The organism is Ruegeria sp. YTSB088 (assembly GCF_059609825.1).
Window position 1 is genome coordinate 1 of sequence record NZ_JBXWMM010000003.1, and the last position, 221,228, is coordinate 221,228.

Genomic DNA, 221,228 nt, shown 5'->3' on the forward strand with positions numbered 1-221,228 from the left:
GGTACAGCTACACCGCCTTGGCGGATCAATCATGATGCGCAAAACCGCTTGACTGGGACGGCTCCGTTACCGAAGTCTAGAACCTAAGTTTTCTGAAGGTAAATACAAGCATTTGGAAGTTTCGGGTGTGCGCAAAAAGTTGTGGTTGGCTAATGCGCGTCAGACAGGGAAGATGTTTCTCTGGGAACAGTTTGAATACGATCAACGAAGTCCGAAGAAGCGGTGAACGAAACGACTTGGCTTCAAAGTCGGAATTGGGCTCTGTGCTGCTGTACTGAGCTTAACCTTGGTTGGTAGATTTTGTTACGTAAGGATGGGGCAATCCGTACATTAGGTGATGCATACTCTGATCCCTATGTAACGTAACCTTACGTAGAGCGGTGCCATGCCTAAACTGCTAAACGCAACCTGCGGGCGACGTTTGGCATTCCCACCAATGCGTCGAGCCGGGTCGCGTTTTCTTCCGCCGCCCGTCGCACCGGATCATCCGCCAGATGCGCATACCGCATGGTGGTCTGAATTTGACTGTGACCCAGCAACCGGCCAACCATCTGGATCGGCATACCTGAAGATACGGCGTTTGATGCGTAGGTGTGGCGCAAGTCGTGAATGCGGACATCATGCAGACCAGCCAGCTTACGAATACGCCGCCAAGGTTTTTGCAGATCAGTGACGTAGTGTCCGGGAACTGCCCCGGCAATAACGTAAGTATTGTCAGGAAGCTGTGGGAGGGTGCTCAGGACCGCTCTGGCGGCTTGGGGCAGGGGAATGCGCCGCGCACCTGTTTTGGTATCTGGCAGCTCCATTCCAACGTCGGTGATGAAGGACCATTGCAAGGTCTGAATTTCACCAAGGCGACAGCCGGTCAGGATCAGCAATCGGAACGCGGCAACCACAAACGGTTTCTCTGATGCGTCCCGTTCCGCGTCTGCCAATACCTGCCCAAGCCGTTGAAGCTCATCTTGGCTCAGAAACCGTTCCCGCTTTTCTTCGCGGTATTTCGGGACATGGCGACAGGGGTTTGAACCGTCAGGTCGCAAGCCCCAGATTTCCGCCAGATTGAACATTTTGGACAGCACGCCCAGTGTTCGGTTCGCCTGATAGGGTTTGTCCCGGAATTTGTGGTGCAGTTCGGCAATGTCTTTCCGTTCCACGTCAACTACTTTGAAGCTGCCAATTGCTGGAACAATGAACAGGTCGATTGCCCTGCGATATTCCCCTTGGGTAGAAGGCTTGCAGCGTTCTTTGACGTGAGTGTCAAAGAACCTCTCACACAGGGCCGCGACCGTTGGTGCGCGGCGATGTTGGGAAATCTCTTCGGCAGGGTTCTCACCTTTTGCCACTTGGCCCATGACTTCCTTTGCCAACTTCCGTGCCTCGTCGACTGTGATCTTGCCATGTCGACCGATGGAGACACGCCGGGTTCTCCCACCTTTGCGATATTGCGCCTGATAGGTCTTGGCACCGGAGGGCATGACGCGGACACCAAACCCGGCAATCTGACTATCCCAAACAAAGTAATCTTTGCCTCAACGGGCAGGGCTTCTACGGCGCGCTTGGTCAGTTTCGGCATGCTCATTCCTTTACCTGTCATCGCCCCGTGGAAGCATTGTGGAAGCAACTGGAAGCGGTTCATGGCGTAAGAGGTAGGAATGGAGTGTGCCAGTCGTCAATATTAAAACAACAATTCCAATAAGATAGAGTAGAACAGCGCTTTCCAGCGAAATTGGTGCAGGTGGGCGTAAGCTATCTCATAACCTGAAGGTCAGAGGGTCAAATCTTACTCCCGAAACCAGGTCGAATAATCTCAACACAGCCCGATTTAGAGTAGACATCATAAACGTTACCGGAGCGAATTGCGCTCTCGCCCGCGTGGACCTGAAACTATCATCCCGATGGATCACAGGCCAATCATGCACTAACAATCTACTTGGACCTGTCTGATGAGGTTGCGCGGGAAGAATTGGAACCTTGGGAGAGAAGTGTGGGATACATTGTCAAAGGTGTTTTAATTTGTTGCGCTATCGCGCTTGTTTCTGTTTTTGCGGCCTGGCTTCTCCTGTCTTCCACGTTGTTTTCTTCTGTCAGAACAGCTTTCGTTGAAAACCTGGTCAGCAAGAAACTTGGTCAGGACGTTAGAATAGAAGATGAAGTACGTCTCGGCCTTGGTCGGCAGTTGCAGATATCAGCGGCAGGGCTGGTACTACCCGGTTCGCCGAAAACAGGTGCGAAGCTGGCGGCAATCGACAAACTTGAATTTGACATTTCCGCGCGTGACCTTTGGAACAATAAGCTTTCGCTAAGTGGCCTTTCCGTCTCGGGTCTTCACCTGAACCTGATCACAGACAAAGATGGCGTTGGAAACTGGCGGTCCATTTCTCAAGCGGATGCTGCAGCCGGGAAAACCGCAAAGTCTCGGCCTCTACCTGTTGTCGGAATGCTGACGGACCGCAAAGTTGACCTGACGGATATCAGAATTTTTTATCAGAACGAATTGAACGGGCTTGAACTGGACCTGCAGCTTCCTGAACTGCTTTTGAAACGCAACGATCAAACCAACACTGCTACTGCGGTAGGAACCGGTTCGTTAAACGGAGAGGGGTTTGATCTGAGTGGGACGTTCCCAGCGGCAGATCCGTTTCAGGTATCGGTGGACTTTGAACAAGTCTCGATTGTTGCCGAAGAGGTCCCTCAGGAAAACGGGCTACAGGTGAGGACGACCATGGAGATTGCGGAACTTGGCCAGCTCCTCGACATCCTGAAGCTCAATCGTGTTTTGGAAGGTACAGGGAGTATTGGTGCAACAGTCCAAACGGCTGACGGCATAGCCCGGATCGATGATCTGACCGTGCTGGCGGAGTTGGATGGAGGTCAAAGCGTCTCGCTGACGGGGAAAATCGGAGAGTTGGGGAACCCGGAAGATGTATCGCTGACGACCCGTATTCGGTTGTTCCCGGAAAACTCTGAGCCAGCCCCCGCCGTATCACGATATGATCTCAAACTTGTCGCGGTTGATATGGTTATGGACAGTGTTCCTGGGCAGGTTCCTCAGCGCCAAATGGTAATTCAGACCAACGGGTTCACATTGGATACCTCAGGCGAAGGCCCGCCCCCAATCAAGTTTTCCGAGCTTTCCCGAACACCCGAAGGCGCCTTGCGTGTCGGGAGCATCAACTTGAGAATTGGGAACCCAGCTGATCCGTTTATCATTTTGAACGGGTCGGTCGATGACGCGCTGAAGCTGCAAGGCATATCAGCTGAAGGTCTGATGGATATTCCGGCAAGCAGCCTGATCTCACCAGAGCTGTTAGGGCCGGACGACCGGCTTGGCAGGTTTTCCGGCGACTTTCATTTGAGCGGCGGTATCAATCAGCTTTCGCTGACGAATTTGGATGGTCAGACGAGTGAAACTGATGTCTGGGCCCTTGGGGTACATGGTTCTGTCAAGAATGTGCTCAAATTCGAGGACCTGGATCTGGCAATTGATGTCGAAGTCCCATCCGGAGCGGATCTGTTGGAGGCACTGTCACTTGAACGCGTGGAAACCGGGCAAGCTCGCTTTGAAATAGGGTTGGTTAGCCAAGGCACCGATTGGAACGCAAATGCCAAAGTCGAGGTTGCCGACTCTGTCCTGCAAATTGCAGCCGATCTTGATGATGCAACAAGCGACCCTGTATTGCGGGGTACCATTGAAAGTGACCTGATAAAGATAGATCAGATCCGAACCATCGTTCAGGCGGTCGCACAGTTGAGGAAGTTAGGCGGTTCAGAGCCGAGCGAAGAAGACGCCAATAAAGAAGCCAGTGACACTGGCCCGCTAAGAGATGTGACGCTTAAACCTATCGGCCGTTCGATTCTGTTGTCCGGTATGGATATGGATGTTGATATTGATCTTCGGCACATAGAAGGGGCCAAAGGCATCAGCAGTTTGCAAAGCGAACTGACGCTCAACGAAAATGAGTTCAAGGCCGGGCCTTTGAAGTTTGAATACGGAGGCGCTCATTTCGATGTCAGCGGGCAAATGGATCTGTCGGACGAAGCGCATCTGCTTACGTTGACCGGCAAGGCAGGCGGCTGGCAACTGGATGATATTCTTCACAGTCTGAACTTCAAAAAGGGCGCCAGCGGTACGATCTACGCAGATTTTTCGGTGACCGGAGAAACCGATTCACCCAAACACTTTGCCAACACCATGAGCGGCAGCGCCACAGTTTCAATGCGCGATGGCTCGATCGAAACCCAGCTTCTTGATCTGGCAGGGCTAGGGGTCTTGCCTTGGGTGTTTACCAAGGAAAAACACAAGGTTGCTCCAATCGTATGCTTGCGCGCACCGATCAGTATTTCCAATGGGAATATTTCGACGAAACAAACCACTATGGAAACAGATCATGTTCAGGTTGTTGTCTTCGGCGATGTTAATGTGGCTGGTAAAGCCCTGGACTTGAATCTGCAGCCCCGAAAGATCGGCGAACCTCTTTCGAAGAGCCCCTGGCCAGTGACTTTAAGGGGGCCTCTATCCGAGCCGAAAATCAAGGTCAAAGATGGGCCGAAACGGCTGAAACGATCTGACGGTGCGGACAAAATGCCTGCAAAAAGGAAACTCTGTGTTCCGGATATCTTGCAATTGCAATAGCGGCGGAGGTGGTTGGTTCCTAAACAAATCCGGAACTCGGGAAGGATGACAATGTGTCCGAAAGAAGTTCTCTGCTTCGGGCACGGAGAGTGGACTTCAGGGCAAACTCTGCAAGAAGTCCGACATCCCTTGGGTCAGGATGCATTGCTTCAAAAAAGACTAGGAACTGTTGATCGCGTCCAACAAGTGCACCGCTCGCCAGTAGTCGGCAACAGGTCCTCAGAATCTCAACGAAAGACAGGACATACCACCATCCAGCTTTGCACAATCGGTGTTGTCAATTTCAACGACCTCAAAGCCTTCGCGGTCCAGCATCTCTGCGGTGCGAGGGAATCCAGCTGCCATCAGTACCAGATTGTTGAACCGGATCGCGTTGGCAGCTGCCTCTTCACCGTCTGCAACATGCAGCACCCGGTAACCTTCAAAGCAGCCCGAAGCGTCCAATCGCCGGGTCGCAAGGATTGTCTCAGCATCCATAAGCGAGCAATCCGTTTTAAAGTGTAAAACCCCCTCGGGCGTGAACACTTCCCGCAGTTTGCACCCCCATTCAGAGGTGATTTTCGCCAGTTCCTCGACACCTTCTGCGTCAGTGCGATCCGACCGGCCCACCAGAATTTCACGCCCGGTTACCAGGATGTCTCCACCTTCGATATGGCCGGGACCTTTGATTTCCATGATCGTTTCGTAGCAGGCACGCAGTGTCGGGGCCATTTCGGCCACTTCCCCCATCCGCGAAGGTGCGCCAGGCCGCATCAGCACAGCACCCTGCGGCAGGCAAAGGGCCGTGTCTTCAACAAACTGCGCGTCAGGAAACACATCCAGGGGCTCAAGCTCGATCACCTGCGCCCCGGTGCTTTTCAGTGCTGCCACATATGCCTTATGCGCGGCTATCATCCCACCGAAATCTGGGTTTCCGATATCTTCTGCTCGCAATCCGTCAGCTATGGTCGGAGCCGGGCGTCGGGTGATGGCGCGGGAAAACTCAAAACTTGGGTCTGGCATGTTTCAATCTTTCTGAGGTTCGAATTTCGGAGCGGTGATTTCGATCATCGCCGGTCCGCCCAGGGCGGCAGATTCGCGCAACGCTTGCGCGACGGCCTGCGGTTCTGCGGGAGCCGTGGTGAATGAAAGGCCAAATGACTTGGCCGTTGCTGCAAAATCGGGGGGGGAGGGGTTACATCCTATGACCGTCACACCTGCATCCTGCATCGATGTGGCAATTTCACCGTATCCGTGATTGTTCCAGATCACGAAAGTGGCCGACAGGTTTTCGTCTGCTGCGACCATTGCTTCAGGCAGTGAAAACTGCGCACCTCCATCGCCGACGATACATATTACCCGCACCGTCGGATCGGCGATCGACGCGCCGATGGCTGCGGGTATGCCGTAGCCGAGCGCACCATATCCCGTTGCCGCATTGAACCAGCCACCTGCCCGGTCGTGGTCGTAGTAAAGATTGCCCGCATAAATGGGCTGGGTGGAATCCCCGACCATCAGAGCATTCGGAGACGCGGAGCGCATTGCATTCAGTATTTCTACCTGATGGCGATAATTCGGGCCGATCTCCTGCCAGGCCGCGTCGCGCGTTTTTCTGGCACGTTCCGCTCCGTCGCTTTGTTTTGCCTCTTGCGGCAAAGCCTCGACCAGAGCGGGCAAAACTAGGTCGACGTCACCTTGAATGGCAACCGCTGCCTCATGCCGTGACAGTTGATCGCTGCACCGATCAACCCGTATCAGGCCTGACATTTCCGCAAATTGACCGGTGGCATACATGTCATAGTCGGTTGGCCCAAGCTCGGTTCCCAAGGCCAGAACGCAATCGGCGCTTTCTATCAACGCGCGCACCGCCTTCAAGCTGGGGCTGGCCGGAACGGTCAGAATATGCCCGTGCATCAGGCCGCGTGCATTGACGGTTTGCACAACGGGGGCATCCAGGGCTTCGGCCAGTGCTTGCAACCCGGCCTCAGCACGTTTCGCCCCGCCGCCTGCCAGAATGACGACTTTCTTTGCTTCAGCCAGTTGTTTGGCGGCATGTGTGATCAATACCGGGTTGACCGGAGACTCTGGATCGATCGATTCAACTGGTGTTTCCTGATATTCCAACGCTGCGATATCCAGCGGAACCTCTATATGCACCGGACCGGGGCGTCCGTTGGTGAGGTTGTGAAAAACACGCGCCAAGACCGGGTCCAGAGCGTTTTTGTCGGAGACTTGTTCGGACGCCAGTGCAACCGTTTTGGCCAGCCCAAGTTGATCGGGCAACTCATGCAGGTGCCCTAAGCCTTTACCAAGAGACGCAGTTTTGTTGACACCGGACACCACCAGCATCGGTATTGAATCGCCTCGCGCCTGCGCCATCGGCGTCAGCGTATTGGTCAATCCGGGGCCAGTGATCACAAAGGCTACTCCCGGCTTGCCCGACGCACGTGCATAGCCATCAGCCATGAAACCTGCGCCCTGTTCGTGTCTGGGTGTAATGTGCCGGATGCCCGAGGCAGCAAGACCTCGGTACAGCTCAACCGTGTGAACGCCCGGTATTCCAAAGACGCAGGTCACATCCCTTTGGCGAAGCTTGGCAACCAAAGCCTCGCCAATTGTCATTCCGCTCATGCGACCTCACGTGATTTGCTGTTGGCGTGATCGATGATACGAGAGACGGCAGTGCCAAAGTCGGTGTCACTGATCGTCAGGGCGACCCGCACCCAGTCCTTCAGGCTGTCCCCAAAGGCGGATCCCGGCATGACGGCCACCCCGGCCTGTAGCAGATCCCAGGCATACGCTTCTCCATCCAGCCCAGTGGCGGAAACGTTGATGAGTGCGAACATTCCCGCTTCGGGCCGGTGGACAGTCAGATCTGTTTCCGCTTCAAGGCGATCGGCCAGCAGGGTGGCGCGGCCAGAAAAGCGGGCGGCCATGCCGGGGGCAACCTCGGACCCGTCGCGGATCGCTTTTTCGGTCATGTCCGCGATGAAAGGCTGGTTGCCAAAAAGCATGGTCTCGGAATAGGGCAACAGCGCTTCGCAGAACGCGGCGGGCCCTACCCACCAGCCACTGCGGAACCCAGGAGCGGCATGAGATTTCGAGATGGATGATACGCCAATGACACGATCCGCCAGTTCCGGATCCGCCAATGGTGAAACAAATCGGGCACCGTCAAAGATCAATTCTTCATAGACCTCGTCCGAGATGATCCACAAGTCATGCGCAATAGCGAGCTGCCCGATCTTGGCAACATCTGCGGCGGTCAGGATCGCGCCCGTCGGGTTATGTGGCGTAGTCAGGAGAATGGCGCGGCTGCGCGGAGTGATGCGGGCCGCGATATCTTCGGCCTGCATACGAAACCCGTGCTCTGGCCGCAGCGGTACGGGTACCATCTCGGCCCCGGATGCGCGAACGACACCTTCATAGGTCGCGTACATCGGATCGCCGACCAGAACTTCGTCACCGGCCTCTGCGACCCCGGCCATGGCTGCAAACAGGGCGGTCTGCGTTCCAGGAAAGCACAGAAAGTTCTCAGGCTCGAATACCCGCCCGCGAGAGGCGGAATAGCGTGCAGCCAGCGCGTCAAGCAGTCCGGCTTCTCCGCGCCCATTGGAATACCCTGTCCGCCGCGCCCGCAATGAGGTAACGGTGGTTTCGACCAATGCGTCCGGCACGGGCACGTCCGGTTCTCCAATCGTCATTTCGACGATATCCGCTCCGGCTTTGATAAGGTCGCGCGCTTTCAGGTGCACGCCCCACTTTGCGCCACCCAAGCCCGCCAACCGTTCTGTCACCGATGTGATCTTCATGACTGCTCCGCCTCTTTGGTCAATGAAATCCCGACGATGGCGCTGACAGAATCCAAACCGATCTGCGCCAGTTGGCCTTCGGAAAAAGCATCCGGAAGCGCACCCCCTTCAAGCCACAGGCCGTCGATCACCGCGTTGCAGGCAATGGCCAGTTGCATTGCTTCTGACGCTGCGACCGAGCGCCCTGTTTCCTGCAATGCGGCGACGATCAGCTTCTCGAGGTGATCCCGGAAATAGTTGTAGGTTTGCTGGTGAATGCGCTGCATTTTCGGGTCATGCTGCACCTTGTTCAGGAAGCCTGCCCACAAGGCCACAGCGCTTGGATCGACGATTGGTGGTCGCAGTGACGCGTCGACGAAGTTGGTCAGCCGAGAAACCGCGCTTCCCTTTCCTGACGAAGCAGCTGTCTGGTCTGTCAGCGTATTCATGTGGTGCTCATACGCTGCTTGAACCAGATCTTCCTTGGATGAGAAATAGTGCCGGATCAGCCCTTGGGTCACGTTCGCGCGGGCTGCGATCTCACGCACTGTGGCGCCCCGAACGCCCATCTCGGCGATCAGGTCCAAAGTCGCCAGAATCAGCGCCTCGCGGCGAAACTTGGCAGACTCACGTTTAAATTTGCGGCTGTCGTCCTGCACGTCAGTGTCATCCATGGCATGGAGTTATTATACACTTGCATAATTGCGAGATTCGGGGCTTACTGCAAGCTGAAATCAGAAGATTCTTGGATATGGACACAGCCAAAGCAGTTTCATCCGCACCCGAAGCAATCACGCCCGACGAGGCGATAAAGGTTGAGGACTTGCATAAATCCTTCGGTACGCTGGAGGTTCTGAAGGGCGTCTCTCTGACTGCAAACAAGGGGGATGTTGTTGCCATTATCGGGGGATCGGGCTCTGGGAAATCCACCATGCTGCGCTGCATCAACTTTTTGGAAACACCGAGTTCAGGAAAGATCAACATTGGCGGCGAACTGGTTGAAATGCACGCGGATGGCAGCCCCTCCAACCGCCGTCAGATCGAACGCATCCGCACGCGGCTGGCCATGGTCTTCCAGCAGTTCAATCTGTGGACACACCGTACGCTTTTGGAAAACGTGATCGAAGTGCCCGTGCATGTCCTCAAGGTGCCGAAGGCAGAGGCTATCGCGCGGGCGCATGAACTGCTGAAGAGGGTGGGCCTCGGCGACAAGGCCGACACCTATCCGGCCTATCTTTCGGGTGGTCAGCAACAGCGCGCCGCCATCGCCCGGGCGCTTGCCGTCGATCCTTCGGTGATGCTTTTCGATGAACCCACGTCAGCGCTTGATCCCGAGCTTGTAGGCGAAGTTCTGACCGTGATCCGCGATCTTGCCGCCGAAGGGCGCACAATGCTGCTTGTCACCCATGAAATGAAATTCGCACGCGAAGTCGCAGACCACGTTGTCTATCTCTTCGAGGGCCGCATCGAAGAGCAGGGCCCACCTGCCGAGGTCTTCGGAAACCCGAAATCAAAGCGCCTGAAGCAGTTCCTCAGCTCGGTCGCCTGATCCGGAAAAACAACACATAATGAACCAAAAGGGAGTACCAAAATGAACGTCAAGAAACTGCTCGTGTCCGGCCTTGCCGCCGCTGTCCTTTCGGCTGGTGTCGCCAGCGCCGAAGAGGTCAAGATCGGCATCGCGGCCGAACCTTATCCGCCCTTCGCGTCGCTGGACAGTTCAGGCAACTGGGTCGGTTGGGAGATCGATGTCATCAATGCGGTCTGTGCCGCTGCGGAACTTGACTGTGTCATCACGCCGGTCGCCTGGGACGGTATCATCCCGTCGCTGACCGGACAGCAGATCGACGCCATCATGGCGTCGATGTCGATCACCGAGGAGCGGCTGAAAACCATTGATTTCAGTGATCCTTACTACAACACACCTGCCGTAATCGTCGCGGACAAATCGATGGATATCGAAGCGACCCCAGAGTCGCTGGCCGGTAAGGTTGTCGGCGTTCAGGCGTCGACCATCCATCAGGCTTATGCACAGGAATATTTCAAGGATTCCGAACTGCGGGTTTATCAGACTCAGGATGAGGCCAACCAGGATCTTTTCGCAGGTCGTATTGACGCCACTCAGGCCGACAGTATCGCCATGGCGGACTTCGTGAACTCGGATGCCGGGGCATGCTGTGAAATCAAAGGCGCCGTCGCAGATGATCCGGCTATCTTGGGACGAGGCGTTGGCGCCGGTGTTCGCAAGGGGGATGATGAGCTGCTTGCGGCACTGAACAAGGGCATCGCGGCAATTCTTGCCGATGGAACGCACGAGAAGATCACCTCGAACTATTTCTCGGCCAGCATCTACTAAGCGGCTGCTGTGACCGGACTGTTGGAATCGCTTGGATTGGCGCAGAGCGCAGAGCTACTATCGCTGTCGCCACCGGGTTGGGGGGGCAATCTGCTGCGCGGATTGTCCCACTCATTGCAGATCGCTTTTGGTGCATATGCGCTCGGCCTCGTGATCGGATTGTTCGGAGCCTATGGCAAACTATACGGCGGGAAGGTCACGCGCGATCTTCTTGCCATTTACACGACCGTGATCCGGGCCGTGCCGGAACTGGTCCTGATCCTGATCCTGTATTACGTGGGATCTGACATCATCAACAAAATCTCCGCTGCAATGGGTGGAGGACGGGTCGAGGTCAATGGCGTCGCCGCGGGCATTTGGGTTCTCGGCGTTGTTCAGGGCGCATATGCAACCGAGATTCTGCGCGGAGCCATTCAGGCGGTTCCACCCGGACAGATCGAGGCGGCCAAATCCTACGGGATGCCCGCCTTCATGACCATGCGGCGTGTCACAATCCCCGCCATGATGGGCTTTGCAGTACCCGGTCTGGCCAACTTGTGGCTGATCGCCACCAAGGACACTGCACTGCTCGCGGTCGTGGGGTTCAACGAACTGACACTGGAAACCCGGCAGGCCGCCAGCAGCACCCGGGCCTATTTTACCTTCTTTCTGGCAGCGGGTTTTCTCTACCTCATGGTCACCCTCTTTTCTGGTGGTATCTTCGCGCGGATCGAGAAATGGGCGCGTCGCGGTCAACCTTCTCTGAAAGGTGGTGGCAGATGATCGATCTCAGATCTTTGATGCAACCCCATCGTATCGTGATGATGCTGGTCTTTGCCGGGATCGTGATTTGGTGTGCGATGGCGTTGCGGTGGGACTGGTTGCCGAAATACGCTCCGCTTGCATTGCAGGGAATCTGGACCACACTCTGGCTGCTTGTTGTCACCGTCGTTCTCGGATTTCTGCTGGCTGTACCACTCGGGTTGGCCCAGGCCGTTGGGCCCTGGTACCTTGCGGCACCTGCCAAGGCGTTCTGCACCATCATTCGGGGCACACCTCTGCTTTTGCAGCTCTGGTTGCTGTATTATGGCCTCGGCTCACTGTTCCCTCAATTCCCATGGATACGATCGTCCGAACTTTGGCCGTATCTACGTCAGGCCTGGCCCTATGCGGTGCTGGCCTTAACGCTTTCTTATGCGGGCTACGAAGGTGAGGTAATGCGCGGAGCCTTCAAAGGTGTCGCCAAAGGTCAGCTGGAGGCGGCCAAGTCGTTTGGAATGCCAAGGCTGACGATGTTCCGCCGCATCTGGTTGCCGCAGGCAATCCGCAACGTTCTGCCGACTCTGGGTGGTGAAACCATCCTCCAGTTAAAGGCTACGCCCTTGGTTGCCACGATTACGGTGGTTGATATCTACGCCGTGTCATCCCGGGTGCGGTCCGATACGTTTATCGTTTATGAGCCGCTCATCCTGCTAGCCGTATTCTACATTCTCGTTGCAGGTTTTATTGCTTTGGGGTTCCATTGGCTGGAAGTGAAGGTGCTGGGAACAGGAAACCGCAATCGGTCTGCCGGATAGTACAAGCCAGAAGTGAAGCGAAACCCGCTGCCGTATTCCCGATGCAGCCCTTGCGTGGAGTTTACTGGCAACTCTGGGCTGGTGCCTGACGTTCTCGTCTATTGTACAAAGAGGTACAACACCAAGCCGCAATCGATTGGTCGGCGCAGTGGCGGATGCCACGAACTATCGCGATCCTTGCAAGCTTTCCAGCCCTCATCGCGTGCCACTCGCCTGGAAACAAAGGCCGGGCGATTTCACGAGCGGCTGCACATTTTCCTGAAACCGTGCAACCGGCGGGTTCGGCAACAGGTCAAATTCATCGATCCCGGCTCCAAGTCTATTGGGGCGCGAAATTTGAGGCGCGTATTCAGCGCAGGCCAGACTGAACTTATTGCGGCAAGACCGTATTCAGATTTGAACTGACGACCAACATTTTGGTGGTGAAACGCCTTTGGTCGCGCGAATGGGCAGGACCTGCACTGAACACGGGTCTTCCCAAGCCACGAATTGGTCATGCCCCTTGGCTCTGTTTGCAATTCAGCATGACGCTTAGATCGCCAGGTACTCCTCACGAAGACCGGTGTCTTCAAGCACTTCTTGCGCCGTTCCGTCAAATACGATGGTCCCGGTGTCAAGGATGATCGCGCGGTCCGCCAACTCCAGAGCGCGAACAGCGTTCTGTTCAACGATGATCGTGGTCATACCCTGTTGTTTGACGTGTGTGAGGGTTTTTTCGATTTCGTCGACGATGACAGGCGCCAAACCTTCATACGGTTCATCCAAAAGCAGCACTTTGATGTCCCTGGCAAGAGCTCTGGCGATCGACAGCATCTGTTGTTCGCCACCTGACAGTGTAATCCCTTCCTGCTTCCTGCGTTCTCCGAGACGCGGGAACAACTCGTACAGCCGTTCGAGAGACCATCCGATCGGAGGCGCAATCTGTGCGAGCTGCAGGTTTTCTTCAACTGTCAGGCCGGGAATGATGCGCCTGTCTTCAGGTACAAGACCAAGGCCCACTGCCGCCGCTTCATAGCTTGTCATGTTGTGCAGCGGCTTGTGGTCCAACCAGATTTCGCCATGTCTAACTTCTGGATCTCCAACTCTCGCAATCGAACGCAGCGTCGAGGTTTTGCCCGCGCCGTTGCGTCCAAGAAGAGCAAGAATCTCGCCTTCATGTACGTTGAAGCTGACGCCCTGCACGATGTAGCTTTCTCCGTAATAGGAGTGCATATCCCAAACGGAAAGAAACGCAGGGGCGGTGCTGGCCAGATTGGCGTTTTTCGAAAAGTCAGGTTTCTCGTTCATAGCTTTTCCTTACGCCGCCTCGCCCAAATAGGCTTCACGAACCTTGGGATGTCCACGGATTTTTTCTGGCGTATCTTCGACCAACGGCGTCCCTTGCGCCAGAACTGTGATGCGTTCCGCAAGGCTGAAGACCACGTGCATGTCATGCTCGATAATGGCGATGGTTATGTCGCGCTCATCCTTGATCTGTTTTAGCAAATCAATGGTGTTGTTGGTGTCCGCCCGCGCCATGCCAGCCGTAGGTTCGTCCAGCAACAACAGCCGCGGATTTTGACTAAGGCACATGCCAATCTCAAGTCGCCGCTTGTCGCCCCGAGACAGCGACGCCGCGTGCATCTCACGCTTGTCGGCCATGTTCATCTCTTCCAGCATCGCTTCGGCCTGTTCGACAACAGCCTTTTCGTTGGCGATGGTCTCATAAGCATGCATCCGGAACGCCCCATCCCGCATGGCGAAAATCGGAATCAACATGTTCTCCATCACCGTCAGTTCACCAAAAATCTCTGGTGTTTGAAACACGCGGCTTATGCCCATCTGGTTGATCTGGAAGGGTTCAAGCCCCAAGACCGAGGCGTTGTCGAACAACACGGACCCGGTGTCCGGCATGAGCTTGCCGACCAGACAATTCAGCAAGGTCGACTTGCCCGCCCCATTGGGCCCGATGATCGCGTGAACCGAATTCTCCTCGACGCTGAGATTCACATCCGTGAGTGCCTTGAGACCGCCGAAGCGCTTGCTGACGTCTTTGACTCTTAGAATTGCCATGGCTCGCCCCTTATTCCGCCGGTTCCGTTTTGCCCGACGTCGCGTCGTCGGATTTCGATTTCTTGCGCTTGACCCGGTTGAGCAAACGTTGACCTCCTTCGACCAGACCACCCGGCAAGTAGATAACGACAAGCATGAAAAGAATGCCCAGCGTCAGATGCCAGCCTTTTCCGATGAACGGATGGATCACAAACACAATCGCGTCCTCCAACCCGTCAGGCAGGAAAGCAAACCAACTGTGCAATACGTTGTCGTTGATTTTCGAGAAGATGTTCTCGAAATATTTGATGAAGCCTGCACCCAGCACCGGACCTATCAAGGTTCCTGTGCCGCCCAGGATCGTCATCAAAACGACCTCGCCCGATGCGGTCCACTGCATACGTTCAGCGCCTGCCAGCGGGTCCATTGCGGCCATCAGACCACCAGCCAAGCCGGCATACATGCCAGAGATGACAAATGCTGCCAGCGTATACGGCTTTGAGTTCAGGCCGGTATAGTTCATCCGCTGCTGGTTCGATTTGACCGCCCGCAGCATCATCCCGAAAGGTGAACGGAAAATTCGGATGGACAGATAGAAGACCACCATCATAATCACCGCACACAGATAGTATCCAGCGTTGAAATCAAAGCTCCACGCACCCACGTCCAATGTGTAGGTTGCGCGCATCGGCAACCCGAACAGATGCGGCAGGTCCGGCGAGTTCGCGCCCTGCAGAATCTGCGGATCGTCCGCGTAAACCTGCAATCCGGTTTCCCCATTTGTAAGGTTGAACTTGGGGTTCGACAAAACCGAGTAAGCCAACGCAAAGCTCATCTGAGCGAAGGCCAGCGTGAGGATCGAAAAATAGATACCCGACCGGCGCAGGCTGACAAACCCGATCAGCAATGAGAACACTCCGGCAACCACAACGCTGAGTGCGATGGCCGGGATGATATTGTAGCTCAGCAGCTTGAACATCCACACGGCTGAATAGGATCCAACGCCCAGAAAGGCCGCGTGACCGAATGACAAATATCCGGTAAGGCCAAACAGGATGTTGAAGCCTATGGCAAAGATGCCAAAGATGACAAAGCGCTGCATCAAATCCGGATAGCCCGCGTTGAATTGCGCCATGGCGCTGCCTTCCGGGAACGGGTTCAGGATGAAGGGCGCCAGCATCGTAAGGAAGCCGACGATGATCAGCAGGCTGGTGTCTTTCTTGTTCAGTCCCAACATCGATTATTCCTCCATCACGCCTTTGCGTCCCATCAACCCGCGCGGGCGTGTGAGCAGCACAATAATGGCAACAAGGTAGATGATGATTTGGTTGATGCCCGGGATCGTCGTTGTGGCCCAGGTCGTTGAGGCAAAGCTTTCCAGAATGCCCAGCAGAAAGCCGGCAAGCACGGCTCCGGGGAGTGAACCCATGCCGCCGACAACAACCACAACGAAACTGAGGACCAGAAAATCCATCCCCATGTGATAGTTTGGTGGGTTGAGCGGCCCGTACATTACGCCGGCCAAACCAGCCACTGAGGCAGCGATACCGAACATGATCGTAAAGCGCCGGTCGATGTTGATTCCCAGCAAGCCAACAGTTTCGCGATCCGCCATGCCGGCCCGCACGACCATGCCAAACGTGGTGAATTGCAGGAATGAGAAGACGGCGCCGATAATGGCGACCGCAAAGCCAAAATAAACCAAACGCCAGATCGGGTAGATGATCGCGTTGGGATCAAACCCGATCATTGTGCCAAGGTCGATAGAGCCGCTCAGTGCGTCGGGCGGCGGAGTTTGGATTGGGTTGGCGCCGAAGAAATACTTCACGATTTCTTGCAACACGATCGCCAGACCGAACGTGACAAGGATCTGGTCAGCGTGGGGGCGTTTGTAGAAATGCTTGATAAGCCCGCGTTCCATCACATAGCCAACCGTCAACATGATTGGGATCGCAAAAAGGATAGCCAGGGGGACAGTCCAGTCGATAATCGTCGCACCAACCTCTGGGCCAAACCACGCCTCAATATAGGGCGTTTCAACCTTCAGTGGGTTGCCCAGAAAGTCGGTTTGGCTCTCGTCGATGGTAACAAAGCTCAAGTTCATGAGTTTTTGCAAAGTGACAGCACAGAACGCACCGATCATGAACAGGGCCCCATGGGCAAAGTTCACAACGCCGAGCGTCCCAAAAATAAGCGTCAGCCCCAGCGCAATCAGCGCATAAGCCGACCCTTTGTCCAGACCGTTCAGAATTTGCAATAGGATGGCGTCCATTGGCCCACCTCAGGGTTGGTCAGTGTGAATTGAGTGGCACAACAGGATCAACCCTGCTGTAGATGTCTGGCCACCTTTTTGGCGGCCAGACTATGATACGAGGCCTTATGCGCCCGGGTTACACTTACCCAGTGCGCCACCTGCGAACATCGGATGCTCCGGATCGTATTCGACCTGCGCGCGTGGCGTGATCTCGACAATTTCCAGAGTGTCGTAGGCGTTGGTCGGGTTCTCGTTGCCCCGAACGACCAGCACGTCCTTGAAGCACTGGTGGTCGGCGCCGCGATACCAGGTCGGGCCGTTGCCCAGGCCGTCGAACTCGAAGTCTTCCAGCGCTTCCGCAACACCGCACGGATTGAAAGTGCCGGCACGCTCGCAAGCATCAGCATAAAGCAGAACCTGCGCATAGCAGGTCTGCGCCGAGTTGGACGGTGGTTTGCCGTACTTCTCACCGAAGGATTTCACGAAGGCTTTGGTGCCTTCATCCTGCAGCTGCCAGTTCCAGTTCATCGAACCCAGCACGCCCTTGATGTTCTCGCCCGCACCAGCAGCCATCAGTTCCGAATACAGCGGCACGACGATCTTGAAGTCCTTGCCATTGGCCACTTTGTCGAGCAGGCCGAACTGAATCGCGTTGGTCAGCGAGTTCACCATGTTGCCGCCATAGTGATTCAGAACCAGAACGTCCGCGCCGGAGTTCAGAACCGGAGTGATATAGGACGAGAAGTCTGTTGACGCGAGTGGCGTTTTGACAGTGTTGACTGTTTCCCATCCCAGGGCTTCGGTCGAGGCGACGATCGACTCTTCCTGGGTCCAGCCCCAGTTGTAGTCAGCCGTCAGGTGATAGGCGCGGCGGTCGGTGCCCATTTCGGCAGCCAGCACCGGCGCAAGCGCAGCGCCCGACATGTAGGCGTTGAAGAAATGGCGGAAACCATTGGCCTTCTTGTCCTTGCCGGTCGTGTCGTTGGCGTGGGTCAGACCCGCCATAAAGATCACACCTGCTTCTTGACACAGGCCCTGAACCGCAACGGCCACGCCCGAGGACGACCCGCCGTTGATCATGATCGCGCCGTCTTTTTCGATCATCGACTTTGCGGATGCACGCGCGGCGTCCGACTTGGTCTGGGTGTCACCTGTGACGAACTCGACCTTTTTGCCGAGGATGCCATTGCCCTTCAGCGCCTTCGACGTGAAGGTGTTCAGGCAGCCGCCGTCACCCTCTCCGTTCAGGTGTTCCACCGCCAGCTGTTGCGCCAGCAGCTCGTCATTGCCCTCTTCGGCATATGGCCCGGTCTGGGGAACGTTGAAGCCCAGGGTTACGGACCCTCCGGTTGGTTCGTTTGTGTAAGCGGCAGCCGACGAAGCCGTGAAGATCGTAGGCAGGGCCAGACCGGTACCTGCAACGGCACCAGACTTCAACACGCCGCGGCGTGTGACAGATTTGTTGGTCATTAATTCCTCCCATTTCCCTTTCTCTCGTCGTCTGGCTCCTCTTCCAGCAGACGAAAGCGCACTTATGTGCACTTCAATAATGGAAAGGCGATGGAAAATTTCACAACAAATTACTGGATTTGAAACAAAATTTTGTAAACGTATTGACGAAATCTGAGGTTACTTGAAAAACTTTTAACTAATTTTTTTGGAAAAGATTTATCTTTTAATTACTTAAGTGTAAAAACCAATAGCACAATCGTAGTACACGGCTCAAAAACTCGCCTGGTGCGGTACCAAAAGCCGATTTGGAATATCAAGTTGGCGTTTTCGCTACGCCAATTGGAGACAAGGTCCTCGGGCAACCCTGTTGGTCGGCGCCGTATCTTCGTTTACGCCAGTGGGCTGCACCACCTCTGTCAAATAACATTGCCTTTCCGCCTCCTGGGTTCGTGACCTGCTCCCCTTTAAGTCCGCGTCTATAAGTTAGCTCTGTTCAGGTTTCGGTGGAGCCTGGGGGAAACGCCGCTGAGCGTCTAATATACTGATAGAAAACACTATTGTGGTATGTTGATTTTGTAGTGTGTCACATCAGGAACTACACAACCAGCTGAGTTGAACTGTATATACCCAAACCTGCACCAGACCACTGTCTTCTACTGGTGCGGAAGGTTGCGGCTGGCTTGCATTTGCTGAACATCGTCGGGCCAAGTGGAGCCTATGTAGGCCAGCACGTCCCATATGTCTTCGTTGGTCAGAGTGCCCTCAAAGCCCGGCATGCCACTGTTGAAGTCTTCGATACCGCGTGCTGCCCATGCATCTGCCCCACCTAGTTTGGTATATTCGAACAGTAGCTGGTTATCATGGTGCCATGTGTGCCCTGTCACGTCATGTGGTGGCGCAGGCAACACTCCGTCATCATCAGGTGTCTGCCAGTTGGGTTCGCCTTCCAGATTAACTCCATGGCAAGAGGCACAGTGCACTACGTAGAGTTCCTGCCCATTCGCCAGGTCTCTATCTAACAACTCATGATCTGCAGTGACGCTAGTCCCAATACTGCATATAGCGAGTACATACAGGTGTTTCTTCATCTCTATCTACCTTAACTCGGAAGCGTAAGTACGCTCGTAAGTGTTGCCGTTGTTGCCAGCACCGCTAATAAGACTATTGCCTCAACCTCGATGGATCGGGCTAGGCGTTGGGCTGCCTTTCCCTCTCCCTTTTGCATAGCCGGAACAAGTCGGAGCTTGTTTGCAGCGGCGAGGATCATCAGCAGCGACACAAGAAGTACTTTGAACAACAGTGCTTGCCCGTAGCCAGTGAACACGAGCCCTTGGAGATTGCCGACAAACAACCAGGCCATCCATAGGCCCGCACCGATTAAAGTCGGTACAATCAATGCAGCAGTTTGCCCAAACCTATACCCTAGTTCAGCGGCATCTGTCAGGTGTTCAGGCATGAGAGCCATAATCCGCAGCGGGTAAAAGATGCCTACCCAGAAGGCTACACATAGCAGGTGCAATAGGAGCAAGAGTTGGACACCAACACTCTCCAGTTCCGGCACGTGCCCTATCTGCGCAAAGGACCACAGTGCCAATGTACCTCCCACGAGTGCGATCCAGTGGCCAAATCGAGGAATAGACAATCCCACAAGGATCAATGCTGCGCCGACAAGCCGGTAAACTAGTACGTCGCCTACGGGGGTCTGCCAAAGTAAACCAAGCATCTCCGGGTCGACCATGCCGTCTAATCCGCCTGTTAAGGCGGCTCCACGTAGCATGAAGCCAACTACTGTTGCGGCGAGAGCAAGGCACGCTAAGGCCCTGGCTTGGCGCTTCATCACGCGGTGTATCGGTGCGACGTAGCCGCAATAAAGGCAGCTAACAATCATAAGCCCGGTGGACCCCGCAAAGCCGACGTAAAGCGCCAGCTTTGCGAGGATTGCGGCAATACCCCAAATGTCTGGCATGCTCATTCCACGGTGAAGGAAAACTCGCCTTGCATCGCATGGCCGTCTTCACCTAAACCACGCCACTCGATGACATAGGTGCCGGTTCCATTGCTCGGCAATGGGATCGTGAATTCTTGACCAAAACTTGTCTGGTCGCCCAAATCCAGGCTTACTGCCGAGTGTTCTTCATGGGCCATTTCTATCCGTGTCAGCCGAATGCCCTTGGAGAAGTTGAAGCCAATTTCAGCGGGCACACCGATTATTGTGGCTCCGTCGGCAGGGGTTGTTTCTTCGACCTTGGAATGCGCCAGTACGCCGCTGGGAAGGGCAGCCATGAGTGCGAGCGTTATGATCTTTTTCATGGTGCTGTCCTTAATTTATCCCGTTGGCACGTTGAATTTCACGAATGTACGCGATCACCATGGAGACGTCACCACGCGTCAAACCTTCGACGGGTGGCATGTCACCAAACTGCCAATGATGACTTCTTACACCCTGTGAAACCGCCCTTTGAAAGGCTTCGTCAGCGTGGTGGCTGGGTTCGTATATTTTGTGGATCAGCGGCGGTCCTGAGCCTTCTACTCCGACCGCATTGATGCCATGGCAAGAAGCGCAGGAAACATCAAAGATACGCTGGCCGATTGTCGCATTGCCCTCGATGGGCGGCATCTGAATTGCGACCATGGCTTCGCCCTCAAGTGTGCCTTGTGGTGCGGCTTCTTCGACTGGGCCAGAGCGAACAGCAATGAAAGCGGCAACGACGGCAACGGCGCATACGCCGATTAGTAAGTGGCTGTTTTTCATGGATTGATCCTGACTTTGTGGAGGCTGGTAGTACTGCGACACATCGCGAACAGCAGCACGTGCTGATCACTTAGGTGCGCGAGGATTACGTTGCTTCAAACGTCAGGGGGTCTGTAGGGGCTATCTGGTTCAATCAGCTTGGCTAGAGCTCCAATCTGTAACTCTCGGTCAATCTCAGATTGGTTCCACACAACTTCGCCGCTCAGGGAGAGCAATACAACTGCTTGGCAAAGAGAGGGGTTACACTCTCCGGTTCCGAAACTTTCAGGGTCATGGTGGCGGCTTGGGGCCGAGACATCATCGATGTGCTTTGCCACAGCAGAGTGTTCCGTTGATAGCACATGGTCCTTGCTGTGAAGGCCAACGCAGCCATTTGACAACGTATGAGCAACGCCGCCAAATCCAGTCAGGATGACCAGAATGCTGATCAGTAGCGAAAGTGAGTATCGTCGGATGACCATGGCAAAGGACGCTACTGTATGGGAACACGCATGACAACGTCAGCACCTCTGTTTTTTCAGTCGCGACCAGCTTTAGCTTGGGCTTTCCACGGATGCTGACCCTGTGACGTGGAGCACTTTTCACTGAATAGCGGCAGGTTCAGCTGTATCAACGATCAAGACAGGGCGTTGTCAAAACAAAGGTTAAGCCTCGGCTATCATGGTCCCCCAACTGGAATGACCACCTTCCGTTTCACAGATGATTGTATCCATGCCAGTCGCGGCATCGGTTCCGAAATGGCAGTTCGCAAATGCCGGAACGCTTTAAAAGGTTAAGCTAGGGTCAGTATTCATAACCAGCAAATGTCGGTTGCCGCGAATGCGATTGCTGAGATGAAGACCTTGGGACAAAGGTCATGGCGTGTCGCCACGCGCCCCCGGTCCCTGAGCCTGCCAAACAGAATCTCGATGCGATTTGTATATGCGCTTGTCGTACTTGACCGGCGTCTTGCGTTGTTTTCGACCGGGGATGACCATGGTTGGCCGGGCTTCAGCCGGGCATTCCGCGCAATACAAGCGAATTTATCAGCATCTGGCACTGACCGTACCAGAATACCTTCAATCGATCCGGGCCTAATGGTGAAAGCTTGGCTATAGCCCGGCTAACGGAATTGGGTTTCTCGACACTTACGCACGAAGCAACCAAACTCCGGCGTCCCTGTCAAAACTCTAATAGATGAAAGCAGTTGCAGCAATTACGCTGACCGGTTTCCGCGAAGTTTGCCCAAACCAAACAGCCCGCCCAAAGCCCCAAGCAGCAGCAGCCAACTGGCTGGTATCGGAACAGCCGCAAGGTTTGCCTGCGCCACGGTGCCTTCCGTCACGCCCTCCTCTTGATCTGTAGGTTCCCGCAACAATTCCAGCTCTTCAAGATGCCGATCGTTGTCATAGGTTTCAGAGATCTGGGTCAAACGGAGGTTTTCCCATTCCAATTCTGCTAGATGTTTTTCGCTGTCAAAGTCTGAGAGAAGCTCGGATAGAACTTCATCATCATCCACAGTCACGCTTCCCGACCCATCCGAGATGGTCAAAGCTTCTGAATCTCCGGCGCAAAACAGAACCACTAATGCGCAAATAACTCTCATAACTCACCCCCACGACACTGATGTTAAGCATAGCACTTCAGGATAATTTTGCAAACATCGTGATAATTGAATAAAAATGTAGGCTTATGAAGTCTAACAAGAAATGACCGACACCGTTAAGCGGGCATAAGGATAGGGGGCTATCCAAAAGTATAGCTAACTCTGACCGACTGGCCCGCGTAGTTCCGGTTCGGTCGGTAACGCGTGATCAGGTGGTTCCACGCCATGCTTTTCCAGCCATTCCAACACTTCTCCCCACTGGGTTTGAATGCTTAGTGTGCTGCGGTACTCACGCAACTGTTCAAGCCGACATTTCAGGTCATACGGGATTGTTCGTGGCCATTTCTTCATGACGTGTGTTCTATCTTTGTTCTGTCACGGGTCAACCGGTTGTCGCGCTTTGAACTTGATGCGTCGGCAAAATTAGTGACTACTGTGAGTCATGACGGACACTGTTTCCAGTGTCCGTCTGCTAGACTAGTTTCTACACTTGGGTCGTTGCACTGTTACTTGTGGCCAAACTTTCTCAGTGCGACGACCAGACCTGCCACCGATGCTACCGCTCCAATTACGGTTATGACATCAATCAGGCTTAGAGCGGTACTGCTCATACCCATTAGCTTGAACTGTCCAGCGCTTGGTTAAAACCGAAAAGATACAGTGTTTTTGACATCTTTTTTGTTGACAGTGGGTGGGTGAGTCGTCGGTCAAACTAGCGCATATTGCCCATACTGCGGACGATAGCGAACCCCCAACGTACCCCCGAGGGGCGCGCGCCTGACCAAGACGAGCCGAGACAGCTCGCAAATGCTTGTAGTTGTGTGATAATTTGGTGGAGCCTAGGGGAGTCGAACCCCTGACCTCTTGCATGCCATGCAAGCGCTCTCCCAACTGAGCTAAGGCCCCATCATGGTACCGTTGGTGCGGTGGACGGACGTTTAGGAGACAGTGACGACGAGTGCAAGTCCAAAAATGGAATTGAACTCGAATTTCCGCCCGGGCTGCCCGTCAAATGAAAAAGGCGACCCTGGGGTCGCCTTCTTGCGTAATCAGCTTTCGTCTTCCGAAGATATGTCGGTAATATCGTCCAGAGAAACGTCATCACTGCTGTCGTCATCGTCGTCCAGCAGATCGTCGTCCAGTTCGACATCGACACTGTCGTCATCGTCCAGGACCAGCTCCTCTCCGGACGCGTTTTCACGCGCTTTGACCGAAGCTGCATCTTCAGCATCCGCCGCGATCATGCGGCTTTTGGATGTTTGAAGCTCCACGATCTCGCCAGTGTAGGGGCTGATGATCGGGTCCTTGTTCAGGTCGTAGAATCGCTTACCGGTGGTCGGGCAAACGCGCTTTACGCCCCATTCTTCCTTGGGCATGTCAAATCCCCTTGATATCAGGTGAGTCGTCTAAATGATTCAGCTCACCTGCCACAGGCAGAGGGCACTGTCAAAGTCTTTGCGCAAGAGAGGTCGCGATATGGGAGAGCACGCATTGCCAGGGACACCACCGGTGCCACTGAGGCTGCGCAAATCCGCCCGGGCGCGGCGCATCAGTTTGCGAATTTCTCAGCTGGACGGGCGGGTTACGTTGACCTATCCGATTGGAGTGCCTGAATCCGAGGCGCTGAGTTTCGCACGTACCAAGGAAGAGTGGATTCGCCAGCATTTGCAGGATAGGCCGGTAACGGCCGTGGTGCAGTTTGGACAGCAAGTACCGATTGAAGGCGTTGCCCGGCGAATCGTGCCGGCGGACGGTCGACGTGTTCAGTTGCAGGCGGACGAGGTCGCAGTGCCAAAAGGGGCCGAGGCACGCAGATTGGTCCGGTTTCTGAAGGAACTGGCGCGGGACCGGTTAACCGGTGCGTGCGATGACTATGCGGCAATGCTGGGACGCCCATATACCACGCTTAGCCTGCGCGACACGCGGTCACGCTGGGGGTCATGCAGTTCGCATGGCGGATTGATGTTCTCGTGGCGTCTCATTCTGGCGCCGCCAGACGTACTGCACTATGTGGCTGCACATGAAGTGGCGCATCTTGCCGAGATGAACCACTCGCCCGCATTCTGGGCGCAGGTAGAGAATATCTTCGGCCCCTATCAGCAACCCCGTCGCTGGTTGCGCGACAATGGGGCAGAGTTGCATCGATACAGGTTCGACGCAAAGCCGAGTTGACCTTGCGCTAATTTGTGATCACATAAGCGGATGTTGAGCACACGTCCGTCTGAAACCCAAACTGCCACTCACGACCGGGTGTACCGCGCCCTGAGGTCTCGAATCATGCACGGCGAAATGGCGCCGGGTCAGGCGCTGACCTTGCGTGGTATCGGCAAGGAGTTTGGCGTCTCGATGACCCCGGCGCGAGAGGCCGTGCGCCGTCTGGCCGCCGAGGGGGCTTTGTTCCTGTCCAATTCCGGCCGGGTCTCGACGCCCGAATTGACCAACGACCGAATCGAAGAATTGGCAGCGTTGCGCGCGTTGCTGGAAGTCGAACTGGCCAGCCGGGCTCTGCCCAGGGCGCATATCGCGCTGATCGACCGGTTGCAGACCATCAATATGACCGTTGCAGAAACGGTGACCAAGAGGGATGCGGTTGGGTACATCCGGTCAAATCTGGAGTTTCACCGCACCCTGTACCTGCGTGCTCAAGCGCCCGCGATGCTGGCCATTGCCGAAACAGTCTGGCTGCAACTGGGGCCGACGATGAGAGCGCTTTACGGTCGTCTCAGGCGCACTGAACCACCGCATTATCACAAGCTGATCATCGCTGCCCTCAAGGCCGGGGACGAACCGGGCTTGCGCTTGGCGGTCCGCTCGGACGTGACACAGGGGCTGCGCTTGCTGGTGAGCTGAGCGGCATCCCGCCGACCTTTCGGCGCACAAGATAGAGGGGTTCACTGTTCTGGCCTGTTCAGCCCGACTGGGTTACTCTTGAGGCAAATCACAAACAAGAGCAGACCGCAGCCATGATCACTCGCCGGACTTTTTCCATTTGCCTTGGATCAACATTGTTGGCCGCCTGCACGGGTGGTGGTGCGCCATCCAGCGCGCCTGCTTCCCGAATGCGGGCAGTTCCCAATGCAGGCTGGGATGCCTGGGTCGCCGGGTTCAAGGGCAGGGCGGCATCGCAGGGAATTTCACAATCCACAATTGACCGCGCTTTTCAGGGCGCAGGCTACCTTCCTGATGTGATCGAGCGCGACCGCAATCAGGTAGAGTTCAAGCGTTCGCTCGAAGATTATCTGGCCATTGCCGCCTCGGACGAGCGGATCAGCACAGGACAGAAGATGCTGCGGCAATATAACGGGATGCTGTCGCAGATCGAGGCGCAGTACGGAGTAGACAAGGAAATCGTCGTTGCAGTGTGGGGGCTGGAAAGCCGCTATGGCGCGCGTCGCGGCGATGTGCCCGTTGTGTCAGCTCTATCAACACTGGCCTATGATGGGCGACGTGGTCAGTTCTTTGAAAGCCAGTTGATCGCGGCGATGAAGATCCTTCAGAACGGCGACACCACGCCTGACAACATGACCGGCAGCTGGGCCGGTGCGATGGGGCATACGCAGTTCATTCCAACCTCTTACCTCGCTTATGCGGTGGATTTCACCGGCGACGGGCGGCGGGATATCTGGTCGGATGATCCGACGGATTCGCTGGCTTCGACCGCAGCTTATCTGTCGCGTGCAGGCTGGGTGCGGGGGCAGCCCTGGGGGGGGGAGGTCGGAACCGTTTCCGGTACTCCGGTGGCCGTGCTGCAACCGCAGGTACCCGGGCCGCGCATTGCTGTCTTCCGCAATTTTCAGGTCATCAAACGCTACAACAACTCGGACAGCTACGCGATTGGCGTCGGGCATCTGGCGGACAGAATTGCCGGCGGCGCACCGTTTCAGGCCTCGTTCGGGCCAGATGAAAACGGTCTGACATTGGACGACCGCAAGGAATTGCAACGTCGGCTGACATCCGAAGGGTATGATACGAAGGGCGCAGACGGGGTGATCGGCAAAAACACAACGTCAGCCATCAGCGCGTATCAAAGCGCCAATGGCCTTGCTGTCACCGGAGAGCCCTCGGTCGCATTGTTGCGCAGGTTGGGTGGCTGACGGTTACGCCGCCAACCCTTTTGATCCGATATCGAGGAATTTTTGACGGCGGTCCTGAATCAGGGCTGCCGCGTCTTTGCCGTCCAGTTCCGCCAACATGGCGGTAAGTGCCTCGCGGACGGCTTTGACAGTTGCAGGACGATCGCGATGCGCACCGCCCTTGGGTTCAGGGATGATCCGGTCACAAACGCCAAGCTTGTGAAGGTCCTGAGCGGTCAGCCGCAGCGCTTCGGCGGCTTCACGCATCTTTTCTGCATCTTTCCACAGGATTGACGCGCAGCCTTCCGGCGAGATCACCGAATAGACCGAATGTTCCAGCATCGCCACGCGGTTGGCGGTGGCAAAGGCCACGGCTCCGCCCGAGCCGCCTTCGCCGATGATGACCGACACCAGGGGCACACCGATCTTCAGGCACATCTCGGTCGACCGGGCAATCGCTTCGGACTGACCGCGTTCCTCGGCGCCTTTGCCGGGATAGGCGCCGGCAGTATCGATCAGGGTGATCACCGGCAGGCCAAACCGCCCGGCCATCTCCATCAGGCGGACCGCCTTGCGATAACCTTCGGGCCGGGCCATGCCGAAATTTCGCTCGATCCGCGATTTGGTGTCGCTGCCTTTTTCATGGCCGATTACCATGACCGGTTGATCGTTGAAACGTGCAAGCCCGCCAATCACGGCCAGATCATCGGCAAAATTGCGATCTCCGGCCAAAGGAGTGAATTCGGTGAACAGGGCATTGACGTAAGCGCTACAATGCGGGCGTTCCGGGTGTCGGGCGACCTGGCATTTCCGCCAAGGCGTCAGGTCGGCATAAAGCTCACCCAGAAGTTTGGCGGCTTTGGCGTCCAAAGCGGCGGCTTCTTCGGTTACGTCCATCTCTTCGTTGGTGCGGGCCAGCGCACGCAGTTCTTCAGCCTTGCCTTCAATCTCGGCCAGTGGTTTTTCGAAATCCAGATACTGGGTCATGACGCCTCTCAACGCGAAAGTTCCCTGCTATATGGCCTGACGATGCTCCGGATGCAACTCAGCAAGATCTGTGTGTCGAAGATGTTCGATTTCAGGTGGGCGAATAGAAAAACGGATACTGGTGGACACCACCAATAAAGACAGCGTGCTGCGTGCGCAGGCCTGCACCCATGATAGCCTTGCCGCGAAGTCTGACCCTATGATCCACCCGACACCGCGCCCAAGGATGTGCTGGCTGAAACCTGCCTGTCGTTGAAGCAGGTCAACTGGGCCAGAGAACGGGATAGAGTGAGGCCACAAGCAGCACCGCCATTGTCCAGTTGAACACAACCAACCGGCGCGGGTTCGTCAGCACCCGTGACATCTGCTGACCAAGAAAGGTCCATGTGCTCACCGACGGCAGGTTGACCGCCCCGAAAACCAACGCAACGAGGGCAATTGCAAGCAGGGTCTGATTGGGTGTGTAAGCGGTTGTGGCGGTCAGGGCCATGGCCCAGGCTTTGGGGTTCACCCACTGAAAGGCGGCGGCCTGTAGAAACGTCATGGGAGTCCCCGCTGCCAAAGCGCCCCCGGCTGGTGCGGCATGTGCGATCTTCCATGCCAGATACAGCAGATAGATCACCGACACGATCTTCAGCACTGAATGGCTGACCGGATATCGGTCAAAGACCTGAACCAGCCCTGCACCAACCAGCAGCACCATGAGCGTGAAGCCAAGGCCAATGCCCAGCATATGCGGGATCGAACGCCGAAAGCCGAAATTCGCACCCGATGCCATCAGCATCAGATTGTTCGGCCCGGGCGTAATGGATGTCACGAAGGCAAAGGCGATGAGGGCCAGAAGGATGTCGTAAGTCATACTGCGAAGTATCGTCCGACCGGCAGCAAATGAAATTGCTTTTTCGTGCGCGTTTCTGCTATTTTTGCAACTTGTGATGAAGAATGATCATATAAATCGCCAGATATTGCATGAACTGACCCGTGATGGGCGTATCAGCAACCTGGAATTGGCCGAACGGGTCGGGCTGTCGCCTTCCGCCTGCCTGCGTCGCGTTCAAGAGCTTGAGAAAGCCGGCGTGATCACCGGCTATCGTGCGGTTTTGAACCCGGCGTCGATGGGTGTCGGCTTTGTCGCCTACATCGGCGTTGGTCTTGGCGAACACACAAAAGCGGCGCAGGAGGGGTTTGAACGGGCTCTGCAACAAGCCCCCGAAGTGGTCGAATGCCACAACATCACCGGTACGATCGAATACCTGCTGCGCGTCGAATGCGCCGACTTGCCGTCCTACAAGACCTTCCATACCGAGGTGCTGGGAACGCTGCCACATGTTACGTCGATCACTTCCTATGTGGTCATGGGGTCGCCCAAGGATCTGCGTGCGTAACCTCTGAAATTGTGAAGCCGCACTCTCTTGCAGCGCAAATTTTCAGAGCCTAGTGTCACTGTAATGACGTTGCCAGGGGATACGCCCAGCCAAAACGGCACGCAAACAGGGAGATTACGATGAAACTCGTTCGAACAGTGGCGACCGCAGTTGCCATGTCGGTAGTTGCCGGGGCCGCTTTGTCTGCACCGCTGAAACTGCAACCTGCCAATCCACAGCCTTCTCCGAAGGCAGGGTTGAATGTCAAATACATTGGCACAGGCAATCAACACAAGAAGATCCGGGATCTGAGTCAGGCAAAAAGCATGCTGTCTCAGGCAAAGCCCGGAAAGCCGTTGCGTGGGTTGGATTATAGGGACACAAGCAAGGGTGAGGACGTCATGACGTTCGACGAAGCCTACAATGTTGCCGCTGAGGTGACAGGGTATATGCGGTTTAACTCACCGGGCGTTTACGAGCTGGAAACGTGGTCGAATGACGGGATAGAAGCTTGGGTTGGTGGTCAGCAGATCGGCCGCGTAACTGGTATTCAAGGTTGTGAAGCCAATCAACGCACGGAAGTGGAAGTGCCCAAAGCGGGTTGGTATCCGTTGAAGATCGTCTATTTCCAGAAACTGGGAACCTCTTGCCTGATGATGAAGTCAGGAAAGAAGGGTGAGCGCTTCACATGGACGCCCAATGAGGTTTTCGGCCGTTGAAGAGTTTAAAAAAGGGCGCTCGGTCGTGCACCCTTTTTTATGGCTTAGCTGCTCGCCGCAATCAGTTCGGCCTGTGCCACAATGACTTCGGCCTGCTTGATTGAGGCGATGTCGACAAGACGTCCTTTGTAGACGGTCGCGCCTTCACCGTTGGCTTTGGCCTGTTCCATTGCGGCCAGGATTTCGCGGGCCTCAGAAACGGCCTCATCCGACGGGGTAAAGACCTGATTGGCCAGTGCGATCTGCTTGGGATGGATCGCCCATTTGCCGACCATACCCAGTGTGGCCGAGCGTTTCGCCTGAGCGATGTACCCTTCATCATCGCTGAAATCCCCGAATGGTCCATCCACTGGCAACACCCCATGGGTGCGGCAGGCCGCAACGATGGCGGCTTGGGCCCAGTGCCAGGGATCGGACCAGTGTTTTTCACCCTCGCGCAGCATGTAATAGTTTTCCTGTGTGCCGCCGATGCCCGTGGTCTGCATTCCCATCGAGGCGGCAAAATCTGCGGCCCCAAGGCTCATGGCCTGCAAACGGGGTGAGGAGGCTGCGATCTCTTCCACATGCGCGATACCGGCAGCGGATTCGATAATGACCTCGAAGCTGATCGGTTTGGTCCGGCCCTTGGCGCGTTCAATGGCGGTGACAAGGGCATCCACGGCATAGACATCTGATGCACAACCGACTTTGGGAATCATGATCTGGTCCAGACGGTCGCCTGCCTGCTCCAACACGTCGACAACGTCGCGATACCAATAGGGGGTATCCAATCCGTTGATGCGAACGGACATGTATTTATTGCCCCAATCAACAGTGTTCAGCGCTTCGATGACGTTGGCGCGGGCTACATCCTTGTCCGAAGGCGCAACCGAATCCTCAAGGTCAAGGTTGATCACATCCGCAGCAGAAGCTGCCATTTTCGGGAACAGTTTGGTATTCGACCCCGGACCAAACAGTTGACAGCGATTGGGTCGTGCAGGCGCGGCGGGTTGGATGCGAAAGCTCATCTGGACCTCGTGTGGGTAATGAAGTTGCGATTTTCTCGCCCAATGAGGTATTAAATTGCGCAACTTGGCGCAAGGGAGATTGTGCATCTGCGGCAATGCGGTTGCAGAATGCAAATTTCCAGCAGAAGATGAGTGGTGATTAAAGATTAATCAATTTGAAAACTTCGAAGAATTTTGCGTCACCCCGCACTAGGGCGCAAAAACATCGCGCGCTAGCTGTGTTTGACGGAGCAGAACGCGAAACGCTCGTTTTGCCGCTTCACTAGCTTAGGCCGGAATCAAAGGAGTGACCGCAATGATCGAGACACCGTACCTGCTGTTTTTGGGCGATGCGCCCGACCAATTGGCGGCCAAAGTGGCTGTGGGCATCAAGGATTGGCGCCCGGAAAACGCCGTCGGCCAATACCGTATGGACGGCTGCAAGGCCGATCTGGGCCTGACCGATATGACCCTGACAGAGGCGAAAGAGGCCGGTGCCAAAACGCTGGTCATCGGCGTGGCCAACCGTGGGGGCGTGATCAGCCAGGAATGGAAAAAGGTTCTGGTCATGGCACTGGAGGAAGGGTTTGATCTGGCCTCCGGCTTGCACAACCTGTTGCGCGATGAACCTGACCTGGTGGCGGTGGCTGAAGCGACCGGTCAAAAGCTGCACGACGTGCGTGTGCCCGAAGTCGATTACCCGATTGCCAACGGGATCAAGCGCAAGGGCAAGCGTTGTCTGGCCGTGGGCACCGATTGTTCGGTCGGCAAGATGTACACCGCAATGGCGATGGATGCTGAAATGCGCAAGCGTGGTATGAAGTCGACCTTCCGCGCAACTGGTCAGACGGGCATCCTGATCACCGGCGATGGTGTGCCGCTGGACGCCGTGGTCGCGGATTTCATGGCGGGCTCGATCGAATGGCTGACACCTGACAACGACGACGATCACTGGGACCTGATCGAAGGCCAGGGCTCATTGTTTCATGTATCCTATTCCGGTGTGACCATGGCACTGATCCACGGCGGCCAGCCGGACGCCCTGATCCTGAGCCATGAACCGACCCGTCAGCATATGCGCGGTCTGCCGACCTATCAGCAACCGTCTTTGGAAACCCTGCGCGACATCGCGCTGGCCCTGGCCAAAGTGGCGAACCCCGATTGTCAGGTCGTCGGCGTTTCCGTCAACACGCAGCACCTGTCCGAAGAGGACGCGACGGCGTATCTGGCCAAGATCGAAGCAGACATGGGGCTGCCTGCGACCGATCCGTTCCGCTTTGGTTCAGGCAAGCTGGTGGACGCGCTGGCTGCGATGTGATCTGAGACACGTGCCGGTGGCGGGTTCAACCGCTTCCGGCGTTAGATTTGGAAAAGATGAAGGAGCGGGTGCGTGCGGATAGAGGTCTCTCGCGATGTGTTTCGGCTGGCGCAGGTGTTTACCATCTCGCGCGGGTCACGGACCGAGGCAAAAGTGCTGACGGTTCGGGTGTCGGACGGAACGCATCAGGGCTGGGGTGAATGCGTTCCCTATGCGCGTTATGACGAAACGCTCGAGTCGGTTGAGGCCGAGATTGCCGGCTTGCCTGCGGAGTTCACCCGCCAGTCGCTGATGGACCTACTGCCTGCTGGTGCCGCCCGGAACGCCGTGGATTGCGCCTTGTGGGATCTGGAAAGCAAGCGCGCGGGAAAGCGTGCCTGGGATTTGGCGGGTCTGCCTGTTCCGGGACCAGAGATCACCGCATACACTTTGTCGCTGGACACGCCCGCGGCGATGCAGGCCCAGGCGGCCGAGAACGCGCATCGCCCGCTTCTGAAAATCAAACTGGGCACGCCAGATGACATGCCGCGGCTTGAGGCGGTGCGGGCCGGTGCTCCGAACGCCAAGATCATCGTGGATGCGAACGAAGGCTGGTCGGCTGAGGTTTACGCCGACCTCGCCCCTCATCTGGTACGTTTGGGTGTGGCACTGGTCGAGCAACCCTTGCCCGCCGGAGACGACGACGCATTGATCGGAATGGACCGCCCGGTGCCCGTCTGCGCCGACGAGTCCTGCCATGATCGCGCCAGCCTGTCCGGGCTGATGGGCAAATACGATGTCATCAACATCAAACTCGACAAGACCGGTGGCCTGACCGAGGCGCTGGAACTTCGCAAAGCCGCAATCGCGGAAGGGTATGACATCATGGTCGGCTGTATGGTTGGCAGCTCGCTTGCCATGGCGCCCGCGACACTGTTGGCGCAGGGTGCGATGGTGACGGACCTTGACGGCCCGCTTCTGTTGGCCGAAGACCGCGACACCCCGCTGATTTTTGACGACGCCGGAGTTCACCCGCCAGAAGCGGCGCTCTGGGGCTGAGGAGACAAACATGACCCGAACCGTATACGTAAATGGCGAATACCTGCCCGAGACCGAGGCCAAGGTATCCATCTTTGACCGTGGCTTCCTGTTTGCTGATGCGGTTTACGAAGTGACCAGTGTATTGGATGGCAAGCTGATTGATTTCGAAGGTCACGCAGTGCGCCTGAAGCGGTCTCTGGATGAGCTGGAGATGGCCGAGCCCTGCACCAAGGAAGAGCTGCTGGAGATCCACCGCAAGCTGGTTGATCTGAACGGCATCGAAGAGGGCCTGGTCTACCTGCAGGTCTCGCGCGGCAGTGACGGTGACCGGGATTTTGTCTTCCCTTCGGCAGATACCAAACCCAGCCTCGTTCTGTTCACGCAGAACAAGCCCGGGCTGGCTAACAGTCCGGCAGCACAGAAAGGTGCCAGGATCATCTCGATCGAGGACATCCGCTGGGGCCGCCGCGACATCAAAACCGTGCAGCTGCTTTACCCTTCGATGGGCAAGATGATGGCCAAGAAAGCGGGCTGTGATGATGCATGGCTGGTCGAAGACGGCTTTGTGACCGAGGGCACCAGCAACAACGCCTATTTCGTCAAGAACGGCAAGATCGTGACCCGCCCGCTGTCCAACGACATACTGCATGGGATCACCCGCAAGGCCGTGCTGCGCCTGGCGGCCGAAGCGCAGATGGAAGTTGAAGAACGTCTGTTTACCATCGACGAAGCCAAGGAGGCTGACGAGGCGTTCACAACCTCGGCCAGCGCATTCGTGATGCCCGTCGTGGAAATCGACGGAGTCGCGCTGGGTGATGGTACACCCGGGCCGATTGCCAAACGCCTTCGTGAAATTTACCTGGATGAAAGCCGAAAGGCCGCGATCTGAAGAAACACCACGTCGGACGGCGTTGCGGTAAACTGCTGCGGCGCCGTGCCAACATCAGTCGGATTCGGGGGCAGGACAGGGAGTTTCGCTGTAGGTCTCGCCGAGCATGAGCAGATCACATGCGACTTTCGGCCAAAAAACAGGTCACTTGCGAAGTTGAGCCGGGACACCGGTCTTAACTGTCGGACCAGTTCCAGCTTTGTCACAAGAATATCGTTGAAGGCGGGGTTACCCGACTTTGAAAGGGCTCAGGCTTTCCTGAAACTGTTCAATGAATTCAAGCGTCACCAACGACGGTTGCTTCAATATTGGGCGTACCAACGAGAGAGTATGTGTCAGCAATGGCCTGAAGGGCCGATAACTTAATCCGCGTGAGGTGTATTGGACGGCATCCAGTTCGCTTACGACCGAGACACCGACACCTTTCAGCGCCAATTCACATGCCGCTGTGAACTGCCTGACCTCAATATGCGAGTTCAATTCGACATTGGCATTTTGAAACACTTTCGAAAGCCGCCCGAAAAAGTCGCTGTCGCGTCGGGTGTGAATGATTTTGCTGTGTGCAAGATCCGCCGGGGTAACTTCGGAAAGGCCTTCCAACTCGTGCCCGGTGGGGAACACGCACACCGTGCGAACGCCGATGTTTCTGCTTTCTACCGCCGGATGACCGTGAAAACTGTCTGTGATTCCGAAATCATACTGCTCGCCAATCATCCATTCGAGAATGCGTTCAGGCCGGTCAGGCTCGATCGTCAGGGTGACACCGGGCCGATCCTTCAAGAAGCTGGCGACGACTTTGGGCAAATGGCTGGTGGCAAATCCAGGTAGGCAGGCGACACGGATGTGCCCTGCTTTGCGTTGTGTGATATCCTGGCTGACATCCGAGATTTGCCTCATGAGTTCGAGAACGCGCTCGACGCTGGGCAAGAGGTAACGAACCTCCTGCGTTGGCATCAATCGGCCCTCCCGGCGATCAAAAAGCTGAAACCCAAGCGATTTTTCTAGATCAGACAGCAGCCTGCTGACAGCTGGCTGGGTCACTCCAAGATCGGTCGCAGCGGCTGTGACAGACCCGTTTTTAGTCACGGCCATTAGGGCCTCCAATTGCCGCACTCTCAGAATTTGACTCATTGTTGATCCCTAGCAACCACGCCAAGTCATAACACTATGTTATTTTTTCACCAAGTAGATAGGCCTTGAATTATATTTCTGTAACGCTAACGTCGTGAAATCGTCATGTGTGCCGTTTACGCGTTGTGGTCGGTATTCAACGAAGCATCAAACCTGATGCATGGGAGGAATCATGAAAAAGAATTTGCTTGGCGCTCTTGCCATCACCACGGCCTTGTCCCCCTTGGCGGCAATGGCGCAAACCGAAGTTCAGTTCTGGCATGCCTTCACCGGTCGCCTTGGTGAGCTTGTCAAAGGACAGGTTGAAGAATTCAACGCCAGTCAGGATGACTTTGTCGTGGTTGAAAGCCACAAGGGCAACTACTCGGAAACCCTGAATGCTGGCATTGCTGCATTCCGTGCCGGTGAACAGCCAAATATCCTGATGGTATTCGAAGTCGGCACGGCGACAATGATGTCAGCCGAAGGTGCGATCAAGCCGGTCTATGAAGTGATGGCGGAAAGCGGCGCGTCATTTGATCCCGATGCATATATAGGCGCAGTCAAAGGGTATTATACGACGACTGACGGAGAGATGCTGTCTCTTCCTTTCAACTCCTCGACGCCAGTGCTGTGGGTTAACCGCGATGCCATGGAAGCCGCTGGCGTTGATCCGGACACGGATCTGTCCACATGGGAAAAAGTTGGCGAGGTCCTTGAACAGCTGAAGGCGGGTGGCGAGGATTGCCCGCTGGTGACAGCATGGCAAAGCTGGATTCACCTTGAGAACCTGTCAGCCTATCACGACGTTCCGTTTGCATCCCAGGACAACGGTTTTGCTGGTCTGGATACCGAGCTTATGCTGAACGGTCCGGTGCAGGTTGCACATCTGACCGCAATGGGTGACTGGGCCCAGGACGGCAAGTTCATCTACACTGGCCGCAGAAACGAAGGCGGTGCGAACTTCCGGTCAGGCGAGTGCGCATTGTTCACTGAAAGTTCGGCCGGGTACGCTGGCATCAAAGCAGAGGCCGAGTTCGACTTCGACGTGCGTCCGCTGCCCTATTGGGAATCCGTCACCGGTGAGCCGCAAAACACCATCATCGGCGGCGCGTCTCTTTGGGTAATGGCGGGTCATGAGCCCGAAGAATACCGAGGCGTCGGCGAGTTCCTGAGCTTCCTGTCTTCGTCGGATGTGCAGGCGGCGTGGCATCAGAACACCGGTTATCTTCCGATTACCGTCGAAGCCGGCGAAGCCACCCGTGCGGCAGGTTTTTATGACGAAAACCCGGGCACCGACATCGCGGTGATCCAGATGACCGCGAAAGAGCCGACCGCAAACTCGAAAGGCTTGCGTCTGGGTTCGTTCGACCAGATTCGCGGCATCATCGACGAAGAGCTTGAAGCGATCTGGTCCGGTGAGAAAACAGCTCAGGAAGCGATGGACAGCGCGAAGGAACGCGGCGATGCGTTGCTGCGCCGTTTCGAATCCGCCAATCAATAAGTCGTAACTTCATGCGGGCCTTTTCAGGGCCCGCATTTTCTTTCTTCGGTGGGTTTTCAGGATGGAAAAACGCGTCACCTTTCGCGGCTGGCTGTTGCCATTGGCTCTGATTGCCCCTCAGGTCATTATTTCCGCCGTCTTCTTCTTCTATCCCGCCGGTCAGGCCATATGGCAGTCACTGTTCATACCTGATCCGTTCGGGTTGTCGTCCCAGTTCGTGGGGCTGGGCAACTTTGAATTCCTACTGAGTGACAAGTTTTATCGCGCCTCTTTCGTGACAACGGCAGTGTTTTCCACGCTGGTTACGCTGTGCTCGATGATCCCTGCCTTGTTTCTTGCGGTCATTGCGGATCGATTGATCAAAGGGTCCGGGGTCTATCGGACTTTGCTGATCTGGCCCTACGCTGTCGCTCCTGCCGTTGCGGGTGTTTTGTGGCTGTTCATGTTCAACACGCGCGTCGGCGTCGTGTCATGGTATCTCAGCCAGCTTGGTTATGACTGGAACCACGTTCTGAACGGCACCGAAGCTATGGGGCTGGTGGTCGTTGCCTCCGCCTGGGGGCGCATAAGCTATAACTTCCTGTTCTTTTTCGCTGCCCTGCAATCCGTTCCTAGATCCGTGATCGAGGCAGCGGCGATTGACGGCGCGCATTTCTGGCGCCGGTTCTTTACGATCGTGCTGCCGTTGCTGTCGCCGACGGCGTTCTTCTTGCTGGTGGTGAACGTCGTTTATGCCTTTTTCGAAACCTTTGGCGTGATCCACACAATCACCGGTGGCGGGCCGCAACAATCGACGACAATCCTTGTCTACAAGGTTTTCTCAGATGGGTTTGTGGGACAGGACCTCGGCTCGTCTTCGGCGCAATCGGTCATCCTGTTGATCGTCGTTGGTCTGTTGACGGTCATTCAGTTCAAATACGTGGAAAAGCGGGTGCATTACTGATGGCGTCCCAACAACACGGAATGGTCGAAAAACGCGGCGCGGGCATCTGGTTGTCCCATGCTTTGATGATCCTCGGTGTCCTGATCATATTTTTCCCCATATGGCTTGCCTTTGTGGCCTCGACCGTGACCCAGGCCGAGATCGTCTCACCGCCGATGCCAGTCGTGCCCGGCGATCAGTTCTGGGTGAACTACAAAGCGGCGCTGTTCTCGGGGGTAAACGTGCCCGTGGCAACGATGCTGTTCAACAGTCTGGTGATGGCGATTGGTATTGCAGTGGGAAAAATCGCCATCTCGTTGCTGTCGGCTTTTGCAATCGTTTATTTTCGGTTTCCAGGGCGAACGACGTTCTTTTGGTTGATCTTCCTGACGCTCATGCTGCCGGTCGAAGTCCGCATCGTTCCGACGTTCGAAGTTGTCGCCGGATTCGGTATGCTCAACAGCTATTACGGGCTGATCTTCCCTCTGATCGCCTCGGCCACGGCAACCTTCCTGTTCCGACAGTTTTTTTTGACGATCCCGGATGAACTGGCCGAAGCCGCCCGGGTGGACGGGGCCCGCCCGATGCGATTCTTTATTGATATTGTGGTGCCGATGAGCCGGACAAACATCGCGGCGCTGTTCGTGATCCTGTTTATCTATGGCTGGAACCAGTACCTTTGGCCGCTGCTGATCACGACTGATCCCGAGATGAATACCATCGTGATGGGTATCAAACAGATGTTTCCGTCCGGCGACGACTTTGCGCATTGGCCGACGATCATGGCGACGTCCATTCTGGCGATGATCCCGCCGGTCATTGTGGTGGTTTCGATGCAAAAGCTCTTTGTCCGAGGCCTTGTCGATAGTGAGAAGTAAGAAATGGCAACAGTTACCTTAGAGAATGTCAAAAAGAGCTTTGGCCCGACGGATGTGATCCACGGTGTTGATGTCGATATCGCCGATGGAGAGTTCATCGTGATCGTCGGCCCGTCAGGCTGTGGTAAATCTACGTTGTTGCGGATGGTGGCGGGGCTGGAAACGGTCACGTCCGGGGAAATCTGGATCGGCGGTGAGCGCGCCAATGACAAAGAGCCGATGGATCGCGACATTGCGATGGTGTTCCAGAACTACGCGCTCTATCCGCACATGTCCGTGCGTCAGAACATGGGATATGGCCTGAAGATCGCTGGATTACCCAAGGCTCAGATCGATCAAAAGGTGACCCAGGCGGCAAAACTGTTGCAGCTCGAACCTTTGCTGGATCGCAAACCCAGGCAGTTATCAGGCGGTCAGCGTCAGAGGGTGGCGATGGGGCGGGCCATTGTCCGCGAGCCTGCGGTTTTCCTGTTTGACGAACCGCTCTCGAACCTCGACGCCAAGCTTCGTGTTCAGATGCGTCTGGAAATACGCGAGCTTCAGGAAAAGCTGGGTATCACGTCACTTTACGTTACGCACGACCAGGTCGAAGCAATGACAATGGCCGACAGAATGATCGTGATGAATGGCGGTATTGCCGAGCAGATCGGCACGCCGCTGGAAGTCTATGAAACCCCGCATACGCTGTTCGCCGCGCAATTCATCGGCAGCCCGGCGATGAACATTTTTGAAGCGCGGCGCGAAAACGGGACCATCAAGATCGGAGAAATCGAAGTCGGACCCTCTCAGGGTGCAGACAGCGCCGTGAAGCTTGGCATAAGACCAGAGCATCTGGTGTTGAATGACAATGGCCCACTTGAAGCGGCGATTCAGATGGCTGAACCGCTTGGGGCCAACACGTTGCTGCACGGTCACCTTTCTGGCACCGCAAGCGCGATCACGGCGAGCCTTCCCGGCGTCCACCCGATCGAGGGACGCCACCCGGTTATGCAGTTCTCGGTCGCACCAGAGAACATGCATTTGTTTGACCACGTGACGGGCAAAAGGCTGGAAGGCTGATGGTGTTTCAGCATGTTGAAGCCTTTCGTGGTGGTGAAAACCTGATCCGGGTTGTTGGCCATCGGGGGGCACGAGGTGTGTTACCTGAAAACAGCATGGTGGGCTTCGACTTTGCGCTCTCCATTGGTGTCCCGCTTCTTGAGTTTGACGTTGTCCTGACTGCCGATAATGTGCCGGTCATAACGCACAATCATCGCCTGCACGCAGCGAGCTTTCGCGATTCCAATGGCCTGTTTCTGATCGGAGAAGAGCCGAAAGTTTCCGCACTGACTTACGAGCAACTCCGGCAATTTGATATCGGGCGTTTGGACGGGCAATCCGCCTATGGCCAACGCTTCCCGGACCAGGCCCAAATAGATGGCGTCCGTGTTCCAAAGTTGTTGGATCTGCTCGATTTGGTCGATGACCCAAAAAACAGTGATGCCTATCTGATGCTCGAACTGAAGTCGGATCCCGACCTGGCCCATGATGCGCTATACAGGGAGAAATTTGTCGGGAGAGTTCTTCAGGACGTTCGCGGCAAAGGTTTATCTTCGCGCGCGGTCCTGCACAGTTTCGATTGGAATCTCTTGGAGGAATGTCAGCGGCAAGCTCCGGATATGCCGTCATCCTATCTGACGCAACTTCCGGAAAACGCCGACGATGTTGGTGAAGATTCCTCAAAATCCGTTTGCCCGGACTTTCGTGGTCGCCGCGACGAGATTCCAGACTTGGTAAAGCAAGCTGGCGGTTCGCTTTGGTGCCCATATTTTGCGGATGTGACGACTGAAAACGTGACGCGAGCAAAAGAGTTGGGCTTGTGCGTCGCCGTGTGGACGGTCAATGAACACGAACAGATAGGCAGGATGATAGATCTGCGCGTGGACGCAATCGTATCCGACTACCCCGGGCGGGTTCAAAGACAACTGTCGGACTCTGGCTTCGGTTGGCGCGCAGGGCATCGGTGATCCCGGCGCCCTGAGGGTGACGTGAATGAATTTCTTTCGCCATTTGAAAATTGCCTCAAATAAAGGCTCTTCAGCCCGTTGACGCACAGGACCAGCATGTTTTTACGGCATGACCCTATGAGAGCCTATTCTCAGGAAACCGTTCTTGGGCGCGGTTGACGGAAGTCCGGAATTCCGGAACGAATGCCCAAACGCTGACCTCACTGCTCTGAGCATTGCGCTTGCGGTTGTCGGGACCGTGTTCTGCGCCTTCGGTCGATGAAGAGTAATTGATACCTGCGTACCAATATTCTCAATGCCGTTAGGTATTTCTGGCACCGAGGCTCGGCAATCGCGCTGGCCACAACCGTCATCGACTGGCCGTAAAGCCTGACGGATGGCGCCAAATGCTGAGTCACATTAACAACAATCTTGTGATTGCTGCAGTTCCGTCTCTTTTCCGCCGGAATTTGTGCTGATAAGGGTAAAGTTAAGTGTTGGGGTGGTAGTAAGTGCGAGTGGGCAGATGAGAGCCGGAACAAACGGTCAAATAGCTATTTCCTGGTGTCAGACGGAAATTGACGGGCTTGAAGATGCGCCCCTTTCCTCTTTGATGATCGGAGCATCATGGTCATGGCGTGGACAAGCAATCGTCCTGAGCGAGGCTGTGGAGCAAAGCATTGGAAAAATGGGGAATGCCGGGGGCGTTGCGACCCACGTGAACAGCCACTTTCCAATTGTCCGTAAGGTTTCAGGCCTTGTGTCAGGCATTCTTACCTTTACCAACGGTGCGCAGAAGTTCTCTGCCAGGCTTGTTGTCGATGGCAAGGATACGTCGCGGACTCTCGTGTTTGACGGCGCTTGCCCGCCACGGGATGAAGAGTTCTGGATTATCGAAGTGACAGAGCTTGCGGCGATCCCGAACCCGCCATTGAAAAGTGACGCGACAGTAGTCTCTTTCCCGATCTCAAATTAGAGTTTCAAGGCAGCGCTACGCGGATTCGACACTGCGTCGGTCCCGATGTCTGTCTGCCCTGATCGATTTTCTGAACTTTGCTGAATGCTGTGTTGACACCGACGGCATTGCGGCTATAAGCGCGGCTTCATTGGTGTTGGTGGCCCCCGCAAGGGGATGCCTGTCATGGGGGAAACCTCAAGAGGACAACGCCCTTCATAGTGGCCCGTTAGGGCTTCGACAAAACGAAGGAGATCAGCCGTGACCAAACGCACGTCTGCCAAGTACAAAATCGACCGCCGGATGGGCGAAAACATCTGGGGTCGTCCGAAATCCCCTGTCAACCGTCGTGAATACGGCCCCGGCCAGCACGGCCAGCGCCGCAAGGGCAAACTGTCGGACTTTGGTCTGCAGTTGCGCGCCAAGCAGAAGCTGAAAGGCTATTATGGCGACCTGACCGAGAAGCAGTTCCGCCGCATCTACGCCGAAGCCGAGCGTGTGAAGGGCGACACCGGTGAAAACCTGATCGGCCTGCTGGAGCGCCGTCTGGACGCCGTTGTTTACCGCGCCAAGTTCGTTGCAACCGTCTTTGCCGCGCGCCAGTTCGTGAACCACGGCCACGTCAAAGTGAACGGCAAGCGGGTCAACATCCCGTCCTACCGCGTCAAAGAAGGCGACGTGATCGAGGTGCGCGACAAGTCCAAGCAACTGGCTGTTGTCCTCGAAGCTGCCGCGCTGGCCGAGCGCGACGTTCCTGACTACATTGACGCCGACCACTCGAAAATGACCGCGACTTTCGTGCGCGCTCCGTCGCTGGGCGACGTGCCGTACCCGGTCATGATGGAACCGAACCTGGTCGTCGAATTCTACGCCAAGAACTAATCTTCGCAGCACCCGAATTCCGAAAGGCCGCGCTTTTTGCGCGGTCTTTTTTGTTTGATGGGGACTCTGCCGCCATCGCAACGGCCCGCGCCTTCCCTGAGGGTTATTGGCCAGATAAGGTGCGGGTCAGATCGGCAGGGGTCTGCCTTCGGCAATCGCTTCCATTGCGAAATACGATGTCACGCTGTCCAGCTCGACCTTTTCGATCAATCGCTGATAGACCTTGTCATAAGATGTCATATCCTGTGTTACGACTTTCAACTGATAGTCGTAATCTCCTCCGATCCGATGAAAATCCACGACTTCCGGGATCGTGAGAACGTGGCTCCGAAACGCTTGAAGCCACTGAGCGGAATGATGTCGTGTGCGGAGCATGACAAAGACCACAAGGCTCAAACCCAGTTTTTCACGCGCGATGCGGGCCGTGGACCCTATCAGAACGCCGTTTTCGTTCAGGGCCTTCAAGCGCCGCCAGCAAGCGTTTTGAGAAAGTCCCACACGATCCGCCAATTCGCGCTGCGACAGGGTGGCGTCCTTTTGCAGTTCTTTCAGAATGCGCGTGTCAATTTGATCTAATTTTGATGTCATAACTGATCATATGACACAAAATTTTTAAAATCTACGCAAAGATAGGTGAAGTTTTTGCGGCTCGAAAATATCACATTGGTAGGGCAGTAAGGAGCCAATGTAATGACCCTGTCCAAATTTCGTGCGGAACTCTGTTCCACCACTCACAATTCAAATCTGCGCGATGGACTGATCGGCGAGAACGTTCTGATCCCGGGTCTGCATGGAGACGTGCCGCTTGTCTATGCGGATTACGTCGCTTCGGGCCGCGCATTGCGGCAGGTCGAGGATTTTGTGGCGCAGGATGTTTTGCCGTTTTACGCAAACAGTCACACCGAGGCCTCCTACTGCGGATCCTACATGACACGTCTGCGCCGCGAAGCGCGGGCAGAAATAGCCCGCATTGTTGGTGCTCGGGAAGAGGACGCGGTGATCTTTACCGGGTCTGGCGCCACTGCGGGGCTCAATCGGTTGGTCAGCCTGCTAGGGGTGGCAGAGGCTGACCAGCCGATTGTCTTAATCGGTCCGTATGAGCATCATTCGAATATTCTGCCGTGGCGCGAAAGCAAAGCACGTGTCATCGAGATTCCCGAGGCCGAGGGTGGTGGTGTGGACCTACATGCGCTGAAAGCCGCGCTGGAGGCCCATGCGGATGCCGATTTGGTGGTCGGATCATTTTCCGCCGCGTCCAACGTGACTGGTATTATCACCGATCCTGATCCGGTCACGCGAATGCTCAAGGCGCATGGTGCTTTGGCCGTTTGGGACTATGCCGGTGGCGGGCCTTACCTGCCGATGGACATCGGGCCCGAAGGTGCCCGCAAGGATGCGATCGTGGTTTCGCCGCACAAGTTTCCCGGTGGCCCGGGCGCGTCAGGCGTTTTGGTTGTGAACCAATCTGCCGTGAAACGGACCTGTCCTAGCTGGCCGGGCGGTGGAACCGTCAGCTTCGTATCACCGTGGCGGCATGACTACAGTGCCGATCTGGCCACAAGGGAAGAGGCCGGGACACCCAACGTGATCGGAGACATTCGTGCAGCGCTGGCCTTCATCGTCAAGGATGTCGTCGGAACGGACGAAATCGCCCGGCGTGAGGTGCAGTACAATCAAATGGCGCTGGACGGGTGGAAGAACAACCCGAACCTCACCCTGCTTGGGGTCGAGAGCGCGCATCGTCTGCCGATCTTCTCTTTCCTGGTGCGCGGCAATGCGGGTCAGCCTGTGCATCAGCAGTTGTTCACGCGGATGCTCAGCGATATCTACGGCATTCAGGTGCGGGGCGGCTGTGCCTGTGCAGGACCTTATGCCCACCGCTTGCTGGGGATTGATCAGGCAACGTCAGAGGCGCTGCACGCTGCCTTGTCCGCAGGGGAAGAAATGAAAAAGCCCGGTTGGGTGCGACTGAATTTCTCGTATCTGATGAGCGAGGAAACGGTTCGGTTCATCATCGACAGCGTCAATGACCTGTCACACCGGACCGAGGAGTTCGCGCCATACTACAACGCCGACCCGACAACCGCGCGCTTCAAAGCCGCATGAGGGAATTGTCGCTTTTCTCAACCCGTTGAGACAGGTATGAGAGGCCCATTCAACGGAGCCTCTCATGACCAAAATCACCCCACAACCCGGCATTATGGACATCGCGCTGTATCAGGGCGGCCAGTCGCATGTGGCCGGTGTGGAGCATGTGATCAAGCTGAGCTCGAACGAGAACCCGTTCGGACCAAGCCCCAAAGCGATTGAGGCAGTGCGCGACAGCGCTGCCACCCTGCACCGTTATCCCGGCACCGACCATGCAAGCCTGCGCGAGGCGATCGGCGTACGCCACGGACTGGACCCTGCGCGGATCATCTGCGGTGTCGGCAGCGACGAGGTTTTGCAATTCGTCGCTCAGGCCTATGCGGGGCCGGGGGACGAGGTGATCTATACCGAGCACGGGTTTTCCATGTACCCGATCATCGCGCGTATGGCCGGTGCGACGCCGGTCATGGTGGCCGAGCGTGACCGCAAAGTGGATGTGGCGGCTATTCTTGCCGCTGTGACGGGGCAGACGCGGATCGTGTTTGTCACCAATCCCGGCAATCCAACCTCGACCATGATCTCGAACGACGAACTGGAACGTTTGGCGCTGGGTCTGCCCAACACTTGCCTGATGGTTCTGGATGGCGCTTATGCCGAATTTGTCGACGGGTTCGATGGCGGGGCGTCGCTGGTTGACGCCCATGAGAATGTGATCATGACGCGCACCTTCTCAAAAGTGTACGGGCTGGGCGGTATGCGTGTCGGCTGGGGCTATGCGCATCAACCGATCATCGACGTGCTGAACCGGGTGCGCCAGCCGTTCAACCTGTCGCTGACAGCCTTGGCAGCAGCTGAAGCCGCGGTGAACGATGTCGAGTTTCTCTCTTTCTGCCAATCCGAGAATGCGCGCTTGCGTGTATGGCTGGCGGATGAGTTGGCAAAAGTCGGTGTTCCGTCGGATCCGTCCTGTACCAACTTCATTCTTACACGTTTTGCCGATCAGGCCGAAGCCGAGGCCTGCGATGACTACCTGAAAACGCAGGGTTTGATTGTCCGCCGGGTTGCAGGCTACAACCTGCCGAACGCCTTGCGGATCACCGTGGGCGACGAAGAAGCGTGCCGCCGTGTGGTTGCGGCGATCACTGCATTCAAAGAGGGCGCAGCATGAGCCAGATTTACGACCGCGTTGCGCTGATCGGGCTGGGGCTGATTGCTTCGTCCATGTTCTGGGCGATAAAACGTGCGGGTCTGGCCGGGGAAGTGACGGGTTATGCCCGGTCCAAGGAGACCCGAGAAACAGCAGGCAGGATCGGATTGTGTGACCGTGTTTGCGACTCGGCACGCGATGCGGTCGAAGGTGCCGATCTTGTTGTCCTGTGTGTGCCTGTGGGGGCTATGGGCGCAGTTGCAAAAGAGATTGCACCTGTGCTGAAGCCCGGTGCGACCGTTTCGGATGTGGGCTCGGTCAAGCGGGACGTCATTCGGGCGGTGCAACCGCATATCCCCGACGGCGTGCACTTCATACCCGCGCACCCCTTGGCTGGGACCGAGCATTCCGGCCCTGAGTCTGGGTTTGCCGAGCTGTTTGACAATCGCTGGTGTCTGTTGGTCCCGGTCGAGGGTTCGGACCCGGATGCCATTGCCCGCCTGCGCGCGCTTTGGGAGGGCATGGGGTCATATGTTGATGAAATGGATGCGGATCACCATGATCTGGTCCTTGCCGTAACCTCTCATGCGCCACACCTGATTGCATACACGATGGTTGGCGTGGCCGACGATCTGCGACGGGTGACCGATAGCGAAGTCATCAAGTATTCGGCCGCCGGCTTCCGGGACTTCACCCGGATTGCCGCGTCCGACCCGACCATGTGGCGGGATGTGTTCCTGTCCAACAAGGATGCCACGCTGGAAATCCTGGGCCGGTTCACAGAAGAGCTTTTTGCCCTGCAACGCGCCATCCGTACCGGGGACGGTGATCATTTGTTTGACTACTTCACCCGCACCCGTGCTATTCGTCGCGGCATTATCGACGCGGGGCAGGACACGGATGCACCGGACTTTGGGCGGGGGAAGGCAAGTTCATGAGAGTGCGCTGGGGGCATATTCTGATCGGGGTCGCAGCTTTGGGTGCTGCGACGGTTCAGGCAGCGCCCCTTGACCAGTCTTTGGTGCCTCTCATGCGTCCCTCGCTTGTTCAGCAGGCTGCCAGCACGCCTATCGCCTTTGAAGTCGCCAAACGGCGCCCGGTTTCGCGCCCGGTTTCGCCGCAAGTCACGGCTGCAGCGGCGCGCCCGTCGGAACTGCCACTTCTGGGACCGGACACGTCCTTGATGCCTTATTTGCGACCCGAGTCGGTCGAACAGCAGGTATTGTTCAAAAGGAGCAAGCTGCGCAAAGGGTCTGTTTGCGGGGATATTGCCATTCAAGGCAAGCCTGTTGGCCGTGTGGGCAGCAAGAATTCAGCCTGCGGTGTCAAGGATGCGGTGCAGATCACCTCGGTTTCAGGTGTGATACTCAGCCGTCCCTCGACTATGGATTGTGGCACCGCCAGTGCGTTGAACAAGTGGGTCGACAAGACCGTCAAACCCACCTTCAAACGCCGGGGCTCTGTGGTCGAATTGCAAGTCGCAGCCCATTATGCCTGCCGAACTCGCAACAACCGCAAAGGCGCGAAGATATCCGAACATGGCAAGGGGCGTGCGATCGATATCTCAGGTTTCAAAATGGCCGACGGTGAGGTGGTGACCGTCCTGAACGGGTGGCGCAAGAACCCGTCTCAGAAACAGCTCAAGAAGATATGGCGCGGGGCGTGCGGCCCGTTCGGCACCGTGCTGGGGCCAAATTCAGATCGTTATCACAAGGACCACTTTCACCTTGATACGGCCCGCTACCGCAGCGGACCCTACTGCCGTTAACGCAGGATCAGGCGCGGGGCGGGGCCCAGAGGCAATGGCCCCAGTGCCACGAAACCATCCCGAAAGTTCAGTTGCAGGTCCAAGGCGTTGGGGTTGCCGCCCAGCCCCGCCAAAAAGTTCAGTGCCCGGGTAACGGGATTCACCGCCTGATCGGGCAGGGCGCCCGCCGCATTTGCCATGGCGATCATGTCGCGCCAGTTTTCGGCTTTGACGGCGATCTCTCCGGTCGGGATGCCTTGTGCGTCCACATCCAGATCGCCGGTCGCAAACAGGCGCAACTCACCCCATTTGATCTCGACCAGACGCAGATCAATGGCGACAGGCTGCGGTCGGCTGTCTTCCAGGGCGGACCGGTCCCAAACCTTGTCGAAAGTGGTGACCATATCCAGTTCCAGCGTTTCAAAGCTTTGTGGCAACGAATTGGCGGAATGCGTCAGGGCCCGCAGTTTTTCCCCCGGTGTGAACCCATCCGCGCGGGCTGTGATGGCATAGGCTTCTGAAACTGGCGTTTGTTCCATCATCAGGCTCAGCGTGTCTCCGGAGGCCAGCGTGGTGGTGTTTTCCGTTACCGACCATGCCCCCGCCGTCAAAGCCATTTTTTCCAGCACGAGCGAGACGCCCGGCTGCAATTGCAGCTCGGCAAGCAATTCGTCAGCCACAATTGTTGATGTCTGGTCGAAGTATGACAGGCGTTGCGGCGTGTCTGCGAAGCGCAATACCTGACGACCGGGCCAGATGGCGGGGCTTTTGAATTCGATCCAGTCCGCGCTCCATGCAGTGCCATTTACCGGGTCGGCCAACGCCGGATTGTTCAGACGGGTCATGTGGTGGGTTGGATACCCGGCCGTTGCGACATCCGAGAAATCCGCCTGCCAGCCGCGTGCCTCCTGCTGGTCGAACCAGCCAGTGATCGCAGAGCGCAGGCCATACCCGGCCACGAACCAATATGCGCTCCACGCAATGGTAACAAAAATCAACACTCGTATCAGACGCATCCGAAATGGCCCTTTTTCCTGCCTTGGAATTGATGTTTATAGGCCGAAACAGGCAAGGACCAGTGCAATGACGATGTGGGTTTTCGGATATGGATCGCTGCTGTGGAATCCGGGCTTTCCGGTGGCGCGCAGTGAACGCGCGACGCTGCACGGGTTTGCCCGGTCCTTTTGCATGAGTTCGATCCACCACCGCGGGACAGAGGAAAAACCCGGTCTGGTGCTGGCACTGGACGAACAGGAGAACGCGAGTTGCACGGGTTTGGCCCTTGCGGTCGAGGCGGGTCACGAAGACCGAACGCTGCAAGAGCTGCGCGAGCGCGAGTTGATTTCATCGGCTTATGTCGAACGTATGTTGGATGTGCATCTGGAAAGCGGAGACATCGAAAATGCCGTGACCTATGTGATCGATGCCGACCACGTCCAGTATTGCGGTGGGATGGCGTTGGAGGAACAGGCCCGGATCATCGCACATGCGGTCGGCGGGCGTGGTCCGAATGACGAATACCTCTACAACACTGCCGAACATCTGGCCGAGATCGGCCTGCGTGATCACGATCTTGAGTGGTTGGCGCAACGGGTCCGCAGTATCACCGCATAAACTCTTGGCGTCGCGAGCGGAATGTCGCTAGATTCGACGCAAAGCAGGCAAAAATCGGGAACCACGCGCATGGCGCAGGCACATCAGGGCGCGAGACCTCATTTCTCGCATCCAATTCGACAAATTCTGTTGATGTTGATGGCGATCGGCCTGTCCGGGCTGGGGGTGTTTCTGGCGCTTCCATACGTATTGCCGGTTTTTTATGCCAATCCGTATCTGAATGGCTTCATCCTGATTGTGTTCTTTATCGGCGTCTTCGCCTGTTTTTATCAGGTTACGCAGCTAATCGGGTCCGTGCGTTGGATCGAAGCCTTTGTTGGCGGTGTTGTTCGCGAAGATGCTCGAACACCACAGTTGCTGGCGCCTTTGGCTTCGCTGCTGCGCGAGCGAGGCGCGCGCTCGCAGATCAGCTCCACCTCTACCCGGTCCATTCTGGATTCCGTGGCAGAGCGGGTCGAAGAAGAACGGGAAATCACACGTTATATCACCAACGTGCTGATTTATCTGGGTCTACTGGGTACATTCTTTGGTCTGGCGACAACCGTTCCTGCCATTGTTGACACCATCCGCAGCCTGAACCCGCAGGAAGGCGAGGAGGGTCTGGCTGTTTTCAATCGCCTGATGACGGGGCTCGAGGTACAGCTGCAAGGAATGGGCGTCGCGTTCGGATCGTCTTTGCTGGGTCTGGCGGGGTCTCTTGTCGTTGGTCTGCTCGAGGTCTTTGCCGGGCACGGTCAGAACCGGTTCTATCGCGAACTAGAGGAGTGGCTGTCGTCGATCACCCGCGTTGGATTTGCAGGTGGCGAAGAGGGCGGGGCAGAGATCGCCGTACTGACCCCTGTGCTGGATGCCATGTCAGAGCAGATGGATGCGTTACAGCATCTGTTTGCGGCTCAGGAAAGTGAAAGGGCGGAGGTTTCGGCCAAATTAGGGCAACTGGTCGATGTCATCGGTGAGATGAACAATCGCCAGGCCAATACCGAAAGTGTCACTTCTGCTTTAGAACGTGTGGCGCTTGGGCAGGACGCCCTGTTGGATCACATGCGCGATCATGGCGCAGGCGATGGCATCGATGCCGAAAGCCGGATGCGCCTGCGCTCGATGGATGTGCAACTGCTACGTATTCTTGAAGAGATTTCGGCGGGTCGGCAGGAAAGCATGAACGAATTCCGCAAGGATATCGAGCTGCTGGTCAAAGCTCTGACCCTGCCGCGGGGTGCCGTGCGCACCACGCCGGAAGGAGAATAAGCCATGGCGCTGTCCCGCCGCACCGGACAACGATTCCAGGGCTCGGTCTGGCCCGGTTTCGTGGACGCGATGACGGGGCTGTTGATGGTGCTGACCTTCGTTTTGACCATCTTCATGGTAATTCAGTTCGTGTTGCGCGAAACCATCTCGGGGCAGGAAGACGAACTGACGACATTGGCAGACGAAGTTGCAGCGCTTGCGGGCGCGCTGGGTTTGGAAGAACGTGAAAACAGTCGCTTGCAGGCAAGGCTGGGTGCGTTGAACACGACACTGTCGCAGGCCGAAGACGATCTGGCGCAAGCGCAGTCACTGATCGCTTCGCTGAGTACCGAACGCGACCGTCAGGCCGCCGCGCTGGATCAGGCGCAGACCCGTATCACGAATTTCGAAGCACAGGTTGCCGCTCTGCTTGCCGAACAGGAACAGGCTTTGGGCGACATTGCCGCGCTTGAGACACAGCGCGAGCAATTGCTGACAGAGCAAGAGGCGCTGAACCTCGCCCTTGCACAAAGTCGGGACGAAATTGATGCGCAGACCGAAGCTGCCCGTTTGGCTGCCGCCCGCCGCGAGGCGCTGGAAGCACTGGTGGCCGATCTGGAGCAAAGCGGCGAAGAGCGTGCCGCGGAAATCACGGCCCTTGAACAGCGACTGAGCGATGAGGAAGCCGCCCGTCTGGCCGAAGCTGCTGCTGCTGAGGCATTGCGAAACCGCCTTCAGGATGCAGATGCCGAGCTGACGGCCATGACCCTGGCGCTGGAGTCGCAACGCAAAGAGGCCGAAGATACATTGACTCTTCTGGCTGCCGCGCAAGCCGCACGGGCCGAACTTGAGCGACAGTTCGGAGACGTAAACCCTGATGAATTGCGAGCCCAGCTTGAAGCCGCCTTTGAGGCGCAAACGCAAGCGCAGGCGGATGCTGATGAGCAACGCACTCTGGCCGAACAGAGGCAAGCTTTGCTGGCTCTGGCCGAGTCGACCTTGTCGGAGGAGAAAGAAATCTCTGCCGAGGCACAACGTGAGGCGGCCCTGCTGAACCAGCAGATTGCAGCCCTGCGCGGGCAGTTGGGGTCGTTGCAGGCTTTGCTGGACGATTTCGAAGACCGAAACGCTGCTGCCGAGGTGCAGATACAAACGCTGGGACAGGACCTGAACGCTGCATTGGCGCGGGCCGCATCTGAAGAACGCAGGCGGCGCTTGCTGGAAGAAGCGGAACGCCTGCGCATTGAGGCCGAGGCCGAGGCCCTGGCTGGCCAGAACGAAGAACTTGCCGCCCAGGCGGAAGACCTGCAACGCTATCGCTCGGAATTCTTCGGACGTCTGCGGGATGTCCTTGGCGAACAGGAAGGCGTGCGGATCGAAGGTGATCGCTTTGTGTTCTCGTCCGAAGTTTTGTTTCCGACGGGATCAGCGGTGCTGTCCGCAGAAGGGCGGCAGGAGGTTGCCAAGGTCGCCAATATCCTACGCAGTGTCGCCGCCGAAATCCCGCCTGGTCTGAATTGGGTGATCCGGGTCGACGGTCATACCGACAACGTTCCGCTGACTGGTTCGGGCCGATACCGGGACAATTGGGAACTCAGCCAAGGTCGCGCGTTGTCTGTTGTGCGCTATATGGTCGACGCGTTGGGCATTCCACCCAACCGCCTGGCGGCAAACGGGTTTGGTGAATTCCAGCCGGTCAACCCGGCTGACACACCCGAGGCACGGGCACAGAACCGCCGGATCGAGTTGAAACTCACGGAAAGATAGCAAAATCCTTGCTCTTGCCCGGGTAATCCGCGTGACTGGGGCAAACCGATTATCGTCTGCCGAAGCGAAAGCTTTGATCTGGTGTGCCCACGAAGCATCGGGGCACCACCGGGTAATCCTCGGTCAGAAAATACGCATAGGTTCCTGACGGGTATTCTGCTGAAACGGTAAAGGCGCCGTTGCATTGGTCCAAGTTGCCGTGACCCTGAACATAAGCGTAATCCTCGTTGAAGGTGCCGTCATGTCGCCCGTCCGGTGCATTGCCACCCGGACGGTTACCGGATTTCAGACGATAGGACGACGTCATTTCGGTCACTTTGCCCCCAACAACACCGGTCACAGCATAGATAGGGAAGCCATCTGCGGCGTAGCCGATCAACGGTGAGTGCTCGGACGGTGACCATCCCAGAAGTTCGACCTGCCCTGTCGGCACACCGTGATAGTGATACTTTCCGTTTGGCTGTACGTGGGCATGGTTGGCGTCCAGCCCCAAAGAAATGGCACCTCCCAACGCGTTGTAGGACCACCCGGAGCGGGGGTCGCCATGCCAGAACTCGGCCGCCAGCGGGTCAAACACAACCCCGTTGAGTGACACGCCAAAGTTCCACCCCATTTGCAACGGCGTGATTGCGCCTTTGGCAATTGGTTTCGCGGGCAATTTCAACCTAACCTTCTGCTGTTCGATCTGGTGCGGATTGCCTTGGTTTGGAAACGGACCGACCAGATGATCAGGAATGCCATTGCCCGTCACTTTGATTTTTCCGCTTCGTTCTTTCACCGAGGCGCTGCTTGTTCCGGGGTTTTCGGTTGCGGGCACCAACCTCAGCGGTTCTGCGGTCGTTTCGTCGTGATAGCGAAACCTGTGCTGTGCAGTTGCCACCGCAGCCACGGCGGAAAGGGCAAAGGCGGTGCCCCAAAAGATAGAAATTTTGTTCACGTGCCGACCCCTGTCTTGTGCTGATCATTAAAGATGACACGCAGCAGAAGCCTGGTTCCGTCGCTTTTTTGCTGCCAGAGCTGAAAAAGCCCGGCGATGGGGATCGCCGGGCTTTGAAAGAATGATCTGTTTTCGGGTCAGTCTGCCGTCAACAGAGGTGGTTTGTCTCCTGAAATGCGCCGTTGGTCCGGCCCAAGAATTTCAAGATCCAGTTCGCCCTTCTTGACCGAGACACGGACCACACCGCCCTTGGCAAGTTTGCCGAAAAGCAACTCCTCGGCCAGAGGCTTCTTGATGTGTTCCTGAATGACACGTCCCAGCGGGCGTGCACCCATCTTGTCGTCATATCCCTTGTCGGCCAGCCATTCGGCGGCTTTGGGCGTTAGATCGATGCTCACGCCGCGATCCAGCAGTTGCGCCTCAAGCTGTAGGACGAATTTCTCGACCACCTGCAAAATGACCTCTTTCGGCAGCGGTGCGAATGAGATCACGGCGTCCAGACGGTTCCGGAACTCCGGTGTGAACATGCGCTCGATCGCGGCCGTGTCTTCGCCTTCGCGCCGATCACGACCGAAGCCGATGGCGGCCTTGGCCTGCTCCTGCGCGCCCGCGTTCGAGGTCATGATCAGCACCACGTTGCGGAAGTTCACAGTGCGGCCGTTGTGATCGGTCAGCTCGCCATGGTCCATCACCTGCAACAGGATGTTGAACACGTCCGGGTGGGCCTTTTCGATCTCGTCCAGCAGCAATACGCAGTGCGGATGCTGGTCGACTCCGTCGGTCAGCAAACCACCCTGATCGAATCCGACATAGCCCGGAGGGGCACCGATCAGGCGACTGACCGCGTGCTTCTCCATGTATTCCGACATGTCGAACCGAAGAAGCTCCACACCCAGCGTATCCGCCAGCTGTTTCGCCACCTCGGTTTTACCGACCCCGGTAGGACCAGCGAACAGGTAGTTGCCGATCGGTTTCTCAGGTTCGCGCAGACCGGCACGGGCCAGTTTGATCGCGCTGGACAGCGCCTCGATGGCCAGGTTCTGGCCAAACACCACCCGTTTCAGCGATGCTTCGAGGTCTTTCAGCACCAACGCATCATCCTTAGTAACGTTTTTGGGTGGAATACGCGCGATCTTGGCGACAACCGCCTCGATCTCTTTGACACCGATGGTCTTGCGCCGCTTGCTTTCCGCGACCAGATGCTGCGCCGCGCCGGCCTCATCGATCACGTCGATGGCCTTGTCGGGCAGTTTGCGGTCGTTGATGTAACGCGCCGACAGCTCGACCGCCGTCTTGATGGCATCGGCGGTGTATTTAATGTCGTGATGTTCTTCGAAATAGGGCTTCAGCCCGCGCAATATCTTTACGCTGTCTTCCACCGAAGGCTCGTTCACGTCGATCTTCTGGAACCGGCGGCTCAGCGCGCGGTCCTTTTCGAAGTGTTGACGGAATTCCTTGTAGGTGGTCGAGCCCATGGTGCGCAGCTTGCCGCCCTGAAGCGCAGGCTTCAGCAGGTTCGAGGCATCCATCGCACCGCCCGAGGTTGCTCCGGCACCGATCACGGTATGGATCTCGTCGATGAACAGTACCGCGTCAGGGTGATCCTCCAACTCGGTTACAACTGCTTTCAGGCGTTCTTCGAAATCACCGCGATAGCGGGTTCCGGCCAGCAGCGCACCCATGTCCAGCGAATAGATCGTGGTGTTTGCCAGCACGTCAGGGGCTTCGCCACCGACGATCTTGTGCGCAAGGCCTTCTGCGATGGCGGTCTTGCCTACACCCGGATCACCCACCAGCAATGGGTTGTTCTTGCGGCGGCGGCACAGCACCTGGATGCAGCGTTCCACCTCATCCGAGCGTCCGATCAGCGGATCGACATCGCCAGCTCGAGCCTTTGCGTTCAGATCCACGCAGTATTTTCCAAGCGCGCTTTCTTTCTGTTCGGTCTCACCGGATGTGGTCTGGGCGTCTTCTTCCACCTGATCCGCACCGGATACCGATCGGCTTTCGCCGTAGGCCGGATCTTTGGCAACGCCATGCGCGATGAAATTGACCGCGTCGTAACGGGTCATGTCCTGTTCCTGAAGGAAATAGGCGGCATTGCTTTCGCGTTCGGCGAAAATGGCGACTAGTACGTTGGCGCCGGTCACTTCGGTCCGGCCCGAGCTTTGTACGTGGATCGCAGCGCGCTGAATGACGCGCTGGAACGCTGCAGTGGGTACGGCTTCGGACCCGTCGATATCTGTGACCAGATTCGAAAGGTCTTCGTCAATGAACTCCACCAAAGTGCTGCGCAATTCGTCCAGATCGACACTGCACGCCTTCATGACGCGTACTGCATCGGGTTCTTCCAAGAGCGCCAGCAGCAAATGCTCCAGCGTTGCGAATTCATGGCGCCGTTCATTCGCAGCCGCCAGGGCCGCGTGGATGGCTTGTTCCAATGTGCTCGAGAATGAAGGCACGCGGGTGCTCCTCTGTCTTGGGTCAGGAGGGGGCGGTTTCTTGGCCGGAACCCCATCCCAACCATGTCCTCATACTATTAGAGTTTGGTTGATCGTGGCCCGGCTTCAAGGGTTTTCTTTCACTTGACAGTCACATTTGTTGTGACCGTGGCCCCGAAGAAGGGGAAATAGGCATCAGAACCGGTCTTTTCTACCCCGAATTTCTGCAAAAACGGCCTCAGGGTCGGCTCCAACCATGCCCAATTTCGTCTGAATCGCCGGATCGGCGGTCCTCAGGAACGGATTTGTGGCCTTTTCCAGGGCCAGAATGGTAGGGACAGTGGCTTTTCCGGCAGCACGCGCGCGGTCGATGTCAGCAATGCGATCTTTTAAGGCTTGGTTGTCGGGATCGACGGTAATCGCGAATTTGGCGTTGGATTGTGTATATTCATGCCCTGAACAGACCAAAGTGTCGTCCGGCAGGGCGGCCAGCTTGTTCAGAGAGGCCCACATTTGTGCGGGCGTGCCCTCGAACAGGCGCCCACAACCCAGCGCCATCAGGCTGTCGGCGGTGAACACGGCAGAACTCTGCGGTATGAAGAATGCGATATGACCGTCCGTGTGCCCGGAAACGTCCAGAACCTGAACGGATTCGCCGCCAATCTCGAAACTGTCTCCCTCGGTGACCTGCTGATCCAGCGGCGGCAGGCGATTTGCGTCAGCAGCGGCCCCGATGATCTTTGCCGGCTGTTTGGCCAATATTTCCGCCAGCCCGTCTACATGATCCCAGTGGTGATGGGTCAACAGCACATGTGACAGTGTCCATCCCCGGTCATCCAGCGCCTTCAGGATCGGTCCGGCCTCGGGCGCGTCGATCAGGGCGGTCTGGCCAGTGACGGCGTCATGCGCCAGAAAGGCGTAATTGTCGCTCAGGCACGGGATTGTAACGATTTCAAGAGGCATGGCCTTTTGCCCTTTCATTGCTAGACTGCGCCCAGCTAAGCCGATTGACCGGATGTCCGCAATGCATCTTGATGTACAGGATCTGAGGAACTTCTATTACCGCAGCACACTGGGTCGTGCGGCGCAGGCGGCTATTCGCGGGCGTCTGATCGAGCTATGGCCCGAAGCAAAGGGCCAGACAGTGGCAGGATTCGGTTTCGCCGTGCCTTTGCTGCGCCCCTATCTGTCGGATGCGCGCCGGGTCATCGGGCTGATGCCGGGACCACAGGGCGTCATGCCTTGGCCGGCGGGGATGCCCAATGTCTCGGTCCTGACCGAAGAAACCCTCTGGCCAATCGAGACCGGCCACGTGGACAAGCTTGTGGTGATGCATGGGCTGGAAACGTCGGAACGGCCAAATCAGTTGCTTGACGAATGCTGGCGCGTGCTGGGCCCTGGTGGCCGGGCCGTCTTCATCGTTCCCAACCGGGCGGGTCTGTGGTCACGGTCGGACAAGACCCCGTTCGGGTTTGGACGCCCATACTCTGCAACTCAGCTGGAAAACCAGCTAAAGGAACATCACTTCCTGCCCGAGGCGCATTGTTCGGCTTTGTACATGCCTCCGTCATTTCGGCGATTCTGGTTGAAATCCGGCAGCCTGATCGAAAAGACCGGCCAGCGGATTCCGACGGTGATGGCAGGGGGGGTGCTGATGGTCGAAGTCAGCAAACATATTCGGCCGCCCAGCGGCAGCGTGACCAAGGATGCGGTCAAAAAACCGATCAAGGCGCTTGACGGTTTGCTAAAGCCCGCGTGACAATCGCGGGCTTTTCGGTGCGAAAAATAGAGGAAAAAAAGTCACAGGAATCGCAAAAACTTGCATATTCGTAACATTTTTCAACTGGACCAATGTGTTCAAACCGTCGCACTTGGCGTAAGTTCATGAAAAATAACAATTTGTGGATAAATCTGTTACCGCTATAGCGTATTGCTTGGTTGGTTCGGCTCTGCTACATCCCCGGTGATTTTGATCCCCGCCCTTCAAGGACGGGGTTTCTTCACGCCCCCGGGGTAGCTGCCGCACGCGAATTCGGGGCCCAAAGTATCGGAAGGGTGGACGTGTCCGAACCAGCTTCGATTTCCACTGGCATCGCCGAGCGCTATGCCACTGCGATCTTCGAGATCGCAAAAGAGAACAACGACCTTGCAGGTCTGGAATCCGGCATCAATGATCTGGCAGCAGCGCTGGGCGAAAGCGCCGAACTGCGCGACCTGATCGCCTCGCCGCTGGTTTCCCGTGCTGAACAGGAAAGCGCGATCACTGCAATCGCAGACAAGATGGGTCTGAACGCCATCCTGCGCAACACGCTGGGTCTGATGGCGCAGAAGCGCCGCCTGTTCGTCGTGCCGCAACTGCTGCAGGTTCTGCGCGACATGCTGGCCGAAGAGCGCGGCGAAGTGACCGCAGATGTTGCGTCGGCCAAGGCGTTGACCAAGACCCAACTGGAAAAACTGTCCAAGACGCTGTCCGAGCGCGTGGGCAAGACCGTGACTATCAATTCGACCGTGGATGAAAGCCTCATCGGCGGTCTTGTCGTTAAAGTGGGCTCGAAGATGATCGACAGTTCGATCCGTTCGAAGCTGAACTCCCTACAGAATGCAATGAAAGAGGTCGGATAAATGGGAATCCAAGCTGCAGAGATTTCTGCAATCCTGAAGGACCAGATCAAGAATTTTGGTCAGGAAGCCGAAGTGGCCGAGATCGGTCGCGTGCTGAGCGTCGGTGACGGGATTGCCCGTGTATACGGTCTGGACAATGTGCAAGCCGGTGAGATGGTCGAATTCCCCGGCGGCATCATGGGCATGGCGCTGAACCTGGAAAGCGACAACGTCGGTGTCGTTATCTTCGGGTCTGACCGCGACATCAAAGAAGGTGACACCGTCAAGCGCACCAACTCGATCGTGGACGTTCCGATCGGTGACGAGCTGCTGGGTCGCGTTGTAGACGGACTGGGCAACCCGCTGGACGGCAAGGGCCCGATCAACACAACCAAGCGCGGCGTTGCTGACGTTAAAGCACCGGGCATCATCCCGCGTAAATCGGTTCACGAGCCGATGGCAACCGGCCTGAAGTCGGTTGACGCGATGATCCCGATTGGCCGTGGCCAGCGTGAGCTGATCATTGGTGACCGCCAGACCGGTAAAACTGCCGTTGCTCTGGACGCGATCCTGAACCAGAAAACCTACAACGAAGCTGCTGGCGACGACGAGTCGAAGAAGCTGTATTGTGTTTATGTCGCGATCGGCCAAAAGCGTTCGACCGTTGCGCAGCTGGTGAAAAAACTGGAAGAATCCGGCGCGATTGAATACTCGATCGTCGTGGCCGCAACCGCGTCCGACCCGGCGCCGATGCAGTTCCTTGCACCCTATGCCGCAACTGCGATGGCTGAATACTTCCGTGACAATGGCCGCCACGCGCTGATCATCTATGATGACCTGTCGAAACAGGCTGTGTCCTATCGTCAGATGTCGCTGCTGCTGCGCCGTCCGCCCGGACGTGAAGCCTATCCTGGTGACGTATTCTATCTTCACTCTCGCCTGCTGGAGCGTTCGGCGAAGCTGAACGAGGACTTCGGCGCAGGTTCGCTGACTGCTTTGCCGGTCATCGAAACCCAGGGCGGTGACGTTTCTGCGTTTATTCCGACCAACGTGATCTCGATCACCGACGGTCAGATCTTTCTGGAAACCGAATTGTTCTATCAGGGTATCCGTCCTGCCGTGAACACCGGTCTGTCGGTTTCGCGTGTGGGCTCTTCGGCTCAGACCAACTCGATGAAGTCGGTTGCCGGCCCGGTGAAACTGGAACTTGCTCAGTACCGCGAAATGGCTGCCTTTGCACAGTTCGGTTCCGACCTTGACGCCGCGACCCAGCAGCTGCTGAACCGTGGCGCGCGTCTGACCGAGCTGATGAAACAGCCGCAGTACTCGCCGCTGACCAACGCGGAAATTGTCTGCGTCATCTTCGCTGGCACCAACGGCTATCTCGACAAGATCGAAGTATCGGACGTTGGCCGTTATGAGGCTGGCCTGCTGGCGCATCTGCGCGGCAAACACGCCGACCTGCTTGAATGGATCACTAACGACGATCCCAAGATCAAGGGCGATGCTTCCGACAGGATCAAGGCTGCGATTGACGAATACGCCGCAACCTTCGCTTAAGGGAGAGGCGGGCACATGCCAAATCTTAAGGATCTTAAAAACAGGATCGAGTCGGTCAAATCGACCCGCAAGATCACCAAGGCCATGCAGATGGTCGCGGCTGCAAAACTGCGCCGCGCCCAGGAATCTGCCGAAGCCTCGCGCCCCTATGCTGAGCGGTTCAATGCCGTAATGGCGGGGTTGGCGGCGTCGGTCGGGGGCAGCGACAGCGCCCCCAAGCTGCTCCGTGGTACGGGCAGTGATGATGTCCATCTGCTGGTTGTCATGACGGCTGAACGCGGCCTGTGCGGCGGCTTCAACTCGAGCATCGCCAAGCTGGCCCGCGTCAAAGCGGAAGAGCTGCGCCTGAAAGGCAAGACGGTCAAGGTTTTGACTGTCGGCAAAAAGGGCCGCGACGCGCTCAAACGTGATCTTGGCGATCTGTTCGTTGGACATGTCGATCTGAGCGAGGTCAAGCGTCTGGGTTACACCAACGCGCAGGACATCGCGAAGGACGTTCTGTCCCGCTTCGACGGGGGTGAGTTCGACGTTGCCACGATCTTCTACTCGAAGTTCGTTAACGTCGTGACCCAGATCCCGACGGCACAACAGGTCATCCCTGCCTCGTTCGAGGACACCGAGGGTGACGACAGCGGTGCCGTGTTCGACTACGAGCCCAGCGAAGAGGCCATTCTGGCCGACCTGCTGCCCAAGGGGGTTGCGACTGCAATCTTCTCGGCTCTGCTCGAAAACGGAGCCTCGGAACAGGGTGCACGTATGTCCGCGATGGACAACGCAACACGCAACGCGGGTGAGATGATCGACAAGCTGACGATCCAGTTCAACCGCTCGCGTCAGGCCGTGATCACCAACGAGCTGATTGAAATTATTTCCGGCGCCGAAGCGCTGTAGAGACAAACCGGAGACGAAACATGGCGAATGCAAAAGGCAAAGTCACACAGATCATCGGGGCCGTCGTCGACGTGCACTTCGAAGATCAGCTGCCTGAAATTCTGAACGCGCTGGAAACCACCAACAACGGCAAGCGCCTGGTGTTGGAAGTTGCTCAGCACCTGGGTGAAAACACTGTCCGCACTATCGCGATGGACGCGACCGAAGGTCTGGTCCGTGGCGAAGCTGTGACCGACATGGGCGCACCGATTTCGGTTCCCGTTGGTAACGCGACTCTGGGCCGTATCCTGAACGTTGTTGGTGACCCCATCGACGAAAAAGGCCCGGTTGAGGCAACTGAATCCCGTGCCATCCACCAGCCCGCACCGACCTTCGCAGAACAGTCGACCGAGTCGGAAGTTCTGGTAACCGGCATCAAGGTTGTTGACCTGCTGGCCCCTTACGCCAAAGGCGGTAAAATCGGCCTGTTCGGCGGCGCCGGCGTTGGCAAAACCGTTCTGATCATGGAACTGATCAACAACATCGCAAAAGTGCACTCGGGCTTTTCCGTGTTCGCGGGTGTTGGTGAACGGACCCGTGAAGGGAACGACCTGTACCACGAGATGATCGAATCGAACGTAATCAAGCCGGACAACCTGTCGGAAAGCCAAGTGGCCCTGGTTTACGGTCAGATGAACGAACCTCCCGGAGCGCGTGCGCGTGTTGCTCTGACCGGTCTGACTCTGGCCGAGCAGTTCCGCGACCAGTCCGGCACCGACGTTCTGTTCTTCGTCGACAACATCTTCCGCTTTACGCAGGCGGGTTCCGAGGTTTCGGCTCTGCTGGGTCGTATCCCGTCCGCTGTGGGCTACCAGCCGACGCTGGCCACCGACATGGGCGCCCTGCAGGAACGCATCACCTCGACCAAGTCGGGCTCGATCACGTCCGTGCAGGCGATCTACGTACCTGCGGACGACCTTACCGACCCCGCGCCGGCAACCTCGTTTGCTCACCTGGACGCGACGACCGTTCTTAACCGTGCGATCTCGGAAAAGGGTATCTACCCGGCTGTTGACCCGCTCGACTCGACCTCGCGCCTGCTTGACCCGGCCATCGTTGGTGAAGAGCACTACAAGGTTGCGACCGACGTTCAGCAGATCCTCCAGCGCTACAAGTCGCTGCAGGACATCATCGCCATCCTCGGCATGGACGAACTGTCGGAAGAGGACAAACTGACCGTGGCCCGTGCCCGTAAGATCGAACGCTTCATGTCGCAGCCGTTCGACGTGGCGCAGGTCTTCACCGGCTCGCCCGGCGTTCAGGTTCCTCTGGATGTCACCATCGCGTCGTTCAAGGCCGTTGTGGCTGGCGAATACGATCACCTGCCCGAGGCGGCCTTCCTGATGGTTGGCGGTATCGAGGACGTGATCGCCAAAGCGGAGAAGATGGCCGCAGAAGCCGCCTAAGGAGCACACCTGATGGCAAACACGATGCAATTCGACCTCGTCAGCCCCGAGCGGAGCCTCGCTTCGCTCAGCGTGACGGCGGTCCAGATTCCCGGCGCGGACGGGGACATGACGGCGATGCCCGATCATGCCCCCACCATCACCACGCTGCGCCCCGGTCTGCTAAAGGTTGAGGCACCCGAAGGGTCCAGCGAATACCTGGTCACCGGCGGGTTTGCCCAGATCAACGGCGATGGTCTTTCGGTTCTGGCCGAAAAGGCCATTCCGGTTTCCGAAGTGAACCGGTCGCATCTGGACGATCTGATCGCCGAAGCCCGCGCTTCGCACGAAGCGGCAAAGGCGGGTGATGATCAGACCATCGTCGACGACGCCGCCAAGCTGCTGGCCGATATGGAAGCCCTTGGAACGCATATGAGCCTGTAACGGGCCCACCTGTGAAAAATTTGAGCGGCCTCGCAATTGCGGGGCCGTTTTTTTGTCGTGCTTTTGCCGAAATGCCGGAGTAAGTTGCGGGAATTCAAGAATAATGATGATAAAAATGAAAAAATTCCTAACCCATCCCATTGGAATTGAGCAGGGTGAAGATGTCCTGTTTTCGGAATTTGCCGAAGGCGGCGAAATGTGGACCGGGCAGGGACCTCGTGAACGCCGCACACCCATTCGGTTCAAAGAAGCATTTCGAACCCCGCCCATGGTGCAGATCGGGATCTCGCTGTGGGATGTCGACACGTCTTCGGCGCTACGTGCCGAAGTTCAGGCCGAACATATCACAGCCGAGGGCTTTGACGCAGTATTTCGGACCTGGTCCGACACGCGGATAGCCCGCATCCGCGCAAGCTGGACAGCGATAGGAGAGGTGGCGCACCCGGACGACTGGAATATTTCCTGATCCGGGTTCGCCGTGTTTCCAGGCGTTTGAGCGACAGCTTGGACTCAGTCTTCCTGCGCTTCGATCATGTCCACGCGCGTGGCGTGGCGGCCACCTTCGAATTCGGCACCCAGAAACGCGTCAACGATGTCCAGCGCCTGACCTTCACCGACAACCCGCGCGCCAATCGACAGCATGTTGGCATTGTTGTGCTGGCGGATCATGCGGGCCGAGAATGCGTCTGAACAAACGCCACAGCGAATGCCGGGCACTTTGTTTGCAGCCATCATAATACCCTGCCCAGTGCCGCAGAAGACAATACCCAAACTGCAATCTCCCGAGGCAACGGCCTGCGCCGCGGCCTTGCCGTGCTTGGGGTAATGGGTGCTTTCCGGGGTTGTCGGGCCGATATCAACCACGTCCCAACCTTGCTGCGCGATGTGGTTGGCCACGGATTGGCGCAGCTCGATTGCCGCGTGATCGCTGGAAAGAACAATGCGTTTGTTGGCAGTCATGGAGATTATTCCACTTGTGTCACCGATTGCGCCCCAAGGTCAGATATGCGCGCAATCGGCATTTCAGAAATCAAGGGGTGACACCTTCGGCCGCCCCCTATTGCTCAATCCATCTGATACATGGATTCGTAGATCGGTGTCAGCGTCTTGTCTTCGAACAGCGAAGACACACTGGTTCCGTTCCAGATGTTCAGGATCGCCTGGGTGAAGATTGGCGCAGTCGGAACGATGCGGATATTCTTTGCCTTCAATATTTCTTTGGTCGGCTGGATCGTATCGGTCAGCACCAGTGACTTCATGACCGAGTTCGTCACCCTTTCGACCGCAGGGCCGCTCATGACGCCGTGCGTGATGTAGGAGTGAACTTCCTTGGCGCCATTGTCCAACAGGACCTGCGCGGCCTTGCAAAGCGTTCCGGCGGTGTCACACATATCGTCGACGATCAGGCAGATCTTGTCCTTCACATCCCCGATAACGGTCATTTCAGCGACTTCGCCTGCTTTCTCGCGCCGCTTGTCAACGATCGACAAGGGGGCATTGATGCGCTTGGCCAGTTCACGTGCGCGGGCCACGCCGCCCACGTCGGGTGAAACCACCATGATCTCATCCAGATTGTCCTTGAACTGGTTTTTGACATCCAGGGCAAAGATCGGCGAGGCGTACAGGTTGTCGACGGGCATATCGAAAAAGCCCTGAATCTGCGCGGCATGAAGATCCATCGTCAGAATCCGCTCGATCCCTGCGCCGGTCAGCATATTGGCCACCAGCTTGGCGCTGATGGGTGTGCGGGCCTTGGTGCGGCGATCCTGGCGGGCATAGCCGAAATACGGGATCACGGCGGTGATCCGCTGTGCCGACGAACGGCGCAGCGCGTCGGCGATGATCAGCAGCTCCATCAGGTTGTCATTGGCCGGGTTCGAGGTCGGCTGGATAATGAACATATCCTCGCCGCGTACGTTCTCGAACACTTCGACGAAGATCTCTCCGTCATTGAAACGTTCGACGCGCGCATCGACCAAACCCTGGTCAACACCTCGATAAAGGCTCATGCGGCGTGCGATGGTTTTGGCAAGAGGAAGGTTGGCGTTCCCAGCGATAAGCTTGGGTTCGTGAAGTGTCGGCATCGGCTGAGGTCCCCGGGCAGCAATGGCAATGTGACAGATTCGTGATGTTGACACCGCTTAGCATGGCCTTACGGTCCCGCAAAGGTAACGCAGCGGAGAAAGTGAACATGACCCAGATTGACTACTTTTTTGCGACAATTTCGCCCTATAGCTACCTGGCTGGAAACCGGCTGGAAGAGATTGCGGCGAAACATGACGCATCGATCAGCTACAAACCGCTGGACATCATAGCCCTGTTCGCACGCACCGGGGGAACGCCGCCAAAAGACCGTCATATCTCGCGCATCGAATACCGCGCTCAGGAATTGCTGCGCCAATCGAAGAATCTGGGGATGGAGTTCAACCTGCAACCGGCGCACTGGCCGACCAACATGGCGCCGTCTTCTTATGCGATCATCGCGGCGATCAGCAATGGTTCGGGCGACGTTGGCAAGTTGTGCCAGTTGATCCTGCGCGCCTGCTGGGCCGAAGAAAAGGACGTCGCTCAGGATGATGTGATCCGGGACTGCCTGGCAACTGCCGGGTTTGATCCTGAACTGGCCAACAGTGGACTGCTGGTCGGGGCCGAAACCTATGCCGCCAATTTGGAAGAAGCCGTGGATCGCGGCGTGTTCGGCGCGCCGTTCTACATCACGCCGGACGGTCAACGCTTCTGGGGGCAGGATCGCCTGGACGATCTGGATCGGCATCTGTCGGAGATGAAAGGGTGACAGCCCCGACGGCGATGCAATCCGTCTTCGTCAGACAATTGGGCGAAGGAGGGCGCAACTTGCTTGCCCTTCATTGCACCATTGCGCATTCCGGCGCGTGGTCTGGCCTGTCCAAGGCATTGGATGGCAGCGCGTCCCTTGTTGCACCGGATATGCTGTCTCATGGGCGCAGTCCGGATTGGGACGGTCAGAGCGACTTCTTTGATGCGGTGACAGGGCTGGCAGCGGTCGAGTTGACCAAGCCCATGGATATAGTTGGTCATTCCTTTGGGGCGATCGTTGCGCTCAGACTGGCCATGGAGCATCCGGACCTTGTTCGAAGCTTGACCCTGATCGAGCCCGTGTTCTTTGCCGTGGCAAAACAGGACGCGCCTGATTTGTACGATCAGCACCTGCGAGAGTCACAACCGATTGAAGCAGCGTTCCAAGCAGGCGACGAAGCGCTGGCCGCGCGGTTGTTCAACCGGATGTGGAGCACCGGTATCGGCCCAAAATGGCCTGACCTGCCAGAACGGACGCGCGCCGGCATGGTGCGCGGGATTCATGTTGTTCCTGCGTCTTATCCCGTTCTGTACGATGACCAGGCCGGGTTGCTTGACCCCGATAAATGCAAGCGAATATCGATGCCAACCCTGTTGCTGAGCGGATCAAAGACCCACCCGACGATCCCCGCAATCTGTGATGGATTGCAGCGCCGTCTGCCGAACGCACGCCATGAGGTCATTCAAGGTGCGGGGCACATGCTGCCCATTTCGCACCCCCTTGAAACCAGCGTACTGCTTCAGGAGCTCTGGAAAGCTGGCCACTGGACGGGTGTTACAACAGGCTGAGAAACTGATCGATCTCGGCTGTCCCGATCGACCAGTCGCAGACCAGTCTGCATGCAAGGCTTTCGTCGTCATCGCCACCTTCCAGCTCGTCCCCCCAGAGGTGATAGATTGCCCCGGCTTCATGCAGCTGTTTGTGCTTCGCGCGTGAAAAAGCGGCAAAGATCATATTGGCCTGCGGCTCGTGCAAGAACTCGGCACCTTTTGCACGCAGGCGGTCGGCCAGCCGGGCACAATTTGCATTCGCCTGACGCGCCAACTTCAGCCACAGATCATCCTTAAGATAGGCCGCCATCTGAGCGGACAGGTAGCGATGCTTGGAAAACAGATGCGCCCCGCGTTTGCGCCGCAGCTCGAATTCCCAGGCTGTGCTCTCATCAAAGAACACCACCGCTTCAACGCCCATCAGCCCGTTTTTCGTGCCGCCAAAGCTGACCGCGTCCACCCCGGCTTTCCATGTCATGTCAGCCGGAGAGCAGTTCAGAGCAACCAGAGCATTGGTGAACCGGGCACCATCCAGATGGACGGGCAAGCCATATTCCTTTGCGACCCCACACAGCGACTGCAATTCCTCCAGAGAATAGACCGATCCGCGCTCGGTGACCTGAGTGATCGACACTGGCCCGCGCTGCGGCCCGTGTACCCCGCGGGTTTCTTCGCCCATGATGGACCCGCGCAACGCGTCCGGTGACATCTTGTCGCCGCCGGGAACAAGGGTCAGCTTGGCCCCGGTGTAAAACTCGGGCGCGTTGCACTCGTCTTCATGGATATGGGCAACCGGAGAACAGAAGATCGTTTCCCAGGGGTTGGACAACGTGGCAAGGGCCAGCGAATTTGCCGCTGTCCCCGTTGCGACGAGATAGACAGCAGCCCCCGGCGCTTCAAAGATGCTGCGAATGCGGTCACGCACCTCGTTCATCATCGTGTCGGCGCCATAGGCCATCTGGTAGCCCTGATTGGCCTCGGCCAGTTTGGCCATGACCTGAGGGTGAACCGGCCCGGAATTGTCAGATGCGAAATACATCAGCTTGGCTCCTCGATAATGTAGTCTTCCCACTCTTCCATGGGGGTTTCGAACTCGGACACCGTGCGCCCCTGAACTGAAACGCCTGCGGCATGCACGCTGTCCGGCGTACCAGATATCAAAGGATGCCAGTCGTAAAGCGTTTTGCCTTCCCACAGCAGCCGATACGCGCAGGTTTGCGGCAACCAATAGGCGTGTTCGTCAATATTGTCGGGTGTCATGACGATGCATTCAGGCACGAATTGATGCCGGATGTCGTATTGCGTGCAGCGGCAGCTTTCATCGTCCAGCAGACGGCAGGCGACACAGGTCAGGGCAACTTCGCCCGAGTCTTCATCTTCCAGCTTGTTGAGGCAACACTTGCCGCAGCCGTCACACAGGGCCTCCCACTCGCGTTGGTTCATCTTGCGCAGGGGTTTGCGCTCCCAGAACCGGGCGGGCAGGCCGGTGCGTTCAATCGGATCAGAGCTCATAGGGCGGCCAGAATGCCCTGGGCCTGTTCGCAATCGGCATTCATCTGCGCGATCAGACCATCCAGCCCGTCAAATGTCATTTCAGGGCGCAGGAATTCAATCAGCCCCACCGACAAGGTCGCCCCGTACAGATCGCCGGAAAAGTCGAACAGGAAGGTTTCAATGTTTGGCACTTCACCATGGAACATCGGGCGCACCCCAACCGAGGCCGCGCCGTGATAACTGCCCTGATGCGGGCCATCCAGCACGTCGACCAATACGGCGTAGACGCCGAATTTCGGCGGATGGAGCCCTTCGATGGACATGTTCGCGGTAGGAAAACCCAGTTCCCGCCCGCGCTGCTCACCGCCGATCACTTCGCCTTCGATTCTGTGCCAATGGCCCAGCATCGCAGCTGCATCCCTTGGGCGACCCTCACTCAGTGCGGTTCGGATGGCGGTTGACGAGACCACGTTCTCGGACCGCTGCATCAAAGGTGCAATCGTCACGCCAAATCCCATCTCTTGCCCAAACCGCACCAGATCGTCAGCGGTGCCGCTGCGGCCCTTGCCAAAACAGAAATCGGCACCGACCACGACATGGGAAAGACCCAACCCGTCACAAATCACGTTGCGGGCGAATTCAATGGGGGAAAGCCCGGCCAGCGCCGCGTTGAACGGCAGCTCATACAGTTTCTTCACACCCAGCTTTTCAAGCCGGTGCGCCCGCGCATTGCCGCGCATCAGGCGGAACGGAGGAGAATCCGGCGCGAAATACTCACGTGGATGCGGCTCGAAGGTCATGACACCCAGTGGCGCATCCGGGGCCGCGTCGCGGGCCAGTTCGATGACTGACTGGTGCCCCACGTGGACGCCATCAAAATTCCCGATCGCAACGCTGGCGCCGCGATCTTCTGGCTCGACAAACTGGAAATCCCGGATGATCTGCATAGACGATTGCGTAGCGTTGCGTTGCCATTTGTTCAAGCGGCAGTTTGAATTCAAAGCATGCGTCCTTGCGAAACAAACCAAAACCCTTCGTCAGATCTGATGACACGCAGGGTATCCCCGGAAGGCTGTGCGACATTCGGTCAACTGCTTGATCGAAAAAAGGCTCTGAGTGTAGACTGCACTTCCGGCCCTCGAAACACGCTGCGTGCCGGACGATGGCCCGGCCAGGTTCAAATGAACCCAGCACAGGAGGCAGACCCATGTATCGATTGCGATTGTTCGCGATTCGCAATGCCCGTGCATTCGAATGGATTTACAAATGTGTCGAACGGGGCATGGTCGCGATGGACCCGGTCTTTGCAAAGATCGGCTACAATCGCGTTGAACGCCCCATTGCGTTGGTCGAAAAAGGTGTCAAAAGCCTTTTGTTTGATTGCAAGATGTGCGGGCAATGCGTTTTGTCTTCGACGGGTATGTCCTGCCCGATGAACTGCCCCAAGCAACTGCGCAACGGCCCGTGTGGCGGTGTGCGTCCCGGTGAGTTCTGTGAGGTCAAACCCGACATGAAATGTGTCTGGGCCTTGGCTTGGGATGGGGCCAGCCGTATGCGACACGGGGGCGACAAGATAAAAGAGGTCCTTCCGCCCGTGGAACACACGTTGAAGGGGTCGTCATCCTGGTTGCGGGTCAGCCGCGAGATTGCAGCACAGGAACGCGAGGCCCGGGACGCTGCACGCGAAACGCTTGCGCAGGCATTCCCGGAGGCGCGCGAGAATGAACCCTCCGCGGCACCTCTGGCCGCTGAACCCCCCAATGCGGTGAACCGGGAGCTGAAGAAATGAATGGCGCCCATCGCAGCGAGGTCGAGCCGATCGGCTATGTGCCTGTTCCCGAAGGCTATGTATCGCACAGCCGACTGGAAAGAGTTTTGCGCTCGGGTCGTTTTGCCGTGACCGCGGAACTGAACCCACCAGACAGTGCTGACCCCGAGGATGTTTTTCAGGCGGCACAGCCGCTGGGTGAAGTGGCGGACGCGATCAATGCAACCGATGCGTCTGGTGCCAACTGCCACATGTCTTCGATAGGGATCTGTGCCTTGTTGACCCGCGCGGGGTATTCTCCGGTCTATCAGATTTCCTGCCGAGACCGGAACCGGATCGCAATTCAGGGTGATGTTCTGGGGGCCGCGGCGCTGGGCGTCAGCAACGTGCTGTGCCTGACGGGCGACGGTGTCGGGGTTGGGGATCAACCGGGGGCAAAACCGGTGTTCGACTTCGATTCCCTGACCTTGCTGCGTACGATCCGAACGATGCGCGATCAGGGAAAGTTCCTGTCTGGGCGCAAGATCACGCGCCCCCCTCAACTGTTTTTGGGAGCGGCGGAAAACCCCTGTATACCGCCCTATGACTGGCGCCCGGAACGTCTTGCAAAGAAGGTTGAGGCCGGGGCCGAGTTTATTCAGACCAACTATATCTACGACATTCCGCTTTTTGAAAGGTTCATGGGTCGGGTGCGGGATGCCGGTCTGGACGAAAAAGTATTCATCATCGCTGGCGTGGGTCCCATTGCTTCGGCGCGCGCGGCTCGATGGATGCGCAGCAATGTGCCCGGAATTCACGTTCCGGATCATGTCATCGAGCGGATGGAGAAAGCCGAAAAGCCCGCTGAAGAGGGAAAGAAGATCTGTATCGAACTGATCCAGCAGATCCGGGACATCGCCGGTGTTTCCGGGGTTCACGTGATGGCCTACAGGCGTGAACACGTGGTGTCGGAAATCATTCTGGAATCAGGTGCGCTGAAGGGACGAAAACGAACCCGTTCCTCCTGACGACCTTACGTTCAGTTGAGTGCCCAAACAAAAAAGGCGCCGGTCGGGCGCCTTTTGCAAGACCGTGTTCGCCAATCAGTCGAACTTGCGTGACGGGGCAAGCACCATGGCTTCGCCGATCAGGACCTTCTTTCCCTCGACCGAACAATGGCAGTCCAGCTTGACGCGGCGCTTGGCAAAGTCGATGTCGATCACCTTCACCTCGGCATACACCATGTCACCCGGGCGCACAGGGGCCAGGAATTTCAGCGATTGACCCATGTAGACGGTGCCGTGGCCCGGCAGTTGTTCACCGATTACGGCCGAGATCAGACCCGCCGTCAGCATTCCGTGGGCAATACGGCCTTCGAAGATCGTATCGCGGGCATAGTCGTCGTCCAGATGCACCGGATTCCGGTCGGTTGAGACCTGTGCGAACATTTCGATATCTTCATCCGTCACCACTTTGCGCAGGTGGCGGGACATACCCATTTCGATGTCTTCGATACAGATCGTTCCGCGCGGAAGATTGTCCAACATGTTGCCCTCACTCGAAATCGGCCGTGAAAGAAAAAACCATCATTTGGCCAAGGTTGGCAACTTTATTACTTCGCAGTTGCAGAAAATCAAGTCTTTTCTTGCTACCTCAAGCGCCCGATCGTGTAGGTTGGATTGATCTTTTCCCTTTCAATATAGGCGGTTAGGGATTCGTGATGCGGATGATGCGACGTTTTTGTCTCGGCCGCAGCCAGCCCGCCCGAGATGAACAGAGAATCAATGCCCTCTCCCATGCCGCCCAGAATGTCCGTATGGGGGCCGTCGCCGATAACCAGAATGTCGTTGTCGGGGGTATCGTGTCCCAGTTCCTGCAACCTGCGATGGGCCAGGTCATAGATAGGTGGGTGCGGTTTGCCGAAATACAGGCTTTCACCGCCCATTTCGGTGTACAGTTTGGCCAAAGCGCCGGCACACCATTCGCGCACCTCTCCGCGGTCGACAACAATGTCAGGGTTCGCACAGAGAAGCTTCATGCCCATCTGCTTGGCGTACAGGAAATCCGGCCGGTTCACATCCGGGTCGGCCATTGGGTCGAACGGGCCGCAGCATACAATACCTTCGGCTTCCTTCAGCGGCACGCGCTCGATATGGATGGGATGATCCAGCAGTTTCAGCGGTTCGAAAAAGCCCGCATCGCGCTGCCACTCGCCCATGAAGTAAACCTTGTGTCCCACAGCGCCCCGGAACATCGCAGATCGCGCGGAGTCCCCACTTGTGGCGATGGTATTATACGCATCGGCGGGAACATTGAATTGCACGAGTTGTTCTGCCACGCCGGCGCGAGGTTTGGGAGAGTTCGTGACCAGGACAACAAGTCCACCTTTTGCGCGATAGGCCTTCAGCGCTTCGACGGCTTCGGGATAGGCCGTGATGCCATTGTGAACACAACCCCAAAGGTCGACGAACAATGCCTTGTAACGGTCGGAGATCTCGGAAAGCGAGGAAACGATCTGGGTCATGGGGGCCTCTGGGTCTGATATCGCGCTGACGACAGCTATGGCAAAGCTTGGGCCCGAACACCATCCCGCATTCCCGTTTGCGCGAAGGAACAGGTGAATCTGCTACTCGTCTTCGGTAATTTCTGTGACATCCGGGGCCTGCTGAACGTTTTCCGTTCCCAGGATGATCTGGGCCCCGATACGCGGCTGATACCGGATAATGGCCAGGTATCCGGGTCCCAGTTCCTCCTCCAACACCCCGACAAGAGGGGTTTCACGCAGCTTGGGTGGCAGCAAACCGGCAATGGAAGAAACTTTGAACTGCGCTTCGGCCGGCAGGTCGACGATCAGCCAAACCTCGGCCCGTTTGCGCTGAGCGTTGACGTCGATGCGGATGATTTCCACGGAAACCGGATCGGCCCATTCGCGAATGGCATCGGCCAGTTGTGCCTCGGTCCGCGTCTCCAGATAACGGTTATAGGTGGATTTCCCAAGTTGCAGGACGACGACGACCAGAAACGCGATCGCGACGAAGACGCTGGCTGTAAAGTTCAGCTTGCGCTTTCCCTTGCTGAAAACCACGGACCGCGCGGCATAGACAAGATATACCGCGCAGGCTGACAGAATGATCGCGCCAAGGTTCGTTGCGAAAAGCAGCCCAGCCTCATAGGCCTCGGCGGGTTCGTCAAAATACAGCAGGATGCCCGAAGCCGAGAGGGGCGGAACCAGTGAAACGCCGATGGCCGCGCCGGGCAAAAGGCTCAGTTCGGATTTGTTGATCTGAACATAGGCCCCGGCAACACCGGCAGCGAGAGCGACGATCAGATCTTCGGTGCCCGGATCGGTGCGCGCAAGGACCTGATCGGGGATCAAAATGCCACGAGGCACGTCAGCGATATAGACCAGAAGCCATGCCATCATAACGCAGGCAATGGCGGCCAGACAAACCGTGAGCGCCAGCGTCACTGCGCGTTTCAGCCACCCCATGACCATCGCCGCGGCCACCCCAAGGATCGGGGTCATAAGCGGCGCCACAAGCATGGCCGCGATCACAACAGCCCCGGAATTGCGCAGCAAACCCATGGTGGCGATTACGACCGACAGCGTCAGCAGCATTGCAAAGCGTCGCCAATACGCAGCCTTGTCGGCACCTTCAAAAAGAAGGATGCCGCGGGTGGTGCTTAGTTTTCGTACGACCATTGTAGTTACCTGACCCTGGGATAGGCTTCGTGCCCACGGCCAGACTAACAACCGATACCTTTTCCGCAAATGGCCGGTAAGAAAGAAAAAAGGCGCCCGAATTGGACGCCTTTCGATCTGGTTGGCAGACGATCAGACCTTTAGATTTGGAATAATCTGCTTTTTGCGGCTCATGATACCCGGCAAAACGACTGCGTCGCCGTCAACGGTAACACCAAAGCTCTTCTCGGCGACGGTTTTAACCAGATCGTTCGGCACCAACAGCGTGGCCTCTTCGTTCAGGATATCAACCACGAACAGCAGCACCTGATCGACGCCGTCTTCCCTGGCAACATCCACCATCGAGTCTGCCAGGCTTGCCTTGCGGTCCAGAACAACGCCGGGGGCGGTGGTTTCCAGAACCGAGACGCGGAACTTGGTGCCGTCGACCTCGTATTCCTTGCTGTCCATGCGGATCAACTCGGCGTCCGAGAAGGAAGAGACATCCGATTTCGCCGCAAACATGTCAGCTGCATATACTGAAATGTCCAGCTCAAGCTCAGCCGCCAGGCGCTCTGCAACCTCGCGGTCATGCGCCGTGGTGGTGGGTGAGCGGAACTGCAGTGTGTCAGACAGAATGCAGGTCAGCGCAGCGCCTTTGATGGCATCGGGCATTTTGGCGGTATCTTCGCCCATCAGATCAAACAGGATGGTTGCGGTGCAGGCCAAGGGGCGCACGGTGATATCGATCGGGCCTTTGGTTTCCAGACCGCCAACCAGCTTGTGATGGTCGATAATGGCGCGGATATCCGCGTCGTTGACGTTTGCCGGCAGTTCGGCCGGGTTATTGGTGTCGACGATAACCACCGGGGTACCTGCGGCAAGGTCTTCAATGATCCGCGGCTTGGGCAGGTCCCAGTTCTCCAGCATGAATGCTGCTTCGGTGTTGGGCTCACCCAGCAGTACGGGCTCGGTCTGCTCGCCTTTGACTTCGTTCAGGTACCAGGACCACACGATCGGTGAGCCTGTAGAATCGGTGTCGGGGGATTTGTGGCCAAATACTAGAGTGGTCATGTCAGTGTCCTGCGGTATGGAAATTTGCGCGCCTTATAGGGCGGGTAAATGCAGTTGTCACGCTGCAGCCCACCGTCTGCGACGCTTGGTCTGCAAACCGCGGGGTCAGTTTAGAATGCAGCGCGTGTCAGAACGTATCCGGCTTTTTCCAGCTGGTTCAACAGGCCGTAATCATCACTCAGGTGCCCCGCGCCGACCGCAATCACAACTGTCTGATCCCTGATGTCCAGAATCTGCGCCATCCAGTTGGCGTTTCGTTGTACCAGCATCTGCTGCTCGAAATTGCGCCATTCCGCGTCAAAGCTCTCGGGGCTCAGGCCCGACTGTTCAAGCCCCTGAAGGTGGGCAAACTGTATGATCTCGGCGTGCTTTTCTTCCATATATGCATTGGCCATGGTGACCAATTGGTCGGCATTGCCCTGCATGGCTCCGGACAGGCGCACAAGCGACTCGACCTGTTTTTCCAGCGGGTGACTGTCGAACATGGCCATCAGGTCTTCGATCCGTTCCAGCGAGTGCTGTGGGATACCTTTTTCGACGGCCAGATCGTTCAGGCGGGCGTCCATTCCATAAGTTGCATTCGGGTCTTGCATCATGCAGGGCGGGATGCTCAGCATCATGGTCAGGAACCACGGGCGCATCTTCGCAGCCATCCAGCCGGGGATGCCGCGCTGGGCCAGAGCTGTGGAAAGCGCATCCCAGTCGTCTTCCGTCATCAGGTCGATCAACGTAGGGCCTGAGGTAATCATCACCGCAGTCAGGTCGTTGGCCATGTTCTTTTCGAAGGCGTTCATGTCTTCCTGAGTGACTTCGAAATAAAAGGCGTCAGCCTTGTTCAGTTCGGGCGACAGGCGATCAATGACCTCCTCCATGCGCGGATCGAAGGTGTGCAGCGTTCCTATGATGTGCAAAACCGTATCGCCCTTGCGTGCAATCCAATGATTGCCTTCGGGATAAGCGATCTCGGCCACTGCACTTTGCAATCTGGCCCGGGTTTCCTCAGGCAGTTGCGGCCGCAGGTCCACCCCCTCGCACGCGGCCTGAGCCGAGATCGGAAACAGAAGGAACGCAAGAAAAGTGAGCAAACGCATGGAGCCAGCCTGAATGGTGTCAAGAAGTTGAACCCAGACTTAGCCACGCCACCAGCCGATGTTCAAGCAGCCCGTCTGGTATTCCCTGACAATCTGCGTAGCATGGGCGCATGAACCGCGAGCAGGATCTCTACCCCCCGGTCAAGGCGCTGCTGGAGCGGCAGGGATACGCCGTCAAGGGAGAAGTCGGCGCAGCCGACATCGTTGCGGTGCGCGATGGGGATGCTCCGGTGATTGTCGAACTGAAACTTCGGTTCACGCTGGCCCTGTTTCATCAGGCGATCAATCGGCTGAAACTCACCGATCTGGTCTACATCGCGGTCAGCAAACCCACGGGCCGAACGGCCCGGCGGGCGCTGAAAGATAATCTGGCATTGTGTCGAAGGCTTGGCCTGGGCCTGATCACTGTGCGGGCTGATGGCACGGTTGAGGTGCAATGCGATCCCGGCCCCTATGCGCCCCGTAAGAACAAAGCCGGAGCCGCACGGATGCTGCGGGAATTCGACCGGCTGGAAGGTGACCCAAACGCCGGGGGCGCGACGCGCCATGGTATCGTGACGGCTTATCGGCAGGATGCACTGAAATGTGCGGCTTTTTTGGCCGAGAATGGCCCGACCAAGGGATCAGACGTCGCCAAGTCGGTCGGCGTCCCGGTTGCCACCCGGCTTATGCGGGAAAACCACTATGGGTGGTTTGAGAAGGTTGAAAAAGGCATATACGGGCTTACGTCCGCAGGAGCGGAAGGCTTGAAGCACTGGGCCTACAGTTGGGAACAGGTTGACTGATCCATTCTGCAAAAAAATCTCTCACAACTTGTTGACTCGGAGTTTTAGACTCCCTAGCTATGCGTCGTTATCACTCACACACCCCGAGTGCTAACGCCTCGCCGGAAGGCGAGGGGAGGATAAACAAACTTTGAGCCCAAGGAGCTACAAAGATGGCATTGAAACCGCTTCATGACCGTGTGCTGGTTCGCCGTACCGAAAGCGAAGAGAAAACCGCAGGCGGCCTGATCATTCCTGACAGCGCAAAAGAAAAGCCCAGCGAAGGCGAAGTCGTCTCAACCGGCGAAGGCGCGCGCAAGGACAGCGGCGAGCTGATCGCGATGGCTGTAAAAGCTGGCGACAAGATCCTGTTCGGCAAATGGTCGGGCACCGAGGTTCAGGTCGACGGCGAAGAGCTGCTGATGATGAAAGAAAGCGACATCATGGGGATCATTGAGTAAGCGATCCCGCTTCCTCTGATCTTCATCACAGTACATTTTCTCAAGGAGAAACGACATGGCTGCAAAGGACGTCAAGTTCGACACCGATGCCCGTAACCGCATGCTGGCAGGTGTGAACATCCTGGCCGATGCTGTTAAAGTGACCCTGGGCCCCAAAGGCCGCAACGTGGTTCTGGACAAATCCTTCGGCGCACCGCGCATCACCAAGGACGGTGTATCGGTTGCCAAGGAAATCGAACTGGAAGACAAGTTCGAAAACATGGGCGCGCAGATGGTGAAAGAAGTCGCCAGCCGCACCAATGACGAAGCCGGCGACGGCACCACCACCGCAACCGTTCTGGCACAGGCGATCGTAAAAGAAGGCCTGAAGCAGGTGGCAGCGGGTCTGAACCCGATGGACCTGAAGCGCGGCATCGACCTGGCAACCGCCAAGGTTGTTGAAGGCATCAAAGAAGCCTCGCGCGAAGTCAAAGACTCGGCAGAAGTTGCTCAGGTTGGCACCATCTCGGCCAACGGCGAAGCCGAAATCGGCCAGCAGATCGCAGACGCGATGCAGAAGGTCGGCAACGAAGGCGTCATCACCGTCGAAGAAAACAAAGGTCTGGAAACCGAGACCGACGTTGTCGAAGGTATGCAGTTCGACCGTGGCTACCTGTCGCCTTACTTCGTCACCAACGCAGACAAGATGATTGCAGAGCTCGAAGACTGCATGATCCTGCTGCACGAAAAGAAACTGTCCTCGCTGCAGCCGATGGTCCCGCTGCTCGAGCAGGTGATCCAGTCGCAAAAGCCGCTGCTGATCATTGCCGAGGATGTTGAAGGCGAAGCGCTGGCAACTCTGGTTGTCAACAAACTGCGCGGCGGCCTGAAAATTGCTGCTGTCAAAGCACCGGGCTTCGGCGATCGCCGCAAGGCCATGCTGCAGGACATCGCAATCCTGACCGGCGGTCAGGTTATCAGCGAAGATCTGGGCATGAAGCTCGAGTCCGTCACCATGGACATGCTGGGCACCGCCAAGAAAATCGAAATCACCAAAGACGAAACCACCATCGTTGACGGTGCTGGCGAGAAAGCCGAGATCGAAGCACGTGTTGCTCAGATCCGCACTCAGATCGAAGAAACCTCGTCGGACTACGACCGTGAGAAGCTGCAAGAACGCGTTGCCAAACTGGCAGGCGGTGTTGCCGTTATCCGCGTCGGCGGCATGACCGAAGTTGAAGTGAAAGAGCGTAAAGATCGTGTTGACGATGCTCTGAACGCAACGCGCGCAGCCGTTCAGGAAGGCGTTGTTGTCGGTGGCGGTGTTGCTCTGGTTCAGGCCGGTAAAGCACTGGAGTCGTTGAAAGGCGCAAACGCTGATCAGGATGCAGGCATCAACATCGTTCGCAAAGCCATCGAAGCGCCTCTGCGTCAGATCGCCGAGAACGCGGGTGTTGACGGTGCGGTTGTTGCTGGCAAGGTTCGTGAAAACGAAGACGCTGCATTCGGCTTCAACGCTCAGACCGAAGAATATGGCGACATGTTCTCGTTCGGCGTGATCGACCCGGCCAAAGTTGTCCGTACAGCACTGGAAGACGCGGCGTCGGTTGCTGGCCTGCTGGTCACCACCGAAGCAATGGTTGCTGACAAGCCTGCCAAAGAAGGCGCGCCTGCTGGCGGCGGCATGCCCGACATGGGCGGCATGGGCGGCATGATGTAAGCACGTCGAAATCGCCTCGGCGAATTCTGACGGTCCCGACAGGCGCTTGGCTGTAAGGCCAAGCTGCCGAGGGGGAAGCCTTGGAACTTAAGATTGGGGTCGCCTTCGGGCGGCCCCGTTTTGTATTGACCGTTCTGCTTTGTCAGCGAGTTGCGACGCAGCTTCAACAAGCGCAGCTGGTCTGATCTTACGCCCTTCGGGAAAGTGAGTGTGCAAACCCGGCCCAAACGGCTATGCGGTTCCTATGAAATTGTTTTTGCTCACCGCCCTGACCATGTGCGCCTTCGCTGCGAATTCCATTCTGAATCGGTTGGCCATCGATAGCGGAGCCAGCGATCCGACTGGATTTGCCATCGTACGGGTTTTGGCCGGGGCCGTGGTGCTGGCCGCTCTTGTGCTTGCACACGGGGGGCATCTTCCACTGCGCAGTCGAAGGCGGATCGTTGGGGCGGGGTCATTGACGCTCTACATGATCGGGTTTTCGATCGCCTACCTGACGCTGGATGCCGGATTGGGTGCTTTGATCCTGTTTGGCACGGTGCAAATTTCGATGTTTTCGATCGGCGCCTTGACTGGTGCGACTCCGACCGCGCGGCAAGTGGCGGGGGCAGGGGTTGCGCTTGCAGGTCTGGCCTATGTGCTCTGGCCCTCTGACTCCGTTCAGGTCGACCTGAACGGCGCGGCTTTGATGGTCGCCGCTGGTATTGGTTGGGCCCTTTATTCGATTGCGGGCCGATCTGAAACAAACCCTCTGGAGGGAACGGCCGCCAATTTCATTGTCGCTTTGCCATTGACTGCCCTGGCGATGCTTGCCACCGGCGGCGTCTGGCAGATGAACGGGGCGGGGTATCTGCTGGCTGTTCTGTCCGGTGGAGTTACCTCAGGGCTCGGTTATGCTTTGTGGTATCGTGTTTTGCCTCAACTGGCCCCGTCTGTGGCGGCTGTCGTTCAGCTCAGCGTGCCGGTGATAGCAATTTTCGGCGGTGTCGCCTTTCTGGGCGAGGTTGCCGAAACACGGCTGATCATCGGCACCGTGCTTGTATTAGGCGGTATCGCGCTGGCCGTGTTGCGACGTCAAAAGGGCTAGGGCTTTTATCGAAGGCTCATAGGCTTTATCTGGCGGTTATGAAACTTTTGATTGCCCTGTTCTTCTGCCTCGCTCCCGCCGCAGCCAGCGCGAAATGCGTGATCCTCCTGCATGGTCTGGCGCGCACAGAGGCGTCGTTTACCGTGATGGAGCAGCTGTTCAAGGCGCATGAATATACCGTTGTGCGCCACGGGTATCCATCGACCGAAATCGGCATTCCCGAACTGGCAGAGCAAACCATACCGGACGCGCTTGCGGCTTGTGGTGACGACAAAGCCAATGTCGTCGCGCATTCCATGGGGGGTATCCTGTTGCGCTATTGGTTCAAGGACCATCGGCCTGAAAACCTGGGTCGTGTCGTCATGCTCGGCCCGCCCAATCAGGGCAGCCAGTTGGTCGATGAGCTGAGCGCATGGGAAGTGTTCGGGTATCTGAACGGCCCTGCGGGATTGCAATTGGGCACCGGTCCCGAAGGCATTCCGCGCCGCCTGCCGTCGGTGGATTTTGAACTGGGGGTGATTGCGGGCGAGAACTCGCTCAACCCGCTGTTTTCGTCGCTGATCGACGGGCAGGATGACGGCAAGGTCTCGATTGAAACCACCAAGGTCGAAGGGATGGCCGATCACATTGTTCTGCCTGTGACCCACACCTTCATGATGAACAACCCGCGCGTTATGGCGCAGGCACTGCATTTTATCGAATTTGGTCAATTCGATCCAAAGATCACCTGGCTCGACGGCGTGATGGAGATAATCGACGAGATCTGCATCGGGCAGGACTGTTCGGAACCTGACTCGGAGCCCACACGATGACCGCACTGGACCTGACAATGACCGGCGCAGAGGTCCTGTTGCCGGGGGATGGTCTGTCGCGCTACGATCTTTCGATAGCGGACGGCGTTGTTCAGCACGATCCGACCGGGCGCAGGATTGATCTGACCGGTTATCTTGTCCTGCCCGGTATCGTCGATCTGCACGGGGACGGGTTCGAACGCCACATCGCCCCTCGGCGCGGCGCGATGAAGCAGATGAACGAAGGTATTCTGGCAGTCGAGGCCGAACTGGCCGCCAATGGCATCACCACCGCTGTGCTGGCCCAGTTCTACAGTTGGGAAGGTGGCGTGCGCGGCCCGGAGTTTGCCGCGCAGGTGTTTCGGGCAATCGCTGCGGTCAAGGACAGCGCAGTCACGGATCTGATCCCGCAATTGCGGTTCGAGACCAACATGCTTGAGGATTATGCCGGTCTGGCGCGGCGTATCGCCGAATGGCAGGTGCCCTATGTGGTGTTCAATGATCACCTGCCGCATGATCGTTTGGCGCAGGGCAAAAAGCCTCCGCGCCTGACTGGGCAAGCGTTGAAGGCCGGGCGCAATCCGGATGCGCATTTTGAGATGCTGCTTGGCATGCATGCCCGTAGTAACGAAGTGCCTGCCGCCGTCGAAGCACTCAGCGCCACACTTGTCGAAATGGGTGTGCGTCTGGGCAGCCATGATGACGCAACCGCCGAGACGCGGGCGTGGTGGCGCGACCGGGGCGTGCGCATTGCCGAATTCCCCGAAACGCTTGAGGCCGCCGAGGCCGCGCGTTCCGCCGGGGATCACGTTATCCTCGGATCTCCCAACGTTGTGCGGGGTGGGTCGCACAAGGGGAATGCCAGCGCGGTTGAACTGATTGCCATGGGGCTTTGTGATGCGTTGGCCTCGGATTACCACTATCCCAGCCCGCGCCGCGCGGCGTTGATGCTGGCCAAAACCGGTCTGCTGGATTTGGCCGGTGCCTGGGCGCTGATCTCGTCCGGCCCCGCGCGGGTACTGGACATGCAGGACCGGGGCACGCTCGCGCCGGGAAAACGCGCGGACCTGGTCATCCTGGATGCGGATACCCATCGCGTCGCGGCCACCTTGGCCGGTGGGCGCATCAGCTATATGTCGGGTGATGTCGCCGCGCGCTTCGTGAACTGAAGCGCGCCGCATATTCACGTTTCGTCAACGTTTGATGCGGTTGAAATGCCCCATCTTGCGACCCGCCTTGACTTCGGCCTTGCCGTAGAGATGCAGCGCCACATCCCGCTCGCGGGCCAGCTCAGGTACACGGTCCATGTCGTCGCCGATCAGGTTTTCCATCACCACATCGGAATGGCGCTGTCCGTCCCCCAATGGCCAGCCTGCCACGGCGCGGATATGCTGTTCGAACTGATCGACAGCGCAGCCGTTCTGCGTCCAGTGGCCCGAATTGTGGACCCGCGGCGCGATTTCGTTCACGATCAGACCGCCGGGCGTCACGAACAGCTCAACGCCCATCACGCCGACGTATTCGAGTGCGTTCAGGATGTTTGCTGCGAGCAGGATTGCGTCTGTGCGCTGGGCGGGAGACAGGCGGGCAGGGATGGTGGTGGTGCGCAAGATGCCATCGCGGTGCACATTCTCACCCGGATCGAAACAGGCGACCTGACCGTCCAGACCGCGGGCCGCGATGATCGACACCTCGTGCGAGAAATCCACGAACCCTTCCAGAATAGCTGGTGCACCGGCCATATCGGCCAGAGCGGCCTCGGCATCCTCAGGGCTGCGCAGCCGGGCCTGCCCCTTGCCGTCATAGCCGAAGCGACGGGTTTTCAGGATGGCGGGCGTTCCGATCTGCTCGATCGCCGCATTCAGGCTGGTCAGGTCGGCAATATCCGCAAACGGGGCCGTCTTCAGGCCCAGCTCTTGCAGAAATGCCTTCTCGGTCAACCTGTCCTGGCTGACCCGCAATGCCTCGCGCCCGGGGCGGATCGGGCGGTGCGCTTCCAGAATGTCCAGCGCTTCGGTCGGGATGTTCTCGAACTCATAGGTGATGACATCGACCGCATCGGCAAAAGCTTTCAGCGCGTTTGCATCGTCGTAAGCTGCGATGGTGACGCGATCCGCAACCTGCCCGGCCGGCGGGTTTGCACCCGGTTCGTAGATATGGCTGACAAAACCCAGTCTGGCGGCTGCCACAGACAGCATCCGGCCCAGCTGACCGCCCCCCAGAATCCCGATCACTGCACCTTGGGCGAGCATTTCCGCCATCTTCAACTCTCCAAACGTTTGCCAATATCGCCAAGCGCCGAACGCAGCGCCTCGTGCGCGCCCTGATCCTTCAGGGCGTCCGTCATTTGCAGGCTCAGCGTGTCCTCTGTCGCCAGGGCGTCACGCTCTTGCGCCAACCGCCCGGCGGTGCCTTTTTCCATCGAGGCCAGAAAGCCCGCCATCAACTGCAATGTATAGAACTCGGCCCCGTCCGTATCCCCGGTTGCGTCACCCAGCCATTTGGCACCGGTGACCATCAGGTCCAGAATGCCGGGAACCAAGGCACAAATGGCGAAATGCGCGTTCAGCGCGGCTTCATCCGCAACCTTGACCACAGGGTTCTCGGGCTCAAACAGATCGGCCAGCAGGCGATCATTGCCAAAAGCTGCCATCGGGCAGCCGCCGGTTTCCAGAAAGCCCAGCGGGATGGTCTGCACGAAATCCGACGCAGGGGCGCAAAGCGCGGCCAGTTGCTCGGCGGGCACCGATGCCATGACGGAAACGATCTGCTGATCGGCACGAAAGATCAGCGGGTCCAGAACGTCGGCCGCAATATGCGGGCGCAGGCACAGGAATACGATGTCCGAGGTGTCAATCACGGTCTGAGGTGCAGCGACGGTTGCGCCCAGTTCCGCCTTCAAGGCAGATGAAACTGTGGCGTTGCGCTCGGTCACGCTGATCTGGTGCTCTTTGGCGGCCATCAGCCGCGCGATCGGCGCGGCGATATGGCCGGTGCCGATAAATCCGATCCGGCTCATCCCTGCGGTTCCTGGGGGATCGACGCTGACAGAGCGTCACGCCAGTTGTCCAGCCGTTCGGCCAAAGCATCATCCTGCAATGCCAGGATGCCCGCTGCCATCAGACCGGCATTGGCCCCGCCGGCGGACCCGATCGCCATGGTCGCCACCGGGAACCCCTTGGGCATCTGCACGATGGAATACAGAGAATCCACGCCCGACAAGGCGCGGGTCTGCACCGGGACGCCAATGACTGGTACCCGCGTTTTCGACGCCATCATACCCGGAAGATGCGCCGCCCCGCCAGCACCTGCAATGATCACCTGCAATCCACGCGAGACTGCGGTCTTGCCATAGTCCCACAACCGGTCCGGCGTGCGGTGGGCCGATACGATACGCGCTTCGTAGGCGACGCCCAGTTCGTCCAGAATATCTGCGGCTTCCTTCATCGTGGGCCAGTCCGACTGGCTGCCCATGATGATCCCCACTTTCACATCGCTCATCCGCATACGTCCCCGCGCTCAGAAAGAGCGCGCACTATAGCCAAATCCGGTTGACTGGCAATGCGGTAGAGGGCCGTTCAGGCGATGATATCGGGGGTCAGGCGGTCTTCGATCAGCCGGATGATGTCTTTCAGGCGCAATTTCTCTTTTTTCAGGCGCCGTAAGGTCAGTTGATCGGCCGTTCCCTTTTCATGCAACGCTTCGATCGCCTCATCCAGATCGCGGTGCTGTCGGCGGAAAACCTCAAGCTCAACACGCAATACTTCATCTGTTTTCATCGAAAGATCGGTAGGCGCGTTCATTGGCGACTCGAGTTGGTTGTGGTGCTTGGCCAACAAGATAGTGTGTCAGACGTTATCGCGCCAGACCTTGTGGACATCCTGGTTTCTTCCCATATTCTATTGCAGGCGGTTGCCAGAACGGGGCCGCACACCACGTCGCTTTGACAATGAAGGACGAAAATACGTGTCGAAACTCACTCTTGGCTCATACCCGCATCTATTGGGGTTCGAGCAGTTGGAACGCCTTCTGGAACGGTCTGCAAAGGCCGGAAATGAAGGGTACCCGCCTTATAACATCGAACAGACCTCGGATTTCTCCTATCGCATCACTCTTGCGGTGGCCGGGTTTGCCGAAGAGGATCTGTCAATCACGATCGAGGATCGCCAGTTGGTGATCCGGGGCCGTCAGCGCGACGACAGCGAGGGGCGCATATTCCTGCACCGTGGCATCGCGGCGCGTCAGTTCCAGCGCATGTTCGTGCTGGCCGACGGTGTCGAAGTGGGCGAGGCGATCATGGAAAACGGTCTGCTGCACGTGGATCTGACCCGCGCCGTGCCGGAAACCGTGGTTCAGACGATCAACATACGGAAGGGGTAAGAGCAATGAATACACCGATTGAAATCAACACCGAAGGCAACCGTATTGTCTATGTCAAAACGGTTGAAGTATCTGAATTGCCTCGGGAAGTTCGTGAACAGGCAGGCGATCTGGATCAGCTTTACGCCGTCCACGATTCCGACGGGCAGCAACTGGCGCTGGTCGCAGACCGCAAGCTGGCCTTTGTGCTGGCGCGGGAACATGATCTGTCTCCGGTGGCCGTTCACTAGGCGACCGAAAACTCTGCTGAAACGAAGTGGCGTTTTCTTTTCATGCGGTGATCTTGCCGCACATGCAAAGGCAGGAGCGGCATCATGGGCTGGTTTGACTTTGACTGGGTGGACGCCTTCAGTGATCGCGCATTTGGTGGCAACGGATGTGCTGTAGTCCACGAAGGTGCGCGCCTTACGGAAGAAGTCTGCATGGCCTATGTGCGCGAAACCTCTCTGGTCGAATGCACCTTTACCGGCCCGTCCGAGGTGGCCGACATCCGCGTCCGTTATTTTCTGGCCAGCCGCGAAATCCCCTTCGCGGGGCATCCGACTATCGCCACTGTCGCGGCGATGCGATCCCGCGGCATGATCTCGGGCGATAGTCTGACGCTGGAAACCGGTGCGGGTCTGGTCTCGATCCGGTTGCAGGGTGAGCAGATCGAAATGACTCAGGTCGCACCGCAATTCGGTGCGCTCGTCCCCGCGGAACTGGTGGCGGGAGCGGTCAGCCTGCCACAGGAAGCCATCATTTCGCCGCCTCAGATGGTATCAACCGGCTTGCCGTTCTGCATCACCGTTCTGCGGGATCATACGGCATTGCGGGCCGCTCAACTGGTTGAGGGCCCATTGCGCAAAGTGGCTGAAGCTGCGGGTTATTCCGGCTCGGATATGGCCGAACCGTTTCTTGTCACGCTGCAAGGGGCAACCGATGTGGGGGATACGTTTTCACGCCTTCTTCTGGCTCCGCCCAGCCCGCCCGAAGATCCGTTTACCGGGTCTGCCACCGGTGCGATGGCCGCCTATTTGTGGAAACACGGGTTGATGAAAAAGGAAAGCTTCATCGCCGAGCAGGGTCACGATATGGGCCGCCCCGGGAAGGCCATCGTCACGTGTGTCGGCCCGCCTGATGCGATGACGGGCATCAAGGTTTCTGGTCAGGGGTATGTCCTGATGCGCGGGCAGGTTGACCTGCCGGAAACGCCGATAAAATGAGCAAACGCTAACCGAGGGCTGCCCCCGGTATTCTGGCCGGAGGCGGCGGGCTACATCCAGCCCAGCCGTCATCTGGGTCCACGCCAGGGTTGGATCGGGTTTGTCGACATAACGAAATCCAGCATCTGTTCCAAGGTCGCCGACCTCGTGCGCGACGCACAGGACGAAGCGGTGTCCTTGATCCGGAAAGGACTGAAGGCATAGTTGTTCCGACAAGCTCAGATCGGATCCCAACCAGAAACTGACAATGGTCGGAGACCTGTTCGTCATCTCAGTTTCACACCCGCCACGAGTTCCTGAACAGCATCAGGACCATCGGCAATCGTCATTTGGAAGCCAATAAAAACGGCCGCCGGAATGTCCGGAGGCCGCCCAATACAATCAGAAGAGACCGCAATCAGTTTGCTGCGATCAGGCCCATGCTTTCCAGTTTCAGCAGCACTTGATGGGCGCAGTTGTCGACCTCGACATTCTCGGTTTCGACGCGCAGTTCCGGGTTTTCTGGAACATCGTAGGGGTCCGAGATCCCGGTGAATTCCTTGATCTTGCCTTCACGTGCCAACTTGTAAAGGCCTTTGCGGTCGCGGCGTTCGCATTCCTCAATGCTGGTTGCGACGTGGACCTCGCAAAAGGCACCTAACTGTTCGATCTCTTCCCGAACGGCGCGGCGTGTCGTGGCATAGGGCGCGATCGGGGCACATATGGCGATGCCGCCGTTCTTGGTGATCTCGCTGGCCACATAGCCGATACGGCGGATGTTCAGGTCGCGGTGCTCTTTCGAGAAACCCAGTTCTGACGACAGGTTCTTACGAACAATGTCGCCATCGAGCAGCGTCACCGGTCGGCCACCCATTTCCATCAACTTGACCATAAGTGCGTTTGCGATGGTGGATTTGCCCGAACCTGAGAAACCTGTGAAGAACACGGTAAAGCCCTGTTGGCTGCGTGGCGGCTTGGTTTTGCGCAGCTCGGCTACCACTTCGGGGAAGCTGAACCACTCGGGGATTTCCAGACCTTCGGCCAGACGGCGGCGCAGCTCGGTGCCCGAGATGTTCAGGATGGTGACGTCATCCTTGTCGAGAATCTCGTCATTCGGTTCGTACTGGGCGCGTTCCTGCACATAGACCATGTGCTTGAAGTCGACCATTTCGACGCCGATTTCGTCCTGGAACTGGCGGAACAGGTCCTGTGCGTCATAAGGGCCATAGAAATCTTCACCGGCCGAATTCTTGCCTGGGCCAGCGTGGTCACGGCCCACGATGAAGTGTGTGCACCCGTGGTTGGCGCGGATCAGACCGTGCCAGACCGCCTCGCGCGGGCCAGCCATACGCATGGCCAGGTTCAGCAGGCTCATCGAGGTGGTTGAGGCTGGGTATTTGTCCAACACCGCCTCATAACAGCGCACGCGTGTAAAGTGATCGACGTCGCCTGGTTTGGTCATGCCGACAACCGGGTGGATCAGTAGGTTGGCCTGTGCCTCTTTGGCGGCGCGGAAGGTCAGCTCCTGATGCGCGCGGTGCAGCGGGTTGCGGGTCTGGAAGGCGACGATGCGGCGCCAGCCCAGCTTGCGGAAATAGGCGCGCATTTCGTTCGGGGTGTCGCGACGTCCGCGAAAGTCATAATGCACGGGCTGTTGGATACCAACCACGGGTCCGCCCAGGTAAATCTTGCCCGCCACATTATGCAGATAGTTGACCGCCGGGTGGGTATCGTCATCGGCGCCAAAAACCTTCTCGGCCTCACGCGCCTTGTCCGGGGTCCAGCGGTCAGTCACGGTCATGGTGCCCAGGATCACACCTTCCTGATCACGCAGGGCGATGTCCTGGCCCAGCTCGATACTCTGGGCAAAATCTTCGCTGACATCCAGCGTGATCGGCATCGGCCAGAGCGTACCATCTGCCAGACGCATGTTTTCAACGACATTGTCGTAATCCGCTTCGCTCAGGAACCCTTTCAGCGGGTTGAACCCACCATTCATCAAAAGCTCCAGATCGCAAATCTGCCGCGGGCTCAGATCCCAGCTGGTCAGGTCGGCGGCTTCCATCTTGAGCTTTTGCGCCGAGTCGTAAGACACATACAGTTCAGGGATCGGGGTCAGATTGCTTAACATTGTCATCGTAATACTCTTATCGCAGTGTTGATTTGCCAGTGGATATCAGGCGGTTTCGCGGCGTTTGCACCGATTGACAGGCGAAGTCCACAAGCGTGAATGTAACAAAGGAGGATATGCGTCGAATATTGTTGAAATGGAAGGAATTTCTAAATCGCAAATCAAATCGATGATCTGATCCTTGCGATCGGAGGTTATTGGTTCATGCAGAGAATTACTGTTCCTGTTTTGTGGCGTTCTGCTCAAGCGTCGATGCACGGGTGACGAGCAGGGCGGGAATCGGTTCAGACACGCCCCGCAACTGGAACAACCTGATTTCGTCCTGTGGTACGACGACACCTGCGGCCTTCAGCAACTCTTCCGAGACCAGCAGTTCGACCTTCAGCGCCTTGGTTTCGCTTTCCAGACGACTGGCGACATTGACGGCGTCGCCGATTATGGTTTTCGACGCATGGCCCGCGGCGCCGATCTCTCCCACCACCAGATCCCCAAGATGCAGACCCATCCCGATGCGAATGCCGGGGCTGCCTTCGGCCTCGAGCTGTGCGTTGAATTCATCAAGGGCGTGACTGATGTCGATGGCGGCTTGCAATCCGGCACGGGCGGACGCCGCCGCATTCGGCTTTTCAAAAACGGCCAGCAGCCCGTCTCCCATATATTTGTCCACAACACCGCCTTCCTTGGTGATGGCAGGCACGACCGCATCGAAAAACCGGTTCAGCAGGAACACGATGTCATAAGGCAATTGGCCGGTCGTACGCGCGGTAAAGCTGCGCATGTCCAGAAACAGAACGGCCAACTGGCGTTCCTGACCCTGACTGGCATGTCCGCGTATGCGTCCGCCATCTGGCCTGAAGACCCGAAAAACGGTGGTGGGTTCCGTTGGCCGTATCTGGCAGGCCAGTCGTGTCTGCGGCGAGGCGCCCACAGCAGCAAGGCTGCGCGCTTCGACGTCGCCGGGCGGCGGCAGGGCGTCGCTGCCATCCTCTACAATGACACGGCATGTGGTGCAGCGCCCCTTTCCACCGCACAAGGCGGCATGCGGCACGCCGTTCACCTGGGAAATCTCAAGCAAGGTCAAGCCTTTTTCCGCGACCACCTCGGGCCCTTTGGCGTAATTCACGCGCACCGAATGCCTGCGCCGCCACAGTTTGCGCCCGATGTAAACCAGCCCCGTTGCCCCAAGGGCCAGCCAGAAAACCATAAGGCCATAATCTTTTACACTGAACAGGGTCTGGAAGGCCTCGGGCGATGGCCAGTTGTAGTGCTCAATATATTGATCGCGCAGGAATTCATCAGCGAAGTCGGCCCATATGCGACGCCCTTCGGTCAACAGGCCGGCCAGTGCGAAAAAAGGCACGAAAACTGCAACACCAATCAGATAGGGCGCGACCCGCGACCACCACCGGGTCAGCCGCAGCCACATATGCAAGCCGATGCACCCGTGTATCCAAACGATCAGCAACAAGGCGCTTTGCATCCATACGGCGATACTGGGCCACATCAGAATGATGATATATCCCATCTCGTCGTTGACGTCGTAGACCTCGTGCGCGACCCGCGTCTGCACGATGTGCGAGATCAGTTGCAGCGGAATCAGCAAGCCCAGACCGACCTGCAAGGCCGTGCTGAAGGGCATCCGCAGGGTTCTGCGTTGCGCGATCGACGTCAGGGCCAGACCAGCATGCGTGAACAGGGCAGCATAGAAAAGCACGCTGATGGCATTGTGGCGGGTGATGGCCTTCCGGCCGTCCTGCATCCCGTGCAGATAATCGGTATGAAACAGGCCTAAGCCAATGTTTATGAAATGGAAGAACGCGAAGACAAACAACACAAGACCACTGCCGATCCTGAGTCGGGTTGACCACCCGCCGCGCCAAAGAGCGTTGTTCAAATGCTCACCTGTTCTTCGCTTTTCCCAAGATAATCCTGATACGCTGCTGGCTGGCGGTCAAGGGATTGGCAGTTGTTGCTGTTGTCGGGCAACGATCACGTTGCAGCTGAATTCGTACAGTGCCCCACGAAACCTTGGGGCACTGTCATTGAAACTCTGATCACCGACGGATCTGATTTTTCCGAAGCAGCCCGGAAGATTCCGAGCCCGTGTTATTCGTTTTCCGCCAGGAACCGCTCGGCATCCAGTGCCGCCATGCAGCCCATACCGGCGCTTGTGACCGCCTGACGATATATGTGATCGGTCAGATCGCCTGCTGCGAACACGCCCGGAACCGAGGTTTCGGTGCTGCCCGGCTTGGTGACAACATAGCCACCCATATGCGTTTCAAGCGTGTCCTTGACCAGCTCGTTTGCAGGCGCGTGGCCGATGGCAACAAAAACGCCTTTACAGGGGATTTCAGTGATCTCTCCGGTTTTGACATGTTTGACGCGAACGCCCTCAACGCCAAGCGGCGCATCGGTGCCGATCACTTCTTCCAACTGGTGGAACCACAGTGGTTCGATTTTATCGTTCTTCATAAGCCGGTCTTGCAGGATCTTTTCCGCGCGCAACTCATCGCGGCGATGGATCAGAGTCACCTTGCTGGCGAAATTGGTCAGGAACAGGGCCTCTTCCACGGCCGTGTTGCCGCCGCCGATCACCACGATTTCCTGTCCGCGATAGAAGAACCCGTCGCAGGTGGCGCAGGCTGAAACGCCAAAGCCCTTGAATTTCTCTTCCGACGGCAGGCCCAGCCACTTGGCGCGCGCGCCGGTCGCCAGAATGACGGCGTCCGCCGTGTATGTGGTGCCGCTGTCGCCCTTGGCGGTGAAGGGGCGCTGGCTGAGGTCCAGATCGCTGATGATGTCGCCGATCACCTCACAGCCCATCGCCTTGGCGTGATCCTGCATCCGGACCATCAGGTCGGGGCCCTGTACCTCGGTGTCGCCGGGCCAGTTCTCGACTTCGGTCGTTGTCGTCAGCTGGCCGCCGGGCTCGATGCCCTGTACCAGAATGGGTTCCAGCATGGCGCGGCTTGCGTAAACGCCCGCGGTGTATCCTGCGGGCCCCGATCCGATGATCAGAACCTTGGTGTGTCGTGTGTCGGCCATGGTATCCCCGCTCGAATTGCCTGAATTGGGCCTTTGGCCCGTCGCCCCGATATAGCGACCGACAGACCCGGCTTAAAGCCCCTTACTGTTTATGACTTCGCAAGCGACCCTGCGTAGGGTGCGGGGAAAATGAGGGATTTGAAAACAAAGAAAATTGCGCATGTGCGAAACATTATTGCGTGCGCGTGGGGGGCTGATATAAGAACCGCAAAAATCAGGAGCATTTGATGGTCACGACTCGGTTGGATGATATCGACCGCAAGATTCTGGCGGAATTGCAGGCAGACGGTCGGATGACCAATGTCGAACTTGCAAAACGGGTCGGAATCTCGGCGCCGCCCTGTCTGCGCCGGGTGCGCACACTGGAAGAATCCGGCTATATCACCGGCTACCACGCCGAGGTGAATTCCCGCGAACTGGGATTTGAAGTGCAGGTGTTCGCCATGGTCGGGCTCGACAGTCAGGCCGAAACCGAGCTGCGCGCGTTCGAAGAACGCTGCCGTGAATGGCCACTGGTCCGGGAATGTCACATGCTGAACGGCGAGGTGGACTTCATCCTGAAATGCGTCGCACCTGATCTCAGCAGTTTTCAGCAGTTCCTGACCGGTGAACTGCTGACCACGCCAAACGTGGCCAGCGTCAAGACATCGCTTGTTATCCGCGGCGCAAAAGACGAACCAGGCGTGCCGTTCGACGTTCTGGAAGAACGAATGAACCGGACGGCGTAACGCCCAGACGTTTTGTCTGTGCGGTGTTCGGTGGCAGCATAGCAGCCACCGCCAAGGATAGAATCCAACTTAGTACCAGCTGCATGATGCCCCCCATAATGCAGTAATCGCTATCGCACTCAGGCTGTCATCGCGTCAATTTCCCCGTCTCCGGCGCGCGGCATCAGCAGCGGGCCAAAATCGTTGAGCGATTCGATATGCGCGAACAGGTTCAGATAAACCGACCGTAACGAGTGGCTGATCATCCGGACCGCGTTCACACCTGGGTGATACGTTTCGAACTGTAAACCATCTACCCGAATAACGGAATGCCGTTTTAGACAAATGTGAAACAGTTCAACTGGCGTCGGTGGCATTGTTTCAATCACGCCCGTTCCATCCTGGAATTCGGATACAGGTGTCAGAATCGGGCTATTCCCATGCAGATGCCGCAAATGCGCCGGCGTGCCCACGATCCGCGCCGCAGGCCCGGCGATTACACCCGACATCGGTTTTTGCATCCCGAATGTATCCGCCATGATGCGCGTAAGCGGCCGCGTGCGGCCCCGCGAATCCGGACGTCCCGGGATCAGAGTGACAGATCCCTTCCACAGCACGGTTTCGGACGCGCCTTCCTGAGTCAGGACCGTATCCCCCGGCATCAGGTCTTCGATTGCCATCGGCCCATGTTCGGTTTCAACCAGCGACCCACGCGTGAAGGCACAAAAGGCATCTTCGAACATCGGCAGGGCCGGCGCGATGTGTCTGGTCTGAACAATGTTCCCGTTTTTCAACAGGCTGCTGACTTCATACCGGCGCAGCTGAGCCTTTGGTTTTGCAACCGGGCGCGGTGCGTCCCGCAGCATGGCCGTCGTTTCGATTGCATTTCTGGCCGCGCGGGCCAGTGAACTAGGAATAGTCATAAATATTCCGTCCCCTCAAAATGTCCGATCAAGCGCGGCGTATCCCCGTACAGGCCAACCTGACGAACTGGTTCTTTGTCTTGAAACAAATGGGTGACCCATGGGCGGCAGTCGGTCAGACCCCGCATGGCGACAAAATTGCGCTTTCCAATGGTCAACACATTGACCCCCCAGACAAACTCGTACTTCACGGGCGAAAATTGCCCGCACACACAACTCCTAAACTCGTCCCGACCCCCTCAGATCGTGACGCTCCACACATCGGGCAGGAGCAAGCCCGTTATGCGTTCACCCCATCGAGACCGGCAGCTTGGCCTCAGGGTGCTTCTGCCTCAGCGTCGTGCCGCGATGCGACTGGCGACTCTGACAGAATGGCTTGATACCCGCTTCCACGGCATTTCCAGCTTCTGGCTCCGCGTGGCGGCGACCATGGCTTTTATAAAGCGAGACTTGGTTTTCATTTTCTGGTCCTGCTCTGAACGGGTTTGTTTCCCGCATCCGTTATGACCCTTTTTTGACGCGCGTTTGCGGCATGGATAAGGCTTATCCGGGATGTTTTGCAGACAAGAAATTTATAATCGGTCTATCCTTCCATTCAACACGCCAGCGTCCGGAACATGGACGTCAGATGACCATCTGATTTCTGACAAAACTCGTTACGATTCTGATTCCGATAAACACAACAAATGTGGCGGAAAAGTGGCGCGACGCCTAAATCTGGTCCAAAATCACAATCTTATGACCGAGATCAGCCGCCCGTAATCGGCCTCGTTTGCGTGCGTTGTGCGGCGGTAGGAATAGAACCGGTCCGGGTCGGAATACGTGCAGTGCCGGGTCCATTCCCCCTGCCCGACACCGGCCTGCCGCAAGCGGTGCAGACCAAAAGCGGGCAGGTCGAATTGCAGCCGGTCATCCTGACCATTGGCAAAAAAACGCGAGTTGTCCGGTGAATCGGTCATGAAAGTGTCCAGGAGCTCAGGCCCGACCTCATACGCGCGTTGCGAAATGCAGGGACCGATGACGGCGTTGATATTCTGGCGCCTTGCGCCAAGCGCTTCCATGGCGTCCAGCGTCGCCTCCAGCACACCGTCCAGCGCACCGCGCCAGCCTGCATGGGCCGCTCCGATCACATTGGCCGACGGGTCGGCAAACAAAACCGGTTGGCAATCTGCTGTCAGAATCGTGAGCGCCAGACCGGGTGTCGCCGTTACGACGGCATCCGCGCGCGGCTTTTCACCTTCCAAAGGCTGTTCAACCGTCAGAACTGTTGGGGAATGCACCTGATGCACGCCAATCATCGCCTCGGGCGCAACACCCATCGCATCAGCAACCCGCCGACGGTTCAGTGCAACAACTTCGGTCTGATCTGACGATCCAAAGCCGCAATTCAACCCGTCGAAGATACCGGAAGAAGCTCCGCCGCGACGGGTGAAGAACCCATGACGAAATGGGGAAAGCATGTCTGAAGTCAGAATTTCCAGTGTCATGGCTCTAATCCTGGCGGTGGCGCAGCATAGGCCGGATAGAGGCCCATCACTTTGAACAGATTTCCCATTTCGTCCGGGTGCGTCAACCGGCGATGCGCTGCAATCAGGGCATCCAGCTCGGAACCGCTCAGCGTACGGGACAAAGCCTGTGCCCGGGCAGTTATGCCGAGCCGTTCCAGAAACACGCCCTGCGGTGTCAGGCGTGTGTGCCTGCAACCACAGGCGCGGGTCGCAATGGCAAGAGGTTCAAAATCCACATGCGCGGTCAGGTCGGCTTGACCGGGTGCCGCCAGCGGATCGGCGTGCTCATGGTTTTGCAGGGCTTGCAGCGTATCGCCCAATGAATGCCAGTCGCCATAGTCGACAATCAGCGCGGCGCCTCCATGGCTGGCGATCCGACCGGCAATCACGGTCAGAATGGGAATCGCTGCCGCGCACAGCTCGACCAGATCACCATCCTTGGTGTCCGAAAGCCTGTCAGTCAGCGCCACTTGCGGTCCGTTGGGCCCCCGTCCAATCAGCAATTCGCCGTCGCGTTCGCCGACCAGGCGTTCACTCCAGCCGTCGCCGTCGCGCAGGAACTGCCGAACAGGCAGCGCGTCGAAGAACTCGTTCGCCACCAACAGCAGCGGCTGGTCCGGCAGCTCTGCGACGCTGTCGGCCCAGTTCGGTGTGTAATCCCTCAGAGTGTCCGCCTGCACCTGTTTCAGGACCGGCGAGGCCTCGACCAGTACAATCCGGGCAGCATCGTGAAATCCTGCTACGGCCCGTGTGGCACGCAGTATATCGCCCATCAGAGTGCCGCGCCCGGGTCCCAACTCGCACAGGGTGAACGGCGCGGGCCGCCCCTGATTCATCCAGCTTTGCGCAAGGCACAGCCCGATCAGCTCGCCAAACATCTGGCTGATTTCCGGTGCCGTGGTGAAATCCCCGGCAGCCCCCAGCGGATCGCGTGTTGTGTAATAGCCCCGCGTGGGATGCAGAAGACATTCGGCCATGTAATCGGCCACGCTCATCGGCCCATCCTGACGGATGCGGGCGACAAGGTGGTCTTTCAAGCTCATTTTGCCCGCCCTGCGCGCAGGACAAACCACAGGCCAAGCGCGATCATGGGCAGCGACAGGATTTGCCCCATGGTCAGACCATATCCGCCCACATGCAAGGCAAGCCCCATCGGATTGCCGGGCGACACGAACTGCGCATCCGGCTGACGGAAGAACTCGACGACAAAGCGCGACGCACCGTAGCCCACCAGAAACAGGCCCATGACAAAGCCCGGTTTGTGAAACGCGCCGCGTCGATAAACCAGCCACAGCAACAGCGCGCCCAGCAACACACCTTCCAGTGCTGCTTCGTATAACTGCGATGGGTGACGCGCGCACATTCCTGCTCCCACGCCGGGGCAGTCCTGCGCGGCAAAACCGGGAAAGATGACGGCCCATGGCAGGTCGCTCGGACGGCCCCACAGCTCGGCATTGACGAAATTGGCCAGCCGTCCCAGCAGCAGGCCGGGTGGAACGGTGTAAGCAACCAGATCGCCCAGGGACAGGGTCGGGATCCGATGGCGTCGGGCAAACAGATAAGAGGCAAGGATCACGCCCAGCAGACCCCCGTGAAACGCCATGCCGCCTTGCCAGACCTTCAATATCTCAAACGGATGCGACAGGTAATAGCCGGGTTGGTAAAACAGCACAAAGCCAAGCCGCCCGCCCAGGATCACGCCCAGAATGATCCAGGTGACCAGATCCTCCAGTTGGTCCGGTTTCATCGGTGGGCCGTCGGCTGGCCACAGGGCAGGGCGGCGCAAAGCCACGACCGCCAGCCGCCACGCAATCAGGATGCCCGCGATATAGGCCAGCGCATACCACCTTAACGCGAACTCCATCCCGAACAGCGAGATCGAGAACAGTTCGGGCGACAGATCGGGGAAATTCAGAACAGCCTGCATGTGCGTCTCATTGCCCGGGGATTGCAGGACAAGTCAACCTTGAGCATGCGGCAATCTTTCCCCATATAGAGATCAACCGCGATACCGGAGTAAAGATATGCAAACCCGCAACAAGATACTGGACGACGTGTCCCAGCTGATGACCAACGCCATGGGTGTCGCGCAGGGCGCGCGGGAAGAGGCCGAAAATGCGATGAAGTCGATGATCGATCGCTGGCTTGCCGATCGCGATTTTGTCACGCGTGAAGAATTCGACGCCGTCCGCGCCATGGCCCAGAAAGCGCGCGAAGAAAACGCCGCTCTCGAAGCCCGCATTGCCGCGCTTGAGGCAAAACAGGACAAGTGACGCCCCGAGCGTTTCCTGTTTTCACAATTTTGGACAAACTCTGACGCCGCGCAATCCAGCCGGGATTGTACGGCGCCGTGCATTCTGAAGCATCGCGGGATTTAATCAAGACAAAGCTGGTTCAAGAGTCAATATTTTGATCCCCGTTGCTTTCTGTCCACAACTTATTGCTGTTATCCCCAACAAATAGGGTTGCCAGAACCAGCGCCGCATCGCACCATATTTAGTACAGGCCAATGGGGGAAGCCCGGTTTGTAGAGCAGGCAACTAGCGCTGGGGCGCTGCCAGCCCCGAAATGCTAGAGATTAGTGAGGTGGCATTATGGCCCTTTCCGAGCAGTATCTCGAAGAAGACATTCATCCGATCGACATTGTTGAACATCTGGCCGAACATCACGACTGGGATTTTGATCGTATAGGGGACGATCAGATTGCCATGGCTGTCGAAGGCCAGTGGCGCACCTATTCGATCACACTCGCCTGGTCCAACTATGACGAAACGCTGCGGATGGTGTGCTCGTTCGAAATGGAACCGCCGGCCGAGCGGGAAATGCAGCTCTATGAGCTGCTCAACAAGATGAATGATCAGTGCTGGGCAGGTGCCTTTACCTATTGGGCAAACCAGAAGCTGATGGTGTACCGGTATGGGCTGGTCCTCGCCGGCGGACAGACAGCCAGCGCGGAGCAGATCGACACGATGATCACCGCTGCCGTCATGAGCGCAGAACGGTACTACCCGGCGATCCAACTGGTCACCTGGGGAAATCGAGGACCAGAAGAAGCCATGCAAGTGGCCATTGCAGAGGCCTACGGCCGGGCGTAAAGCTTTGCCCCAAACCGACATGTAACGCGGGAGGGGCAAATGGACATGACGCGTGTGGCCGAACAGGGGCTTGTGCTTCTGGGGTGCGGAAAGATGGGGTCCGCAATGCTGGCGGGATGGCTGGAACACGGCCTCCCGCCAGCGTCCGTTTGGGTGATCGACCCACACCCATCCGACTGGCTGAAGGCGCAGGGCGTCAACATCAACACACCCCTGCCCGAAGCCCCCGCCGTGGTGTTGGTCGCGGTCAAGCCGCAGATGATGGGCGAGGCATTGCCCGCCATTCAGGCGCTGGGCGGTGGCAGCAGTCTGTTTATTTCGGTCGCGGCGGGCACCTCGATTGCCACGTTCGAATCCGTTCTGGGCAGCGACACCCCGATCATTCGCGCCATGCCCAATACGCCCGCCGCCATCCGTCAGGGCATTACCGCGCTGATCGGGAATTCAAACGCATCACCTGATGATCTGACGCTTGCGGAAAACCTGCTCTCGGCGATTGGCGAAACGGTACTGCTGACGGATGAGGCGCAGATGGATGCGGTCACCGGCCTCAGCGGATCCGGGCCCGCCTATGTGTTTCATCTGATTGAAACGCTTGCCAAAGCCGGCGAGGCGCACGGCCTGCCACATGACCTTGCGATGAAACTGGCCAAATCGACCGTGGCCGGGGCCGGAGCGCTGGCAAAGGCCGCAGACGAGGATCCGTCACAACTGCGGATCAATGTAACCTCGCCGAACGGCACGACCCAGGCCGCGCTTGAGGTGCTGATGCATGAAGAACGCGGCTTCCCTGACTTGCTGCACCGTGCGGTCAAGGCCGCAACCGACCGATCCAAGGAGCTGTCACGTGAGTGAGATTTCTTTCGACGACTTTCTCAAGGTCGATATCCGCGTGGGTGAGGTGATCCGCGCTGAACTTTATCCCGAAGCCCGCAAGCCCGCGATCAAGATGTGGATCGATTTCGGTGATGAGGTCGGCGAGCGCAAGACGTCGGCCCAGATCACCGCGCATTATGATCCGTCGACTCTGGTGGGCAAACAGGTCATGGCCGTGGTCAACTTTCCCCCTCGCCAGATCGGGAGGTTCATGTCCGAGGTTCTGGTGCTGGGTCTGCCCGATGAAAACGGCGAGATTGTTCTGATCGGTCCCGACGGCAGAGTTCCGACAGGCGGGCGGATGCACTGATGAAACTGCTGATCACACGCCCGATGACGCCGGCAGTCGAGGCCCGCGCCCGCGCCGCGTTTGACGTTGAGATTCGTAAAAATACGGCGCCCATGACGGGCCGGGAAATGCTGTCCGCTCTGACGGATTTCGACGTGGTCGTGCCCACGCTGGGCGATCAGTTCTCGGCTAGGATATTTGCGGATGCAGGCTCGCCTCGATGCAAGCTACTGGCCAATTTTGGCGTCGGCTACAACCACATCGATGTCGAGGCAGCGCGCGCCGCATCAGTCGCAGTGACCAACACGCCCGGCGCAGTCACCGGTGCCACGGCGGATATCGCCATGACCCTGCTGTTGAGCACGGCCCGGCGCGCGGGCGAAGGCGAACGGCTGGTCCGCGCAGGCCAATGGCAGGGTTGGCATCCCACGCAAATGCTGGGTCACCATGTAACCGGCAAACGCGTCGGTATCGTCGGGATGGGCCGTATCGGGCAGGCCATCGCGCGCCGGTGCCATTTCGGTTTTGAAATGCAGGTGGCCTATCAATCCCGAAGCGCCAAGAAACTGGACTTCCCGGCCGAGTTCACACCTGACCTTAAAGCACTCGCCGCCTCGGTCGATTTCCTTGTGCTCGCCGTTCCCGGCGGTGCCAAAACCCGACACCTGATCGATGCGCAGGTTCTTGAGACGATGAAACCTTCGGCCATTCTGGTCAATATCGCGCGGGGAGAGGTTGTAGACGAAGCGGCCCTCGTTGCGGCGTTGCAAAAAGGTCAGATCGCGGGGGCGGGGCTGGATGTCTACGAGTTCGAACCCGAAGTACCACAGGCGCTCTGTGAAATGGAAAACGTCACCCTGCTGCCCCATCTGGGCACAGCCACCGAAGAGGTGCGCAGCAGCATGGGACACATGGCCCTGGATAACGTAGCGGCCTTTGTGGCGGGCGAGGCATTGCCCAACCCGGTCTAGTCGCCCACCGCCTCGCGCCAATGCTTGCGGCAGAGTGAGATATAGGTCTCGTTGCCTCCGATCTGAACCTGGGCACCTTCGGTGATGGCTTTGCCGTTTTCGTCCTGACGTATCACCATCGTGGCCTTGCGTCCGCATTTGCATATGGTGCGGACTTCACGCATCTCATCGGCCAGCGCCAGCAGCGCCGCTGATCCCGGAAACAGCTTGCCCTGAAAATCCACCCGCAGCCCGTAGGCCAGCACCGGTACGTCCAGATCGTCGACGGCGCGCGCCAATTGCCAGACCTGCGCTTCGGACAGGAACTGGGCCTCGTCGATGAACACGCAGGTTACGGGACCTTCGTTCAGACGATTTCGGATCATCGCAAAGACGTCGTCGCCGGGCGTGAAGGTATCAGCCTCCTCCGAGATGCCGATGCGCGATGCGATCCGTCCGGCACCCGCCCTTCCGTCAATGGCTGCGGTCATCAGGTAGGTCTGCATCCCGCGCTCGCGATAGTTATGCGAGGCTTGCAGCAACACGGTCGATTTCCCCGCGTTCATGGTTGAATAGTTGAAGTACAGCTTTGCCATGACGCGGGTCTAAAACGCTTGTGGAAAAGGAACAAGATATCAATCGTTTTGGTGGAGCGACGTCGCCGTTGCGTTCGCAGAGGCCGAGCTACGCTCTAGGGGATGGAACCCCCACATCTGCAACAGCGACGCCGTCGGCCAACATGTGGCCAAAACGCAGCAAGGTTTAACAATATCACCCTGCAATCACTCATTACCGGCTTGAACTGCCGCCACTCACTCACAAAATCCCCCGCATATCTGAGGGATAGCCAATGTATGACATTTCAATTATGACTTGGTTATGGGAAATTTACCCACGCTTTCCCCTGTTTGGACAACGGGCAGGCGTTTGCAGGTAACAAAGGTAAAACAATGGCAGATATCGGGGCCTATCTGAAAAAACACACAGAAGCGCTGGTTAAAGATGTTGGAATCGAAGCCGCGTGCGAAATTACAGGAAAATCCAAGGCGACTTTAGGACGGTACTATTCCGACAATGCTGAACACGAGGACAGGTTCATGCCTGTGGACGCGGTGGCCCGCCTTGAAAACGTGGCGACATTTCCGCATGTAACGTCGGCTTTGGCAGATCTGAAGAACATCACCTTGTCCTATTGCGACAGCAACACAGCCACACCCCGCACCGGTGGTGTTAATTCGGATGTCATAGCGCTCAGCCAGCGGTTTGCGATGTTGATGACCGAGTATCAGGCCGCAATCGAAGACGGAATCATCACGGTCAACGAAGCCAAGCGGCTGCTGAAAGAAACCAGCTTGCTGCAACAGGTTCTGATCGAGATGAAACTGCATCTTGAAGAAGAAAGCGTCAGCTAGCCGGGATCCGGAGCCGTTGCGCCCATGACTGGCCACATTCCGCCTGTATGGCTTAGCTGTATTCACTCGTCAAAAGGAAGAAACGCTGACTGGGCCTTTTGCCTCAATTCAGTCACGTCTGTCCTGTAAGGTCCGTCGCGGGCAAGATCGTCAAGGGCAGAGGACCATGCAGAATTCGCAGGGAACATACAGTCTTTTCGCAGACCGGCTGGTTCTGCGATTTTTTGTATGCGCCTATGCGGTACTTCTGGTTCTTATGGCCCTAAGTGGTCATCAGGAAGGCTCTGACGACGTAATGCGCTGGGTGGTCGTGCAGGATCTGTTGCAGGGGCAGGGCTGGTTCGACAGCCAACAGTATCGGCTGGGCCCCGAGGGCGGTACGCTGATGCATTGGTCTCGACTGATCGACGCGCCGATTGCCTTGCTCTACAGAACATTCGGGTTGGTCTTGCCGCCTGATATGGCCCTTCAGGTGACGGCTTTTGTCTGGCCCTCACTTTTGGCGGGTCTGACCTTGTGGGCCTTAGCCGTGACGGGAAGCGTTTTGGGCGCGCGGGAAGGTGCTGTTTCGGCGCTGGTTGTGGGTGTGTTGGCGCTCGAACACTCCCGGAAGTTCGACTATTTTTCGTTTGATCACCACAATGCTCAGATTCTTCTGTTCGCTACGGCCCTGATGCTGTTCGCATTGCGCAGGGACAAACCATATGCCGGATGGTTGCTGGGTGCCAGCCTGGCGCTTTCGGTATCGATAGGCACTGAATCGATATTGCAGATCGCGCTTGTCGCAATATTCTTTGCCGTTGATTGGATCATCAATGGCGAACCGGCCCGCCGCCCGACCATGGCATTTGGTGTAGGGCTGACCGTGACGCTTGTGCTGATCAGCCTTGCAACTACAGGACAAAAGGCCTTTCTGTTCCCAAGCTGTGACGCCCTGACACTCAGTGTGGCGTTACCGGCAAGCGTCGCCGCGATGGGTCTTTGCGCTGCAGCCCGGGTTGGGTCTGCTTGGCCGCTTTGGGGCCGCATCAGTTCGTTCCTTGCGGTTGGTGCGGTGACCTTGGTCTGCGCTTACAGCTTTGCCCCGCATTGCCTCAGCAACCCTATCGAAGCCCTGCCTCAGGACATGCGGGACTACTGGCTGAGCCAGGTGGCAGAAGCGCAGAATATCAGTGTCATATTGGAGCTGCACAGGGGCGAAGTTCTGGCCCTGATCGCAATGTCGTTCGTCACCATGGCAGCCGCCCTGATCTTTGCAGTCAGGTCGCCTTTCAGATTGGAATACGCCCTGTTTCTGGCACTGATCGTGACCGGCCTGGTGGTGTTCCTCTATCAGTCCAGAATGATGACGTTCCTGGGTGTTTCGCTGGTGGCTGTCCAGGCGCAGATCCTGCGTTTCCTTTACACCCGCTATGCGAGCAGTCGCCGCGCGGTATCTGGGCTTGCGATGGTTGCTTTTGTTCTCTGCATCTCACCGAAAATCGGTGCAAGTATCGAGGAACAACTGGGGCGTTTTGCCGGGCCGTCTCTTGCCGCACCGGCGCTGCCGGCCCGGCAGTCACGGCAAAACTCCGGGGCATCCTGCAAAACGCCCGAAGCCTATGCGGCCCTGCGTGATCTTCCAGCCGGGAGAGTTCTTGTTGATTTCGACTTTGCCGCAAACGTTCTGCGCCGTACCGACCATTCTGTTTTGGCGGGCAATTACCATCGGAATCAGGCTGGAATTCTGGCGCAGATCGAACTGTTCCGCTCGGACGCCTCTCAGATCGGATCACGTCTGACTGAGCTGGATGTGGATTACGTCATGCTCTGCACGTCCGCTCCGCGTGCCGAATTCTGGTTCTGGGCCTCACAGGGTCGTGGTTTGCAATCGCACTTGGTTGCAGGTGAAATCCCTGACTACCTCATGCGGGTACAAACTACGGAAGATGCGGCGTTCCAGGTCTACAAAGTGACTGCGCTACGCTAGGCCGGACAAAACCTGCCATCAAGCGTGGCGTTTCACGATCACCGACCCAACGGAATACCCAGCACCAAAGGAACATATCAGGCCAAGATCCCCTTCCTGCAAGTCGTCGGAATACTTCGAAAACGCGATGATCGACCCCGCAGATGACGTGTTGGCATAATCCTGAAGGATGTTTGGTTGCTCGCCCGCCTCGGGTTCGCGGCCCAGAACCTTCTTGCCGATGAAGTCGTTCATCGTCTTGTTGGCCTGATGCAGCCACAGGCGTTTCAGGTCGGTGTTTCTGATCCCTTCGGCATTCATATGGTCGCTGATATGCTTGCTGACCATCGGCAGTACTTCCTTGAACACTTTCCGACCGTTTTGCATGAACTGCATGTCACGCCGGTCGGCCAGCCCGTCAGGGAGTGAGCGGCGCAGAAAGCCGTTGTTGTTACGAATATTGTTGGAAAACGCCGTGGCGCAACGCGTCGACAAGATCTCGAAATGCGGCCCCTGGGCGTCTTCGATCCGTTCGATCAGCGTCGCTGTTGCCACATCGCCAAAGATGAAATGACAATCCCGGTCGCGCCACTCCAGATGGCCCGAGCAGATTTCGGGGTTCACCACCAACGCCGCACGCACCGATCCCGACCGCACCATATCCGCCGCAGCCTGAATGCCGAACGTAGCCGACGAACAGGCGACGTTCATGTCAAAGCCGAATCCGTCGATTCCCAGTTCCTGCTGAATTTCGATCGCAATTGCCGGATAGGCGCGCTCGTGGTTCGAGGCCGCGCAGATCACCAGATCTACATCTGCCGCGTTGCGCCCCGCCTGTGCCAGCGCCTTGTTGCAGGCGTCCACCGCCATCTCGGTCATGATGCCGGGTTCGTCATCGCTGCGCTGCCGCAGGGACGGGTGCATCACGTCCGGGTCGAGCACACCGCTCTTGTCCATCACGTAACGGTTCTCGATCCCTGATGCCTTGACGATGAACTCTTCAGATGAATGCTGCATCGGCTCCATCTGTCCGGCGGCGATGGCTTCGGCATTCTTCGCGTTCTGTTTGTCGGCATAAGCGTTGAATGCCTCGACAAGCTCGGCATTGGTGATGACGTTCTGAGGCGTGAAGACACCGGTACCGGTGATGGCGGGGGTATACATGGCGGGCCCTGAATGTTTCGGATTTGCCCAAAATGCAGTCATGGTGTGATTTGATCAAGGCATGTTGACCTAAGGGAATGCGCGCGGCGCGGCAGTTTCATATCTTGAATAGTTCAGAAACTGAAGTATATGACCCCTCCAAGCGCGCGGAGATCCCCCATGCCCGACGATATCAGTACCAGACTTGGCCGCCTCAGCCCCGAGATTCAGGCGATCATGGGGGTGTATGCCCTGTACTGGAAACTGGAAGAGACATTTGACTGCATCGAGACCGACCTGAGCCACCCCGAATGCCACATGCTGATCAAGCTGGATCAGCCGAAACGCATGGGGGTCCTGGCTGCTGACATGCTGAGCGTACCGTCCACAATCACCGCAACCGCGGATTCCCTGGAAAAAGCAGGCTATCTGACGCGCGAGCATGACCCCGAAGACCGCCGCGCCTGGTTGCTGGTGCTAACCGAGCAGGGTGAAGAGGTCCGCAACATGCTGGTGGCCGAGGCCGGAGACCTGTTTCACAGGGCCTCGGGTCTGAACGAAGAAGAAACAGCCGAATTCGCGCGACTGGCGCGCAAAATCCGTGACAACGTTTTGAAAACGGGAATTCCCGAGGGACTGAAGAAATGAAACTCCTGACCTCTCTGGGCCTTGCACTGGCCGTTCTGGCAACTCCGATTGCCGCTCAAGATACTCAGAAACCGGTAAAGCTGATGCAGGTGCGCGAAACGGCGCCTGGGTTCACCCGACAGTTTTTCGGCCGTGTTGCGGCGCGGCAGACGGTCGACCTTGCCTTTCAGGTCGCCGGTCAGATCGTCGAGATGCCGGTCAACGAAGGGTTTGTCATCGCCAAAGACGGCCTGATTGCGCGACTGGATCAGGAGCCATTCGAACTGCGGCTTGAGCGGGCGCAGCTTCAAAAGGAACAGGCCGACCGAACCGTAGCGCGCCTGTCGCGTTTGCGTGGCACCACGGCCAGTCAGGTGGCGGTCGATGACGCAGAGACCGAAGCGCAACTGGCCGCGATCGCTCTGCGCGACGCGGAATACGAGCTGGAACACGCAACACTGACCGCGCCATTTGACGCGCTGGTCTCCAGCCGCGCGGTCGAGGCTTTCACCACCGTATCGGGAGGCACGCCCATCGTCCGCATTCACGACATGTCCGAATTGCGCATCGAGGTCGACGTTCCCGAAATCCTGTTTCAACGCTCAGGCCAGAATGACGACATCACCATCACTGCCAAGTTCCCTGTAAGTGATGAAGTCTTCCCGTTGGAAATTCGTGAATTCGACGCTGAAACCTCCAGCGTCGGGCAGACCTTCCGCATCCAGTTCGGCCTGACCCCGCCCGAGGGGCTGCAAATTCTTCCCGGCTCGTCCGTCACCGTCAACGTAAAGGTTCAGGATGAACGCACAGGCATTGTTGTGCCAGCGACGGCCGTTGTTGCTGATGCAACAGGCGAGCTGAGCGTCATGGTGTTCTCGCCGGTTGGTGCGGATGAAGGCACGGTCCGCCGCGTTCCGGTGACGATTGAGCCCACGCAGACGGGCGATGTTCGGGTTTTGACGGGCTTATCCGACGATGACGAAGTTGTTGTGGCTGGCGGCGCCGTGCTGACAGACGGTCAGCCCGTGCGCCGGTTCACCGGCTTCGCGAACTGAGGGGCTGACAGATGAACATCGCGCGCGCCTCGATTGATCGACCGCTTTACACATGGCTGATTATCCTAATCGCTCTGTTTGGGGGTATCTGGGGGTTCACGTCGCTTGGTCGCTTGGAAGACCCGGCTTTCACCATCAAGAACGCGGTCATCGCCACGCAGTATCCCGGTGCGACGGCGGAACAGGTGGCGCTGGAAGTGTCCGAGCCCTTGGAATCCGCGATCCAGCAAATGGGCGAGGTGGATGTCATCACCTCGGTCAACCAACCCGGACAATCGTTGATCGAGGTAGAGATCAAGTCGACTTACGACGGCACCGAACTACCCGATATCTGGACCCGCCTGCGGGCCAAGGTGCGTGATGCCGCCCGCGGGCTTCCGTCGGGTGTCAGCCAACCTTACGTGAATGACGGGTTCGGTGATGTATTCGGCCTGTTCTATGCGGTGACCGCCGAAGGGTTCTCGGACGCCGAAAAGCATGAATTGGCAACGTTTCTGCGACGGGAATTGCTGACCGTGGACGGCGTCGCCGATGTCGAGGTTCAGGGCCTGCCGGACGAGGCGATTTTTGTCGAACCCGACCTTGCGATTTCGGTGAACCAGAACGTCCCGCTTCAAGCAATCAACGAAGCTATCGCCAATGCGGACTCGGTGAATTCCTCGGGGTCCTTACGCTCTGAAAACGACCGCACCACCATTCTGACCGCCGAAGGCTCGGACAGTGTCTCGGCCATTGCGGGCCTGTCCGTCGGCTCGCAAGGGCAAGTGATCAACCTGTTCGACATGTCCGATGTCTATCGCGCGCGTCAGAACGATCCGGACATCGTGATTCGGTATAACGGTACTGAAGCGTTCACCCTCGGCATCGCTGGTCTGGCCACGGAAAACATCGTCGAGGTCGGCAAACGGGCTGACGCCAAATTTGCTGAGCTGGAGACGAACATCCCCTTCGGGGTCGATATTCTGCCGATCTACCAGCAACATGTGGTGGTCGAGCAGGCCTCGAACGACTTCCTTGTCAATCTGGCCATGTCAGTGACGATTGTGGTCGCCGTGCTGGGTATCTTCATGGGGTGGCGCGCGGCCATCGTCGTCGGCTCGACATTGCTGCTGACAGTGGTCGGCACGCTTCTGTTCATGTCGCTGTTTTCAATCGAGATGGAGCGGATTTCGCTGGGTGCACTGATCATCGCCATGGGGATGCTTGTAGACAATGCCATCGTCGTGGCCGAGGGGATGCAGATCGCGATGCTGCGCGGAAAAAATTCGCGCGATGCGGCGGAGGATGTGGCGGCAAAAACCCAGATCCCCCTTCTGGGGGCCACCGTGATCGGCATCATGGCCTTTGCCGGGATCGGGCTCAGCCCGGATGCGACGGGTGAGTTTCTGTTTTCTCTGTTTGCGGTGATCGGTATCTCATTGCTGCTCAGCTGGATACTTGCTATCACTGTGACGCCCTTGCTTGGCCACTATTTCTTCAAGCAAGGCAAGGAAGGTGAGATCGACGCTTACGGAGGCATCCTGTTCCGCACCTATGGTGCGATCCTGCGCTTTGCGCTGCGCTTCCGCTGGCTGGTTGTTGCCGGGCTCGTTGGAGTAACGGTGGTGTGTTACGCCGGGTTTGGGCTGATGAAACAGCAGTTCTTCCCCAATTCGAACACGCCTTTGTTCTTTGTGCATTACAAGCTGCCACAGGGCACACCGATTGCACGTACGGCGCAGGATATGGCGGTGTTCGAAGACTGGCTGGCCCAACGCGAAGATGTGGTTTCGGTCACGACATTCGTCGGTCAGGGGGCAACCCGGTTCATGCTGACCTATTCGGCGGAAAAACCGAACCCGAGCTATGGCCACATGATCATCCGCACGGAAAGCCTGGATGACATCCCGGCATTGCAGGCGGACCTGGAAGCGTTCGGGTCGGTCCAGTTCCCGGAAGGAGAGTTCGGAACCAAGCGTCTGGTCTTTGGCCCCGGTGGCGGCGATCCGATTCAGGCCCGGTTCTCGGGCAGCGATCCGGTGGTTCTGCGTCAGCTTGCTGACGAGGCCGTGCAGCGCATGGCGGCGGCGTCACCCAACGCGCTGCTCGTTCATCATGACTGGCGCGAACAGGAACTGGCGGTGCAACCGATCTATGCCACAGAACGGGCGCAGACCGCGGGTGTCACGCGCGAGGATATCGCGGCCACTCTACAATTCTCGACCGACGGCATCACCGGCGGCGTGTTCCGGGAACGGGATCGTCTGATCCCGATCATCCTGCGCCGTCCGGCTGATGGGGATTACTCGATTGTCGATCAGGTGGTCTATTCGGACCAGTCCGAGAAATTTGTCCCAATCGAACAGATGGTCGATGGATTCGAATACAAATCCCTGAATACTCTGGTTCACCGTCGCGATCGTGTTCTGACCATCACTGTTGGTGCGGACATCCCGCCTGACCTGACGGCGGCACAGGTTCACGCCGAAGTAAAGGACGCCATCGAAGCCATCGAGCTGCCTCCCGGGTATAAGATGGAGTGGGGTGGAGAGTTCGAGAACTCGCGCGATGCGCAGGAAAGTCTGGGTAAGCAATTGCCGCTGAGCCTGCTGATAATGGTGCTGATCTCGGTTCTGTTGTTCAACGCGATCCGTCAGCCGATCATCATCTGGCTGCTGGTTCCGATGTCGGTCAACGGCGTGGTGATTGGCCTGTTGGGAACAGGTTTGCCCTTCACCTTTACGGCCCTTCTGGGTCTGCTCAGCCTGTCGGGAATGTTGATCAAGAACGGTATCGTTCTGGTCGAAGAGATCGACCTTGTTCGCGCCACGGGTAAACCCCTGCGCGAGTCCATCGTCGAAGCCTCCGTCTCACGTTTGCGTCCTGTTATGCTGGCGGCCATCACGACCATTCTGGGTATGGCGCCTTTGCTGACGGACGCGTTCTTTGTCTCGATGGCGGTGACGATCATGGGCGGGCTGGCTTTTGCGACCGTCCTGACAATGGTTGCCGCGCCGGTGTTCTACCTGCTCTTCTTTGCGCGGGATGAAAAACGCGAGGCACAGGCAGTCTGAAAACGGTCTGTGACCGGGTCCGGGCTTGATCGGACGGACCCGGTTGGATCAGATCAATGGGACAAACGGCACATCACATGCAGCCAGAACTGTATGTAACGTGAGAACCAGAAATATGCGCATTGATCCACTTTCCTTGTGCCCGAATTAGATGCGCGCCCGTTGAGATCAGGTCAACGGGCGCGCATCTGTACGTTCATGAATGAGCCAATTGTGGCTCAGGCCAAGCAAGTTAACCCTGAAGGGATTTCACCTCGACATCCCCTTCAGCCTGCGCCTTGATTGCCAGAGCGGCAGCATGGCTTGCGGCCGCAGTGGTGTAATACGGGATCTTGTCATAGAGCGCGATGGACCGGATGGCCTTGCTGTCCTCTACCGCCTGTGCGCCTTCGGTGGTGTTCATCAGCAGTTGAACCTGACCGTCTTTCAGCATGTCGACCACGTCCGGGCGACCCTCATAGACCTTGTTGACCACATCGCATGGCACACCCTGTTCCGCCAGCCAGCTTTGCGTGCCGCGGGTGGCGACCAGCGTGAAGCCTTGTTCGACCAGAACCTGTGCGGCCTCAAGCATCGCCGCGCCCTTGTCGGCATCCTTGATCGAAATAAAGGCCCGGCCCGAGGTCGGCAGGACCATGCCCGCGCCCATCTGCGCCTTGAGGAAGGCGCGCGGGAAATCGCGGTCCCAGCCCATGACCTCGCCGGTCGAGCGCATTTCCGGACCCAGGATCGTGTCGACGCCCGGGAAACGGGCGAAGGGCAGAACCGCCTCTTTCACCGAGAACCACGGCATATCAGGGTCGGCCAGCGTCATCTGATCGGCGATCTTGGTATCGTCCACGGTCTTGTATGGCGGGCGCTGCGGGAAACTCGCCAGCTTTTCGCCTGCCATGACGCGCGCGGCGATGGACGCAATCGCACTGTCGGTGGCCTTTGCCACGAACGGCACGGTGCGCGAGGCGCGCGGGTTCACCTCGATCAGGTAGATCTCGTCATCCTTGATCGCGAACTGGACATTCATCAGGCCGACAACGTTCAGCGCCTTGGCCAGCTTGAACGTCTGATCCTTGATCTGCCCGATGATCTCTTTCGACAGTGAATAGGGCGGCAGCGAGCAGGCCGAGTCGCCCGAGTGAACGCCGGCTTCTTCGATATGCTGCATGATGCCCGCGACGTGTACATCGGTGCCATCGCACAGGGCATCGACATCCAGTTCCACGGCGCCAGACAGATAGCTGTCCAGCAGAACCGGGCTGTCGCCCGAGACCACCACGGCTTCGTTGATGTAGCGTCTCAACTGATCCATATCGCGCACGATTTCCATCGCACGGCCGCCCAGTACGTAAGAGGGGCGGATGACCAGTGGGAAGCCGATCTCTTCGGCAATCTCCAGCGCCTGTTCGTCGGTCGAGGCGATGCCATTTTTTGGCTGTTTCAGGCCCAGTTCATTGACCAGCGCCTGGAACCGCTCGCGGTCTTCGGCCAGGTCGATGGCATCCGGAGTGGTGCCCAGGATCGGAATACCTTCGGCTTCCAGTGCGTTGGCCAGTTTCAGGGGGGTTTGACCACCGTACTGAACGATCACACCGTGCAGTGTTCCGTTTTCCTGTTCCTTGGTCAGGATTTCCATGACGTGTTCGAAAGTCAGCGGTTCAAAATACAAACGATCCGAGGTGTCGTAGTCGGTCGACACGGTCTCGGGGTTGCAGTTGATCATGATGGTTTCATAGCCTGCTTCGGTCAGCGCAAAACAGGCGTGGCAGCAGCAATAGTCGAACTCGATGCCTTGACCGATCCGGTTTGGGCCACCGCCAAGGATGACGACTTTCTTACGGTCAGACGGACGCGCCTCGCATTCTACGTCACCCATCATGGGAGCTTCGTAGGTCGAGTACATATAGGGCGTCTGCGCCTCGAACTCGGCGGCGCAGGTGTCGATGCGTTTGAACACGGCTGTAACGCCCAGATTGCGGCGCGCCCGGCGGATGTTGTCTTCGTCGCGGCCCGTCAGGTTGCCCAGACGCGCATCGGTGAAGCCCAGCATTTTCAGCTTTCGGATGCCGTCCTCGGTGACGGGCAGACCGTCTTTACGGACCTGACGTTCTGCCTCGATAATCTCGCGGATGCGGGCCAGGAACCACGGGTCGAACTTGGTGACACCAAATATCTCGTCATCGGTCAGGCCATGACGCATCGCTTGCGCGATGGTGCGCAGACGGTCAGGCGTTTGCTGGCTGATCGCTTTGATCACGGCGGCCTTGTCGTCGGCTTCGTCCCACAGGCCCACGTTCAGGCCGGGGATTTCGATCTCATCAAAGCCGGTCAGGCCCGATTCCATCGACGCCAGAGCTTTCTGCATCGATTCGTGGATCGTGCGGCCGATGGACATCGCCTCACCCACCGACTTCATAGCGGTGGTCAGGTAGGGTTCCGAGCCGGGGAATTTCTCGAACGCGAATTTCGGAATCTTGGTGACAACATAATCGATGGTCGGCTCGAACGAGGCGGGCGTGACCTTGGTGATATCGTTGTCCAGCTCGTCCAGCGTGTAGCCAACGGCCAGCTTGGCTGCGATCTTGGCAATCGGGAAACCGGTCGCTTTCGAGGCTAATGCAGAAGACCGGGACACGCGCGGGTTCATCTCGATCACGACCATGCGGCCGTCTTCGGGGTTGATGGCCCATTGCACGTTCGAACCACCGGTTTCGACACCGATCTCGCGCAGAACGGCAATCGAGCCGTTGCGCATGATCTGGTATTCCTTGTCGGTCAGCGTCAGGGCAGGGGCCACGGTGATCGAGTCACCTGTGTGCACGCCCATCGGATCGACGTTTTCGATCGAGCAGACGATGATGGCGTTGTCGGCGGTGTCGCGCACCACTTCCATCTCGTATTCCTTCCAGCCCAGCAGGCTTTCATCGACAAGGATCTGGTTTACCGGCGAGGCATCCATGCCAGAGCGGCAGAAATGGATGTAATCCTCACGGTTGTAGGCCACGCCACCGCCAGTCCCGCCCAGCGTAAAGGCCGGACGGATGATGGCGGGCAGGCCGATTTCATCCAGCTCATCCAGCGCCATCTGCACACCGGCGTCCAGATCGGTGGTTCCGTCTTCGCGCCTGGGGGCGGTCACGATGGTCGCCTTGGGGTTTTCCAGACCCAGTCGATCCATCGCCTCGCGGAACAGCTTGCGGTCCTCGGCCATTTCGATGGCCTCGCGCTTGGCGCCGATCATCTCGACGCCGAATTTCTCCAGCACGCCCATCTCTTCCAGTGCCAGCGAGGTGTTCAGGCCGGTCTGCCCGCCCATGGTAGGCAACAGGGCGTCGGGGCGTTCTTTCTCGATGATCTTGGCGACAACCTCGGGCGTGATCGGCTCGATATAAGTGGCATCTGCCAGGCCGGGGTCGGTCATGATCGTCGCCGGGTTTGAGTTCACCAGAATAACCCGGTAGCCTTCTTCGCGCAGGGCCTTGCAGGCCTGAGCGCCGGAATAGTCGAATTCGCAGGCCTGACCGATAACAATGGGGCCCGCCCCAATGATCATGATCGACTGGATGTCGGTTCTTCTCGGCATGGCCTTGTTCCTTCGATTGTCCGCGAGTCAGGGCACCGCCCCAGCGCCCAAATTGTCCTGCGTTATAGGGACCGCGCAAAAAGGTGCAAGAGGTATCGGAAACAGGGGCGAAATTGCCGCTTTCCCCTCTTTCACTTGGCAGAGTATTCTCTATACGGCCCCTCACGGCAAATGAGGATGCAAGTGCGTATTCGTTTCGATCAGGGACCGGCCGGGCGAGGAACCCGGTTTCAGCGTCCGTCTCAGGTGATCCGCGCGGATGTGGCGGAGGACGTGCCCCAGGCTCTGGCGGCGCTGGATGAGGCGCGCGCAGACGGTGCCTGGCTGGCAGGGTATGCCAGTTACGAGCTGGGCTATGCGCTCGAGCCCCGGCTCAACGGTCTTTTGCCGGAAGAACGCCGTCTGCCTTTGGTGTGCTTTGGGGTTTACGATGCACCGGATCGGGTCGCCCTTCCGTCGCCTGCGGGTGACGTGGGCGCATTCCGGCCCCGCTGGGATGAAGCGCGTTACAGCAAGGCGTATCAGACCGTGCATGACGCCATCGGTGCTGGTGACATCTATCAGGCCAACCTGACCTTTCCGATTGATCTGACCGTCTCGGGCAACAGCGAAACGCTCTATGCCGCGCTGGCGGCGGGGCAGCCAGTGGGCCACGGAGCACTGGTGCAACAGGATGGGCTGCCTGATCTGCTCAGCCGCTCGCCGGAGTTGTTTTTCCGCACCGATGAGGGTGGACGGATCGAAACCCGACCGATGAAGGGCACGCAACCGCGCAGTGAAGACCCGGATGAGGACGCGCGCCGCCGGGCTTTTCTGACCACGGACGAAAAGAATCGGGCCGAGAATCTGATGATTGTTGACCTGCTGCGAAACGACATCAGCCGTGTCGCGCTGCCCGGATCCGTTCATGTGCCCGAGCTGTTCCGGGTGGAAACCTATGCCACCGTTCATCAGATGGTCTCGCTGGTCCGGGCGCAGCTGCACAAATGCGTGGGGTTGGGTGAAATTCTGACAGCACTGTTTCCCTGCGGGTCGATCACCGGAGCCCCCAAGATCCGCGCGATGGAAATTCTGGCGGAACTGGAGCCATGGGCGCGCGACATCTATTGCGGTACAATTGGCTGGGCCGCACCTGATGGCCGGTCCGAGTTCAACGTGGCCATCCGCACCTTGATGCTTGAAGATGATCACGCCACTCTGAACGTAGGCGGTGGCGTCGTTTGGGACAGCACCGCCCCATCAGAGTATGAGGAGGCGTTATGGAAAGCCCGCTTCGCCCGCCAGCTGAACCTGATTTCAGCCTGATCGAAACACTGGCCCTCCGGCCAGGTCAAGGCTTTGTAAGGCTGGACCGCCATCTTGCACGAATGGCCCGCACTGCGCGGGTGTTTGAGATTCCTTTCAATCCGGATGAAGCGACCGCCCGGCTGAAAAGCGCGGCTTGCGACACCCCGCTGCGTTGCCGCCTTACGCTGGATGTGTCGGGTTCGGTCGATCTGACAACCGGCGAACTGGTGGACAATCCCAGGATCTGGCGCGTCGCTCTGTCAAATCAGCGTCTGGCTTCGAATGACCTTTGGTTGCGTCACAAGACCACGCGCCGTGCGCTCTACGACTCTTCGCGCGCTGCACTGCCAGAGGGGGTGAATGAGCTGTTGTTTCTGAATGAACTGGATGAGCTGTGTGAAGGCACCATCACGAATTTGTTTTTGAAAATGCCTGATAGCCGGGTTCTGACACCCGCTCTGTCCAGCGGGCTTTTGCCGGGGATACTGCGGGAAGAACTGCTGGATAATGAAACGGTCACCGAAGCCGTTCTGACCTTGACCGACCTGAAAAACGCCCAAACTGTATACATGGGCAATTCATTGCGCGGACTGATCGAGGTGGAGCTTATAGACAGGTGACAAAAAACAGCACGATGGTCGGACCGCCGGTAGCATTGCGACGGCTGCGGCTGGAATTCGGCATCTTCTATATCGGCTTCCCGTTGCTGATCGCTGTTCTCTTTCCACCGAACTGGATGTTTCCGGCCCTGTTTGCACTGACCGGGCTAGGGATCGTTCTTCTGCACCGGACGCCCGGATTTCAATGGGCTGAGCTTCGTTATGGCTGGGCCAGCTGGACCCTGCGCGAGATTGCTCTGTTCTCTGCCATCGTGACCGTCTTTTGCGTAGGACTGATACAGATCACACGTCCGGATGCCGCGTTCTTCCTGCTTATGCACCGCCCCGAAATGCTGGCCCTCATCTGGGTCGGCTACCCACTTTTGTCAGCGCTGCCACAGGAGCTGCTGTTCCGCCCTTTGTTCTTTCGCCGCTATCACGCGATCCTGCCAGAAGGGCGCGCGGCCTATCTGCTGAACGCGGCCATATTCTCGTTCGCACACCTGATGTACTGGAGTTGGATCGTCGCCCTGATGACACTTGTCGGCGGGCTACTGTTCACCTGGGCCTACCGGCAGCGCGGGTCATTCTTCTATGCGGTACTGCTGCACGCGATTGCAGGCAATATCATCTTTGCGGTGGGGCTGGGTGTCTATTTCTACTCAGGCAATGTGCAAAGGCCGTTTTCAAAGGGCGACCCGCCTTGACTTTCCGGGTCTGACAGGGTGTATCGGCGCGACGAATTCTGCGCCCGAAGGGATATTCCATGCACGCCTACCGCAGCCACACCTGCGCCGCCTTGACCGCCGCCAATGTTGGAGAAACCGTTCGCCTGTCCGGTTGGGTGCATCGGGTTCGAGATCATGGGGGCGTGCTGTTCATCGACCTGCGCGACCATTTCGGCGTAACTCAGATCCTGTGCGACGGCGACAGTGCCGCCTTTGCCGAGTTGGAAAAGGTGCGGTCTGAATGGTGTATCCGCATCGACGGCACCGTCAAAGCCCGCGACACGGACCTGGTGAACCCGAAACTGCCCACCGGCGAGATTGAAGTTTATGTACGCGAGCTGGAAGTTCTGGGGGCCGCCGACGAATTGCCGCTGATGGTCTTCGGTGATCAGGAATACCCCGAGGAAACCCGCCTGCGCTATCGCTATCTGGACCTGCGCCGCGAGGCTATGCAGCAGAACATGACCCTGCGCTCGGACGTTGTCGCATCCATGCGTAAAAGGATGTGGGATCAGGGTTTCCGCGAATATCAGACGCCGATCATCACCGCGTCCTCACCGGAAGGCGCGCGCGACTTTTTGGTGCCTTCGCGTCTGCACCAGGGCAAGTTCTACGCGCTACCGCAGGCCCCGCAGCAATTCAAACAGCTGATCATGGTGTCGGGCTTTGACAAGTATTTCCAGATCGCGCCGTGTTTCCGTGATGAAGACCCGCGTGCTGATCGCTCGCCCACCGATTTCTACCAGCTTGACCTTGAGATGTCGTTTGTCGAGCAGCAGGATGTGTTCGACACGATCCAGCCCGTTCTAACCGGTGTGTTCGAAGAGTTCGGCGGGGGCCGCAAGGTTGATCAGGAATGGCCGCAGATTTCCTACAAGGATGCAGCGCTCTGGTACGGCACCGACAAGCCCGACCTGCGGAACCCTATCAAGATGCAGGTTGTATCTGAGCATTTCCGTGGTTCTGGCTTTGCGATATTCGCCAAATTGCTAGAGCAGGAAGGCACCGAAATCCGAGCCATCCCGGCCCCATCTGGTGGCAGCCGTAAGTTCTGTGACCGTATGAACGCCTTTGCCCAAAAAGAAGGTCTGCCGGGCATGGGCTATATCTTCTGGCGCGATCAGGGTGAAGGGATGGAGGCTGCGGGTCCGCTGGCCAAGAACATCGGCCCCGAGCGCACCGAGGCAATCCGTCAGCAATTAGGTCTGGGCGTAGGCGATGCAGCCTTCTTCCTGGGTGGCAAGCCGAAGGCCTTTGAAAAGGTCGCCGGTAAGGCACGTGACGTGATCGGTGAGGAATTGAACCTGACCGAAAAAGACCGCTTTGCCTTTGCGTGGATCGTGGACTTCCCGATTTACGAGCAGGATGAAGAAACCGGCGCGATCGACTTTGAACATAACCCGTTCTCGATGCCGCAGGGCGGCATGGATGCGTTGCAGGGCAACCCGCTGGATGTGCGCGGTTATCAGTATGATCTGGCGTGTAACGGGTACGAGCTGGTTTCAGGCGCGATCCGAAACCACAAGCCGGAAATCATGCTGAAGGCCTTTGAACTGGCTGGCTATGGCGAGGATGAAGTGAAATCCCGCTTTGGCGCGCTGTTCAACGCCTTCCACTACGGCGCACCGCCACACGGTGGTTGCGCGGCCGGTATCGACCGGATCGTGATGTTGCTGGCGGACGAGGCCAATATCCGCGAAGTCATGATGTTCCCGATGAACCAGCGCGCTGAAGATCTGATGATGGACGCACCTTCGGATCCGAGCTCGGATCAGTTGATGGAGCTGGGTCTTCGCATTATCCCTCAGGACTGATCAATGACCGTCCGCTAAAAAGCGGGCGGTATTTCCACGCAGGTTTCGCGTGTCAGTCCAGCGGGTTTTTCAGATTGTTCCGATTGACACGAATGGAACGCGCTGCATGCCGTGTCTGGCGGTAAAACCAAACGCACAAAAGGGTCGCAGTGATGAAATAGGCTGTGACCATTTCAAATTGCCTCTCGCTGTTCCAGACGGTTCTGTACCATCCCGGCAACCTGCGCTGCCTGCGCGGTGATCGGTGTCCCGTTTGCGCGTGACAGTGCCAGCTTTCGCGCGGCTTCCGCCAGGGGTCTGTCGTCTGCCTCGCGCGCGACTCCCTGTAGGAACTGTGCGGCGTAGTCCAATGTGCGATGATCGTTGGGACCTGCGAGCACATCGGCGATGTGGGCCATGTCGTCCTGATAGGCCAGAGGGTCCGGGTGGATGATTTCATCGCGTACCGCATGCAACCCGCAAGGCCGCCGATCTTCCGGCAGGCGTTCCAGAATGGATTTCTGAAAATAAGACATTGATTTTAGAGGCTTGGACAAAAATCCATCCGCTCCGGCCGCAAGAGCCACGTCTTCGCTGGCGTCATCGCCCGACAGGCCCATGATGACGCTGATACGGGGCGTGGCATCCGCCAATTCGGCGATCAGGTCGGCACCGGACCCGTCCGGCAGGCCCATATCGACCAGTATGACCGAAGGCCGATAGATCTGCAGATGCCTTCGGGCCGATTTCAGACAATCCGCGCGGCGAATACGTGCGCCGCTGTGCAGGCACATCAGGCGGATGGCATCGCAAGCGTACCGGCTGTCTTCGACAACCAGTATGGTCTGACCCAGCAAGGGTCGAGTCGCGGTAGGCGCGGCGGTGGTGGTGGCAAGTAGGCCCGAATCGTCCATGGCAGCTCTCCTATGCAGCAGATGCCTCACGCTAGGAACTTCTGGCTAACACGACGTTAACGCGCGATTTGGCGCACTTGTCCTTTGGCGGATCAGCCCCCATAACCCAACCAACGCAGGACAGCAGGAGTGAAACATGATTGGACGCCTGAACCACGTAGCCATCGCCGTACCCGATCTTGAGGCGGCGTCCGAGCAATACCGCAATGCGCTGGGCGCCAAGGTCGGCGCACCGCAGGATGAGCCGGATCACGGTGTCACGGTTGTGTTCATCGAGTTGCCAAACACCAAGATCGAACTTTTGTACCCACTGGGCGACGACAGCCCGATCAACGGATTTTTGGAAAAGAACCCGTCCGGCGGCATCCACCATGTATGTTATGAGGTCGAGGATATCATCGCTGCCCGCGATCATCTGAAAGCAACCGGCGCGCGTGTTCTGGGATCAGGTGAGCCCAAGATCGGTGCGCATGGAAAACCGGTTCTGTTTCTGCACCCTAAGGATTTCAACGGCTGCCTGGTCGAACTGGAGCAGGTGTAATCCCCCACCCTCGGAGGGCCTGAAATGACCATTACTGCCGCACTGGTGTTGTTCGCCGTCATCTGGTTCATGACGTTGTTGGTGGTGCTGCCCATTCGCATCAAAACCCAGGGCGATCTGGGTGACATCGTTCCCGGCACGCATGCGGGCGCGCCGGAAGTGCATCACATGAAAAGAAAGATGTGGATCACCACCGGTATCTCTGTGGTTCTGTGGGCGATCATCGCCGGGATCATCCTGTCGGGCGTGATCTCGGTGCGGGATTTCGACTGGCTGAATCAGCTGGAGCCAAGGTAATCCTCGTCAGGCCTATTGGCCGGACACGGCGTGATATATATGGGTGAACGTGGCGGCCCCGATGATCGGGATCACCAGGTTCACCAGCGGCACTGAAAGAGGAATGGCCATCAAGGTGCCCGCCACCCAGATCGTTGTCGAGTGTTTGGACCGCAGCTTGCGTGCCCCGTCGCGCCCGATTCTTCGCATCGCAACCAGGGTGAAGTATTCCCTCCCGAGCAAGAACCCGTTCATGGCCCAGAAGATGAAAGGCGCAAGCGGGGTGAAAATTGCGTACAGGATCAGCGCCAGCAGGTTTGCGACAATCAGAACTCCAAGAAAGCTGAGACCGTCCATAACCGCCTCTGAGACAGGGATGCGTCGTGCGGGCGGCAAAGCCGGAAAATGCTTGTCCTCAACCGCCTGTGCCACCTCGTCCAGAAAGATCGAGGTGATGGCCGATGCGACCGGCACCATCAGAAAAACAGGCAAAACAAGGACAAGGACGATACCGGAATAGTTCAGGACGTCGTTCAGCCACGGGACAGCACCCACAAATGGCAGAGAGATTTCACTGCCTGACAACCAGTTGATCAACCAGATCGCACCTGCACAGGCGAGAACCAGCAACAGAATGGTCAACCCCACACCGCGCAGCAAGACGGCCCGGAACTTGGGATCTCCGATCTGGCCAAGTGCGCTGAAAAAGGCGTTCAGGATAATCATTTCGTAACCCACTCTGTCAGCGCGGCCACATCGGGCCGCGGGCGTTCCGGCGGGGCCGTCCCCTCGGTGGCGATATGAATCAACCCGGCCACACGTTCGTTTTCAGCAAGTCCAAATGCGTCGACGCAGAATTCGCGATCATGTGTTTGCCAACCCGACAGCCAATTTGCGCCCCAGCCCGCAGCCAGCGCGGCGTTCAGCAGGGCCAGACAGACCGCGCCAGCGGAGTAGGTTTGTTCGATGGCCGGAATCTTCTCGGATGGTTTTTGAACCTCGATGATCGCAACTGCCAGATGCCCCATATCGAACTGGCTGCGGGCTTTGGTGATGTCTTCCGGGCTTTTGTTCAGCTTTTGTCCGCAGGTCTCGGTCAGGGCTGCCAGACGAGGCATGGCGCCCTTTTCGAGAACGATGAACCGCCACGGCTCCAGTTTGCCGTGATCGGGGCTGCGCGCTGCGGCCGTCAGCAGGGGCAGCAACTCTTCCCGGGTCGGGGCCGGTGCAACCAGTGTCTTGGCGGGCCGGGACCGGCGCGACTGTAAAAACTCCAGAGCGACGGGGTTTTTCAGGGACATATGTTAACTTCCTTTACATCACGACTCTGTATCTTGGTCGGCGTTCAGCCCGTTTCAAGGGCGCGCCGATCGATTGCGTGGATCAATTTCATTCCGATGTCCTTCATGCAAGACTATTGAAAGAAGGGGGAAACAATGACGAAATCCAAACTACGCGATTTGCCGGACCTCAGCGCGCTGGCGCGGGCAGAGGCTACGTTCGAACTGAAGGTGACGCCAAAGGCGGCCCGTGATCGCGTGATCGTTGAAGAAGATCAGATCAGGGTTTTCGTGACAGCCCCACCTGAAAACGGTAAAGCCAATAGCGCTGTGCAGTCACTACTTGCAAAATGCCTTGGTGTCGCGCCTTCAACCCTGACACTGAAACACGGGCAATCCGCACGGATCAAGGTGTTTGTCTATGACCCCTGAGGCCCGGTTTCGCGAATCTGATAAACGCCTTCGGGCAGGTCCAGCGCGGCCGCCAGATCCCGCACCTGCTCCGGTGACAAAGTGATCCTTTGTATTTGATCGGTACGGGGATCCAGTTGCTCCAGCGTGACGCATTCGGCGAAATTATTGATCACAACATCTTCCTGCAAAGGTCTTTCACCTTCGTCCACAAGCGTAATGACCGTCGAGTCGAATTCATGCTCAATCGAAAACATGAGACCAGAGTGCAGGCCGCCGAGGCGCAATGCAAGCCGTTCGTTGAGCCGGCGGTGTGGTTTCGCCGGTTCGCTCGTACTATGTTGAAATCACGGTCATTCGACCTCAAAGGATATGACATGCACAGATGGTTTGTTTTATTGCTGTCCCTGCTGCTTGCTGCGTGCGGAGAGGGGGCCTTGCGTGTCCAACCCGCCGAGGAATGGCTGGGGGATGAACCAGAGGCCGAACCCATGGTGCAAACCTTTCGCGAGGTCAGCCGGGCGGTCGGGGCCGAAGCCCGTAGCCAGTGCCTGAAACAGACGACTGGGCAGAATTGCGACTTCCGGATTCTTGTTGACCTGAACCCTCAGGCATCGGCCAATGCGTTTCAGACGCTGGACAACAAAAAGCAGCCGGTGATCATATTCACTCGCTCGATGATCGAATCCACCCAGAACGCGGATGAACTGGCGTTTGTCATGGGGCACGAAGCAGCCCACCACGTGTTGGGGCATATCGCCAGACAGAGTGAAATCGCCAGCGCCAGCGCGGCCGAGTTCGGGCGGGTGGCGCAGTTGCGTGGCGGGGATGCCGCTGCAATAGAGGAAGCGCAAAAGCTGGGTGCGCAGGTCGGTGTTCAGGCCTACGTGAAAGACTTTGAGCTGGAGGCAGACCAGTTGGGAACCATCATCACCTATAACGCGGGATACAATCCGTTGGTTGGGGCAAAATTCTTTGATCGGATCCCGGATCCCGGTGACAGATTTTTGGGAACCCACCCGCCAAATGCTCAACGCGTTCAGATCGTGCTGGAAACAGCAGAGCAACTGGGTCTGTCCCAATGACCGCGCTTACATGTCTGGGGGTTATCTTGACGGATCGCGGTTCGAAATACGCGGTGTCCGGGGCGCAGGTCACGACGCGGGCTGAAATCGACGCCGTTCTGGACGATTTGAAATCCGACAAGAGCTATGCCAAAGCCACCCATAACACCTGGGCTGCGGCTTTGCCGACCGGCGCGTTGAAAGCTGATGACGGGGAAAGCGGCGCGGGCATGGTGATCCTACGTATGATCGAACGCGCCGGGCTGAAAGATCATGTAATTATCGTGACGCGCTGGTACGGCGGCAAGAAACTGGGCGGGGATCGCTTTCGCCGTGTTCAGGATGCCACGCGGGCCTATCTGGATCACATCGGCGTCCAATCTTGACCTGAGTCAATGTTTGCCCTCGCGGATGCGCTACCCTTTGGACACAGCGTGAAAGCGAAAGGAAACAGCATGCCCACCCAAGAGACCCTGCGGCTGCATGCCGGATTGGTGGACGATATGGCCAGAATGCTGGACATTGATCTTGAGGAAGCCGCCATTGATGGCTCCGTTTCCGTGGACCAGATCTCTGACGCTGTTTTGCGCTGTACCGACTGCCCGAACCCGGATCACTGCAAGAGTTTGCTGAACAATCCCGGTTCTGCTCGGCGTACGCCCGAATACTGCCGAAATCAGGAATTGCTCGACAATCTCCTGCCTTAACGTACAGGTGTGCCATGACACGTCTGGGCGAAATCATGACCCATCTGCGTTTGGTGTTGCGCATGGGGAGAGCAACCGGAACCGATTTGGCAGCAGCCTATCGGAGCGGTCATCTGAAACAAGAAGAATGGGCGGAAATCGTGCAGCAGTGCCGCGGCTGTTCCTGGGCCAAGGACTGCCCGGAGTGGTTGGAACGGCGTGAGCAGGTCGAACAGGCCCCGTTTTCATGCCCGAATCGCAAGTGTTTTGCCGCCCTCAAAGCCAAGCAGAAGGAGCACGCTTGATGTCTCAGGTCGCGTTAGGGGAAATCGAAAAGCACTTCTGGCTTACACGCTCGGTTTCGCGCTGTATGGGCATTTCCATGACCGAAGTGATGGCCGACGGACGCCTTTCGCCGGAACAATACGCCGAGCTTGTCACGCGGTGCCGCGCTGCCGGATGTGACGTGCAATGCGAATACTGGCTGGCCCGGCAGCAGGGCCAGGCGGCCACGGCCCCGGATTTTTGCCCGAATGCCGAGACCTTGAATGGACTGAAAACCTGATCAAAGCCCGCTGTGCGTTCCGTCGCACAAAGGCGGTTTCGAGCTGTGTTTGCACCCGCAAAAGAAGACCTTTTTACTTTTATCCGCTGTATATTTCACGGGTTCAAATCCGGTGCCTTTATGCGATCCGTCGCAAAACGGCTGGCGGCCGGATTTTCCGCAGGCGCACCAGAAATAGGTTTTCCCTTCGACCACCTCTACCGGAAAAGGTGATTTCTGGGCAATGATGGGTGCGTCTGACATGTGGCTTCTCCGTCTTTTGCTGATCTCGCTGCAACATCTTAGGGCGCTGACGCCAAAAGGATAGTTGCGACGCTGCAATGATCACCACTGCGGCCTCGGATTGGCATGGATTCGCTGTGACTCACAAAGACGTGATCGAGTCAGTTGCCAGATTGTCGTTCAGCCCGTATTCTGAATCTGGCCCCGAAAAGCTGGGCAATATCAGAAAAGTAATAGAGGATTGACGGACATGAAACTGAAACTCGCTGCTGTTGGCGCATTTGCACTGATCCTGACTGCCTGCGCGCAGCAGGAAGAACCGACACCTGTTTACGTTCAGCCCAGCTATGACAAAGCCGGCACACCTAGCTGCCCGGGCGGTTATCAATTGGCCACAACCGAGGCTGGTCAGACGGTCTGCGACCCGATTACTCAATAAGCCATTCGCAGGCGGCCCGGATGCGGACCGCCTGCTCCAATCTGGGGATTGCAGCCGCCATTCGAGGCGGTTTTTTCTTGCCTGCGTTTGCGGCTATCGGGCAGGCTGCTTTTTGCAGTGCGCAAACACCGTTTAGTGCCTTTGGAAGCCGTAGGAATGCTTGAACTTGAATGATTTGAATTTGTGTCGCTTGACCGATCCATAGGGGATATGCGCGAGGACACGCCGTTTGGGGGCGGTGTATCGATAAACCGGGGTCGGCTTTTTGGTATGCACCTTGGGGTGCTTGGCATGTGACTTGGCTTTCGGGGCCACGAAATACCGGTTTTTCTTGTGACGGCCGTTTTTATGAAAACTCAGATGTTTGCCGCCGGCCACAATAAATCCGGCAGAGCCGACATGTGTGGGCTGGGCGTAACCGGGGGTGGCCAAGAAATGCGCGGCCATTAGGAAAATTACACCGTTCAGGCCAAGCTTGAAGATACGAGACATGAAAACCTCCGTGTTCGGCTTTCAGTCCAAGATCGGGTCTGACCGCGTGTTCTGCCAATTAACTCGCTTCACGCTTTGTCCATATGACGTGTGTCTGACGCATTGTCAGACCTTAGACGGGCTTACCCCACAAATCGTATTCTCCGGCCTCGTCCACTTCGACCGTGACGACGTCACCGGGGTTGAGGTTTTCGAATCCTTCATCGATGAACAGGTTGCCGTCGATCTCGGGCGCGTCTGCCTTGGTGCGGCAGGTGGCGGCCTCGTTGTCGATCTCGTCCACGATCACCTCAAGCGTCTGTCCGACCTTCGCCTGCAACTTGGCCTCCGAGATCGCCTGTGCCTTTTCCATGAAACGATCCCAGCGCTCTTGCTTGATTTCTGCCGGGACGTGATCGGGCAGGTCGTTCGAGCGCGCGCCTTCGACGTTTTCATATTGAAAGCAGCCGACGCGATCCAGCTGCGCCTCATCCATCCAATCCAGCAGCGTTTGGAACTCGGCTTCGGTTTCGCCGGGGTAACCGACGATGAAGGTTGACCGCAGGGTAATGTCGGGGCAGGTCGCGCGCCACGCGGCAATCTCGTCCAGCGTCTTGGCGGCCGCGGCCGGGCGGGCCATGCGTTTCAGAACGTCCGGGTGGGCGTGTTGAAAGGGAATGTCCAAATAGGGCAGCACGTTGCAACCCGCATCCGCCATCAGCGGAATCAGCTCGCGCACATGCGGGTAGGGGTAGACATAGTGCAGGCGCACCCAGGCATCCATCTGCCCTAGCTCCCGCGCCAGATCGGTGATGTGGCTGCGCACCTCGCGGTCTTTCCACGGGTTCACGTCGTATTTGCGATCCAGCCCATAGGCCGAGGTGTCCTGCGAAATCACCAACAGCTCGCGCACGCCATTGTCGACCAGCTTTTCGGCCTCGCGCAGGACAGCATGGGCCGGACGGCTTGCCAGTTTGCCGCGCATGTCAGGAATGATGCAGAACTTGCACTTGTGGTTACAGCCCTCAGAGATTTTCAGATAACTGTAATGGCGCGGGGTCAGTTGCACGCTGCTGGCGGGTAACAGGTCCACGAACGGATCAGGATCGGGTGGCACGGCGGCGTGCACCGCATCCAGAACCTGCTCGTATTGGTGCGGGCCGGTGACAGCCATGATGCGGGGGTGATGTTCGCGAATGTAATCCGGTTCTGCGCCCAGACAGCCGGTCACGATGACCTTGCCGTTTTCCACCAGCGCCTCTCCAATCGCGTCCAGCGATTCCGCCTTGGCGCTGTCAAGGAACCCGCAGGTGTTCACAATGACGGCATCGGCCCCGGCATAATCTGGCGAAATGCCGTACCCTTCGGCACGCAGCCGGGTCAGAATGCGTTCACTGTCGACCAACGCCTTTGGGCATCCCAAGGACACCATACCGATGGTCGGCTGGTTTGATTGGGGCGTCTCGGTGATCCGGGCAGCAGGCGCCAGGTCGGGGCGGAGGTTTGGCGGGTTCGTCGTCATGCGCGGCATATAGTGGGGAAAGCTTCCCCTTGCAAATGTGACGTGTGATTTGAATGATCACGGCAATGACAAGCCAAAAGGCGGAGAGCAGAATATGAAATGGCTGATGCGCATCCTGTTTATTGTTGTGGCCGTGGTCGCGCTGATTATCGGCGCGCTGTTGCTGATGCCGGGGGAGAAGCTTGCCGCGATTCTGGCCGAGCAGGTCAAGGCCCAGACCGGGCGGGATCTGACACTGACCGGCGATGTGCGCATATCCTTCTGGCCGGTGGTGGGGATGGAGACCGGGCCGGTGCGTTTCGGCAATGCAAGCTGGGCCGGACCGGAGCCGATGCTCAGCGCGGATAGCCTTGCCGTCGGGGTGGACGCTGCCGGGCTGTTGAACGGGGATCTGCGAATCAAACGTGTTTTTGCAGACAATCCCGTGTTGCGGTTGGAACGATCAGATGGGCGCGGCAATTGGGATTTGAGCGCCCCGACAACCGAGGCAACTGCGGCCACGACCGGGGGCTCCACGCCAGCTGAACCATCGGGGCAAGTCACTCTGGATCAGCTGGAGCTGACAAATGCACGGCTGATTTACGTGGAAAATGGCGTCACGCAGATGGATTTCTCGGACGTGACGCTATCTGCAAGCTGGCCCGAGGTCACGGTCGCGATGGTGATGAAGGCGGCCATGCCGGTGCCCGGAGGAGCGGTTCAGGTTGATCTGAAAATCCCGGATTTACCGGCTTTTGCGGCCGGGTCAGTGACTGATCTGGAACTGGCTTTGACGGCTCCGGGCGGCGAGATCGGATTTGAAGGACGCGTCAATCTTACGGGTGAAATGGATGGAACCATCAAGGTCGTGACGCGGGACACCGAAAGGTTGCTGGCCGCCTTCGGTCAGGCTGGCACGACTGTACCGCCTGGATTGGGCAAAGTCGCCGACATTTCCGCGCAGATGACATATACGCAGGATGGGCGGATTTCCATGCGGAACATGACTGCGCAATTGGATGACAACCGGTTTGTAGGTGAGGCGGATGTCACCATCTCGGACCCGCCACGGATCGTGGCTCGTCTGGATGCCGGTGATCTGGATCTGTCGCGGATTTCCGAAACGGGTTCTGCTCCAAGCAGCACGTCTCAGGCAAACGCTCCTGCAACTGAGGGGTGGTCGAAGGACCCTATCGACGCGTCCGCTCTGGCACTGGCGAACGGTAAGATTCGCCTGACGGCCAACTCGATCGCCGTGCCCGGAATGACGTTCGGAAAAAGCGACCTGACCCTGTCGCTGGACCGGTCGCGGGCCGTTCTTGAAATGCATCCGGCCACGCTGTTTTCGGGGCAACTGAAGGGTCAGGTGGTTGCCAACAATCGCAACGGCCTGTCTGTCGGCGGTACTGTGACCGCGACCGGGATCGACCTGAAACAAGCGCTGACCACAATGGCCGGTGTTGAGCGCCTGTCGGGAACCGCTGCCGGCGCGTTTGAGTTTCTGGGCGTTGGTCAGTCCGAGGATCAGATCATGCGGTCCCTCAGCGGCAAGGGAAACCTAGATGTTGGTCCCGGAGTGATTTCCGGGCTCGATCTGGACCGGTTGATGGGGCAGGGCACCGGATCAGGCGGAACCACTGTGTTCAACAGCACGACGGCCAGTTTCACCATCGATCAGGGCGTGTTGACGAACAACGATCTACTCATGTCACTGAAGAATTTTCGCGCAGATGGCACCGGTGCCGTGGATCTGGGGGGGCGCAATATCGACTACCTGTTCACGCCCGTGGCGTTGCGTGCCAATTCCGGGCAGGGGATATCGGTCCCCGTTCGCATCGTGGGTCCTTGGAGCGACCCGTCGATCAAGCCGGACCTGACCAAGGTGATCGAGGCGGCTGCGGATGTGAAGGTCAAGGAACTGGAAGACGACGCCAAACAGAAGGTTTTTGAAAAGGTCGGCAACGAATTGGACACGACGATCACCGATAGTGATCAGATCGAAGATGCAATCAAGGACAAGCTTGAAGAAGAGGCCAAGAAAGGTCTGCTCAAACTGTTTGGCGGGGATTGAACAACTAACGTGCTTGGGGCATTAGGATATGCCCCAAGCGGTTGTTTTCAGATGGTTTGGTCGTAATCGCCGACTCCGGGCTCGGTGCGGATGACGGCATCGATGTCCGCGAAGATGGCGCGCATCTCAGCCTCGCTTTCGCTGCTTTCACAGACAACGACCAGATTGGGGGTATTGGATGAAGCCCGCACCAGACCCCAGCTGCCGTTGTCCAGAATCACACGTGCGCCGTTTACCGTAACCACTTCTTTAATTGCGCGACCCGCGAATGTCTCACCGGCGTTGCCCTTCTCAACCAGTTTTTTGACCAGTCGCTGAAGCATATCGTATTTCTCGGTATCGGCTGCATAGGGCGACATCGTGGGTGTGGACCATGTCTTGGGCAAAGCCTTGCGCAGGTCCGACATGCTCTGATCCGGGTTGCGGTCCATCAGTTTGCAGATCTCGACTGCGACACGCATCCCGCAGTCGTACCCACGCCCGACCGGTTCGGCCAAAAAGTAGTGGCCTGACTTTTCGAACCCGGCCAGTGCGCCAATTTCCTTGACCCGACGCTTCATGTGGCTGTGGCCGGTCTTCCAGTAATCAGCTTTGACGCCCAGGGCCTGCAACTCGGGATCGCTGGCGAACAGACCGGTGGATTTCACATCCGCGACAAAGGTCGATCCGGGATACAGCTTGGCCAGATCACGCGCCATGATGACGCCGACCTTGTCGGCAAAGATCTCTTCACCCTCGTCATCGACAACACCACAACGATCACCGTCACCGTCAAACCCAAGCGCCATATCGGCACCGCTGGACTTCACCATGGCGGCCATGTCGTGCAGCATTTCCATGGCCTCAGGGTTCGGGTTGTAGTTGGGGAAGGTATAGTCAAGACGGTTATGGCTGGGCACAACCTCAACCCCGATCCGTTCGAAAATCTCGGGCGCAAAGGCCGATGCTGTGCCGTTGCCCGTTGCGCAGACCACTTTCAGCGGGCGGGATATTTTGAAATCGCCCACCAGGTCGTCGATATAGGCTTCTTTTATCCCCTCAACGAACTCGTATGATCCACCTTCGTGTGGCAGTCCCTCACCGTTCAGAACGATGTCACGCAGTTCCGACATCTCATCAGGGCCATGGGTCAGAGGGCGCTCAAAACCCATCTTTACACCGGTCCAGCCGTTGGGATTGTGGCTGGCAGTGACCATCGCCACGGCAGGCACGTCCAGATGAAACTGCGCGAAATAAGCCATGGGGCTGAGTGCAGGGCCAATGTCTTTCACACGGATACCGGCCTGCATCAGGCCCAGCATCAATGCGTTTTTTATCGCCAGCGAGTAATCGCGATAGTCGTTGCCAACGGCGATCACGGGCTCAATGCCGCGCCTGCGCATCTGCGTGCCAAGCCCCAATCCAAGCGCGGTCATGCCTGGCAGGTTGATCTCTTCGGGGTATTTCCAGCGGGCGTCGTATTCACGGAACCCGGTGGGCTTGATCATTGCGTCGCGCAGAAAGCTCCAGCTGTTGGGTGTCACCTCGGGAAGGGGTTTGGTCATAACAAGTCTCAATCGTTAAATTTGAATAGGGTTTGCTTTAGCCAGCGCATCAAATCGCATCAATGTGTCAACAAGTTGGGGCATCTGGTCGAGCGGGATCATATTTGGCCCGTCCGATGGGGCGGAATCCGGATCCTGATGGGTTTCAATGAACACAGCCCCAACACCCAGAGAAACGGCGGCGCGGGCCATCACTGGCGCAAATTCGCGCTGCCCGCCCGAAGACCCGCCTTTGCCGCCGGGTTGTTGCACGGAATGGGTGGCGTCCATCACGACCGGATACCCGGTTTTCGCCATTTGAGGCAGCGCGCGCATGTCGGCAACCAGCGTGTTGTAGCCAAATGAGGTGCCACGCTCGGTCAGCAGGATGTTCTCGTTTCCGGTGCTTTCAACTTTGTCGACGATATTGATCATTTCCCAAGGTGCAAGGAATTGCCCCTTTTTTACATTTACCGCTTTCCCGGTGTTGCCTGCCGCCAGCAGCATATCAGTCTGACGGCACAAGAAAGCGGGGATTTGCAGAACATCCACCGCTTCGGCGGCGATGGCACATTGTGCTTCGCTATGAACATCGGTCAGAACCGGGATGCCCATCGTCTTGCGGATGCCGTCAAGCACTTGCAGCCCCACATCAATTCCCATTCCGCGCTTGCCTGACAGAGAGGTCCGGTTTGCCTTGTCATAAGACGCCTTGAAAACGTATTGCGCCCCGGCGGCGTCACAGGCTTCTTTCATCTTGCCCGCAATCATTTGCGCGTGGTCTGCGGATTCAAGCTGACACGGGCCTGCAATGATGGTCAGCGGAAGGTCGTTGCCGACTGTCAGGTCGGAGATTTTTACATGTTTCATGAGTCTTATGAGGATACCTGTTCACGAAGGACCGACGCGGTAAGCGAGATCATGAGGTAGATACCAGCAAACAACAGAAATGCCAAAATCGTATTTTCGAACTTGCGCGGATAGCTGGGTTCCTGACTGGGAACCGGGTTTACCGAGACGGTCAGATAGCGCACCTGCCGGTTGGCTTCGGACCGGGTCGATTCCATTTGCTGCATTGCCGTTTGCAGCATCATGTCCCGCGCCGCCAGGTCCGCCTGCGCGATCTGGATGCGCACGCTCAACCGCGCCAGCGAGTTTTCGCCGTCCGAGGCATCCTGCATCTCGGCATTTAGGTCTTTCAGAACCTTCTCAAGACGGGCGATATCTGCTTTGACGCCATCAACCTTTGCTTTGTTCGGACGCAGGTTGTCCTGAAGCGCCGCGAGTTCAAGTTCTTTGTCCTGAACCAGAATTTCGATTTCGTTGATGCGGGCGCGCAGGCTGGCAATGACGTTTTCGGGGTCAAGAACCGCGCCCTGAAGCTGAAGCTCGATCAATTCTTCCTGAGCTTGTCTGCGCGCTTCCTGCGCCGCTTCGAAACTTTGCAGTGCGTCGCGCATCTGGTCTTCACGTTTTTTCCCGGACAAGGCGTTCACCCTGTCTTCTGCATAAGAGATCAGACGTTCGGCAAATTCGGTCGACGTCTGGGCATCGGGGGCAGCAACTTCCATCCGAATGACCCCTTCGGTCGGGTCATAGCCGATGGTGATCATGCGTTTGAACAGCTTGTAGGCGTCTTCAAGCGTGGCGTCCGGGGCCAGTCTCTGAATCGGGTCGATCCATTCCTGTTTGAAGACATCGGAAAACCCGGCATCCCGATCCAGCAACAGCAAAGCTTCTTTCGATTCCAGAAAGGACTGAACCGAGATCGAGTCCTGCGTGGTGGCGAATTGCGTGCCGGCAAGCAGACCGCCGATATTGCCGGGCCCGCCATCAGCTTGCAGGATCAGGAATTCGGAATCGCTCGCATACATCGGAGTGGCGATGCGGTAGAAATAGAACCCGACAATGAAGGTCGGCAGGAATACAAAGACTGCCAGGCGAGCAAATAGTCCAAACAATTTACGCCTGCGGCGACGGGCGATGTCTTTTTGGATTTGGCCGATTTCGAAATTGCGCCGTTCGGCCGGGCTGAGCTCGGGCCCGGGCAGGTTTGTTTTCTCGGCACCCATAGCCTGCGGCAGTTGAACGTTGATCTTGTCCTTGGGTTTGTCACCCCCGTTCGATGGTTTTGCGGCAGCAAGGTCAAGAAGATTGGTGCGCTGGAAAGGATCTACGCCCTTTTTGCGCAGCAACCGCACCGCGTCATAGTCGGATGTGGCAGCCAGATTGTGTTTTTGCGCCAAGCGTCTTGCGATACGCAATTGACGGCCCGTCAGGCCTTCGCGCTTGATGTCATCCAGCTGCGTCCCCGGCTGCGCCTCGCCTGCGGCGGCAGGGTCATGCGTCGCGTTGCGAATACGCGAAATTGCGTCCGACCTCGCCTCGGCCGAACTTTCAGTCTGGCGTTTGTGGCGCCAGTTATATTTTCTAACCTTGGGTTTCGTAGTCATACAGCTGCTTCGCCTCTTCCAAGGAGTCAAACATATACAATTGCCCGTCCAGAAGTACGGCCGCTTTCCGGGCGAATTTCTCTAACACGGACGGGCTGTGCGATACGATCACCAAAGTCGTTGTGCGCAACCTTTCCTTCAGGATCGACCCTGCCTTTTCGTTGAATTCGACATCTGTTGTCGCCGGCATCCCTTCGTCGATGAGGTACATGTCAAAGTCCAACGCCAGCATCAAAGAAAAGGTAAAACGCGCTCTCATCCCAGAGGAATACGTAGCGAGGGGCTGGTCGAAATATTCGCCCAAGCCGCAGAGCCATTTGCAATAGGCCTCGATATAGTCGGGGTCCATACCGTAGATTTTGGCGATGTAGCGTGCGTTCTCAAGCGCTGACAGTTTCCCCGACACGCCACCGGTGAACCCCATGGGAAAGGAAACGCGGCATTCGCGACGGATCACGCCTTCGTCGGGTTTTTCCAGACCTGCCATCATGTTGATCAACGTGGTTTTCCCGGTTCCGTTCGGGGCCAGAACACCCAGCGAGGTGCCCAGTTCGACCCGAAATGAGACCCGATCCAGAATCACCTTGCGGCGCGTTCCGGTCCAGAAGGATTTGCTGACGTTGTCGAACTCTAGCATTCGCGGTCTGCTGCTCGTTTTGGTCGTGTTGTCGCACTTGCGGGCGGCCAGAAAGGGTTTTTTACCGACCCATGTTGGCTACATTATGTCGAATTATGAAACAAATGATCAATGCGTCGCGGTAATGCGCATGATTGTCTGGTCAGTTGCAGCAAGAAATTCCATTCACTTGGTGCTGCGTCCGGTCGATACTATCTGTTTTACCGACCAACAACAGTCTGGATGGGCAGGGGCCTTTACGATCAGATGAACGCTTTACGTCAGGGGATCCGCGCCTGCCGCTTGTGTGCTGACAGGTTCGCGCAAACAGAAACCGCACACGAGCCGCGCCCGGTGGTCTGGTTCCGCACCGGAACGCCAATCCTTGTCGCCGGGCAGGCACCGGGCGCCCGTGTGCACGAGTCGGGGCGGCCCTTTACCGACCCGTCAGGCGACAGGCTGCGGCACTGGCTGGGGATTGATGAGACGGTTTTTTACGATCGCGACCGCGTTTCGATCGTACCGATGGCGTTCTGCTTTCCGGGATATGATGCGCGCAATGCTGATCTTCCTCCACCTGCGATTTGCCGCAAGACCTGGCATGACCGAGTGATGCAGGAACTGGGGCGTGTGCCGCTGACCGTGTTGGTCGGAGGTCATGCGCACAAGTTTCATCTTGGCGTGCGCGGGTCGGTGACTGACACCGTTCGCAACTGGCGGGACCATGCGCCGCGGGTCTTTGCCTTGCCTCACCCGTCCTGGCGCAATACGGCATGGTTGAAGAAAAACCCGTGGTTCGAGGCTGAATTGCTGCCTGTTTTGCGTGCACGGGTCCAAGAGGTGCTGAATGACTGACTCCACGGCGTTGGACACCGCGCATGCTGCGATGCAGGCGGATCCGCAAAATGATGCCGCCCGGCTGCGTTTCTTTGAACGGCTCGCGGACAGCGAGCTGTTCCTGATGCTGACCGAAGAAGCACGGGACGAGAATATCTCGCCCGAATTGTTCGATGTGGCTGACGGGCGCTTTGTTCTGGCCTTTGACCGTGAGGACCGGCTGGCGCAGTTTGCCGGGCAGCCCGTGCCTTATGTGGCGTTGTCGGGGCGTGCGCTGTCGGGGATGCTGTCGGGGCAGGGCATCGGGCTTGGTCTGAATCTGGAGACGGCGCCATCTTCCATGCTTGTTCCGGCAGAAGCTTTGGGTTGGCTGGCCGAGACATTGCAACACAGCCCGCAAGAGGTTGAGGAAGAACTTTCCGAGTTTTTGCCCCCTGCCGGCCTGCCGCAGAACCTGCTGACCGCGTTGGATGCGAAACTGGCTACGACAGGCGGACTTGCCAGCGCGGCTTATCTGGTCGCCACCAAGTCCAAATCGGGCGCGCAGAGCCATCTGTTGGGATTTGTCGATGCGATCGAGGGGGCCGAGCCCGCTTTGGCCAAGGCCGCGTCCGAGGCGCTGACCTTTTCCGGGATCGAGGCAGGCGCGATGGATGTTGGTTTTTTCACCGCAAGCGAGGCCGCCGCTGCGCTGTTGGCCAAGGTGGGGCTTCGGTTTGATCTGCCTCAGTCTCAAATTGCCGAAACGGTCCGTGAAACCCCCGGCAGCAACCCGGACAACCCACCCATTCTGAAATAATCATCCAAACGCAAACACAGGGCGCAAGCTGCACCGCGTGTTGTTGCATTGGGGCTTGTTTATTCCGCGGCTGCTTCCAATTTGTCCTGCGTGCGGGTTTCGAAGTCGCTGGCGTCGTGGCGTTCGTGAAGCTGGGTGTGCGGTTCGCCAAAGGCGCGGTTGACCATGCGGCCACGCTGAACCGCAGGGCGCGCGTCGATCGCCTTGGCCCATCGCATGACGTTCTTGTAGGAATCCACGTCCAAGAACTCTGCCGCGCTATAAAGGCGGCCCAGAACCAACTGACCATACCATGGCCAAATCGCCATGTCGGCGATCGAATAGTTTTCACCCGCGATGAAGGTCTTATCCGCCAGTTCACGATCCAGAACATCCAGTTGGCGCTTGGTCTCCATGGCGAAACGGTTGATCGGGTATTCCCATTTCTCTGGTGCGTAGGCGTAGAAATGCCCGAAGCCACCGCCCAGGTAAGGCGCGCTGCCCATCTGCCAGAAAACCCAGTTCATCACCTCGGTCCGCTCCGGGCCAGAGGCGGGCAGGAACGCGCCGAATTTCTCAGCCAAATGGAACAGTATCGAGGCGCTTTCAAAAACACGGACAGGTTTGTCACCCGACCGATCCCAAAGCGCGGGGATTTTCGAGTTCGGGTTGGCCTCGACAAAGTCCGAGCTGAATTGATCGCCTTCTCCGATGTTGATCAGCCAGGCATTGTATTCGGCACCTTCATGACCAAGTGCCAACAGCTCTTCCAGCATTACCGTGACTTTCACGCCATTGGGCGTGGCGAGCGAGTACAACTGAAGGGGATGCTGTCCGACCGGCAGGTCCTTGTCATGGGTGGCACCGGCAATTGGCCGGTTGATGTTGGCGAATTGTCCGCCACTTTTACTGTCCCAGGTCCAGACTGCTGGTGGGGTGTACGAGGATTGGTCGCTCATCTCTTGCCTTTCTTGCCTATATCAGGACTGCCTTACAGCTAATATTGCAAACCGCCGAGTCCAACCCGGTGCGACCGGCTTATTCTGTAACATTCCGCAGCCAAACTCTCACGTTTTCTCGTGCCAGGTCACAGCGGCGTTAGGGGGACTACGCACCGCACGGGAATCGCATATTGTCCTGACAGACCTGCCAGCACGGCATCACGGACATAGTTGACCCGAAAAGGATGGACCACATGAAACGCTTTGCATTGACCCTCGCTGCGGCCATAGTTCTGGCGGTTCCGGCTTTTGCCGGACCTCAATATGTTGACGGCACAGGTTTTGCTGTCTCGGGATATGACGTCGTTGCCTATCGCAGCCTGGATCAGGGGCCGGTTGGCCAGCCGCAGCACGAAGGTGTGCGCGGAAAAGCCGACATCACCGCAGAGTACAACGGTGCGACCTGGGCTTTTGCGACCGAGGAAAACCGCGCCAAGTTCCTGGAAAACCCTGCATATTATGCGCCGCAATATGATGGACACTGCGCTTACGGCGTGTCGCGCGGCGGCAAGGTTCCGGCAAACCCGAACCTGTGGCGGATCGTGGATGACAAGCTGTATCTCAACATCACCGACGTGGTTGTGGGATTTTTTGAGGAAGACATTCCGGGCAATATCAATCTTGCCGAAGGAAATTGGCCCGGTATCGAACCGAGCGACGCCTCAACCAACGTGATCCCGAAATTCACCTCCGAAGGCCCGGTTTCAAACTGATCCGGCGACACAGTATCAGTGCCCGGCTGGTTCAGCCGGGCTCAGGCCCTTACCCCGCAAGCCAGAATTGATCCCGAATATCCTGATCAGCATCAAATCTGATCCGCACACTCTTGGCCCCTGGAAACTTGCGTTCGCGGATTGTATCGGGGATAATGATTTCCCCCGCACCGGTATCTTTGGACTGAAAGCTCAGAATTTCAGCCTCGGTGTGGCGTGTGCTGCTCAGGACAGTCGTTGGCAAGGCGACGCGATTTGCCCCATGATGCACGGGCGTGGTTACAAAATAGGTCAAATGCCGCCCGTAACACCCGACCGCATCAGGAACGTGGTCCGAGACATTTGCATCAGGCATTTCCTCGACATCCCTCTCATTGTGCATATGCGGCAGCACCTGGTGGGGGTTCAGCATCGCCTTGCAGGCGGCGATGTCTTCCTGTGGAAGTTCGATGATGCGTTTTTTCAAACGGGGTCGACGCGGCTGCGGAGAACCGAAACTGGCACCAGCTTTTGTTGCCAACCCTTCCTTGCGCAGAAAATCATAGGCCGCTTTGGCGCGCGAGAACCTGGAACTGTCACCGTCCTTGTGATCAGGATGCGAATGAAAGGCGATCTGCCGCCAGGCCTCTCTGATTTCACTGGAATTGGCGCAGGGGGTTAAACCCAGATCTGCCAGCGCGTTCGTGCGTGCCCGCACTTTATCGACAGGTTCCATACTCAAAACACTCTTTACAAACTACACTCATCCAGTGTCGCCAGGGTCGTGGTTTTGTCAAATTTTGAGGCTGATTTGCAGGTCTTGCGACGACAATCACGATGCGGAGATTCAATTGTTCCGTAAAGGCGGCGTTCAGCGCGCGCGATTGTGAAACAGTTCACACATTCCGAGACGTCAAAACGCCCGGGGCAAACGTAACCCGAGCGAATCTTTGGGGTTTTTGGGTCTTAGGCGACGTTTTCCAGTTCGACCCGTGGTGAAATGCCCAGCGCAAAGCAGACATCGCGTGTCAGTTCGGGGCGGTTCAGGGTATAGAAATGCAGCTTGTCCACGCCGCCTTCGATCAGGTCCGAACACAGTTCAGTGCAGATTGCCGTGGCCAGCAGATCCTCGCGCTCGTCGCGCACCGCTTTTTCAAAGGCCTGTTCGACCCACTCCGGAATATGCGTGCCACAGCGTTTTGCAAAATTGCGGGCACCCGACCAGTTCTCGATCGGCAGGATGCCCGGCACGATCGGTTTGTCGATACCGGCCTTGGCGCAGGCGTCGCGGAACCGGAAAAAGGTCTCGGCTTCGAAGAAGAACTGCGTCAGCGCTTCGTCTGCGCCAGCGTCCAGTTTGGCTTTCAACCAGTCCACATCCGCAGCCATGTCTGCGGCTTCGGGGTGGGTGTCAGGATAGGCCCCGACACGGATGCTGAACATTTCGGTTTCGGCCAGTGCTTCGATCAGCTCAACCGAACTGGAAAACCCGTCCGGGTGCGGCACAAACCTGTCCTGACCCTTTGGTGGATCGCCGCGCAGGGCTACGATGTCTTGCACCCCAGCGCGTGCGAAGGCGTTTGCGATCTCCAGGGTTTCCTGCCGCGAAGCATCGATGCAGGTCAGATGAGCGGCCACGTTCAGGCCCGATGACTTGTGCAGGGTTGAAACCGCGTCACGTGTCAGTTCACGCGTTGTGCCGCCAGCGCCGTAGGTGACGGAAACGAAGCGGGGATCCAAGGGGGCCAATGTCTGAACCGTATCCCAAAGGCGGAAAGAGGCTTCCAGAGTTTTGGGGGGAAAGAACTCGAAGGAAATTTCAGGATTGGACATTGTGGCCTCACTGGATCAACTGAGCCCCTTGTGCCATGACGGGCAATGTGAAACAAACTCATATTGCTCATCAATAACATGAATGCTGTTTGAAATGCATATTGAATTCCGGCACCTGCGTACGATAAAGGCAATCCACGAATGCGGCGGGCTGGCCCGTGCTGCGGATCAGCTGAATATCACCCAGTCCGCATTAAGTCATCAAATCAAAGGGTTGGAAGATCAGGCGGGAGTTGAACTGTTTCTGCGTCGCTCAAAGCCAATGAAACTGTCAGCCGCAGGATTCCGCCTGTTGCGACTGGCCGAACAAATCCTTCCTCAGGTCGAGGCCGCGCAGAGTGAGTTTTCATCGCTGCGGGACGGGCGCACGGGGCGGATGCATATTGCCATCGAATGCCATGCCTGTTTCGAATGGTTGTTTCCTGTTCTTGAGGCCTTCAGGAAGTCTTGGAGCGATGTGGATGTCGATATTCGTCCTGGCCTGGCTTTCGACGCCCTGCCAGCCTTGCAGAAGGAAGAGGTCGATCTGGTGGTCTCATCCGATCCCGAAGACTTGCCGGGTGTCGAGTTTGTGGAGCTTTTTGATTACAACGCAGTCTTTGTAGCGGCTTCGACCCATCCGTTGGCCAAAAAAGACTATGTCGAGGCCGAGGACTTTCGGGGTCAGACTCTGATCACCTATCCGGTCGAACGCACGCGTCTGGATGTGTTCAGCCAGTTGCTGATCCCTGCACGGATTGAACCGGCAACGATCCGGCAGGTTGAACTGACCGCCGTCATTTTGCTTCTGGTGGCGTCAAATCGCGGGATTTCGGTTCTGCCGGATTGGGTCGTGCGCGAGGTCAAATACAATTCGGACTACGTCACCCGACCGCTGACGAAAGAGGGCATTACACGGCGTCTCTACGCAGCTGTCCGGTCGGAAGATCTGGAGAAACCCTTTGTGCAGGAACTGGTGAAACTGGCCCGGGAAGAGGCGCGCAAGCTGCAATCCCAGTAACGGCGTTTCCTGCGGGTCTGTTATGCGCATCATTCCTCTTGGCAATGGCGCATTGCGGCAGTATACGCGCGGTTTGACCGGACAGGAGCCTTTTGACAATGGTTGGCAGTGCAAATCTCAACATCATGATCAAGGCCGCGCGCAAGGCGGGGCGTTCTTTGGTCAAGGATTTCCGTGAAGTCGAGAATCTGCAGGTGTCGATGAAAGGTGCCGGTGATTTTGTCTCGAAGGCAGATATCGCCGCTGAAGCCATCCTGAAAGAAGAGTTGTTGGGCGCACGACCGACCTATGGCTGGCTGGCCGAAGAGGGCGGTGCCCTTGACGGCGAAGACCCAACCCGCCGCTGGATCGTCGATCCGCTGGACGGCACCACCAATTTCCTGCACGGCCTGCCGCATTGGGCGATTTCCATAGCTCTGGAACACAAGGGCAAGATCGTTGCCGGCGTGGTCTATGACGCCGCCAAGGACGAGATGTTCTTTGCTGAAAAAGGTGAGGGAGCCTGGATGAACGACACTCGTATGCGCGTGTCGAGCCGTCACCGTATGATTGAATCGGTCTTCGCGACCGGTCTGCCCTTTGGTGGTCGTTCGGATCTGCCAGCAACCCTGCAGGATCTGGCGCGCCTGATGCCCGCCTGCGCCGGTGTCCGTCGTTGGGGTGCTGCCGCGCTCGACATGGCATATGTGGCTGCCGGCCGGTATGAGGGCTTTTGGGAACGCCGCCTGAATGCGTGGGATCTGGCTGCCGGTGTCATCATCATCAAAGAAGCTGGTGGTTTCGTGCAGGCGTTGAACCCTGAAGGCAATGTGCTGGAAGATGGTGAGGTGATCTGTTCGAACGAACCGATCTTCGATCAGTTCGCCAAGGTGATCCGGGGCTAGACGCCCTTTGGACCGGCCTTAACGACGCGGAACGCGCGGAATGCGGGATTGGGACAGCTTGTACTTCGCCTCCGGGTGGGGCGGATGTCCATGGGTGCGATCCCAGAACTGAATTCCGCCGCGTCTCAGCCACAGCGGTACGCACAGGATCAGGCCAACGGCAAACCCCCCGGTATGGGCCCAATAGGCGATGCCGCCTTCGTCCGGGTTGCTGGTGACGCTGCCAAAGAACTGTATCGCCAGCCAGACGCCCAGCATGATGAAGGCGGGAATGGTAAAGATCCGGAAATAAACGACCAGGATCAGCAGGACATCCACCCGTGCTTTCGGGAACAGCAGCAGATACCCGCCCATAATGCCAGCAATCGCGCCCGAGGCCCCAACTGTGGGGACCTGAGAGTCCGGCCCGGTGATGATGTGAATCAGGCCCGCGCCAATCCCGGCTGCCAGATAGAACAGCAGGAATGGCAGATGGCCCATCTCGTCTTCCAGATTGTCACCGAAGATCCACAGAAACAGCATGTTTCCGGCAAGGTGCATCCACCCCCCGTGCAGGAACATGGATGTCACGAGGGTTTCCAGCCCGAACCCGTCGCTGACCCGCGCCGGGATTATGGCATAGTCGAAAAACAGCCTGCTGATCCGCGGCCCATCATCCATGATTCCGACATAGCTGAGGAAGATCAGTATATTGGCCGCCAGCAAGGCATAGACAACATAAGGCGTACGCCCCGAAGGGTTGTGGTCACGGATCGGAAACATGGTGTGACGCTGGGCTTTTGTGTGACCAGCGTCAAGACAAGCTTATGCCGCACCTCCCAACAATGCAGCGTTTCCGCCCGCTGCGGTCGTGTCGACGCAGACATGGCGTTCACCCAGAACACGCGCGCGGTCGGGCTTACCGGGGATAAGCGGCAAAATCGGGCCGTCGCGGCGCGCCAGATGCTGTTCGATCTGCCGCGCTGTTTCGTCATCTCCCCACCACAACACGCCCGAAATGCCGGTCAGGTTTTCCAACCTGTGCAGGTCAAACATCCCGGTCGCCTGAATGGCGGTGCCACCCAGCGCACATACAGCATCGGCCTGCGCGCGCGCTGCGGCTTCTCCGGGCCCCATGCACAGAAGGGGCGGGCGGGGATACTCGCTCAGGCGGTTCGATTCACCGGTCGGGCCGGGCAGGGATCGGGTTTTGACCGGCGCAGGTTGACCTTGCGCAGCAGGCAGATCAGCCACGGCGTCCCAGGTATCCGCCGTGCTTTGACGGTCGGGCGCACAGAACCGGATCATGTAGTTCGGCCCGCCCGCCTTGGGGCCGGTGCCTGACAATCCTTCGCCGCCGAAGGGCTGCGAGCCGACGATGGCGCCGATCTGGTTGCGGTTCACATAGATGTTGCCCGCATGGATCGCCTCGGTCACATGCTGCACGCGGTCGTCGATGCGGGTGTGCAGGCCGAAGGTCAGGCCGTATCCGGTGGCGTTGATATCGGCGATGATCTTGTCGATCTCTTGCGACTTGAACCGGGCGACGTGCAGCACCGGGCCGAACACCTCGCGTTCCAGCGCGGCGATGCCGGGGATCTCGATCAGTGTCGGTGCAACAAAGATGCCTTCGGGCGGCAACGGAAGCTCCTTCAGCACCCGCCCTTCGTGGCGCGCCCTGGTCACATGTTCGGCGATGCCCTGTCGGGCTTGCGCGTCGATGACCGGGCCGCAATCCGTCGAGATTAGCCACGGATCTGCAACACTCAGCGCATCTATCGCCCCTTTGAGCATGGTCAGAACGTCGTCGGCGATATCCTCCTGCAGATACAGACACCGCAGCGCGGAACAGCGCTGGCCCGCCGACTGAAATGCGCTTTCGATGATCGATTGCACGGCCTGTTCGGGAAGGGCGGTGCTGTCGACGATCATGGCGTTCAGACCACCGGTTTCTGCAATCAGAGGCGTACCGGGACGCATGGATCCGGCCATCGCCGCACGGATTTTCAGCGCGGTGGCGGTAGACCCGGTGAAGGCCACACCCGAGACACGCGGATCCGATGTCAGCGCCGCGCCCACGGCAGGTCCGCCGGGCAACAGTTGCAGCACTTCGCGTGGCACCCCTGCCTCATGCATGAGTTGAATCGCACGATGCGCGATCAGGGGCGTCTGGGGCGCTGGCTTGGCTAGAACTGCGTTTCCGGTGGCCAGCGCGGCGGAGATCTGTCCTGAGAAAATTGCCAGCGGGAAGTTCCACGGGCTGATACAGGTGAAAATTCCCGCGGGATCGGCGTCGGGGATGTTGGCTGCATAGTAACGCAGAAAATCCACCGCCTCGCGCAGTTCCGCCACCGCATCAGGCAGCGACTTCCCGGCCTCACGCGCTAGCAGCGCAAACAACTCGCCATAATGCGCTTCATAAAGATTGGCTGCGGCATTGAGGACACGGGCGCGTTCGGCAGCAGGGGCGTCCCAGGGGTCGGCCGAAGCCAATGCCATCTCCAAGTCCGCTGCACTTGCCGCGGCCACCGCGCCGGGCTTGTCCTGAGGCCGTGCCGGATTGATCACCGGCTCATCCGCTGCGGGTTTGGCCGCGTCGGCCAGCAATGGTTGCGCATACCAGTGATGAGAGCGGAACTGATCCCGTGCCGCATCAATCTGATCCAGGGTTGGTGTGTGATGCAGGTCAAAACCCTTGGAATTCGGCCTTTCAGGCTGGAACAATTCCGGTCCGGTCGGCAGTGCTGGCGGAGGGGTCCGGACCGCAACAAACGGATCGGCGGCGACTTGTTCCGGTGGCACATCCTCGTCCACAATCTGGTTGACGAAGGATGAGTTTGCACCGTTCTCCAGCAAGCGTCGAACCAGATAAGCCAGCAAGTCGCGATGTGCCCCGACCGGCGCATAAATGCGGCAACGGGAGGTCTGCTTGTTCATTACGATCTGATGCAGGGTCTCGCCCATGCCGTGCAGGCGCTGGAATTCGAACGGTTGATCTTCGGCCATGTGAAGGATGGCGCTGACCGTGTGGGCGTTGTGCGTGGCAAATTGCGGGTAGATCCGGTCGGTCATGCCCAGCAGTTTGCGCGCATTGGCGATATAAGAGACGTCGGTCGCGGCCTTGTGCGTGAAGACCGGAAAGCCATCCACCCCTTCGACCTGCGCGCGTTTGATCTCAGTATCCCAATAGGCTCCTTTGACCAATCGCACCATAATATGGCGATCGTGACGTTCGGCCATGCCATACAGCGTATCCAGTACCAGACCTGCACGCGGGCCATAGGCCTGAACCACGATGCCAAACCCGTGCCAGCCGGCAAGGGCTGGGTCGGACATCACCGCCTCTATCACCTGCAACGACAGCGACAAACGATCCGCCTCTTCTGCATCGACGTTCAGGCCCATTCCGGCCGCCTTGGCCAGCAAAGCCAGCGCCCGCAGTCGCGGCACCAGTTCGTCCATCACACGCTGTTCCTGTGCCAGCTCATAACGGGGATGAAGGGCGGACAGTTTTACCGAAATGCCGGGGTTGGCGCGGATATCGTCGTGGATGCATGCCTCGGCAATGGCCGAGATGGCGCGGGAATAGGACAGGTGATAGCGCGCCGCGTCTGCTTCGGTCCGGGCCGCTTCGCCTAGCATGTCGTAGGAATAGGTATAGCCCTTGGCCTCCATCCCCGCGGCGCGCTTCATGGCGGACTGGATGGTCTCGCCCAGAACGAACTGCCGGCCCATTTCCTTCATCGCGCGCCCGACGGCGGTGCGGATCACCGGCTCGCCCAGCCGCTTGATGGCGCCGCGCAGGGCGCTGACCGTGGAGGCCTTGCCCTCGTCCAGCACCTTGCCGGTCAGCATCAGCGCCCAGGTCGAGGCATTGACCAGCGACGAGGAAGAGTGGCCCAGGTGCTTGCCCCAATTGGATGGCGCGATCTTGTCTTCGATCAGCGCATCAATTGTGTCGGCATCCGGCACGCGCAACAACGCTTCAGCCAGACACATAAGGGCGATACCTTCGTCGGTGGACAGGCCATATTCGGCCAGAAATACCTCCATCAACCCCGGAGAAGTACTGGACCGGATGTCGCGTACAAGCTGCGCAGCGGCGGTGCTGATGGCGCTGCGATCCGTGTCTGTCAGGTTTGCCTGCGAGATCAGGGTATCAAGAACCGCCGACTGATCGGCGTAGGTTGAGCTATCGATGAGTGTGCGCAGGCTGTGTGACATATGTCCTCCGGTCTTTGTGATAATATAATGCGGAAAATTCAGGACAACGGACCGATTATTGGCTATTGGAAGGTCAGTGTTCTGAAAATTTGGCAAAAGACAGCGCAAATGAGCTTTCCAGATCTGGATCGGTTCGACCGGTCGATTCTAAGAATTCTGGCCGAGGATGGTCGTATCTCGGTGGCCGACCTTGCGCGCGAGATCGGGCTTTCGAAATCTCCGACTCAAGCGCGGCTCAAGCGGCTTGAGGCAAGCGGGGTAATCCAGGGATATCGGGCGATGCTGGATCCGATCCGACTGGGCCTGGATCATGTTGCGTTTGTCGAGGTGCGTTTGACCGATACCCGCGAAAAGGCTCTGGCCGAGTTCAACGCAGCCGTCCGCAAAACCGCTGAGGTCGAGCAGGCACATATGATCGCGTCCAATTTTGACTACCTTTTGAAAATACGCACCGCAACGATGTCCGAGTATCGCCGTGTTCTGGCCGAGAAGATTTCATCTCTGCCGCATGTCGCCAATACGTCAACTTTTGTTGCGATGGAGGCCGTGAAGGAAACCGGTATGCTGGGTGGTTTTGAACATCAGCCTTGACCCGACGGAAGTATGGCCCACTTTTGTTTCGTGATGCGAACGCTTGCTGCAACCTTTTTTCTGATCGCTTGTTCATGCTCGGCCATCGCCGAGACATGCCCCACTGCTCCGGATCATATTGAAGGGGTGAATGCGCTGATCAAGCAGGTCCAAAAGGCGCAATCGCAAAGCGACGCCCGGGTCATCTCGAACCAAATGTGGGAACTCTGGACAGACGCGCCGGATGCTCGGTCGCAGACACTGCTGGACCGGGGAATGGCGCGACGAGAGGCGTGGGACTTGTCGGGCGCATTGGATGACTTCAACCAGCTCGTCGAATATTGCCCGAATTACGCCGAAGGTTACAATCAGCGGGCTTTTGTAAACTACCTGAGGCAGGATTTTGACGCGGCGCTGCGCGACCTGAATGTCACGATCGAAATGTCGCCAAACCATATCGGCGCACTCAGCGGACGCGCATTGTCTTTACTGGGTTTGAAACGTCTTGAAGACGCGCGCACAGCACTGTCCGCAGCGCTTGAACTCAATCCCTGGCTGTCAGAGCGGGCGTTGTTGGAACCCGGTGGCCTTCTGGAAGCGCCCGGAGAGGATATCTGACGTCAATCCCTTGATGTCGACCCAACTGGCCGACCAGCTCCAAAACAATGTCTCGGGTAGCAGAACCATTCCATCAGCGTCGCAACCTGAAGAACAAGTGAGTGGCTATTCGATTAGCGCGACAGTATCCGGCGCTTTTCGGCCATGGCTTCGCGTCGCCGCTGTTCAATCCCGAGTTTGAAGGACTCTTCGACAAAGTCGATGTGATCCGTAGCCGCTTTTTCGGCCCGCTCCTCATCACCTTCGATTACTGCGCGGCCGAGTTCGAGATGTTGCTGCAACAGCTTTTCGCCGGTCCCATCGATCGTGCGCAGGAAGTCGCGATTGTAGAAAACGCCCTTGCGGGTGAGTTCGTAGATCGACGCCATCATGTGGATCAGGGTCGCGTTCTGGCTGGCATCAACAATCGCTGAATGCAGGGCAAAGTCTGCTTCTTGCGAAGCCTTGGCATCCTGCTCCTGCCATGCCCGTTCGTTTTCGTGGAGGATTTCTGAAATCCTTTCCTTGTCTGCCTTGGTCGCACGACGTGCGGCAAGGCGGGCGGCAAAACCTTCCTGTTCGCGGCGATACTCCAGATAGTCGAAAAAAGCCGGCTCATGGCGTTCGTACAAAGCAAGGAGCGCGGGCATCATGGCTTGTCCGGTCAGGGCAGCGACGAATGTCCCTTCACCGTGTTGAGTTGTGACCAGACCGCGTTCTTCCAGCACCTGAAGGGCCTCGCGCAGTTTTGGGCGTGACACGCGCAGCATGTCGGCCAGATCGCGCTCCGAGGGCAGTTTCCGGCCCTGTTTCAGGATGCCCGACGCGATCAGGTCCTCGACTTGTGAAACCACCGCATCGGCCAGCGATTCGTGTCCAACCGGTTCAAATATCGCCGTGGTGTTCATGAGATGCTGCCCTGTGTGACGCTAAAAAGCCCGGAATAACTGGTAAACAAACATAACCATATCCGTTCAATTTTCAAGCACGAGGGTGGTCTTCCCTTGGATGAGGTACACATCTGTTTGTGAACGGTTTTTGAGAAATCAGCATGGCTTTAAGGCGGTCATCCCGGGTTTTTGCAGGAGTTTTTGGGGTCGGATCTCAAAACTCATACTTCTCCAGTGGTAAATAAAGTTATTGACTGGTTTGGTCTGGTAAAGTTAGTTTACCACCGGAGCGGCGCTGGAAGAGCCTGCGCCAATGATCGGAAAAAAACCGACCAACCTTGGAGGAGATTTCATGAAGAAGACCCTGACGAGCCTGGCCATGGTCGCCAGCCTGCTGGCAGCACCCGCGGTTGCGGCGGACAAGTTGCTGCTGAAAACACCAATTGCCTTTTCAACCGAGTTGCCGGGTCTGGGCTCGCCGATCCCTCGGGTGGCTGATCAGCTGGAACTGATGTCCGGTGGCACGCTGAAGATGAAGGTGTACGAGCCGGGAAAACTGGTGCCGCCCTTCGAAATTCTGGACGCTGTGTCCACCGGCAAGATCAACTCGGGCTACACCACGGCTGGTTACTGGGCCGGTAAAATCCCGGCTGCGCCGCTGTTCTCGGCCGTGCCGTTCGGCCCCGAGGCCGGCGAATACATGGCTTGGCTGTATTATGGCAACGGCATGACCCTGTATCAGGAGATGTATGATCAGGCCGGCTTCAACGTCAAAGTTCTGCCTTGCGCCATCATCGCGCCGGAAACCTCGGGCTGGTTCGCGTCCGAGATCAACTCGCCCGAAGACCTGAACGGGCTGAAGATGCGTTTCTTTGGTCTGGGCGGCAAGGTGATGCAGAAACTGGGTGTGGCGACCTCTTTGTTGCCAGGTGGCGAGATATTCCCTGCATTGGAAAAAGGCGCGATTGATGCGACCGAGTTTTCGATGCCTGCGATCGACGCGCGTCTGGGCTTTCACAAACTGGTCAAATTCAACTATTTCCCCGGCTGGCATCAGCAGGCGACCGTATTTGAACTGCTGATCAACAAGGACGTCTGGAATGAATCCAGCGATCAGCACAAGGCAATCATCGAAAACGCCTGCAAGGCTTCGATGGCAGACAGCTTTGCCGAAGGCGAAGCCATTCAGCACGCGGCCCTGATCGACAACGTTGAAAACAACGGCGTTACCATCAAGCAGTGGTCGCCCGAGATGCTGGATACCTTCCGCGCAACCTGGGAAGAGGTTGCCACTGAAGAGGCCGCCAATGATGCCTTCTTTGCACAGGTTCTGGCCGACATGAACGAGTTCCGTGACGGCTATAACCTCTGGAAGACAAACGCGTTCCTCCCACGTCAGTAATCTCTCCCTCACTGACGTTGCCGGGGCGGCCTGATCCGCCGCTCCGGTTCCTGCTTCCTGATCTTCGGACTTTCTAACCTTTCACTGCCCGTATTCCGGGTTGCTGAGCGAGGAATGACCATGACCACCCAAAACAACCTCAACGATCCGGTCGAAGCCTATGAAGGCATCCTGGAACACCCCGAAACCGACCGCCAGAAAGTCGCAGTTGCGATCGATGCCGGGGTCAAGGCGGTGGGTCATGTGGTCATGTGGGCCAATGTCCTGCTGATGGGCGCGATCTTTGCACAGGTCTCGCTGCGTTACCTGTTCAGCCAGAACTATCCCAAGTTGGACGAGATTCAGTGGCACTTCTACGGGATCGTCACGATGATCGGCATCTCATACGCTCTGATCACCGACAGCCATGTGCGCGTGGACGTCTTGCATATGCAACTGTCACGCCGCGCGCAGCGGATCATCGAGGTGATCGGCATCCTGACCCTGCTGACCCCGTTCATCTATCTGATGGTCGATCAGGGCTATGACTATTTCTACGAAAGCCTTCGCGTCAACGAACGCTCTGACAGCCCCACCGGCCTGCCTGCGCGTTGGGCCTTCAAGGCGGTCATTCCCATCAGCTTTGTTCTGTTGGCGCTGGCCGCGTTGGCACGCTTGATCCACGACGGGCACGCGTTGATGTACGGACCGGCCTCGGAACGTGAAGGCGCGCCACTGCGCCGTATTCTTCTGGTGCTCGCCGTGTTCGCCGCGGTCTGTGTGGGCCTGACGTTCCTGGTCGAAACGACCGAGGAAAAGCTGGTCATCGCGATGTTCCTGACCTTCATCGCGCTGCTCTTCACCGGCTACCCGGTCGCTTGGGTTCTGGCCGGTGTTGGCGTCGCCTATTGTGGTCTGGCCTACCTGTTCGACAATGACCTGATGCTGTGGACCGGGCTTGAAAGCACATTTACTGGTCTCGATTATCTGACGCTGGGCGCGGTTGTGAACCGGGTTTACGCGACCATGTCCAATGCGGTTCTGGTTGCCCTGCCGATGTTCATCTTCATGGGTCTTATGCTGGACGAATCCGGTGTGGCCGAGCGTCTGATGTCCTCGATGCAGCGTCTGTTCGGGACAGTGCGCGGAGGTCTGGCCATCACTGTGACCCTGATCGGGATCATTCTGGCGGCCTCGACCGGCATCATTGGTGCCTCGGTGGTTCTTCTGGGCGTGCTGTCGCTGCCGTCGATGATGCAGCAGAAATACCAGCCGACGCTGGCGGCGGGCGTGGTTTCGGCCTCGGGGACGCTGGGCATCCTGATCCCGCCCTCGATCATGCTGGTGATCATGGCCGACCAGATGGCGCTTTCAGTCGGCGACCTGTTCATGGCGGCGGTGTTCCCGGGCGTGATCATAGGCGGCCTGTACCTGACCTATATCTTTATCCTCGCGCTGGTGAAGCGCGACGCGGCCCCTGTGCCTGAGGGTGCAAAGGCGCCCGATTGGGCCGCCGTCAAGGACGTGCTGATCGCCGTCATCCCGACGCTGATGCTGATCCTTGCGGTACTGGGTTCGATCTTCGCCGGTCTGACCACGCCGACCGAGGCCTCGGGCATCGGCGCGCTGGGTGCCACCTTGCTGGCTTTGGGCTATCGCAAGCTGACCTTCCAGAAGCTCTGGAATGTGCTGGTTTCGACCTTCAACACCACCGCCTATATCTTTGCGATCTTCCTTGGCGCGACCGTGTTTTCCTATGTCCTGCGTGAACTGGGCGGGGACGAGTTGATCGAACATGTGGTGCAATCCACCGGGTTCGGGGCAAACGGCACGATCCTCTTCATCCTGTTCATCGTCTTCCTGCTGGGATTCGTTCTGGACTGGATCGAGATCACGCTGATCGTGCTGCCTCTGATGCGCCCGATTGTGAACGGTCTGGGCATCGATATTCCTGGCTTTGGCGTGCTGGATGAACCGGCACTGGTGTGGTTCGTGATTCTTGTCGCTGTGACGCTACAAACCAGCTTCCTGACGCCGCCCGTTGGCTTTGCCTTGTTCTATCTCAAAGGCGTTTGCCCGCCGGAGATCAAGCTGACGCATATCTACAAAGGCATCGTGCCCTTTGTTTTGCTGCAACTGACAGGACTCGCGCTGGTCTTCCTGTGGCCGACATTGGCCACATGGCTGCCGTCAGTCGCTTATTGAGGAGCTATCGCCATGCGTCTGAGCCAGTGTCATAACTTCCACGATTTCCGGCGGCTGGCCAAGCAACGGCTACCGGGGCCGATCTTCAACTATATCGACGGTGGCGCGGATGATGAGGTGACGTATCGGGAAAACACCCACGCATTTGACCGCTGTGACCTGCTTCCGTCAGTTCTGCGTGGGGTGAAGGATGTGGACATGTCCGTCACGGTCATGGGGCAAAAGCTGGATATGCCGGTCTATTGCTCGCCTACCGCGTTGCAGCGCCTGTTCCACCATCAGGGTGAACGCGCCGTCGCGGCAGCGGCAGAGAAATACGGTACCATGTTCGGAGTTTCCTCTCTGGGTACTGTCTCGCTGGAGGAGCTGCGCCGGAAACACAAGAACCCGCAGGTCTATCAATTCTACTTTCACAAGGATCGCGGGTTGAATGCCGCCATGATGCAGCGCGCCAAAGAGGCGGGTGTCGAGGTCATGATGCTGACCGTCGACAGCATCACCGGCGGTAACCGCGAGCGTGATCTGCGCACGGGGTTCTCGATCCCGTTCCGATTGACGCTGGGCGGCATGATACAGTTTGCGATCAAGCCGATGTGGGGCATCAACTATGTCACCCATGATAAGTTCCGGCTGCCTCAGCTTGAGGAACATGTGGATATGGGCGGTGGGGCCAGCTCGATCGGCGGGTATTTCACCGATATGCTTGATCCGTCGATGAACTGGGATGACGTGGCGCAGATGGTGCGCGACTGGGATGGTCAGTTCTGTCTGAAAGGGATCATGACCGTCGAAGATGCCAAACGCGCGGCTGAGATTGGTTGTACCGGCATCATCCTGTCGAACCACGGTGGCCGCCAACTGGACGGATCGCGCACGCCGTTCGATCAACTGGCCGAGATTGTAGATGCCGTTGGCGACAAGCTGGACGTGATGATGGACAGTGGCATTCAGCGTGGCACCCATGTGCTCAAGGCGCTTTCGATCGGGGCCAAAGCCGTGGGTATCGGGCGGCACTACCTGTATCCTCTGGCTGCCGCAGGGCAGGCTGGGGTCGAACGGGCCTTTGGGTTGATGCGTGCCGAAATCGAGCGCGACATGAAGTTGATGGGTGTCACCAGTGTTGGCCAGCTCAGCCGCGAGAATATTCGTTTCCGCAATCCCTAACCCGAAACGGGGGCCGATATGACCAATGACGCGTTGATCAAACATTTCCGCTCTATCGTCGGCACGCGTCACGTGCTGATCGGAGCGCGCGCGACAGAGCGTTTTCGGCGCGGTTTCCGCTCGGGCGAGGGTGAGGCGCTGTGCGTCGTTCTGCCGGGGACTCTGCTGGAGCAATGGAAGATCCTGCAAGCCTGCGTCGCAGCCGACAAGATCGTCATCATGCAGGCGGCCAATACTGGCCTGACCGAAGGGTCTACGCCGTCCGGCACCTATGACCGGGACGTTGTTCTGATCAATACGCGTCGGATGAACACTCTGGTGCCGTTGAACGACGCAGAGCAGATTGTCAGTTTTCCGGGCGCCACGCTTTTTGCGCTGGAAAAACTGTTGGCCCCGCTGGGACGCGAGCCGCATTCGGTGATCGGTTCGTCCTGCATCGGCGCGTCGATCGTGGGTGGGGTATGCAACAATTCCGGCGGATCTCTGGTCGAACGCGGTCCGGTTTACACGGAACTTTCCGTCTATGCGCAGATCACAGAACAGGGTGATCTGGAATTGGTCAACCACCTCGGCATCGATCTGGGCAGCACGCCGGAAGAGATCCTCGCCAACCTCGATGCAGGGAAATTTGAACGCAACCCCGGGGCAACCAACAAACGCGCATCGGCCAGCGACTACGCACAAATCGTGCGGGACGTGAATGCGGAAACGCCTGCGCGGTTCAATGCGGACAAGGCCAAGCTTTTCGAGTCTTCGGGCTCGGCCGGGAAGCTGGCCGTTTTTGCCGTGCGCCTTGACACCTTTCCCAAGAACGAGGTCGAGAAGGTGTTCTATGTGGGCACCAATAGTCCCGATGATCTGGCGGACCTGCGGCGCCACATATTGTCAGAGTTCAAATCGCTGCCGGTTTCGGCCGAATACATGCATCGCGAAGTGTTCGATATTGCAGCACGCTATGGCAAGGACACGGTCGTGATGATCGACAAGCTTGGCACGGACCGTCTGCCGATGTTCTTTGCGATAAAGGGCGCCGTGGATGCCCGCCTGCGGCGCATCCCGTTGTTGCGAAATCTCACCGATCGTTTCATGCAGGCAGCAATAGCTCTGTGGCCAAGTGTCCTGCCCAAACGGATGATGGATTTTCGCGACAAGTTTGAACACCACCTTATCCTGAAAATGAAGGATGAAGGTGTGTCCGAGGCCGCCGAGTGGCTGCCGCGATTTCTGAGGGACCGTGATGGCGGGTTTTTCGAATGTGATGCGCGCGAGGCCAGGATTGCAGGCCTCCATCGTTTCGCGGCGGCAGGCGCGGCCGTGCGTTACATGGCGATCCATTCGGACGATGTCGAAGACATCATCGCTCTGGATGTCGCGTTACGTCGAAACGACCAGGACTGGCTGGAGAAGCTGCCGCCTGAAATCGAAGAGCAGTTGGTTAACAAACTCTATTACGGGCACTTCATGTGCCACGTGATGCATCAGGATTACATAGTCAAAAAAGGGGCCGACCCCAAAGCGCTTAAGGCCGCAATGTTGAAATTGTTTGACGAACGCGGCGCGGAATACCCTGCTGAACATAACGTGGGGCACCTTTACAAGGCCAAGCCCGACCTGGCGGCACATTACAAATGCTGTGACCCGACCAACGCGTTCAATCCGGGTATCGGCAGAATGTCCAAGGCGAAGAATTACCAATAGCCAGCTTTTCCGACGTGGACGGGTGCCGAAAAAACGCACGGCACACACGCCGGGCTTTGGCGAAAAGGGTGTTGGCGCCTGACCTTCTGACCTCATGAAGGCGGCCACGAAAACAAAACAACTTGTGCAGCGAGGGCGGCCAAAACCGAATGAGCGTCGCTTGTCAGGTACAAAGAAGATTCGGACGGTGCAGTCAGGATAATCGGAGTCGGGAAGGAATTTCACGCTGAGGTGAGGAATTCGGCCACGATTGACGCAGATCGTTTGGTTTTGAGTGTCACACACACGCATTCGTCAGGCCGCCCAAGATTTGAACTGGCGGGTTCGTGCGGTCAATTGACAAAACACCTTTCTGTTCAGGTAAATTCAGGGATGGGTGATTTCCGCCGGGTTTTCCTAGGGTTAGCCTTCACCTGCAATCGGATTGCAACTCACGCGTCCGAAGCTGCAGGCCAGAAAGCCATCTTGCATGCGAAAAATTGCAGATGACCGGAGCCAGAAAAACGCCAATTTTCCCTTATTTTTTACGTTTTTTGGAGAACTACGGGAAACCCCCAATTTCGCGCGGCGACAATCAGGGGTAAACACAACTTACCGTACTTACCACACAAACACACAAACGGTATTTACTTTCCCCGATGAGGGGCTGGCCACACCCCCTCGGCCGGCCCCTCTTAACTTTTGGGGGTCAGTGGCATTGCGGATCGTTGCCAATGTCGAAGGGCGTGATGATCTTCTCGAGCTGTGTTAACTTTGGATCAACTCGGCGACGAGCGCGGGCAAGTCTTGCGATGCGCAATAGGCCACGTTGTGCGGAATTTCAGCGACCGGCGTCTTCCGATATCCTTCGGTAAACAGCAAAAACGGGATTTTCGCACGAGCGGCCGTTTGCGCGTCAACTTCGCTGTCGCCGACGAACAAACGTGGGCCAGAAGCTTGAAGCGCATCGAAGCTTGCGAACAGATGGTTCGGGTCCGGTTTTCGCGTCGAAAGGCTGTCGCCGCCAAGAACAACGTCGAAATATTGGGACAGGTCCAGTGCTTCAAGCACATGCTGTGCGGGCGCTTCTGGTTTGTTGGTGCAGACACCCAAAGCGCACCCCATCTGTCGCAAGGCAACCAGCGCTTCTGGGATACCGGGGTAGGGAACAGTCGTTTCGCTTGCAGCAGCATTGTAATGTTTCAGGGTCAGCTGCGTCAGCTCCGCGTGGCGATCCAACGGCAGGCCGCAATGGCGGATCATGCGCTCGACCAGTTTGGGTAAGCCGTTGCCGACGAATCCTTTGATGACGTCATGCGACAAGGGAACGTGCCCAACATCGTCCAGCGTGCGGTTGGCTGCTGCCGCCAGATCACCCAGGCTGTCCACCAGCGTTCCGTCCAGATCAAATACAACTGCTGCGGTCATAATTTACGCGCCTTTCATCATCTGGCCCAAGACCTAACGCGCCTTGTACCGGTCCGCAATCGCTTGTGTTAAAACGACACTTGACAATCCTTACTAAAATAATCAGATTAAGCTTCAGGAACAGAAAGCCAGCCCTTTCGGGGTCAGCCAGATCACATGAAACGCGATAGATATGGCACCATGCCGAAACGCTCTGGAGATGTCCCGATGAACGTACAGAACCCGACCCCAACCCAAGGTTACGCTGTCTCGATGCTTCCCGCGCACAAGGCCGAGGATCTGACCAAGGGCGGCAACCTAGCCCACATAGAACTGGGCGATCAGCTCTATACCCTGCGCATCACCCGCGCAGGTAAACTGATCCTGACGAAATGAGCGCGCCTTTCAAGCGCGGTGGCGCAGCGGTGGGCCGTCTTGCCGATCTCGAACCCGTCGAAGCGGGTGCCGTGATGTATCTGCGGATGTGGAGCGACGGTGAGGGCGGCCGCGCCGATGCTGCCAGCGATTTTCAAGTCGCGCTGGGCTCGGATTGCGGGCGTGCCGCAATGCTGACCCTGGATCGCTTATGTTCGCTATGCGCCACCCATGGCCGCCGCCCTCTGATCCGGCATGGTCTTGGATGTGCTTGCCTTGGCGCGGATGAGAATTGCTTTGCCCAGATGATCGCGGCAGCGTCCGAAGGGGCGCGTGAAGATGCGATGATGCTGGCGTCCTTGATCGTACGTCCGGATTTTGCCCCCGCTTTGGCGTCCCTGTCGGAAGAACTGGGCCTGACTCTCAGACGTATGACGGCAGGTTTCAAAATGCCGATCACCGGCCACAAGACCCCCTCGGCCGTGCTCCACTGACCCTGAGTGTTGAACGGCCAAACCCCGGCAATACGCCGGGGTTTTTTCACTCAGCAGCACCCGCATCCGGCATGGTGATGGTCATGATCGCAAACAAGGGCAGGGGTGAAGTCACCTACCTCGGACAACACATCCCTTAACTCCCATAGGATCATGTCAACATCCTCGGCCTCGATGGTCAGCGGTGGGCGGATTTTCAGAATGTTATCCCTGGGTCCTTCGCTGCCGATCAGGATGCGATGATCGCGCATCCGGTTTTTGACATAGCTGCAAATCTCCGTGCCTTCGCTTCCGTCGGGGTTGATCAGTTCCACGCCGAGAAACAGCCCCATACCCCGCACGTCGCCAACGCAACCAAAGTCGGCTTCGATCTGGCGCAGCCCCGCCATCAGACGATCCCCCATCAGGCGGGCATTGTCCTGCAAGCCTTCGTCGTCAACGATATCCAGCACCTCTTTGCCGATCCGGCAGGACAGGGTCGAGCCGCCAAAGGTCGAAAAGAACTCGATCCCGTTGTTGAAGCTGTCTGCAATCTCTCTGGTTGTCACCAGCACGCCCAGCGGGTGCCCGTTGCCGATTGGCTTGCCCATCACCACGATATCCGGGACCGCGCCCTGGTGCTCGAAGCCAAAGTAATATTCACCCAGACGTCCCAGACCTGTCTGCACCTCATCGGCGATGCAAACGCCCCCGGCAGCACGGATTTTTTCGTAAACCGCAGGCAGATAGCCCTTGGGCGGAATGATCTGTCCGCCGACCGACGGGAAGGTTTCCGCGATGAAACCTGCCACGTCCTGTCCCCTGTCCCGAAGGGCCGCAATCGCCGGATCGACAAGATCAGCAAATTTTTGCGCCCGGTCCGCATCGTCACGCTTGAATGACCCGCGATAGTCATCCGCAACCTCAACCAGTTCAACCCAGTCGGCTTTCCCGACGCCGCCCGGTTTGTTGAACTTGTAGGCCGAGATCGCCACCGCAGCGTTTGTGTTGCCGTGATAGCCGTGATCCGGCGTCACGATCCCTTTCGCCCCGGTATGGGTGCGGGCAAGCCGCAGGGCCAGTTCGTTGGCCTCGGTTCCCGAGTTGACGAAGAAGCAGACCTGTAGGTGATCCGGCAGCTTGGACAGGATCTTGTCGGCAAAAGCTGTCTGGGTCGGGTGCAGGTAGCGGGTGTTTGAGTTCATGCGCCTTAGCTGATCCGCAGCCACAGCCTGAATGCGCGGATGGGCGTGGCCCACATGCGGGACGTTGTTGTAGGCGTCCAGATAGGGGCGGCCCCATTCGTCGAACAGGTGATGCTTCCAGCCGCGCACCAGCATGACCGGATCGTCATAGGTCAAGGACAGGTTACCCCCGAAATGCGCCCGCCGATTGTTCAGGATTTCCGCTTTGTCAGTGGGTTGATAGAACACCTTGTCATCCGGCAGGTTCAGCAACGCTGCCGGGTTCGGGCAGACCGCGTGCCACAGCTCCATCTCGTCCGGATCGCCGACGCCAGGCCAGTCCGCTTCCATGCCATCGGTGGTGAGCGCCAGTTGGAAATGCACATGCGGAGCCCATCCACCATTCTGGCTGGCATCACCCAACCTGGCAAACGCGGCCCCCTGTGCCACCGGGTCGCCAGGTTTCAACCGGTCACAGCATTCCGGGTCCAGATGGCCATAGAGCGTATAGAATGGGTCGCCTTCGGGCGTTTCGTGATGCAGGATGATCACCCCGCCGTAATCAAGATGCTGGTCACGGTTCTCGACCACTTCAACCCGCCCACTCATCGGCGCGTGCAGAACCGTCCCGGCGGGTGCAAACACATCCACCGCCAGATGCACCGTCCGCCTGTCCGAGGCTTTCCACGGACCCTTGCGGAACCCCGGCTCTGCATAGATCAGTCGGGGCTCGTTGTAGTAACCCAGCCACGGGTCTTGCCCGTATTCTTCACCTACGCGCGCAGCCTCGGCCAAAGGCATGTGGAACGGGTTTTGGGGCCAGACGCAGTTTTCGACCGAAAGCGAGCCCATGGGCACATCGCTCAGATCCTGGCCGAACAGGTCGGCAAACTGCCCCCGATAATCCTGTAGATAGACGTGGATACGTTCAGCCCCATCAACAACCGGCAACCCGCATACCGCCCGCAACCGCGCCGACATCAGTCCACCATTGACGGATGTGTTCTCAAGGAACCGCCAAGCGGGAGCCTGAGAGATGGTCACATAGGGATCATCCGGATTCTCGGCCGCCATCAGGGTCGAGTTGACGACCGACACGGCAAGCCGCATCCTCAGCAACGGCCAGATCAAGTCAACCTCATCCGCCCGCAGCCGGTTGGCCGCGTGATAGCCCTTTACCAACGCAGCCAAAGCCCGTTCCGGTTTGGGGTGATCCAGCACGACATAAGCGCCGGCAATCGCCAGATCGCAGATGCGCGGCGCGGCGCACATGTCACCCAGATCGATCAGGCCTGAGATCCGCCGCCGCTCGCTCAGTTCCCCTTCGACCAGAATGTTATAGTCATTGGCGTCGTTGTGGATGGCCTGTTTCGGCAGGTCCGCAAGGACGTCCGCGATTGCAGCGAACGCCTCACAGATCTCCGTTAGCAGCTCCTGTCGCGCGGGATCCGGGATTATGCCCAATTTGTCCGCAATCCAGCCGGCCTGCATCAGATCCCATTTGAAATCAGGTCGGTGCAATCCCTCATGCTCAAACCCTTCCAAGGCCCGGTCGGTTGCCCCCAAAACGCGCCCCAGTTTCAGGATCAGCTCTTCGGATTTTGGGGCGGCCTTCGCGTAACATTGCCCCGGCAGGCACTCCAATAGCCAAACCAACCTGCGCTGTCCTTCAGAATCGGCAATCTCGGGCAGCATTGCGCCGGTCAAATCGGGGAACACCTTGGGAAACGGCAACCCCGGTGCAGCTGTTGCGATATGCGCCAGGGCCTTGATCTGGAGATCAACCAGATCGGCATCGCATCCCGCCCGCATGGCCTTCAGCACATAGTCCTGACCATTGGTGGCGTGCACCAGAAAGTTCAGATCATATTCACCATCCAACCGCGTCAAACGGGCGTCCAGCCCCCAGAGCCGCCGCAGCGCGGCCGTCCAAAAAGCACTCAAATCGTCCATTCCCGTCTCCGCTCCGATCGCGCCGGAGCCCTCTTCATCTGGCCAAAATACCCTCGGGGGGGGAATCGCGCCTTGGCGCGATGGGAGGGCAGACAGCCCCCCCGCGTTACCCCATGGACCGCAGGCGCTTGATCAACGACGAGGTGTCCCAGCGGCCACCGCCCAGTTTCTGTACATCCTTGTAAAACTGATCGACCAGAGCGGTGACGGGCAGGGATGCACCGGTTTCATTGGCGGTATCCAGACAGATACCCAGATCCTTGCGCATCCAGTCGACGGCAAAGCCATGTTCAAACTGATCATCCAGCATGGTCTCATACCGGTTTGCCATCTGCCAGCTGCCCGCCGCGCCCTGGCTGATCACCTCGACCACGGCCCTTCCGTCCAAACCTGCCTTTTCGGCGAAGTGTAACGCTTCGCTGAGACCCTGAACCAGACCAGCGATCGCGATCTGGTTGCACATCTTGGTCATTTGGCCCGCACCGCTGTCTCCGATCCGGCGGCAGATTTTGGAGTAGACATTCATCACCGGTTCAGCCGCATCATAGGCGGCCTGATCTCCGCCACACATAATTGACAGAACACCGTTTTCAGCGCCTGCCTGACCGCCCGAGATCGGCGCGTCCACAAAGGCGATACCCTGTGATTCGCCGGCAGCGTACAATTCACGCGTGACCTTTGCAGACACCGTCGTGTGGTCGACGAAAACAGCCCCGCTGGACATGCCGTGAAATGCGCCGTCCCCGCCGGTGCAAACCATGCGCAGATCGTCGTCATTGCCGACGCAGGCCATCACAAACTCGGCGCCTGCAGCCGCGTCTTTCGGGGTGGCCGCCAGCGACCCGCCATGCTGCTTCACCCAGGCTTCGGCCTTGGCGGCCGTGCGGTTATAGACAGTGACGTCATGACCTGCGTCCTGAAGATGCCCAGCCATTGGATAGCCCATGACACCCAGGCCAAGGAACGCGACTTTTGCCATTTTGTGATCCTCTCCGCTGTTCGGTCGGCATCAGCGGTGCGTGCCTGACCGAATTGTTTGGCGAAGACAAAGCAAAGCTGCGCCCAAAGGGCAACCCCAAGTCAGCCTTTCCCGCCCAGATCCTGCAGGATCGGGCAATCAGGCCGGTCATCCCCGGCGCAGGCGTCGATCAAGTGGCTCAGCGTTTCGCGCATCGCGTTCAGGTCGGCGATCTTGGCTTCGACCTGTGCCAGATGATCCCGTGCGACTTGTTTCACATCTGCGCTGGCGCGGGTTTCATCCTCGTAAAGCGCCAGCAATGTCCGGCAATCCTCGATAGTGAAACCAAGCGCCCGGGCACGGCCCAGAAAGTTCAGCTTGTGCACGTCCTGTTCGCGAAACCGGCGATAGCCGTTGTCATCGCGCAGCGGTTTGATGAGGTTGATATCTTCATAATACCGGATTGTCTTGGCAGGCAGGCCGGTGCGGGCTGACACATCTCCGATATTCATGCGTGCACCTCCTTGGCGGGCGGGATCGGGGTTTCCGGCACGCTGGCTCGGACGCGACGCAGGCGCAGCGCGTTCGAGACGACAAAGACACTGGACAGCGCCATCGCGCCAGCCGCCAGTGCCGGAGACAACAGATGGCCGCCGAACGGGTAAAGGGCGCCAGCAGCGACGGGGATCAGCAGGACGTTGTAACCAAACGCCCATCCCAGGTTCTGGCGAATGTTTCGCATTGTCCGGCGGCTGATCTCGGTCGCATTTGCAACCCCGCGCAGATCACCGGACATCAGGACGACATCGGCCGTTTCGATGGCTACATCCGTGCCCGTCCCGATGGCGATGCCGATATCAGCCGTTGCCAGCGCAGGGGCGTCGTTGATGCCGTCGCCGACGAAAGCCAGCGTGCCGAACTTGTCCCGCAAGGCGATGATCGCATCCACCTTGCCGTCGGGCAGCACTTCGGCGGTGACGTGATCGATCCCCAGCCGATCAGCCAGAGCCTGCGCGGTGCGCGCATTGTCTCCGGTGACCATGGCCACGGTCAGACCCATTTGGTGGAGCCGCTCCAGCGCCTCTTCGGTGCCGGGTTTGATCGGATCGGACACAGAAAACATGGCCGCAGCCTGCCCATCGAGCGCAACGAACAATGGTGTTGCCCCTTCGGCGGCGCGGGCCTCTGCCTCGCTTGCCAGGGGCCCAAGGTCGATCCCGCGTTGTTGCATAAGCCGGTGCGATCCGATCAACGCGTTCCGGCCTTCAACCAGCCCCTGCACGCCAAGCCCGGTCAGGGACCGGACGTCTGTCGCCTTGGGCAGCGTCGCAGGCCCGGCCCGGGTAATCGCCGAAGCTATCGGGTGTTCCGACCGCGCCTCGAGGGCGGCGGCCAGCCGTACAACCTCATCCCTGTCAAATCCGTTCGCCGTCAAAACACTGTCCAATTCCGGACGACCCAGTGTCAGGGTCCCCGTCTTGTCCAGCGCGATGACGCGTGCCTGCTGAAGCTGTTGCAGGGCATCGCCCTTGCGGAACAGAACCCCCAGTTCGGCCGCCCGCCCGGTGCCGACCATGATCGAGGTCGGCGTGGCCAGCCCCATGGCGCAGGGGCAGGCAATGATCAGCACCGAAACACCAGCGACAAGCGCCAGCAGCAGGGCCGGGCTTGGGCCGAAAATTAACCAGGCTGCGACAGTGATCACGGCAACCAGGATGACCGCTGGGACAAAGCGATATGTAATCCGATCGACCAGACCCTGGATCGGCAGCTTTGCCCCCTGTGCCTGCTGGACCATGCGGATGACCTGCGCCAGCACCGTGTCGCCCCCCACGCGCGTCGCACGAACCCGCAAGGCACCGGTGCCATTCACGGTTCCCCCGACAACTGCTGCGCCGGCTGATTTGCCAACCGGTATCGGCTCGCCCGTGATCATGCTCTCATCGACGTAAGAGGTGCCCTCGAGCACTTCGGCATCCACCGGCACACGTTCGCCCGGGCGGATGTGCAGGATATCGCCGACCGCGATCTCGGCGATAGGACGGTCTTCTATCCGGCCATCGACTTCGATCCGCGCGCTTTTGGGCTGCAGACCCACCAGCTTACGGATTGCAGCCCCGGTTTTGCCCTTGGCACGGGCCTCCAGCAGTCGGCCCAGAAGGATCAGAACGACAATTACGGCTGCGGCCTCGAAATAGACATTGGCTGTACCTTGCGGCAGCGCACCGGGGGCAAATGTGGCCGTGACCGAATACAGATAGGCCGCCCCGGTCCCCAGCGCGACCAGCGCGTTCATGTCCGGCGTGCCCCGCAGCAACGACGGGATGCCTTTGCTGTAAAACACACGACCAGGCCCCAGCAGTAGAGCCGACGTCAGTGCGAACTGAATCAACTGGCTGTACTGCGCGCCGATGGTGGCGTGAACCCAGTGATGGAAAGCGGGAATCATGTGCCCGCCCATCTCAAGAATGAACACAGGCAGGGCGAGTACGGCAGCCAGTATCGTGGTCCGGGTCAACCTTTGAATTTCGTCATCTTCGCGGTTTTCAGGTTTCGAAGCGCCTTGCAGCCGCGCCGGGTACCCGACTTCAGTTACCACCTGAGCCAGCGCCTCTGGCGTTGTTGCCCCCGCCGCGTAAGTCACTGTGGCAGTTTGAGTCGCCAGATTGACCTGCGCTTCGACCACACCGGGGCTGGCCGTCAGCGCACGCTCGATTTTGCCCACACATGACGCGCAGGTCATGCCTTCAATGCTCAGGTCCGCCCGGCTGGTCTCAGCCGGATACCCTGCGGCATCCAGGGCTTTGGTCAGGGCCGAAACCGGCCCTTCGAAAGCCACCTGCGCGGACTTGGTTGCAAAGTTGACCGAGGCCGCATCTACCCCCGGCACATCTCTCAACGCTGCTTCAACGCTGCCCACACAGGATGCGCATCCCATGCCGGTGATTTTCAGTTCTGTCAGTGCCTTTAGCCCCATGCGACTCGTCCCGGAGGTTTCTTTAGGCTCCAGATGGGGGTTCCAGTGACCGGAAGGTCAAGGGCCCGGGGTAATTTTAGTGTCCCGGGTCGCGCATGTTGCGCTCCATCATGCGCTGATACAGGCGTGGCGAAAGGCGGTTGAGCCACCAGGACAGGCGCGCCACGCGGCCAACCGGGATCATGGACTGCGATTTGTCCAGTCCGCGCAGGATCGTTTCGGCTGCGGCCTCGGGGCTCATTTCGTCCATCCCGTCCTTCGCCGATCCGGGCCGCGCGGTTCCGTCCGTTTGCTCTTGCGCGTTGCCGGGGTTGGTGGCCACAAAGGACGGCGCAGCGATCTGGACCTGAACGCCATGAGGGGCTTCTTCCGAGCGTAGCGATTTGAAGAATCCCTCCAACGCATGTTTCGAGGCAACATAGGCCGTCCGATGGTAAAGCGGAGCAAAACCGGCCACCGATGAGATGGCCAGATGTGTCCCCTTTGACGCCCGAACCGGGTGCAAAAACGCGCGGGCCATTTCAACGGCCGCAAAGTAGTTGATATCAAACAGTGATCGGTGGCTGGCCGAGTCGGACTTTTCAAAGCCCCGGATTTGCGTGACGCCAGCGTTGTAGATGACCAGATCAATACTGTCGCAAGTCGTGATCGCCCTTTGGCACGCGTTGGCAAGCTGCGCGGGGTCCGTCAGATCACACGCGATTGGAAGCTGGTTCGACCCGGAGTCCAGACCTGAAATATCGAGATCCAGCAGCACCACACGCCACCCGCGACTTTGCAGAGCATGGCTGAGGGCCTGCCCCAAACCGCCCGCTCCACCGGATATGACGGCCGTCTTCATAGCCCGGCCTGCTTTTGCCAGAGCGCGAACACCTGGGCGCTGGTTTTTTCAGGCGTGTAACCGAAGTCGGATTTCAGGGCGGTGTTATCCAGAACCGGTCGATATTGCAGAAATCGCACCTGTTCCGGCCCATAACGGGACAGACCCAGCGGACGCGCAGCGGCCAAAGCCGATTTCAGCGCCCAAGCGGGCAGGCGCAGAACCGGTTTCCCCATGGCGCGGGCCAGATCGGTCACACCCATCGCGCCGTCCCCGGCGACGTTGTAAACGCCAATCGGCCCGTCGGTTGCCGCGCGCCTAAGGATACGTGCCAGATCATGCGTCCAAATGAATACAAACGGACTTTCGCTACCGACCACGGCCAGCAGGCGCGGTTTGTGGAACAGGGCGGTGATCTGATTTTCGGATCCAGCCCCCAGAACCGTGCCCACGCGCAGAACAACCTGCTCCAGATCGGGGGCGGCTTTGCGCGCTTCGGCCAGGATTTCCTCGACCTGCCTTTTGTGATCGGAATACGGAAACTCGGGGTTACCTCGCAGCGGATCACCTTCGCGCAGCGGTACTGGGTTGTCCGCGTGATAGCCGTAGGCAGCACCGGAAGACGTGACGACCAACCGGCGCACCCCGTTGGCAATGGCTGCGTTCACCACCTTGCGGGTGCCCTCGACATCAACCGCATATGCCGCCGCACGTTCCATTTTTGGCGGAGGCGTCACGATGGAGGCCAGATGCACTATGACATCCGGCTTCACGTTGCAGATCACACGTGCGGGGGCGTCCGTTGTCACATCCATGGGCAGATAGTGGACGTTTTCCGGCATGCTTTTCGGGTGTTTAAGATCCGTGGCAAAAACCTCGTGCCCCTGAAGTTCGGGCAGCAGCGCCTGACCGACCAACCCGGCGGCACCTGTGATCAGGATACGGGTCATCGCGCGGCCTCGGTTCGGGCCATGACCGACGCCAGGGCAATCCCCGAGATCGCGTGCCAGATGCCCCAGAACGCCGCAACAACGGCCATGCCGCCAAGCCCGTGGAAGAAGGCAAAGATCAACACCAGCCCAAGGCCGGAATTCTGAATGCCGGTTTCGATGGTGATGGCACGGCGATCGAAGGGGGACAGCCGGGTCAGAGTGGCCACGACCCAACCGCCCCCCAGCGCCAGGGCGTTGTGAAGGACCACAAGCCCGGCAACAGCCCCGGCAAAACTGAGGAAAAACCCCCAGTTTGCGGCCAGGGCAAGTACGATGAAGGCCCCAAAAATACCCATCGACAGGTATTGCAGCGGCGCGCGCAAGCGGGCTGTCAGGGCTGGGCGGCGCTGGTTCAGTGCGATGCCCAGGACCAGAGGCAAGATCAGCATCAGCCCGACAAGGATTGCGATTTGTACCGGATCAATCTGGGTCTGCTGCAGGATTGCGCGTGTCGGCGGATACAGCCCGCCCCAAAGCGCAATGTTGAAGGGCGTCATGAAAACCGCGCCGATGGTTGCAAAGGCGGTCATCGACACTGACAGCGCCGCATTTCCACCGGCGCGGTGCGTAATGAAGTTTGAAATATTGCCCCCCGGACAGGCGGCGACAAGGATCAGCCCAAGCGCGATCGACGGGCGCGGCTCCGTCATCCACACCAAAGCAAAGGTCAGAGCGGGCAAAACGATGAATTGGGATACCAGTCCGACAAGTACCGGCTTGGGCGCGCGTCGCAAACGATCGAAATCCCGAGGCGTCAGATCGATCGCAATCGAGAACATCACGATCGCCAGTATCGCGTTCAACAGCGTAAGGGAGGCCGGGCTGAAATTCAGTGTGACTTCGTCGATACCACTCATACGGCGGCTTTCCGCAGCCGTTCGATCCACCCGGAAACGGCCTTTCTGTAAGTGGCCTTGTCCACGTAGTAAGCCATTCGCGGCAGATCGATATAGCTCATGCCTCCGGTGGCGCGCGTATAGTCTTTTTGCTTTTCGGTTTTCAGATCGGCCGCCACCGGGCAACCCTTCTGATGACCTTTTATATAGCGCGCCACCATTTCGGCCTGCTCGTGCCTGCCCTGCCAGCCCAGGCCAGTTGCCTCGACCATGCCCAGCACAAAAAGATCGTCCCGTTCCGGGTGTAGCGCGTTCAGGTACAGATGTGGTGCGTCGCCTTGCCAGTTCAGCAAGTCACTGTCGATGAACGGGTAGTGCAGCTTGTATCCGGTCGCGGCGAGGATCATGTCATACTCTTCGCTCGAGCCGTCCTTGAAATGCACGATTTGGCCTTCCAGTCGGTCGATATCGGGGCGAATGCGCAGATCACCATGGCCCGCGTGATACAAAACCAGAGAATTCACCACCGGATGGCTTTCATAAAGCTGGTAATCAGGCTTGGGAAAACCGTATTTCTGCGGATCGCCGACAAACCAGCTCAGGATCAGGCCGTCTACCTTACGCTTCAGCCACATGGGTAGGCGGATCTTGCCGCCCATCGTGTCGGCAGGTTTGCCGAAGACGTATTTGGGCACGAAGTAATAGCCGCGACGCATGGACAGATCGCAGCGTTTTGCGTGATGGATTGCGTCAACCGCAATGTCGCAGCCGGAATTTCCCGCGCCCACGACCAACACACGCTTGCCGTCGAACTGGCTAGGGTACCGGTACTGCGAGGCATGGATCAATTCGCCGTCAAACGTACCGGGAAAGCTGGGTACATTCGGCTCTGACAGGGTGCCGTTTGCAATCAGAACCCCTGCGAATTCGGCCTGATGCTCGCCGTCGGCATCGCGCCAGAAAACACGCCAACCGTCACCAGATTCGCCCAGCGGTGTGATCCGGGTGACTTCTGCATTGAACTTGTAACTTTCACGCAGGCCGAAACGATCGGAAAAGGCCCGGAAATAGTCGCGCATCGCCCGGTGCGAGGGGTACTCGGCAACCGCCTCATCCATAGGGAAATCTTCGAATTCAGTCATGCGTTTTGATGAGATCAGATGCGCTGACTCATACATGGTCGATCTGGGGGCATCGATATCCCACAGACCGCCCACATCCGAGTGCAATTCGAACCCCTGAAAGGCGATGCCCTGTTCCTTCAGCACCTTGGCTGCGGCCAAACCCATCGGCCCCGCCCCGATCAGGGCGAATGCGTTGCGCGTCTGTGTCATGAACCCTCCCGAAGTTCGTGATGCTTAACTTGAACGAACGACCAAAATAAGGCAAGATGAAAATCATGAGTCTGAAAAACATAGAAAAGCCAAGGCAAAGAGCAGCGTCCAAGCGGTCTTTGGAGACCAAGGCAAGGATTACGGATGCGGCTGAAACCGTCTTTGCCGACCGGGGATTCGAAGGTGCGTCGATCCGGGATATCGCGGCATTGGCAGGGGTTCAGATTGGTCTTGTGCACCATCATGGTGGTGGCAAGGAAGAGTTGTTTTACAGAACCGTCGCGCGGCGTGCGGACGAACTGGCGCAGCTTCGGGTCGACGCGTTGAACAGGGCCAGGGCTGTTGCTCCGCTGACGCTTCACAGCATTCTGGACAGCTTTATTCGACCCTATGTGGACCTGGCTGAGAAGGGTGGGCCTGGATGGATGGCATATGGACGGTTGGTGGCCCACGTATCGGTTGACCCCAGGTGGCGCGATATCGCAGCAGAGTGTTTCGACCCCACCGCCCAGCTGTTCATCACCGAGATCGCCATGCTTTACCCGGATGTCGATCCAGCCGTTTTGGCAAGTGGCCAAGTTTATTCGGTCTCGGCGATGCTGGCCCATCTCAACAGTGGATGGCGGGTCGAAGCCCTGTCGCAGGGAGGTGACGTGTCCGGCATGGAGCGTCTGGTGGACTTTTGCGCCGCCGGTATCGAAGCAATGGTACGATCCGGTCGTGAATGAACTCTCACGCGACGCGCGACTGTGTGTTCAATCGTTGAGTTGGCGCCCTGGTTTTCCCAATAGCTGTTTCCAGCATCCGGACAGTAGGCGCAAGCTGGATGATTGTATCCCATTTAGCGCTCTATTGGGCGCCCTCCGCTTTGATTGAGGTGAAAACGTGGCGTCAATGTGGCGCATGAGCTAAAAGTTTAATTATGTTGTGCTGCTCTTTCACAGAGTGGTTTGTAACAAGTATTTATTCGTAAGGTGGGCACATGACATTCATACGAAACATAGCCGCGATTGCTGTTGCAGGCGTGATGGCTGCAAGCGGTGCTTCGGCGCTGACCATTTCCAGCATCTCGCCCTCTTGGCAAAACGTAAATCCGACGTCCGGCGTTTCTGAAAGCACCTCTGGTCCAACGATTTCTCTTCGGTGGGGAAATGGCAGCAGCTCAAGCGGTTACGATTTCACGCCAACAGGCACGCCGATTTCAGGTCTGTTGCCTGATACGGCATTTGCTCTGGGACAGTTCTCGCATCTGAATTTCCCGATCACGGGAACAACGCTGAGCACCGTCGATCTCATTGTCGACATACTGATCAGTGGTGGCCCTCTGGTGTCTTCGTCATTTGCCCTGACGCATAACGAGACATTGAATCGTCCAAGCAACTGTCCGGCGGATTCTACCCCTTGCGATGACATCGTGACCATTACCAATACTTTGGGCTCACAGAACTTCAGCTTTGGTGGGCAGAATTATGTGTTTTCAGTCCTCGGCTTCTCTCAGAACGGCGGCGGCACTATTTCAAACGGCTTCAGCACAACGGAAAACATGCAAAACGTCGCGACGCTGTACGGGCAATACACGATTGCCCCTGTGCCATTGCCCGCCGCTGGCTGGTTGCTTCTTGGCGGCATCAGTGGCTTGTTTGTGATGGGTCGCCGGAAAAAGCGCAGCATGGCCTGACGGCTTTTTGTGCTCTCTCCATTCTTGTGGTGAGAGCATGCCTGGAATCGGGCCGCTCTGGTGAAGCCAGGAATTCGGTCTTTCAGAGCATGCGCCTGACCGGGCCTGAATTGATGGAATTAGCTTGAAACGATACGGGCGCTTGCTGGAAGCCTGTCGGAAGGCCGCCCGATCATCACTCTTGCTGCAAATGTTCGAACAAAATCTTGCTGAACACGGATGGCGGTGACGTTCGCACGGCGCTGGGCGAGACGAAAAAACCGAACATGATGATCAGTATGATCAGGGCAGTACCGGCAAGACAAGCCGCCGAGAGGTGAAAGACCGAGCGAACCATTGCGACACTCCCTTCTCTAAATATCCGGAAATTCTGTGAGGTCTGAAACGTCAGCCTGACTTTGCCAGCTCTTGTTTCAGCCTTTGGTTTTCCGCCTGCAAGTCTGCCAACTGCTGCCCCAGCTTGTTCAGATGAGGGCGCAACTCTGCTTCGGTGAAGCGCGGTGTGATGTGGCTTGGGCAGTTCCAGTCCAACGCCTCGACGCGAATGATCACGGCCCGTTCGGCCGTTGCCTCGGCCTCTTCCGAGTAAAGGGTAGCGGCCGCTGCTTCGCCTTCCGTGAATGCGACGCGCCCAAGGATCTTGAGACGGCGTCGGTTGGCGTAATCCATCAGGATCATCGCGATGCGATCGTTGCCGTCCAGGTTTCCGCGTGAGATGTACTGTTTGTTGCCCGAAAAATCCGCATATCCGATAGTCAGGGGCCCCAGCACTTTCAAAAATCCTGCTGGCCCGCCCCGATACTGCACATAGGGCCAGCCGGTCTCGGACACGGTGGATTGATAGAACCCGTCCCGTGCCTGAATGAACTCTTTCTCGGGGCCGCCGATCAGGTGGCCTTGCTGGGGATCACCTTCAATGAACTTTGTATAGGTTCTGGCAGATCCCATCCTCTCCTGATGAGCGCGGACAGAGGGAGTAAACGTCAGTTCGGCAAAAGCGCGGGGCATGAATGTCCTTTCAAAGACCCAGTTCGGTCAACCCGGGGTGGTTTTCAGGGCGTTCGCCCAGGGGCCAATGGAACAGCCGGTCATCTTCTGCAATGGGAAGATCGTTGAGCGAGGCATGGCGATGTGACATGCGTCCGTCATCGGCGAATTCCCAGTTTTCATTGCCATAGGATCTGAACCACTGACCGCTGTCGTCGCGCCACTCATAGGCATAGCGCACGGCTATACGGTTTCCGGCAAAGGCCCACAGTTCCTTGATCAGGCGATATTCCAGTTCTTTCCGCCATTTGCGGGTCAGAAAGGCGTGGATGTCGGTATGGCCGGACAGGAATTCAGCCCGATTCCGCCATTGACTGTCTTCGGTGTAGGCAGGCGTCACGCGGTCGGCGTCACGACTGTTCCAGGCATTTTCCGCCATGCGCACTTTTTGAGTGGCGGTTTTGAAGGTGAACGGGGGCAGTGGGGGTCTGGACATTTTGCAAATGCTTTCAGGTGAGTGAGGCGGCAAGAAGAGCCATGGTCAGAAGGAAGGGGACGTACTGAGGTGGAAAAATGCTGGCGCGACGTTTCATCGGTCAAATCCTCGGGTGTACAGATCGGTTAACTTACAAATAAGGTGTACCGATCTGTAAACTTTTGCAAGTGGAAATTTCACGATGAGACTGGGCGTCTGGTAAAATTATTTTAAAACAATGCTTTGGCTTTGGGTCATTGTACTTCGCGCTTCATGATAATATGTACAGAACGGTACACCATGGAGCCGAATCATGCGCCCAAACAAACGGGATGAGTTGGTCAGCAAGGCCCTGAAGGTCTTTTACCGCGACGGGTTTCACGCAACCGGCATGGACAAGCTGGTTGTGGAAACAGGCGTGTCAAAGACGTCGATGTACAAGCATTTCCGCACCAAGGAAGACCTGATCGTGGCCGCGCTGCGCCTGCGGGATGAGAACTTCCGCAACTGGTTCTTTCAACGCATCGACGAGATGGCAGAAACACCAGCCGAACAGATCATCGTCAGCTTCGATGCCCTGAAGGAATGGTTTGAAGAGGACGGGTTCCGGGGCTGCATGTTCATCAAGGCCGGGGCTGAGTATCAGGATAAGGATCACCCCATCCATGTGCAGGCCGCTGAGCACAAACAGCTTTTGCTGGAACATTTTACGATCATAGCCCAACAGGCCGGCGCGCATGATCCTCGAAAACTCGCGAGTCAGATCGTACTGTTGCAAGAGGGAGCAATCGTATCCGCCGTTCTGCTTAAGAACTGCGATCCGGCTGAAGACGCCAAGGATGCGGCCAAACACCTGTTGGCCAAAGAACTGGCTTAACCCGGCCAGTCAAAAGGGATTCTCTGACATTGCAGGCTGAGGAACGTTGCGTTGTTCCTCAAAGGGACGCCGCGTCACAAGGATTGGCGTGAGTCGAACACAGCGCTAGCCTTTCCGGAAAGACTGATTGGAGAGCGTACAATGTCACTTTTCACTTCGACTGCGGCATGGGTCACCGATGAACACCGCATGTTCGCGGATATGGCTGGTCGGTTCATGGATGACGAACTGTCGCCCAATATCGAAACCTGGGTTGAAAACGGCGTTGTGGATCGCGATTTCTGGCGCAAGGCCGGCGAAACCGGGCTGATGGCGGGTGCGATCCCCGAAGAATATGGCGGTGTCGGCGGCGGCATGGGCTTTGACGCCATCACGGCTTATGAGCAGGGCGCGCGAGGAGATGCGGGTTGGGGCTATGGCATTCAGTCGATCGTGACCCACTATCTCACCGCCTATGGCAGCGAAGATCAGAAGAAGAAGTGGTTGCCCAAACTGGCGTCGGGCGAATTGGTCGGCGCGCTAGCAATGACAGAACCCAGCACCGGCTCGGACGTGCAGGCCGTGCGGACGACCGCCGAGAAGGACGGGAACTCCTATCGGCTGAACGGGTCAAAGATCTTCATCACGAACGGACAGACTGCGGATCTGATTATCGTGGCCGCCAAGACCGACAAGTCCGCTGGCGCACGCGGCGTCTCATTGATTGTGGTGGAAACTGACGGGTGTGAAGGTTTTCGCCGGGGGCGGAACCTCAAGAAACTGGGCATGAAGGGCAATGACACTGCCGAGTTGTTTTTCGAAGATGTCAAAGTGCCGATGACAAACCTGTTGGGGCCCGAAGAAGGGCAGGGTTTCTATCAGCTGATGAAACAACTGCCCTGGGAACGGCTGAATATCGCTATCATGGCGCTGGGCGCGATCGATTTCGCCATCGCCGAAACAGTGAAATACGTGCAGGAACGCAAAGCCTTCGGGCAGCGGGTGATGGATTTTCAGAATACCCGGTTCAAACTGGCGGAATGCAAGACCAAGGCCGAGGTTCTGCGCAGTTTCATCAATGATTGTATCGGAAAACTGGAAGTGGGCGAGCTGGACGCGGCCACGGCCTCGATGGCCAAATACTGGGGCTCTGAGGTGCAGAATGAGATCATGCATGAATGCCTGCAACTGTTCGGCGGCTACGGGTTCATGATGGAATATCCGATCGCGCGTCTTTACGCGGATGCCAGGGTGCAGATGATTTATGGCGGCACCAACGAGGTCATGAAAGAGCTGATCGCGCGATCGCTCGACGTCTGAGCCCGCCACGCGGGTCCTCCCGCCCGGTGTCGTCATTCATGACGGAATGACTCCTCCGGTTGGGCCCGGCAGGCTCGGGCAAAGCCCGTGCCTGCGGAGTCTGTTTCGTTGTCGCAACATTGCTAAATGGAGGCTTGCATAAAGGGAGGTATCGGTAGGATGTTCCGCCGAAAAGACTCAGAGGCCCGACGTGAACGATCCCGAACATGCCCTGTGGCGAAGCACTTGCACCGAGGCAGTCACAGCACCGCCCCTGACCGCTGACGCAGCGGTTGATCTGGCTGTCATCGGAGGCGGCTACACCGGGTGTTCAGCGGCTTTGACCGCAGCCTGCGCCGGCGCGTCGGTCTGTCTGCTGGAGGCGCGAGAGATCGGGTTTGGCGGATCAGGGCGCAATGTAGGTCTGGTCAATGCCGGGTTGTGGTTGCCGCCGGACGATATCCGCGCGCGTATCGGTGCAGAGCCGGGAGACCGTTTGATCGACTTGCTGGCCAAGGCGCCGTCGGATGTGTTTGCCTTGATCGATGAATATGGCATTGCGTGTGAGCCCGTGCGCAACGGAACCCTGCATTGCGCTCATTCCGCGTCGGGTTTGAAGGACCTGCATACGCGTCATGCGCAGTTGAGCGAAGCAGGAGCGCCGGTTGAGTTGCTGTCAGCAGACCAGGCCGGTGAACGCACCGGCAGCCAAGCCTTTCACGGTGCCTTGTTCGATCCACGGGCAGGAACCATTCAGCCTTTGGCCTATGCGATGGGTTTGGTGCGCGCGGCGTCGCAGGCCGGGGCACGGATACATATGCGCAGCCCAGTGCAGACTATGACATATGAGGGCGGGCACTGGGTTCTGAAGACACCAGGCGGGACGGTTCGGGCAAAGTCGGTCATTCAGGCGACAAATGCCTATCATCATGCGTTGCCGGATACCGCGCCTGCTTATGTGCCGGTCTACTATTTCCAGTACACCACAGCCCCGCTGACTGACAATTTGCGTGCCAGTATCCTGCCAAAGAAAGAAGGGTGCTGGGATACCGGACTGATCATGACGTCATTCCGACTGGATCAGGCGGGGCGGATGATCATTGGCGGCATTGGGGATCTGGGACATGCCGGTCGGGTTGCGCATTCCGGTTGGGTCCAGCGCAAGCTGGCCGAGCTCTATCCGCAATTGGCCGACCAGCCGTTGGAACACGGGTGGCACGGGCGGATCGCAATGACGTCGGACCATATTCCGAAGATCACGCGGATCGGCCCCAACGCTCTGGCCGCACACGGGTATTCGGGCCGCGGCATCGGCCCGGGCACGGTGTTCGGCCGAATGATGGCCGAGAGTCTTCTTGCCAATGATCTCTCGATTCTGCCGGTTCTCGCCGTGTCGGAATACCGAGAAAGCTGGACACGCGTGCGCCGCGCTTTTTTCGAATCCGGCGCGGCGCTGACACATCTTATAAAGGCGCGGGTCTGAGTTCAGACAGACCGGGTGATACCGCCGTCCACACGGATATTCTGTCCGGTGATATAGCCGCCGCCTTCTGAGGCAAGCAAAGCGACGACCGAGGCGATCTCGTCATAACTGCGCCCATATCGCCCCATTGGGATGCGGCTGCGGAACTCTTCCTTCTCGGGAAGGCTGTCAATGAAGCCCGGAAGAACGTTGTTCATTCGGATATTCTCGGCGGCATACTTGTCCGCGTACAGCTTGGTGAAGGCGGCCAGCCCGGCCCGGAACACGCCCGAGGTCGGAAAAACCGGATCCGGTTCGAACGCGGCAAAGGTCGAGATGTTGATGATCGATCCACCCCCCTGCGCCTGCATGATCGGGGTCACAAGCCGTGTGGGGCGCACCGCGTTCAGGAAATAGACATCCATCCCGGTGTGCCAATCCTCGTCCGTCAGTTCAAGGATCGGAGCGCGGGGGCCGTGACCGGCGGAATTGACCAGAACGTCAACGCGCCCCCAATGGGCCATGGCCGCATCGACAAGCTTCTGCAAATCCTCGGTGGACTGGTTCGAGCCGGTAATGCCGACGCCGCCCAATTCTTTCGCCAAAGCTTCTCCCTTGCCCGAGGAAGACAGAATGCCAACCCTGAACCCGCCCGCCGCCAACCTCCGGGCGGAATCCGCACCCATGCCACTGCCGCCCGCTGTAATAAGTGCTACTTTTTCCATCTGACATCTCCGTTTTCAGTTGATCCCAGGATGGAGGTCAGAGAGCGGTTTGACCAATCAGTTCTGCTGGCTCTATGCTGTAGAAAATCTACAGGACAACACTATGGTCGCCCTTCCGCCCCTGAACGCTTTACGTGCTTTCGAAGCTTCTGCGCGTCATTTGAACTTTCGACTGGCCGCCGAGGAGCTTGGCGTTACACAAGGGGCTGTGGCGCAGCAGGTGCGCGGGCTTGAGGCACGATTGGACGAGGTTCTGTTCGATCGCCTGCCGCGTGGGTTGCGTCTGACCGAATCCGGACGGCGGTTTCACGCGCCCCTGCGTCGTGCCTTCAGGTTGATCGAAGAGGCTGTCGAAGACCTGTCTCCGGATCGCCGGATCACGTTGTCGGTCACGCCCAGCTTTGCCTCGAAATGGTTGGTGCCGCGTTTGTCGGGCTTCACGGACCTGTATCCGGACATCTCGGTTCAGGTGGATGCGCGCGAGCGTCTGGCGGATTTCAAATCGGATGGCGTTGATCTGGCTGTCAGGCAGGGACGGGCGCCGTTTGCGGCGGAACTGGAGGCGGTGCCTTTGTTCTCGACCGAGTTCATCCCGGTATGCAGCCCTTCTGTTGCGGGCGGAATCAGCACCCCTTCTGACTTGATGAAGCAGGTATTGCTGAACGACACCCACGGATTGTGGCCCTTGTTCCTTGAACGGGTGGGGGTAAGCGGAAAGCCCAGAATGATGAGCTTCAGCCAGACCAGTCTTGCGATCGACGCGGCAGTTTCGGGGCAGGGTATAGCACTGGCCAATGCGCCTCTTGTCGCGCAAGAAGTGGCCTCGGGCCGTCTGGTTCAGCCGCTGGCGGATGTCCTGGTTGAAGATCTGGGGTTTTATGTGGTTGCGCCCCGTAAGCCACGCCAGCCGCAACTGGTCGAGATCATGCGAGACTGGCTGTTGTCTCAGGTCTGAAGAGATGCAGCGATTGCCTCGATCCGGGCCCGCAACCAGCGATGTGCCGGATCATTGGCCGACCTCTGATGCCAGACCATGTAGATCGACACCGGCGCGCATTCGAACGGCAGTGGTGCGCAATCCAGCCCAGCCAGCGGGCCCTGTTTCATCAGCGCCGTGTCGGTTGAGATCAGGTCGCTGCCCTGTATGAAGGCCGGGATGGCGTTGAAATGCGGCAGGGTTACTACCGCTGGCCTGATCTGGCTTTGATCGACGCCTCGCATGACGGCGCGGGCGTTGCGGCCATCGGCAAAACGCACCTCGACATGATCGCAGTTGCAATAGGCTTCCCAACTGTCGGGCGGTGAGTGCTGCGTGGCGTCATAGAACACCACCAGCGGACTGGTCATCAGGTGTTTCTGAAAGATATCCGGCCCGTCCGGCGGCAACGGGGTCAGCATCAACTGGCATCTGTCACTGCGCAGCAGCTCGGGGTCGGGCACGCCTGAAGGAATGAATTCCAGCCGCAGACCTGCGCCTTCGGCACGTGTTTCTCGAAGCAACTGCGGAAAGATCAACTCGCGCGGCATGTCATTGGTGGCGATGCGGATCCTGATCTGTTCGGACTGCGGGTCGAACGGCCGCCCTTCGGTCAGCGCCCGCATTCCGTCCAGCACCTTTTGCGCGGGCTCCTTCAGGGACAAGGCGCGCTCGGTCGGGGTAAGGCCCTGACCGGACCGGACAAACAACGGGTCGCCCAGCACCAGCCGGAGCTTGGCCAGCGTGTGGCTGATGGCCGATTGCGTGACGCCCAGCCGATCCGCAGCTTTCGAAACCGAGCTTTCCTCGAGTATGGTCAGAAACGTGCGCAGAACCTTGCCGTCTAGATCAGTGAAATCGATTTTCTTCATACCACTTATGATTATGCATGAATGGTTTCGCTGTCCATTACGGGGTAGGGGATGGGTGGCAACAGGAGGCGCATAATGGGAATCCGCTTTTTCTCGGACAAGAACCGGCCCGTTCACATGGGGCGATACCCGTTGGAGCGTTTGACCCGACAAGATACCATGCCGGACTTGTCGCGTGTGCCCTTGATGGGCGAACTGAGTTTCCACCGGCCGGAACGGCCCGACAGCATCGTCAACGCCATGGGCGAATTTCAGGCGATGCTGGACGCGATCCGCGACGGGTTGGTGAACCCGATTGCATCCGAGATCCCATCAGATCCGCAGGAACGCGCCAACCATCTGAAGGCATTCGGATATTTCAACGATGCGTCGATGATGGGCTGCGGGCCGTTGCCGTCAGATGCACTGTTGGACGAACCACGCCGAAACCCCGATATCGACCGGCTTGCCCATGCGCTGCGAACGCGCCAGACCAAGACGCTGGCCTCTGGGATCGATCTCATCATGGCGGATCTGAAAGACAGTATGGAGGCCGCGCCCAAGCCGATTGACGACCACTGTCACACCATCGTTTTTCTCTATGAACATAACCGCGATCCGGACCCTTCCGAACCCGGTGCGGATTGGATCATCAACGCGCAGGATCATCGTGCCTGCCTGCTGGCAACCGAGAATGCCGTGGTCATCGCCAACTATATCCGTCTGCTGGGTTTTGACGCCCGTGCGCACAGCGTGATGTCGTCCGAAGTCGATCTGGACAGGCTGGCCGTGGCCGCCGGTCTGGCCACGGTCGAGAGCGGTGAACTGGTTGCGCCGTGGCTGGGCACCAGGTTTGGCCTTGCAGCCGTGACGACCGAGATGCCCATCGCGCATGACCGGCCGCTCAGGCCCATGGCGCAACAGCCGTGGTTTCGGACTCAAGGCCCGGCATGGTGGTTGGGAACGGGATTTGCCAAGAACGCCCTCAACCGTGACCCATATGCCAAAAGACGCTATGTGGACGGGGCCCATCCGTTCGAAAAACTCAAACGGGTCGAGACCCCGACAACCTATGTCGACGAGGAAAATGTCGCCCGCGTTCCCAAGCGCGCCGACATGTTCGCCCGCGCCCAGTTCGGCGACATGGGCAAGTCACTGCAGGACGCCGCGAAAGGCGGGTACTACGTGCGCAAGGCTGCGCCCAGCTTTGCCCAGCGCCGCGCGCTGGGTGCATTCGTTCTGTTGCAGGACGGTGAAAGCGCTGACCTGCGTAAGCCTGCCGATGCCGGACGCAATGCGGCAAACATCAAAGCAGCGACCTATTTCCTGGGCGTCGATGCGGTGGGTCTCAGCCGCTGTCCGGAATGGGCGTGGTATTCTCATGACGCCACTGGCGAAGAAATCGTGCCGCCTCATGATCAGGCCATCAGCATGATCATCGATCAGGGCTATGAAACGATGGAAGGTGCCAGCGGTGACGACTGGATCAGTGTCGCCCAATCCATGCGCGCCTACCTGCGGTTTTCGCTGCTGGGAGGTGTGATCGCCCAACAGATCCGCAACCTGGGCTACAGGGCCAAGGCGCATACAGTGATGGATGGCGAGGTGCTGCAACCGCCGCTGTTGCTGCTCTCGGGGTTGGGAGAGGTCAGCCGGATCGGAGAAGTAATCCTAAACCCCTATCTGGGTCCGCGCCTGAAATCAGGCGTGGTGACGACCGACATGCCGATAGCGTATGACAAACCCATCGATTTCGGCCTGCAGACCTTTTGCGAGTCCTGCAACAAATGCGCCCGCGAATGTCCCTCGGGCGCAATCACCGCCGGACCGAAGCTGATGTTCAACGGTTACGAAATTTGGAAATCCGACAGCCAGAAATGCGCCACATACCGTGTAACGACGCCGGGCGGCGCGATGTGCGGGCGCTGCATGAAGACCTGCCCGTGGAACCTCGAAGGCATCTTCAAGGAACGCCCCTTCCGTTGGGCTGCGATGAACATCCCCTCGGCCGCGCCCGCGTTGGCCAGGCTGGACGATGCGGTCGGCAATGGCGGGTTGAACGACATCAAGAAATGGTGGTGGGATATCGAGTTGCAGCCTGACGGCGCCTATCGCCCCACGACGCACCCGTTGAACCGACGCGATCTGCAAAAGGATCTGGACCTGAAATATGAGGATCAGACTCTCGCCGTCTATCCCGCTTATCTGGCTCCGCACCCCTGGCCCTATCCCTTTGCAATGGATCGAGAGGCCGGGATCGCAGCCTATGAGGCCATGGTGACGGCCGACGAATACAAGGCGCGAAAGGCAAGCGGGGACATGTCGATCATCCATCGCTATCAGATCGCCGGTGATGCGCCTGTGATGCGGGTCGCCGTGACCAAGGTCGACAAGATGACGGCGGATGTCACGAAATACGAATTCACATCGCTGGACGGTGCGCCCCTGCCGGGATGGACAGCGGGCGCACATCTGGACGTTCTGGTCGCGCCGGAATTTCTGCGGCAATACTCCATGTCCGGCGACCCGTCGGATCGTGCGACCTATCAGATCGGAGTGTTGCGCGAGGATGACGGGCGTGGCGGATCCGCGCTGCTGCATCGCATCTTCACCGAGGGTCGAAAGGTTTTCGTTTCCAAACCGATCAACCACTTTGAATTGGATGACACGGCAATCAGAACATTCCTCATGGGCGGCGGTATCGGCATCACCCCGATGATCGCCTTTGCCCATCGCCTGCATGCACTGGGCCGCGAGTTCGAGTTACACTATTCGGCCAGCACACGGGACGGGGCGGGGTATCTGGATGATCTGGCCGCTATGCCTTGGGCAGATCGCGTTCATTTCCATTTCTCGGACGAAGGCACCCGCGCTGATCTGAATGTGATTCTGTCCGGCTACCGGGATGGATGGCATGTCTACACCTGCGGGCCGGATCGTTACATGAACGGTGTGATTCAGGCGGCAGAGCAGCAAGGCTTTCCCGAAGAGGCGCGTCATCTGGAATATTTCTCGGTTCCTGAAATGCCTGAATATGAAAACCACGCGTTTGAACTCAAGCTTGCGCGTTCGGGCCGGATACTGCCTGTGCCCGCAGATAAAGACGCGGCTCAGGTTCTGAACGAATCCGGTTTTCATGTGGATGTGAAATGCGCTGACGGCATCTGCGGCGTATGTAAATGCGGTGTCATTTCGGGCGAGGTCGAGCATCGGGATTTCGTTTTGTCCCGGAAACAGCGCGAAGGCGCCATGATCCTGTGCCAAAGCCGCGCGGCGGAACCTGATGGATTGATCGAAATCGATCTCTGAACCCTGTCCAAAAGCGACATTTGGAAGTTGAATTTTGGTCGCTCGGCCCATGGACGCCGGACGAGGGGTGAATTAACGTCGCCGCGAACCCAGATATTCCTGACCAACAGGTACGAGGTAGCTTCATGGATTATCACAGCCCCGCCAGCTTTGCCGAAGCTTCGGCTCTGGCCGCGAACGCGACGGGCATCACACGTTTTCTGGCGGGCGGTACGGATGTACTGGTGCAGCTGCGCTCGGAACTGGTGACGCCCGATACGCTGATCGACATCAAGAAAATCAACGGTGTACACGATATTACCCGCAATGCCGACGGTGGCTGGACGCTGGGTGTTGCCACAACCGGCGCCGAGATGAGCGAGCACCCCGAGCTTGGCCGCGACTGGCCCGGTGTCGTCGAGGCGATGGACCTGATCGGTTCAACTCAGGTTCAGGGTCGCGCGACGCTGGCCGGCAACCTGTGCAACGGCTCCCCTGCGGCTGATTCCGTGCCCGCCATGGTGGTGGCAGGCGTGACCGTCACCGTAACCGGCCCCGATGGCACGCGTGACGTTGCAGTTGAGGACATCCCGACCGGGCCCGGCAAGACCTCGCTGGCGAAAGGCGAACTGATCTCGGCCATCAACATTCCTACCCGTGGTGAAAATGGGGGCGATGCCTATCTGCGTTTTATCCCCCGTACCGAAATGGACATTGCGGTCGTGGGCGTTGGTGTGAACCTCCGTCTGGACGGTGACGTCATCACCGAGGCGCGCGTGTCGCTGGGTGCCGTGGCACCGACCGTTCTGTTGGTTGAAGACTGTGCCAACGCGATTATCGGCAGCACTTTGGACGATGCCGCCCTTGACGCACTGGCCGGGGCCGCGTCGGCCGCCTGCAATCCGATTGATGACAAACGCGGTACGATCACATTCCGCACCGAAGTCGCCGGCGTACTGGCCAGGCGCGCCGCGAAAATCGCCTATGCCCGCGCGAAGGGAGAAAACGCATGAGCAAGCTCCACGTATCCACCACCGTGAACGGAGACGCGGTTGAATACCTCTGTGACCCGCGCGAAACCCTGCTGGACTGTCTGCGCGACAAGCTGAACCTGACCGGCGCCAAAGAGGGCTGCGGCACCGGTGATTGCGGCGCGTGCTCGGTCACCGTCGATGGCCGTCTGGTGTGCTCGTGCCTGATGCTGGGTGTCGAGGCCGAAGGCAAGCAGATCGAGACCGTCGAAGGGATTGCGGATGGTGACATCCTGCACCCGTTGCAGAAGAAGATGATCGAATATGCCGCGCTTCAATGCGGCATCTGTACCCCGGGCATTCTGGTGGCGGCGAAGTCTCTGTTGGAGAAGAACCCCAATCCGACCGAGGAAGAAACGCGCTATTGGCTGGCGGGCAACCTATGCCGCTGCACCGGCTATGACAAGATCATTCGCGCCGTGATGGACACGGCGGCTGAGATGCGGGAGGCGTCATAATGGCTCTGGACGATCGCAAAACTGATTTCACTTTCGTTGGCACCCGCCCCAATCGCCCTGACGGTCTGGACAAGGTGACAGGCCGGGCCAAGTTCGGCGCGGATATCTCGGCCCCCGGCATGTTGCACGGCGCCATCCTGCGCTCACCCCATGCCCATGCCCGGATCGTCAGAATTGATACCTCGAAAGCTGAGGCATCGAAGGATGTCAAAGCCGTCGTGACCCGCGCCGATTTCGCCAATGTCCCGTTCAAGCCCGGACTCGAAGGCGAATTCTGGAACGTGCTGGAAAACGTCATGGCGGGTGAAAAGGCGCTTTATGACGGGCACGCGGTTGCTGCGGTCGCGGCCACATCTGCCTTGGCGGCACGTGATGCGCTGAAACTGATCGAGGTCGAATACGAGGTGCTGCCGCACGTCACCGATGTGGACAAAGCGATGGCTCCGGATGCGCCGGTGATCCGGCAAGGCGCAGCGGACTATTCGGTGCCAGAAGGGATGCACCCGAATGTCGTGCGCTATCACGAAAGCGGTCACGGTGACGTCGAGGCGGGCTTTGACGAGGCCGATCTGGTTGTCGAAGACAGCTTTGTCACCGAGGCGACCCATCAGGGCTATATCGAACCGCATGCCTGCCTGGGCATGCTGGGCAATGACGGCAAGGGCGAGTTGTGGTGCACAACCCAAGGTCACTGGATAGCGCAAAAAACCTGTGCGGCGCTGCTGGGAATCGAAACCTCTCAGTTGCGCGTCACGGCGTCTGAAATCGGCGGCGGTTTTGGCGGCAAGACCACGGTCTTCATCGAACCCGTCGCGCTGGTGCTCAGCCGCAAGGCCAACCGTCCGGTCAAGATCGTGATGAATAGGTCCGAGGTTTTCCGTGCCACCGGGCCGACCTCTTCGGCGTCAATGGACGTGAAGATCGGCATGAAGAATGACGGCACGATCTCGGCGGCGCAGGGTGTCTTCCGCCTGCAAGGTGGGGCCTTCCCCGGCGCCCCGGGCGACATGACGGCCATGTGTGCCTTTGCGCCCTACAACCTGATCAACGTCAAACAGATCGGTTACGATGTGATGTCGAACCGTCCGAAACAGGCCGCCTACCGCGCGCCGGGCGCACCCATGGGTGCTTTCGCCGTTGAGTCCGTCATTGATGAGCTCTGCAACAAGCTGGGCCTCGATCCTATCGATGTGCGCCTGAAAAACGCCGCGCATGAAGGCACGAAGGCCAGCTATGGCCCGACCTACGAGCGCATCGGTCTGGTCGAAACCCTTGAGGCTGCCAAAGCGCATCCCCATTACTCGGCCCCACTGAAGCCGGGGCAGGGGCGCGGGGTTTCCTGCGGCTTCTGGTTCAATCACGGCGGCGAGACCAGCGTTTCACTGGCATTGTCCGAGGATGGCTCAGCACAGTTGATGGTCGGAACACCCGACATCGGCGGGTCGCGCGCGTCCATGGCCCTGATGGCGGCCGAGGTTCTGGGCGTTCCGTATGAAAACATCCGCGTGACCATCGCCGACACGGCGACACTGGGCTACAACGACGTGAGCCATGGTTCGCGTGTGACTTACGCGTCGGGCCTCGCCACGATCAAGGCCGCAAGACACGCGGTCGAGAAACTGTGCGAACGTGCGGCGGCCAAGTGGGGCATCCCGGTCGATGCGGTGAAATGGGAAGACGGCTGCGCGGTGCCCTCGGGGCCTAATGCTGGCGATTTCGACCCGCTGCCGCTGGCCGATATCACAGCGGATATGGGATCCACCGGAGGCCCGATTTCGGGCCATTTCGAAGCTACCCCCGAAGGCGCGGGCGTATCCTTTGGCACTCATATCGTCGATGCCGAGGTCGATCCGGAAACCGGCAAGACATCGATCACCCGCTACACGGTCATTCAGGATGCCGGCAAGGCGATCCACCCGACCTATGTGGAAGGCCAGTTCCAAGGCGGCGCCGCGCAGGGCATCGGCTGGGCGCTGAACGAGGAATACATCTATGGCGAGGATGGTCGGTTGCAGAACTCGATATTCCTCGATTACCGGATTCCTGTTGCCAGCGACCTGCCGATGATCGACACGGTGATCGTCGAAGTGCCCAACCCCGGCCACCCGTTTGGGGTGCGCGGCGTGGGCGAGACGGGCATCGTACCGCCCCTGGCCGCCATCGCCAATGCAGTGTCCAACGCGGCAGGTGTTCGGATGACGCAACTGCCGATGTCTCCGCCGCGCATCCTTGCGGCGCTCAAGGACAATGGTTGAGGTCCACCTCTGGTCCGGCCTCCGGTCACTGACCGGGGGCCAGCAAGTGGTTAAGGTCGAGGCCAAGACCACCGGAGAGCTTTTACGGGCTTTGGTCCGGGCCCACCCGCAGTTGCAGGCCCCCATTGATGCGGGTGTCTCCATCGCGATCGACGGGCGCGTCATTGCCACCGGGCTTACCGAGCCGATTCCCGAAGGCAGCGAAGTCTATCTGATGCAACGTCTCAGGGGCGGTTAGGCGTCAGGCGACCATGGCTCGCGTCCGACCATCCGGTCAGCCTCTGCCGTGATGTCGTTCATGTGCTGCTCAAGGCTCAGGCGCAGGGTCTCGATTTCCTCTTCGCTTGCCTTGCGGGGCACTGTTTCAGTCCATTCCCGACACAGATACACGCCCTCATTGCGCCAAGGGCGGGGCATCAGAAGGTGATCCCAGGTTCCCGCTTCGCGACCATGTTTTGTTGAATAGGTGATACCGAATACGCGCTTGCCCGAGGTCCGCGCCCATACCAACGGAACCGTCGACAGAACCCGTTCTGGCCCACGCGGGCCGTCTGCCGCGATCCCAATTGAGATACCCTGCTTCATCTTGCCCAGAACCTGGCGTGACAAGGCGACGTGGCGTGTCTTGCTGGCCATGGCAATCGTATCCATGCCAAACAGCATTTGTACCCGGCCCACCATACTGCCCGCCCGGGCAGAGGAGGTGATCGAACAGATGCGCGCCTTGTCCAGCGGAAAGAAATAGGGCGACTGCGCCAGCCGCTGGTGCCAGAGCACAACGATGACCGGCTCACCTTGTTCGGCCAACTGGTCCAGTTCTTCATACCCTATGCGCTGCCAGCGTGTGTTGCGGTTGACCAATCGAATGTAAGTGGCAATCCGTCGGGCCACCCAGTTCAGCACGGCTTCGCTGTCTGCGATCTTCTTGCGGAGGTTCACGCGGGGTTCCTTTTGCTGACCGGACCTTGTCTTAGCGCACTGCACATTTTGCGCAACTTGTTTGTCGGTTCAGATAGTGGTGTGCAATCCGAAAAAGCCTCTTGAGTCCGCCGCGCGGCTGTCATATCTGGGGCGCACTACAGGGGTATAGCTCAGTTGGTAGAGCGACGGTCTCCAAAACCGTAGGTCGCGGGTTCGAACCCTGCTGCCCCTGCCATCCAAATCAAAAACCTAATCGGCAATCGTGTTTGGCGCGTTTCGCGCTTGCGCAATTTTTGAGTGCAGTTGGGGCGAACCGGCAATCAGGACGCGCGTCGTCAGTCTGATGCGAGGTGCAGTTTTGCCAACCCCCGTATGCCAGCAACAAAAAAAGTCCGTAGTGTGAACAGCGTCACTGACCAGTGTTGGGAAATCTGGTTAATTGAGGGTGTCAAAGAGTTGGCGTTCAGGTTCGGTTCAGAACGCATGTTTTCAGTTTCTTCCCCATGACAAGGGCGCGCTTGTGGTTGAGCGCGCCCTTTCTGTTTCTGGCAGGGCGCAAAAACAGTTCAAGAAAAAAGGCGGTTCCAAACGAATGAACGCGGCCGATTGTTGTCAGAATGCGCAAATCAAATGCACTAGGTCTGTATTCGAACAAAACCCGTCCAATCACACCTTGAATCAGGGTCAGAGCGTCGGGCGACCCCTCGGTCAAACCAATAGCGCCAGATCCCCTATATTTGTCTTGTGCCGGGTCGGCATTGTTTTTGCCGGTTGGCCGTCGATCGTTAGTGCAAGGTCTTTGTAAAACCCGTCACTGTCGAACCACCAGCGATGCGACTTCATCATCTTGCGCTGGTTTTTCGGCACGTCCCGCTTGTATTGTTCATCACAATAAATGTCCCAATGACCTTTCGAGGTCAGCTTTGGCATCCCAACGCGGCCCGCCCGCTGCCGCCCGCCATGAACAATCCCTCCGGCCAGGGCCAGAACCTTGTCTTTTCGGCTGTAGTAATTGGTGAACCGCTTGCAGCGTTTTTTCAGAACCAGATCGCCCCATGCGCCCTTTTCCAGCCACTCTGAATCGATATCACCCGACGCGAACATGACCTGATCCGCCGACCATATCTTGTTGCCTGGCCCAGCCGAATCCCCGAAGTCCGAGAAAGCGCGAAGTATGACCAGCGCACCCATGGAATGCGCGATCAGGTGAATCTTGGGGCGCGGGGACATTCCCAACAACGGCAATAGCCCATCCCCCACCAGATGCGGGGCCACCGCCTTGGCATCGGACCGGTCCGAGTCATAGGTGTGCACCGATCCGTCACTGGGCCAGTCAAAGGCAACGACGGCTCCCTGATACCCGTTGGCCCTGAGGTCGCCTTCGATTTTCCCCAACCGGTCCAGCATGTCCTTCTGGCTGGTGTTGAACCCGTGAACATAGATCAGGACGGCCGAATCTCCACCTTCCTGACGCACGAGATCCAACCATTTCGCCTGCTTGACGATGCTGCCCTTGCGAATTTTTCCACCCGGGCTTTGCTGGGTGATGTGAACATATCTGGTCCTTGCCGCCGGCTTTAATGTGAACTTCTTTTTCTGGGCGTTGTAGGTGCGGCGGGAAAAAAACAGTGCCATTCAGGAAACTCCATTCTGATCAATCCTGGAACAGTGCCACGAACTGCCGTTTTCGCAAAGCGTTGGCTCTTGACCTCTTCCTGGGGCAAATCAGCGGCGTTGGGTGAATACGGGTTTGCGCGAAGAGTGTGCGCAGGGTCATCCTGTCGTCCAATGCCTGTTTCCTCTGCCGGATTAATGCCCTAGTGTCGGCTGCAAACGAACACACGCACGAGGCCCCATGTCCCGTTTTGATGGATATTTCCTGCGGCAATTGCTGATTCTGTTTGGCTTTTTCACCCTGGTGCTGGTCGGTGTGTTCTGGATCACCCGGTCTGTCAGCCTGTTTGACAGGGTCATCAGCGGCGGTCAGTCGGCGATGGTTTTTCTGGAATTCACCGCGCTGACTTTACCGACCCTGATCCGCACGGTCATGCCCATGGCGGTGTTTGCTGCCGCCGTCTATGCCACAAACCGTCTGAGCCGCGAAAGTGAGCTGACGGTTATGCTGGCCACCGGATCCAGCCCCTGGCGGCTTGCCCGGGCGGTACTGCTGTTCGGTGTGATTGCCGGGGTGATGATGGCGATCATCAGCGTGTTCTTGCGCCCAGCCTCGGTAGAACAGCTGGAAATCCGGCAGGCTGAAGTGGCCGGAGATGTGACGGCCCAGCTTCTGAACGAAGGCGAGTTCCTGCATCCCGCCGAAGGCGTCACGGTTTACATTGGCAGTATCGATCTGGACGGTACACTCCATGAAGTGTTCGTGTCTGACCGTCGCGATCCTGAAAACGCAATCAGTTATTCAAGCGTAACGGCCTATCTGGTCAACAACGACAGCGGCATCCATCTTGTGATGGTTGACGGAGTTGCGTTGCGTATGAACCGAGAGGGCAAGGTGTTGTCATCCACCCTGTTTCAGGACGCCTCCTACGATATCTCGGAACTGACGAATACAAGCCCGATGACCCGTCGCAGTCTTGAAGCTATTCCAACCCCCGATCTGATCCGCAACCGAGAAGAGATTTCAGCGACGGAAGGGTTCGGCTCTGGAAAGCTGATCGAGGAACTGCATCAGCGGTTCTCGTGGATCGCGATCTGCATTGCCGTGGCCCTGGCCGGGTATTCCACCCTGATGCTGGGCAGTTTTTCCCGGTTTGGATTGTGGCCGCAGATATTGGGCGCCTTCACCATCCTTGTGCTGCTTGAAGGTGTTCGCGGGTTTGTTTCCCCGATGGTGATCGATGACCCGGAGCTTTGGTTTATGCTTTACCTTCCCGCAATCATAGGGGTGCTTATCTCGGGCCTCTTCCTGCTTGTTGCCGGTAGGCCGCTTATGCGAAAACGGCGGCGAGAGCCCCAGATCATGCCGACACCGGCCTGAGTTCTAGCTGCGAAGATCTACCAAACAGCTGCAAATGTCGTCAAATTCCTCGCGATCACCGCGGACGACCAGATACACGGGCAGGGGCAAGCTGACACTGTCCTCGACCCGCTCCAGAGCACCCGAGGCAAGATGCTCGGAAATGACGTAATCGGGGAAATAGCCGTTTCCGCCCCGCTGCAGGACATATCGCAGCGCCATCATGCAATTGCCAAGAAATACGGTCTGACCTGACGCCCGTCGCGCAGCCGATCTTACATGATCCTGATAGACCTCGCCCAGTTCGAGGTTGACGAAGATCAGGTCATCGTCCGTGCCGTCAGCCTTTGGCGTCCGGACCAGGGACAAGAGCTCTGGTTCCAGCTCGTACCACGTGACGCGCCGGTCGGATGGCTTTTCATGTGTGATCGCCGCGTCCAGCACATGGGTTGCCACCGCTTCTACCATGTTCAGGTCGTGGTCGTAGTTCAGCGTCAACAGCAATTTGCCAAAGCGCTGTTCAAACCGAACCGCCAGGTCCACCAGCAACGGATCCCAAATGCTGAGCTGGCCGCCCAACCGCAGCGCCGGGCGGTTCTGTGTCTGTACCGGCAGGTCGCGCGATGCAAAGCCCCAAAGGGACAACATCTGTTCTGCATAGGGTTTGAACTGCCGGCCGAACTCGGTCAGCGCCGTTCCTCCGGCACCGCGCGTGAACAGCGCCCTGCCGGTTTCCTCCTCGATCAGGCGAATGCGCGCGCTGACGGCAGTCTGCGTCACATTCAACTTGCGGGCGGCGGCATGAAAGCCACCGGCTTCGGCCACGCAGAGAAAGGTTTCCAGAGCCTTGGTTTGCATACTGAAAGTATTTTTTGATCATAGCGATAAAATCAATTCATTTTTTTGAAGGCTGGTTTCGAACTACCCTTCCGCTCAGGACACATGCCAAAGGATAAGCCATGCTGGACAAAAGCCACAAACCCACCTGGACCAGTTTCGAAACAGCCACCAAGGCCGACTGGGACGCCGTGATGGAGTATGAAGAGGCGTATAATGCGGCCCTGCCAGACCGCATCCTTGATGCCATCCGCTCGTTGGACGAAGAATGGACGCCCTATCCGGTCAACCGCTACCAGCACAGCTTGCAAGCCGCGACACGTGCTTATGAGGACGGTGCGGATGAGGAACTGGTGGTGGCGGCGCTGATCCACGATACCGGTGATATCCTGTCGCCCTACAATCACGGAGAGCTGTCAGCGGCGATGATGAAGCCTTACGTCAGCGAAAAGACGTATTGGATTCTCAAGCATCATTGTGTGTTTCAGGGGTACTACTACAACCACCACCTGGGTGGCGACCGCAACGCGCGCGACAAGTATCGCGACAGCCCTTATTGGGAAGAGTGTCGCTATTTCTGCCATGAATACGATCAGAAGGCGTTCGACCCGGACTATCCGACCAAGCCGCTGGATTTCTTTGAGCCCATGCTGCGCCGCGTCCTGAACAGGAGCGAAGGCCATATGGAGTTGAACGAAACCGTCGATGACGGCAAAACCGACTAAGTACCGGATCAGGCGGGCCAGTCCGGCAAATCTACCTGTCAGCAGCTTGCCATCAGTCGATAGACGATCTGTGCTGCGGTGAAATCCCAGGCGGCATTGCCGTTGGGTGCCAGTTCAACCACATCGAAGCCGACGCATTTGCGGCCCTTCACTGCATGTTCCACCAGACGAAGCGCCTGATAATAGCTCAGCCCCCCGGGAACAGGTGTGCCTGTGGCGGGCATCTGCGCCGGGTCCAGCCCATCAACGTCAAAGCTGACATAGACCAGTTCGGGGAAGTTCGCAGGCAGATCAACCGAGTGGATGTGACCCGTCACCAGTTCCTCGGCATCGACATGGAAGACGTGGTTTTTCAGGCGGCTTTTTGCTTCCTCAGTGGAAAAGGCGCGAACGCCGAACTGGGCCAGTGGGATACCTTCCTCGGCCAGCAGATGCATGACCGAAGCATGAGAGTGTTTTTCGCCCTGATATGCGTTGCGCAGGTCGGCATGCGCGTCGATTTGCACGACACCGACGGGCTGTTCCAGCGCGCGTGCCACACCCATGACCGCACCATAGCTGAGCGAGTGCTCACCACCCAGCGTCACCGGCACCTTGCCGGTGCGGACGGCGGCCTCGGTGCGCCGGGCAAGACGCTCCATGACATCCGGCAGCGGGCCGTCGCAATCCAGCGGGGCTTCGGTAAAGATGCCTTCGACACAAGGCTCAGCGTGGCCGGTTATGCGTTCGAGTTCATTGCTGGCCTCGATGATCGCGGCGGGGCCGTCTGCCGTGCCCGAGCCGTAGGAGACCGTGCGTTCCAACGGGACCGGGATCACGTGGAACCGGGCGTCTTCGCTGCGTTCGGAGTCGGTCAATTCACTGTCGAGGAAAATGCTCATGAAAGTCTGTCCTTAAAGTCGTCGTAGCCGAACTGCTTGATGATCCTTAGCTCGTCCGTTTCGCTGTTCCACAAGGCGATCGTGGGCAGCGGCACGCCGTTGAACGTGTTGGTCTTGACCATCGAGTAATGCGCCTGATCCAGAAAGGCAAAGCGCTGGCCAATCTCCAGCGGCTTGTCCCATGTATAATCGCCAATCACGTCTCCTGCCAGGCAAGACGGGCCGCCCAGGCGGTATGTATGGCCTGCTTCGGCCTCGTCCATCAAGGCCGGTCGATACGGGGCTTCGATCACGTCGGGCATGTGGCATGTGGCCGAGATGTCAGTGATCGCAAGAGTCATGCCGTTGGTGGGCAGGTCAAGGATTTCTCCGACTAGAATGCCCGCATCGAGCGCCACGGCCTCGCCGGGTTCCAGATAGACCTCGACGCCATACTTGGCGCGGATGTGTTTGATGAAGTCCACCAGCCCGTCGCGGTCATAGTCGTCGCGTGTAATGTGGTGACCGCCGCCGAAGTTCAGCCATTTCAGGCCGTTCAGGAATGGCGCCAGCGTCCGTTCGACGGCCGCCCAGGTGCGCGCCAGCGGTTCGAACCCCTGTTCGCAGAGCGTGTGCATGTGCAGCCCGTCCACACCTTCCAGAGCAGCGGCGTCCAGTTGGCTGACCGGGGTGCCGAGGCGCGAACAGGGGGCGCAGGGATCATATTTCGCGACCTCGCCTTCGGAGTGTTCGGGGTTGATGCGCAGCCCGACCTGCCGCCCCGCGGCCTGTGCCTTGGCAAGAAAGCGGTCTTTCTGCGCGGGGCTGTTGAAGATGATGTGATCCGAGAGCGCGAGGATTTCGTCAATGTCGGCGTCCTTGTAACCCGCGCAGAAGGTCGCGACTTCGCCGCCATACTTCTCGCGGCCCAGCCGGGCCTCGTAGATACCGCTGGCACATGTGCCGCCAAGGTGCTGCCGGATCAGCGGTGCCAGAGAGAACATTGAAAACGCTTTGAGTGCGCTCAGCACATGCGCGCCGGAGCGGCTTCCGACATCGGACAGGATATGAAGGTTCTTCTCCACGGCCTTCTCATCGACCACGAAGCAAGGCGTGGGCACGAGATTGAGGTCGAAACTGCGGAAGGCTCCGGCGTCACCGGCCTGTGTTGTCATCATATCGGACAAAAACGGCGTCTCCTGAATTGGAGAGGCCGGGGGCGCTGCCCCCGAACCCCCGGGATATTTTGGGCCAGATGAAGCAGGGCGGCCGCGCTGACTGCCCCGAGGGTTCAGAATTCGACAGGGCCGTCGAGTTCGTGAACCTGCCAAGGCAGGCCGTGGGTGTTCAGCATGTCCATGAAATCATCGGGGTCCAGCTGTTCCATGTTCCACACGCCGGGCTCTCGCCAGTTGCCTTTCAGCACCTGTGCCGCTCCGATCATGGCGGGGACGCCGGTGGTGTAGCTGACGGCCTGGCTGCCGACTTCGCGGTAGCATTCCTCGTGATCGCAGATGTTGTAGATATAATAGGTTTTCTCGCCCGAGCCGTCCTTGGCCTGACCTGTGGCGATGTCCCCGATACAGGCCTTGCCTTTGGTTTCCGCGCCCAAATCGCCCGGATCGGGCAGCAGAGTTTTCAGGAACTGGATCGGGATGATTTCCTTGCCGTCATGCATTACCGGGTCGATGCGGGTCATGCCGACGTTTTCCAACACTTTGGCATGGGTGATATAGGCGTCGCCGAAGGTCATCCAGAAGCGGGCGCGCTCGATCTCGGGGAAATGGGTCGAGAGCGACTCCAGTTCCTCGTGATACATCAGGTACATGTTCTTGGGGCCGATTGCGGGAAAGTCGAATTCGACCTTGTGGGTCATGGCGGGCGAGTGTTCCCATTCTCCGTTTTCCCAGTGACGCACCTCGGCCAGGACTTCGCGCAGGTTGATTTCCGGGTTGAAGTTGGTGGCGAATTCCTGATCGTTGGTGCCGCCATTTGCATCCAGCACGTCGATCTGGCGGATCGTGTCCAACTTGTGTTTCTTCAGCCATTTGGCGAAAACGGAAGTCACTCCCGGATCGAAGCCCGAGCCGAGGATGGCGGTCAGGCCAGCCTCTTTGAATCGTTCCTGATAGGCCCACTGCCAGTGGTATTCGAACTTGGCCTCATCTTCGGGCTCATAATTCGCTGTGTCGAGATAGTGAATACCCGCCTCAAGGCTAGCGTCCATCAGTACTAGATCCTGATAGGGCAAGGCGAGATTCACGAGGATTTCGGCACCGGTTTCCTTGATCAGCTTGACCGTATCCTCGACCTTATAGGCGTCCAGTTCGGCCGTCGCGATGTCTACACCTACACGGTCCTTCACCGCTTTGGCGATGGCGTCGCATTTCGATTTCGTGCGACTGGCCAGAGTGATTTCGGTGAAGATGTCCGAATTCATCGCCATCTTGTGCACGGCGGCGTGGGATACGCCGCCCGCGCCGACAACCAGTGTTTTGCCCATGGGGTAGTCTCCTCTCAAGGGGTTATTCGTAATAGGTGTAGCCGTTGATCGAGTCGCGATAGGCACTCATCAGGGTTTTGCGGTCCTTAGCTTTCAGGGTTCCGGTTGAGATCGCCTCGTCCACCATTTTGCGGAAGGCGGCGACGCAGTCGGTCGGATCGAACTCGACATAGGACAGCACCTGGCTGATCGTGTCGCCTTCTTGCTCGTGCAGCAGATCAAAACCACCGTCGGAGCGGAGGTCGATTGTGACGACGTTGGTGTCGCCAAACAAGTTGTGCAGATCACCGAGTGTTTCCTGATAAGCGCCGACGAAGAAGACGCCCATGAAGTATTCATCCTCTTCCGGCAGGGAATGCACCGGCAAGCTGGGCGAGACGCCATCAGCCAGAATAAACCGGTCGATCTTGCCGTCGCTGTCGCAGGTGATGTCGGACAGAACCGCGCGGCGGTCTGGCGTCTTGTTCAGCCCTTGCAACGGCACAATTGGGTGCAGCTGGTCGATCGCCCAGACGTCGGGCAGGGATTGGAACAGCGAAAAGTTGCAGTGGTAGATATCGGCCACTTTCTCGAGCTGGTCGTCCACGTCGGTTTCCAGATCGTCACTGGCTGCCAGTGCCTTGAGGCGGGCCATCAGCGACAGATAGATCCGTTCGGCGCGGGCCATCTGGCGCAGGTCTACGTACCCACGGCGGAACAGTGCGCGCAATTCGTTGCGGTAGAAATTGGCGTCGTTCCAGCATTCCTGAAGCCGATCTTTGCTGAGATAGCCGTGCACCGCGGCAAGGTCCGAAACCATGTGATGATCGTCGGGTTCAACCTCCGGGCCGTTGGGCGCATCGTACAATGTGCTTTCCAACACGTTGAACACCAGCATCGACGACGTCGCCACCACAGCACGACCGCTTTCGGTGACCAGCGTGGGGTGGTCGATCCCGGCCTCATCCATCGCGTAGGCCACGGTTTCCACGACATTGGCGCAGTATTCCTCGACCGTGTAGTTGATCGAGTTTTCAGCCGCCTTCTTTTCACCGGTGTAATCCACCCCCATGCCACCGCCCAGATCCAGATGGGTCAGTGGCACGCCCTCGCGGGTCAGTTCGGTGTAATAGCGGCAGGCCTCGCCCACCGCGCGGCGCACGTCGTTGACGTCCTGTACCTGCGATCCCAGATGCGAGTGCTGCAATTTCAGGCAATGCAGTAGGTCCGCGTCGCGCAGCTTGTCCACAGTGGTCACCAGTTGATCGGTGTTCATGCCAAAGGCTGACCGGTCACCCGAGCTTTCTTCCCATTTGCCACTGATCTGGTTGGTCAGTTTCACCCGCACACCAATCAGCGGTTCGATCCCCAATTCCTTGTAGACTTCGATCACCGTGTCGGCCTCTTTCGGGCTTTCCAGAACGATCACCGTGTTGAAGCCGATCTTGCGGGAAAGGGTTGCCAGTTGGATGAACTCGGCATCCTTTACCCCGTTGCACACGATCAGCGCTTCGCTGGCCAGGCGATGCGCCAGCGCGATCACCAATTCGGGTTTGGACCCGGCCTCGAGCCCATAGTTGTATTTCTTGCCGAATTCGACGATCCGGTCGACGACCTGTGCCTGCTGGTTCACCTTGATCGGGAACACACCGCGATAGCTGCCCCTGTAGCCCACGCGGGCGATAGCATCCCGGAAGCTTTCGTTCAGATGCGCGATCTCGTGTTCCAGATAGGAAGAGACGCGCAGAACCATCGGGGCCTTGATGCCGCGGTCGTCCAGGTCGCTGAGAATGCCGGGCAGGCTGATCGCATCAACCTCGGGCGCCAGGGGATTGCGCAGACCGATTTCGCCCCGCTCCGTCACCTCGATGAGGCCTTTGCCCCATTTCTCAACCCCGTAGATGGAATGCGGTGCGTCCGGCGTCTGTTTCAATCAAGTCGGTCCTTAACCTAGGAGTGCCAGTTTCGCGACCGCCAATACGGCAGCTGTTTGATTCTTCCAAGTGTAAACTATGTGCCAGAGAAAACCGAGTTTTACGCAGGGCGACGGATCGGGATCAGGTGGTTGTCCCACTGACACTTCGCGCGGGACCGGATCACAGGAGGCGCAGTGGTCAAAGCGCCAAACACACCGGTTCCGGTGGTGAAAACCAAACCGCTGATGCCGGATCCAAGACCGCAGACATCCTGAAGCTCGAATGCATCCCTGAATGTGCCACTGGCCACATCGAACCGATGCAGCGCGTTGCCGCGCGGGCAGGTGATAGCGATGGTTGCGCCATCCGCCGAGAACGCGATGCTGCCCGCATAACCCTGTAGCGGGCTCTGATCCTGCACAGGCGCTGACAGAAGGTGCGGGGTTTCCCCCTGACGGTGCAGACCCAGCAAAGGCGGATGTTCGGCTTTGCTGCCCTGCCACTGCATCGCAAAGCCCACCAGCCCGTCGCGACGGACCGCCAGATGGCGGATCGAGTTCTTGTGAAGCGCAGGCGTCAGCGACACCTGTTCCTGAACCAGGCCCGACAGGGAAAGGTATGTCAGATTGGGCTCCATCGTCGGCAGGTTCAGCTTCGTGCGCCCGGTTTCGGGGTGGGTTTCGATCCCGCCATTGGCAATCACAAGCGTTTTTCCACCCGGCATCAGCCGCATGTCATGCGGCCCGACCCCGCCGGACGGGAATTCGCCCAAGCGCGCAAAGGTTTCTGCGTCCCAGACGCCTATGATACCTTCTCCGGCCTCGTAATCGTTTTCCGTGGCGAAGAAAATCGCGCCATTGGCTGAAAAAGTACCGTGACCATAGAAATGCCGACCTTCCGGCGTCATCAGCCGCGCGACCGGTGATCCCGTCACGCAATCAATCACCACGGCAAAGGTGCCCGGACGGCGCGCAAAGGCAACGGCCTGTGCCTTGACCGGATGCGCCGCCGCCGCATGCCCACGCGCGGGCAGGGGCACGGAAAAGAGGAGTGTTCCCAGTGCATCCAGCCCGGCCAGTCGATACGAACCATCCGGAAACAACCCTGCGGCCAGAAACTCCGGCCTGCCCACCGAGGCCCATCCATGGATCGGAGGCAGAGAGGTTGCGGCAAGCCCTGCAAGGAAGCGGCGACGCGATGTCATTGTTCAGTCCCCATCCAGCGAATTAAAGCCTGCGCTGATGCCCAGTGTCGGGCCAAGTTCGGATGAAGCAATGGAGCGGATGTCATGGATAGACTGTTGCAGGGCCTCGATTCGGACCCGGGCTTGTGGGTCCGCGACTCCGGCCAGAGCAGGGTCTTCGATGGATTGGGCGTTCTCGATCGCGCGCGCAAAGGCGGCATCCAGATCGGCGGCAATTTCGGGGTGATCAAAGGCCAACCGCGCCGCAAGATCACGAAGGGCCATCAGCGAAAGCTCGACATGGCGCAATGACCGCTCCGACCGCCACGCTTCGGCGCGGTTGGGGCGCGGGCGATCGAACGTGCCCAACGGGCGACCAAGCCGTGTGTCGGCCGTGAATTCAAGACCCGTGGACAAAGCCTTGAACAGCTCCTGCATGGCTTCGTCCTGTGTTCGGTAGCGGCTGTTCTCGTCGGGCCGGGTCAGGCTGGGGGCATAGCCTTGCCAGTCCTCGGCCATCGCCCGGGCATTGGCATCAATGTCTGCCGAGATCGCCTGAATCAGCGCGCAGCGGTATTCCGTGTTGCCCTGGTTTGCAAAGACGGGATCGAACAGCATCCGTTCGAGCGCAAAGAATCCGCGCCCCGCTATGGATGTCTCGGCATAGGCTTCCGGGTCTTGCACGGCGTTATCCTCGGCCGCGACATGCTGGGACAGGGCCTTTGAGGTGAACCCTTTCGTATCGGGCCAGAACGCCATGGCAAACGCACGATCGTCGACCTCGGTCGGACCGAACCGCAGGTGGCTGGCGGAAATCCAGCTGTCGAAGGCCGCATCATAAGCCGCGCGCAGCGCCGGTGAGGTCGGATCGCAATCCACCCGTGATGCACTGACCAGAGCACCGGCTGTTTCCGGCAGTTTGCCGAACCGGGGCAGGATGTGTGTCTCCGTCACGTCCATCAGGATCGGTGCATGATCCTGCGCCTGCGTGGCAAGCGGCATCATCAACGCGGCAACAAGAGTAAGAATACGCATGGGTCAGAGGCTCTCCAGAAAACGGATCAGGGCGTCGCGGTCAGTTTTTGGCATTGACACAACTGCATCGCGCGCGGCCTGGGCTTCGCCACCGTGCCACAGTATCGCCTCGAGCAGATTGCGTGCTCGCCCGTCATGCAGAAATTGCGTGTGGCCCGAGACGCGTTCGGTCAGACCTATGCCCCACAGCGGCGGCGTCCGCCATTCGCGACCCGTCGCGCGGGCCTCGGGGCGGTGATCCGCCAGATCTTCGCCCATGTCATGCAGCAGCAGGTCGGTATAAGGCCAGATCAGCTGAAAACTGTGCTCGGGCCGATCTTCCAGCCGGTGGGTGACATGAGCCGGAGTATGACACAATGCGCAGCCAGTGGTGTGAAACACCTCTTTGCCGCGCAGCACGTCGGGATCGTCTACGTCTCGGCGACCGGGCACACCCAGATTTCGGCTGTAGAAATCCACCAGGTCCATGCCCTGCTGATCGATCTCGAACTCGCGGGTATCGGTGTCGCCATGCGGGGCCTCGACGCAGTTCACCTGCAAGTCCGTGCAGTCCCCCTGAGGTGCCGGGTAAAGCGGGCTTGAAATACCGATATCCCCGGCAAAGGCTGCGGCAGATTGCTCCATGACTGTCGGCATGCCTGCCTTGTGCCCAAACCGTCCCATCATGGGCGCACCGTATTCAACAGACCAGACGATGTTCGGACGGCCCGAGATGCCATTCCCATCCACGTCATCGGGGTCAGCCTTGGCCAGCAGGTCGTCGACCGGGATCGCCTCCAGCAGCCCAAGCCCGATCATCTGCGGTGCGACCCGCGGGCTCAGCATTGCATCCGGGTGCAGCGGGCCATAGCCCAGATCAGCGGCCCTGTAAGACGGGCGGCGCAGTGACGCGCTCTCGCCGTCAGAAAGTTCAACAGGGACTTCTTCGTAAGAGATATCCAGCCGATATTCCGCCGGATGTCCCGCAAGCGCGAAATCCTGCATCTGCCCGCCATAGTTGGTTTCGGGTCGGGTGGCGATGTAGTCTTCGATCCCGGGATACCCGTCTTCCGGCGCACCGGGGATCGAGACCCGAAGGAACATCGAGACTGCGTTGTCGTCAGGGCCGTTGGGTGTGTGCCCCCGCCCATCCTTGATATGGCAACGCTGGCAGGATCGCGCGTTGTACAGCGGCCCCAACCCGTCAGAGGCCAATGTGGATGATGGTGACGACACCCAGATTTTCTTGAACAACCCGTTGCCGACCTTGAAATCCAGCTCCTGCTCGAAGCTCAGATTGCCCGAGGGTTGCGAGAACGCATCCGCGTCGTTGCGGACCCGGACAGTCGCCGCCCCGGCAGAGAGTTCTTCGAACGGCTGCGACACGCCATAATCCTGCGGGGGCGCGGTCACGGCCGCAATGCGGACGCGCTCCTCGTCGGTGCGGAGGATGACATTCAGATGCAGGTCCTGCAGTTCGGCTGACAGGGAAGGGGTGGCCGCGAGGGCGACCACCGACAAGGCAAGAAGGCTACTCGCCTTCGTCCATTTTCGATGCGTTGAGTTGCGCATAATTGGCTTCGCCGATCCTTTCATACAGGTCGAGCTGCGTTTCGAGGAAGTCGATATGTCCCTCTTCATCGGACATCAAATGTTCGAACAGCGACATGGAGACATAATCGCCAGCCTCCCGACAATAGTCGCGCGCTTCCTTGTAAAGAGCCCTTGCGTCAATCTCGGCGGCCAGGTCGCATTCCAGCGTTTCCTTCGGTGTCTGACCGATCCGCAATGGGTCCAGCTTCTGAAGGTTAGGGTGGCCTTCCAAAAATATGATCCGTTCGATCAACTTGTCCGCGTGGCCCATCTCTTCGATGCTTTCCTCGCGGCTTTTCTTGGCCATATGGCCAAGCCCCCAGTCTTCCTGCAGGCGGTAATGCAGCCAATACTGGCTTACGGCCGTAAGTTCATGCCGCAGAGATTTGTTCAGATATTCGATGACCTTTGGATCGCCCTTCATCAGCTTTCTCCTGTGTTGCTCCGGCACGCAATGTGCGGAGTTGCATCGGTACGTCCAGATTACTAGCTGCCTGCATTGTGTCTAGGAACAGCGGCATGCACCCGCCGCAATCCGCCGACTTCCCAAGGGCATGGTAGATTTTGCCGGGGGTGATGATGGTTCGCGGGTCTGCTCTGCGCATCCAGTCAATGGCTGCGCGGATGTCGTGATCGGATATGTTGGTACAGTGGCAGACAATCATTGTTGTTGGCTCGTTTCGCCGCTTCGGCGGATGATCAGGACGGATTGAAGGGGCCGGAAAGAAAACCTTTCCGACCCGCTTGGAGTTAGTGAAAGACGGCGTCCGGGTTATCCAGGCTGTCGGATCCTTCAAACGCGACCCCGTCCAGCTCCAGCGCGGTAACGATGCGCTCGATGGTCTTGGTCTGATCGACCAGACCGTTGACGCCGCCCATGATCAGGGCCTCACCGCCCTCGCTGCCGCGCTCAAGCATCTGGTCATAGGCAAATCCCGCCTCGGCCGTTGTCTTGACCTTGCCCAGGGCCTGCATGGTGGCGGCCAGTTTCGCTTTCATCTCGGTATCCAGCGCCGGATCCGTGGCGATGACCAGATCGGCCAGAGATGCGCCCGAAACCGGGGTGCCATCTATGCGGGTATAGCTGCCCAGATAGACGTTCTGGATGCCCAGGCCGTCATAGTAATGGCTGTTGTGTGTGTTGTCCGAGAAGCAGTCATGCTCCTCCTCGGGATCGTTCAGCATCAGGCCAAGGCGCATGCGTTCACCGGCTTGCTCACCATACGACAAAGAGCCCATGCCGGTCAGGATCGCGCTGACACCTTCTGCTTCGTTCTCCATCAAGGCTGCGCGTGCCGCACCGCCGTCTTTCCACTGATTCGCCATCCATGCCAAGTCGCTGACCAGCAGTTCGGTCGCAGCGCTCAGGTATTGTGCACGACGGTCACAATGGCCGCCGGTACAGTCCTCGTCCTGCGCGTAATCGGTGGCCGGGCGGTTGCCGGCACCGGCGCCATGGCCGTTCATGTCCTGGCCCCACAGAAGGAATTCGATGGCGTGATAGCCGGTTGCGACGTTCGCCTCGATACCATCTGCTTCGTGCAACGTGTCACTCAGCAGTTCGGGGGTAATTTCGCCGGCATCAATGGTCTCGCCCGACAGTTGGAAGCTGGGATTGGCGATGACGTTCAGCACAGCAAACTCGTTTTCGTCCGTCGCGCCGCCATAAGCCGCGTCAACATAGTCGATCAAACCTTCATCCAAAGGCCAGGCGTTCACCTTGCCTTCCCAGTCATCAACAATGGCATTGCCGAAGCGATAGACTTCCGTTTGCTGATAAGGGACACGCGCAGCAACCCAGGCCGCGCGCGCCGCGTTCAGCGTTGCGTCCGACGGATCGGCGATCAGTGCGTTGACCGCGTCCTGCAACTTCCTGGCTGAAATCAGGCTGTCTTCAAATTTGGCTTCCGCAATATTGGCATAGGTGTTCAGTACATCCGCCTTGGTGGGGGCATCACCCGAGATTGCGGTGGTTGCCATGAAAAACGTCAGAGCGCTGGCAGTGGTGAATAACTTGGTCATAGGAGTTTGGTGCTTTCCTGTCAGAACTGTCGGATCGTGCGGGAATACCCCGCGGTTTTCGCGGAGAAATAACTGAGTTATTTAGTCAGTAATGTCAACCTGAGTTTTATTGTCGGATATAAGCGGGGGCTGTTGAACCCAGCAAGCCTCCCCATATCTGGCGGGCTCCGATCCGAGGGTTAACATTGCGTGGCGGGTGATTCGCGTTAAAATCACTGTTGTGATTCTGTTCTAGGCGGTTGTTGGTTAATGAAGTGCTCTGTTCTGGCCTTGTCTCTCTTCCCGGCAGCTCTTGCTGCTCAGGCGACGCAGATCACGTCCACCCATCACCATGGGTCCGGCCAATTGGATATCGTGCTCACAGATACCGATTTTTCGCTGTCCCTCAGGGTTCCAAGCATTGATATCATCGGGTTCGAGACCCCGGTGGCAAATGACGACGAGCGTACACGAGTCGCCATCGCGATTTCCGAACTGTCCAAGCCTCTGGATCTGTTTGTCGTCCCGTCCGAGGCTGTGTGCTTTACCGTTTCCGCCAATGTTATCCTGACGCATGATATCTCGGGGAACCAGGACACCGCGGGTGAAGGGGTCGCGTCATCCGCGCCGGATGAACATTCGGAATTCCAGGCTGATTACGTTGTTCAATGTCAGAATATGGATGCGCTGAACACAATAGAATTTGCGTATTTCCAGCGGTTCAGCGGGACAAGGAAGCTGAACGTTCGCGTCGGATCAGACGCAGCGACCAGCACCCACGAAATCACCCGTGCCGCGCCTAGTCTGGATGTGGCGCAGATCCGCTAGAGATGGCACTTGGACGCCTGTTTGGCGTTTCAAATGCAGAACCGATGTTGTTGAACCAAGACTACCCCGTCCATGTCCGGGACGCCGCGCGGAAATCGAACACGCCAGATTGAATCCGGAAAAGCTGGTCCCCGGCGCGGGCCTGAAAGCAACAAAGGAACGAAGTCCATCATTTGTAGTTTTGTTGCAATTGGTTATGGTCTTCGTGGGTGCCGGATTTCGTTGAATCAGCAGTCTCGAATTGAGGCAAAGATTAACGAATAAGGGCACAAGAAACTCATGTATGACAAGTTCTCGCAAAACTTATGCCAATATCCAGATCTATTGGTTCATCATCCTGCCGATCTGTTGACTAGTCCGGTTTTAATGAGGGGGTATCTCGGCAGGGTTAGGGGGATGCCCGTTCAGGCCCGTTATGGGCCGATGAAGCGCGGCATCCCCTGCCGTATCGGTCGGGGCAAATCCACCACCAGACAATGTCAGTCGATCTTGTTGCGCTGCGCGTGCGGGGTAACGCCAAAGCTTGACCTGTAGACACGCGAAAAATGGCCCGGGTTTTCAAATCCGCAGGCCACAGCGACCTCGGTGACGGACGCTTCGGTCTGAAGCAACAGTTTCTGGGCGCGCTCCAGCCGCATTTCCATGAAGTACTTCTTGGGTGACGTGTTCAGGTATTTTCCAAACAACCGCTCAAGCTGCCGCGTTGAAATGCCAAGCTTTTCCGCGATGAACGAGGGGGAAATCGGGGTTTCAATACTGCCCTGCATGATGGTGATCGCCTTGGCGAGGTGCGCATTGCGCATACCGTTGCGTGACTGAAGGGAAACCCTTTGTTTGGCCGTGGCATTGCGTACCGCGTTATAGACCATCTGATCCGCCACATCGATGGCCAGTTCCTCGCCGTGATCGCGTTCGATCAGATGCAGCATCAGGTCAGCCGTTGCGGTCCCGCCAGATGCGGTAATGTGCTTTTCGTCGGCCACGAACACGCTGCGCACCAGATTGACCTCGGGAAAGGCCTCCATGAACGCGTCGTGGTACTCCCAGTGGATCGCTGCCTGCATTCCGTCAAGAAAACCAGCCTTGGCCAGCACCCATGCCCCCGAGCACAGGGCGCCGATTTTCGTACCGCGCGCGCGTTCGCGGCGCAGGGTTGCAAGCAGAGGGCGTGTGACGTGGTCACGCATGTGAATGCCCGACAGGACAAACAGCTGATCACATTTGGCCAGACCCTGAAGACCGGAATGCACCAGCGTGACGGATCCGTTCGAGCACACGGCCTGCTCGCCATGTTCGGACACAAAAGACCAGCGGTACAGTTCTTCACCACTCACCAGATTGGCGATCCGCAACGGTTCGACCGCGCATGAAAACGCAAGATGCGAAAACTCCTCGACAAGGATGAATGTGATGTGCCGCGTCTGAGGCATGAGCAATACCGTTTGCAAGCTGGGACAACGCCCAAAACATGAGTTTATTTCGCCGGCTTCCAAGCTGCACGAATTTTAATTGTATACAAGTTGTATTTTTATGGAATACAAAACTGTGACCGCACGCGATTCGACCACGGACGCCGAACAGAAGGATGAGGCCAAAGCATGAAGGACGAAGCCAAGTCTCGCAAAAGCGCGCTAAGAGAGCACCTGAAAGTGTCCATCCTGACGCTGCGCCTGCGCCCGGGCGCCGATCTGGACGAGGCGCATCTGTCGGACGAATTCGGACTGTCGCGCACGCCGCTGCGCGAGGTGTTTCGTCAGTTGGCTGGCGAGGGTTATCTGGACTTGCGGACAAACCGCAGCGCCCGGGTTTCGGAGATGTCCTACACCACCCTGCGCGATTTCTTCCTTGCCGCGCCGATGGTATACGGAGCGATCCTGCGTTTGGCGGCTTTGAATGCGACGAACGCCCAGATCAATGATTTGAAAGAGGCCCAGCAGGCTTTCAAGGCGGCCCTTCGGTCCGGGTCCGGCGAGGACCGTGCCTTGGCCAACAACCGCTTTCATGACGTGACGGGCGAAATGTCCGGAAATGTCTACCTGCTGCCTTCGTTCAACCGGCTGCTGATCGATCACGCCCGGATCGGTATGACGTTTTATCGGCCACAGACTGGTGAAATGTCGGAAAACCTGTCGCTGGCCAGCCAGCAGCATGACGCGATTATCGCAGCCATCGAGGCGCGCGATGAAGCGGCGGCGGCGCAGCTGGCGGAAGATCACTGGAACCTGTCACGCGATCAGATTGAATTGTTCGTGATGCCTGACGCGCTGGATGTCCCGATGGGCGTCACGCCCCTTTCGAAACCTGCATGAGGACGGAATGAACCCGATTTTCAAGTTTGAGGGGATCTATACCCCTGTGGTCACGCCTTATCACGACGATGGCAGCGTGAATTGGGACGCCTTGTCCGACGTGATCGAATACCTGATCGAGAATGGCGTGCATGGCCTGATCTCGGGTGGTTCGACCGGCGAGAACTATGCCCAGACTGTGGAAGAACGGCTGGAACTGGCCAGATTCACGCATGAGCAGTTGAAGGGCCGGTTGCCATTGGTGGTTGGCACAGGCGCGATGCTGACGCCGGATTCTATTGCTCTGGCTTCGGGCGCACGTAAGATCGGCGCAGACGCAATCCTGCTGGCCAGTCCGCCATATTCAGTGCCAACCGACCGCGAGAATGCGTTGAACGCGCTGGCTATCGACAGGGCCGCCGATCTGCCTGTGATGCTGTACAACTACCCGCACCGCACCGGTACGATGATGGGCGAAGAATTCCTTGACCGTGTGGGCCGCAGCCGGAATTTCTGCGGCATCAAGGAAAGCTCGGGCGATATCAACCGGGTGCATTTGCTGGCCCGCGACTATCCACATATCCAACTTGGTTGCGGTATGGATGATCAGGCGCTCGAGTTCTTTGCCTGGGGCGCGCCGTTCTGGGTGTGCGGCGGGTCGAACTTCCTGCCTGCTGAACACGTGGCTCTGTATCGGGCCTGCGTGGTTGAAGGCAATTTCGCGAAAGGTCGCCGGATCATGTCCGCGATGATGCCGCTGATGCGGGTGCTGGAACAGGGTGGAAAGTTCATCCAGACCATCAAGTATGGCGTTACCATGAACGGGATCGACGCGGGCGCGATGCGGCCTCCGCTAAAAGGTCTGAACAAGGATGACAAGCGCGCGCTGGAACAGGTGACCCGTGTGCTCAAGAAGACAATCGCTGACATTGTGGCTGAGGGGTGAGAGATATGGATCTGCTGACACAGGACGAATACAAATCCATCGCCGCAGGCCTGAACCTGCCGACCGGGGCGTTCATCGACGGGGCATTCCGCCCGTCGATCACGGGTGAAACCTTTGAGACAGTGAACCCGGCTACGGGCGGAAAGCTGGCGGATATCGCATCCTGCGGTGCAGCGGATGTCGACTTTGCGGTCGAAAAGGCGCGTGAAGCGTTTGACGATGGGCGCTGGAGCAAAATGCACCCGTCCGAGCGTAAGGATGTGCTGATCCGGCTCTGCAAGTTGATGACTCGCAACGCCCGTGAACTGGCGGTGATGGAAAGTATCGACAGCGGTAAGACCATCTACGACTGCGAAACCGTGGACGTACCCGAAACCATCCACTGTCTGAAATGGCATGCCGAAGCGATCGACAAGATTTACGATCAGGTCTCACCAGCCAGTGACGACCATATCGCCATGGTCGTGCGTGAACCCATTGGCGTTGTAGGGTTGGTCCTGCCGTGGAACTTCCCACTGCTAATGCTGGCGTGGAAGATCGGACCTGCCTTGGCGGCGGGATGTTCAGTGGTTGTGAAAGCCGCGGCTGAAACCACGCTGACCGCGCTGCGCCTGGCCGAACTGGCAATGGAGGCTGGCCTTCCCCGCGGCGTACTGAACATCGTACCGGGCGGAGGGGCCGATGTGGGCGAACCCATCGGGCGGCACATGGATATCGACATGGTTTCCTTCACCGGCTCGACGGTGACGGGCAAGCGGTTCCTGACCTATTCGGCGGAAAGCAACGCCAAGGAGGTGGTGCTTGAGATGGGCGGCAAGAACCCCGCCATCGTCATGGACGACGCCGAAAACCTCGACCGGGTGGCGGCGCATGTGGTGAATGGTGCGTTCTGGAACATGGGCGAGAACTGCTCGGCCTCGTCGCGCCTGATCGTGCATAAAGACGTGAAAGCCGAACTGCTGAAACGTATCGCGCATCACGCCAAACAGTGGAACATCGGTGACCCGCTGGACCCTGAAACCCGCATGGGCGCGCTGGTCAGCGAAGGGCATTACAACAAGGTCTGCAGATACCTCGATCAGGCTGAAAACGTGGTGATCGGCGGCAAGGTGGACAAGGGGTTTGTCGAGGCTACCGTCGTCGAAGTGCCGGGCAATGACACCGTGCTGGCCCGAGAGGAGATCTTTGGCCCGGTCCTGTCCGTAATTGAAGTCTCGGGCTTTGACGAAGCGATCAGGATTGCCAATGACACTGACTACGGCTTGTGTGCCTCGATCTTCACCGCCAACGCCAAGCGGGCCATTCGCGGTGCGCGAGCCATTCGGGCAGGGACTGTTACGGTAAACAGTTTCGGCGAAGGCGACATCACCACGCCGTTTGGCGGCTACAAGCAATCGGGCTTTGGCGGTCGCGACAATTCGATCCATGCGCATGATCAGTACACCCAGCTGAAAACCATCTGGATTGATCTTTCCGACGACGCCGACGAGGCCGTCGATTGACGCGCTTTGAGGCCAAAAGACTGCCCCGGCAGACGGGCCCGGCGGGATGGAATGCCATCCTGCCGCCCCAGGAGCCCCTGCCAGAGCTCGAACAGAACCTGACCGCCGACGTCACCATTGTCGGTGGTGGGTTTGCCGGGCTGACGACGGCGCGGCGGTTGCAACAGCTGGACCCCTCGTTAAAGATCGCTCTATTGGAAGCGGGTAGATTTGCGGATGGTTCGGCGGGGCGGAACTCGGGGTTCATGATCGACCTGCCGCATGATCTGGCCTCGGACAACTACGCAGGCGATGGGTTGGAAGCGGACCGCGCCGCCATTGCACTGAACCGTAAGGCCATCGCATTCGCAACCGAGGTCGCCGCCGATTGCGACCTGCCGCAAGAGATGTTCGATCCTTGCGGCAAACACAATGCAGCCGCCACAAAGGCAGGAGACGCCCATAACCGCGCCTTTGCCGGGCATCTGACCAAACTGGGTGAGCCGCATACGCTGTATGACCAAAAGCAGATGCAAGAGATCACGGGCAGCCCGCATTATGTTTCGGGGCTTTTTGCGCCGGGGACGGTCATGATCCAGCCGGCAGCTTATGTGCGGGCGCTTTCGAACCGTCTGGCCGGACAGATTGACGTGTTTGAAAACTCTCCTGTCACCAGCTTTGAAAAGCAGGGCACAGGCTGGATCGTCAGTACCGACAAGGCCAGGGTCAGCACCGGGCGGATCATCCTGGCCAACAATGGCCATCTGGAAAGCTTCGGGTTCTACCAGAGGCAGTTGATGCATATCTGCCTCTACGCCTCGATCACGGCCCCGCTGACCGAGGCGCAGATCAAGACACTGGGCGGACAACCGCGTTGGTCGGTGACCCCGGCGGATCCGATGGGCACCTCGGTCCGGCGCATTTCGGGCAGCTACGGGGATCGCATTCTGATCCGTACCGGATCCAGTTTTCACCCGACGATCGAAACCAGCCGGATGCGGTTGCGCAATGCCGGCTGGGTGCATGACCGCAAGTTCCGGGAACGCTTTCCAAATCTGTCGGATGTGCAGATGGAACATCGCTGGGCCGGGATGCTGTGCCTCAGCCGCAACGGATCCGCGGCGTTTGGCGAATTGGAGGAGGACGTGTTCTCGGCCTGCTGTCAGAATGGCCTGGGCATCGCCCGGGGCACTTTGCAAGGCATGGGCATCGCGGAACTGCTGATGCAGGGCGGATCAGAGATCGCGGATCACTTTCTGGCGCAGCCGGACCTTCCGCGATTGCCGCCCGAGCCCTTCGCCTCGCTTGGGGCGAACAGCTATTTGATCTGGAAAGAGTGGCGATCTGGTAAAGAGTGAGGTCAAGGCAAGCTCAGCTTGGCCATGCGTCCACCATCTATCGTAAAGACCAGCCCGGTGATGAAACCCGCATCCCCAGACGCCAGAAACGCGACGAGCGCGGCAACTTCTTCAGGCCGCCCTGTTCGGGCCACGGGGTGGGTCTTGGCGATGTCGCGACGGAACGCGGACGGATCAGGCATGGATTCGATGAATTCCTCGTTCAACTGGGTATCGATCCATCCCGGCGCGACGGCGTTACAGCGGATACACTCGGCCCCGTGATCCAAGGCAACGGCGCGGGTCGGGCCGTGCAACCCTGCCTTTGATGTGCAATAGACGGCGTGACCGGGATTGCTGCCCAAGCCTTCGATGGATCCGATGTTGACGATAGTGCCCTTGGTGTCGCGCAGATACGGCAGCGCAGCTTTGATCATCGGGAGCGGGGTGGTCAGGTTCACCGTCAGAGTGCGGTGCCAGTCCTAAAGACTCATCCCCCGACCGAGGCTTCCTGCATCATGCCGGCGTTGTTGACCAGCACGTCAAGACGCCCGGCCAGGTCAGTCACTTTGCTGACCATCTGCGCGGGGCTGTCGGTAAGGGTGAAATCCGCAACGATGCCGTGGAATTCCGAGCCCTCGCCACGTTGGGCAGTGAAGACATGCGCCCCTTCGTCCTGCAAACGTTGGGCGATGGCCCGGCCAATGCCGCTGCGCCCACCCGTGCCCCCGCATTGTGCAGGCGTTGAACGATTGACGCCCCGATGCCACCGGCAGCGCCAGTGACCCAAGCCGATATTCCATTCAGGTTCATAAGGTCATCCATTGCTGGACCGATGCGACAGGTGCTCCGATCAGGCCTTCAACAGGAACCACGCCCAGCCCCGGCCCGATTGGCAGTTCGATATGCGCGCCTTTGATTTGGATACCGTTTTCGGGATCGTAGTTGCCTTCGATATATATGGCGAAGCCAGTCAGACACCTTCCAGCAGCTCGGGCCGAACGGTTGCACCGTTATCCGCGACGGTTTTGACCCGCGTGGAATCCAGCGCCCGGACCTTGGCATTGGCCATGGTTTAGGGTCCGTTTTTGACCGGCAGTTCTTAGCTGTGGATGTGCAGTTCGGCAATCTTCATCTTGTGTACTTGTCCTGACCGAAAAAAACGACCAACCCGAAATGCGGGCGGGCCAGTAAGGGGAGTGTATATCAGTATGTCTGGTTCAACTCATCCGCCGCCGGGATTTCCCTTTCACGGCGGGCGATATAGTCCAGAAGCGCTTCGTTCCTGGCTTCGTCCAGTTTGGGTTCTTGGTATTCGGCCAGCAATTTCCGTGCATGTTTCAGGGCGCGTTCAGTGATTTCAATTTCACCTTCGGCGACCCATTGTTCGATCGAGTTGTTGTCGAACAGTTCCGGCATGAAGAACGCGGTCTGGAAGTTGTCCTGTGTGTGCGGATGACCCAGATAATGCCCGCCGGGCCCCACATCCGGAATCGCTGCCAAAGCCTCATCGAAGTCGTGCCATTTCGGCCCTTCGGCCATGCGGTAAGCCATCGCGCATTGTTCCGCATCCACGACGAACTTGGCGACCGAGCAATGCATGCCAGCCTCGTTCCAGCCTGCCGAATGCCAGATATAATTGGCCCCGGCGTGAATGACCGCGCTCAGCGTCGTGGCGGATTCGTAGCCTGCCTGCGCGTCAAAGGTCTTGGCCCCGCCCAGCGTGTTCGAGGTGCGCCACGGAACATCGTAAAAGCGCGCCATCTGACCGATCATGAAGTTCATCAGGCTGATCTCGGGCGTGCCGGCCATGGGTGCTCCGGATTTCATCGAAACGGTCGACAGGTAATGCCCCCAGATCGCAGGGCAGCCCTTGCGGATCACCTGCGTATAGGCCAGCGCCGACAGCGCCTCGGCAGTCAGCTGTGCCACGGTCGCGGGCACCGATGCCGGGGTGTTCGCGCCACCCAGAACAAAGGGCGAGCACAGAACCGGCTGATTGCGGCGGCAGAAGGCCCGCATCGCACCCAGCATGGTTTCGTCCCAGACCAGCGGGCTGTTGCCGTTGCAGTTGCCGGTGGTGACCGGATGATCGTCAATGAAACCTTCACCGAACAGGATATCGCACATATCCATCACATCCTCGGCGTTCCTGGGCGAGGTGGTCATACCCATGAAGGTCTTGTCCGAATATTTCATCGACGAATAGGTGATGCGCAGATGCCGCTGGCTGATCGGGTGATCATAGGGCTCGACAATGTGATGGGCCGAGCTGTGCAGCGCGGGCATCATGTGCGATAGCTTGTGGAACATCGCCAGATCATCCAGCGTCGGGTTGCGGCGCACATCGTCCAGATCGCGTAGGAATGGCGCTCCGGTCATCGGTACGAAGATCGCGTGCTTGCCCCCCAGCGCCAGGTTCTTTTTCGGATCGCGCGCGTGATAGGTGAACTGCGCCGGAATGCTCGAGATTAGGTCGCGCACCATGTGGCGATCCAGAAAAACCAGCTCTCCATCAACCTTGGCTCCGGCTTTTTTCCAGTCTTCCAGCGCGACGGGGTCGCGGAACTGAACACCGACGTTCTCCAGAATGTCCATCGCCGCATTGTCGATGCGCTCAACCTGGGTCGCGTCCATGACCTCGCACAGCGGGATGCCTCGGGTCAGGCCCGGCAGCATGTCAAAGTTCGGAGCGGAGCGTTTGGCACGGCGGGCAGAACGTCCGCCGGAACGCGTGGCAGTGCGAGTGGTCAAGGGGCAATCCTCCAATTTTGAAACAAACTGACGGATTCGCGGCGCGCCCACCTCTCTGATTGCGATATGTGCTTGCAAGAAGCGACAAAGGTTAAGCCAATCCATTTTTTCATCCATTTGTAACGAAAGGACGCCCGGTCATTTTCCCCTGTGTGACCTACTTCACAGCCAATCAAGTGCATACATCTGCAACAGATAAACGTAAGGTTGATTCTGAAGGCACTCACTCATGCACCACAAAACAGAGATGCTGATCGTCGGCGCGGGGTTTGCCGGGCTGACGATGGCGCTTGAGGCCCGCAAACGCGGTATCAAGGATATCGCGATTTTGGAAAAGGCCGATGATATCGGGGGGACATGGCGCGAAAACACCTATCCCGGTGTCGCCTGTGATGTGCCATCGCATCTGTATTCCATGGCGACCCACCTCAACCCGCATTGGAGCCGCGCGTATGCCGGTGGCGCGGAAATACAGGCTTATCTGCAAAAGGTCGCGCGTCAGGAAGGGTTGTATGACCTGTGCCACTTCGGGCAGGAGCTGAAATCGGCCAGGTGGGATGGCGCATACTGGCAGGTTGAGACGATGGATGGTCAGCACTGGTCGGCCCGGTTTCTGGTCTCGGCCATTGGTGCACTTCATTATCCCAGCATTCCGGACATCCCCGGCGCAGACAGGTTTCCCGGCCCCAGTTTCCACTCTGCCGAATGGAATCACGATGTCGATCTGACCGGCAAGAGCGTTGCGGTCGTCGGTACCGGGGCGTCCGCTGTTCAGTTTGTGCCCGAAATCGCCGGAATTGCAGGCCACGTTACGATCTTTCAGCGCAGTGCGCCTTACGTGATGCCGCGCCCGGACGGCCCGATTGCGCCCTGGGTGCGCAGCCTTTACGCCCGGTTTCCCATTTTGCCGCGCATTCGGCGCAAGTTGATATTCATGATCTTCGAATTTCGCCACCGCGTGTTTCGCGGTGAGGAACGTGCGGTAAATTTTGCCTTGAAAATGTGGCGAAAGGCATTGGAGCGCGCCATCACCGATCCGGCCGAACAACGGGTTCTGACCCCCGACTACCGGATCGGCTGCAAACGAATCCTGAGCTCGAACGATTGGTACCCGACCCTGGCCCGCGACAATGTCAGCGTTGTTCCGAAAGGCGTCGCCCGAATTGAAGGTGACACAGTCATCGCGGCGGATGGCACCCAGACCAAGGCGGATGCCTTGATCTGGGGCACGGGGTTTCACGTAACCGACGTGGTCGAGCGTCTGGACATCACCGGCACAGACGGGCTGACGTTGCGCTCTGCCTGGTCGGATGGCATGTGCGCGCATCTGGGTACCGCAATTGCGGGTTTCCCCAATTTCTTCCTCCTTCTGGGGCCGCATACCGGGCTGGGGCATAACTCGGTCGTGCTGATGATCGAGGCCCAGGTTGGCCATATCGGCCGGGTCCTGAGCGAGATGCAGTACAAGGGTCTGTCCGCGATTACTCCTGACGCAGCCAGACAGGCGGCGTTCACACGGGAAATGCACGACCGCCACTCGGACGGCGTCTGGCAGGCCGGGGGCTGTTCATCGTGGTACATGGATGCGGAAGGGCGGAACACGACCCTTTGGCCCGGCACGGTTGCCGAGTTCCAGAAACGCATGGCACAATCGGGGTTGGAACAATACAGACCCGCCGCCCTTGGCAATGGAGAGAGTTGAATGACAACCGTTCTGATCGTGATCGCCGTCTTTGCCGTGGCCCTGTTTGTCACGAACCTGTGGACCCGGAGGATAACACGCCACGGTCTTGAAACCGTGCCACAGCTGGGTCAGATCACACCCGTTCGCGGCGGCAGCATTCACTATGTGGAAAGGGGAAACCCCGACGCACAGACCATCGTCATGATCCATGGCCTGGCCGGGCAGTTGCAGCACTTTACCTATGCGCTGGTGGATCTTCTGGCCGACGACTACCACGTTATCGCGCTGGACCGGCCGGGATGCGGGTATTCAACGCGCGATACGGCCGAGCTGGCGCAATTGCCCCACCAGGCTGGCATGATTGCTGAGTTTCTGGACAAAAAAGGCGTGGACCGCGCCGTTCTGGTCGGCCACTCGCTGGGGGGCGCGGTTTCATTGGCGATGGCACTGGACCATCCGGCCCGGATTGCCGGACTGGCGCTGCTGGCACCGCTGACTCACAAACTGCCCGAAACCCCGGCGATCTTCAAACCGCTCGAGATCCGCTCCGAATGGCTGCGCAGTCTGATCGGCAACACGCTCGCCGTTCCTCTGGCGTCCAAAACCGCGCCGCACACGCTGAGCGCAGCGTTTGACCCAGAGACCCCGCCTGATGACTTTCTGGACCGAGCAGGCGGTGCGCTTGGCCTGCGGCCTTCCGCCTTTATCACAGCATCTCAGGACGTTGCCGGTGTCGATGCCAGTATAAACACGCAGGTCGCGCGCTATCCGAAACTGACTGTCCCCGGGGGCATCCTGTATGGTCGTCAGGACGCGATACTGTCGCCGCCGCTGCACGGGCCGACAATGGCCGAATTCGGGCTGAGTTATGAAGAGCTGGACGGGTTCGGTCACATGATTCCGATTACTGAGCCCGAAATCTGCGCTGCCTTCATCCGCAGGATGACGGACGCAACCACATCCCCCCGGATGTCCTTGCAGAACAAGCCATCTGGGCACGCGTGAAAGAAATCTTCGGGCTGGTTGATTTCCCTCTTGACCCTCCCGGGCCCCTCGCTTACATCGCCTCTCACTCAAGGCGGAGTAGCTCAGTTGGTTAGAGCAGCGGAATCATAATCCGCGTGTCGGGGGTTCAAGTCCCTCCTCCGCTACCACCCACCTGAAATAAAGCAATGGATTGTAAACAGGAATGACGTCCTGTGCGGAGCTTGCCCGGCATCTTTTCCACTGTTTGACAGTCCACAACCAAATCGAGGTCAACGCCCGGATACCAGCGTCACGGTATGGATCGACCTGCACGAAGGTGCCCTTCCAGGTCGCTGGCCGGTTTCAGCAACTTGTGGTCAATTGGAGGGGTAGCCGCGTTTCCGAACCTCTTCGATAGCCGCAGAAAACCCATAAAGTGAGAACGTAAAACTGCGTTTGACGGTTGGAGAAGCCGCAAAGTAATACTCCACCTTTCCGAATTCTGCGTTCAACAATTCTTTCGTCAGCCCGACGTTGACTTGGCAATATTGTGGAGTGCAAAACTGGTATGCGTACTTTCGACTGAACCTGCCATCAAGTGTCACAACCACTCCATTGTTCAAGTCCGTTGTTGCAGGCAACTGCAAAACGAGCCCGGCTACAACCTCGCTGTTGTCTATCGGGATACCAATTATGTTCGCGATGTTCTTGCCGTGGTGCTTGATGTGTTGGATCGTCGAACACTCTGACTTGGACGTGTCGCAGTAGATGTCCCAAACACCTGCTTTGGCAACTTTCTTCTCCCGTGCTTCCGCCTGGCCGACGGTATGGAAAATGGATGCAGCAATAAGAAAAACTCTTAGCATCGAAGCCCTCAAAAACGGGATTAACTGGTCTTTAAGTACGCTGGGGTTGTGTTTCTGCCAGCCTTTAGTGAGGGAAAGATGCCCGGGCTATAAACCTCGATACAGCCTGAAGGAAAAACTGAAATCGGGTTCGCGTGCCATGATGTCATCTCCGTTGTTTGGGTTGGCTTGCTAACGCCCTCCCGAGGGGCCGAACGTGACAAGATTCAACTTAAGGAGAAGATCGAAAACTCCGTCCTAGAGAAGGGTCGGTTTGAGGATCGTATGGAACTCGCCCTGCGATTTCTATCAAGTCCTTAGAAAATATATAAAAATGGTGACTTTTCTATGCGCCAAACCGTCCTTCGGTTGGTGTTTCCTGAGCCAATAAATACTGTCAAAACGGTATGTATGGAACTCTCGAATTTTCACTCCCTTTCAGATACTTAAGGGATATCTCGGGGCAAAAAAAGCGAGATGGTGCTGCTGGAGAGAATTGAACTCTCGACCTCTCCCTTACCAAGGGAGTGCTCTACCTCTGAGCTACAGCAGCGCTGTGGGCGGGTGATTAGACTCAAACGAAACGCGGCGCAAGGGTGTCTGGACGGTTTTTTTCGCCTCCTGTAGAGAAAGATCATGACGGAAAAAAATTCACCCAAAAAACAAGGCAAATCCGGGGATGCACGCGAAGAGCGGCTGAAGGCGGCGCTGAAGGCCAATATGGCGCGGCGCAAGGCACAGGCCAAGGCGCGGGCGGCCTCCGGGGACAATGCCGACAAGGACGAGGGATAAGAGCAGATGGATTCGATTCTGGTGACGGGCAACGGCCCGCTGAACGGTCAAATACCGATTGCGGGGGCCAAGAACGCGTGTCTGACACTGATGCCTGCGACTTTGCTGAGCGAAGAACCGCTGACGCTGACCAACGCGCCACGCCTCAGCGACATCAAGACCATGACGGCTCTGCTGCAATCGCTGGGAGCCGAGGTGTCGTCGCTGCAGGATGGTCAGGTGATCGCGATGTCGAGCCACAACCTGACCAGCCAAACGGCGGATTATGACATCGTGCGCAAGATGCGTGCTTCGAACCTGGTGCTGGGTCCTTTGCTTGCGCGATTTGGACAAGCGGTTGTTTCTCTGCCCGGTGGCTGCGCGATCGGAGCCCGTCCAATGGACCTGCACATGGAAGGGCTTGAAGCGCTGGGCGCCGAGATAGAGCTGAAGGACGGTTATTTGCACGCCAGGGCTACGGGTGGGCTGAAAGGCGCGGTGCATGAGATGCGCTTTGCTTCAGTCGGGGCCACTGAAAACATCGTCATGGCGGCAACGCTGGCCAAGGGCACCACGGTTCTGAAGAACGCGGCGCGCGAGCCCGAGATTGTCGATCTGGTCGAATGCCTGCGAAAGATGGGTGCACAGATTTCAGGCGAGGGCAGCTCGACCATAGAAATTCAGGGCGTCGACCGGCTGCACGGTGCCACACATCAGGTTGTCACCGACCGGATCGAACTGGGCACCTATATGCTGGCCCCGGCGATTTGCGGCGGCGAGGTCGAGCTGCTGGGCGGGCGCATGTCGCTGGTCGACTCCTTTGCCGCCAATCTCGACGCGGCGGGTGTCAGTGTCACCGAAACCCAAAACGGCTTGAAAGTGGCCCGCAAGAATGGCCGCGTGCAGGCCGTGGATGTGGTTACGGAACCTTTCCCGGGTTTCCCGACCGACCTGCAGGCGCAGATGATGGCGCTGATGTGCACCGCCGAAGGAGTTTCGGTTTTGGAAGAACGTATTTTCGAAAACCGTTTCATGCATGCCCCGGAACTTGTGCGCATGGGCGCGAATATCGAAGTGCATGGCGGCACCGCCACCGTCACGGGTGTCGAAACGCTGAAAGGCGCCCCGGTGATGGCGACAGATCTGCGGGCTTCGGTGTCGCTGATCCTTGCCGGATTGGCGGCTGAAGGTGAGACAACGGTAAGCCGGGTCTATCATTTGGACCGCGGATATGAGCATGTGGTGCGCAAGCTGGAAGGCGTGGGTGCAAAAATCGAACGGATCAAGGGCGAATGACGGACGCAAGTTTTGAAGACGGGCGCGAAGCCCCGCTGAATCTGGGGACCGAGGATGCAGATGACCTGAAGGTGATCTCGACCCTAGCCCAGGACGCGGTTTTTCCTGTGACCGAGATGAAATGGCAACCGTCGAAGCGCCGCTTCGGCTTGTTGCTGAATCGCTTTCGCTGGGAAGACAAGGATGCCGCCGCCCGTCGTGACCGCCCGTTTGAACGGGTGCAGTCGGTTCTGGTCTTCGATTCCGTTCTGTCCGTGGCCAGTCAGGGCATTGATCGCGGCGAGAAGGACATGGTCATGTCCCTGCTGTCCGTCGAATTCGAACCCGGCGAGGATGGCGCGGGCCAGGTCTTGCTGACACTGGCGGGTGATGGCGCGATCCGCCTGACGGTCGAGGCGTTGGAAGCCACGCTCAAAGACGTCACGCGCCCGTATCAGGCCCCATCCGGCCGGGCCCCGCAACACCCCGAATAGATGCAAAACAAGCGTGGCATTTCTCAGGCGTTTTTGAAGGTGCACGATGGCATCGTATTGCGCCCGGCCACGGTATTCGATGTGTTTGACGTAAGCCGGGTGCTGATCCGGTCGATCACTCAGCTTTGCGTGGCCGATCACAACAACGATCCCGACTATCTAAAACAGTGGACCGCGAACAAAGACCCGGCGACCATCCGGGGTTGGTTCAAGCCGGGATCCCAGATCTGGCTGGCCGAGCGTGAAGGGCAGGTGGCTGCGGTCGGAGGATTGTTCGAAACCGGCAAGATCACCTTGCTCTATGTTGACCCGGATCACGTGGGCAGCGGGGTGGGGGCCGCACTGCTCAACCGGCTGGAGCGGCAACTGGTCGCGTGCGGCTGTTCCGAGGCGCATCTTGATGGCACCCGGACTGCGCGCGAGTTCTATCTGCGCCACGGCTGGCAGGTCACGGGGCAATGCAGTGACCGTCAGGACCTGTCCTGCTTTGCCATGCGCAAATCGCTGCACCCCGCGGGCTGAGGGTTGAGGCCGCGCCCCGTGGGCGATATGTCCCGTGGCGCAACGCCCGGAGTGCCAGACCATGCCCGTTTTCCTCGACGCCACATCGCCCGATTTCGAAGCCGCCTTCCAGACCCTTCTGTCTGCCAAGCGCGAAGACAGTCCGGATGTGGATGCAGTTGTGGCGCAGATCATCGACGATGTACGCAACCGGGGCGACGCGGCAGTCATCGAACTGACCGCGAAATTCGACCGGCTGGAGCTGACGCCCGAAACGCTGGCCTTCAGCGCGCAGGAGATTTCAGACGCGGTGGCGCAAGTCGGGTCCAAAGACCGCGCGGCGCTGGAGCTGGCCGCCGGCCGGATCCGGGCCTATCACGAACGGCAGATGCCCGAGGATCACCAATGGACGGACGCGGCGGGCGCAACGCTGGGCTGGCGCTGGTCTGCGGTCTCTGCTGCGGGGTTGTATGTGCCCGGCGGGCTGGCCTCTTACCCGTCCTCGGTTTTGATGAATGCCATTCCGGCCAAGGTGGCGGGCGTGGACCGGCTGGCCATCGTGGTGCCCACGCCGGACGGGAAGGTGAATCCGCTGGTGCTGCTGGCGGCACAATTGTCGGGCGTGGACGAAGTGTATCGCATCGGCGGAGCGCAGGCCGTGGCGGCGCTGGCCTATGGCACCGACACCATCGCACCGGTCGACAAGATCACCGGCCCGGGCAATGCCTTTGTGGCGGCAGCCAAGCGGCGCGTCTTTGGCAAGGTCGGCATCGACATGATTGCGGGCCCCTCGGAAATCCTGGTCATTGCCGACAAGGACAATGACCCGGACTGGATCGCACTGGACCTGCTCAGCCAGGCCGAACACGATGAAAGCGCGCAATCGATCCTGATCACCGACGACGCCGCATTTGGCCACAACGTTGCCAAGGCTGTCGAAAAGCGCCTCGAAACCCTGCAACGCCGCGTCATCGCCGGGGCCAGCTGGCGCGACTTTGGCGCCATCATCACCGTACGCGATCTGGACGAGGCCGCGGCGCTTTCCAACCGTATCGCCCCGGAGCATCTGGAGCTTTGCGTCGCGGACCCGGTCGCGCTGAGCGAAAAGACCATCCACGCCGGGGCAATCTTTCTGGGCCAATACACCCCCGAAGCCATCGGTGATTATGTCGGCGGCCCCAACCACGTGCTACCAACGGCCCGGTCCGCCCGGTTCTCGTCCGGGCTCAGCGTGATGGATTTCCTCAAACGCACGACACTCAGCCAAATGACCCCCAAAGCCCTGCGCGCGATCGGTCCCGCCGCTGAACAGCTGGCGCAATCGGAAAGCCTCGAGGCGCATTGCCTTTCGGTCACGGCGCGCCTGAACCGCCTGAATGGCTAAAATGACGCAAAGACCGGGCATGTATGGCGCTTCTCTGCGTTGCCGACGGAATGCCGTTGTTATAGGTCTGTGCTGACACAAGGATAGTTGCCGTAAAGATGACCCGTATTTCGCATATCGAACTGGATGACCGAAACCTGCCGCCTCCGACCCCCGAGATCGAGCAGGAACGCAAGGTTGCCATCTATGATCTGCTGGAAGATAACAGCTTTGCGCTGCCCAAACGGGATGACCGTGTCGCACCTGATGGGCCTTACCACGTACAGCTGTCGATCCGCGACAAACGGCTGGTCTTTGATATCGAGACGGAAGAGGCCGAAAAAGCCGCTGAATTTCACCTGTCGCTTGGCCCGTTTCGGCAGGTGGTCAAGGATTATTTCCAGATCTGTGAAAGCTATTTCGACGCGGTCAAGACCCTGCCGCCGAGCCAGATCGAGACCATCGACATGGCCCGCCGCGGCATCCACAACGAAGGCAGCCGCGTTCTACAAGAACGGCTGGAGGGAAAAGCAGAAGTGGATACTGATACGGCCCGACGCCTGTTCACGCTGATCTGCGTGCTACATTTCGGGGGCTGACAGGTGAAGCCTCTGCCGCAGTCGGTCCTGTTCTGTTGCGACCACAACTCGGTTCGATCTCCGATGGCCGAGGGGCTGATGAAGAAGTTTTACGGCACGGGAACCTATGTCCAGTCCGCAGGCGTGCACAACGATCTTGAAATCGATGGGTTCTGCATCGCGGCCTGCCACGAGGTGGGTGTGGAGCTGTCCCGTCATCGCTCGCGGTCCTTTGACGAGATGCAGGAATGGGGCGACGATCTCAGCTCGTTCGATCTGGTCGTGGCGCTTTCGCCCGCCAGTCAGCGCCAGGCGCTGGAACTAACCCGGGTTTTTCACCTCGATGTCGATTATTGGCCAATAATGGACCCTACCGGGATGGGCGAGACCCGCGAACAAAAGCTACATCACTACCGACAGACCCGCGATCAGATCATCAAACATCTGAAAGATCGCTGGGGCGAACCTACGGAGTGACCATGAACCAGACCGTTAAAACCTATTTCGAAGCCTTCAATGCCGGTGACGTGGATGCCATGCTGGCCTGCCTGTCAGATGACGTGGCCCATCACGTGAACGAAGGCCATATCCGCACTGGCAAGGACAAGTTCGCCGCGTTCTGCGCGCATATGAACCGCTGCTACAAAGAGAACCTGACCGACATCATTGTGTTCGAAGCGCAGGGCGGCACCCGCGCGGCGGCTGAGTTTATTGTCAACGGGACTTATCTGGTAACGGACGAAGGCCTGCCTGACGCGCATGGTCAGACTTACCGCCTGCCTGCCGGGTCGTTCTTTGACCTCAAAGACGGCAAGATCACCCGCGTCACCACGTTCTATAATCTTGCCGACTGGACCAATCAGGTCTCGAATGGCTAAGGTCACCGTCGTCCGCCCCCTGACAGGTGAGGCGCTGGAACCCGCTCTGGATGACGTTGCCCGCCTGCGGATCAAGGTGTTTCATGACTGGCCGTATCTCTATGACGGCGACCTCGAATATGAGCGGAAATACCTGCAATCCTACCGCGACAGCGACAAGGCCATTGTGGTCGGCGCCTTCGACAAGGACCGCCTGATCGGTGCGTCAACCGGCGCGCCCCTGATCGACCACGCCGAAGATTTCGCTGCGGCTTTCGAGGGCACAGGCCTTGATCTGAACGACATATTCTATTGCGCGGAATCGGTGCTGTTGTCGGAATATCGCGGGCAAGGTGTCGGCCACAAATTCTTCGACGCACGCGAAGCCCGCGCCCGCGGTCTGGGTTTCACCAAATGCGCGTTCTGCGGCGTGCAACGCCCGACAGATCATCCGATGCGGCCTGCTAACTATCGCTCCTTGGATACCTTCTGGCGCGCGCGGGGATACACGCCTTTGCCCGGCGCGATCGCGCAGTTTTCGTGGAAAGATATCGGGGAAGAGGACGAGACACTGAAGCCGTTGCAGTTCTGGATCCGGGATCTCTGAACGCCAAGCGCAGAAAAAAACCTCGAATCGTGGTATTGATAGGTTTTCTGTGGGGGAAGTGCAATGAAACGCTATGTTATCGAACGCGATCTTCCGGGTGTCGGTTCTATGTCCGGTGAGGAACTGTGCGGCGCATCTGCGAAGTCGAACGAAGCGCTGGCTCAAATACCCGGCGTGCAGTGGGAGCATTCCTATGTTGCCGGTGACAAGACCTTTTGCATCTATCTGGCCGAGAGCGAGGACGCGATCCACAAGCACGCCGAGCTCAGCGGGTTTCCGGCCAACACGATCACCGAAGTGACCACGATCATCGATCCGACGACCGCAGGGTAATTGGGCTGTACTCCGGTCTGTGTCCCCGACTAAGGTCATGCGAATTTGATCGCACGGGGACGATGCCATGAAAGTCGCAACCGCCGCCTATAATCTCGATTGGCTCGACAGCTGGGCACAATACGAAGATAAGCTGAACCGCTGGGTGTCCCAGGCCGCAGGGCAGGGGGCCGAGTTGCTGGTCTTCCCTGAATACGGCGCGATGGAGCTCTCGACCCTGGACGGCGCCGAGGTTGCCGGTGATCTGGAGCGTTCGATCCGGGCCGTCTCCGACCGGATGGAAGATGTACAAAACCTGCACACCCGCCTCGCCAGGGCGTACAAAACCTACATTCTTGGCGCATCTGCTCCGGTTGTGGATGGTCCCGGTCGTCCGGTGAACCGCGCCGCATTCTACGCACCGGATGGCAGTTGCGATCATCAGGACAAACAGATCATGACCCGGTTCGAACGCGAGCAATGGGCCATTGCACCCGGCGGTCCGCTGAAGCTCTTTGACACAGCGCTGGGCAAAATCGGTATTTTGATCTGTTATGACAGCGAGTTTCCCCTGCTGGGCCGCGCGCTGAGTGAGGCAGACCTGATCCTTGTCCCGTCCTGTACCGAAGCGCTTTCGGGCTACTGGCGCGTGCGGATAGGCGCGATGTCAAGAGCGTTGGAAAATCAATGCGTTACAGTTATGGCTTCGCTGGTCGGAAACAACGAGTGGTCCGAGGCGGTGGATATGAACACCGGAACAGGAGGTGTGTTCGGCCCGCCCGATAAAGGTTTCCCGGCCACCGGTGTGCTGGCCGAAGGCGCATTGAACCAGCCCGGCTGGACCTATGCAGACGTCGACCTGTCAGCCATCGCCGAGGTTCGCGCCGACGGCCACGTGCTGAACCGAACCCATTGGCAAGAACAGGCCCCCCGAGTCGAATCGGTCACAATATCCGCCCTTTAGGCGATTCCGCCCTTGAAATAAGGCCAGAATAGGCTCATTTAAGCGCACATCCCCGCAGATTCTGCGGGTGCAACGTAATGATGGAGACAACATGGCCAAGGAAGATACGCTCGAATTTCCCGGTGTCGTGAAGGAACTCCTGCCTAATGCGACGTTTCGGGTCGAGCTGGAAAACGGCCATGAGATCATCGCACATACGGCAGGCAAGATGCGCAAGAACCGCATCCGTGTTCTGGCCGGCGACAAGGTTCAGGTCGAGATGACCCCATATGATCTGACCAAGGGTCGGATCAACTACCGCTTCAAGTAACGCCTGCCGCAATGGCGTTTATTCTCGGATCGGGCAGCCCAAGACGGCTGGACCTGCTGGCTCAGCTTGGCGTGCAGCCCGATGCCATCCGCCCACCTGACATCGATGAAACACCCCTGAAGGGCGAGCTCCCGGTTCAGTATTGCAACCGCATCACGCGTCAAAAAGTGCAGGCGGTTCAGTCGGATAGAGACGACGTTACCCTCTGTGCAGATACCACCGTGGCCTTGGGGCGCCGGATACTGGGAAAACCCGAGGACGCGGGACAGGCAGCGGAATTTCTGCATTCCCTGTCTGGTCGCCGTCACCGCGTGATCACTTCGGTTGCGGTCCGGCGCGGAGACCGTGTGCTGCAGCGTGATGTCGTCTCACAGGTCAAGGTCAAACGCCTGTCGGATGTCGAGATAAACGCCTATCTGGCGACCGGAGACTGGCGCGGCAAGGCAGGCGCCTATGCCATTCAGGGTCCCGCAGGGGCTTTCATTCCATGGATTTCGGGGTCGTTTACCGGCATCGTCGGTCTGCCCCTGTCCGAGACCGCGGCCTTGCTGCAAGGCATCGGCTATCCACTGTATCGCGAGGCATCATGAAAGGTCGCACCATTGTTCTGGACCACATCCAAGGCCGCGAAGCGGCTGCGCTGATGGTCGACGGCAAGCTGGATGACTTCCTGATCGCCGCAGACGCACCCGCGCCCGGCACGATCTACCGCGCCCGCGCTGATCGCCCGGTCAAGGGGCAGGGAGGAATGTTCCTGACCACGCCCGACGGTCCGGCTTTCCTGCGACAAGTCAAGGGTCTGGCCCCTGGCGTCTTGCTGTTGGTGCAGGTCAGCGGGTTTGCTGAGCCCGGCAAAGCCATCCCGGTGAGCAATCGCATCCTTTTTAAAAGTCGCTATGCCATTGTCACGCCGGATGCCCCGGGCCTGAACATTTCGCGCAGTATCAAGGACGAGGACATACGTGACAAATTGCTTGAAATCGCCCATGAACACATGGGTGATAGCGCCTATGGTCTGATCCTCCGTTCCTGTTGTGCAGGAGCAGATGCCGAGGATATCTCGGAAGATATCTCAGCCATGTTGGCGCAGGCCGAGCAGGTGATGAGTGACGACGGGTCCGAGCCAGAACTGCTCAGCGAAGGTGACAGCCCTCATATCCTTGCCTGGCGCGACTGGACTGACCCGGCCGAAGTCGTGACCCAGACGGGCGGTTTCGAAACCCACGGCGTTCTGGATGCACTGGATACGGTACGCGGAACGTCCGAGCCTTTGCCGGGCGGAGGGCACCTTTATATCGAACCCACGCGCGCACTGGTCGCCGTGGATGTGAACACCGGAGCGGACACGTCAATGGCCGCGGGCACCAAAGCCAATTTTGCCTGCGCCAAGATGCTGCCCCGGGCTTTGCGCGTGCGTGGGCTGGCGGGGCAGATTACGCTGGACCTCGCTCCCATGCCAAAGAAGGATCGCCGCGGGTTTGAATCCGCTTTACGTGCCGCGTTCAGATCAGACCCGGACGAGACGATTCTTGTCGGCTGGACTCCACTGGGCCATTTTGAGTTGCAGCGAAAACGTGGCCGCGTTCCCGTGATGGAGATTCTGAAATGAGCTGCCCGATTTGTGGAGGGGGGACCACGCAGAAATTTCGCCCGTTCTGTTCCAGAAGGTGTGCAGATATTGATTTGGCCAAGTGGCTGAACGGTTCTTATTCGGTTCCGTCGCAGCGCGAAGAGGACCTGGAAGCCGAGGTTGACACGCCGGACTCCACGCCCGGGCGACCGCATTGAAAAAATGTGAAAAAGCCTCTGGACACCGCTGGTAGCAAGTCATAGAAGGCCCCCACCCAACGACAAACGTCGTTCCCGTGCCCGGGTAGCTCAGGGGTAGAGCAGTGGATTGAAAATCCTCGTGTCGGTGGTTCGATTCCGCCCCCGGGCACCATTAAATCACTGAAATATTTTGTAAATTCCGAACGTTGAGAGTTCAAAATTTCAGCCGTAAAAGTTATGCACTGTTATGCGCTCCTAATTCGGCTCCGACTTGTCCAAAGATTCAAAAAAACCAAATCTCCAAGCAAAAACCTCTGCGTCGAGGGCTGGCTATCCTACTGTATGATCGTAGCCCCTATTGGCACGTTCGCCTTTGGGACCCAATGAAGGGCGGATATGTACTGCGGTCCACAAAGGAAAAATCACGGATCGAGGCCATGGAAGTGGCTTAAGAGTTTGCCGACACGTACCGCAGCATAGCCAACAGCGACCACGCCAAGAAGAAAGCCACCAGCTTTGAACACTATGCCAAAAAGCTGATAGGGGTGCAAAAGGGCAAGTCCAAATGGTCGGGTATCCCACCTTGTATCCCAAAGCCGGAGGACTGGGATACACGACGGGAGGAAGGGGAGGTTTTCCCTTATTTTTCTGGCTTTTCTGAAAAATATGGCTGGGGTGGTAGGATTCGAACCTACGATACACGGTACCAAAAACCGCTGCCTTACCACTTGGCTACACCCCAACGGTGAGCGGCTATCTACGATTGTTGCTGTCAGGGATCAAGAGCGTTTTGTCAAAAAAACTCACGTTGAACAGATTTTTTTCAGGGCGGTCATTTGGTGTCGATCAACACAGCTCCGGTACGGTTTCCGTCCTGCACCATTGCATGAGCGGACGCGCATTCTTCCAGTGCAAAGACCTTTTGAACAGGGCAGGTCAAAGCGCCATCAGCCAAGGCCCTGTGAAGGGTCTTCACAACAAAGGCGCGCAGATCCGACGGAAGAAGATAAATCAAAATGGTCTCAAGCGTCATGGCTTTGAACATCATCGGTCCGAACGGAAACACGGGTGTCATGTCTTGGGCAGAGCCATAGGCGTTGATGCGGCCGTTCTCGGCGATGACCACGGCGTTTGTTTGAATGTTTCGACCGAATTCGACGTCGACGATTCGACCGATTGCTTGCCCGCCATTTGCTTCGAGAATCTCGGTCGAAAGATCTTCGCTGGCGTAATCAAGTACGATATCTGCCCCGGCTGCCTTGACCCTGTCAAAGTTGCGAGGGCTGGCGGTCGCGATCACACGCGCGCCTGCCCATTTGGCAAGTTGAACAGCCAGAAAGCCGACGGTGCCCGCGCCACCGTGTATCAAGATCGTATGCCCATCGGGGCAGCCGCCTGAAAACACCGCATGGCTGGCGGTGAGACCGGGGATGCCCAGAATCGCACCGGTCTGTAACGACACTGTATCCGGCAGGGCGACGGCCTGCGCATCGGGAAGAGTGATGTGGCTGGCGGCGGTGCCAAACGGGCGTTGCCATTGCCCGTTCCAGATCCACACGCGTTGACCGATCCGAGATGCGGATACTCCATCGCCTACGGCCGAGATCACACCGGCGCCGTCACTGTGCGGGATGATCAGGGGGAACTGCGGCTCTGTCACGCCCGGTCTGGTCCCAGCGCGGGCTTTGACGTCGGAAGGGTTCACTCCGGAAAAGGAC

General features: G+C 58.1%; 220 protein-coding genes, 6 tRNA genes and 2 pseudogenes (1 of these 228 running past the window's edge). 124 read left to right on the forward strand and 104 right to left on the reverse strand.

Annotated features, from left to right (window positions below):
• Positions 1-389: 389 nt before the first annotated feature.
• Positions 390-1,573 (reverse strand): annotated as a pseudogene (locus AC2FFA_RS05410) (site-specific integrase).
• A gap of 1,695 nt (positions 1,574-3,268) precedes the next feature.
• On the opposite strand from AC2FFA_RS05410, the gene AC2FFA_RS05415 reads away from it, so the two are divergent.
• The gene (locus AC2FFA_RS05415; protein WP_496850401.1) at positions 3,269-4,633 is read left to right on the forward strand and encodes an AsmA family protein; all 1,365 of its coding nucleotides are present in this window, start codon (positions 3,269-3,271) and stop codon (positions 4,631-4,633) included.
• A gap of 219 nt (positions 4,634-4,852) precedes the next feature.
• Here AC2FFA_RS05415 and AC2FFA_RS05420 read toward each other — a convergent pair whose 3' ends face one another.
• From AC2FFA_RS05420 to AC2FFA_RS05435, 4 genes are read right to left on the reverse strand one after another with little or no spacing between them, the layout of a single operon-like run.
• Positions 4,853-5,635 (reverse strand): dimethylarginine dimethylaminohydrolase family protein, encoded by a 783-nt coding sequence (locus AC2FFA_RS05420; RefSeq protein WP_117872357.1) that lies wholly within the window; start codon positions 5,633-5,635, stop codon positions 4,853-4,855.
• Between the two features lie 3 nt (positions 5,636-5,638).
• A complete protein-coding gene (locus AC2FFA_RS05425; protein ID WP_496850403.1) occupies positions 5,639-7,243 on the reverse strand; it encodes a 5-guanidino-2-oxopentanoate decarboxylase in 1,605 nt (534 codons plus the stop codon).
• Positions 7,240-8,424 carry a pyridoxal phosphate-dependent aminotransferase gene (locus AC2FFA_RS05430; protein ID WP_496850405.1) on the reverse strand — a complete coding sequence of 395 codons (1,185 nt, stop codon included), beginning with the start codon at positions 8,422-8,424 and terminating at the stop codon, positions 7,240-7,242. The genes AC2FFA_RS05425 and AC2FFA_RS05430 overlap by 4 nt, the downstream gene beginning before the upstream one ends.
• Entirely contained in the window at positions 8,421-9,077 is a 657-nt protein-coding gene (locus AC2FFA_RS05435; protein ID WP_117872363.1) for a TetR/AcrR family transcriptional regulator, read from the reverse strand. Before AC2FFA_RS05435 ends, AC2FFA_RS05430 begins: the two co-directional genes overlap by 4 nt.
• A gap of 77 nt (positions 9,078-9,154) precedes the next feature.
• On the opposite strand from AC2FFA_RS05435, the gene AC2FFA_RS05440 reads away from it, so the two are divergent.
• Genes AC2FFA_RS05440 through AC2FFA_RS05455 form a run of 4 tightly spaced genes read left to right on the forward strand, consistent with a single transcriptional unit; the run spans position 9,155 to position 12,315 of the window.
• The gene (locus tag AC2FFA_RS05440) at positions 9,155-9,952 is read left to right on the forward strand and encodes an ABC transporter ATP-binding protein (RefSeq protein WP_496850408.1); all 798 of its coding nucleotides are present in this window, start codon (positions 9,155-9,157) and stop codon (positions 9,950-9,952) included.
• Between the two features lie 42 nt (positions 9,953-9,994).
• Positions 9,995-10,759 (forward strand): transporter substrate-binding domain-containing protein, encoded by a 765-nt coding sequence (locus AC2FFA_RS05445; RefSeq protein ID WP_117872367.1) that lies wholly within the window; start codon positions 9,995-9,997, stop codon positions 10,757-10,759.
• A 9-nt stretch (positions 10,760-10,768) separates the two neighbouring features.
• The gene (locus AC2FFA_RS05450) at positions 10,769-11,521 is read left to right on the forward strand and encodes an ABC transporter permease (RefSeq protein ID WP_117872369.1); all 753 of its coding nucleotides are present in this window, start codon (positions 10,769-10,771) and stop codon (positions 11,519-11,521) included.
• Positions 11,518-12,315 carry an ABC transporter permease gene (locus tag AC2FFA_RS05455; RefSeq protein WP_117872371.1) on the forward strand — a complete coding sequence of 266 codons (798 nt, stop codon included), beginning with the start codon at positions 11,518-11,520 and terminating at the stop codon, positions 12,313-12,315. The genes AC2FFA_RS05450 and AC2FFA_RS05455 overlap by 4 nt, the downstream gene beginning before the upstream one ends.
• A 531-nt stretch (positions 12,316-12,846) precedes the next feature.
• Here the strand turns inward: AC2FFA_RS05455 and AC2FFA_RS05460 are convergent.
• The 14 genes and pseudogenes from AC2FFA_RS05460 to AC2FFA_RS05525 form a co-directional block, all read right to left on the reverse strand.
• Positions 12,847-13,602 (reverse strand): ABC transporter ATP-binding protein, encoded by a 756-nt coding sequence (locus AC2FFA_RS05460; RefSeq protein WP_496850411.1) that lies wholly within the window; start codon positions 13,600-13,602, stop codon positions 12,847-12,849.
• 9 nt (positions 13,603-13,611) lie between these two features.
• The gene (locus AC2FFA_RS05465; RefSeq protein ID WP_117872375.1) at positions 13,612-14,367 is read right to left on the reverse strand and encodes an ABC transporter ATP-binding protein; all 756 of its coding nucleotides are present in this window, start codon (positions 14,365-14,367) and stop codon (positions 13,612-13,614) included.
• 10 nt (positions 14,368-14,377) lie between these two features.
• On the reverse strand, positions 14,378-15,583 hold the full coding sequence (locus AC2FFA_RS05470; protein WP_117872377.1) for a branched-chain amino acid ABC transporter permease: 1,206 nt from the start codon (positions 15,581-15,583) through the stop codon (positions 14,378-14,380).
• 3 nt (positions 15,584-15,586) lie between these two features.
• A complete protein-coding gene (locus tag AC2FFA_RS05475) occupies positions 15,587-16,618 on the reverse strand; it encodes a branched-chain amino acid ABC transporter permease (protein WP_496850413.1) in 1,032 nt (343 codons plus the stop codon).
• Between the two features lie 105 nt (positions 16,619-16,723).
• Positions 16,724-18,070 (reverse strand): substrate-binding protein, encoded by a 1,347-nt coding sequence (locus AC2FFA_RS05480; protein WP_117872381.1) that lies wholly within the window; start codon positions 18,068-18,070, stop codon positions 16,724-16,726.
• A gap of 635 nt (positions 18,071-18,705) precedes the next feature.
• A complete protein-coding gene (locus tag AC2FFA_RS05485; protein ID WP_496850415.1) occupies positions 18,706-19,140 on the reverse strand; it encodes a c-type cytochrome in 435 nt (144 codons plus the stop codon).
• 11 nt (positions 19,141-19,151) lie between these two features.
• Complete coding sequence (locus AC2FFA_RS05490) at positions 19,152-20,018, reverse strand: CopD family protein (protein WP_496850417.1); 867 nt, start codon at positions 20,016-20,018, stop codon at positions 19,152-19,154.
• A 2-nt stretch (positions 20,019-20,020) separates the two neighbouring features.
• The gene (locus AC2FFA_RS05495) at positions 20,021-20,362 is read right to left on the reverse strand and encodes a copper resistance CopC family protein (protein ID WP_496850419.1); all 342 of its coding nucleotides are present in this window, start codon (positions 20,360-20,362) and stop codon (positions 20,021-20,023) included.
• Positions 20,363-20,372: 10 nt separating this feature from the next.
• Positions 20,373-20,804: a c-type cytochrome gene (locus AC2FFA_RS05500; protein WP_299643250.1), complete on the reverse strand. Its 432-nt coding sequence runs from the start codon at positions 20,802-20,804 to the stop codon at positions 20,373-20,375.
• A 790-nt stretch (positions 20,805-21,594) separates the two neighbouring features.
• A pseudogene (locus AC2FFA_RS05505) lies at positions 21,595-21,775 on the reverse strand (IS5/IS1182 family transposase); the annotation flags it as partial.
• A gap of 224 nt (positions 21,776-21,999) precedes the next feature.
• Positions 22,000-22,389 (reverse strand): hypothetical protein, encoded by a 390-nt coding sequence (locus AC2FFA_RS05510; RefSeq protein ID WP_162896873.1) that lies wholly within the window; start codon positions 22,387-22,389, stop codon positions 22,000-22,002.
• Positions 22,390-22,545: 156 nt separating this feature from the next.
• Positions 22,546-22,740, reverse strand: a complete 195-nt coding sequence (locus AC2FFA_RS05515; RefSeq protein ID WP_162896874.1) for a hypothetical protein — start codon at positions 22,738-22,740, stop codon at positions 22,546-22,548.
• 479 nt (positions 22,741-23,219) lie between these two features.
• A tRNA-Ala gene (locus AC2FFA_RS05520) sits at positions 23,220-23,295 on the reverse strand.
• A gap of 143 nt (positions 23,296-23,438) precedes the next feature.
• Positions 23,439-23,765 (reverse strand): TIGR02300 family protein, encoded by a 327-nt coding sequence (locus AC2FFA_RS05525; protein ID WP_299895604.1) that lies wholly within the window; start codon positions 23,763-23,765, stop codon positions 23,439-23,441.
• A gap of 100 nt (positions 23,766-23,865) precedes the next feature.
• Between AC2FFA_RS05525 and AC2FFA_RS05530 the strand changes: the two genes are divergently transcribed.
• From AC2FFA_RS05530 to AC2FFA_RS05540, 3 genes are all read left to right on the forward strand, one after another.
• Positions 23,866-24,561 carry a M48 family metallopeptidase gene (locus AC2FFA_RS05530; RefSeq protein ID WP_496850423.1) on the forward strand — a complete coding sequence of 232 codons (696 nt, stop codon included), beginning with the start codon at positions 23,866-23,868 and terminating at the stop codon, positions 24,559-24,561.
• Between the two features lie 30 nt (positions 24,562-24,591).
• The gene (locus tag AC2FFA_RS05535) at positions 24,592-25,239 is read left to right on the forward strand and encodes a GntR family transcriptional regulator (protein ID WP_299637617.1); all 648 of its coding nucleotides are present in this window, start codon (positions 24,592-24,594) and stop codon (positions 25,237-25,239) included.
• Between the two features lie 113 nt (positions 25,240-25,352).
• Complete coding sequence (locus AC2FFA_RS05540) at positions 25,353-26,483, forward strand: lytic murein transglycosylase (RefSeq protein WP_496850425.1); 1,131 nt, start codon at positions 25,353-25,355, stop codon at positions 26,481-26,483.
• 3 nt (positions 26,484-26,486) lie between these two features.
• Here the strand turns inward: AC2FFA_RS05540 and AC2FFA_RS05545 are convergent, their stop codons facing one another.
• Positions 26,487-27,449, reverse strand: a complete 963-nt coding sequence (locus AC2FFA_RS05545) for an acetyl-CoA carboxylase carboxyltransferase subunit alpha (RefSeq protein WP_496850427.1) — start codon at positions 27,447-27,449, stop codon at positions 26,487-26,489.
• 262 nt (positions 27,450-27,711) lie between these two features.
• Complete coding sequence (locus AC2FFA_RS05550; RefSeq protein WP_496850428.1) at positions 27,712-28,308, reverse strand: LysE family translocator; 597 nt, start codon at positions 28,306-28,308, stop codon at positions 27,712-27,714.
• Positions 28,309-28,381: 73 nt separating this feature from the next.
• Between AC2FFA_RS05550 and AC2FFA_RS05555 the strand changes: the two genes are divergently transcribed.
• Positions 28,382-28,834 (forward strand): Lrp/AsnC family transcriptional regulator, encoded by a 453-nt coding sequence (locus AC2FFA_RS05555; RefSeq protein ID WP_496850878.1) that lies wholly within the window; start codon positions 28,382-28,384, stop codon positions 28,832-28,834.
• A gap of 119 nt (positions 28,835-28,953) precedes the next feature.
• Positions 28,954-29,532, forward strand: coding sequence for a PA14 domain-containing protein (locus AC2FFA_RS05560; RefSeq protein ID WP_117872435.1), 579 nt, complete (start codon positions 28,954-28,956; stop codon positions 29,530-29,532).
• Positions 29,533-29,576: 44 nt separating this feature from the next.
• On the opposite strand, the gene AC2FFA_RS05565 is transcribed toward AC2FFA_RS05560, so the two are convergent.
• A complete protein-coding gene (locus tag AC2FFA_RS05565; RefSeq protein ID WP_117872438.1) occupies positions 29,577-30,539 on the reverse strand; it encodes an L-malyl-CoA/beta-methylmalyl-CoA lyase in 963 nt (320 codons plus the stop codon).
• Positions 30,540-30,834: 295 nt separating this feature from the next.
• Between AC2FFA_RS05565 and dgcN the strand changes: the two genes are divergently transcribed.
• The 3 genes from dgcN (at position 30,835) to AC2FFA_RS05580 (ending at position 33,745) form a co-directional block, all read left to right on the forward strand.
• Positions 30,835-31,836 carry an N-acetyltransferase DgcN gene (gene dgcN / locus AC2FFA_RS05570; RefSeq protein WP_496850430.1) on the forward strand — a complete coding sequence of 334 codons (1,002 nt, stop codon included), beginning with the start codon at positions 30,835-30,837 and terminating at the stop codon, positions 31,834-31,836.
• A gap of 72 nt (positions 31,837-31,908) precedes the next feature.
• Entirely contained in the window at positions 31,909-32,874 is a 966-nt protein-coding gene (dgcA, locus tag AC2FFA_RS05575) for an N-acetyl-D-Glu racemase DgcA (protein WP_496674155.1), read from the forward strand.
• A 10-nt stretch (positions 32,875-32,884) separates the two neighbouring features.
• Positions 32,885-33,745: a D-amino-acid transaminase gene (locus tag AC2FFA_RS05580; RefSeq protein WP_496850432.1), complete on the forward strand. Its 861-nt coding sequence runs from the start codon at positions 32,885-32,887 to the stop codon at positions 33,743-33,745.
• A 228-nt stretch (positions 33,746-33,973) separates the two neighbouring features.
• On the opposite strand, the gene AC2FFA_RS05585 is transcribed toward AC2FFA_RS05580, so the two are convergent.
• A complete protein-coding gene (locus AC2FFA_RS05585) occupies positions 33,974-34,876 on the reverse strand; it encodes a LysR substrate-binding domain-containing protein (RefSeq protein WP_496850434.1) in 903 nt (300 codons plus the stop codon).
• Positions 34,877-35,048: 172 nt separating this feature from the next.
• Between AC2FFA_RS05585 and ugpB the strand changes: the two genes are divergently transcribed.
• From ugpB to rpsD, 7 genes are all read left to right on the forward strand, one after another.
• Positions 35,049-36,359, forward strand: a complete 1,311-nt coding sequence (ugpB, locus tag AC2FFA_RS05590; RefSeq protein WP_117872449.1) for a sn-glycerol-3-phosphate ABC transporter substrate-binding protein UgpB — start codon at positions 35,049-35,051, stop codon at positions 36,357-36,359.
• A gap of 61 nt (positions 36,360-36,420) precedes the next feature.
• On the forward strand, positions 36,421-37,302 hold the full coding sequence (gene ugpA, locus AC2FFA_RS05595) for a sn-glycerol-3-phosphate ABC transporter permease UgpA (protein WP_117872451.1): 882 nt from the start codon (positions 36,421-36,423) through the stop codon (positions 37,300-37,302).
• A gap of 20 nt (positions 37,303-37,322) precedes the next feature.
• Entirely contained in the window at positions 37,323-38,159 is an 837-nt protein-coding gene (gene ugpE, locus AC2FFA_RS05600; RefSeq protein WP_117872982.1) for a sn-glycerol-3-phosphate ABC transporter permease UgpE, read from the forward strand.
• Positions 38,160-38,162: 3 nt separating this feature from the next.
• Positions 38,163-39,218, forward strand: coding sequence for a sn-glycerol-3-phosphate import ATP-binding protein UgpC (locus AC2FFA_RS05605; RefSeq protein ID WP_117872453.1), 1,056 nt, complete (start codon positions 38,163-38,165; stop codon positions 39,216-39,218).
• The gene (locus AC2FFA_RS05610; protein WP_496850437.1) at positions 39,218-40,165 is read left to right on the forward strand and encodes a glycerophosphodiester phosphodiesterase family protein; all 948 of its coding nucleotides are present in this window, start codon (positions 39,218-39,220) and stop codon (positions 40,163-40,165) included. The genes AC2FFA_RS05605 and AC2FFA_RS05610 overlap by 1 nt, the downstream gene beginning before the upstream one ends.
• Positions 40,166-40,670: 505 nt before the next feature.
• The gene (locus tag AC2FFA_RS05615; RefSeq protein WP_496850439.1) at positions 40,671-41,120 is read left to right on the forward strand and encodes a hypothetical protein; all 450 of its coding nucleotides are present in this window, start codon (positions 40,671-40,673) and stop codon (positions 41,118-41,120) included.
• A 240-nt stretch (positions 41,121-41,360) separates the two neighbouring features.
• Entirely contained in the window at positions 41,361-41,981 is a 621-nt protein-coding gene (gene rpsD, locus AC2FFA_RS05620; RefSeq protein ID WP_117872460.1) for a 30S ribosomal protein S4, read from the forward strand.
• Positions 41,982-42,107: 126 nt separating this feature from the next.
• On the opposite strand, the gene AC2FFA_RS05625 is transcribed toward rpsD, so the two are convergent.
• A complete protein-coding gene (locus tag AC2FFA_RS05625) occupies positions 42,108-42,569 on the reverse strand; it encodes an Lrp/AsnC family transcriptional regulator (RefSeq protein WP_117872462.1) in 462 nt (153 codons plus the stop codon).
• A gap of 102 nt (positions 42,570-42,671) precedes the next feature.
• Between AC2FFA_RS05625 and AC2FFA_RS05630 the strand changes: the two genes are divergently transcribed.
• From AC2FFA_RS05630 to AC2FFA_RS05645, 4 genes are all read left to right on the forward strand, one after another.
• Positions 42,672-44,087: an aminotransferase class V-fold PLP-dependent enzyme gene (locus AC2FFA_RS05630; protein ID WP_496850441.1), complete on the forward strand. Its 1,416-nt coding sequence runs from the start codon at positions 42,672-42,674 to the stop codon at positions 44,085-44,087.
• Positions 44,088-44,151: 64 nt separating this feature from the next.
• Entirely contained in the window at positions 44,152-45,237 is a 1,086-nt protein-coding gene (hisC, locus tag AC2FFA_RS05635) for a histidinol-phosphate transaminase (RefSeq protein WP_299643862.1), read from the forward strand.
• Entirely contained in the window at positions 45,234-46,154 is a 921-nt protein-coding gene (locus AC2FFA_RS05640; RefSeq protein WP_496850444.1) for a prephenate/arogenate dehydrogenase family protein, read from the forward strand. The genes hisC and AC2FFA_RS05640 overlap by 4 nt, the downstream gene beginning before the upstream one ends.
• On the forward strand, positions 46,151-46,984 hold the full coding sequence (locus tag AC2FFA_RS05645; protein WP_496850446.1) for an extensin-like domain-containing protein: 834 nt from the start codon (positions 46,151-46,153) through the stop codon (positions 46,982-46,984). The genes AC2FFA_RS05640 and AC2FFA_RS05645 overlap by 4 nt, the downstream gene beginning before the upstream one ends.
• Here the strand turns inward: AC2FFA_RS05645 and AC2FFA_RS05650 are convergent.
• Positions 46,981-47,979 (reverse strand): DUF2125 domain-containing protein, encoded by a 999-nt coding sequence (locus AC2FFA_RS05650; protein ID WP_496850448.1) that lies wholly within the window; start codon positions 47,977-47,979, stop codon positions 46,981-46,983. The two genes, AC2FFA_RS05645 and AC2FFA_RS05650, sit on opposite strands and share 4 nt — an antisense overlap.
• A 67-nt stretch (positions 47,980-48,046) precedes the next feature.
• Here AC2FFA_RS05650 and AC2FFA_RS05655 point away from each other — a divergent pair, with 67 nt between their 5' ends.
• The 3 genes from AC2FFA_RS05655 to AC2FFA_RS05665 all read left to right on the forward strand — a co-directional run bounded on the left by AC2FFA_RS05655 (position 48,047) and on the right by AC2FFA_RS05665 (position 51,571).
• A complete protein-coding gene (locus AC2FFA_RS05655; RefSeq protein WP_496674190.1) occupies positions 48,047-48,577 on the forward strand; it encodes a gamma-glutamylcyclotransferase in 531 nt (176 codons plus the stop codon).
• A 69-nt stretch (positions 48,578-48,646) separates the two neighbouring features.
• A complete protein-coding gene (locus AC2FFA_RS05660; protein ID WP_496850450.1) occupies positions 48,647-49,825 on the forward strand; it encodes a biopolymer transporter ExbB in 1,179 nt (392 codons plus the stop codon).
• A gap of 3 nt (positions 49,826-49,828) precedes the next feature.
• A complete protein-coding gene (locus tag AC2FFA_RS05665; protein WP_496850452.1) occupies positions 49,829-51,571 on the forward strand; it encodes a peptidoglycan -binding protein in 1,743 nt (580 codons plus the stop codon).
• A gap of 49 nt (positions 51,572-51,620) precedes the next feature.
• Here AC2FFA_RS05665 and AC2FFA_RS05670 read toward each other — a convergent pair whose 3' ends face one another.
• The 3 genes from AC2FFA_RS05670 to gloB form a co-directional block, all read right to left on the reverse strand.
• Positions 51,621-52,508 carry a YHYH protein gene (locus AC2FFA_RS05670; protein WP_496850454.1) on the reverse strand — a complete coding sequence of 296 codons (888 nt, stop codon included), beginning with the start codon at positions 52,506-52,508 and terminating at the stop codon, positions 51,621-51,623.
• Between the two features lie 137 nt (positions 52,509-52,645).
• On the reverse strand, positions 52,646-54,970 hold the full coding sequence (gene clpA / locus AC2FFA_RS05675; RefSeq protein WP_496674200.1) for an ATP-dependent Clp protease ATP-binding subunit ClpA: 2,325 nt from the start codon (positions 54,968-54,970) through the stop codon (positions 52,646-52,648).
• Positions 54,971-55,144: 174 nt separating this feature from the next.
• Positions 55,145-55,912 (reverse strand): hydroxyacylglutathione hydrolase, encoded by a 768-nt coding sequence (gene gloB / locus AC2FFA_RS05680; RefSeq protein ID WP_496850456.1) that lies wholly within the window; start codon positions 55,910-55,912, stop codon positions 55,145-55,147.
• A gap of 61 nt (positions 55,913-55,973) precedes the next feature.
• On the opposite strand from gloB, the gene AC2FFA_RS05685 reads away from it, so the two are divergent.
• The 7 genes from AC2FFA_RS05685 (at position 55,974) to AC2FFA_RS05715 (ending at position 62,335) form a co-directional block, all read left to right on the forward strand.
• Entirely contained in the window at positions 55,974-56,708 is a 735-nt protein-coding gene (locus AC2FFA_RS05685) for a class I SAM-dependent methyltransferase (protein ID WP_117872983.1), read from the forward strand.
• A gap of 302 nt (positions 56,709-57,010) precedes the next feature.
• Positions 57,011-57,571, forward strand: coding sequence for a F0F1 ATP synthase subunit delta (locus AC2FFA_RS05690; RefSeq protein ID WP_299895526.1), 561 nt, complete (start codon positions 57,011-57,013; stop codon positions 57,569-57,571).
• Positions 57,572-59,110 carry a F0F1 ATP synthase subunit alpha gene (gene atpA / locus AC2FFA_RS05695; protein WP_117872491.1) on the forward strand — a complete coding sequence of 513 codons (1,539 nt, stop codon included), beginning with the start codon at positions 57,572-57,574 and terminating at the stop codon, positions 59,108-59,110.
• Between the two features lie 15 nt (positions 59,111-59,125).
• A complete protein-coding gene (locus AC2FFA_RS05700) occupies positions 59,126-60,001 on the forward strand; it encodes a F0F1 ATP synthase subunit gamma (RefSeq protein ID WP_170559037.1) in 876 nt (291 codons plus the stop codon).
• A gap of 20 nt (positions 60,002-60,021) precedes the next feature.
• Entirely contained in the window at positions 60,022-61,446 is a 1,425-nt protein-coding gene (atpD, locus tag AC2FFA_RS05705) for a F0F1 ATP synthase subunit beta (protein WP_496850459.1), read from the forward strand.
• A 12-nt stretch (positions 61,447-61,458) separates the two neighbouring features.
• Complete coding sequence (locus AC2FFA_RS05710) at positions 61,459-61,869, forward strand: F0F1 ATP synthase subunit epsilon (RefSeq protein ID WP_496850461.1); 411 nt, start codon at positions 61,459-61,461, stop codon at positions 61,867-61,869.
• A 115-nt stretch (positions 61,870-61,984) separates the two neighbouring features.
• On the forward strand, positions 61,985-62,335 hold the full coding sequence (locus tag AC2FFA_RS05715) for an H-type lectin domain-containing protein (protein WP_496850463.1): 351 nt from the start codon (positions 61,985-61,987) through the stop codon (positions 62,333-62,335).
• Positions 62,336-62,379: 44 nt separating this feature from the next.
• Here AC2FFA_RS05715 and rpiB read toward each other — a convergent pair whose 3' ends face one another.
• Positions 62,380-62,829, reverse strand: coding sequence for a ribose 5-phosphate isomerase B (rpiB, locus tag AC2FFA_RS05720; protein WP_496850465.1), 450 nt, complete (start codon positions 62,827-62,829; stop codon positions 62,380-62,382).
• Between the two features lie 104 nt (positions 62,830-62,933).
• Positions 62,934-63,953 carry a ribose-phosphate pyrophosphokinase gene (locus AC2FFA_RS05725; RefSeq protein WP_117872500.1) on the reverse strand — a complete coding sequence of 340 codons (1,020 nt, stop codon included), beginning with the start codon at positions 63,951-63,953 and terminating at the stop codon, positions 62,934-62,936.
• A gap of 107 nt (positions 63,954-64,060) precedes the next feature.
• Here AC2FFA_RS05725 and AC2FFA_RS05730 point away from each other — a divergent pair, with 107 nt between their 5' ends.
• Both AC2FFA_RS05730 and AC2FFA_RS05735 read left to right on the forward strand, forming a co-directional pair.
• Positions 64,061-64,663: a 2-hydroxychromene-2-carboxylate isomerase gene (locus tag AC2FFA_RS05730; RefSeq protein ID WP_299895511.1), complete on the forward strand. Its 603-nt coding sequence runs from the start codon at positions 64,061-64,063 to the stop codon at positions 64,661-64,663.
• Positions 64,660-65,493: an alpha/beta fold hydrolase gene (locus AC2FFA_RS05735; RefSeq protein ID WP_496850467.1), complete on the forward strand. Its 834-nt coding sequence runs from the start codon at positions 64,660-64,662 to the stop codon at positions 65,491-65,493. The genes AC2FFA_RS05730 and AC2FFA_RS05735 overlap by 4 nt, the downstream gene beginning before the upstream one ends.
• On the opposite strand, the gene AC2FFA_RS05740 is transcribed toward AC2FFA_RS05735, so the two are convergent.
• From AC2FFA_RS05740 to AC2FFA_RS05750, 3 genes are read right to left on the reverse strand one after another with little or no spacing between them, the layout of a single operon-like run.
• Positions 65,480-66,514, reverse strand: a complete 1,035-nt coding sequence (locus tag AC2FFA_RS05740) for a threonine aldolase family protein (protein ID WP_496850469.1) — start codon at positions 66,512-66,514, stop codon at positions 65,480-65,482. The genes AC2FFA_RS05735 and AC2FFA_RS05740 overlap by 14 nt on opposite strands.
• Positions 66,514-66,987 carry a YcgN family cysteine cluster protein gene (locus AC2FFA_RS05745; RefSeq protein WP_496850471.1) on the reverse strand — a complete coding sequence of 158 codons (474 nt, stop codon included), beginning with the start codon at positions 66,985-66,987 and terminating at the stop codon, positions 66,514-66,516. Before AC2FFA_RS05745 ends, AC2FFA_RS05740 begins: the two co-directional genes overlap by 1 nt.
• A complete protein-coding gene (locus AC2FFA_RS05750; protein ID WP_496850473.1) occupies positions 66,984-67,916 on the reverse strand; it encodes a bifunctional riboflavin kinase/FAD synthetase in 933 nt (310 codons plus the stop codon). The genes AC2FFA_RS05745 and AC2FFA_RS05750 overlap by 4 nt, the downstream gene beginning before the upstream one ends.
• A 260-nt stretch (positions 67,917-68,176) precedes the next feature.
• Here AC2FFA_RS05750 and AC2FFA_RS05755 point away from each other — a divergent pair, with 260 nt between their 5' ends.
• Together AC2FFA_RS05755 and AC2FFA_RS05760 are read left to right on the forward strand one after the other, a co-directional pair.
• A complete protein-coding gene (locus AC2FFA_RS05755; RefSeq protein ID WP_496674224.1) occupies positions 68,177-68,758 on the forward strand; it encodes a methylenetetrahydrofolate reductase C-terminal domain-containing protein in 582 nt (193 codons plus the stop codon).
• Positions 68,755-69,744 carry a methylenetetrahydrofolate reductase gene (locus tag AC2FFA_RS05760; RefSeq protein ID WP_299640611.1) on the forward strand — a complete coding sequence of 330 codons (990 nt, stop codon included), beginning with the start codon at positions 68,755-68,757 and terminating at the stop codon, positions 69,742-69,744. The genes AC2FFA_RS05755 and AC2FFA_RS05760 overlap by 4 nt, the downstream gene beginning before the upstream one ends.
• A gap of 75 nt (positions 69,745-69,819) precedes the next feature.
• Here the strand turns inward: AC2FFA_RS05760 and AC2FFA_RS05765 are convergent, their stop codons facing one another.
• From AC2FFA_RS05765 to AC2FFA_RS05785, 5 genes are all read right to left on the reverse strand, one after another.
• A complete protein-coding gene (locus tag AC2FFA_RS05765; protein WP_117872517.1) occupies positions 69,820-70,263 on the reverse strand; it encodes a MaoC family dehydratase in 444 nt (147 codons plus the stop codon).
• A 101-nt stretch (positions 70,264-70,364) separates the two neighbouring features.
• Positions 70,365-71,240, reverse strand: coding sequence for a TIGR01459 family HAD-type hydrolase (locus AC2FFA_RS05770; RefSeq protein WP_496850476.1), 876 nt, complete (start codon positions 71,238-71,240; stop codon positions 70,365-70,367).
• 102 nt (positions 71,241-71,342) lie between these two features.
• Positions 71,343-72,419, reverse strand: a complete 1,077-nt coding sequence (locus AC2FFA_RS05775) for a DUF389 domain-containing protein (protein WP_299895490.1) — start codon at positions 72,417-72,419, stop codon at positions 71,343-71,345.
• Positions 72,420-72,551: 132 nt separating this feature from the next.
• Positions 72,552-73,472, reverse strand: a complete 921-nt coding sequence (locus AC2FFA_RS05780; RefSeq protein ID WP_496850478.1) for a manganese-dependent inorganic pyrophosphatase — start codon at positions 73,470-73,472, stop codon at positions 72,552-72,554.
• Positions 73,473-73,582: 110 nt separating this feature from the next.
• Positions 73,583-74,563, reverse strand: a complete 981-nt coding sequence (locus AC2FFA_RS05785; RefSeq protein WP_496850480.1) for a TraB/GumN family protein — start codon at positions 74,561-74,563, stop codon at positions 73,583-73,585.
• A 110-nt stretch (positions 74,564-74,673) separates the two neighbouring features.
• Here AC2FFA_RS05785 and AC2FFA_RS05790 point away from each other — a divergent pair, with 110 nt between their 5' ends.
• The 6 genes from AC2FFA_RS05790 (at position 74,674) to AC2FFA_RS05815 (ending at position 80,534) form a co-directional block, all read left to right on the forward strand.
• The gene (locus AC2FFA_RS05790; RefSeq protein ID WP_496718727.1) at positions 74,674-75,348 is read left to right on the forward strand and encodes a DUF2161 domain-containing phosphodiesterase; all 675 of its coding nucleotides are present in this window, start codon (positions 74,674-74,676) and stop codon (positions 75,346-75,348) included.
• 152 nt (positions 75,349-75,500) lie between these two features.
• On the forward strand, positions 75,501-75,788 hold the full coding sequence (locus AC2FFA_RS05795) for a co-chaperone GroES (RefSeq protein ID WP_117872530.1): 288 nt from the start codon (positions 75,501-75,503) through the stop codon (positions 75,786-75,788).
• Between the two features lie 55 nt (positions 75,789-75,843).
• Positions 75,844-77,487, forward strand: a complete 1,644-nt coding sequence (groL, locus tag AC2FFA_RS05800) for a chaperonin GroEL (protein WP_117872532.1) — start codon at positions 75,844-75,846, stop codon at positions 77,485-77,487.
• Positions 77,488-77,731: 244 nt separating this feature from the next.
• Positions 77,732-78,574: a DMT family transporter gene (locus tag AC2FFA_RS05805; protein ID WP_299895474.1), complete on the forward strand. Its 843-nt coding sequence runs from the start codon at positions 77,732-77,734 to the stop codon at positions 78,572-78,574.
• Positions 78,575-78,612: 38 nt separating this feature from the next.
• Entirely contained in the window at positions 78,613-79,386 is a 774-nt protein-coding gene (locus AC2FFA_RS05810) for an alpha/beta fold hydrolase (protein WP_496850483.1), read from the forward strand.
• On the forward strand, positions 79,383-80,534 hold the full coding sequence (locus AC2FFA_RS05815) for an alpha-D-ribose 1-methylphosphonate 5-triphosphate diphosphatase (protein WP_496850485.1): 1,152 nt from the start codon (positions 79,383-79,385) through the stop codon (positions 80,532-80,534). Before AC2FFA_RS05810 ends, AC2FFA_RS05815 begins: the two co-directional genes overlap by 4 nt.
• A gap of 24 nt (positions 80,535-80,558) precedes the next feature.
• On the opposite strand, the gene AC2FFA_RS05820 is transcribed toward AC2FFA_RS05815, so the two are convergent.
• From AC2FFA_RS05820 to AC2FFA_RS05835, 4 genes are all read right to left on the reverse strand, one after another.
• Positions 80,559-81,626 (reverse strand): 5-(carboxyamino)imidazole ribonucleotide synthase, encoded by a 1,068-nt coding sequence (locus AC2FFA_RS05820; protein ID WP_496850487.1) that lies wholly within the window; start codon positions 81,624-81,626, stop codon positions 80,559-80,561.
• A 2-nt stretch (positions 81,627-81,628) separates the two neighbouring features.
• Complete coding sequence (locus AC2FFA_RS05825) at positions 81,629-82,384, reverse strand: NAD(P)-binding domain-containing protein (RefSeq protein ID WP_496683286.1); 756 nt, start codon at positions 82,382-82,384, stop codon at positions 81,629-81,631.
• Entirely contained in the window at positions 82,381-82,866 is a 486-nt protein-coding gene (gene purE / locus AC2FFA_RS05830) for a 5-(carboxyamino)imidazole ribonucleotide mutase (protein WP_117872985.1), read from the reverse strand. Before purE ends, AC2FFA_RS05825 begins: the two co-directional genes overlap by 4 nt.
• 77 nt (positions 82,867-82,943) lie before the next feature.
• Positions 82,944-83,168, reverse strand: a complete 225-nt coding sequence (locus AC2FFA_RS05835) for a YdcH family protein (RefSeq protein WP_117872544.1) — start codon at positions 83,166-83,168, stop codon at positions 82,944-82,946.
• Positions 83,169-83,331: 163 nt separating this feature from the next.
• Between AC2FFA_RS05835 and AC2FFA_RS05840 the strand changes: the two genes are divergently transcribed.
• The 3 genes from AC2FFA_RS05840 (at position 83,332) to AC2FFA_RS05850 (ending at position 84,950) form a co-directional block, all read left to right on the forward strand.
• Positions 83,332-83,745 carry an Hsp20 family protein gene (locus AC2FFA_RS05840; RefSeq protein ID WP_058275530.1) on the forward strand — a complete coding sequence of 138 codons (414 nt, stop codon included), beginning with the start codon at positions 83,332-83,334 and terminating at the stop codon, positions 83,743-83,745.
• A gap of 5 nt (positions 83,746-83,750) precedes the next feature.
• On the forward strand, positions 83,751-83,975 hold the full coding sequence (locus AC2FFA_RS05845) for a DUF1150 family protein (protein WP_117872546.1): 225 nt from the start codon (positions 83,751-83,753) through the stop codon (positions 83,973-83,975).
• Between the two features lie 84 nt (positions 83,976-84,059).
• Complete coding sequence (locus AC2FFA_RS05850; protein ID WP_496850490.1) at positions 84,060-84,950, forward strand: PhzF family phenazine biosynthesis protein; 891 nt, start codon at positions 84,060-84,062, stop codon at positions 84,948-84,950.
• 397 nt (positions 84,951-85,347) lie between these two features.
• On the opposite strand, the gene AC2FFA_RS05855 is transcribed toward AC2FFA_RS05850, so the two are convergent.
• The 3 genes from AC2FFA_RS05855 to trxB form a co-directional block, all read right to left on the reverse strand.
• Positions 85,348-87,066, reverse strand: coding sequence for a bifunctional sulfate adenylyltransferase/adenylylsulfate kinase (locus AC2FFA_RS05855; RefSeq protein ID WP_496850492.1), 1,719 nt, complete (start codon positions 87,064-87,066; stop codon positions 85,348-85,350).
• Positions 87,067-87,274: 208 nt separating this feature from the next.
• A complete protein-coding gene (locus AC2FFA_RS05860; protein ID WP_496850493.1) occupies positions 87,275-88,954 on the reverse strand; it encodes an adenylate/guanylate cyclase domain-containing protein in 1,680 nt (559 codons plus the stop codon).
• A 212-nt stretch (positions 88,955-89,166) separates the two neighbouring features.
• Complete coding sequence (gene trxB / locus AC2FFA_RS05865) at positions 89,167-90,108, reverse strand: thioredoxin-disulfide reductase (RefSeq protein WP_117867888.1); 942 nt, start codon at positions 90,106-90,108, stop codon at positions 89,167-89,169.
• A 227-nt stretch (positions 90,109-90,335) separates the two neighbouring features.
• Here trxB and AC2FFA_RS05870 point away from each other — a divergent pair, with 227 nt between their 5' ends.
• Positions 90,336-90,836 (forward strand): Lrp/AsnC family transcriptional regulator, encoded by a 501-nt coding sequence (locus AC2FFA_RS05870; RefSeq protein ID WP_152458979.1) that lies wholly within the window; start codon positions 90,336-90,338, stop codon positions 90,834-90,836.
• A gap of 119 nt (positions 90,837-90,955) precedes the next feature.
• Here the strand turns inward: AC2FFA_RS05870 and AC2FFA_RS05875 are convergent, their stop codons facing one another.
• Positions 90,956-91,738, reverse strand: a complete 783-nt coding sequence (locus AC2FFA_RS05875; protein WP_496674265.1) for a Hint domain-containing protein — start codon at positions 91,736-91,738, stop codon at positions 90,956-90,958.
• A gap of 282 nt (positions 91,739-92,020) precedes the next feature.
• Here AC2FFA_RS05875 and AC2FFA_RS05880 point away from each other — a divergent pair, with 282 nt between their 5' ends.
• Positions 92,021-92,245 carry a hypothetical protein gene (locus AC2FFA_RS05880; RefSeq protein WP_496850495.1) on the forward strand — a complete coding sequence of 75 codons (225 nt, stop codon included), beginning with the start codon at positions 92,021-92,023 and terminating at the stop codon, positions 92,243-92,245.
• Positions 92,246-92,466: 221 nt separating this feature from the next.
• On the opposite strand, the gene pgeF is transcribed toward AC2FFA_RS05880, so the two are convergent.
• Genes pgeF through lgt form a run of 3 tightly spaced genes read right to left on the reverse strand, consistent with a single transcriptional unit; the run spans position 92,467 to position 95,173 of the window.
• Entirely contained in the window at positions 92,467-93,225 is a 759-nt protein-coding gene (gene pgeF, locus AC2FFA_RS05885; RefSeq protein WP_117867897.1) for a peptidoglycan editing factor PgeF, read from the reverse strand.
• Complete coding sequence (locus tag AC2FFA_RS05890) at positions 93,222-94,289, reverse strand: class I SAM-dependent methyltransferase (RefSeq protein WP_496850498.1); 1,068 nt, start codon at positions 94,287-94,289, stop codon at positions 93,222-93,224. The genes pgeF and AC2FFA_RS05890 overlap by 4 nt, the downstream gene beginning before the upstream one ends.
• On the reverse strand, positions 94,286-95,173 hold the full coding sequence (lgt, locus tag AC2FFA_RS05895) for a prolipoprotein diacylglyceryl transferase (protein ID WP_496850500.1): 888 nt from the start codon (positions 95,171-95,173) through the stop codon (positions 94,286-94,288). The genes AC2FFA_RS05890 and lgt overlap by 4 nt, the downstream gene beginning before the upstream one ends.
• Before the next feature lie 97 nt (positions 95,174-95,270).
• On the opposite strand from lgt, the gene AC2FFA_RS05900 reads away from it, so the two are divergent.
• From AC2FFA_RS05900 to AC2FFA_RS05920, 5 genes are all read left to right on the forward strand, one after another.
• Positions 95,271-95,519 (forward strand): accessory factor UbiK family protein, encoded by a 249-nt coding sequence (locus tag AC2FFA_RS05900; RefSeq protein WP_117867904.1) that lies wholly within the window; start codon positions 95,271-95,273, stop codon positions 95,517-95,519.
• 321 nt (positions 95,520-95,840) lie between these two features.
• Complete coding sequence (locus AC2FFA_RS05905; RefSeq protein ID WP_117867906.1) at positions 95,841-96,341, forward strand: type III secretion system chaperone family protein; 501 nt, start codon at positions 95,841-95,843, stop codon at positions 96,339-96,341.
• A 39-nt stretch (positions 96,342-96,380) separates the two neighbouring features.
• Entirely contained in the window at positions 96,381-97,196 is an 816-nt protein-coding gene (proC, locus tag AC2FFA_RS05910; protein WP_117867908.1) for a pyrroline-5-carboxylate reductase, read from the forward strand.
• Positions 97,189-97,527, forward strand: coding sequence for a tRNA-binding protein (locus AC2FFA_RS05915; protein ID WP_496850503.1), 339 nt, complete (start codon positions 97,189-97,191; stop codon positions 97,525-97,527). The genes proC and AC2FFA_RS05915 overlap by 8 nt, the downstream gene beginning before the upstream one ends.
• The gene (locus AC2FFA_RS05920) at positions 97,527-98,477 is read left to right on the forward strand and encodes a 2-hydroxyacid dehydrogenase (RefSeq protein ID WP_496850505.1); all 951 of its coding nucleotides are present in this window, start codon (positions 97,527-97,529) and stop codon (positions 98,475-98,477) included. Before AC2FFA_RS05915 ends, AC2FFA_RS05920 begins: the two co-directional genes overlap by 1 nt.
• Here AC2FFA_RS05920 and AC2FFA_RS05925 read toward each other — a convergent pair.
• On the reverse strand, positions 98,474-99,052 hold the full coding sequence (locus AC2FFA_RS05925) for a thymidine kinase (protein ID WP_496674285.1): 579 nt from the start codon (positions 99,050-99,052) through the stop codon (positions 98,474-98,476). The two genes, AC2FFA_RS05920 and AC2FFA_RS05925, sit on opposite strands and share 4 nt — an antisense overlap.
• 354 nt (positions 99,053-99,406) lie before the next feature.
• Between AC2FFA_RS05925 and AC2FFA_RS05930 the strand changes: the two genes are divergently transcribed.
• Positions 99,407-99,868 carry a hypothetical protein gene (locus tag AC2FFA_RS05930; protein ID WP_117872550.1) on the forward strand — a complete coding sequence of 154 codons (462 nt, stop codon included), beginning with the start codon at positions 99,407-99,409 and terminating at the stop codon, positions 99,866-99,868.
• A gap of 166 nt (positions 99,869-100,034) precedes the next feature.
• Positions 100,035-101,837, forward strand: a complete 1,803-nt coding sequence (locus tag AC2FFA_RS05935; RefSeq protein ID WP_496850508.1) for a hypothetical protein — start codon at positions 100,035-100,037, stop codon at positions 101,835-101,837.
• A gap of 18 nt (positions 101,838-101,855) precedes the next feature.
• On the opposite strand, the gene AC2FFA_RS05940 is transcribed toward AC2FFA_RS05935, so the two are convergent.
• A complete protein-coding gene (locus AC2FFA_RS05940; protein ID WP_496850510.1) occupies positions 101,856-102,980 on the reverse strand; it encodes a beta-ketoacyl-ACP synthase III in 1,125 nt (374 codons plus the stop codon).
• A gap of 159 nt (positions 102,981-103,139) precedes the next feature.
• Here AC2FFA_RS05940 and AC2FFA_RS05945 point away from each other — a divergent pair, with 159 nt between their 5' ends.
• Genes AC2FFA_RS05945 through AC2FFA_RS05955 form a run of 3 tightly spaced genes read left to right on the forward strand, consistent with a single transcriptional unit; the run spans position 103,140 to position 107,694 of the window.
• Positions 103,140-103,607, forward strand: a complete 468-nt coding sequence (locus AC2FFA_RS05945) for a MarR family winged helix-turn-helix transcriptional regulator (protein ID WP_117867918.1) — start codon at positions 103,140-103,142, stop codon at positions 103,605-103,607.
• Positions 103,604-104,641: an efflux RND transporter periplasmic adaptor subunit gene (locus AC2FFA_RS05950; protein WP_496850512.1), complete on the forward strand. Its 1,038-nt coding sequence runs from the start codon at positions 103,604-103,606 to the stop codon at positions 104,639-104,641. The genes AC2FFA_RS05945 and AC2FFA_RS05950 overlap by 4 nt, the downstream gene beginning before the upstream one ends.
• A gap of 11 nt (positions 104,642-104,652) precedes the next feature.
• On the forward strand, positions 104,653-107,694 hold the full coding sequence (locus tag AC2FFA_RS05955; RefSeq protein WP_496718747.1) for an efflux RND transporter permease subunit: 3,042 nt from the start codon (positions 104,653-104,655) through the stop codon (positions 107,692-107,694).
• Positions 107,695-107,926: 232 nt separating this feature from the next.
• Here AC2FFA_RS05955 and carB read toward each other — a convergent pair whose 3' ends face one another.
• Positions 107,927-111,271, reverse strand: coding sequence for a carbamoyl-phosphate synthase large subunit (carB, locus tag AC2FFA_RS05960; protein WP_496850515.1), 3,345 nt, complete (start codon positions 111,269-111,271; stop codon positions 107,927-107,929).
• Between the two features lie 177 nt (positions 111,272-111,448).
• Between carB and AC2FFA_RS05965 the strand changes: the two genes are divergently transcribed.
• From AC2FFA_RS05965 to aspS, 4 genes are read left to right on the forward strand one after another with little or no spacing between them, the layout of a single operon-like run.
• Positions 111,449-112,576 (forward strand): aminodeoxychorismate synthase component I, encoded by a 1,128-nt coding sequence (locus AC2FFA_RS05965; RefSeq protein ID WP_496850517.1) that lies wholly within the window; start codon positions 111,449-111,451, stop codon positions 112,574-112,576.
• The gene (locus AC2FFA_RS05970) at positions 112,531-113,178 is read left to right on the forward strand and encodes an aminotransferase class IV family protein (RefSeq protein ID WP_117867929.1); all 648 of its coding nucleotides are present in this window, start codon (positions 112,531-112,533) and stop codon (positions 113,176-113,178) included. The genes AC2FFA_RS05965 and AC2FFA_RS05970 overlap by 46 nt, the downstream gene beginning before the upstream one ends.
• Positions 113,175-113,864, forward strand: a complete 690-nt coding sequence (locus AC2FFA_RS05975; protein ID WP_496850519.1) for a CPBP family intramembrane glutamic endopeptidase — start codon at positions 113,175-113,177, stop codon at positions 113,862-113,864. Before AC2FFA_RS05970 ends, AC2FFA_RS05975 begins: the two co-directional genes overlap by 4 nt.
• 59 nt (positions 113,865-113,923) lie before the next feature.
• Complete coding sequence (gene aspS / locus AC2FFA_RS05980) at positions 113,924-115,699, forward strand: aspartate--tRNA ligase (RefSeq protein WP_496850521.1); 1,776 nt, start codon at positions 113,924-113,926, stop codon at positions 115,697-115,699.
• A gap of 173 nt (positions 115,700-115,872) precedes the next feature.
• Here the strand turns inward: aspS and AC2FFA_RS05985 are convergent, their stop codons facing one another.
• Positions 115,873-116,592 carry a response regulator gene (locus AC2FFA_RS05985; protein ID WP_496850523.1) on the reverse strand — a complete coding sequence of 240 codons (720 nt, stop codon included), beginning with the start codon at positions 116,590-116,592 and terminating at the stop codon, positions 115,873-115,875.
• Positions 116,593-116,728: 136 nt separating this feature from the next.
• On the opposite strand from AC2FFA_RS05985, the gene mce reads away from it, so the two are divergent.
• Together mce and AC2FFA_RS05995 are read left to right on the forward strand one after the other, a co-directional pair.
• A complete protein-coding gene (gene mce / locus AC2FFA_RS05990) occupies positions 116,729-117,133 on the forward strand; it encodes a methylmalonyl-CoA epimerase (protein WP_117867935.1) in 405 nt (134 codons plus the stop codon).
• A gap of 24 nt (positions 117,134-117,157) precedes the next feature.
• Positions 117,158-117,430 carry a DUF1467 family protein gene (locus AC2FFA_RS05995; RefSeq protein ID WP_117867937.1) on the forward strand — a complete coding sequence of 91 codons (273 nt, stop codon included), beginning with the start codon at positions 117,158-117,160 and terminating at the stop codon, positions 117,428-117,430.
• Between the two features lie 12 nt (positions 117,431-117,442).
• On the opposite strand, the gene AC2FFA_RS06000 is transcribed toward AC2FFA_RS05995, so the two are convergent.
• Complete coding sequence (locus AC2FFA_RS06000; RefSeq protein WP_496683323.1) at positions 117,443-118,135, reverse strand: EI24 domain-containing protein; 693 nt, start codon at positions 118,133-118,135, stop codon at positions 117,443-117,445.
• A complete protein-coding gene (locus AC2FFA_RS06005) occupies positions 118,132-118,710 on the reverse strand; it encodes a nitroreductase family protein (RefSeq protein WP_117867939.1) in 579 nt (192 codons plus the stop codon). Before AC2FFA_RS06005 ends, AC2FFA_RS06000 begins: the two co-directional genes overlap by 4 nt.
• 135 nt (positions 118,711-118,845) lie before the next feature.
• Here AC2FFA_RS06005 and AC2FFA_RS06010 point away from each other — a divergent pair, with 135 nt between their 5' ends.
• Positions 118,846-119,121, forward strand: coding sequence for a DUF167 domain-containing protein (locus AC2FFA_RS06010; protein ID WP_299895366.1), 276 nt, complete (start codon positions 118,846-118,848; stop codon positions 119,119-119,121).
• Here the strand turns inward: AC2FFA_RS06010 and AC2FFA_RS06015 are convergent.
• Entirely contained in the window at positions 119,109-119,357 is a 249-nt protein-coding gene (locus AC2FFA_RS06015) for a DUF8831 family protein (protein ID WP_117867943.1), read from the reverse strand. The genes AC2FFA_RS06010 and AC2FFA_RS06015 overlap by 13 nt on opposite strands.
• Before the next feature lie 120 nt (positions 119,358-119,477).
• Between AC2FFA_RS06015 and AC2FFA_RS06020 the strand changes: the two genes are divergently transcribed.
• The 5 genes from AC2FFA_RS06020 (at position 119,478) to AC2FFA_RS06040 (ending at position 121,415) form a co-directional block, all read left to right on the forward strand.
• Positions 119,478-120,185 (forward strand): M48 family metallopeptidase, encoded by a 708-nt coding sequence (locus AC2FFA_RS06020; RefSeq protein ID WP_496683331.1) that lies wholly within the window; start codon positions 119,478-119,480, stop codon positions 120,183-120,185.
• Positions 120,182-120,550, forward strand: coding sequence for a YigZ family protein (locus AC2FFA_RS06025; RefSeq protein ID WP_496683334.1), 369 nt, complete (start codon positions 120,182-120,184; stop codon positions 120,548-120,550). The genes AC2FFA_RS06020 and AC2FFA_RS06025 overlap by 4 nt, the downstream gene beginning before the upstream one ends.
• A 69-nt stretch (positions 120,551-120,619) precedes the next feature.
• Entirely contained in the window at positions 120,620-120,871 is a 252-nt protein-coding gene (locus AC2FFA_RS06030; protein WP_117867945.1) for a DUF6455 family protein, read from the forward strand.
• A gap of 14 nt (positions 120,872-120,885) precedes the next feature.
• Positions 120,886-121,155 (forward strand): DUF6455 family protein, encoded by a 270-nt coding sequence (locus tag AC2FFA_RS06035; protein WP_117867947.1) that lies wholly within the window; start codon positions 120,886-120,888, stop codon positions 121,153-121,155.
• On the forward strand, positions 121,155-121,415 hold the full coding sequence (locus AC2FFA_RS06040; protein WP_117867949.1) for a DUF6455 family protein: 261 nt from the start codon (positions 121,155-121,157) through the stop codon (positions 121,413-121,415). Before AC2FFA_RS06035 ends, AC2FFA_RS06040 begins: the two co-directional genes overlap by 1 nt.
• Here the strand turns inward: AC2FFA_RS06040 and AC2FFA_RS06045 are convergent, their stop codons facing one another.
• Complete coding sequence (locus AC2FFA_RS06045; protein WP_299895352.1) at positions 121,416-121,658, reverse strand: CDGSH iron-sulfur domain-containing protein; 243 nt, start codon at positions 121,656-121,658, stop codon at positions 121,416-121,418.
• 229 nt (positions 121,659-121,887) lie between these two features.
• On the opposite strand from AC2FFA_RS06045, the gene AC2FFA_RS06050 reads away from it, so the two are divergent.
• Entirely contained in the window at positions 121,888-122,076 is a 189-nt protein-coding gene (locus AC2FFA_RS06050) for a hypothetical protein (protein ID WP_050604769.1), read from the forward strand.
• A gap of 132 nt (positions 122,077-122,208) precedes the next feature.
• Here AC2FFA_RS06050 and AC2FFA_RS06055 read toward each other — a convergent pair whose 3' ends face one another.
• Together AC2FFA_RS06055 and rimO are read right to left on the reverse strand one after the other, a co-directional pair.
• The gene (locus AC2FFA_RS06055; RefSeq protein WP_299895350.1) at positions 122,209-122,568 is read right to left on the reverse strand and encodes a hypothetical protein; all 360 of its coding nucleotides are present in this window, start codon (positions 122,566-122,568) and stop codon (positions 122,209-122,211) included.
• Between the two features lie 112 nt (positions 122,569-122,680).
• Positions 122,681-124,069: a 30S ribosomal protein S12 methylthiotransferase RimO gene (gene rimO / locus AC2FFA_RS06060; RefSeq protein ID WP_496850529.1), complete on the reverse strand. Its 1,389-nt coding sequence runs from the start codon at positions 124,067-124,069 to the stop codon at positions 122,681-122,683.
• 94 nt (positions 124,070-124,163) lie between these two features.
• Between rimO and AC2FFA_RS06065 the strand changes: the two genes are divergently transcribed.
• Positions 124,164-126,119: an AsmA family protein gene (locus tag AC2FFA_RS06065; RefSeq protein ID WP_496850531.1), complete on the forward strand. Its 1,956-nt coding sequence runs from the start codon at positions 124,164-124,166 to the stop codon at positions 126,117-126,119.
• 47 nt (positions 126,120-126,166) lie between these two features.
• Here the strand turns inward: AC2FFA_RS06065 and AC2FFA_RS06070 are convergent, their stop codons facing one another.
• The 4 genes from AC2FFA_RS06070 to AC2FFA_RS06085 are packed head-to-tail and all read right to left on the reverse strand — an operon-like array spanning position 126,167 to position 130,732.
• A complete protein-coding gene (locus tag AC2FFA_RS06070; RefSeq protein ID WP_496850533.1) occupies positions 126,167-127,663 on the reverse strand; it encodes a phosphomannomutase/phosphoglucomutase in 1,497 nt (498 codons plus the stop codon).
• Positions 127,664-127,678: 15 nt separating this feature from the next.
• Entirely contained in the window at positions 127,679-128,512 is an 834-nt protein-coding gene (gene kdsA, locus AC2FFA_RS06075; protein ID WP_496850535.1) for a 3-deoxy-8-phosphooctulonate synthase, read from the reverse strand.
• A gap of 5 nt (positions 128,513-128,517) precedes the next feature.
• Positions 128,518-130,095: a KpsE/RkpR family capsule polysaccharide export protein gene (locus AC2FFA_RS06080; protein WP_117867964.1), complete on the reverse strand. Its 1,578-nt coding sequence runs from the start codon at positions 130,093-130,095 to the stop codon at positions 128,518-128,520.
• Positions 130,073-130,732, reverse strand: coding sequence for an ABC transporter ATP-binding protein (locus AC2FFA_RS06085; RefSeq protein WP_117867966.1), 660 nt, complete (start codon positions 130,730-130,732; stop codon positions 130,073-130,075). Before AC2FFA_RS06085 ends, AC2FFA_RS06080 begins: the two co-directional genes overlap by 23 nt.
• Positions 130,733-130,978: 246 nt before the next feature.
• Between AC2FFA_RS06085 and AC2FFA_RS06090 the strand changes: the two genes are divergently transcribed.
• Together AC2FFA_RS06090 and AC2FFA_RS06095 are read left to right on the forward strand one after the other, a co-directional pair.
• A complete protein-coding gene (locus tag AC2FFA_RS06090) occupies positions 130,979-131,566 on the forward strand; it encodes a uracil-DNA glycosylase family protein (protein WP_117872562.1) in 588 nt (195 codons plus the stop codon).
• Positions 131,559-132,347 carry an SseB family protein gene (locus tag AC2FFA_RS06095; protein ID WP_117867968.1) on the forward strand — a complete coding sequence of 263 codons (789 nt, stop codon included), beginning with the start codon at positions 131,559-131,561 and terminating at the stop codon, positions 132,345-132,347. Before AC2FFA_RS06090 ends, AC2FFA_RS06095 begins: the two co-directional genes overlap by 8 nt.
• A gap of 59 nt (positions 132,348-132,406) precedes the next feature.
• Here the strand turns inward: AC2FFA_RS06095 and yghU are convergent, their stop codons facing one another.
• Complete coding sequence (gene yghU, locus AC2FFA_RS06100) at positions 132,407-133,285, reverse strand: glutathione-dependent disulfide-bond oxidoreductase (RefSeq protein WP_496850536.1); 879 nt, start codon at positions 133,283-133,285, stop codon at positions 132,407-132,409.
• Positions 133,286-133,521: 236 nt separating this feature from the next.
• Here yghU and AC2FFA_RS06105 point away from each other — a divergent pair, with 236 nt between their 5' ends.
• Entirely contained in the window at positions 133,522-134,040 is a 519-nt protein-coding gene (locus tag AC2FFA_RS06105) for a YHS domain-containing (seleno)protein (protein WP_496850538.1), read from the forward strand.
• 49 nt (positions 134,041-134,089) lie between these two features.
• Here AC2FFA_RS06105 and AC2FFA_RS06110 read toward each other — a convergent pair whose 3' ends face one another.
• Both AC2FFA_RS06110 and metF read right to left on the reverse strand, forming a co-directional pair.
• Positions 134,090-134,755, reverse strand: a complete 666-nt coding sequence (locus tag AC2FFA_RS06110; RefSeq protein WP_496850540.1) for a J domain-containing protein — start codon at positions 134,753-134,755, stop codon at positions 134,090-134,092.
• Between the two features lie 230 nt (positions 134,756-134,985).
• Positions 134,986-135,852, reverse strand: coding sequence for a methylenetetrahydrofolate reductase [NAD(P)H] (metF, locus tag AC2FFA_RS06115; protein ID WP_496850542.1), 867 nt, complete (start codon positions 135,850-135,852; stop codon positions 134,986-134,988).
• Positions 135,853-135,946: 94 nt separating this feature from the next.
• On the opposite strand from metF, the gene AC2FFA_RS06120 reads away from it, so the two are divergent.
• Both AC2FFA_RS06120 and AC2FFA_RS06125 read left to right on the forward strand, forming a co-directional pair.
• On the forward strand, positions 135,947-136,852 hold the full coding sequence (locus AC2FFA_RS06120; protein WP_117872567.1) for a LysR family transcriptional regulator: 906 nt from the start codon (positions 135,947-135,949) through the stop codon (positions 136,850-136,852).
• A 98-nt stretch (positions 136,853-136,950) separates the two neighbouring features.
• Positions 136,951-137,736 (forward strand): inositol monophosphatase family protein, encoded by a 786-nt coding sequence (locus AC2FFA_RS06125; RefSeq protein ID WP_117867978.1) that lies wholly within the window; start codon positions 136,951-136,953, stop codon positions 137,734-137,736.
• 18 nt (positions 137,737-137,754) lie between these two features.
• Here the strand turns inward: AC2FFA_RS06125 and AC2FFA_RS06130 are convergent, their stop codons facing one another.
• The gene (locus AC2FFA_RS06130; protein WP_117867980.1) at positions 137,755-138,498 is read right to left on the reverse strand and encodes a rhomboid family intramembrane serine protease; all 744 of its coding nucleotides are present in this window, start codon (positions 138,496-138,498) and stop codon (positions 137,755-137,757) included.
• 42 nt (positions 138,499-138,540) lie between these two features.
• Positions 138,541-141,939 carry a bifunctional proline dehydrogenase/L-glutamate gamma-semialdehyde dehydrogenase PutA gene (gene putA / locus AC2FFA_RS06135; protein WP_496850545.1) on the reverse strand — a complete coding sequence of 1,133 codons (3,399 nt, stop codon included), beginning with the start codon at positions 141,937-141,939 and terminating at the stop codon, positions 138,541-138,543.
• 108 nt (positions 141,940-142,047) lie between these two features.
• On the opposite strand from putA, the gene AC2FFA_RS06140 reads away from it, so the two are divergent.
• Together AC2FFA_RS06140 and AC2FFA_RS06145 are read left to right on the forward strand one after the other, a co-directional pair.
• On the forward strand, positions 142,048-142,530 hold the full coding sequence (locus AC2FFA_RS06140) for an Lrp/AsnC family transcriptional regulator (RefSeq protein ID WP_299639108.1): 483 nt from the start codon (positions 142,048-142,050) through the stop codon (positions 142,528-142,530).
• A 12-nt stretch (positions 142,531-142,542) separates the two neighbouring features.
• Positions 142,543-143,127, forward strand: a complete 585-nt coding sequence (locus tag AC2FFA_RS06145; protein WP_496850547.1) for a tetratricopeptide repeat protein — start codon at positions 142,543-142,545, stop codon at positions 143,125-143,127.
• A 113-nt stretch (positions 143,128-143,240) separates the two neighbouring features.
• Here the strand turns inward: AC2FFA_RS06145 and AC2FFA_RS06150 are convergent, their stop codons facing one another.
• On the reverse strand, positions 143,241-144,014 hold the full coding sequence (locus AC2FFA_RS06150) for a FadR/GntR family transcriptional regulator (RefSeq protein ID WP_496850549.1): 774 nt from the start codon (positions 144,012-144,014) through the stop codon (positions 143,241-143,243).
• Positions 144,015-144,348: 334 nt separating this feature from the next.
• Between AC2FFA_RS06150 and AC2FFA_RS06155 the strand changes: the two genes are divergently transcribed.
• The 4 genes from AC2FFA_RS06155 to dld all read left to right on the forward strand — a co-directional run bounded on the left by AC2FFA_RS06155 (position 144,349) and on the right by dld (position 150,444).
• Entirely contained in the window at positions 144,349-145,398 is a 1,050-nt protein-coding gene (locus tag AC2FFA_RS06155) for a TRAP transporter substrate-binding protein (RefSeq protein WP_299895328.1), read from the forward strand.
• Between the two features lie 120 nt (positions 145,399-145,518).
• Complete coding sequence (locus AC2FFA_RS06160; protein WP_366140738.1) at positions 145,519-147,582, forward strand: TRAP transporter large permease subunit; 2,064 nt, start codon at positions 145,519-145,521, stop codon at positions 147,580-147,582.
• Between the two features lie 12 nt (positions 147,583-147,594).
• On the forward strand, positions 147,595-148,746 hold the full coding sequence (locus AC2FFA_RS06165) for an alpha-hydroxy acid oxidase (protein ID WP_496850551.1): 1,152 nt from the start codon (positions 147,595-147,597) through the stop codon (positions 148,744-148,746).
• An 18-nt stretch (positions 148,747-148,764) separates the two neighbouring features.
• Positions 148,765-150,444, forward strand: a complete 1,680-nt coding sequence (gene dld, locus AC2FFA_RS06170; protein ID WP_496850553.1) for a D-lactate dehydrogenase — start codon at positions 148,765-148,767, stop codon at positions 150,442-150,444.
• A gap of 747 nt (positions 150,445-151,191) precedes the next feature.
• Here dld and gph read toward each other — a convergent pair.
• Positions 151,192-151,851 (reverse strand): phosphoglycolate phosphatase, encoded by a 660-nt coding sequence (gene gph, locus AC2FFA_RS06175; RefSeq protein ID WP_496850555.1) that lies wholly within the window; start codon positions 151,849-151,851, stop codon positions 151,192-151,194.
• Positions 151,852-152,058: 207 nt separating this feature from the next.
• Between gph and hemP the strand changes: the two genes are divergently transcribed.
• Together hemP and AC2FFA_RS06185 are read left to right on the forward strand one after the other, a co-directional pair.
• Positions 152,059-152,226 carry a hemin uptake protein HemP gene (gene hemP, locus AC2FFA_RS06180; protein WP_083445319.1) on the forward strand — a complete coding sequence of 56 codons (168 nt, stop codon included), beginning with the start codon at positions 152,059-152,061 and terminating at the stop codon, positions 152,224-152,226.
• On the forward strand, positions 152,223-152,699 hold the full coding sequence (locus AC2FFA_RS06185; RefSeq protein WP_496850557.1) for a hypothetical protein: 477 nt from the start codon (positions 152,223-152,225) through the stop codon (positions 152,697-152,699). Before hemP ends, AC2FFA_RS06185 begins: the two co-directional genes overlap by 4 nt.
• A 50-nt stretch (positions 152,700-152,749) precedes the next feature.
• Here AC2FFA_RS06185 and AC2FFA_RS06190 read toward each other — a convergent pair whose 3' ends face one another.
• The 8 genes from AC2FFA_RS06190 to AC2FFA_RS06225 form a co-directional block, all read right to left on the reverse strand.
• Entirely contained in the window at positions 152,750-155,815 is a 3,066-nt protein-coding gene (locus tag AC2FFA_RS06190; protein ID WP_496850559.1) for an aminotransferase class III-fold pyridoxal phosphate-dependent enzyme, read from the reverse strand.
• A 106-nt stretch (positions 155,816-155,921) separates the two neighbouring features.
• Positions 155,922-156,794 (reverse strand): NAD(P)-dependent oxidoreductase, encoded by an 873-nt coding sequence (locus AC2FFA_RS06195; RefSeq protein ID WP_496850561.1) that lies wholly within the window; start codon positions 156,792-156,794, stop codon positions 155,922-155,924.
• A 101-nt stretch (positions 156,795-156,895) separates the two neighbouring features.
• Positions 156,896-157,285, reverse strand: coding sequence for a Cu(I)-responsive transcriptional regulator (gene cueR, locus AC2FFA_RS06200; protein ID WP_117868001.1), 390 nt, complete (start codon positions 157,283-157,285; stop codon positions 156,896-156,898).
• Positions 157,282-159,750 carry a heavy metal translocating P-type ATPase gene (locus AC2FFA_RS06205; RefSeq protein ID WP_496850563.1) on the reverse strand — a complete coding sequence of 823 codons (2,469 nt, stop codon included), beginning with the start codon at positions 159,748-159,750 and terminating at the stop codon, positions 157,282-157,284. The genes cueR and AC2FFA_RS06205 overlap by 4 nt, the downstream gene beginning before the upstream one ends.
• 76 nt (positions 159,751-159,826) lie before the next feature.
• Positions 159,827-160,591, reverse strand: coding sequence for an SDR family NAD(P)-dependent oxidoreductase (locus AC2FFA_RS06210; RefSeq protein ID WP_496850565.1), 765 nt, complete (start codon positions 160,589-160,591; stop codon positions 159,827-159,829).
• Positions 160,588-161,520: an SDR family oxidoreductase gene (locus AC2FFA_RS06215; RefSeq protein WP_496850567.1), complete on the reverse strand. Its 933-nt coding sequence runs from the start codon at positions 161,518-161,520 to the stop codon at positions 160,588-160,590. Before AC2FFA_RS06215 ends, AC2FFA_RS06210 begins: the two co-directional genes overlap by 4 nt.
• Positions 161,517-162,419 (reverse strand): bile acid:sodium symporter family protein, encoded by a 903-nt coding sequence (locus AC2FFA_RS06220; RefSeq protein WP_496850569.1) that lies wholly within the window; start codon positions 162,417-162,419, stop codon positions 161,517-161,519. Before AC2FFA_RS06220 ends, AC2FFA_RS06215 begins: the two co-directional genes overlap by 4 nt.
• Complete coding sequence (locus tag AC2FFA_RS06225) at positions 162,416-163,732, reverse strand: flavin-containing monooxygenase (protein ID WP_496850571.1); 1,317 nt, start codon at positions 163,730-163,732, stop codon at positions 162,416-162,418. The genes AC2FFA_RS06220 and AC2FFA_RS06225 overlap by 4 nt, the downstream gene beginning before the upstream one ends.
• 65 nt (positions 163,733-163,797) lie before the next feature.
• Between AC2FFA_RS06225 and AC2FFA_RS06230 the strand changes: the two genes are divergently transcribed.
• Together AC2FFA_RS06230 and AC2FFA_RS06235 are read left to right on the forward strand one after the other, a co-directional pair.
• Positions 163,798-164,460: a TetR/AcrR family transcriptional regulator gene (locus AC2FFA_RS06230; protein WP_496850573.1), complete on the forward strand. Its 663-nt coding sequence runs from the start codon at positions 163,798-163,800 to the stop codon at positions 164,458-164,460.
• A gap of 254 nt (positions 164,461-164,714) precedes the next feature.
• The gene (locus AC2FFA_RS06235) at positions 164,715-165,410 is read left to right on the forward strand and encodes a THxN family PEP-CTERM protein (RefSeq protein ID WP_117868017.1); all 696 of its coding nucleotides are present in this window, start codon (positions 164,715-164,717) and stop codon (positions 165,408-165,410) included.
• Positions 165,411-165,585: 175 nt separating this feature from the next.
• Here AC2FFA_RS06235 and AC2FFA_RS06240 read toward each other — a convergent pair whose 3' ends face one another.
• From AC2FFA_RS06240 to AC2FFA_RS06250, 3 genes are read right to left on the reverse strand one after another with little or no spacing between them, the layout of a single operon-like run.
• Entirely contained in the window at positions 165,586-165,747 is a 162-nt protein-coding gene (locus AC2FFA_RS06240) for a hypothetical protein (RefSeq protein ID WP_162896721.1), read from the reverse strand.
• Between the two features lie 50 nt (positions 165,748-165,797).
• Positions 165,798-166,418, reverse strand: a complete 621-nt coding sequence (locus AC2FFA_RS06245) for a pyridoxamine 5'-phosphate oxidase family protein (protein WP_496850576.1) — start codon at positions 166,416-166,418, stop codon at positions 165,798-165,800.
• A gap of 10 nt (positions 166,419-166,428) precedes the next feature.
• On the reverse strand, positions 166,429-166,893 hold the full coding sequence (locus tag AC2FFA_RS06250) for a nuclear transport factor 2 family protein (protein WP_496674416.1): 465 nt from the start codon (positions 166,891-166,893) through the stop codon (positions 166,429-166,431).
• 292 nt (positions 166,894-167,185) lie between these two features.
• On the opposite strand from AC2FFA_RS06250, the gene AC2FFA_RS06255 reads away from it, so the two are divergent.
• The 3 genes from AC2FFA_RS06255 (at position 167,186) to AC2FFA_RS06265 (ending at position 170,510) form a co-directional block, all read left to right on the forward strand.
• Positions 167,186-167,749 carry a TetR/AcrR family transcriptional regulator gene (locus tag AC2FFA_RS06255; protein WP_496674419.1) on the forward strand — a complete coding sequence of 188 codons (564 nt, stop codon included), beginning with the start codon at positions 167,186-167,188 and terminating at the stop codon, positions 167,747-167,749.
• Positions 167,750-167,890: 141 nt separating this feature from the next.
• A complete protein-coding gene (locus AC2FFA_RS06260) occupies positions 167,891-169,048 on the forward strand; it encodes an acyl-CoA dehydrogenase family protein (RefSeq protein WP_496718788.1) in 1,158 nt (385 codons plus the stop codon).
• 190 nt (positions 169,049-169,238) lie between these two features.
• On the forward strand, positions 169,239-170,510 hold the full coding sequence (locus AC2FFA_RS06265) for an NAD(P)/FAD-dependent oxidoreductase (RefSeq protein WP_496850579.1): 1,272 nt from the start codon (positions 169,239-169,241) through the stop codon (positions 170,508-170,510).
• Positions 170,511-170,512: 2 nt separating this feature from the next.
• On the opposite strand, the gene AC2FFA_RS06270 is transcribed toward AC2FFA_RS06265, so the two are convergent.
• A complete protein-coding gene (locus AC2FFA_RS06270) occupies positions 170,513-171,214 on the reverse strand; it encodes an SDR family oxidoreductase (protein WP_299895275.1) in 702 nt (233 codons plus the stop codon).
• A 103-nt stretch (positions 171,215-171,317) separates the two neighbouring features.
• Here AC2FFA_RS06270 and AC2FFA_RS06275 point away from each other — a divergent pair, with 103 nt between their 5' ends.
• On the forward strand, positions 171,318-172,169 hold the full coding sequence (locus AC2FFA_RS06275) for a LysR substrate-binding domain-containing protein (protein WP_299895272.1): 852 nt from the start codon (positions 171,318-171,320) through the stop codon (positions 172,167-172,169).
• Here AC2FFA_RS06275 and AC2FFA_RS06280 read toward each other — a convergent pair.
• The gene (locus AC2FFA_RS06280; RefSeq protein ID WP_496850581.1) at positions 172,160-173,062 is read right to left on the reverse strand and encodes a LysR family transcriptional regulator; all 903 of its coding nucleotides are present in this window, start codon (positions 173,060-173,062) and stop codon (positions 172,160-172,162) included. The two genes, AC2FFA_RS06275 and AC2FFA_RS06280, sit on opposite strands and share 10 nt — an antisense overlap.
• Before the next feature lie 75 nt (positions 173,063-173,137).
• Here AC2FFA_RS06280 and AC2FFA_RS06285 point away from each other — a divergent pair, with 75 nt between their 5' ends.
• The 5 genes from AC2FFA_RS06285 (at position 173,138) to AC2FFA_RS06305 (ending at position 180,311) form a co-directional block, all read left to right on the forward strand.
• A complete protein-coding gene (locus AC2FFA_RS06285; RefSeq protein WP_496850583.1) occupies positions 173,138-176,350 on the forward strand; it encodes a reductive dehalogenase in 3,213 nt (1,070 codons plus the stop codon).
• 125 nt (positions 176,351-176,475) lie between these two features.
• The gene (locus tag AC2FFA_RS06290) at positions 176,476-177,342 is read left to right on the forward strand and encodes an FAD binding domain-containing protein (protein WP_496850585.1); all 867 of its coding nucleotides are present in this window, start codon (positions 176,476-176,478) and stop codon (positions 177,340-177,342) included.
• Entirely contained in the window at positions 177,339-177,818 is a 480-nt protein-coding gene (locus AC2FFA_RS06295; RefSeq protein ID WP_152458906.1) for a (2Fe-2S)-binding protein, read from the forward strand. The genes AC2FFA_RS06290 and AC2FFA_RS06295 overlap by 4 nt, the downstream gene beginning before the upstream one ends.
• Entirely contained in the window at positions 177,818-180,073 is a 2,256-nt protein-coding gene (locus tag AC2FFA_RS06300) for a xanthine dehydrogenase family protein molybdopterin-binding subunit (RefSeq protein ID WP_496850588.1), read from the forward strand. Before AC2FFA_RS06295 ends, AC2FFA_RS06300 begins: the two co-directional genes overlap by 1 nt.
• Positions 180,066-180,311 carry a MoaD/ThiS family protein gene (locus AC2FFA_RS06305; RefSeq protein ID WP_117868042.1) on the forward strand — a complete coding sequence of 82 codons (246 nt, stop codon included), beginning with the start codon at positions 180,066-180,068 and terminating at the stop codon, positions 180,309-180,311. The genes AC2FFA_RS06300 and AC2FFA_RS06305 overlap by 8 nt, the downstream gene beginning before the upstream one ends.
• Here the strand turns inward: AC2FFA_RS06305 and AC2FFA_RS06310 are convergent.
• On the reverse strand, positions 180,308-181,012 hold the full coding sequence (locus tag AC2FFA_RS06310; protein ID WP_496850590.1) for a lysophospholipid acyltransferase family protein: 705 nt from the start codon (positions 181,010-181,012) through the stop codon (positions 180,308-180,310). The genes AC2FFA_RS06305 and AC2FFA_RS06310 overlap by 4 nt on opposite strands.
• Before the next feature lie 141 nt (positions 181,013-181,153).
• Between AC2FFA_RS06310 and AC2FFA_RS06315 the strand changes: the two genes are divergently transcribed.
• Positions 181,154-181,229 (forward strand) — tRNA-Trp (locus AC2FFA_RS06315).
• A gap of 473 nt (positions 181,230-181,702) precedes the next feature.
• Here the strand turns inward: AC2FFA_RS06315 and AC2FFA_RS06320 are convergent.
• Positions 181,703-182,629, reverse strand: a complete 927-nt coding sequence (locus AC2FFA_RS06320; RefSeq protein ID WP_496850592.1) for an alpha/beta hydrolase — start codon at positions 182,627-182,629, stop codon at positions 181,703-181,705.
• A 220-nt stretch (positions 182,630-182,849) separates the two neighbouring features.
• Here AC2FFA_RS06320 and lptF point away from each other — a divergent pair, with 220 nt between their 5' ends.
• Positions 182,850-183,989: an LPS export ABC transporter permease LptF gene (gene lptF / locus AC2FFA_RS06325; RefSeq protein ID WP_496850594.1), complete on the forward strand. Its 1,140-nt coding sequence runs from the start codon at positions 182,850-182,852 to the stop codon at positions 183,987-183,989.
• A gap of 3 nt (positions 183,990-183,992) precedes the next feature.
• Here lptF and AC2FFA_RS06330 read toward each other — a convergent pair whose 3' ends face one another.
• Positions 183,993-184,826 carry a LysR family transcriptional regulator gene (locus tag AC2FFA_RS06330; RefSeq protein WP_496850596.1) on the reverse strand — a complete coding sequence of 278 codons (834 nt, stop codon included), beginning with the start codon at positions 184,824-184,826 and terminating at the stop codon, positions 183,993-183,995.
• A gap of 101 nt (positions 184,827-184,927) precedes the next feature.
• Here AC2FFA_RS06330 and AC2FFA_RS06335 point away from each other — a divergent pair, with 101 nt between their 5' ends.
• Positions 184,928-185,530 (forward strand): HD domain-containing protein, encoded by a 603-nt coding sequence (locus AC2FFA_RS06335; protein ID WP_117868057.1) that lies wholly within the window; start codon positions 184,928-184,930, stop codon positions 185,528-185,530.
• Positions 185,531-185,568: 38 nt separating this feature from the next.
• Here AC2FFA_RS06335 and speB read toward each other — a convergent pair whose 3' ends face one another.
• The 10 genes from speB to AC2FFA_RS06385 all read right to left on the reverse strand — a co-directional run bounded on the left by speB (position 185,569) and on the right by AC2FFA_RS06385 (position 196,600).
• Positions 185,569-186,411, reverse strand: coding sequence for an agmatinase (gene speB / locus AC2FFA_RS06340; protein WP_496850599.1), 843 nt, complete (start codon positions 186,409-186,411; stop codon positions 185,569-185,571).
• Positions 186,408-187,577, reverse strand: coding sequence for a carboxynorspermidine decarboxylase (gene nspC, locus AC2FFA_RS06345; RefSeq protein WP_496850601.1), 1,170 nt, complete (start codon positions 187,575-187,577; stop codon positions 186,408-186,410). Before nspC ends, speB begins: the two co-directional genes overlap by 4 nt.
• Positions 187,578-187,681: 104 nt before the next feature.
• Positions 187,682-188,893 carry a saccharopine dehydrogenase family protein gene (locus tag AC2FFA_RS06350; RefSeq protein ID WP_496850603.1) on the reverse strand — a complete coding sequence of 404 codons (1,212 nt, stop codon included), beginning with the start codon at positions 188,891-188,893 and terminating at the stop codon, positions 187,682-187,684.
• 22 nt (positions 188,894-188,915) lie between these two features.
• Positions 188,916-190,805, reverse strand: coding sequence for a biosynthetic arginine decarboxylase (gene speA / locus AC2FFA_RS06355; RefSeq protein ID WP_496850605.1), 1,890 nt, complete (start codon positions 190,803-190,805; stop codon positions 188,916-188,918).
• Between the two features lie 101 nt (positions 190,806-190,906).
• Positions 190,907-191,992, reverse strand: coding sequence for a DUF1513 domain-containing protein (locus AC2FFA_RS06360; RefSeq protein ID WP_496850607.1), 1,086 nt, complete (start codon positions 191,990-191,992; stop codon positions 190,907-190,909).
• Positions 191,993-191,995: 3 nt separating this feature from the next.
• On the reverse strand, positions 191,996-193,006 hold the full coding sequence (locus AC2FFA_RS06365) for an imelysin family protein (RefSeq protein ID WP_496850608.1): 1,011 nt from the start codon (positions 193,004-193,006) through the stop codon (positions 191,996-191,998).
• Positions 193,007-193,009: 3 nt separating this feature from the next.
• Positions 193,010-194,557: a di-heme oxidoreductase family protein gene (locus tag AC2FFA_RS06370; RefSeq protein ID WP_496850610.1), complete on the reverse strand. Its 1,548-nt coding sequence runs from the start codon at positions 194,555-194,557 to the stop codon at positions 193,010-193,012.
• On the reverse strand, positions 194,517-195,002 hold the full coding sequence (gene bfr / locus AC2FFA_RS06375) for a bacterioferritin (protein WP_496850612.1): 486 nt from the start codon (positions 195,000-195,002) through the stop codon (positions 194,517-194,519). The genes AC2FFA_RS06370 and bfr overlap by 41 nt, the downstream gene beginning before the upstream one ends.
• Positions 194,950-195,243 carry a (2Fe-2S)-binding protein gene (locus tag AC2FFA_RS06380; protein WP_496683471.1) on the reverse strand — a complete coding sequence of 98 codons (294 nt, stop codon included), beginning with the start codon at positions 195,241-195,243 and terminating at the stop codon, positions 194,950-194,952. Before AC2FFA_RS06380 ends, bfr begins: the two co-directional genes overlap by 53 nt.
• Positions 195,244-195,328: 85 nt before the next feature.
• Entirely contained in the window at positions 195,329-196,600 is a 1,272-nt protein-coding gene (locus tag AC2FFA_RS06385) for an imelysin family protein (RefSeq protein WP_496850613.1), read from the reverse strand.
• A 249-nt stretch (positions 196,601-196,849) separates the two neighbouring features.
• Between AC2FFA_RS06385 and AC2FFA_RS06390 the strand changes: the two genes are divergently transcribed.
• Entirely contained in the window at positions 196,850-197,407 is a 558-nt protein-coding gene (locus AC2FFA_RS06390) for a ZrgA family zinc uptake protein (RefSeq protein WP_496850615.1), read from the forward strand.
• Between the two features lie 479 nt (positions 197,408-197,886).
• Here the strand turns inward: AC2FFA_RS06390 and AC2FFA_RS06395 are convergent, their stop codons facing one another.
• Positions 197,887-198,837: a GlxA family transcriptional regulator gene (locus AC2FFA_RS06395; protein ID WP_496850617.1), complete on the reverse strand. Its 951-nt coding sequence runs from the start codon at positions 198,835-198,837 to the stop codon at positions 197,887-197,889.
• Between the two features lie 168 nt (positions 198,838-199,005).
• Here AC2FFA_RS06395 and AC2FFA_RS06400 point away from each other — a divergent pair, with 168 nt between their 5' ends.
• The 4 genes from AC2FFA_RS06400 to AC2FFA_RS06415 are packed head-to-tail and all read left to right on the forward strand — an operon-like array spanning position 199,006 to position 203,480.
• A complete protein-coding gene (locus tag AC2FFA_RS06400) occupies positions 199,006-199,716 on the forward strand; it encodes a GntR family transcriptional regulator (protein ID WP_496850619.1) in 711 nt (236 codons plus the stop codon).
• A gap of 7 nt (positions 199,717-199,723) precedes the next feature.
• Entirely contained in the window at positions 199,724-200,641 is a 918-nt protein-coding gene (locus tag AC2FFA_RS06405) for a dihydrodipicolinate synthase family protein (RefSeq protein WP_496850621.1), read from the forward strand.
• Between the two features lie 5 nt (positions 200,642-200,646).
• Positions 200,647-202,143: an aldehyde dehydrogenase gene (locus AC2FFA_RS06410; protein ID WP_496850623.1), complete on the forward strand. Its 1,497-nt coding sequence runs from the start codon at positions 200,647-200,649 to the stop codon at positions 202,141-202,143.
• The gene (locus AC2FFA_RS06415) at positions 202,140-203,480 is read left to right on the forward strand and encodes an NAD(P)/FAD-dependent oxidoreductase (protein WP_496850625.1); all 1,341 of its coding nucleotides are present in this window, start codon (positions 202,140-202,142) and stop codon (positions 203,478-203,480) included. The genes AC2FFA_RS06410 and AC2FFA_RS06415 overlap by 4 nt, the downstream gene beginning before the upstream one ends.
• 2 nt (positions 203,481-203,482) lie before the next feature.
• On the opposite strand, the gene AC2FFA_RS06420 is transcribed toward AC2FFA_RS06415, so the two are convergent.
• The 3 genes from AC2FFA_RS06420 to AC2FFA_RS06430 form a co-directional block, all read right to left on the reverse strand.
• A complete protein-coding gene (locus AC2FFA_RS06420) occupies positions 203,483-203,920 on the reverse strand; it encodes an SDR family NAD(P)-dependent oxidoreductase (protein WP_496850627.1) in 438 nt (145 codons plus the stop codon).
• Positions 203,921-203,949: 29 nt separating this feature from the next.
• Positions 203,950-204,249, reverse strand: coding sequence for an SDR family NAD(P)-dependent oxidoreductase (locus AC2FFA_RS06425; RefSeq protein WP_496676986.1), 300 nt, complete (start codon positions 204,247-204,249; stop codon positions 203,950-203,952).
• 416 nt (positions 204,250-204,665) lie between these two features.
• Positions 204,666-206,213 (reverse strand): trimethylamine methyltransferase family protein, encoded by a 1,548-nt coding sequence (locus AC2FFA_RS06430; RefSeq protein ID WP_496718816.1) that lies wholly within the window; start codon positions 206,211-206,213, stop codon positions 204,666-204,668.
• A 229-nt stretch (positions 206,214-206,442) separates the two neighbouring features.
• Between AC2FFA_RS06430 and AC2FFA_RS06435 the strand changes: the two genes are divergently transcribed.
• The 3 genes from AC2FFA_RS06435 (at position 206,443) to AC2FFA_RS06445 (ending at position 209,051) form a co-directional block, all read left to right on the forward strand.
• Entirely contained in the window at positions 206,443-207,915 is a 1,473-nt protein-coding gene (locus AC2FFA_RS06435) for a flavin-containing monooxygenase (RefSeq protein ID WP_496850630.1), read from the forward strand.
• Positions 207,916-208,902, forward strand: coding sequence for an alpha/beta fold hydrolase (locus AC2FFA_RS06440; protein ID WP_496850632.1), 987 nt, complete (start codon positions 207,916-207,918; stop codon positions 208,900-208,902).
• Positions 208,903-208,974: 72 nt separating this feature from the next.
• A tRNA-Met gene (locus tag AC2FFA_RS06445) sits at positions 208,975-209,051 on the forward strand.
• Positions 209,052-209,240: 189 nt separating this feature from the next.
• Here AC2FFA_RS06445 and AC2FFA_RS06450 read toward each other — a convergent pair.
• Together AC2FFA_RS06450 and AC2FFA_RS06455 are read right to left on the reverse strand one after the other, a co-directional pair.
• The gene (locus tag AC2FFA_RS06450) at positions 209,241-209,729 is read right to left on the reverse strand and encodes an invasion associated locus B family protein (protein WP_496850634.1); all 489 of its coding nucleotides are present in this window, start codon (positions 209,727-209,729) and stop codon (positions 209,241-209,243) included.
• 457 nt (positions 209,730-210,186) lie between these two features.
• A tRNA-Thr gene (locus tag AC2FFA_RS06455) sits at positions 210,187-210,261 on the reverse strand.
• Between the two features lie 83 nt (positions 210,262-210,344).
• Here AC2FFA_RS06455 and AC2FFA_RS06460 point away from each other — a divergent pair.
• From AC2FFA_RS06460 to AC2FFA_RS06535, 16 genes are all read left to right on the forward strand, one after another.
• Positions 210,345-210,500 carry a hypothetical protein gene (locus AC2FFA_RS06460; RefSeq protein WP_299895187.1) on the forward strand — a complete coding sequence of 52 codons (156 nt, stop codon included), beginning with the start codon at positions 210,345-210,347 and terminating at the stop codon, positions 210,498-210,500.
• 6 nt (positions 210,501-210,506) lie between these two features.
• Complete coding sequence (murA, locus tag AC2FFA_RS06465; RefSeq protein WP_496850636.1) at positions 210,507-211,775, forward strand: UDP-N-acetylglucosamine 1-carboxyvinyltransferase; 1,269 nt, start codon at positions 210,507-210,509, stop codon at positions 211,773-211,775.
• Positions 211,772-212,248, forward strand: coding sequence for a DUF2948 family protein (locus AC2FFA_RS06470; protein WP_496850638.1), 477 nt, complete (start codon positions 211,772-211,774; stop codon positions 212,246-212,248). The genes murA and AC2FFA_RS06470 overlap by 4 nt, the downstream gene beginning before the upstream one ends.
• Positions 212,249-212,770, forward strand: a complete 522-nt coding sequence (locus AC2FFA_RS06475; RefSeq protein WP_117868172.1) for a GNAT family N-acetyltransferase — start codon at positions 212,249-212,251, stop codon at positions 212,768-212,770.
• A gap of 61 nt (positions 212,771-212,831) precedes the next feature.
• A complete protein-coding gene (gene hisD, locus AC2FFA_RS06480; RefSeq protein ID WP_496850640.1) occupies positions 212,832-214,133 on the forward strand; it encodes a histidinol dehydrogenase in 1,302 nt (433 codons plus the stop codon).
• A gap of 98 nt (positions 214,134-214,231) precedes the next feature.
• A complete protein-coding gene (locus tag AC2FFA_RS06485; RefSeq protein ID WP_496850642.1) occupies positions 214,232-214,711 on the forward strand; it encodes a UPF0262 family protein in 480 nt (159 codons plus the stop codon).
• A 3-nt stretch (positions 214,712-214,714) separates the two neighbouring features.
• Entirely contained in the window at positions 214,715-215,167 is a 453-nt protein-coding gene (locus tag AC2FFA_RS06490; protein ID WP_496850644.1) for an arsenate-mycothiol transferase ArsC, read from the forward strand.
• Positions 215,168-215,169: 2 nt separating this feature from the next.
• Positions 215,170-215,568, forward strand: a complete 399-nt coding sequence (locus tag AC2FFA_RS06495) for a ketosteroid isomerase-related protein (protein WP_496850646.1) — start codon at positions 215,170-215,172, stop codon at positions 215,566-215,568.
• Complete coding sequence (locus AC2FFA_RS06500; RefSeq protein WP_496850648.1) at positions 215,561-216,154, forward strand: GNAT family N-acetyltransferase; 594 nt, start codon at positions 215,561-215,563, stop codon at positions 216,152-216,154. The genes AC2FFA_RS06495 and AC2FFA_RS06500 overlap by 8 nt, the downstream gene beginning before the upstream one ends.
• 63 nt (positions 216,155-216,217) lie before the next feature.
• Positions 216,218-216,487: a DUF4242 domain-containing protein gene (locus tag AC2FFA_RS06505; RefSeq protein ID WP_117868185.1), complete on the forward strand. Its 270-nt coding sequence runs from the start codon at positions 216,218-216,220 to the stop codon at positions 216,485-216,487.
• Between the two features lie 67 nt (positions 216,488-216,554).
• Positions 216,555-217,430 (forward strand): carbon-nitrogen hydrolase family protein, encoded by an 876-nt coding sequence (locus AC2FFA_RS06510; protein WP_496850650.1) that lies wholly within the window; start codon positions 216,555-216,557, stop codon positions 217,428-217,430.
• A gap of 91 nt (positions 217,431-217,521) precedes the next feature.
• Entirely contained in the window at positions 217,522-217,740 is a 219-nt protein-coding gene (gene infA, locus AC2FFA_RS06515) for a translation initiation factor IF-1 (RefSeq protein ID WP_005978431.1), read from the forward strand.
• An 11-nt stretch (positions 217,741-217,751) separates the two neighbouring features.
• Positions 217,752-218,330 carry a Maf family protein gene (locus AC2FFA_RS06520; protein WP_496850652.1) on the forward strand — a complete coding sequence of 193 codons (579 nt, stop codon included), beginning with the start codon at positions 217,752-217,754 and terminating at the stop codon, positions 218,328-218,330.
• Positions 218,327-219,349: a ribonuclease E/G gene (locus AC2FFA_RS06525; RefSeq protein WP_496676919.1), complete on the forward strand. Its 1,023-nt coding sequence runs from the start codon at positions 218,327-218,329 to the stop codon at positions 219,347-219,349. The genes AC2FFA_RS06520 and AC2FFA_RS06525 overlap by 4 nt, the downstream gene beginning before the upstream one ends.
• Positions 219,346-219,528 carry a DNA gyrase inhibitor YacG gene (locus AC2FFA_RS06530; RefSeq protein WP_496850654.1) on the forward strand — a complete coding sequence of 61 codons (183 nt, stop codon included), beginning with the start codon at positions 219,346-219,348 and terminating at the stop codon, positions 219,526-219,528. Before AC2FFA_RS06525 ends, AC2FFA_RS06530 begins: the two co-directional genes overlap by 4 nt.
• 79 nt (positions 219,529-219,607) lie before the next feature.
• Positions 219,608-219,682, forward strand: a tRNA-Phe gene (locus tag AC2FFA_RS06535).
• 495 nt (positions 219,683-220,177) lie between these two features.
• Here AC2FFA_RS06535 and AC2FFA_RS06540 read toward each other — a convergent pair.
• Both AC2FFA_RS06540 and AC2FFA_RS06545 read right to left on the reverse strand, forming a co-directional pair.
• Positions 220,178-220,252 (reverse strand) — tRNA-Gln (locus AC2FFA_RS06540).
• A 90-nt stretch (positions 220,253-220,342) separates the two neighbouring features.
• Positions 220,343-221,228 carry the 3' portion of an NADPH:quinone reductase gene (locus AC2FFA_RS06545; protein WP_496850655.1) on the reverse strand. The gene runs 104 nt beyond the window's last position, so only the last 886 of its 990 coding nucleotides appear in the window; its start codon lies off the right edge, out of view — the gene reads right to left on this strand; its stop codon occupies positions 220,343-220,345.

What these genes read in the sequence shown, in the direction of transcription:
- AC2FFA_RS05650 (WP_496850448.1), bottom strand. Translation starts at nt 47,979, where the DNA reads ATGCGTCTGATACGAGTGTTGATTTTTGTTACCATTGCGTGGAGCGCA.
- AC2FFA_RS05755 (WP_496674224.1), top strand. Translation starts at nt 68,177, where the DNA reads ATGTATCGATTGCGATTGTTCGCGATTCGCAATGCCCGTGCATTCGAA.
- AC2FFA_RS06245 (WP_496850576.1), bottom strand. Translation starts at nt 166,418, where the DNA reads ATGCCCCGCGCTTTTGCCGAACTGACGTTTACTCCCTCTGTCCGCGCT.
- AC2FFA_RS06370 (WP_496850610.1), bottom strand. Translation starts at nt 194,557, where the DNA reads ATGCGCAACTCAACGCATCGAAAATGGACGAAGGCGAGTAGCCTTCTT.
- AC2FFA_RS06110 (WP_496850540.1), bottom strand. Translation starts at nt 134,755, where the DNA reads ATGGAACCTGTCGATAAAGTGCGGGCACGCACGAACGCGCTGGCAGAT.
- AC2FFA_RS05495 (WP_496850419.1), bottom strand. Translation starts at nt 20,362, where the DNA reads ATGAAAAAGATCATAACGCTCGCACTCATGGCTGCCCTTCCCAGCGGC.
- AC2FFA_RS06495 (WP_496850646.1), top strand. Translation starts at nt 215,170, where the DNA reads ATGAACCAGACCGTTAAAACCTATTTCGAAGCCTTCAATGCCGGTGAC.
- AC2FFA_RS06040 (WP_117867949.1), top strand. Translation starts at nt 121,155, where the DNA reads ATGTCTCAGGTCGCGTTAGGGGAAATCGAAAAGCACTTCTGGCTTACA.
- AC2FFA_RS05415 (WP_496850401.1), top strand. Translation starts at nt 3,269, where the DNA reads ATGGATATTCCGGCAAGCAGCCTGATCTCACCAGAGCTGTTAGGGCCG.
- AC2FFA_RS06405 (WP_496850621.1), top strand. Translation starts at nt 199,724, where the DNA reads ATGAACCCGATTTTCAAGTTTGAGGGGATCTATACCCCTGTGGTCACG.
- AC2FFA_RS05640 (WP_496850444.1), top strand. Translation starts at nt 45,234, where the DNA reads ATGAGCCAGATTTACGACCGCGTTGCGCTGATCGGGCTGGGGCTGATT.
- AC2FFA_RS05945 (WP_117867918.1), top strand. Translation starts at nt 103,140, where the DNA reads ATGCCCGACGATATCAGTACCAGACTTGGCCGCCTCAGCCCCGAGATT.
- gloB (WP_496850456.1), bottom strand. Translation starts at nt 55,912, where the DNA reads ATGCCTCTTGAAATCGTTACAATCCCGTGCCTGAGCGACAATTACGCC.
- hemP (WP_083445319.1), top strand. Translation starts at nt 152,059, where the DNA reads ATGAACGTACAGAACCCGACCCCAACCCAAGGTTACGCTGTCTCGATG.
- lgt (WP_496850500.1), bottom strand. Translation starts at nt 95,173, where the DNA reads ATGCAGGCTGTTCTGAATTTCCCCGATCTGTCGCCCGAACTGTTCTCG.
- AC2FFA_RS05550 (WP_496850428.1), bottom strand. Translation starts at nt 28,308, where the DNA reads ATGACTTACGACATCCTTCTGGCCCTCATCGCCTTTGCCTTCGTGACA.
- AC2FFA_RS06155 (WP_299895328.1), top strand. Translation starts at nt 144,349, where the DNA reads ATGAAGAAGACCCTGACGAGCCTGGCCATGGTCGCCAGCCTGCTGGCA.
- AC2FFA_RS05615 (WP_496850439.1), top strand. Translation starts at nt 40,671, where the DNA reads ATGAGAGCCGGAACAAACGGTCAAATAGCTATTTCCTGGTGTCAGACG.
- hisC (WP_299643862.1), top strand. Translation starts at nt 44,152, where the DNA reads ATGACCAAAATCACCCCACAACCCGGCATTATGGACATCGCGCTGTAT.
- AC2FFA_RS05965 (WP_496850517.1), top strand. Translation starts at nt 111,449, where the DNA reads ATGCAAGTGCGTATTCGTTTCGATCAGGGACCGGCCGGGCGAGGAACC.
- AC2FFA_RS05925 (WP_496674285.1), bottom strand. Translation starts at nt 99,052, where the DNA reads ATGGCAAAGCTGTACTTCAACTATTCAACCATGAACGCGGGGAAATCG.
- AC2FFA_RS06440 (WP_496850632.1), top strand. Translation starts at nt 207,916, where the DNA reads ATGACAACCGTTCTGATCGTGATCGCCGTCTTTGCCGTGGCCCTGTTT.
- AC2FFA_RS05610 (WP_496850437.1), top strand. Translation starts at nt 39,218, where the DNA reads ATGGTGTTTCAGCATGTTGAAGCCTTTCGTGGTGGTGAAAACCTGATC.
- AC2FFA_RS05835 (WP_117872544.1), bottom strand. Translation starts at nt 83,168, where the DNA reads ATGAACGCGCCTACCGATCTTTCGATGAAAACAGATGAAGTATTGCGT.
- AC2FFA_RS06085 (WP_117867966.1), bottom strand. Translation starts at nt 130,732, where the DNA reads ATGCTAGAGTTCGACAACGTCAGCAAATCCTTCTGGACCGGAACGCGC.
- AC2FFA_RS06360 (WP_496850607.1), bottom strand. Translation starts at nt 191,992, where the DNA reads ATGACATCGCGTCGCCGCTTCCTTGCAGGGCTTGCCGCAACCTCTCTG.
- AC2FFA_RS05920 (WP_496850505.1), top strand. Translation starts at nt 97,527, where the DNA reads ATGAAACTGCTGATCACACGCCCGATGACGCCGGCAGTCGAGGCCCGC.
- AC2FFA_RS05765 (WP_117872517.1), bottom strand. Translation starts at nt 70,263, where the DNA reads ATGTTGGACAATCTTCCGCGCGGAACGATCTGTATCGAAGACATCGAA.
- AC2FFA_RS06390 (WP_496850615.1), top strand. Translation starts at nt 196,850, where the DNA reads ATGAAGTGCTCTGTTCTGGCCTTGTCTCTCTTCCCGGCAGCTCTTGCT.
- AC2FFA_RS06330 (WP_496850596.1), bottom strand. Translation starts at nt 184,826, where the DNA reads ATGCAAACCAAGGCTCTGGAAACCTTTCTCTGCGTGGCCGAAGCCGGT.
- AC2FFA_RS06530 (WP_496850654.1), top strand. Translation starts at nt 219,346, where the DNA reads ATGAGCTGCCCGATTTGTGGAGGGGGGACCACGCAGAAATTTCGCCCG.
- AC2FFA_RS06190 (WP_496850559.1), bottom strand. Translation starts at nt 155,815, where the DNA reads ATGGACGATTTGAGTGCTTTTTGGACGGCCGCGCTGCGGCGGCTCTGG.
- AC2FFA_RS05855 (WP_496850492.1), bottom strand. Translation starts at nt 87,066, where the DNA reads ATGACAATGTTAAGCAATCTGACCCCGATCCCTGAACTGTATGTGTCT.
- proC (WP_117867908.1), top strand. Translation starts at nt 96,381, where the DNA reads ATGGACATGACGCGTGTGGCCGAACAGGGGCTTGTGCTTCTGGGGTGC.
- AC2FFA_RS05810 (WP_496850483.1), top strand. Translation starts at nt 78,613, where the DNA reads ATGAAACTTTTGATTGCCCTGTTCTTCTGCCTCGCTCCCGCCGCAGCC.
- AC2FFA_RS06090 (WP_117872562.1), top strand. Translation starts at nt 130,979, where the DNA reads ATGAACGCTTTACGTCAGGGGATCCGCGCCTGCCGCTTGTGTGCTGAC.
- AC2FFA_RS06015 (WP_117867943.1), bottom strand. Translation starts at nt 119,357, where the DNA reads ATGTTTTCGATTGAGCATGAATTCGACTCGACGGTCATTACGCTTGTG.
- groL (WP_117872532.1), top strand. Translation starts at nt 75,844, where the DNA reads ATGGCTGCAAAGGACGTCAAGTTCGACACCGATGCCCGTAACCGCATG.
- AC2FFA_RS05420 (WP_117872357.1), bottom strand. Translation starts at nt 5,635, where the DNA reads ATGCCAGACCCAAGTTTTGAGTTTTCCCGCGCCATCACCCGACGCCCG.
- AC2FFA_RS05460 (WP_496850411.1), bottom strand. Translation starts at nt 13,602, where the DNA reads ATGAACGAGAAACCTGACTTTTCGAAAAACGCCAATCTGGCCAGCACC.
- AC2FFA_RS05605 (WP_117872453.1), top strand. Translation starts at nt 38,163, where the DNA reads ATGGCAACAGTTACCTTAGAGAATGTCAAAAAGAGCTTTGGCCCGACG.
- AC2FFA_RS06500 (WP_496850648.1), top strand. Translation starts at nt 215,561, where the DNA reads ATGGCTAAGGTCACCGTCGTCCGCCCCCTGACAGGTGAGGCGCTGGAA.
- AC2FFA_RS06435 (WP_496850630.1), top strand. Translation starts at nt 206,443, where the DNA reads ATGCACCACAAAACAGAGATGCTGATCGTCGGCGCGGGGTTTGCCGGG.
- aspS (WP_496850521.1), top strand. Translation starts at nt 113,924, where the DNA reads ATGCACGCCTACCGCAGCCACACCTGCGCCGCCTTGACCGCCGCCAAT.
- AC2FFA_RS06250 (WP_496674416.1), bottom strand. Translation starts at nt 166,893, where the DNA reads ATGTCCAGACCCCCACTGCCCCCGTTCACCTTCAAAACCGCCACTCAA.
- ugpB (WP_117872449.1), top strand. Translation starts at nt 35,049, where the DNA reads ATGAAAAAGAATTTGCTTGGCGCTCTTGCCATCACCACGGCCTTGTCC.
- AC2FFA_RS06365 (WP_496850608.1), bottom strand. Translation starts at nt 193,006, where the DNA reads ATGCGTATTCTTACTCTTGTTGCCGCGTTGATGATGCCGCTTGCCACG.
- AC2FFA_RS05825 (WP_496683286.1), bottom strand. Translation starts at nt 82,384, where the DNA reads ATGAGCCGGATCGGATTTATCGGCACCGGCCATATCGCCGCGCCGATC.
- AC2FFA_RS06280 (WP_496850581.1), bottom strand. Translation starts at nt 173,062, where the DNA reads ATGAAGAAAATCGATTTCACTGATCTAGACGGCAAGGTTCTGCGCACG.
- AC2FFA_RS05805 (WP_299895474.1), top strand. Translation starts at nt 77,732, where the DNA reads ATGAAATTGTTTTTGCTCACCGCCCTGACCATGTGCGCCTTCGCTGCG.
- AC2FFA_RS06125 (WP_117867978.1), top strand. Translation starts at nt 136,951, where the DNA reads ATGGTTGGCAGTGCAAATCTCAACATCATGATCAAGGCCGCGCGCAAG.
- AC2FFA_RS05890 (WP_496850498.1), bottom strand. Translation starts at nt 94,289, where the DNA reads ATGAGCTTGAAAGACCACCTTGTCGCCCGCATCCGTCAGGATGGGCCG.
- AC2FFA_RS06140 (WP_299639108.1), top strand. Translation starts at nt 142,048, where the DNA reads ATGAGCTTTCCAGATCTGGATCGGTTCGACCGGTCGATTCTAAGAATT.
- AC2FFA_RS05780 (WP_496850478.1), bottom strand. Translation starts at nt 73,472, where the DNA reads ATGACCACTCTAGTATTTGGCCACAAATCCCCCGACACCGATTCTACA.
- ugpA (WP_117872451.1), top strand. Translation starts at nt 36,421, where the DNA reads ATGGAAAAACGCGTCACCTTTCGCGGCTGGCTGTTGCCATTGGCTCTG.
- AC2FFA_RS05685 (WP_117872983.1), top strand. Translation starts at nt 55,974, where the DNA reads ATGCATCTTGATGTACAGGATCTGAGGAACTTCTATTACCGCAGCACA.
- AC2FFA_RS06105 (WP_496850538.1), top strand. Translation starts at nt 133,522, where the DNA reads ATGAAACGCTTTGCATTGACCCTCGCTGCGGCCATAGTTCTGGCGGTT.
- AC2FFA_RS05785 (WP_496850480.1), bottom strand. Translation starts at nt 74,563, where the DNA reads ATGCGTTTGCTCACTTTTCTTGCGTTCCTTCTGTTTCCGATCTCGGCT.
- AC2FFA_RS06410 (WP_496850623.1), top strand. Translation starts at nt 200,647, where the DNA reads ATGGATCTGCTGACACAGGACGAATACAAATCCATCGCCGCAGGCCTG.
- AC2FFA_RS06260 (WP_496718788.1), top strand. Translation starts at nt 167,891, where the DNA reads ATGTCACTTTTCACTTCGACTGCGGCATGGGTCACCGATGAACACCGC.
- purE (WP_117872985.1), bottom strand. Translation starts at nt 82,866, where the DNA reads ATGAGCGATGTGAAAGTGGGGATCATCATGGGCAGCCAGTCGGACTGG.
- AC2FFA_RS06145 (WP_496850547.1), top strand. Translation starts at nt 142,543, where the DNA reads ATGGCCCACTTTTGTTTCGTGATGCGAACGCTTGCTGCAACCTTTTTT.
- AC2FFA_RS05485 (WP_496850415.1), bottom strand. Translation starts at nt 19,140, where the DNA reads ATGAAGAAACACCTGTATGTACTCGCTATATGCAGTATTGGGACTAGC.
- putA (WP_496850545.1), bottom strand. Translation starts at nt 141,939, where the DNA reads ATGTCACACAGCCTGCGCACACTCATCGATAGCTCAACCTACGCCGAT.
- yghU (WP_496850536.1), bottom strand. Translation starts at nt 133,285, where the DNA reads ATGAGCGACCAATCCTCGTACACCCCACCAGCAGTCTGGACCTGGGAC.
- speB (WP_496850599.1), bottom strand. Translation starts at nt 186,411, where the DNA reads ATGAGCATTTTCCTCGACAGTGAATTGACCGACTCCGAACGCAGCGAA.
- AC2FFA_RS05950 (WP_496850512.1), top strand. Translation starts at nt 103,604, where the DNA reads ATGAAACTCCTGACCTCTCTGGGCCTTGCACTGGCCGTTCTGGCAACT.
- AC2FFA_RS05985 (WP_496850523.1), bottom strand. Translation starts at nt 116,592, where the DNA reads ATGGACGATTCGGGCCTACTTGCCACCACCACCGCCGCGCCTACCGCG.
- atpA (WP_117872491.1), top strand. Translation starts at nt 57,572, where the DNA reads ATGGGAATCCAAGCTGCAGAGATTTCTGCAATCCTGAAGGACCAGATC.
- gph (WP_496850555.1), bottom strand. Translation starts at nt 151,851, where the DNA reads ATGACCGCAGCAGTTGTATTTGATCTGGACGGAACGCTGGTGGACAGC.
- AC2FFA_RS06150 (WP_496850549.1), bottom strand. Translation starts at nt 144,014, where the DNA reads ATGAACACCACGGCGATATTTGAACCGGTTGGACACGAATCGCTGGCC.
- AC2FFA_RS05585 (WP_496850434.1), bottom strand. Translation starts at nt 34,876, where the DNA reads ATGAGTCAAATTCTGAGAGTGCGGCAATTGGAGGCCCTAATGGCCGTG.
- AC2FFA_RS05580 (WP_496850432.1), top strand. Translation starts at nt 32,885, where the DNA reads ATGACCCGAACCGTATACGTAAATGGCGAATACCTGCCCGAGACCGAG.
- AC2FFA_RS05700 (WP_170559037.1), top strand. Translation starts at nt 59,126, where the DNA reads ATGCCAAATCTTAAGGATCTTAAAAACAGGATCGAGTCGGTCAAATCG.
- AC2FFA_RS06230 (WP_496850573.1), top strand. Translation starts at nt 163,798, where the DNA reads ATGAGTCTGAAAAACATAGAAAAGCCAAGGCAAAGAGCAGCGTCCAAG.
- AC2FFA_RS06220 (WP_496850569.1), bottom strand. Translation starts at nt 162,419, where the DNA reads ATGAGTGGTATCGACGAAGTCACACTGAATTTCAGCCCGGCCTCCCTT.
- AC2FFA_RS05970 (WP_117867929.1), top strand. Translation starts at nt 112,531, where the DNA reads ATGGAAAGCCCGCTTCGCCCGCCAGCTGAACCTGATTTCAGCCTGATC.
- AC2FFA_RS05500 (WP_299643250.1), bottom strand. Translation starts at nt 20,804, where the DNA reads ATGAAAAACAGCCACTTACTAATCGGCGTATGCGCCGTTGCCGTCGTT.
- AC2FFA_RS06005 (WP_117867939.1), bottom strand. Translation starts at nt 118,710, where the DNA reads ATGTCCCTGAAAAACCCCGTCGCTCTGGAGTTTTTACAGTCGCGCCGG.
- AC2FFA_RS05470 (WP_117872377.1), bottom strand. Translation starts at nt 15,583, where the DNA reads ATGTTGGGACTGAACAAGAAAGACACCAGCCTGCTGATCATCGTCGGC.
- AC2FFA_RS05510 (WP_162896873.1), bottom strand. Translation starts at nt 22,389, where the DNA reads ATGAGAGTTATTTGCGCATTAGTGGTTCTGTTTTGCGCCGGAGATTCA.
- AC2FFA_RS05525 (WP_299895604.1), bottom strand. Translation starts at nt 23,765, where the DNA reads ATGCCCAAGGAAGAATGGGGCGTAAAGCGCGTTTGCCCGACCACCGGT.
- AC2FFA_RS05770 (WP_496850476.1), bottom strand. Translation starts at nt 71,240, where the DNA reads ATGACCCAGATCGTTTCCTCGCTTTCCGAGATCTCCGACCGTTACAAG.
- AC2FFA_RS05740 (WP_496850469.1), bottom strand. Translation starts at nt 66,514, where the DNA reads ATGTATTTCGCATCTGACAATTCCGGGCCGGTTCACCCTCAGGTCATG.
- AC2FFA_RS05435 (WP_117872363.1), bottom strand. Translation starts at nt 9,077, where the DNA reads ATGGATGACACTGACGTGCAGGACGACAGCCGCAAATTTAAACGTGAG.
- AC2FFA_RS05440 (WP_496850408.1), top strand. Translation starts at nt 9,155, where the DNA reads ATGGACACAGCCAAAGCAGTTTCATCCGCACCCGAAGCAATCACGCCC.
- AC2FFA_RS06255 (WP_496674419.1), top strand. Translation starts at nt 167,186, where the DNA reads ATGCGCCCAAACAAACGGGATGAGTTGGTCAGCAAGGCCCTGAAGGTC.
- AC2FFA_RS06045 (WP_299895352.1), bottom strand. Translation starts at nt 121,658, where the DNA reads ATGTCAGACGCACCCATCATTGCCCAGAAATCACCTTTTCCGGTAGAG.
- AC2FFA_RS05730 (WP_299895511.1), top strand. Translation starts at nt 64,061, where the DNA reads ATGACCCAGATTGACTACTTTTTTGCGACAATTTCGCCCTATAGCTAC.
- AC2FFA_RS06185 (WP_496850557.1), top strand. Translation starts at nt 152,223, where the DNA reads ATGAGCGCGCCTTTCAAGCGCGGTGGCGCAGCGGTGGGCCGTCTTGCC.
- AC2FFA_RS05515 (WP_162896874.1), bottom strand. Translation starts at nt 22,740, where the DNA reads ATGAAGAAATGGCCACGAACAATCCCGTATGACCTGAAATGTCGGCTT.
- AC2FFA_RS06235 (WP_117868017.1), top strand. Translation starts at nt 164,715, where the DNA reads ATGACATTCATACGAAACATAGCCGCGATTGCTGTTGCAGGCGTGATG.
- AC2FFA_RS06290 (WP_496850585.1), top strand. Translation starts at nt 176,476, where the DNA reads ATGGATTATCACAGCCCCGCCAGCTTTGCCGAAGCTTCGGCTCTGGCC.
- AC2FFA_RS06030 (WP_117867945.1), top strand. Translation starts at nt 120,620, where the DNA reads ATGCCCACCCAAGAGACCCTGCGGCTGCATGCCGGATTGGTGGACGAT.
- atpD (WP_496850459.1), top strand. Translation starts at nt 60,022, where the DNA reads ATGGCGAATGCAAAAGGCAAAGTCACACAGATCATCGGGGCCGTCGTC.
- AC2FFA_RS06525 (WP_496676919.1), top strand. Translation starts at nt 218,327, where the DNA reads ATGAAAGGTCGCACCATTGTTCTGGACCACATCCAAGGCCGCGAAGCG.
- AC2FFA_RS06240 (WP_162896721.1), bottom strand. Translation starts at nt 165,747, where the DNA reads ATGGTTCGCTCGGTCTTTCACCTCTCGGCGGCTTGTCTTGCCGGTACT.
- AC2FFA_RS05530 (WP_496850423.1), top strand. Translation starts at nt 23,866, where the DNA reads ATGGGAGAGCACGCATTGCCAGGGACACCACCGGTGCCACTGAGGCTG.
- AC2FFA_RS06035 (WP_117867947.1), top strand. Translation starts at nt 120,886, where the DNA reads ATGACACGTCTGGGCGAAATCATGACCCATCTGCGTTTGGTGTTGCGC.
- AC2FFA_RS05815 (WP_496850485.1), top strand. Translation starts at nt 79,383, where the DNA reads ATGACCGCACTGGACCTGACAATGACCGGCGCAGAGGTCCTGTTGCCG.
- AC2FFA_RS05935 (WP_496850508.1), top strand. Translation starts at nt 100,035, where the DNA reads ATGCAGAATTCGCAGGGAACATACAGTCTTTTCGCAGACCGGCTGGTT.
- kdsA (WP_496850535.1), bottom strand. Translation starts at nt 128,512, where the DNA reads ATGAAACATGTAAAAATCTCCGACCTGACAGTCGGCAACGACCTTCCG.
- AC2FFA_RS06400 (WP_496850619.1), top strand. Translation starts at nt 199,006, where the DNA reads ATGAAGGACGAAGCCAAGTCTCGCAAAAGCGCGCTAAGAGAGCACCTG.
- AC2FFA_RS05900 (WP_117867904.1), top strand. Translation starts at nt 95,271, where the DNA reads ATGCAAACCCGCAACAAGATACTGGACGACGTGTCCCAGCTGATGACC.
- AC2FFA_RS05625 (WP_117872462.1), bottom strand. Translation starts at nt 42,569, where the DNA reads ATGACATCAAAATTAGATCAAATTGACACGCGCATTCTGAAAGAACTG.
- AC2FFA_RS05565 (WP_117872438.1), bottom strand. Translation starts at nt 30,539, where the DNA reads ATGAGCTTTCGCATCCAACCCGCCGCGCCTGCACGACCCAATCGCTGT.
- AC2FFA_RS05630 (WP_496850441.1), top strand. Translation starts at nt 42,672, where the DNA reads ATGACCCTGTCCAAATTTCGTGCGGAACTCTGTTCCACCACTCACAAT.
- cueR (WP_117868001.1), bottom strand. Translation starts at nt 157,285, where the DNA reads ATGAATATCGGAGATGTGTCAGCCCGCACCGGCCTGCCTGCCAAGACA.
- pgeF (WP_117867897.1), bottom strand. Translation starts at nt 93,225, where the DNA reads ATGACACTGGAAATTCTGACTTCAGACATGCTTTCCCCATTTCGTCAT.
- AC2FFA_RS05775 (WP_299895490.1), bottom strand. Translation starts at nt 72,419, where the DNA reads ATGGTCGTACGAAAACTAAGCACCACCCGCGGCATCCTTCTTTTTGAA.
- infA (WP_005978431.1), top strand. Translation starts at nt 217,522, where the DNA reads ATGGCCAAGGAAGATACGCTCGAATTTCCCGGTGTCGTGAAGGAACTC.
- AC2FFA_RS06160 (WP_366140738.1), top strand. Translation starts at nt 145,519, where the DNA reads ATGACCACCCAAAACAACCTCAACGATCCGGTCGAAGCCTATGAAGGC.
- AC2FFA_RS05745 (WP_496850471.1), bottom strand. Translation starts at nt 66,987, where the DNA reads ATGAGCTCTGATCCGATTGAACGCACCGGCCTGCCCGCCCGGTTCTGG.
- dgcN (WP_496850430.1), top strand. Translation starts at nt 30,835, where the DNA reads ATGATCGAGACACCGTACCTGCTGTTTTTGGGCGATGCGCCCGACCAA.
- AC2FFA_RS05465 (WP_117872375.1), bottom strand. Translation starts at nt 14,367, where the DNA reads ATGGCAATTCTAAGAGTCAAAGACGTCAGCAAGCGCTTCGGCGGTCTC.
- AC2FFA_RS05850 (WP_496850490.1), top strand. Translation starts at nt 84,060, where the DNA reads ATGGGCTGGTTTGACTTTGACTGGGTGGACGCCTTCAGTGATCGCGCA.
- AC2FFA_RS06050 (WP_050604769.1), top strand. Translation starts at nt 121,888, where the DNA reads ATGAAACTGAAACTCGCTGCTGTTGGCGCATTTGCACTGATCCTGACT.
- AC2FFA_RS05880 (WP_496850495.1), top strand. Translation starts at nt 92,021, where the DNA reads ATGCGTTCACCCCATCGAGACCGGCAGCTTGGCCTCAGGGTGCTTCTG.
- AC2FFA_RS06205 (WP_496850563.1), bottom strand. Translation starts at nt 159,750, where the DNA reads ATGGGGCTAAAGGCACTGACAGAACTGAAAATCACCGGCATGGGATGC.
- AC2FFA_RS05905 (WP_117867906.1), top strand. Translation starts at nt 95,841, where the DNA reads ATGGCCCTTTCCGAGCAGTATCTCGAAGAAGACATTCATCCGATCGAC.
- AC2FFA_RS05455 (WP_117872371.1), top strand. Translation starts at nt 11,518, where the DNA reads ATGATCGATCTCAGATCTTTGATGCAACCCCATCGTATCGTGATGATG.
- AC2FFA_RS05750 (WP_496850473.1), bottom strand. Translation starts at nt 67,916, where the DNA reads ATGCAGATCATCCGGGATTTCCAGTTTGTCGAGCCAGAAGATCGCGGC.
- AC2FFA_RS05955 (WP_496718747.1), top strand. Translation starts at nt 104,653, where the DNA reads ATGAACATCGCGCGCGCCTCGATTGATCGACCGCTTTACACATGGCTG.
- dld (WP_496850553.1), top strand. Translation starts at nt 148,765, where the DNA reads ATGACCAATGACGCGTTGATCAAACATTTCCGCTCTATCGTCGGCACG.
- AC2FFA_RS06275 (WP_299895272.1), top strand. Translation starts at nt 171,318, where the DNA reads ATGGTCGCCCTTCCGCCCCTGAACGCTTTACGTGCTTTCGAAGCTTCT.
- AC2FFA_RS06225 (WP_496850571.1), bottom strand. Translation starts at nt 163,732, where the DNA reads ATGACACAGACGCGCAACGCATTCGCCCTGATCGGGGCGGGGCCGATG.
- AC2FFA_RS05930 (WP_117872550.1), top strand. Translation starts at nt 99,407, where the DNA reads ATGGCAGATATCGGGGCCTATCTGAAAAAACACACAGAAGCGCTGGTT.
- AC2FFA_RS05655 (WP_496674190.1), top strand. Translation starts at nt 48,047, where the DNA reads ATGACGATGTGGGTTTTCGGATATGGATCGCTGCTGTGGAATCCGGGC.
- AC2FFA_RS06520 (WP_496850652.1), top strand. Translation starts at nt 217,752, where the DNA reads ATGGCGTTTATTCTCGGATCGGGCAGCCCAAGACGGCTGGACCTGCTG.
- metF (WP_496850542.1), bottom strand. Translation starts at nt 135,852, where the DNA reads ATGTCCAATCCTGAAATTTCCTTCGAGTTCTTTCCCCCCAAAACTCTG.
- AC2FFA_RS06020 (WP_496683331.1), top strand. Translation starts at nt 119,478, where the DNA reads ATGCACAGATGGTTTGTTTTATTGCTGTCCCTGCTGCTTGCTGCGTGC.
- AC2FFA_RS06295 (WP_152458906.1), top strand. Translation starts at nt 177,339, where the DNA reads ATGAGCAAGCTCCACGTATCCACCACCGTGAACGGAGACGCGGTTGAA.
- AC2FFA_RS05760 (WP_299640611.1), top strand. Translation starts at nt 68,755, where the DNA reads ATGAATGGCGCCCATCGCAGCGAGGTCGAGCCGATCGGCTATGTGCCT.
- lptF (WP_496850594.1), top strand. Translation starts at nt 182,850, where the DNA reads ATGTCCCGTTTTGATGGATATTTCCTGCGGCAATTGCTGATTCTGTTT.
- AC2FFA_RS05665 (WP_496850452.1), top strand. Translation starts at nt 49,829, where the DNA reads ATGGCGCTGTCCCGCCGCACCGGACAACGATTCCAGGGCTCGGTCTGG.
- AC2FFA_RS06350 (WP_496850603.1), bottom strand. Translation starts at nt 188,893, where the DNA reads ATGGGCAAAACACTGGTTGTCGGCGCGGGCGGCGTATCCCACGCCGCC.
- AC2FFA_RS06335 (WP_117868057.1), top strand. Translation starts at nt 184,928, where the DNA reads ATGCTGGACAAAAGCCACAAACCCACCTGGACCAGTTTCGAAACAGCC.
- AC2FFA_RS05715 (WP_496850463.1), top strand. Translation starts at nt 61,985, where the DNA reads ATGAAAAAATTCCTAACCCATCCCATTGGAATTGAGCAGGGTGAAGAT.
- AC2FFA_RS06080 (WP_117867964.1), bottom strand. Translation starts at nt 130,095, where the DNA reads ATGACTACGAAACCCAAGGTTAGAAAATATAACTGGCGCCACAAACGC.
- AC2FFA_RS06485 (WP_496850642.1), top strand. Translation starts at nt 214,232, where the DNA reads ATGACCCGTATTTCGCATATCGAACTGGATGACCGAAACCTGCCGCCT.
- AC2FFA_RS05995 (WP_117867937.1), top strand. Translation starts at nt 117,158, where the DNA reads ATGACCATTACTGCCGCACTGGTGTTGTTCGCCGTCATCTGGTTCATG.
- rpiB (WP_496850465.1), bottom strand. Translation starts at nt 62,829, where the DNA reads ATGACTGCCAACAAACGCATTGTTCTTTCCAGCGATCACGCGGCAATC.
- AC2FFA_RS05790 (WP_496718727.1), top strand. Translation starts at nt 74,674, where the DNA reads ATGAACCGCGAGCAGGATCTCTACCCCCCGGTCAAGGCGCTGCTGGAG.
- AC2FFA_RS06380 (WP_496683471.1), bottom strand. Translation starts at nt 195,243, where the DNA reads ATGATTGTCTGCCACTGTACCAACATATCCGATCACGACATCCGCGCA.
- AC2FFA_RS06095 (WP_117867968.1), top strand. Translation starts at nt 131,559, where the DNA reads ATGACTGACTCCACGGCGTTGGACACCGCGCATGCTGCGATGCAGGCG.
- AC2FFA_RS05645 (WP_496850446.1), top strand. Translation starts at nt 46,151, where the DNA reads ATGAGAGTGCGCTGGGGGCATATTCTGATCGGGGTCGCAGCTTTGGGT.
- trxB (WP_117867888.1), bottom strand. Translation starts at nt 90,108, where the DNA reads ATGGCCGACACACGACACACCAAGGTTCTGATCATCGGATCGGGGCCC.
- AC2FFA_RS06460 (WP_299895187.1), top strand. Translation starts at nt 210,345, where the DNA reads ATGACGGAAAAAAATTCACCCAAAAAACAAGGCAAATCCGGGGATGCA.
- AC2FFA_RS06165 (WP_496850551.1), top strand. Translation starts at nt 147,595, where the DNA reads ATGCGTCTGAGCCAGTGTCATAACTTCCACGATTTCCGGCGGCTGGCC.
- AC2FFA_RS06395 (WP_496850617.1), bottom strand. Translation starts at nt 198,837, where the DNA reads ATGCCTCAGACGCGGCACATCACATTCATCCTTGTCGAGGAGTTTTCG.
- AC2FFA_RS05940 (WP_496850510.1), bottom strand. Translation starts at nt 102,980, where the DNA reads ATGTATACCCCCGCCATCACCGGTACCGGTGTCTTCACGCCTCAGAAC.
- AC2FFA_RS05820 (WP_496850487.1), bottom strand. Translation starts at nt 81,626, where the DNA reads ATGGCGGAAATGCTCGCCCAAGGTGCAGTGATCGGGATTCTGGGGGGC.
- AC2FFA_RS06475 (WP_117868172.1), top strand. Translation starts at nt 212,249, where the DNA reads ATGCAAAACAAGCGTGGCATTTCTCAGGCGTTTTTGAAGGTGCACGAT.
- AC2FFA_RS05490 (WP_496850417.1), bottom strand. Translation starts at nt 20,018, where the DNA reads ATGCCAGACATTTGGGGTATTGCCGCAATCCTCGCAAAGCTGGCGCTT.
- AC2FFA_RS05560 (WP_117872435.1), top strand. Translation starts at nt 28,954, where the DNA reads ATGAAACTCGTTCGAACAGTGGCGACCGCAGTTGCCATGTCGGTAGTT.
- AC2FFA_RS06195 (WP_496850561.1), bottom strand. Translation starts at nt 156,794, where the DNA reads ATGGCAAAAGTCGCGTTCCTTGGCCTGGGTGTCATGGGCTATCCAATG.
- AC2FFA_RS06010 (WP_299895366.1), top strand. Translation starts at nt 118,846, where the DNA reads ATGACGAAATCCAAACTACGCGATTTGCCGGACCTCAGCGCGCTGGCG.
- AC2FFA_RS06025 (WP_496683334.1), top strand. Translation starts at nt 120,182, where the DNA reads ATGACCGCGCTTACATGTCTGGGGGTTATCTTGACGGATCGCGGTTCG.
- AC2FFA_RS06120 (WP_117872567.1), top strand. Translation starts at nt 135,947, where the DNA reads ATGCATATTGAATTCCGGCACCTGCGTACGATAAAGGCAATCCACGAA.
- AC2FFA_RS05725 (WP_117872500.1), bottom strand. Translation starts at nt 63,953, where the DNA reads ATGCCGACACTTCACGAACCCAAGCTTATCGCTGGGAACGCCAACCTT.
- AC2FFA_RS05535 (WP_299637617.1), top strand. Translation starts at nt 24,592, where the DNA reads ATGTTGAGCACACGTCCGTCTGAAACCCAAACTGCCACTCACGACCGG.
- bfr (WP_496850612.1), bottom strand. Translation starts at nt 195,002, where the DNA reads ATGAAGGGCGATCCAAAGGTCATCGAATATCTGAACAAATCTCTGCGG.
- rimO (WP_496850529.1), bottom strand. Translation starts at nt 124,069, where the DNA reads ATGACGACGAACCCGCCAAACCTCCGCCCCGACCTGGCGCCTGCTGCC.
- AC2FFA_RS05875 (WP_496674265.1), bottom strand. Translation starts at nt 91,738, where the DNA reads ATGACTATTCCTAGTTCACTGGCCCGCGCGGCCAGAAATGCAATCGAA.
- AC2FFA_RS06300 (WP_496850588.1), top strand. Translation starts at nt 177,818, where the DNA reads ATGGCTCTGGACGATCGCAAAACTGATTTCACTTTCGTTGGCACCCGC.
- AC2FFA_RS05710 (WP_496850461.1), top strand. Translation starts at nt 61,459, where the DNA reads ATGGCAAACACGATGCAATTCGACCTCGTCAGCCCCGAGCGGAGCCTC.
- AC2FFA_RS05540 (WP_496850425.1), top strand. Translation starts at nt 25,353, where the DNA reads ATGATCACTCGCCGGACTTTTTCCATTTGCCTTGGATCAACATTGTTG.
- AC2FFA_RS06285 (WP_496850583.1), top strand. Translation starts at nt 173,138, where the DNA reads ATGGGAATCCGCTTTTTCTCGGACAAGAACCGGCCCGTTCACATGGGG.
- AC2FFA_RS05480 (WP_117872381.1), bottom strand. Translation starts at nt 18,070, where the DNA reads ATGACCAACAAATCTGTCACACGCCGCGGCGTGTTGAAGTCTGGTGCC.
- hisD (WP_496850640.1), top strand. Translation starts at nt 212,832, where the DNA reads ATGCCCGTTTTCCTCGACGCCACATCGCCCGATTTCGAAGCCGCCTTC.
- ugpE (WP_117872982.1), top strand. Translation starts at nt 37,323, where the DNA reads ATGGTCGAAAAACGCGGCGCGGGCATCTGGTTGTCCCATGCTTTGATG.
- AC2FFA_RS06215 (WP_496850567.1), bottom strand. Translation starts at nt 161,520, where the DNA reads ATGACCCGTATCCTGATCACAGGTGCCGCCGGGTTGGTCGGTCAGGCG.
- AC2FFA_RS05795 (WP_117872530.1), top strand. Translation starts at nt 75,501, where the DNA reads ATGGCATTGAAACCGCTTCATGACCGTGTGCTGGTTCGCCGTACCGAA.
- AC2FFA_RS06505 (WP_117868185.1), top strand. Translation starts at nt 216,218, where the DNA reads ATGAAACGCTATGTTATCGAACGCGATCTTCCGGGTGTCGGTTCTATG.
- AC2FFA_RS06385 (WP_496850613.1), bottom strand. Translation starts at nt 196,600, where the DNA reads ATGACCAAGTTATTCACCACTGCCAGCGCTCTGACGTTTTTCATGGCA.
- AC2FFA_RS05660 (WP_496850450.1), top strand. Translation starts at nt 48,647, where the DNA reads ATGGCGCAGGCACATCAGGGCGCGAGACCTCATTTCTCGCATCCAATT.
- AC2FFA_RS06470 (WP_496850638.1), top strand. Translation starts at nt 211,772, where the DNA reads ATGACGGACGCAAGTTTTGAAGACGGGCGCGAAGCCCCGCTGAATCTG.
- AC2FFA_RS06130 (WP_117867980.1), bottom strand. Translation starts at nt 138,498, where the DNA reads ATGTTTCCGATCCGTGACCACAACCCTTCGGGGCGTACGCCTTATGTT.
- AC2FFA_RS06210 (WP_496850565.1), bottom strand. Translation starts at nt 160,591, where the DNA reads ATGAAGACGGCCGTCATATCCGGTGGAGCGGGCGGTTTGGGGCAGGCC.
- AC2FFA_RS06510 (WP_496850650.1), top strand. Translation starts at nt 216,555, where the DNA reads ATGAAAGTCGCAACCGCCGCCTATAATCTCGATTGGCTCGACAGCTGG.
- AC2FFA_RS06000 (WP_496683323.1), bottom strand. Translation starts at nt 118,135, where the DNA reads ATGATTATCCTGAACGCCTTTTTCAGCGCACTTGGCCAGATCGGAGAT.
- AC2FFA_RS06305 (WP_117868042.1), top strand. Translation starts at nt 180,066, where the DNA reads ATGGTTGAGGTCCACCTCTGGTCCGGCCTCCGGTCACTGACCGGGGGC.
- AC2FFA_RS06070 (WP_496850533.1), bottom strand. Translation starts at nt 127,663, where the DNA reads ATGACCAAACCCCTTCCCGAGGTGACACCCAACAGCTGGAGCTTTCTG.
- AC2FFA_RS05430 (WP_496850405.1), bottom strand. Translation starts at nt 8,424, where the DNA reads ATGAAGATCACATCGGTGACAGAACGGTTGGCGGGCTTGGGTGGCGCA.
- AC2FFA_RS05845 (WP_117872546.1), top strand. Translation starts at nt 83,751, where the DNA reads ATGAATACACCGATTGAAATCAACACCGAAGGCAACCGTATTGTCTAT.
- AC2FFA_RS05425 (WP_496850403.1), bottom strand. Translation starts at nt 7,243, where the DNA reads ATGAGCGGAATGACAATTGGCGAGGCTTTGGTTGCCAAGCTTCGCCAA.
- AC2FFA_RS06055 (WP_299895350.1), bottom strand. Translation starts at nt 122,568, where the DNA reads ATGTCTCGTATCTTCAAGCTTGGCCTGAACGGTGTAATTTTCCTAATG.
- carB (WP_496850515.1), bottom strand. Translation starts at nt 111,271, where the DNA reads ATGCCGAGAAGAACCGACATCCAGTCGATCATGATCATTGGGGCGGGC.
- AC2FFA_RS06320 (WP_496850592.1), bottom strand. Translation starts at nt 182,629, where the DNA reads ATGGCACTGTTTTTTTCCCGCCGCACCTACAACGCCCAGAAAAAGAAG.
- AC2FFA_RS05545 (WP_496850427.1), bottom strand. Translation starts at nt 27,449, where the DNA reads ATGACCCAGTATCTGGATTTCGAAAAACCACTGGCCGAGATTGAAGGC.
- AC2FFA_RS05475 (WP_496850413.1), bottom strand. Translation starts at nt 16,618, where the DNA reads ATGGACGCCATCCTATTGCAAATTCTGAACGGTCTGGACAAAGGGTCG.
- mce (WP_117867935.1), top strand. Translation starts at nt 116,729, where the DNA reads ATGATTGGACGCCTGAACCACGTAGCCATCGCCGTACCCGATCTTGAG.
- AC2FFA_RS06450 (WP_496850634.1), bottom strand. Translation starts at nt 209,729, where the DNA reads ATGCTAAGAGTTTTTCTTATTGCTGCATCCATTTTCCATACCGTCGGC.
- AC2FFA_RS05445 (WP_117872367.1), top strand. Translation starts at nt 9,995, where the DNA reads ATGAACGTCAAGAAACTGCTCGTGTCCGGCCTTGCCGCCGCTGTCCTT.
- AC2FFA_RS06065 (WP_496850531.1), top strand. Translation starts at nt 124,164, where the DNA reads ATGAAATGGCTGATGCGCATCCTGTTTATTGTTGTGGCCGTGGTCGCG.
- murA (WP_496850636.1), top strand. Translation starts at nt 210,507, where the DNA reads ATGGATTCGATTCTGGTGACGGGCAACGGCCCGCTGAACGGTCAAATA.
- AC2FFA_RS05870 (WP_152458979.1), top strand. Translation starts at nt 90,336, where the DNA reads ATGGTCACGACTCGGTTGGATGATATCGACCGCAAGATTCTGGCGGAA.
- AC2FFA_RS06270 (WP_299895275.1), bottom strand. Translation starts at nt 171,214, where the DNA reads ATGGAAAAAGTAGCACTTATTACAGCGGGCGGCAGTGGCATGGGTGCG.